Source organism: Mucilaginibacter sp., assembly GCF_025362475.1.
Lineage (GTDB): Bacteria > Bacteroidota > Bacteroidia > Sphingobacteriales > Sphingobacteriaceae > Mucilaginibacter.
Genome location: NZ_JANYGH010000005.1, coordinates 1 through 230,686 on the forward strand (window position 1 = coordinate 1; position 230,686 = coordinate 230,686).

Annotated in this window: 186 protein-coding genes, 1 other RNA gene and 1 pseudogene (1 of these 188 cut by a window edge); 100 read left to right on the plus strand and 88 right to left on the minus strand. The window is 40.3% G+C overall.

Annotated elements, in window-relative coordinates:
- Nucleotides 1-212: 212 nt before the first annotated feature.
- From Q0R88_RS01935 to Q0R88_RS01950, 4 genes are all read right to left on the minus strand, one after another.
- Nucleotides 213-1,370: a glycoside hydrolase family 18 protein gene (locus tag Q0R88_RS01935; protein ID WP_295711640.1), complete on the minus strand. Its 1,158-nt coding sequence runs from the start codon at nucleotides 1,368-1,370 to the stop codon at nucleotides 213-215.
- Between the two features lie 40 nt (nucleotides 1,371-1,410).
- Entirely contained in the window at nucleotides 1,411-2,589 is a 1,179-nt protein-coding gene (locus Q0R88_RS01940) for a DUF5009 domain-containing protein (protein WP_295711642.1), read from the minus strand.
- Between the two features lie 286 nt (nucleotides 2,590-2,875).
- Nucleotides 2,876-6,433 carry a carboxypeptidase regulatory-like domain-containing protein gene (locus Q0R88_RS01945; protein WP_295711644.1) on the minus strand — a complete coding sequence of 1,186 codons (3,558 nt, stop codon included), beginning with the start codon at nucleotides 6,431-6,433 and terminating at the stop codon, nucleotides 2,876-2,878.
- A gap of 16 nt (nucleotides 6,434-6,449) precedes the next feature.
- Complete coding sequence (locus Q0R88_RS01950) at nucleotides 6,450-8,978, minus strand: hypothetical protein (RefSeq protein WP_295711646.1); 2,529 nt, start codon at nucleotides 8,976-8,978, stop codon at nucleotides 6,450-6,452.
- Between the two features lie 611 nt (nucleotides 8,979-9,589).
- Between Q0R88_RS01950 and Q0R88_RS01955 the strand changes: the two genes are divergently transcribed.
- On the plus strand, nucleotides 9,590-12,469 hold the full coding sequence (locus Q0R88_RS01955; protein ID WP_295711648.1) for a TonB-dependent receptor: 2,880 nt from the start codon (nucleotides 9,590-9,592) through the stop codon (nucleotides 12,467-12,469).
- 148 nt (nucleotides 12,470-12,617) lie between these two features.
- Nucleotides 12,618-13,499 carry an AraC family transcriptional regulator gene (locus tag Q0R88_RS01960; RefSeq protein WP_295711651.1) on the plus strand — a complete coding sequence of 294 codons (882 nt, stop codon included), beginning with the start codon at nucleotides 12,618-12,620 and terminating at the stop codon, nucleotides 13,497-13,499.
- Nucleotide 13,500: 1 nt separating this feature from the next.
- Here the strand turns inward: Q0R88_RS01960 and Q0R88_RS01965 are convergent, their stop codons facing one another.
- On the minus strand, nucleotides 13,501-14,190 hold the full coding sequence (locus tag Q0R88_RS01965; protein WP_295711653.1) for a methyltransferase domain-containing protein: 690 nt from the start codon (nucleotides 14,188-14,190) through the stop codon (nucleotides 13,501-13,503).
- A gap of 60 nt (nucleotides 14,191-14,250) precedes the next feature.
- Here Q0R88_RS01965 and Q0R88_RS01970 point away from each other — a divergent pair, with 60 nt between their 5' ends.
- Both Q0R88_RS01970 and Q0R88_RS01975 read left to right on the plus strand, forming a co-directional pair.
- Nucleotides 14,251-14,961: a DUF92 domain-containing protein gene (locus tag Q0R88_RS01970; protein WP_295711655.1), complete on the plus strand. Its 711-nt coding sequence runs from the start codon at nucleotides 14,251-14,253 to the stop codon at nucleotides 14,959-14,961.
- Nucleotides 14,962-14,977: 16 nt separating this feature from the next.
- Nucleotides 14,978-15,754: a M90 family metallopeptidase gene (locus tag Q0R88_RS01975; RefSeq protein WP_295711657.1), complete on the plus strand. Its 777-nt coding sequence runs from the start codon at nucleotides 14,978-14,980 to the stop codon at nucleotides 15,752-15,754.
- Nucleotides 15,755-15,757: 3 nt separating this feature from the next.
- Here the strand turns inward: Q0R88_RS01975 and Q0R88_RS01980 are convergent, their stop codons facing one another.
- The gene (locus tag Q0R88_RS01980) at nucleotides 15,758-16,579 is read right to left on the minus strand and encodes an MBL fold metallo-hydrolase (RefSeq protein WP_295711659.1); all 822 of its coding nucleotides are present in this window, start codon (nucleotides 16,577-16,579) and stop codon (nucleotides 15,758-15,760) included.
- A 161-nt stretch (nucleotides 16,580-16,740) separates the two neighbouring features.
- Here Q0R88_RS01980 and Q0R88_RS01985 point away from each other — a divergent pair, with 161 nt between their 5' ends.
- Entirely contained in the window at nucleotides 16,741-17,394 is a 654-nt protein-coding gene (locus Q0R88_RS01985; protein ID WP_295711661.1) for a YceH family protein, read from the plus strand.
- Nucleotides 17,395-17,814 carry a hypothetical protein gene (locus Q0R88_RS01990; RefSeq protein ID WP_295711663.1) on the plus strand — a complete coding sequence of 140 codons (420 nt, stop codon included), beginning with the start codon at nucleotides 17,395-17,397 and terminating at the stop codon, nucleotides 17,812-17,814.
- 23 nt (nucleotides 17,815-17,837) lie between these two features.
- Here the strand turns inward: Q0R88_RS01990 and Q0R88_RS01995 are convergent, their stop codons facing one another.
- A complete protein-coding gene (locus Q0R88_RS01995; RefSeq protein WP_295711665.1) occupies nucleotides 17,838-22,136 on the minus strand; it encodes a hybrid sensor histidine kinase/response regulator in 4,299 nt (1,432 codons plus the stop codon).
- 263 nt (nucleotides 22,137-22,399) lie between these two features.
- Here Q0R88_RS01995 and Q0R88_RS02000 point away from each other — a divergent pair, with 263 nt between their 5' ends.
- The gene (locus Q0R88_RS02000; protein ID WP_295711666.1) at nucleotides 22,400-22,624 is read left to right on the plus strand and encodes a VF530 family protein; all 225 of its coding nucleotides are present in this window, start codon (nucleotides 22,400-22,402) and stop codon (nucleotides 22,622-22,624) included.
- On the opposite strand, the gene Q0R88_RS02005 is transcribed toward Q0R88_RS02000, so the two are convergent.
- From Q0R88_RS02005 to Q0R88_RS02015, 3 genes are all read right to left on the minus strand, one after another.
- Nucleotides 22,621-23,922, minus strand: a complete 1,302-nt coding sequence (locus tag Q0R88_RS02005) for a DEAD/DEAH box helicase (RefSeq protein ID WP_366086598.1) — start codon at nucleotides 23,920-23,922, stop codon at nucleotides 22,621-22,623. The genes Q0R88_RS02000 and Q0R88_RS02005 overlap by 4 nt on opposite strands.
- A 117-nt stretch (nucleotides 23,923-24,039) precedes the next feature.
- Nucleotides 24,040-24,849 carry a tRNA pseudouridine synthase A gene (locus Q0R88_RS02010; protein WP_295711668.1) on the minus strand — a complete coding sequence of 270 codons (810 nt, stop codon included), beginning with the start codon at nucleotides 24,847-24,849 and terminating at the stop codon, nucleotides 24,040-24,042.
- A gap of 105 nt (nucleotides 24,850-24,954) precedes the next feature.
- The gene (locus Q0R88_RS02015; protein ID WP_091142315.1) at nucleotides 24,955-25,179 is read right to left on the minus strand and encodes a CDGSH iron-sulfur domain-containing protein; all 225 of its coding nucleotides are present in this window, start codon (nucleotides 25,177-25,179) and stop codon (nucleotides 24,955-24,957) included.
- Nucleotides 25,180-25,446: 267 nt separating this feature from the next.
- Between Q0R88_RS02015 and Q0R88_RS02020 the strand changes: the two genes are divergently transcribed.
- The 3 genes from Q0R88_RS02020 (at nucleotide 25,447) to Q0R88_RS02030 (ending at nucleotide 29,796) form a co-directional block, all read left to right on the plus strand.
- A complete protein-coding gene (locus Q0R88_RS02020) occupies nucleotides 25,447-26,478 on the plus strand; it encodes an aldo/keto reductase (RefSeq protein ID WP_295711669.1) in 1,032 nt (343 codons plus the stop codon).
- A gap of 405 nt (nucleotides 26,479-26,883) precedes the next feature.
- Nucleotides 26,884-28,215, plus strand: a complete 1,332-nt coding sequence (locus tag Q0R88_RS02025) for a Gfo/Idh/MocA family oxidoreductase (protein ID WP_295711670.1) — start codon at nucleotides 26,884-26,886, stop codon at nucleotides 28,213-28,215.
- A 225-nt stretch (nucleotides 28,216-28,440) separates the two neighbouring features.
- On the plus strand, nucleotides 28,441-29,796 hold the full coding sequence (locus Q0R88_RS02030) for a DUF1080 domain-containing protein (RefSeq protein WP_295711671.1): 1,356 nt from the start codon (nucleotides 28,441-28,443) through the stop codon (nucleotides 29,794-29,796).
- A 99-nt stretch (nucleotides 29,797-29,895) separates the two neighbouring features.
- Here the strand turns inward: Q0R88_RS02030 and Q0R88_RS02035 are convergent, their stop codons facing one another.
- The 4 genes from Q0R88_RS02035 to Q0R88_RS02050 all read right to left on the minus strand — a co-directional run bounded on the left by Q0R88_RS02035 (nucleotide 29,896) and on the right by Q0R88_RS02050 (nucleotide 35,422).
- On the minus strand, nucleotides 29,896-30,924 hold the full coding sequence (locus Q0R88_RS02035; protein WP_366086602.1) for a winged helix-turn-helix domain-containing protein: 1,029 nt from the start codon (nucleotides 30,922-30,924) through the stop codon (nucleotides 29,896-29,898).
- A gap of 342 nt (nucleotides 30,925-31,266) precedes the next feature.
- Complete coding sequence (locus Q0R88_RS02040; protein WP_295711672.1) at nucleotides 31,267-32,277, minus strand: cytochrome d ubiquinol oxidase subunit II; 1,011 nt, start codon at nucleotides 32,275-32,277, stop codon at nucleotides 31,267-31,269.
- Nucleotides 32,278-32,289: 12 nt separating this feature from the next.
- Nucleotides 32,290-33,597 carry a cytochrome ubiquinol oxidase subunit I gene (locus Q0R88_RS02045; protein ID WP_295711674.1) on the minus strand — a complete coding sequence of 436 codons (1,308 nt, stop codon included), beginning with the start codon at nucleotides 33,595-33,597 and terminating at the stop codon, nucleotides 32,290-32,292.
- A 787-nt stretch (nucleotides 33,598-34,384) separates the two neighbouring features.
- Nucleotides 34,385-35,422 (minus strand): LacI family DNA-binding transcriptional regulator, encoded by a 1,038-nt coding sequence (locus Q0R88_RS02050; RefSeq protein ID WP_295711676.1) that lies wholly within the window; start codon nucleotides 35,420-35,422, stop codon nucleotides 34,385-34,387.
- Between the two features lie 131 nt (nucleotides 35,423-35,553).
- Between Q0R88_RS02050 and Q0R88_RS02055 the strand changes: the two genes are divergently transcribed.
- From Q0R88_RS02055 to Q0R88_RS02090, 8 genes are all read left to right on the plus strand, one after another.
- The gene (locus tag Q0R88_RS02055) at nucleotides 35,554-37,044 is read left to right on the plus strand and encodes an FGGY family carbohydrate kinase (protein ID WP_295711678.1); all 1,491 of its coding nucleotides are present in this window, start codon (nucleotides 35,554-35,556) and stop codon (nucleotides 37,042-37,044) included.
- Between the two features lie 119 nt (nucleotides 37,045-37,163).
- On the plus strand, nucleotides 37,164-38,492 hold the full coding sequence (xylA, locus tag Q0R88_RS02060) for a xylose isomerase (RefSeq protein WP_295711680.1): 1,329 nt from the start codon (nucleotides 37,164-37,166) through the stop codon (nucleotides 38,490-38,492).
- Between the two features lie 46 nt (nucleotides 38,493-38,538).
- Nucleotides 38,539-40,245, plus strand: coding sequence for a sodium/sugar symporter (locus Q0R88_RS02065; RefSeq protein ID WP_295711682.1), 1,707 nt, complete (start codon nucleotides 38,539-38,541; stop codon nucleotides 40,243-40,245).
- 227 nt (nucleotides 40,246-40,472) lie between these two features.
- On the plus strand, nucleotides 40,473-41,672 hold the full coding sequence (uxuA, locus tag Q0R88_RS02070; protein ID WP_295712049.1) for a mannonate dehydratase: 1,200 nt from the start codon (nucleotides 40,473-40,475) through the stop codon (nucleotides 41,670-41,672).
- 9 nt (nucleotides 41,673-41,681) lie between these two features.
- Nucleotides 41,682-43,094, plus strand: a complete 1,413-nt coding sequence (uxaC, locus tag Q0R88_RS02075) for a glucuronate isomerase (RefSeq protein WP_295711684.1) — start codon at nucleotides 41,682-41,684, stop codon at nucleotides 43,092-43,094.
- Nucleotides 43,091-44,131, plus strand: a complete 1,041-nt coding sequence (locus Q0R88_RS02080) for a sugar kinase (protein ID WP_295711686.1) — start codon at nucleotides 43,091-43,093, stop codon at nucleotides 44,129-44,131. The genes uxaC and Q0R88_RS02080 overlap by 4 nt, the downstream gene beginning before the upstream one ends.
- Entirely contained in the window at nucleotides 44,128-44,787 is a 660-nt protein-coding gene (locus Q0R88_RS02085) for a bifunctional 4-hydroxy-2-oxoglutarate aldolase/2-dehydro-3-deoxy-phosphogluconate aldolase (protein ID WP_295711687.1), read from the plus strand. Before Q0R88_RS02080 ends, Q0R88_RS02085 begins: the two co-directional genes overlap by 4 nt.
- A 19-nt stretch (nucleotides 44,788-44,806) precedes the next feature.
- Complete coding sequence (locus tag Q0R88_RS02090; protein WP_295711688.1) at nucleotides 44,807-46,096, plus strand: MFS transporter; 1,290 nt, start codon at nucleotides 44,807-44,809, stop codon at nucleotides 46,094-46,096.
- A 74-nt stretch (nucleotides 46,097-46,170) separates the two neighbouring features.
- On the opposite strand, the gene Q0R88_RS02095 is transcribed toward Q0R88_RS02090, so the two are convergent.
- Nucleotides 46,171-46,407, minus strand: coding sequence for a hypothetical protein (locus Q0R88_RS02095; RefSeq protein ID WP_295711690.1), 237 nt, complete (start codon nucleotides 46,405-46,407; stop codon nucleotides 46,171-46,173).
- A 129-nt stretch (nucleotides 46,408-46,536) separates the two neighbouring features.
- Here Q0R88_RS02095 and Q0R88_RS02100 point away from each other — a divergent pair, with 129 nt between their 5' ends.
- Together Q0R88_RS02100 and msrA are read left to right on the plus strand one after the other, a co-directional pair.
- Nucleotides 46,537-46,800 carry a DUF3820 family protein gene (locus Q0R88_RS02100; RefSeq protein WP_295711692.1) on the plus strand — a complete coding sequence of 88 codons (264 nt, stop codon included), beginning with the start codon at nucleotides 46,537-46,539 and terminating at the stop codon, nucleotides 46,798-46,800.
- Nucleotides 46,801-46,880: 80 nt separating this feature from the next.
- Entirely contained in the window at nucleotides 46,881-47,537 is a 657-nt protein-coding gene (gene msrA, locus Q0R88_RS02105) for a peptide-methionine (S)-S-oxide reductase MsrA (protein ID WP_295711693.1), read from the plus strand.
- Nucleotides 47,538-47,687: 150 nt separating this feature from the next.
- On the opposite strand, the gene corA is transcribed toward msrA, so the two are convergent.
- Both corA and Q0R88_RS02115 read right to left on the minus strand, forming a co-directional pair.
- Complete coding sequence (corA, locus tag Q0R88_RS02110; RefSeq protein WP_295711694.1) at nucleotides 47,688-48,812, minus strand: magnesium/cobalt transporter CorA; 1,125 nt, start codon at nucleotides 48,810-48,812, stop codon at nucleotides 47,688-47,690.
- Complete coding sequence (locus Q0R88_RS02115; RefSeq protein WP_366086607.1) at nucleotides 48,813-49,451, minus strand: WbqC family protein; 639 nt, start codon at nucleotides 49,449-49,451, stop codon at nucleotides 48,813-48,815.
- Between the two features lie 14 nt (nucleotides 49,452-49,465).
- On the opposite strand from Q0R88_RS02115, the gene Q0R88_RS02120 reads away from it, so the two are divergent.
- Nucleotides 49,466-50,350, plus strand: a complete 885-nt coding sequence (locus Q0R88_RS02120) for a lysophospholipid acyltransferase family protein (protein ID WP_295711695.1) — start codon at nucleotides 49,466-49,468, stop codon at nucleotides 50,348-50,350.
- Nucleotides 50,347-51,399, plus strand: coding sequence for a glycosyltransferase family 2 protein (locus tag Q0R88_RS02125; RefSeq protein ID WP_295711697.1), 1,053 nt, complete (start codon nucleotides 50,347-50,349; stop codon nucleotides 51,397-51,399). The genes Q0R88_RS02120 and Q0R88_RS02125 overlap by 4 nt, the downstream gene beginning before the upstream one ends.
- Before the next feature lie 74 nt (nucleotides 51,400-51,473).
- Here Q0R88_RS02125 and aroQ read toward each other — a convergent pair whose 3' ends face one another.
- Nucleotides 51,474-51,890, minus strand: coding sequence for a type II 3-dehydroquinate dehydratase (gene aroQ / locus Q0R88_RS02130; protein ID WP_295711699.1), 417 nt, complete (start codon nucleotides 51,888-51,890; stop codon nucleotides 51,474-51,476).
- A 40-nt stretch (nucleotides 51,891-51,930) separates the two neighbouring features.
- Between aroQ and xerD the strand changes: the two genes are divergently transcribed.
- On the plus strand, nucleotides 51,931-52,830 hold the full coding sequence (gene xerD, locus Q0R88_RS02135; protein WP_295711701.1) for a site-specific tyrosine recombinase XerD: 900 nt from the start codon (nucleotides 51,931-51,933) through the stop codon (nucleotides 52,828-52,830).
- 132 nt (nucleotides 52,831-52,962) lie between these two features.
- Here the strand turns inward: xerD and prmC are convergent, their stop codons facing one another.
- Nucleotides 52,963-53,838 carry a peptide chain release factor N(5)-glutamine methyltransferase gene (gene prmC, locus Q0R88_RS02140; RefSeq protein WP_295711703.1) on the minus strand — a complete coding sequence of 292 codons (876 nt, stop codon included), beginning with the start codon at nucleotides 53,836-53,838 and terminating at the stop codon, nucleotides 52,963-52,965.
- 33 nt (nucleotides 53,839-53,871) lie between these two features.
- Here prmC and ribD point away from each other — a divergent pair, with 33 nt between their 5' ends.
- The 5 genes from ribD (at nucleotide 53,872) to bioB (ending at nucleotide 59,502) form a co-directional block, all read left to right on the plus strand.
- On the plus strand, nucleotides 53,872-54,918 hold the full coding sequence (gene ribD / locus Q0R88_RS02145; protein ID WP_295711705.1) for a bifunctional diaminohydroxyphosphoribosylaminopyrimidine deaminase/5-amino-6-(5-phosphoribosylamino)uracil reductase RibD: 1,047 nt from the start codon (nucleotides 53,872-53,874) through the stop codon (nucleotides 54,916-54,918).
- A gap of 183 nt (nucleotides 54,919-55,101) precedes the next feature.
- Nucleotides 55,102-55,980, plus strand: coding sequence for a DMT family transporter (locus tag Q0R88_RS02150; protein WP_295711707.1), 879 nt, complete (start codon nucleotides 55,102-55,104; stop codon nucleotides 55,978-55,980).
- Nucleotides 55,981-56,044: 64 nt separating this feature from the next.
- Nucleotides 56,045-56,659 carry a YigZ family protein gene (locus Q0R88_RS02155; protein ID WP_295711709.1) on the plus strand — a complete coding sequence of 205 codons (615 nt, stop codon included), beginning with the start codon at nucleotides 56,045-56,047 and terminating at the stop codon, nucleotides 56,657-56,659.
- A 306-nt stretch (nucleotides 56,660-56,965) separates the two neighbouring features.
- Nucleotides 56,966-58,321: a magnesium transporter gene (mgtE, locus tag Q0R88_RS02160; protein WP_295711711.1), complete on the plus strand. Its 1,356-nt coding sequence runs from the start codon at nucleotides 56,966-56,968 to the stop codon at nucleotides 58,319-58,321.
- 179 nt (nucleotides 58,322-58,500) lie between these two features.
- Nucleotides 58,501-59,502 (plus strand): biotin synthase BioB, encoded by a 1,002-nt coding sequence (bioB, locus tag Q0R88_RS02165; protein ID WP_295711713.1) that lies wholly within the window; start codon nucleotides 58,501-58,503, stop codon nucleotides 59,500-59,502.
- 102 nt (nucleotides 59,503-59,604) lie between these two features.
- On the opposite strand, the gene Q0R88_RS02170 is transcribed toward bioB, so the two are convergent.
- Complete coding sequence (locus Q0R88_RS02170; RefSeq protein ID WP_295711715.1) at nucleotides 59,605-60,096, minus strand: YajQ family cyclic di-GMP-binding protein; 492 nt, start codon at nucleotides 60,094-60,096, stop codon at nucleotides 59,605-59,607.
- Nucleotides 60,097-60,282: 186 nt separating this feature from the next.
- Here Q0R88_RS02170 and ppk1 point away from each other — a divergent pair, with 186 nt between their 5' ends.
- From ppk1 to Q0R88_RS02210, 8 genes are all read left to right on the plus strand, one after another.
- Nucleotides 60,283-62,334, plus strand: a complete 2,052-nt coding sequence (gene ppk1 / locus Q0R88_RS02175; RefSeq protein WP_295711716.1) for a polyphosphate kinase 1 — start codon at nucleotides 60,283-60,285, stop codon at nucleotides 62,332-62,334.
- Complete coding sequence (locus Q0R88_RS02180) at nucleotides 62,331-63,209, plus strand: ethanolamine ammonia-lyase reactivating factor EutA (RefSeq protein WP_295711717.1); 879 nt, start codon at nucleotides 62,331-62,333, stop codon at nucleotides 63,207-63,209. The genes ppk1 and Q0R88_RS02180 overlap by 4 nt, the downstream gene beginning before the upstream one ends.
- Nucleotides 63,210-63,388: 179 nt before the next feature.
- Nucleotides 63,389-63,952, plus strand: a complete 564-nt coding sequence (locus Q0R88_RS02185) for a UbiX family flavin prenyltransferase (protein ID WP_295711718.1) — start codon at nucleotides 63,389-63,391, stop codon at nucleotides 63,950-63,952.
- Nucleotides 63,953-64,050: 98 nt separating this feature from the next.
- A complete protein-coding gene (locus tag Q0R88_RS02190) occupies nucleotides 64,051-64,416 on the plus strand; it encodes an NINE protein (RefSeq protein WP_295711721.1) in 366 nt (121 codons plus the stop codon).
- A 153-nt stretch (nucleotides 64,417-64,569) separates the two neighbouring features.
- Nucleotides 64,570-65,892, plus strand: a complete 1,323-nt coding sequence (gene mtaB / locus Q0R88_RS02195) for a tRNA (N(6)-L-threonylcarbamoyladenosine(37)-C(2))-methylthiotransferase MtaB (protein ID WP_295711723.1) — start codon at nucleotides 64,570-64,572, stop codon at nucleotides 65,890-65,892.
- 29 nt (nucleotides 65,893-65,921) lie between these two features.
- A complete protein-coding gene (locus tag Q0R88_RS02200; RefSeq protein ID WP_295711725.1) occupies nucleotides 65,922-67,088 on the plus strand; it encodes a prolipoprotein diacylglyceryl transferase family protein in 1,167 nt (388 codons plus the stop codon).
- Nucleotides 67,081-67,566: a GtrA family protein gene (locus tag Q0R88_RS02205; RefSeq protein WP_295711727.1), complete on the plus strand. Its 486-nt coding sequence runs from the start codon at nucleotides 67,081-67,083 to the stop codon at nucleotides 67,564-67,566. Before Q0R88_RS02200 ends, Q0R88_RS02205 begins: the two co-directional genes overlap by 8 nt.
- On the plus strand, nucleotides 67,532-68,323 hold the full coding sequence (locus tag Q0R88_RS02210) for an inositol monophosphatase family protein (protein WP_295711728.1): 792 nt from the start codon (nucleotides 67,532-67,534) through the stop codon (nucleotides 68,321-68,323). The genes Q0R88_RS02205 and Q0R88_RS02210 overlap by 35 nt, the downstream gene beginning before the upstream one ends.
- A gap of 201 nt (nucleotides 68,324-68,524) precedes the next feature.
- On the opposite strand, the gene Q0R88_RS02215 is transcribed toward Q0R88_RS02210, so the two are convergent.
- Together Q0R88_RS02215 and purB are read right to left on the minus strand one after the other, a co-directional pair.
- Nucleotides 68,525-69,076, minus strand: coding sequence for a NifU family protein (locus tag Q0R88_RS02215; protein WP_295711730.1), 552 nt, complete (start codon nucleotides 69,074-69,076; stop codon nucleotides 68,525-68,527).
- 224 nt (nucleotides 69,077-69,300) lie between these two features.
- Nucleotides 69,301-70,647: an adenylosuccinate lyase gene (purB, locus tag Q0R88_RS02220; protein WP_295711732.1), complete on the minus strand. Its 1,347-nt coding sequence runs from the start codon at nucleotides 70,645-70,647 to the stop codon at nucleotides 69,301-69,303.
- Nucleotides 70,648-70,914: 267 nt separating this feature from the next.
- On the opposite strand from purB, the gene Q0R88_RS02225 reads away from it, so the two are divergent.
- The 5 genes from Q0R88_RS02225 to Q0R88_RS02245 all read left to right on the plus strand — a co-directional run bounded on the left by Q0R88_RS02225 (nucleotide 70,915) and on the right by Q0R88_RS02245 (nucleotide 78,267).
- Nucleotides 70,915-71,526 (plus strand): TetR/AcrR family transcriptional regulator, encoded by a 612-nt coding sequence (locus Q0R88_RS02225; RefSeq protein WP_295711734.1) that lies wholly within the window; start codon nucleotides 70,915-70,917, stop codon nucleotides 71,524-71,526.
- Nucleotides 71,527-71,617: 91 nt separating this feature from the next.
- Nucleotides 71,618-73,033, plus strand: coding sequence for a TolC family protein (locus Q0R88_RS02230; protein WP_295711736.1), 1,416 nt, complete (start codon nucleotides 71,618-71,620; stop codon nucleotides 73,031-73,033).
- Nucleotides 73,034-73,068: 35 nt separating this feature from the next.
- Nucleotides 73,069-74,175 carry an efflux RND transporter periplasmic adaptor subunit gene (locus Q0R88_RS02235; RefSeq protein ID WP_295711738.1) on the plus strand — a complete coding sequence of 369 codons (1,107 nt, stop codon included), beginning with the start codon at nucleotides 73,069-73,071 and terminating at the stop codon, nucleotides 74,173-74,175.
- A gap of 26 nt (nucleotides 74,176-74,201) precedes the next feature.
- The gene (locus Q0R88_RS02240; protein ID WP_295711739.1) at nucleotides 74,202-77,636 is read left to right on the plus strand and encodes an efflux RND transporter permease subunit; all 3,435 of its coding nucleotides are present in this window, start codon (nucleotides 74,202-74,204) and stop codon (nucleotides 77,634-77,636) included.
- Between the two features lie 145 nt (nucleotides 77,637-77,781).
- Entirely contained in the window at nucleotides 77,782-78,267 is a 486-nt protein-coding gene (locus tag Q0R88_RS02245) for a DUF4126 family protein (RefSeq protein WP_295711740.1), read from the plus strand.
- On the opposite strand, the gene Q0R88_RS02250 is transcribed toward Q0R88_RS02245, so the two are convergent.
- Nucleotides 78,264-79,379 carry a mechanosensitive ion channel domain-containing protein gene (locus tag Q0R88_RS02250; protein WP_295711742.1) on the minus strand — a complete coding sequence of 372 codons (1,116 nt, stop codon included), beginning with the start codon at nucleotides 79,377-79,379 and terminating at the stop codon, nucleotides 78,264-78,266. The genes Q0R88_RS02245 and Q0R88_RS02250 overlap by 4 nt on opposite strands.
- Before the next feature lie 168 nt (nucleotides 79,380-79,547).
- Here Q0R88_RS02250 and Q0R88_RS02255 point away from each other — a divergent pair, with 168 nt between their 5' ends.
- Nucleotides 79,548-80,168, plus strand: a complete 621-nt coding sequence (locus tag Q0R88_RS02255; RefSeq protein WP_295711744.1) for a TetR/AcrR family transcriptional regulator — start codon at nucleotides 79,548-79,550, stop codon at nucleotides 80,166-80,168.
- Between the two features lie 218 nt (nucleotides 80,169-80,386).
- On the opposite strand, the gene treY is transcribed toward Q0R88_RS02255, so the two are convergent.
- Genes treY through glgX form a run of 3 tightly spaced genes read right to left on the minus strand, consistent with a single transcriptional unit; the run spans nucleotide 80,387 to nucleotide 87,024 of the window.
- Entirely contained in the window at nucleotides 80,387-83,071 is a 2,685-nt protein-coding gene (gene treY, locus Q0R88_RS02260) for a malto-oligosyltrehalose synthase (protein WP_295711746.1), read from the minus strand.
- Nucleotides 83,064-84,899 (minus strand): malto-oligosyltrehalose trehalohydrolase, encoded by a 1,836-nt coding sequence (treZ, locus tag Q0R88_RS02265; RefSeq protein WP_295711748.1) that lies wholly within the window; start codon nucleotides 84,897-84,899, stop codon nucleotides 83,064-83,066. The genes treY and treZ overlap by 8 nt, the downstream gene beginning before the upstream one ends.
- The gene (gene glgX / locus Q0R88_RS02270) at nucleotides 84,877-87,024 is read right to left on the minus strand and encodes a glycogen debranching protein GlgX (RefSeq protein WP_295711750.1); all 2,148 of its coding nucleotides are present in this window, start codon (nucleotides 87,022-87,024) and stop codon (nucleotides 84,877-84,879) included. Before glgX ends, treZ begins: the two co-directional genes overlap by 23 nt.
- Nucleotides 87,025-87,228: 204 nt before the next feature.
- Here glgX and Q0R88_RS02275 point away from each other — a divergent pair, with 204 nt between their 5' ends.
- Complete coding sequence (locus tag Q0R88_RS02275) at nucleotides 87,229-87,594, plus strand: response regulator (protein ID WP_295711752.1); 366 nt, start codon at nucleotides 87,229-87,231, stop codon at nucleotides 87,592-87,594.
- A gap of 162 nt (nucleotides 87,595-87,756) precedes the next feature.
- Here the strand turns inward: Q0R88_RS02275 and Q0R88_RS02280 are convergent, their stop codons facing one another.
- Nucleotides 87,757-88,281: a hypothetical protein gene (locus Q0R88_RS02280; protein ID WP_295711753.1), complete on the minus strand. Its 525-nt coding sequence runs from the start codon at nucleotides 88,279-88,281 to the stop codon at nucleotides 87,757-87,759.
- Nucleotides 88,282-88,611: 330 nt separating this feature from the next.
- Here Q0R88_RS02280 and Q0R88_RS02285 point away from each other — a divergent pair, with 330 nt between their 5' ends.
- A complete protein-coding gene (locus tag Q0R88_RS02285) occupies nucleotides 88,612-88,923 on the plus strand; it encodes a hypothetical protein (protein WP_295711755.1) in 312 nt (103 codons plus the stop codon).
- Nucleotides 88,924-89,023: 100 nt separating this feature from the next.
- Here Q0R88_RS02285 and Q0R88_RS02290 read toward each other — a convergent pair whose 3' ends face one another.
- The gene (locus Q0R88_RS02290; RefSeq protein ID WP_295711757.1) at nucleotides 89,024-89,959 is read right to left on the minus strand and encodes an AraC family transcriptional regulator; all 936 of its coding nucleotides are present in this window, start codon (nucleotides 89,957-89,959) and stop codon (nucleotides 89,024-89,026) included.
- Between the two features lie 139 nt (nucleotides 89,960-90,098).
- Between Q0R88_RS02290 and cysQ the strand changes: the two genes are divergently transcribed.
- Nucleotides 90,099-90,878 (plus strand): 3'(2'),5'-bisphosphate nucleotidase CysQ, encoded by a 780-nt coding sequence (gene cysQ / locus Q0R88_RS02295; protein ID WP_295711758.1) that lies wholly within the window; start codon nucleotides 90,099-90,101, stop codon nucleotides 90,876-90,878.
- A gap of 49 nt (nucleotides 90,879-90,927) precedes the next feature.
- Here cysQ and Q0R88_RS02300 read toward each other — a convergent pair whose 3' ends face one another.
- The 4 genes from Q0R88_RS02300 to Q0R88_RS02315 all read right to left on the minus strand — a co-directional run bounded on the left by Q0R88_RS02300 (nucleotide 90,928) and on the right by Q0R88_RS02315 (nucleotide 97,476).
- Complete coding sequence (locus Q0R88_RS02300; RefSeq protein ID WP_295711760.1) at nucleotides 90,928-93,240, minus strand: glycoside hydrolase family 3 N-terminal domain-containing protein; 2,313 nt, start codon at nucleotides 93,238-93,240, stop codon at nucleotides 90,928-90,930.
- Nucleotides 93,241-93,315: 75 nt separating this feature from the next.
- Nucleotides 93,316-94,725, minus strand: coding sequence for a sugar porter family MFS transporter (locus Q0R88_RS02305; protein WP_295711762.1), 1,410 nt, complete (start codon nucleotides 94,723-94,725; stop codon nucleotides 93,316-93,318).
- A 123-nt stretch (nucleotides 94,726-94,848) separates the two neighbouring features.
- On the minus strand, nucleotides 94,849-96,660 hold the full coding sequence (locus tag Q0R88_RS02310; protein ID WP_295711764.1) for a class I mannose-6-phosphate isomerase: 1,812 nt from the start codon (nucleotides 96,658-96,660) through the stop codon (nucleotides 94,849-94,851).
- A gap of 81 nt (nucleotides 96,661-96,741) precedes the next feature.
- Nucleotides 96,742-97,476: a GntR family transcriptional regulator gene (locus tag Q0R88_RS02315; RefSeq protein WP_295711765.1), complete on the minus strand. Its 735-nt coding sequence runs from the start codon at nucleotides 97,474-97,476 to the stop codon at nucleotides 96,742-96,744.
- A gap of 300 nt (nucleotides 97,477-97,776) precedes the next feature.
- Between Q0R88_RS02315 and Q0R88_RS02320 the strand changes: the two genes are divergently transcribed.
- From Q0R88_RS02320 to Q0R88_RS02330, 3 genes are all read left to right on the plus strand, one after another.
- Entirely contained in the window at nucleotides 97,777-99,075 is a 1,299-nt protein-coding gene (locus Q0R88_RS02320) for a hypothetical protein (RefSeq protein ID WP_295711767.1), read from the plus strand.
- Between the two features lie 207 nt (nucleotides 99,076-99,282).
- A complete protein-coding gene (locus Q0R88_RS02325) occupies nucleotides 99,283-102,357 on the plus strand; it encodes a TonB-dependent receptor (protein ID WP_295711770.1) in 3,075 nt (1,024 codons plus the stop codon).
- An 85-nt stretch (nucleotides 102,358-102,442) separates the two neighbouring features.
- The gene (locus Q0R88_RS02330) at nucleotides 102,443-103,951 is read left to right on the plus strand and encodes a RagB/SusD family nutrient uptake outer membrane protein (RefSeq protein ID WP_295711772.1); all 1,509 of its coding nucleotides are present in this window, start codon (nucleotides 102,443-102,445) and stop codon (nucleotides 103,949-103,951) included.
- A gap of 124 nt (nucleotides 103,952-104,075) precedes the next feature.
- Here Q0R88_RS02330 and Q0R88_RS02335 read toward each other — a convergent pair whose 3' ends face one another.
- Together Q0R88_RS02335 and Q0R88_RS02340 are read right to left on the minus strand one after the other, a co-directional pair.
- Complete coding sequence (locus tag Q0R88_RS02335) at nucleotides 104,076-104,537, minus strand: hypothetical protein (RefSeq protein WP_295711774.1); 462 nt, start codon at nucleotides 104,535-104,537, stop codon at nucleotides 104,076-104,078.
- 71 nt (nucleotides 104,538-104,608) lie between these two features.
- Complete coding sequence (locus Q0R88_RS02340) at nucleotides 104,609-104,953, minus strand: hypothetical protein (RefSeq protein ID WP_295711776.1); 345 nt, start codon at nucleotides 104,951-104,953, stop codon at nucleotides 104,609-104,611.
- Between the two features lie 139 nt (nucleotides 104,954-105,092).
- On the opposite strand from Q0R88_RS02340, the gene Q0R88_RS02345 reads away from it, so the two are divergent.
- Nucleotides 105,093-106,154 carry an acyltransferase family protein gene (locus tag Q0R88_RS02345; RefSeq protein ID WP_295711778.1) on the plus strand — a complete coding sequence of 354 codons (1,062 nt, stop codon included), beginning with the start codon at nucleotides 105,093-105,095 and terminating at the stop codon, nucleotides 106,152-106,154.
- 7 nt (nucleotides 106,155-106,161) lie between these two features.
- Here Q0R88_RS02345 and Q0R88_RS02350 read toward each other — a convergent pair whose 3' ends face one another.
- From Q0R88_RS02350 to Q0R88_RS02425, 16 genes are all read right to left on the minus strand, one after another.
- Nucleotides 106,162-108,114, minus strand: coding sequence for a hypothetical protein (locus Q0R88_RS02350; protein WP_295711780.1), 1,953 nt, complete (start codon nucleotides 108,112-108,114; stop codon nucleotides 106,162-106,164).
- The gene (locus tag Q0R88_RS02355; RefSeq protein WP_295711781.1) at nucleotides 108,095-108,877 is read right to left on the minus strand and encodes a PP2C family serine/threonine-protein phosphatase; all 783 of its coding nucleotides are present in this window, start codon (nucleotides 108,875-108,877) and stop codon (nucleotides 108,095-108,097) included. Before Q0R88_RS02355 ends, Q0R88_RS02350 begins: the two co-directional genes overlap by 20 nt.
- A complete protein-coding gene (locus tag Q0R88_RS02360) occupies nucleotides 108,874-109,554 on the minus strand; it encodes a VWA domain-containing protein (RefSeq protein ID WP_295711783.1) in 681 nt (226 codons plus the stop codon). Before Q0R88_RS02360 ends, Q0R88_RS02355 begins: the two co-directional genes overlap by 4 nt.
- Nucleotides 109,555-109,686: 132 nt before the next feature.
- Nucleotides 109,687-110,478, minus strand: a complete 792-nt coding sequence (locus Q0R88_RS02365) for a CHAD domain-containing protein (protein WP_295711785.1) — start codon at nucleotides 110,476-110,478, stop codon at nucleotides 109,687-109,689.
- A 194-nt stretch (nucleotides 110,479-110,672) separates the two neighbouring features.
- On the minus strand, nucleotides 110,673-111,134 hold the full coding sequence (locus tag Q0R88_RS02370) for a hypothetical protein (protein ID WP_295711787.1): 462 nt from the start codon (nucleotides 111,132-111,134) through the stop codon (nucleotides 110,673-110,675).
- Between the two features lie 79 nt (nucleotides 111,135-111,213).
- A complete protein-coding gene (locus Q0R88_RS02375) occupies nucleotides 111,214-111,678 on the minus strand; it encodes a hypothetical protein (protein WP_295711789.1) in 465 nt (154 codons plus the stop codon).
- A gap of 39 nt (nucleotides 111,679-111,717) precedes the next feature.
- On the minus strand, nucleotides 111,718-112,146 hold the full coding sequence (locus tag Q0R88_RS02380; protein ID WP_295711790.1) for a hypothetical protein: 429 nt from the start codon (nucleotides 112,144-112,146) through the stop codon (nucleotides 111,718-111,720).
- Nucleotides 112,147-112,499: 353 nt separating this feature from the next.
- Nucleotides 112,500-113,168, minus strand: coding sequence for a response regulator transcription factor (locus Q0R88_RS02385; protein ID WP_295711792.1), 669 nt, complete (start codon nucleotides 113,166-113,168; stop codon nucleotides 112,500-112,502).
- Nucleotides 113,169-113,174: 6 nt separating this feature from the next.
- The gene (locus Q0R88_RS02390) at nucleotides 113,175-113,990 is read right to left on the minus strand and encodes a histidine kinase (RefSeq protein ID WP_295711794.1); all 816 of its coding nucleotides are present in this window, start codon (nucleotides 113,988-113,990) and stop codon (nucleotides 113,175-113,177) included.
- On the minus strand, nucleotides 113,975-114,637 hold the full coding sequence (locus Q0R88_RS02395; protein WP_295711795.1) for a hypothetical protein: 663 nt from the start codon (nucleotides 114,635-114,637) through the stop codon (nucleotides 113,975-113,977). Before Q0R88_RS02395 ends, Q0R88_RS02390 begins: the two co-directional genes overlap by 16 nt.
- Before the next feature lie 15 nt (nucleotides 114,638-114,652).
- The gene (locus Q0R88_RS02400; protein ID WP_295711796.1) at nucleotides 114,653-115,174 is read right to left on the minus strand and encodes a hypothetical protein; all 522 of its coding nucleotides are present in this window, start codon (nucleotides 115,172-115,174) and stop codon (nucleotides 114,653-114,655) included.
- Between the two features lie 66 nt (nucleotides 115,175-115,240).
- Nucleotides 115,241-115,840 carry a hypothetical protein gene (locus tag Q0R88_RS02405; protein ID WP_295711797.1) on the minus strand — a complete coding sequence of 200 codons (600 nt, stop codon included), beginning with the start codon at nucleotides 115,838-115,840 and terminating at the stop codon, nucleotides 115,241-115,243.
- A 473-nt stretch (nucleotides 115,841-116,313) separates the two neighbouring features.
- Nucleotides 116,314-117,063, minus strand: a complete 750-nt coding sequence (locus tag Q0R88_RS02410; RefSeq protein WP_295711798.1) for a DUF4249 family protein — start codon at nucleotides 117,061-117,063, stop codon at nucleotides 116,314-116,316.
- Between the two features lie 50 nt (nucleotides 117,064-117,113).
- Nucleotides 117,114-119,924: a TonB-dependent receptor gene (locus tag Q0R88_RS02415; RefSeq protein WP_295711800.1), complete on the minus strand. Its 2,811-nt coding sequence runs from the start codon at nucleotides 119,922-119,924 to the stop codon at nucleotides 117,114-117,116.
- A gap of 245 nt (nucleotides 119,925-120,169) precedes the next feature.
- Nucleotides 120,170-120,877: a response regulator gene (locus Q0R88_RS02420; protein ID WP_295711802.1), complete on the minus strand. Its 708-nt coding sequence runs from the start codon at nucleotides 120,875-120,877 to the stop codon at nucleotides 120,170-120,172.
- 103 nt (nucleotides 120,878-120,980) lie between these two features.
- The gene (locus tag Q0R88_RS02425) at nucleotides 120,981-121,907 is read right to left on the minus strand and encodes a histidine kinase (RefSeq protein ID WP_295711803.1); all 927 of its coding nucleotides are present in this window, start codon (nucleotides 121,905-121,907) and stop codon (nucleotides 120,981-120,983) included.
- A 485-nt stretch (nucleotides 121,908-122,392) separates the two neighbouring features.
- Here Q0R88_RS02425 and Q0R88_RS02430 point away from each other — a divergent pair, with 485 nt between their 5' ends.
- Nucleotides 122,393-123,076 (plus strand): DUF1080 domain-containing protein, encoded by a 684-nt coding sequence (locus Q0R88_RS02430; RefSeq protein WP_295711805.1) that lies wholly within the window; start codon nucleotides 122,393-122,395, stop codon nucleotides 123,074-123,076.
- Between the two features lies 1 nt (nucleotide 123,077).
- The gene (locus tag Q0R88_RS02435) at nucleotides 123,078-124,604 is read left to right on the plus strand and encodes a Gfo/Idh/MocA family oxidoreductase (protein WP_295711806.1); all 1,527 of its coding nucleotides are present in this window, start codon (nucleotides 123,078-123,080) and stop codon (nucleotides 124,602-124,604) included.
- A gap of 115 nt (nucleotides 124,605-124,719) precedes the next feature.
- Here Q0R88_RS02435 and Q0R88_RS02440 read toward each other — a convergent pair whose 3' ends face one another.
- The 3 genes from Q0R88_RS02440 to Q0R88_RS02450 form a co-directional block, all read right to left on the minus strand.
- Nucleotides 124,720-125,100 (minus strand): YciI family protein, encoded by a 381-nt coding sequence (locus Q0R88_RS02440; RefSeq protein WP_295712056.1) that lies wholly within the window; start codon nucleotides 125,098-125,100, stop codon nucleotides 124,720-124,722.
- 327 nt (nucleotides 125,101-125,427) lie between these two features.
- Nucleotides 125,428-126,282, minus strand: coding sequence for a hypothetical protein (locus tag Q0R88_RS02445; RefSeq protein ID WP_295711808.1), 855 nt, complete (start codon nucleotides 126,280-126,282; stop codon nucleotides 125,428-125,430).
- Between the two features lie 253 nt (nucleotides 126,283-126,535).
- Complete coding sequence (locus Q0R88_RS02450; RefSeq protein WP_295711810.1) at nucleotides 126,536-127,591, minus strand: HAMP domain-containing protein; 1,056 nt, start codon at nucleotides 127,589-127,591, stop codon at nucleotides 126,536-126,538.
- 188 nt (nucleotides 127,592-127,779) lie between these two features.
- Here Q0R88_RS02450 and Q0R88_RS02455 point away from each other — a divergent pair, with 188 nt between their 5' ends.
- From Q0R88_RS02455 to Q0R88_RS02475, 5 genes are all read left to right on the plus strand, one after another.
- Nucleotides 127,780-128,643: an AraC family transcriptional regulator gene (locus tag Q0R88_RS02455; protein WP_295711812.1), complete on the plus strand. Its 864-nt coding sequence runs from the start codon at nucleotides 127,780-127,782 to the stop codon at nucleotides 128,641-128,643.
- Nucleotides 128,644-128,765: 122 nt separating this feature from the next.
- Nucleotides 128,766-129,407 carry a TetR family transcriptional regulator gene (locus Q0R88_RS02460; RefSeq protein ID WP_295711814.1) on the plus strand — a complete coding sequence of 214 codons (642 nt, stop codon included), beginning with the start codon at nucleotides 128,766-128,768 and terminating at the stop codon, nucleotides 129,405-129,407.
- Complete coding sequence (locus Q0R88_RS02465) at nucleotides 129,385-130,761, plus strand: TolC family protein (RefSeq protein ID WP_295711816.1); 1,377 nt, start codon at nucleotides 129,385-129,387, stop codon at nucleotides 130,759-130,761. Before Q0R88_RS02460 ends, Q0R88_RS02465 begins: the two co-directional genes overlap by 23 nt.
- A gap of 16 nt (nucleotides 130,762-130,777) precedes the next feature.
- Entirely contained in the window at nucleotides 130,778-131,821 is a 1,044-nt protein-coding gene (locus tag Q0R88_RS02470) for an HlyD family secretion protein (RefSeq protein WP_295711818.1), read from the plus strand.
- Nucleotides 131,822-131,823: 2 nt separating this feature from the next.
- Nucleotides 131,824-133,425 carry an MFS transporter gene (locus tag Q0R88_RS02475; RefSeq protein WP_295711820.1) on the plus strand — a complete coding sequence of 534 codons (1,602 nt, stop codon included), beginning with the start codon at nucleotides 131,824-131,826 and terminating at the stop codon, nucleotides 133,423-133,425.
- Between the two features lie 125 nt (nucleotides 133,426-133,550).
- Here the strand turns inward: Q0R88_RS02475 and Q0R88_RS27145 are convergent, their stop codons facing one another.
- From Q0R88_RS27145 to ilvB, 3 genes are read right to left on the minus strand one after another with little or no spacing between them, the layout of a single operon-like run.
- On the minus strand, nucleotides 133,551-133,820 hold the full coding sequence (locus Q0R88_RS27145; RefSeq protein WP_366086655.1) for a hypothetical protein: 270 nt from the start codon (nucleotides 133,818-133,820) through the stop codon (nucleotides 133,551-133,553).
- Nucleotides 133,730-134,158 (minus strand): acetolactate synthase small subunit, encoded by a 429-nt coding sequence (gene ilvN, locus Q0R88_RS02480; protein ID WP_366086628.1) that lies wholly within the window; start codon nucleotides 134,156-134,158, stop codon nucleotides 133,730-133,732. Before ilvN ends, Q0R88_RS27145 begins: the two co-directional genes overlap by 91 nt.
- A gap of 4 nt (nucleotides 134,159-134,162) precedes the next feature.
- A complete protein-coding gene (gene ilvB / locus Q0R88_RS02485; RefSeq protein WP_295711821.1) occupies nucleotides 134,163-135,902 on the minus strand; it encodes a biosynthetic-type acetolactate synthase large subunit in 1,740 nt (579 codons plus the stop codon).
- 697 nt (nucleotides 135,903-136,599) lie between these two features.
- Here ilvB and Q0R88_RS02490 point away from each other — a divergent pair.
- Entirely contained in the window at nucleotides 136,600-137,397 is a 798-nt protein-coding gene (locus tag Q0R88_RS02490) for an AraC family transcriptional regulator (RefSeq protein WP_295711823.1), read from the plus strand.
- A gap of 46 nt (nucleotides 137,398-137,443) precedes the next feature.
- On the opposite strand, the gene Q0R88_RS02495 is transcribed toward Q0R88_RS02490, so the two are convergent.
- Nucleotides 137,444-139,189 (minus strand): MOSC and FAD-binding oxidoreductase domain-containing protein, encoded by a 1,746-nt coding sequence (locus tag Q0R88_RS02495; protein ID WP_295711825.1) that lies wholly within the window; start codon nucleotides 139,187-139,189, stop codon nucleotides 137,444-137,446.
- A 265-nt stretch (nucleotides 139,190-139,454) separates the two neighbouring features.
- Nucleotides 139,455-139,961, minus strand: coding sequence for a G/U mismatch-specific DNA glycosylase (gene mug / locus Q0R88_RS02500; RefSeq protein WP_295711827.1), 507 nt, complete (start codon nucleotides 139,959-139,961; stop codon nucleotides 139,455-139,457).
- Nucleotides 139,962-140,244: 283 nt separating this feature from the next.
- Between mug and Q0R88_RS02505 the strand changes: the two genes are divergently transcribed.
- From Q0R88_RS02505 to Q0R88_RS02520, 4 genes are all read left to right on the plus strand, one after another.
- Entirely contained in the window at nucleotides 140,245-140,529 is a 285-nt protein-coding gene (locus Q0R88_RS02505) for a 2Fe-2S iron-sulfur cluster-binding protein (protein WP_295711830.1), read from the plus strand.
- Between the two features lie 307 nt (nucleotides 140,530-140,836).
- The gene (gene mqo / locus Q0R88_RS02510) at nucleotides 140,837-142,330 is read left to right on the plus strand and encodes a malate dehydrogenase (quinone) (RefSeq protein ID WP_295711832.1); all 1,494 of its coding nucleotides are present in this window, start codon (nucleotides 140,837-140,839) and stop codon (nucleotides 142,328-142,330) included.
- 246 nt (nucleotides 142,331-142,576) lie between these two features.
- Nucleotides 142,577-145,393, plus strand: coding sequence for a 2-oxoglutarate dehydrogenase E1 component (locus tag Q0R88_RS02515; protein ID WP_295711833.1), 2,817 nt, complete (start codon nucleotides 142,577-142,579; stop codon nucleotides 145,391-145,393).
- A 207-nt stretch (nucleotides 145,394-145,600) separates the two neighbouring features.
- A complete protein-coding gene (locus Q0R88_RS02520) occupies nucleotides 145,601-146,122 on the plus strand; it encodes an N-acetyltransferase (RefSeq protein ID WP_295711835.1) in 522 nt (173 codons plus the stop codon).
- A gap of 112 nt (nucleotides 146,123-146,234) precedes the next feature.
- Here Q0R88_RS02520 and Q0R88_RS02525 read toward each other — a convergent pair whose 3' ends face one another.
- Genes Q0R88_RS02525 through Q0R88_RS02535 form a run of 3 tightly spaced genes read right to left on the minus strand, consistent with a single transcriptional unit; the run spans nucleotide 146,235 to nucleotide 150,257 of the window.
- A complete protein-coding gene (locus Q0R88_RS02525) occupies nucleotides 146,235-147,824 on the minus strand; it encodes a hypothetical protein (protein WP_295711837.1) in 1,590 nt (529 codons plus the stop codon).
- Complete coding sequence (locus Q0R88_RS02530) at nucleotides 147,821-148,870, minus strand: HlyD family secretion protein (protein ID WP_295711839.1); 1,050 nt, start codon at nucleotides 148,868-148,870, stop codon at nucleotides 147,821-147,823. The genes Q0R88_RS02525 and Q0R88_RS02530 overlap by 4 nt, the downstream gene beginning before the upstream one ends.
- Before the next feature lie 31 nt (nucleotides 148,871-148,901).
- A complete protein-coding gene (locus tag Q0R88_RS02535; protein WP_295711840.1) occupies nucleotides 148,902-150,257 on the minus strand; it encodes a TolC family protein in 1,356 nt (451 codons plus the stop codon).
- 597 nt (nucleotides 150,258-150,854) lie between these two features.
- On the opposite strand from Q0R88_RS02535, the gene Q0R88_RS02540 reads away from it, so the two are divergent.
- The 9 genes from Q0R88_RS02540 to Q0R88_RS02580 all read left to right on the plus strand — a co-directional run bounded on the left by Q0R88_RS02540 (nucleotide 150,855) and on the right by Q0R88_RS02580 (nucleotide 163,552).
- The gene (locus Q0R88_RS02540; protein WP_295711842.1) at nucleotides 150,855-151,196 is read left to right on the plus strand and encodes a HopJ type III effector protein; all 342 of its coding nucleotides are present in this window, start codon (nucleotides 150,855-150,857) and stop codon (nucleotides 151,194-151,196) included.
- 117 nt (nucleotides 151,197-151,313) lie between these two features.
- Nucleotides 151,314-151,796, plus strand: a complete 483-nt coding sequence (locus tag Q0R88_RS02545) for a hypothetical protein (protein ID WP_295711843.1) — start codon at nucleotides 151,314-151,316, stop codon at nucleotides 151,794-151,796.
- A gap of 267 nt (nucleotides 151,797-152,063) precedes the next feature.
- Nucleotides 152,064-153,050: a DUF1080 domain-containing protein gene (locus tag Q0R88_RS02550; protein WP_295711845.1), complete on the plus strand. Its 987-nt coding sequence runs from the start codon at nucleotides 152,064-152,066 to the stop codon at nucleotides 153,048-153,050.
- Nucleotides 153,051-153,262: 212 nt separating this feature from the next.
- Nucleotides 153,263-153,640, plus strand: coding sequence for a hypothetical protein (locus Q0R88_RS02555; RefSeq protein ID WP_295711847.1), 378 nt, complete (start codon nucleotides 153,263-153,265; stop codon nucleotides 153,638-153,640).
- 181 nt (nucleotides 153,641-153,821) lie between these two features.
- Nucleotides 153,822-155,279: a TolC family protein gene (locus tag Q0R88_RS02560; RefSeq protein WP_295711849.1), complete on the plus strand. Its 1,458-nt coding sequence runs from the start codon at nucleotides 153,822-153,824 to the stop codon at nucleotides 155,277-155,279.
- Nucleotides 155,280-155,296: 17 nt separating this feature from the next.
- Nucleotides 155,297-156,478: an efflux RND transporter periplasmic adaptor subunit gene (locus Q0R88_RS02565; protein WP_295711851.1), complete on the plus strand. Its 1,182-nt coding sequence runs from the start codon at nucleotides 155,297-155,299 to the stop codon at nucleotides 156,476-156,478.
- Nucleotides 156,479-156,524: 46 nt separating this feature from the next.
- Complete coding sequence (locus tag Q0R88_RS02570; RefSeq protein WP_295711853.1) at nucleotides 156,525-159,779, plus strand: efflux RND transporter permease subunit; 3,255 nt, start codon at nucleotides 156,525-156,527, stop codon at nucleotides 159,777-159,779.
- A gap of 2 nt (nucleotides 159,780-159,781) precedes the next feature.
- Nucleotides 159,782-163,066, plus strand: coding sequence for an efflux RND transporter permease subunit (locus Q0R88_RS02575; protein WP_295711855.1), 3,285 nt, complete (start codon nucleotides 159,782-159,784; stop codon nucleotides 163,064-163,066).
- A 3-nt stretch (nucleotides 163,067-163,069) separates the two neighbouring features.
- On the plus strand, nucleotides 163,070-163,552 hold the full coding sequence (locus Q0R88_RS02580) for a MarR family transcriptional regulator (RefSeq protein ID WP_295711856.1): 483 nt from the start codon (nucleotides 163,070-163,072) through the stop codon (nucleotides 163,550-163,552).
- A 346-nt stretch (nucleotides 163,553-163,898) separates the two neighbouring features.
- Here the strand turns inward: Q0R88_RS02580 and Q0R88_RS02585 are convergent, their stop codons facing one another.
- Both Q0R88_RS02585 and Q0R88_RS02590 read right to left on the minus strand, forming a co-directional pair.
- The gene (locus Q0R88_RS02585; RefSeq protein WP_295711858.1) at nucleotides 163,899-164,813 is read right to left on the minus strand and encodes an AraC family transcriptional regulator; all 915 of its coding nucleotides are present in this window, start codon (nucleotides 164,811-164,813) and stop codon (nucleotides 163,899-163,901) included.
- A 21-nt stretch (nucleotides 164,814-164,834) separates the two neighbouring features.
- Nucleotides 164,835-165,575, minus strand: a complete 741-nt coding sequence (locus Q0R88_RS02590) for an SDR family oxidoreductase (RefSeq protein ID WP_295711859.1) — start codon at nucleotides 165,573-165,575, stop codon at nucleotides 164,835-164,837.
- A 474-nt stretch (nucleotides 165,576-166,049) separates the two neighbouring features.
- On the opposite strand from Q0R88_RS02590, the gene Q0R88_RS02595 reads away from it, so the two are divergent.
- Both Q0R88_RS02595 and Q0R88_RS02600 read left to right on the plus strand, forming a co-directional pair.
- A complete protein-coding gene (locus Q0R88_RS02595) occupies nucleotides 166,050-169,004 on the plus strand; it encodes an ATP-binding protein (protein ID WP_295711861.1) in 2,955 nt (984 codons plus the stop codon).
- 514 nt (nucleotides 169,005-169,518) lie between these two features.
- Entirely contained in the window at nucleotides 169,519-169,812 is a 294-nt protein-coding gene (locus tag Q0R88_RS02600) for a hypothetical protein (RefSeq protein ID WP_295711863.1), read from the plus strand.
- Nucleotides 169,813-169,905: 93 nt separating this feature from the next.
- Here the strand turns inward: Q0R88_RS02600 and Q0R88_RS27150 are convergent, their stop codons facing one another.
- The 4 genes from Q0R88_RS27150 to Q0R88_RS02615 form a co-directional block, all read right to left on the minus strand.
- Nucleotides 169,906-170,070 carry a circadian clock KaiB family protein gene (locus tag Q0R88_RS27150; protein ID WP_366086635.1) on the minus strand — a complete coding sequence of 55 codons (165 nt, stop codon included), beginning with the start codon at nucleotides 170,068-170,070 and terminating at the stop codon, nucleotides 169,906-169,908.
- A 198-nt stretch (nucleotides 170,071-170,268) separates the two neighbouring features.
- Nucleotides 170,269-171,429: a PAS domain-containing sensor histidine kinase gene (locus Q0R88_RS02605; protein WP_295711865.1), complete on the minus strand. Its 1,161-nt coding sequence runs from the start codon at nucleotides 171,427-171,429 to the stop codon at nucleotides 170,269-170,271.
- A 100-nt stretch (nucleotides 171,430-171,529) separates the two neighbouring features.
- On the minus strand, nucleotides 171,530-172,657 hold the full coding sequence (locus tag Q0R88_RS02610) for an ATP-binding protein (RefSeq protein ID WP_295711867.1): 1,128 nt from the start codon (nucleotides 172,655-172,657) through the stop codon (nucleotides 171,530-171,532).
- A gap of 365 nt (nucleotides 172,658-173,022) precedes the next feature.
- A complete protein-coding gene (locus Q0R88_RS02615) occupies nucleotides 173,023-173,421 on the minus strand; it encodes a response regulator (protein ID WP_295711868.1) in 399 nt (132 codons plus the stop codon).
- Between the two features lie 203 nt (nucleotides 173,422-173,624).
- Here Q0R88_RS02615 and Q0R88_RS02620 point away from each other — a divergent pair, with 203 nt between their 5' ends.
- Nucleotides 173,625-174,767, plus strand: coding sequence for an acyltransferase family protein (locus Q0R88_RS02620; protein ID WP_295711869.1), 1,143 nt, complete (start codon nucleotides 173,625-173,627; stop codon nucleotides 174,765-174,767).
- A gap of 47 nt (nucleotides 174,768-174,814) precedes the next feature.
- Here Q0R88_RS02620 and Q0R88_RS02625 read toward each other — a convergent pair whose 3' ends face one another.
- Nucleotides 174,815-176,302 (minus strand): hypothetical protein, encoded by a 1,488-nt coding sequence (locus tag Q0R88_RS02625; RefSeq protein WP_295711870.1) that lies wholly within the window; start codon nucleotides 176,300-176,302, stop codon nucleotides 174,815-174,817.
- Between the two features lie 79 nt (nucleotides 176,303-176,381).
- The gene (locus Q0R88_RS02630; RefSeq protein ID WP_295711871.1) at nucleotides 176,382-177,380 is read right to left on the minus strand and encodes a glycosyltransferase family 4 protein; all 999 of its coding nucleotides are present in this window, start codon (nucleotides 177,378-177,380) and stop codon (nucleotides 176,382-176,384) included.
- A gap of 165 nt (nucleotides 177,381-177,545) precedes the next feature.
- Here Q0R88_RS02630 and Q0R88_RS02635 point away from each other — a divergent pair, with 165 nt between their 5' ends.
- From Q0R88_RS02635 to Q0R88_RS02650, 4 genes are all read left to right on the plus strand, one after another.
- The gene (locus Q0R88_RS02635) at nucleotides 177,546-179,102 is read left to right on the plus strand and encodes a glycosyl hydrolase family 28-related protein (RefSeq protein WP_295711872.1); all 1,557 of its coding nucleotides are present in this window, start codon (nucleotides 177,546-177,548) and stop codon (nucleotides 179,100-179,102) included.
- Between the two features lie 247 nt (nucleotides 179,103-179,349).
- Nucleotides 179,350-180,897: a glycosyl hydrolase family 28-related protein gene (locus Q0R88_RS02640; protein WP_295711874.1), complete on the plus strand. Its 1,548-nt coding sequence runs from the start codon at nucleotides 179,350-179,352 to the stop codon at nucleotides 180,895-180,897.
- 284 nt (nucleotides 180,898-181,181) lie between these two features.
- On the plus strand, nucleotides 181,182-182,735 hold the full coding sequence (locus Q0R88_RS02645; protein WP_295711876.1) for a glycosyl hydrolase family 28-related protein: 1,554 nt from the start codon (nucleotides 181,182-181,184) through the stop codon (nucleotides 182,733-182,735).
- Between the two features lie 498 nt (nucleotides 182,736-183,233).
- Entirely contained in the window at nucleotides 183,234-184,295 is a 1,062-nt protein-coding gene (locus tag Q0R88_RS02650; protein ID WP_295711878.1) for an O-antigen ligase family protein, read from the plus strand.
- Nucleotides 184,296-184,828: 533 nt separating this feature from the next.
- Here the strand turns inward: Q0R88_RS02650 and Q0R88_RS02655 are convergent.
- A complete protein-coding gene (locus Q0R88_RS02655) occupies nucleotides 184,829-185,668 on the minus strand; it encodes a WecB/TagA/CpsF family glycosyltransferase (protein ID WP_295711880.1) in 840 nt (279 codons plus the stop codon).
- A 721-nt stretch (nucleotides 185,669-186,389) separates the two neighbouring features.
- Between Q0R88_RS02655 and Q0R88_RS02660 the strand changes: the two genes are divergently transcribed.
- The 8 genes from Q0R88_RS02660 (at nucleotide 186,390) to Q0R88_RS02695 (ending at nucleotide 198,086) form a co-directional block, all read left to right on the plus strand.
- Nucleotides 186,390-189,785, plus strand: coding sequence for an enterobactin synthase subunit F (locus tag Q0R88_RS02660; protein WP_295711882.1), 3,396 nt, complete (start codon nucleotides 186,390-186,392; stop codon nucleotides 189,783-189,785).
- Between the two features lie 244 nt (nucleotides 189,786-190,029).
- Nucleotides 190,030-190,431: a hypothetical protein gene (locus tag Q0R88_RS02665; protein WP_295711883.1), complete on the plus strand. Its 402-nt coding sequence runs from the start codon at nucleotides 190,030-190,032 to the stop codon at nucleotides 190,429-190,431.
- A gap of 137 nt (nucleotides 190,432-190,568) precedes the next feature.
- Entirely contained in the window at nucleotides 190,569-191,807 is a 1,239-nt protein-coding gene (locus Q0R88_RS02670; protein ID WP_295711885.1) for a glycosyl hydrolase family 28-related protein, read from the plus strand.
- 40 nt (nucleotides 191,808-191,847) lie between these two features.
- Nucleotides 191,848-192,624: a polysaccharide biosynthesis/export family protein gene (locus tag Q0R88_RS02675; RefSeq protein ID WP_295711888.1), complete on the plus strand. Its 777-nt coding sequence runs from the start codon at nucleotides 191,848-191,850 to the stop codon at nucleotides 192,622-192,624.
- Between the two features lie 4 nt (nucleotides 192,625-192,628).
- Nucleotides 192,629-194,950 carry a tyrosine-protein kinase gene (locus Q0R88_RS02680; RefSeq protein ID WP_295711890.1) on the plus strand — a complete coding sequence of 774 codons (2,322 nt, stop codon included), beginning with the start codon at nucleotides 192,629-192,631 and terminating at the stop codon, nucleotides 194,948-194,950.
- 63 nt (nucleotides 194,951-195,013) lie between these two features.
- Nucleotides 195,014-196,159, plus strand: a complete 1,146-nt coding sequence (locus Q0R88_RS02685; protein ID WP_295711892.1) for a glycosyltransferase — start codon at nucleotides 195,014-195,016, stop codon at nucleotides 196,157-196,159.
- Nucleotides 196,160-196,175: 16 nt separating this feature from the next.
- Complete coding sequence (locus tag Q0R88_RS02690; protein WP_295711894.1) at nucleotides 196,176-196,619, plus strand: GNAT family N-acetyltransferase; 444 nt, start codon at nucleotides 196,176-196,178, stop codon at nucleotides 196,617-196,619.
- A 72-nt stretch (nucleotides 196,620-196,691) separates the two neighbouring features.
- Nucleotides 196,692-198,086 (plus strand): undecaprenyl-phosphate glucose phosphotransferase, encoded by a 1,395-nt coding sequence (locus Q0R88_RS02695; RefSeq protein ID WP_295711896.1) that lies wholly within the window; start codon nucleotides 196,692-196,694, stop codon nucleotides 198,084-198,086.
- Nucleotides 198,087-198,134: 48 nt separating this feature from the next.
- Here the strand turns inward: Q0R88_RS02695 and Q0R88_RS02700 are convergent, their stop codons facing one another.
- Both Q0R88_RS02700 and Q0R88_RS02705 read right to left on the minus strand, forming a co-directional pair.
- Nucleotides 198,135-198,500 (minus strand): response regulator, encoded by a 366-nt coding sequence (locus Q0R88_RS02700; RefSeq protein WP_295711898.1) that lies wholly within the window; start codon nucleotides 198,498-198,500, stop codon nucleotides 198,135-198,137.
- 14 nt (nucleotides 198,501-198,514) lie between these two features.
- Nucleotides 198,515-198,922, minus strand: a complete 408-nt coding sequence (locus tag Q0R88_RS02705) for a response regulator (protein ID WP_295711900.1) — start codon at nucleotides 198,920-198,922, stop codon at nucleotides 198,515-198,517.
- Between the two features lie 137 nt (nucleotides 198,923-199,059).
- Here Q0R88_RS02705 and Q0R88_RS27155 point away from each other — a divergent pair.
- A pseudogene (locus Q0R88_RS27155) lies at nucleotides 199,060-199,137 on the plus strand (hypothetical protein); the annotation flags it as partial.
- A gap of 388 nt (nucleotides 199,138-199,525) precedes the next feature.
- Here the strand turns inward: Q0R88_RS27155 and Q0R88_RS02710 are convergent.
- The 6 genes from Q0R88_RS02710 to Q0R88_RS02735 all read right to left on the minus strand — a co-directional run bounded on the left by Q0R88_RS02710 (nucleotide 199,526) and on the right by Q0R88_RS02735 (nucleotide 204,769).
- Nucleotides 199,526-200,644 (minus strand): AI-2E family transporter, encoded by a 1,119-nt coding sequence (locus Q0R88_RS02710; RefSeq protein ID WP_295711901.1) that lies wholly within the window; start codon nucleotides 200,642-200,644, stop codon nucleotides 199,526-199,528.
- A 15-nt stretch (nucleotides 200,645-200,659) separates the two neighbouring features.
- A complete protein-coding gene (locus tag Q0R88_RS02715) occupies nucleotides 200,660-200,833 on the minus strand; it encodes a hypothetical protein (protein ID WP_295711903.1) in 174 nt (57 codons plus the stop codon).
- Nucleotides 200,834-200,909: 76 nt separating this feature from the next.
- Nucleotides 200,910-201,326 (minus strand): catalase, encoded by a 417-nt coding sequence (locus tag Q0R88_RS02720; RefSeq protein ID WP_366086642.1) that lies wholly within the window; start codon nucleotides 201,324-201,326, stop codon nucleotides 200,910-200,912.
- A gap of 734 nt (nucleotides 201,327-202,060) precedes the next feature.
- Nucleotides 202,061-202,428: a transfer-messenger RNA gene (ssrA, locus tag Q0R88_RS02725) on the minus strand.
- Nucleotides 202,429-203,007: 579 nt separating this feature from the next.
- Nucleotides 203,008-204,234, minus strand: a complete 1,227-nt coding sequence (locus tag Q0R88_RS02730) for a pyridoxal phosphate-dependent aminotransferase (protein WP_295711904.1) — start codon at nucleotides 204,232-204,234, stop codon at nucleotides 203,008-203,010.
- A 136-nt stretch (nucleotides 204,235-204,370) separates the two neighbouring features.
- Nucleotides 204,371-204,769 carry a DUF1573 domain-containing protein gene (locus Q0R88_RS02735; RefSeq protein WP_295711907.1) on the minus strand — a complete coding sequence of 133 codons (399 nt, stop codon included), beginning with the start codon at nucleotides 204,767-204,769 and terminating at the stop codon, nucleotides 204,371-204,373.
- 136 nt (nucleotides 204,770-204,905) lie between these two features.
- Here Q0R88_RS02735 and Q0R88_RS02740 point away from each other — a divergent pair, with 136 nt between their 5' ends.
- The 4 genes from Q0R88_RS02740 (at nucleotide 204,906) to Q0R88_RS02755 (ending at nucleotide 209,287) form a co-directional block, all read left to right on the plus strand.
- Entirely contained in the window at nucleotides 204,906-207,338 is a 2,433-nt protein-coding gene (locus Q0R88_RS02740) for an alpha-ketoacid dehydrogenase subunit alpha/beta (RefSeq protein ID WP_295711909.1), read from the plus strand.
- A 362-nt stretch (nucleotides 207,339-207,700) separates the two neighbouring features.
- Nucleotides 207,701-208,078: a nitroreductase family protein gene (locus Q0R88_RS02745; RefSeq protein ID WP_295711911.1), complete on the plus strand. Its 378-nt coding sequence runs from the start codon at nucleotides 207,701-207,703 to the stop codon at nucleotides 208,076-208,078.
- Between the two features lie 75 nt (nucleotides 208,079-208,153).
- Entirely contained in the window at nucleotides 208,154-208,282 is a 129-nt protein-coding gene (locus tag Q0R88_RS02750; protein ID WP_295711913.1) for a hypothetical protein, read from the plus strand.
- A gap of 219 nt (nucleotides 208,283-208,501) precedes the next feature.
- Entirely contained in the window at nucleotides 208,502-209,287 is a 786-nt protein-coding gene (locus tag Q0R88_RS02755) for a murein L,D-transpeptidase catalytic domain family protein (protein WP_295711915.1), read from the plus strand.
- 49 nt (nucleotides 209,288-209,336) lie between these two features.
- Here the strand turns inward: Q0R88_RS02755 and Q0R88_RS02760 are convergent, their stop codons facing one another.
- The gene (locus tag Q0R88_RS02760; protein WP_295711917.1) at nucleotides 209,337-210,776 is read right to left on the minus strand and encodes a L,D-transpeptidase family protein; all 1,440 of its coding nucleotides are present in this window, start codon (nucleotides 210,774-210,776) and stop codon (nucleotides 209,337-209,339) included.
- 306 nt (nucleotides 210,777-211,082) lie between these two features.
- On the opposite strand from Q0R88_RS02760, the gene Q0R88_RS02765 reads away from it, so the two are divergent.
- Nucleotides 211,083-212,021, plus strand: coding sequence for a glycosyl hydrolase (locus tag Q0R88_RS02765; protein ID WP_295711918.1), 939 nt, complete (start codon nucleotides 211,083-211,085; stop codon nucleotides 212,019-212,021).
- Nucleotides 212,021-212,527, plus strand: coding sequence for a DinB family protein (locus Q0R88_RS02770; protein ID WP_295711920.1), 507 nt, complete (start codon nucleotides 212,021-212,023; stop codon nucleotides 212,525-212,527). Before Q0R88_RS02765 ends, Q0R88_RS02770 begins: the two co-directional genes overlap by 1 nt.
- Nucleotides 212,528-212,532: 5 nt before the next feature.
- Here the strand turns inward: Q0R88_RS02770 and Q0R88_RS02775 are convergent, their stop codons facing one another.
- From Q0R88_RS02775 to Q0R88_RS02815, 9 genes are all read right to left on the minus strand, one after another.
- A complete protein-coding gene (locus Q0R88_RS02775; RefSeq protein WP_295711922.1) occupies nucleotides 212,533-213,159 on the minus strand; it encodes an HAD family hydrolase in 627 nt (208 codons plus the stop codon).
- Nucleotide 213,160: 1 nt separating this feature from the next.
- Nucleotides 213,161-214,399: an MFS transporter gene (locus Q0R88_RS02780; RefSeq protein WP_295711924.1), complete on the minus strand. Its 1,239-nt coding sequence runs from the start codon at nucleotides 214,397-214,399 to the stop codon at nucleotides 213,161-213,163.
- 91 nt (nucleotides 214,400-214,490) lie between these two features.
- A complete protein-coding gene (gene aroC / locus Q0R88_RS02785; protein ID WP_295711926.1) occupies nucleotides 214,491-215,585 on the minus strand; it encodes a chorismate synthase in 1,095 nt (364 codons plus the stop codon).
- Nucleotides 215,586-215,764: 179 nt separating this feature from the next.
- On the minus strand, nucleotides 215,765-217,075 hold the full coding sequence (aroA, locus tag Q0R88_RS02790) for a 3-phosphoshikimate 1-carboxyvinyltransferase (RefSeq protein ID WP_295711928.1): 1,311 nt from the start codon (nucleotides 217,073-217,075) through the stop codon (nucleotides 215,765-215,767).
- Nucleotides 217,076-217,082: 7 nt separating this feature from the next.
- A complete protein-coding gene (locus Q0R88_RS02795) occupies nucleotides 217,083-218,210 on the minus strand; it encodes a chorismate mutase (protein ID WP_295711930.1) in 1,128 nt (375 codons plus the stop codon).
- Nucleotides 218,211-218,310: 100 nt separating this feature from the next.
- Nucleotides 218,311-219,216, minus strand: a complete 906-nt coding sequence (locus Q0R88_RS02800) for a prephenate dehydratase (RefSeq protein ID WP_295711931.1) — start codon at nucleotides 219,214-219,216, stop codon at nucleotides 218,311-218,313.
- Nucleotides 219,217-219,539: 323 nt separating this feature from the next.
- The gene (locus tag Q0R88_RS02805; protein WP_295711933.1) at nucleotides 219,540-220,463 is read right to left on the minus strand and encodes a sterol desaturase family protein; all 924 of its coding nucleotides are present in this window, start codon (nucleotides 220,461-220,463) and stop codon (nucleotides 219,540-219,542) included.
- Nucleotides 220,464-221,522: a 3-dehydroquinate synthase gene (gene aroB, locus Q0R88_RS02810; RefSeq protein ID WP_295711935.1), complete on the minus strand. Its 1,059-nt coding sequence runs from the start codon at nucleotides 221,520-221,522 to the stop codon at nucleotides 220,464-220,466. It abuts the gene before it with no gap.
- Nucleotides 221,523-221,525: 3 nt separating this feature from the next.
- Nucleotides 221,526-221,732 carry an RNA-binding S4 domain-containing protein gene (locus Q0R88_RS02815; protein ID WP_295711937.1) on the minus strand — a complete coding sequence of 69 codons (207 nt, stop codon included), beginning with the start codon at nucleotides 221,730-221,732 and terminating at the stop codon, nucleotides 221,526-221,528.
- 58 nt (nucleotides 221,733-221,790) lie between these two features.
- Here Q0R88_RS02815 and Q0R88_RS02820 point away from each other — a divergent pair, with 58 nt between their 5' ends.
- From Q0R88_RS02820 to Q0R88_RS02855, 8 genes are all read left to right on the plus strand, one after another.
- Nucleotides 221,791-222,996 carry a proline dehydrogenase family protein gene (locus tag Q0R88_RS02820; protein WP_295711938.1) on the plus strand — a complete coding sequence of 402 codons (1,206 nt, stop codon included), beginning with the start codon at nucleotides 221,791-221,793 and terminating at the stop codon, nucleotides 222,994-222,996.
- Between the two features lie 79 nt (nucleotides 222,997-223,075).
- On the plus strand, nucleotides 223,076-223,411 hold the full coding sequence (locus Q0R88_RS02825; RefSeq protein ID WP_295711940.1) for a DUF6616 family protein: 336 nt from the start codon (nucleotides 223,076-223,078) through the stop codon (nucleotides 223,409-223,411).
- A gap of 203 nt (nucleotides 223,412-223,614) precedes the next feature.
- A complete protein-coding gene (locus Q0R88_RS02830) occupies nucleotides 223,615-223,974 on the plus strand; it encodes a YciI family protein (protein ID WP_295711942.1) in 360 nt (119 codons plus the stop codon).
- Nucleotides 223,975-224,025: 51 nt separating this feature from the next.
- The gene (locus Q0R88_RS02835; protein ID WP_295711943.1) at nucleotides 224,026-225,252 is read left to right on the plus strand and encodes a sigma-70 family RNA polymerase sigma factor; all 1,227 of its coding nucleotides are present in this window, start codon (nucleotides 224,026-224,028) and stop codon (nucleotides 225,250-225,252) included.
- 123 nt (nucleotides 225,253-225,375) lie between these two features.
- Nucleotides 225,376-226,248, plus strand: coding sequence for an OmpA family protein (locus Q0R88_RS02840; RefSeq protein WP_295711945.1), 873 nt, complete (start codon nucleotides 225,376-225,378; stop codon nucleotides 226,246-226,248).
- 258 nt (nucleotides 226,249-226,506) lie between these two features.
- Nucleotides 226,507-228,825, plus strand: coding sequence for a PSD1 and planctomycete cytochrome C domain-containing protein (locus Q0R88_RS02845; RefSeq protein ID WP_295711947.1), 2,319 nt, complete (start codon nucleotides 226,507-226,509; stop codon nucleotides 228,823-228,825).
- A gap of 5 nt (nucleotides 228,826-228,830) precedes the next feature.
- Nucleotides 228,831-230,288, plus strand: coding sequence for a DUF1501 domain-containing protein (locus tag Q0R88_RS02850; RefSeq protein WP_295711949.1), 1,458 nt, complete (start codon nucleotides 228,831-228,833; stop codon nucleotides 230,286-230,288).
- A gap of 96 nt (nucleotides 230,289-230,384) precedes the next feature.
- Nucleotides 230,385-230,686: the 5' portion of a c-type cytochrome domain-containing protein gene (locus tag Q0R88_RS02855; protein ID WP_295711950.1), read on the plus strand. Its footprint extends 1,855 nt past the window's final position; the window shows 302 of its 2,157 coding nt (coding positions 1-302); the start codon lies at nucleotides 230,385-230,387; its stop codon lies beyond the right edge, outside the window.

Genomic DNA, 230,686 nt, shown 5'->3' on the forward strand with positions numbered 1-230,686 from the left:
ATCGGCTGTCCGGTAAAAAAAGTACTTTTGCTCATGTTGGTTATTAAAGTGTGGTAACTCTAATATCAACACAAAAGGGGTGGCTTTTAGCTACCCCTTACTTTTTTTCAAAAAATTCGTTTACCGGACAACAGTGCACTGCGTTCAGGATGACAACTTTTCAAAACGTCATTGCCCTCCACTGCCCGGGGAATTTCATCACTACCAATGTTTTATTTAGCGTCCAGTCGCTCATCTATCGCATCCAACAAATATTCTTTTTTATCATCGGCATACTCCCAGAACATTACACCGGCCATTTGGTGATCAACCATATACTGGCATTTATTTTTTACCGACCATTCATCGTCAAAGGTGATAAACTGTTTGGTGCTTGCTTTAAATAAGTAAGGGGCACCGGCAGCATTGTCGCGATAATAAGTGAAACCATTTCGGTTGAGCAGACTGTCTTTTAAATGGGTATAGCCGCCAACCCAGATATGTTCGCCGGTTTTCATGCCAACACCATTTTGGGCCGAATCCTTTACCATTACCGACCGGCCATAAAAGGCGATACCCATAACCAGTTTGCTGGCTGGTACTCCCTGCGCAAGATAAGCTGATACGGCTTTATCGGCCGAGTTATCGGTTTTATATTTATCTGAGGCAAACAGGTTGGTATGATGTACGGCAATACCCAGGGTATCCTGGAAATAATCATAGGTCATGAGGTTAATATAGTCGAGATATTGGGAAACTTTACCCATTTCTGTGTGCTGCAGAAAACGGCTGAAGCCACCTACTGCCGCAGTTAGGAGTTTTTTATTGCCGGTTTCTTTTTCAAGTGCATCAAGCTCTCTTCTTAAATCGGCAAACATGAGGGTATAGTTTTGCTCGTCTTCCTTGCGTACTATGTTATGATCGCCCTGCAAACCGGGGTATTCCCAGTCTATATCAACACCATCCAGTTTGTATTTGCGGATGAGATCAACCGCGCTGGCCGCGAAAGCCTTACGAGCGGTATCGGTAAGTACCGCATCGGAGAAGTTTTTACTCCAGGTCCACCCACCGATAGAAATCAGGATCTTGAGGTCTGGATTTTTCTTTTTTAACGTTAAAAGATTGCGGAAGTTGATTGTGTCGGTACGTTCATGCGTGAGCCATGCCCGGTTGTTGCGCACATTTACAAAAGCATAATTAATATGGGTAAGTTTTTCTGGGTTTACCATGCTCATATCGGTTAGGCCCCTGTAGCCACCAACGTAGCCAATTACTACGTATTTGGATTTTTTAAGCTGTGCTTGAAGGATAAAAGCAGGCATTAAAAACATTAAAAGGCAAAATGTTGCTTTTATTATTAATGTCTTCTTTCTTAAAAGTAAAGTGATCATGGTTAGGTTATATTAAATGGTGATATGAGGTTTTAGGATTTTAAATTTTTAAACGGATGCGTTTCTTTTCCATTAAGCCAACTATCGCAATCAGTATAAAAGCAGTAGCCATGCTTCGTACTAAACCAATGATTCCATTGTTCAATATCTCCGGGTATTTAATATGGAATAACATCAGAATAAATACCTGGAAATAAGGCATCAGGTAGCACGTAAGCGTACTTGTTCCTGCAGGCCAGATTAGTTTAAACCAGTCTTTTTTGCCCTTTACATCAATCAGGAAGATCATTAGCTCGAAAACCAGTATGGTAATACCGCTGCAAATAAAGATCCAGGCAGGGGTGGAGTGTATTTTGGAAATACCTTCGGCATAGGGGCGCACCAATAAACCCAACGCAATTAGCAGTAAGCCAATGCTGCCAAATATCACCCATAATAATTGTGTTTTGTTTTTTGATACCAGCAGGCTGTATATCCCCGAGATCATAACACCACCCATTACTAATGATAACGCTGATGCATCACCAAGTAAAGGGATTTTAAAATTGATGACATCGGTATGTTTGGCAATATTTATGGCAACGAAAACTATCAGCGCAATAACGAGGATATTCATTTTTCCTTTGGCTAAAAGATAGATTAAGGCACAAACCAAGTAAGCCCAGCCAATGATGCCTAAAATACCCCACCAGGAAGTATGCATGCCGTGTACTAATCCGCCATCATCACCTCCTTTGTAGATAACAGCCATGGCGATGAGCAGTAATATTCCAGCCCCGGTAAAGGTGTATCGCCGTATTTTGGTCATAGTGGTAGGATAATCAAGCCAGATAAGGAAGAATGCAATGGTTATTAATATGGCCCACAAAGCTTTAGGTATAATGCCCGCTGCTGAGTTGTAGCTTTCCAGGTTTACATGAAAAAAGCCCATGATAATAAGCGCAGCGCTGCGGGTGAGGATATAGATCAATATAGATGAAAATAAATCGCCTTTAGTCATCCTGTTTTTGATAGCGAAAGGCAGTGAAAGCCCGACAATGAACAAAAATGCAGGGAAAATGGTATCCGCAAATCCCATGGCATCAGCATCGCCATCCGCATGATCTATCCACATGGGTATGTGCTTTACGCCACTGGCATCATTTACAAATATCATGAGCAGCATGGTAATGGCGCGCAGTACATCAATAGATAAAAGGCGTTTGGGAAGTTGATTCATTGCGATGTTTTGATTTCGGATTTATCTTGGAAACAAAGCTATAAGGTAATATTCTTAAGGCGTATTGGCAAGCCACTACATTACTACTACCATGGTAAAAGACAGGTATTTTGAAATAAAAGCTTTGTATTGGAGTACAAAAAAATGAACAATAAGATTCAATTAAGGAGTTAAAAACGGCATTGGCAAAATACTCCGCAGGAATATCATCGTTACCTAATTAAGCACAATGCTGATGGAAGCATTGTGCTTAATTCGATTTTTGAAGACGTAATATCGAAAAAACTTAATTAACGGTATAATTATAAATTTGCCGGCCAATATTGCCTTTGTCATCAATTCCTTCAACCAAAAGGCGATAAGTTCCGGCGCCATCTGAATTATAAAAACTAAATGTAGAGTTGCCGTCTTTATCGGTCAGTAGTTCCGGGTTCCAATAAATGGTTGATCGTAAATCCGGCTGATTAATTATTTTACTTTCATATTTTGGTGCATAAAATTCGCGTGCTTTGTAAAATCCATCAACTGTAATAGGTAATATTCCTTTTGAAGGAATATCCTTCGCCTTTTTTCCTTCGCCCTGCCTTGTTGTTATCACCCATACAGCATTGCCATTTTTAACCCTCATCCCATAAATAGTTGCATTTGCGCCATATAATGCTTCAACTGTTTCTACATCATTGATATTAACACTACTGAAATTATCTACTTCTAAGCCATCTATAATAAACATCCCTGCTTTTTTAGCAAGGCCATGAAATTTTTGAGACAAAACAGAACCAAGATCTGGCCCCAGTTTTTCTAATTCTTCGCGATGGATAACCTGGTCTGCATGGCCCGCCCCACCGTAATTAGATGATCGGTAATTATCATTTCTTTTTACAGATCTTATTTTGACCTCTTTAAGTGCAATTGGCCGGCGGCCAATATATTTCAATGTATTTTCCTGTTGCTTTTTGCTATTATCTAAATAAATGGCCATTAGCTGGTTTATATCACCGTTATTATTAAGAGTAGGGCGGGTAAGTACAGGCGGATTTTTATATTGATTATAAGTAAGCACTGTGTTATTACCGGCTTTAGCATTGATAGCTTGTAGTATAAATTGGGTGCTATCAGTAAAAATCAGGTTGCTGAAAGTGAAGCTTCCGTCATTGCCCGTAATCTGACTCAAAATATCACCGCCGTGCCGTGGCAAAAGTGATACCGTTGCGTTTACAAGTGGCTTGCCCCAGATGCTTTTTGCGATGCCGCTTATTTCAAGTCCTTTCTCGGGTTGGTAAGCAAGCGCAGGGTAACTGTTATCCAACAGTGGTTTCCATTGAAACCTGCGATAACCATGTGTAAGCATTACCAGATCAAGGTTTCCGGTTGTTTCCTGGTTAATGTGGTTAAAATAATAGTTAGGTTGTTCTATAAAGCCTTTTAAATCGCTCTTTAATAACAGCTGGGCAAATATGGAGTTCTCTGCATTATCATCAACCGGTACTTTGCCCGCATCAATCACTGATACCGAGAAATGTCCTTCGGATGGTTCATTTGCCCTGTTTTTTACATTTAAACTGATACTTACCTTGTCACGGTTGGAGTAAACCAATTTATTACTGTTGATCGAGATATTCAACCGGTCGTAATTTTGAACAAATATTAAGCGCTCACACAAAGGTTCTCCTTCTGGCGAAAAAAGAGTAACCGTGGCAACGCCCGTATGTAATCTTCTTTTCAGGATATCAATATCAACTACGGGTTTATCCAGCTTGCAAGCTATAGAAGTAAGCACACCGCCAGACCAGATTAGCAGCCTATACTCCTTATTTTTATTTTCATCAAAATATAGCTTATTAGCCTGTAGCCTAACTGTTGCTTTGGGTATGGAATCGTTATCAATAGAAAAAGCCAAACCCTTGTTTTCAATAGCAGGCAGGTTTATCATATTTTGAGTTCCGTTTGTGTAGGTTAACCTGGCCTTGTAAGTTTTGCCCTGCTGCGGGGTTAAATAAAAATAACCCATGCCCAGGTGTGCAGATACAAAGGTTGAAACAATATTATTTTCATTATCCACGATCACACCGTTAACATCAACGCCTAAGCCCGATGGGGATATCGACTTAAAAGCTATTTTGGATTTAACATCAGCAACCAGCTTGCCTCCCTCCGGAAAGAATTGTACATCGACTTTGTTATTCGCGGCCGATGTTTTTTGAGTACTGTTTTCTGGTATTTTATAGTCACGTATAGAAGCAACCGGTATAATCTGTTCAAAATAATTGTCTTCGCCATCGTTTCGCATCCAGTTGGTATAGGCCCTTATCCTGTAATTTCCTTTTGGCAACGAATCGGCCAGCGCGAAATCGCCCCAGGCCACACCATCTGCCAACTGGAGTTTTATTGATCTATCAATCTTGTTGGTAGTATTGATCAAATCAACATGGAGTATACCGCTCAAACTTGTAAGCTGGTGGTCATCATCCTGCGTAACATAGGCCTTAAAATACACGGTATCGCCGGCGGCATAATAAGGCTTATCAAAATGGAGGTAAGTTTTTTCATTAATATGCTGGTCGGTAAAGGTTTTTAGTTTAGCTATGGCATTTTCTGCAAAAGCAGGCGTCGACGTTGTTGGTAAACTTTGTGGGGCCTCATAATCAACCGGCAAAAGCTCTGCAACGCGGTAATGCCCCCAGGCTCCGCTAAATGATAAACTGTTAGGGTCGGCAAGGCCTCCATTATTATCAACCAAAGCGTTTGGTGTATTAAAGCTTATTAAAGTAGTTTCGGTGTTGATGGGGTCGTTTATATGGTTTAAAGCACCGTTTTTACTAAAGTGGCCATCTTCATTATAGGTAACGTGTAATCCGTCCAGTTCGCAGCTAAGGGCATACATTTTGGGCTGGTCGGTAGGTTTTAGTATATCCGTTTGATCAAGAGGGAAATTCCTTAACGTTTGGAATGTTTTATCCAGCTTTGATTTTTTTACCCAATAGGAGATTGAATCAGCATAGTGTTTATTGCTTGCTTTCAGTTTGGTAAAGTGATCTATCTTTGCTGCAATTATATCATCTGTTGGTCTTAGCGGGTTTGGCTCATAAGCATATTGAAAAATTCGGAAACCTTCTTCATTAATCCGGTTGGCTATAATCGACCGTAAAAAGTGTATGGGTGAATTCTGATAAACATGCTGGCGTTGTTTTTCCCATTTTTTTTGCTGCGATGGTGTGCCCTGCATTTCCTCAAAAAAAACAGACCCTTCATAATGTGTTTTAAGCGTATTAAAATAGTTGCTTTGTTTATAGAAATTACCAAGCAGGTATTTTAACCGGTAGCCCAACGCTTGGTTTTCAATAACCAAAAAATCAACAGATGATGCGGTGAGGGTGTTGGTTTCATCATTATATTCAAGATCAAGCATTTCGGGGTTAATGATTTTACATTGCCTGGCCAGTTGGGATGTACCTATAAAAGCATCCCTAAATTGCTGTAGGTATTTTTGCCGGTTGGCATCATTTTGTGGTTTTATTTTAACTTCCATCAGGCTGATGGTTTTGGGTGCGATGCTTAGATTGGGCAAAGCAATACTGATATTATTCACGATGATTTGCCTGCGATAGGTTTCGAAACCAACAATAGATACAATCAACTCATATTTGCCACTTTTAACCTTGTTTAAAATGAACGTGCCATCATTGGCGGTTTTAGCGCCTATGGTAGCATTGCTTAAAAAAACACTGGCATTGGCCACCGGCGATTGATCTGCCTGGTTTACTATTTTGCCGGATATATTTACCTGCCCAAGACATGTAAACGGGAGTAGCAGAAAAATATAGATGATAAGGTTTCTGATCATAATAATATGGTTATAACTATGGTGTTATTTTCTTTTTTACCGTAAAGTTTAACTGCTTGCTCCAAACTTCTTTTTCATCTGCACCCTGTATTATTACCTTGAACCGGCCAGTGATATCGCCGGTGTAAAAGGAAAGGTCAACTTCATTATTGGAATCTATTTTAATGCCGTAATTCCAGTAGATGTTAGAGAGGTATTCAGGCTCCGGATTGCTTAGTAAAGTTGCATCTATGGGATAATACTCTTTTACCTGGTTTATGCCTTTAATTGATAGCTTGTATTTTTCGTTCGCATTATAATCTTTTGCGAATAAAATACATCCTTTATAAATAATTTCGAAACGTGAATTGGAGACTTTGTAATGACCACCTATAAATGGCTTAAAAGATCCCGGAGTTAATAACGAATGAATTGGGCAATTCAAATATCCAAACACACATACATAATCATTGCATATTCCTTTTTCATTGGCTTTATGCCACTTAATGCCGTCAATAAAATCATCGTTATGGTCTTTAATTATAACCTCTTTTAAAGCGATTGCTTTCTCAAATCCGTTTAATACCTGCATTTGGGTATTTGTTTCTTTTGATAGCTTTCTTTGTTCAATAAGCAGTTGACCAGCCAGATCAATATTGATTTTTTTGTAAGGGTTGTTTACATCAATAGTATAAATATCAGGGAATTTACCGGCAACCATTAACGTGATTTTTTTATCAGGTGATATAACCATGCTTTGGGGAGTTAAATCAAATTTTCCTTTACTATTTGTATTGATTGTTAATAAATTATCTCCTTTAACCACAGTCATTACAGCCGCCTTTTTAAGGAGCTTGCCAGCTATCGTTACATTTCCTAAAAACCGCGCGGATGAGTCATTATTCAGTGTGTCATTTGCCGTCGTTTTAACCAGGTCCGTCCACGTATACCTTCGCCAGCCTTTTACCAAAAGTAAATCCTGTACATAATCCGGGTTGGCATAATTTTTACCCAGGGGATCGGCAGGTAATTGTTGCAGATCATGCTTCAGGTAAACATATGTATCAATATCAGATTGCCTGGTGCTTTCAATGCGGTTGTCCTGTACACAAGCAACAGATACAAGGCCATGAGTAAGCAGGCCATCAGTGTTATTTAGTTTGAGTTTAAGGTTTACTTTTTCGCGGGTACCATATTCAGCCCTATCTGTTTCCAGGGAGATTGTGGTCTTTTGTTTATAATGCGCAAAAAACAAACGTTCGGCTAAGGGCTGGCCCATGCTATCTAACAAAGTAACCGTTGCCAGGCCTTTTGGTGCTTCGTTCAATAATATTTTAACAGTTGTTCCGGCTGGGATTGCCGTTAATTCCTTATAAGCAATGATGTTTTGGTAATTGTGCACCAGCAGGATTACCGTTTGTGATTTAGTGCTTTTTAACTGAATATTTAAGGTGTCTTCGGCTAGTACATTGGTTATATGCATAACTGGTCCATAAGGTAGGGCCTGTGGTAAATTATAGATGGTATCCTTCTGGTTAATGAAACTGCCCGATTTTATCAGCCGGAAAGTATACCTGCAATTTTTTTGGGGAGCGAACTTAAACTTCCCAATGCCGTAATAGTTGGTTTGTATAGTATCGGCAGGTTTATCGTTTTTATACAATACCCCACTTAGTTTTAAGTATTCGCCTGTTGATGAGCGGGCCTCCCAGCCAATAAGATTACTAATACCCTCAACCATGTTGCCGCCTTCGGGGAAAAAACGAATTACAGGTGAGCCCTTTATTATCGGTAAATTGAGGCTAAGAAATTGCAGATCCTTGCCTTGTTTTATAGCTACTCTAAGTAAATTGCCTGCAGTTTTAGGTATAGTTATTGCGTATTCGCCATAAATATCGGTTTTAGCATTGTTTATCTTTTGGCCCAAGGCGTATTCGATATTGGCGATGGGCTTTATTTTTGGGTTTTTATTCTCCACCCTTATTATCGCTTTTAAATTGCCCGTATCATCCCGCACCGTATCAACTAACCTCAGCGAAGAGCTGAAGCCTGCTTCCCCGGTTGTTTTGATAGCAATAGGCTGACTAAAAACATCTGTCGGTTTGCCATTTTTATCCAACACATTACTGTAAGCCAGCAAATGATAATTGCCTGGTGGTATAGTATCGGGCAGGGTAAGGTGACCAAATGATAAGCTATTGGTTATGGCGAATAATTCTTCCATGGCTATTTTCCTATCGTCGTCGTTTACCAATGCCACAGAAAGCGTGTGGTGTTTTTCTTTATCAGCGCTGTTTAAAAGATAGGCCGTAAACCACACATCTTCGTTGTTGGTGTATACTGTTTTATCGAGGTGTAAATAAAAAAGGCCTTTATTATTAATAGCATTATACCGATCTATTTTTTTAATGATGGAGTCTGCTGAAAAAGATGCGTTATTGGCATGCCTGTAATAATTTGCTGCTTGTATTTCATCAACAGGCGTTAAAGCCCTGGTTGCAATAGAGCTTTGCCCAAAACATGTAAACGGGAGTAGCACTATAAAACAAACTATAGTTTTGATCATGGCAATTGCATAAGGTAACCAGGCCCTATAATTTGCTTATAAAAACATGAAACACCAATGAAAATATCGATAGTTAAATGTTGTTATCTGCCTAATTATTAAGCTTGTGTTTTTAGGTTTACTAGATTTTACTAAAGTTATGAAAAAGATTTAATTCATTCACTTATTAGTTGTTGGAAGATCTTTGAACCGAATATGGGCTTTAGCGGTATTGGAAGCGTTTTATTAAGGAAGGCTTATCGATAAATTATCGAGGTGTGTGTATCGTGTTTGTATCGAAATTTATCCCTGAATTTTAGATTTATCCTGTTGTTTTGGGTTTTCTATGATGTGTCTTTGTTTTTTATCTATTTTTTTTGTTTTTAAATTTAATTTATCTTTTTATGTTAAATAAAAGGCATTTTTAAAATTTGTTTTTGATATAAAAAGATTTTTATGTAGAAAATTTTAAAGTTTTATGTTTTATTTTAAGTGTTTTTCAAATAAATGTAAAATTTAATAAAAATTTAACCTGTATTTATATTGGTTTTATGTTAAAATGATAATTTATGAATAAATAATGCTAATTTGTAGGTTAATCAACAGAGTTAATTAATCCAATCAAACAAAGCATGAATTTAAAACTACATTTTTTTCTTTTTGGAGCGTTTTTACTGCTCTGTTCTCCAACTTTCGCGCAAAAGTTAACAGGTACCGTATTAAGTGCCGGGAAATCTATAAGTGCCGGTACCATTAAGGTATCGCCAACAGGTATAGGTACCACAACCGACATTGATGGTAAATATACCTTAACCTTAAAAGCGGGTTCATACCAGGTAAGTTTTTCGGCCGTGGGCTTCGAAAAGAAAACCGTAACTGTGCAGCTTGCCCCTGGCGAAACCAAGGTATTGGACATTGAACTGGCTTCTTCTCAGGAATCTTTAAAAGAGGTAGTAGTGGTAGGAAGCCGTGGTGGTGGTCGCACAAAAATGGATTCGCCGGTACCGGTAGATGTGCTCAAGATGAATCAAATTGGTGAAACTACAGCAAAGCCCGATTTGATGAGCCAGTTAAATCAGGCTGTGCCGTCCTTTAACTACAATAAGCAAAGCGGCGGCGATGGATCTGATGCTATTGATTTTGCCAGTTTGCGCGGCTTAGGCTTTGATCAAACATTGGTGTTGATTAATGGTAAACGCCGCCACCTATCGGCCTTTGTAAACCAGGTTGGCACCCGCGGGCGTGGTAACAGCGGTACCGATTTAAATGCCATACCTGAAGCAGCTATTGACAGGATTGAGATATTACGCGACGGCGCTTCTGCACAATATGGTTCTGATGCCATTGCGGGTGTTATTAATATAGTTTTGAAAAAAGATGTAAATAAACTGAACATCAATATTGGCGGTAGCGGCTACTATGACCATAAATATAATACATTGAATAATGTTGATCCCAGTCAGTATTATACAGGCTCACAGGTAGATGGAAAAACATTTACGTTAGGGATGGATTATGGCCTGGCGATAGGTAAAAACGGTGGCTTTATCAATTTTGGCGGCAACTTTTTGAAGCAGGGTAAAACGTTTAGGGCGGTGCCTGATACCAATTGGGCTACAAATCCAAAAGCTTTAAGTGTTGATGCCTGGAGAAGAGCCTTTGGCGATGGTTCTGTTACATCGGGCGGCGGAATGTACAATATGGAAATTCCTGTCGCCGGCAGCCAAACTACTTTTTATTCTTTTGGTGGCTACAACTATAAACATTCAAACGTTTATGCCTGGACACGCAGGTGGAGCAGTAGCAGCAATCATATAAAATTCCCTACCGATGATAAGGGTAACCTCATATTTGTACCCGGCATTATGCGGGTGTTTGATCCTACCCCAGGGGTTTTAGATACAGCCAATGTGTACTACAATCCACAGGAAGATGTTTACATCAAAGATATGTCCAGTGCATTGGGTTTCAGGGGTACCATAGGCGATGGTTGGGACTGGGATTTGAGTAACAATATTGGCTATAATGATTTTCATTATTGGGGTAATCAAACCTTTAATGCTTCCCTGCCTTTACCTGAACAATATACCAAAACCAGGTTTAATGACGGGGGCTTCAGTTTTTTACAAAACACAGCCAATTTAGATATAACCAAGCATTTTGACCATGTGGCGCAAGGATTAACACTGTCTTTTGGTGGCGAAATGAGGTATGAACGCTATAAGCTATATGCAGGTGAGCCAGACTCCTACAGAAATGGCGGGGCCACTTTAGATGGTGTTTCTAAAGCTTCGGGATCAGAAGGGTACCCCGGTTATCAGCCAACGGATGCAACCACGGCAAATAGGACCAATGAAGCCGGTTATATAGAAGGTACTTTAGATGTAACCAAAGCATGGTTGGTTGATGGTGCTGCCCGGTTTGAACATTACTCTGATTTTGGAGGGGTGAGTACATTCAAATTAGCAACCCGCTATAAGGTAAGCGACAATTTTAATTTAAGAGGCTCTTTCAGTACAGGGTTTAGGGCTCCTTCTTTGCAACAAATGAATTTTAGCAATACCAATACCAACATCATTGCAGGCGAATTGGTTTATGCTAAATTGATTCCAAACTATTCTGACGCAGCCCGCCAGGTTGGGATTCCAAAACTTAGCCAGGAAACTTCTACCAACACCAGCTTAGGTTTTACATGGAAACCTGCTTCTGGTTTTAATGTTACTGTTGATGGTTATATTATTAAAATAAAAAATAGGATAGTAATTACCGGTAGTTTTGATACTACTGTAACCGCCATAAAAAGTTACTTGATAGCTAATAATGTAACAAGCGCCAACTTCTTTACCAATGCGGTAAATACAACCAACAGAGGGCTTGATGTGGTATTGGATTATCGCAAATCATGGGGGAAAAACAGGTTCACGGCGTTACTTGCCGGGAATATTCAAGGGATAACTATTGATAAAGTAAATATCCCGGCCGCGCTGAATGATACCTACGCTCACCAGCAAGCTTACTTTAGTACAAGGGAAGCTGCCTTTTTAAAAGCTTCTGCTCCCCGGCAAAAGTTTTCTTTAGGGCTTGAATACGGATACGGCAAATTTGCGGCAGGTTCTCACATTACTTATTTCGGTCAATTGACAACACAGGGTTTTGGTTATAGTAGTGTGCCGGGTGCAAACCCAGACGGACCGGGAGGCGCTAATACTTCTGCTTCGGGCAATGGATGGGATCCTTATGTTGATTTGGATAACGGTAAAGGCGTTGTTCCCGAAAACTTTGTTTTCCATGGAAAAGCTACTACTGATTTATATGTATCATATAAAGTATCTAAACAGATATCGTGGACTGTTGGTGTAGATAACATATTTAATGTACACCCAGACTTAGCGGTTACAGAAGGTGCCCATCAATCATCCTGGGGTGATAGTGAATCGGGAGGACCTTTTGATGCTGTACAAATGGGCTTTAATGGCATGAGAATGTTTACCAAACTGGCATTCCATTTTTAATAGAACTACGTATAAGTATTATCCCCCGACTCTTTTGAGCCGGGGGATTTTTTTTGATAGTGTCGCTGGTTTTTTACAAATATTATCCCGTATATTGAATTAATAAGAAATTTTATGATAATATTTGCTTGTTAATGAGCGAGTATATATGAAGGTTTTACAGTTTACCATTCCTGTGCCCCATGATAAAAGCGTAATTGCCGATCAATTTAGTCTGCCTTATTTTTATCCATATCTGCACAGGCATAAAGAAACGCAGATAACCTGGATACAGCAGGGTGAGGGCACCCTCATTGCCGGCAATAATATGCATCACTTTGCCCCTGGTGATGTTTTTTTATTGGGCGCCAATCTGCCTCATCTGTTTAAAAGTAATCCGGAGTATTTTGAAAATGAAACGGAGGACGCTATAAGTGCATTGAGTATATTTTTTAATACGGAGGGGATACTTACCGCGCTTTTTGATTTGCCCGAAATGAGGGGTTATAAGTTATTTATCCAGCAGCATCAGCAAGGCTTTAAAATACCGGCAGATGATGCGGAGTATATTTTAACGAATATGACCTCGTTGCGGGATGCCAGTGGGGCGGATCAGCTTATGCAATTTATGAAATTATTGAAGGGATTAAGCGGTATAAACCAACAGCTGCAACCGCTTTCATCCTACGGAAATTTGCCGGGCATTACCGAAAATGAAGGAATTAGGATAGGCAACATATACAATTATATCATACAAAACTACGCCGAAGCTATCACGTTGGAAGACGTAGCCAAAGCGGCTTTTATGACGTCCGAATCTTTTTGCCGTTACTTTAAAAAGCACACGGGTAATACTTTTATAACTTTTTTGAACGAGGTGCGCATCAACGAAGCTTGTAAAATGCTCACGGGCAATAAATCAGATAGCATAGCCGCGGTAGCTTATAGATGCGGGTTTAAAAGCATCACCAATTTTAACCGGGTGTTTCGGTCGGTAACGCAAAGTTCGCCAAGGGAGTACCTGGAAAATTATAATGGGAAAATCAATTAGTTCACTTTACCGTCAATCTTACCAAATACTGTTGATATTCATCTTCCAGTAAAACTTCCATATCAAATCCGGCTTCCTGAACAATAGTGATCAATGTTTTTTCATCAACGTAAAGCCATGGAAACCAGTCGGTTTTTGCACGATTGTATTGATACTGGTAACTGAGTTCTCCATAGTATTTGCCGGTATCGGGCATGTTTCCCTCATACAGGTACGCAATATCCGATGAATCGAATAATAACTGACCGCCTTTATTAAGCAAGCTTTTTACATGCTCTAAAAACACTTTAAGATTTTCTAAGGTTCCTGTCAGGCCGATGCCGTTCATTAGTAACAGCAGTGTATCGTATTTGCGTTCCTTAAATTCAAATATATCGGCGGTGATTATCTTTTTTACACCACGCGCCTGCATTATATCTGCGGCAAATGCCGATATCTCCAGGGCTGTTACATCAAAGCCACGTTCCTGTAGTACCAGGGCATGGCTGCCGGCACCTGCGCCAATATCAAGTACTTCGCCACGGCACTCGTTAAGTGCAAGCCATTCTATATCAGGCATATCATCCTCATCGCGGAAATAAGTTTCAATAGGCATTTCTTCCTTTGGGCCATATTGGTTGTTGATCCAAAGCTTATGTGGTGGATTCTTGTAATAATGATCGTGTATGGCCTGGCCTAAAATATCTTTCATGCAGGGGCAAAAGTATGAATTGGCGGCATAATTATCGGCACAATAAATACCTTTGGTAATATGTTTAGCGGCTATACTTTATTAATACTCATTATAATTACGGGAATAATTTACAGCGTGGCCGCCCGGAAACTAACTTTTGCCGCTGCCTTAACCGGTGGGGTAGTAGCTTACGGCGTTTTTATTGGCGCTGGTTTCACCGGTATTGCTATGATGACTACCTTTTTTATCTTAGGATCGGCGGCAACCTCGTTCCAGCAAAATAAAAAACAGGCTTTTACCATTGCAGAAGAACGAAAAAGCGGGAGAACAACCGGGCAGGTGCTGGCTAATGCAGGGGTAGGAGGAATAGCGGGGTTATTGGTGCTGTTATATCCTCAATTAACTCATTTGCTGGTGCTGATGATGGCAGCCAGCTTTGCTTCAGCTACGGCAGATACGCTGTCATCCGAATTGGGTACAGTTTATGGTAAGCGTTTCTATAACATCATCAGCCTGAAACCGGATCAGCGTGGATTAGATGGGGTGATAAGCCTGGAAGGAACATTAACAGGCATTGCCGGAAGTTGTGTAATCGCGGTAATTTATGCTATTGGTTTTGGATGGGATTTAAACCTCATCTGGATTGTTGTTGCAGGAACAATAGGGAATTTAAGTGATTCGGTAATGGGTTCGTTACTGGAGCGTAAGCATTACATCGGCAATAACACCGTAAACTTTTTAAATACCTTGATAGCTGCTTTAGTTATGCTGTTGCTTTACTTTATTTAATACTGATATTTACCAAATGACTTTTATTTTAATAGGTTTTATTGTTTTTGCATTGATTGCTTATTTCTTTTTAAAGAACAACAAGGCAAAAACAGCCAATAGTATTTCAAATGCAGGTTACAGATCAATATTAGCGCAGCACATTCAATTTTATCAGCAGCTTGATGAAGTAGGCAAGCAGGTATTTGAGCAGAAAATAAATGCATTTCTTAGCGGTATTACCATCGAAGGGGTAGGTATAATAGTTGATGATACCGATAGGGTGATGATAGCCTCAAGCGCGGTAATACCCATCTTTGGATTTAAGGATTGGAGGTATCAGAATTTAACCAATGTGATATTGTATCCCGATACCTTTGATAGTGAGTTTCAGTTTGAGGGCGAAAACCGGAGCATATTGGGGATGGTAGGTACCGGGTATATGAATGGGCAAATGATTTTATCGAGAGCGGCCTTAATAAAAGGGTTTTCAAACTCAGCCGGAAGGGAAAATACCGCCATTCACGAATTTGTGCACCTGCTGGATAAAAGCGATGGAGCAACTAATGGTGTGCCCGAAAATCTACTGGCGCACGATTATGTTTTGCCCTGGTTAAAAATGATACACCAGGAAATTCATAAAATAGAAGAAGGTAAATCTGATATTAACCCTTACGCTATTACCAACGAAGCCGAATTTTTTGCTGTGGCGGCCGAGTACTTTTTCCAAAAACCTGACGAACTAAAGCATAAACACCCGGAACTATATGAAATGCTGAGTACTATATTTATGCAGGATAGGGCAGTGGATTAAATTTTACAGCGAATTAAAACCAAAATCCAGTTGACCGGCCATTTCTAAAGTATTGCCGGTATGACCAATATGATAAACCGGTGTTTCCTCATGCCTTGATGCAACAACTATTTTGATCCCATCGGCACAGTTTGTAAATAAGTCTTCTACCAGTTTGGGGTCGTTATTGTTTTTGGATAGATGGGCCAGCAGTAAATGCGTCATGTGGGCCGGCCGGTGCGTCATAAACAACGCTAATGCCTGTTTGTTGCTCAGGTGGCCCTTGCCTCCGCGGATTCGCTTTTTAAGGTGATAAGGGTACCCGCCATTCTCCAACATGTCTTCATCATAGTTAGCCTCCAGAAATGCGGCATGGCACTGACTAAAATAGCGGATCAACTGATCGCATACAACGCCCAGGTCAGTAAATACACCTACTTTAATATCACGGCAGCTAACAATAAAACTGTGTGGCTCGGTGGCGTCATGTATTTTAGGGAAAGAAGTAACTTCCAGCTCACCAATAGTTATTGTTTCAAATTCCCGCAGATGGTGAACCAATTTCTCATCCACAGTATTACCTAAATGGAGCAATGTACCGGGCGTGATATAAACCGGGAGGTTAAATTTTTTGGCCAATACAGGGATACCGCGAATATGATCAGAGTGTTCATGCGATACAAAAATCGCCTTTACTTTGCTCATGGAAAGCCCAAGCCGGGTCATCCGTTTTTCAGTTTCACGGCATGATATGCCGGCATCAACCAATATAGCCTCCCGCTCGTTCCCTACGTAATAGCAATTGCCGTTACTCCCCGAATTTAGTGATGTAATGAATAAAGACATGTTTTTGAGCCAAAAACTGAAGGCCGAAAGCTAAAAGCTGCCCTTCAATTGTATGGTACAAAGTAACGGATTTACCCCCTATTTTTAGTTGTTGCAACCTCTTCCTTTTTAAAAATAAGTATCAATTTTTTGAGGTTATAAAAAGCTGCTTATATTTAGCCATGGATTCACCACAAACTTTACCCATACTTGATGCAGTTGAACTGCGCGTGCTTGGCTCGCTAATGGAAAAAAGCAAAACCACGCCAGATTATTATCCAATGACTCTCAATGGTTTAACTGCAGCCTGCAATCAAAAAACATCGCGCAAGCCGGTAGTGAATTATGATGATGGTACAGTTACCGAAGCCTTAAATACATTAAAAAGGCGCGGACTGATTTCGACAGCAACCGGCGGATCTATCCGTAACATCAAATACAAGCACAATTTTGCCATTGTTTTCCCGGTGATCCCGGCCGAGGTAGCATTAATTTGCCTGCTGATATTGCGTGGTCCGCAAACACCGGGTGAGCTGAATACCAATTCGGGCAGGTTATATGAGTTTGAATCGATAGAAGAAGTACAGGAAATGCTGGAGAAACTGTCTGATCCGGCTATGCCTTATATTGTACAATTACCAAAACGCCCCGGTCAAAAAGAACAGAGGTATGCTCATTTATTAGCTGGTACACCAGAGATAAGCGACGATGACGAAGTGGAAGAAACAGGCGGTAGATCATCCGGTGGATTAGAAGCGCGTGTTGTTAAATTGGAGCATGACCTTGCCGAAATGAAGGAGGCTTTTGATAAGCTGATGAAAGAATTGATGGGATAGATGAATACTGCAGATCGAAATTTTTACAAACTTGCAGAAAGCGACAGCTTGATACTAGGGCATGAATTTGAATATGCCTTTCTGATAAGTAAACACGGTAAGAAAGAAGTTTTCTGTTACGAATTTGCTTATGGTGACCCTGGTTGTGGATTGATTGGACCAGATAATAATTGGTGTGCGGTTGGTGGTAATGAATTAGTTGTTTGGACAAGAGCTAAAGGAACCCAACAATTTTTAGAGCCTGAAATTTGTTGGATTAGTGCAATGAGATTGAAATCGTTTAATGAATTAGAATTTTTAGTTGATCCATATTCTGAATATGGCGCCGTCTGGTCTTTAAACATTCAAACTATGGAGAAATATAAGATTAGAGATTTTTATTTAAGCAGTGAACCATATACTGATGATATTCACTGGTAAAATAAGCGGTGTCCATTCAATTATTAGACTTTCTTACCCACCAAACTCATCATCTTATAAGCCGCCTTCAAAACTGTAATTAATCCCTCCGGCTTCATGGGTTTGGCAATATAATCATCCATACCTTCACTAATGCACAGATCGCGGTCATCAGGACCCGCGTTAGCGGTCATGGCTATAATGAAAGGCTGTAGTTTACGGTTGCTATCGCGGATGGAACGGGTGGCCTCAAAACCATCCATTTCGGGCATTTGGATGTCCATCAGTATCACGTTAAAATCCTGTTCATCCAGTTTTTGCAATACTTCAAGCCCGTTTTCGGCTAATGCAAATTCATACCCCAATTTGTTTAGCATGCGGCTAATGAGTTTTTGATTTACCAGGTTATCTTCCGCAACCAGGATATGGAGCGGGAACTCAGCGGCGAATTTTTCATCAAGAAGCTTTACAGCTTTAGTTTCAATCTCGGGCGTATTTCCATATCCTCTTAATTCTGCCTGGATGCTTTTACCCAGTTGATTTTGCTTAACAGGCTTGGTTAAAATGGCTGAGAATAGTCCCGGATATTTTGTTTTTGAACCGTCGCCAATGGAGCTCAGCATTATAATAGGGAGCTGTGCATATTTAGCCTTAACGGCCGTAGCAAAACCGACACCATCCATAAATGGCATCTCCATATCTGTAATGATGAGATTGTAATCCTGGTTATTGGGCAGCAAATCAAGACCTTCCGCAGCTGATGAGGCAGTTGTGGTGATTAATCCCCATTGCTCCAATTGGGTTTTAAGTATAAAAAGGTTGGTTTGGTTATCATCAACAACCAATACTTTTTTGCCTTCAAGAAGGGAAGTGTCAAAAACAAGCGGTACATGTTTAGATTGTTTTTTACTTACGGCAACTTTAATGGTAAACACAAATACCGAACCTTCGCCGTAAACGCTTTCTGCCCAAATATCTCCTCCCATCAGTTTTACCAAACGCTGGCTGATAACCAAACCTAAACCGGTACCGCCATACTTACGTGTAGTTGATGAATCTGCCTGCCAAAATGCATTGAATAGGCTGGATACCTTTTTTTCGGGGATACCAATTCCTGTGTCCATTACGCTAAAACCTATCTCAATATCACCGTTGCTATGGGTTTTTGAAAGAAAAACTTTTATAAATACTTCGCCTTGCTGGGTAAACTTTAGGGCATTGCTGGTTAAATTACTCATTACCTGTTTTAAGCGCAGGCTATCACCCACAACCTGGTTTGGCAGGGCAGCATCTATCTGGTAAACCAACTCCAGACCTTGCTGCGAGGCTTTAGGTGCAAACAGGTCAAGTACATCTTCGATACAATGGCGCAGGTCGAAATCTTCTTCCTCCATCTCCATTTTGCCCGATTCTATCTTTGAAAAATCGAGAATGTCATTGATCACGTTAACCAGGCTATCGCCGCATGATATGATCGTATCCGTGTATTCACGTTGTTCCATATTCAGTTCGGTTTCACTTAAAAGTGAAGCCATACCAATTACACCGTTCATGGGCGTACGTATTTCATGGCTCATGGTAGCCAGGAATATACTTTTGGCTTGGTTGGCCTTATCTGCTTCTTCGCGGGCCTCTTTTTCATGGGTCATGTGAACTTCCAGCTCTTCTGATTGCGATAACAGCTCCTCATTAAGAGCCTGCAACTCTTCAGATTGTGCCTGCAGATCGGAATTTAATTGCTGCAGGTCGTCGGATTGTTTTTTTAGCGCTTCCGACTGGTATAAAACCTCGGCGGTACGTTCAGATACCTGTTGTTCCAATAAATATTTTTGCTTTTCTATATTGTTTACCTTCCATCGGTAAAGACTATAAATTATAGCAAATATGCCCAATAAAGTACCCAAAATAAACCACCAGGTTAGCCAGAAAGGAGGTAAAACGGTAAGATTTAAACTCAATTCGTGTTTTGACCATTTGCCGTCGCCATTACGGCTTTTTACCTTTAATATGTAGTTACCGGCTGGCAGGTTGGTATAAGTAGCTGAGTTTTTGCTGCCAACATAATTCCAGTTTTTATCGAAGTTTACTAACTGATATGCGTATTCTTTTTTATTGGCCTGCACAAAATCCAACGATACAAATTCAAAAGAGATAACCGATTGCCTGTGGAGCAACGTAATCGATTTTGTCTCAGAAATGTCCTCTTTTAAAGGGGAGTGGTCGTTATCATTTTGAGCTACAGGAACTGTTTTATTAAAAATTTGGAAATCTGTTAATATCAGTGGAGGATCATAGGTAGTTTCCATTACCTTATCCGGATCAAACATATTGAACCCGTTAACGCCACCAAAATAAATAATACCGTCGTGGCTCTTTACTGCCGAGTGAGGCTTAAATTCATCCGATTGCAAACCGTCCTCAATATTGAAATTATGGAATTTTTTTGTCCGCGGATTAAACCTCGATACGCCATTGTTGGTGCTTATCCATAGGTTGCCATTGTTATCTTCCCTTATAGCATAAGTATAATTGTTTGGCAGGCCATCGCTTGCTTTATAGGTAAAAAACTTGTTTGTTTTTTGATCAAACCGGGTAAGGCCATCATAAGTGCATATCCATATGGTTCCAACATGGTCTTCAAACAAATCAAGCGCCGCATTATTGCCCAAACTGTTTTTTGAAATGTTGTATCTGAATATCTTAAAGGTATTGGTCTCTGGCTCAAACAAGTCAAGGCTGCCATCATTGGTGCCCACCCAAAGGTTACCTTTAGTATCACTTAAAAGGGAGTTTATATTATCGCTGCTAATGCTTTTCGGGTTATTAGGGTCATGCCGGTAATGGATAAAGCCATTTGTTTTGGGGTTAAACAATTCAAGCCCCTGGCCAAGTGTGCCAAACCATATTTTATGATCGGGAGCAGCAGCAACGGCATAAACATTGTTTCCGCTTAAACTGGTCGAGTCATTGGGATTGTTCCTGTACGATTTGAATTTATGGGTTTGCAGATCCATTACACTCACTCCATCTCCCCAGGTGCCTATCCATAAATTATCCCGGTCATCTTCTTTTAATGCCAAAACATAATTGCCGCCGATGGTTGTTTTGTCTTTATCACTGTACCGGTAAGCTTTAAAACTGCCTGTTTGAGGATTAAATTGGTTCAGTCCGCCGCCATCGGTACCAAGCCATATATTGTTTTCTTTATCTTCAGCAATACTCAGCACAAAGTTGTTTGATAAGCTATTGGCCAACGAATTATGATTGTAGTGAATAAAATTTTCTTTTACTTTTTTGTATAAACTGATACCAGCGGCAAAGCCGCTTATCCACATATTACCTACTTTATCTTTCAAAATCACATCAACAGAATTGCTGGATATGCTGCTGTTATCCACCTCGTCCTGGGAATGGTTGCTAAATGTTGCTTTCTCGTAATTAAATATGCTCAGACCTCCGTTTTCTGTACCTATCCATAAATTATGATTGCTGTCTTCGCCAAGGCACTGTATGTTGTTATGTGATAGCGAATTGCTATTGTTGGGGTTATTTTTGAAATGTTTAAAAGTTAAAGTATTGGCATCGTAAAGGTTTAAGCCGCCCTCGGTAACACCAATCCATAAACGGTGGCTGCTATCTTCAAAAATGGAAGTTATTTTATTGGCAGATATTGTTTTTCCATCTTTTTCATCGTGCTTAAAGCTGGTGAAGCTTTTGGTTTTCGGATCAAAAAGATTAAGGCCGCCATTTGATGTTCCTATCCATACATTATTTTGAGTATCAACATATATTACCCTCGCATTATCGTCACTTAAACTACGTGGATCATTCTTGTTGTACTTGTAATGAATGAATTTGTTTTCATTGATGATGTATTCATCAACGCCATCCTTTAAAGTGGCTATCCATAAATTACCATTCTTATCCAAAGCAATATTTACCGTGAAATTATTGGTAAGGCTGTTTTGTAGTTTATCGTTATGCAGGTAGTGGTAAAAGCGATTTTTTTTACGGTCGTATTTATTAACCCCTCCGCTTGTAGCTATCCACAGATCGCCGTTTTTATCTTCAACAATATGGTTTACATAATTGTTGCTGATGCTGGTGTTGTCATTAATATCATTCCGGAAGATCTTGAATTTACTGCCATCGAACCTGTTAAGCCCGTCACGGGTACCTACCCATATAAATCCGCGGTGGTCTTGTATCAGGGAGTTGACATTAAGTTCTGAAAGGTTTTCCTTACTGCCAATACGCTGGAAATGTATGGGCCGGTCCTGGGCAATTACAAACAATGATATAGCTTGAAAAAGTAAGATCAGATAAAGCTTATAGCCATTCATTGATATCAGGATGTTATAAAATTGGATGTATTGTATAAATAACCCAGATCTTGGAAATTAAGTAATTAACTGGAACGCCGGGGTATACCTGTTTAAACGTGGAACAACCTGATTTAGTTATGCCTAAGCTAAAGTTAAATTAATAGATACCTTGTAGTTTTGCACAACGTGCCGAATAAACGAACTTAAAAACTTCCCGTTTCCTTTGGCAGCTATGCGCGTTACCTTAAAAACAATATAAAGCTATTTTTTTACCTTTGCATATGCCTCAACAAGTAAATAACCCGCTACACGGTAAAACATTAGAGATGATATTGAACGAGCTGGTGGCCCGTTTCGGTTGGCCGGAGCTTGGCTACCAGATACGGATAAATTGCTTTTTGGAGGATCCAAGCATATCGTCAAGCCTTAAATTTTTGCGCAAAACGCCCTGGGCCCGCAAAAAGGTTGAGGACATGTACATTCATTACTTTACAAAAAAGAATTAGTGCTTGCGCTTATTGTTCATCTTGGCCTTTTGCCCCGAACTAAAGTTGTAAGTTTTTGAGTTGGCTGCTTTTTTTTCATGAAAGGCAGCACCTGCAACAAGAGCATCTGGATTTGGTTTAGTTGCTTTCTCCTCTTTTTTAACTTTCAGTTCTTTTTCAATAATTAGCTCTGCAGGCAATTCGGCAATTGATATTTTTTTGCCAATAGCCTGCTCAATCTTCTTAACCTGGCTAAGCTCAAGATCGGTAGCAAAGGTTAGGGCCATTGTTTCGTTTTCGCTATCGGGCAGGTGATTAGTGATACGCTCAATAAACATGTCCTTTTCTGCTGGCAAATCAAAATGGATCAGGAAGGGGATATCTGTAAGGTTGATGGTTTCCTCGTTTTCATTGGCAACCAGTAGTACTCTTGAACTTTCATCGGCCTTAAAATCTTCGATGCTTTTAAAACCTGGGCTATCAAAAAACTGGGGATTTAAATAGGCAACTGCTGTACGCAAACGTGTTTGAAGGCTTTTATATACTTTTTCGGCTGTAGCGCGGGTGTTTACAAACACAACGGTTTTGGTAAACAGCTCCTCATCGTACATGAATAAATTAAGCAGGTTTAGTTTGGTACCAAAGTTTGGTACATTATATAATAACTGTGGATAGGTTTCTATTGGTTTCTCTGCTAATGCTTCTACCTCGATGATAGTAGGCTCATGCATAAAAGGAGCTAACATTTTTTCCAGCTTGCTATGCATTACCTCGGTAAATACCAGTTTTTGACTTTTGCCGATGCTGTTGGCCAGTTCAACTACAGGTAGTTGCAAACCTTTTTTTATCATCTCATCGGCATCATCAACCACAAACAGAACAACCTTATTAAGGTTAAGAGCAAGTTTCAGGTAGATAGCTCTTGCCCTGTCAGGAGTGGCAACAACAATATCGGCACCATCAGCAAGTGCATCCATTTGTGCTTCTATACCTGGCGCTACATACAGGCCAACAATTTTAATGGATTTATTTTTATTAAGAAGATCAAATTGTTCAATTACGCTTAATACATCTTCTTTCTCAGGTACCAGGATCAATACATGCGGAACGCCTTCTGGTGCATAATTAAAGCGGTTTAACACACCTAAAACGTAAGTGGTAGTTTTGCCGCTGCCTTCATGCCCTATGGCAATAATATCCTGGCCGCCAACTATTCTTGACAAGGTTTTTAGTTGCAGTTCTTTAGGGTTTGTAAAACCAGCTTCATTTACCGACCGAACAAGTTGCTTTTTTAGCTTCAATTTTTCAAACCACACCATCTGAGAACCTTATTAAATTATATTTAAGAGGGCGAATTTACCTAAAATACTGCTCATATCCATTATGAGAGTCAATAAATTAGAATCGGTAGACAAGATAGGCGTAATTTATCAGCATTAAAGTGATTGCCAAACCGTATCATCGTCCCTTTGCAGCAGGCCCGAAAATGTTGGCCTGGCCGGGATATCAAGGTAAGGATAAGTTATTTTTGAGAGGTATAAACCTTGCGGATAGGCGGGTATAATGATTTTTGGTGTTTGCCCGCTGATGAGGTGACCCTCAAATTCATCAACAGTCATCTGGCCGCGGCCAATTTCTAACAAGCGGCCAACAATTATCCTGATCATCTTACTTAAAAACCGATTGGCAGAAATATGGAAACGCAGCCTGTCGCCTGTTTTATCAACGTATAGCGCAGCCGAGCTCACATGGCAAATAGTATGATCAATCCTGTTGGGCATTTTGCAGAAGGCACGGTAATCATTGTAAAGCGGTAACAGTGCAACCGCCTTTTTAATTTCATCAATGTGGAGGCTTGTTTCGGGGTATAAAGCGCTGAAACCACTTAAAAAAGGGTCTTTATAGGTGTGTATGAAATAATCATAGGAGCGCTGTACAGCATCAAAACGGGCGTGGGGCAGACCCTGCATTGGTATAATATCAAATACCGCGATATCATCAGGTAATATTTTATTCAGCCTGAAGAAGAGGTCGAAATCCCATTCCTGCTCAATATCAACATGAAAAAAAAACTGGCTGGCATGTACCTGGGCATCTGTACGACCACAACCGTTAACCGCAACCACGGTTTTTAAAAGCTGGCTTAATGCAGTTTCAAAAATATCCTGCACGCTTGCAACACCTGCATGTTTTTGCCAGCCGCTATACCGCGTGCCATGATAACCTATATGGAAAAAATACCGCATCTTCTTTTGCCAAAAATCCACAAAAAATGTGGTAAAAATATTCTAAAAGTAAAGGCCCGCGGTATTTAACTGCGGGCCTTTATAAATATGGTAATAAACCGTTATTTAAACTTTTTTAGGAGGAAGGTCAAATGCAATTGCATTATGCTCGAAATGACCTTTGTGCGATCCATCACAAAACGGTTTGTTTGCTGATAGGCCGCAACGACAAACAGAAAGCACAGTTCTGCCTTGTAAGCCGTAGTTATTACCCTGCATATCTACAATTTCAAAATCGCCTTCAATTTTTACAGATCCGTTGTTATTAATAGTAAGTTTAGTTGTTGCCATTCGTTAAAATTTTGGTGCAAAGGTAACCAATGAAAGGGCGTCTATGAAGCCTATTTGCTATTTAGAAGTGTTCCTGATTGGATTGGAAATAGAATCGAGAGTCAAGAATCAAGAATTAAGACGGTTGGCGTTTTTTTCTTGTTACGGCTACCTAACTAAACTACAAATGACAAAATGATGATGTATAGAACCCGCTCTTCGCAAACATAAGTTTTAGCTTTGTTATGTACCTACATCATGTAATTAATTACATTAAAAAATACCACAATGGAATACAGACAATTAGGAGCATCGGGTTTGAGAGTGCCCGTGTTAAGTTTTGGCACTGCCACTTTTGGCGGTGGAAATGAGTTTTTTAAAGCCTGGGGTAATACGCAGGTTGATGAAGCTAAAAAGCTCATCAATTTATGCCTTGATGCCGGCGTTAACTTTTTTGATACCGCGAATGTGTACTCAAGGGGCACCTCTGAAGAAATATTGGGTAAGGCTTTAGATGGATTGCGCAATGATGTGCTTATTAGTACCAAGGCAACCTTTAGCATGGGCGATGGCGCTAATGACTATGGCTCATCTCGTTTTCATTTGATCAGGCAGGCCGAGGATAGCTTACGCCGCCTGCAAACAGATCATATTGATATATACCATATGCATGGCTTTGATGCTACAACGCCGGTTCAGGAAACCCTGCGTGCCTTGGACGACCTGGTAACCAGCGGTAAAGTACGGTACATTGCCTGTTCCAATTTTTCGGGCTGGCATTTAATGAAGTCGCTGTCTGTATCTGAGCGTTATGGCTGGAGCAGGTATGTGGCTAACCAGGCCTATTACTCGCTGTTGAATCGTGAATTTGAATGGGAGCTGATACCTTTAGCTATTGATCAAAATGTTAGTACCATAGTTTGGAGTCCTTTAGCATCTGGTCAGTTGAGCGGCAAGTTCAGAAGAGGGCAGCCTATACCAGAAAATTCAAGAACGGTACAAGGCGGTGCGCATGGCCCGGCCACCAACTTTGATCATTTATACAACATTGTTGATGCTTTGGACGAGGTAGCGCAGGAAACTGGTAAATCTGTTGCACAGGTGTCAATCAATTGGTTATTACAAAGGCCAACAGTCGCCAACATCATCATAGGCGCCCGCAACGAGGAGCAGCTTAAACAAAACCTTGATGCCGTTGGCTGGAACTTAACTGTAGACCAGGTTAAAAAACTGGATGCTGCCAGTGAGGTTGCGCCAATTTATCCATATTGGCACCAGCGCCAGGATACCAAATTGGTACCGCTGCCAATACAATATTAAACCATATTAAGTGAAATACCTTAGCAATAGGTTTTAAATCTATCGCTAAGGTATCTATCGGGGTTCATTATTGTTTACGTAAAATTACGTCTCATCAATCCCCAAATTCCGTATTAATACTATTTTTTTGGTAGTGGAAATTAACTACTTTTATAATGAAAACGGTTAGTATTAAGGTCTGCTTAAATTCCTAAACCTTATCATTTTAAACAAGCCTACTTGCTGAGGCTTGTTTTTTAGAAATAAACAATCGCGATAATTATACTCCATAATTAAAGTAACAGTTAAATTACAATGGCTGTTAAAAAAAAACTCCTATTTTTTTTCAGGCTTTACAAAACTTAGCTAATTTGCCGCCCCTGCCCGCCGGGCAATGTGTTATAAACCAATTAACCCATTTTAGCTATGCTTAACCGTAGACAGTTCATTCAAACTACATCAGTTGCCGGAACCAGTTTCCTGCTTGGAACCCAGGTATCAAAGGCCGCCTCATTTTTTAAGGGATCGCCTAATGAAAAAGTAGTTTTAGGTATGATGGGAACCAATAGTCGTGGCCTTTACCTGGCCCAGAACTATGCTAAAATCCCCAATGTAGAGATAGGGTATATTTGTGATGTAGATTCAAAGGTGGTGGATAAAACTATCGACGAGATCTTTAAAATAACAGGTAAAAGACCTAAAGGCATTACTGACATCCGCAAGATGCTCGAGATAAAAGCCATTGACGCCGTGGTTGTTGCCCCGCCCGATCACTGGCACGCCCCTGCAACTATTATGGCCTGCCAGGCCGGTAAGCATGTATACGTAGAAAAACCCTGCAGTCATAATCCACATGAAGGCGAAATGGCTGTTGAAGCAGCAAAAAAGTATAATCGTTTGGTGCAAATGGGCAGTCAAAGACGCTCATTCTCTAATGTGCAGGCAATGGTTAAGGAATTGCATGATGGCGTTATCGGCAGAACTTATTATGCAAAAGGATGGTATACCAACCATCGTTTAAGCATTGGTCATGGCAAGCAGGTGCCTGTGCCCGCTAATCTTAATTATGATTTATGGCAGGGCCCGGCACCGAGGAAACCATACCAGGATAACCTTATCCATTATAACTGGCACTGGTTCTGGAACTGGGGAACCGGCGAGGCTCTTAACAACGGTACCCATGAGCTTGACGTGATCCGTTGGGGATTGGGTGTTGATTATCCTAATAAAGTAGTATCAACCGGTGGTCGTTTCCACTTTAATGATGACTGGCAAACGCCGGATACTCAAAATATCCTTTACAACTTCCCCAATAATACTGCCGCCGAATGGGAAAGTAGGAGCAGTAACGGCTTTAACATTGAACAATTGGGCCGCGGCGTAATATTTTATGGGGATAAAGGAACCTTATTTTATGGTAGCGGCAACGGTTACCAGGTTTATGATGGCGATAACAAATTGGTAAAGGAAATTAAAGATGATACCAAAGTGGATGCCACCAACAAAGTAAGCCCTACCGAGGCGTTGGATGGTTTTCATATGAAAAACTTTATTGATGGGGTTAGGGGAGTAGCACCACTGAATTGCCCTATCGAAATCGGCTTTAAATCAACCCTGCTGCCGCAATTAGGGAATATATCCTACCGCGTAGACAGAGTACTGCACATTGATCCTACCAATGGCCATATCCTGAATGATCCCGAAGCTGAAAAGCTTTGGAGCCGGGAATATGAAAAGGGCTGGGAAGTGAAGGTGTAAAGAATAAATCCTTTGTCATCCTGAGTGATAGCGAAGGATTTAATCGGAGACTTTACAGGGCGAAGAAGCATGGCGAATAATAGATCCTTCACTATGTTCAGGATGACAAAACGTTCCTCTACACCATGTCATTGCGAGGAACGAACCAATCGCGAACTTGTAAGGTTCGCGATTGCCACACACGCAATTACATAATTTATGAATTTTGAACAATAAAACCATACTATGAAAAAATACATCTATCCAATAATTCTCTTATTAGCCACGGCCTCGCTAACCCAGGCTCAAATAAAAATATTTGATGGTAAAACGCTCAAAGGCTGGAAACGCCTTGCCGGTACCGCCGACTATAATGTAGAAGATGGGGTCATTGTAGGCACTACCGTTTTAAACTCTGGCAACACCTTTTTAGTTACCGAAAAGGAATATGGCGATTTTATTTTAGAGCTTGACGCGAAAATTGAAAGCAAGCTAAGTAACTCGGGAGTACAAACCCGCAGCCATTACAATCCTGCCGGGCATGATGGTAAAGGCCTGGTTTATGGCCGCCAGTTTGAAATTGATCCGTCTGATCGTAAATGGACGGGCGGTATTTATGATGAGGGCAGGCGTGACTGGCTCTATCCTTTGGATTTAAACGCAGCCGCAAAAGATGCCTTTAAAGTTGGAGAATACAATCATATCCGTATAGAATGTATTGGCAACGAAATGAAAACATGGGTAAACGGCATTCCAACTGCTGATGTGGTAGATACCATTGATACAAAGGGTTTTATTGCCTTACAGGTACACGCTGTAACTGATCAAAAACAAGCAGGCAAAAAAGTGTACTTCAAAAACTTTAACCTGCAAACTGTCAATTTAAAATCAAAACCCTTCCCTAAAGATGTTTACGTGGTAAATCTGCAGCCTAATAGCATCACGCCCGCCGAGAAGGCCGCCGGATGGAAGTTGCTTTACGATGGGAAAAACAATACAGGCTGGCATGGGGCAACCCTTAAAAGCTTTCCTGATCATGGTTGGGAGGTAGCTAATGGCACCATGCATGTGCTGCCTTCTGCAGGTAAGGAAGAATCTGGTGGTGGCGATATAGTTACCAATGATAATTACAGTGCTTTTGATCTGTCGTTTGAGTTTAAGCTGACACCTGGCGCCAACAGTGGTGTTAAATATTTTGTTACGCTTAGCGAAGTTACCACGGGATCGGCCATAGGCCTGGAATACCAGGTGTTGGATGATAAACTGCACCCCGATGCAAAACTTGGCCGGGATGGCGACAGAACTTTAGCCTCGCTATATGACCTCATAAAGGCCAACAAACAGGAGCGTTTTGTTCATCCTATTGGCGCCTGGAATACCGGCAGGGTAGTTGTTTATCCAAACAACCATGTAGAACACTACCTGAATGGTGTTAAAGTACTGGAATATGAGCGTGGTTCAAAAGCCTACAAAGACCTGGTAGCCATGAGTAAATATACCATCTGGAAAAACTTTGGCGAAGCCCCTCAGGGACACCTGTTATTGCAGGATCATGGTAACGAGGTGTTTTTTAGAAGTATAAAGGTTAAAGAGTTGAAATAGGAGCCCCACCCAACCCTCCCCTTCAGGGGAGGGTTTTTTAACTAAAGTTATATATCTTTTTTTAAATCCCCTCCTAAAAGGGGATACTTAAAGGGGCTTCTACAATGAACTCCTCAGCGTTACATTAAATGGCACGGCAAAATGTCCATGACAATTGCTTAATGCATACTCGGCGGTTTTGCTGCCCATGAGCTTAAAATCGGTAGATATGGTGGTAATGCCATCAAGTATGATCTCCTTAAGTGCAGTTTCATTATAAGATATTACCCCTACATCCCTGGCTACCTTGAGATCAGCCGCAATGATCTTTTTGATAAGGACAACCAGGTCATCTTCCATTAAGCTGATATAAACTGTATTCATCTTAATGGTTTCAGAAGCTAAAGAATCAACCACTTCATAATCAAAGGCATATTGGCGGCAAAAATTAAGAAAGCCTTTCAATATCTCTTTGGAATGATATGTTTTGCCTGGGAATATGAGTTTAATGGTGTGGTATTTGGTAAGCTTATCCAGTAGTTTTTTTAGCGCTTCATAAACATCTGATGCGAAATTCTCATAAATGGCCGCGAATTTTCCGCCTACACCAGGTACCAGGTTATCAAGCAATATCAGTTTATCTTTTGGGATGGTATTGATAATTTCGTGAGCCTTGGTTTCATTATCCAAAAAGTGTGGTATAATGATGTATTTGGCATAGTCGCTTTGGAAACTCTCGGCAATTATCTTTTTAAAAAAGTAGAAGTCGTTGTTATAAATATAAAAATCAATTGTTGCCAGCTCACCAATGGTAGCAACAAAGGCATCATATATTATCTTCTTGTGAGCGCTTAGCTTATTGAAAAGTAAAAATATTTTTAACGGTTTCTGAAAATCGGTATTCGAGATAAAAAAACCTTTTCCCGGTACCGAGCTTACAATGCCCTTATCTTTCAATTCCCTATAAACCCGCTCAATGGTATTGCGCGAAGTATCCAGCGCAAAGCTGAGGTCATTGATAGATGGCAGCATATCATCTTTTACAATATCACCATTTTCAATTGCCCTGATAATAGCATTTGATAATTGAAGGTATTTTGGCGTAATGGAATACTCATCAATGGATAATATTTTCAGGTAATTTTTCACACTTATATAATTGGGCCTGGCACAAATGTAATATTCCGCATTTATATTTTTAATTTAAAAAGATAGTAAAGGATGGTTGATGACGGCGTGTTTTTACGTTGAAGGAACCAATTATTTCTTTGCCTGGTTTTCTCTTCCGGATCAGCGTAAAAAACAAAAACTAAATTAAACTGCATATGGGATCCATGCCTGGAGCTGTACCCCGGTTTATTTTATAACGAAGTATCCCGGGATATTTCAGCAATAGTTTTTGTCTGAACCGGAATTTACCGAATTAAAGAATTTGCAGAATTTTAGAATTTTAATAATTCAACTAATTCGGTTAATTCCGGTTCTGACAATTTACCTATCCTTCCTTTGAAAGCTGTAATACAAATACCCCAATGCAGGCAGTATAAACATACTTCCAATCACCAAACCGATGCCAAGATCATCAACGGTATTAACATTGGCATGATCGGTTAATAGCGACATGGAGCTGCCGCCTTTAAAGATCACAAAGCGGGGGAAACGGCTTGCCCCAACCGAGATCAGGATCATGCTTACCTGGAATGCTGCTAATACCCTGATCCATTGACGGTTCTTTTTGTCGGATATGATAAACCAAAGTAATACCAACGATAGGATAGCTGCTATTACAGCTGTCAGGCCTATCGGATTGCCAAAAATCCACTTTGATAAGCCCACATGCTCAATATCCGAGGCTATGAAAACTAGTCCGCCGCAAATGGCGGCAACAATGTTTGATACTTTTGCCTTTTTGATATAGCGTTTAATGTCATCAACATTATCTGTTTCGCCTACTATATAAATAGCCGCAAGGAAGCCGCAAAGCGCCACGGTGAAAAATCCAACGGCTACAGAAAACCAGTTTAACCAACTAAAAATATAAGCATGCACAAAATCTTTTGCTGTGGGATCAATTTGTCCTGATAGCGCGCTGCCGGCAATAATGCCCAAAAACAGGGGTGTAACAAAGCTGGAATAAACAAACATGTGGTTATAAAATCCCTGTGTTTTTTCGTCCTTAATAGCATCGTAATTGCGGAAGGTAAATGCGGTACCGCGGGCAATGATCCCTAATAACAATATCAACAATGGGATATGCAGATAAGTGCACATTTCACTGTAAATATCCGGGAATCCCACAAAAAGAATTACCACGGTAATGATAAGCCACATGTGATTGGCCTCCCATATAGGGCCAATGGCCTGGTACATGGTTTTACGGGTTCGGTGTTTATTATCGGTTGAAGTAAAAAGTTCGATAATGCCCGCACCAAAATCTGCTCCCCCTAATAGGAAGTACAGGGTAATTGAGGCAAATAAAAAAAGGATAACAACGTATAACATAATATCGGCGGGTTAACGGTCGTACAATTCAGGCACCATTTGGATCTGTCTTTTCAGCAGGAAAATAACAAATAAGCTTAGGGTAAAGTAAATAAAGGTGAACAGGTAAAAAGTATACTGGATGCCCGGCATTTTGGTTACTGCATCGCTGGTGCGCATTACACCCTGGATGATCCATGGCTGTCTGCCAACTTCTGTAACTGTCCATCCAGCCTCAAGGGCAATAAAGCCCAATGGGGTGGCAACGATAAATAGTTTAAGGAACCAACCTTTGTTGAACCAATCTCTTTTTTTCCAAAGGGCAATAAAATATAGTATGCCGATAAACATCATCAGCGTACCAATACCAACCATAATTTGAAAAGCATAATGCGCGATGGCAACGGGAGGCTGATCTTTTACCGGGATCTTATCCAGCGCATTTACGGATGTTTTAAAATTATCATGAACCAGAAAGCTCAGCAAACCCGGAATCTCCAGGCCATAATTTACTTTTTTGGCCGCGGTATCCGGTATGCCACCAATAACAAGGGGAGCATACTCCTGGGTATGAAAGTAGGCCTCCATTGCGGCAAGTTTAGCGGGTTGCCTTTTTGCTGCCCCTTTTGCAGAAATATCGCCGCTAAACGGTTGTAAAATAGCTGCTGCCGCGCCAAATATGATGGCTATTTTAAATGATTTGGTATGAAAAGCAACGTTTTTTTTCCTGTAGATCATCAGCGCGTGGATCCCCGCTACCGCGAAACCAGTGGCCGAAAACGCGGCAATGGTCATGTGCAATGATTCAGAAAACCAGGCTTCGTTAAACATAGCCTTTAATGGATCAATGTTGAGGTATTTACCGTTCACATAATCAAACCCGGATGGACTGTTCATCCATGCGTTGGCCGATACCACTAAAATTCCCGAAGCTATCCCACTTATACCTACCACTACTCCAGTAACCCAATGGAACCAGGTGTTAAGTCTGTTCCATCCGTATAGGAAAAATCCAAGGGCAATGGCTTCAATAAAAAACGCCGTGCCTTCCAAAGAAAATGGCATCCCGAAAATAGGACCGGCATGCTTCATAAACGAAGGCCAAAGTAAACCAAGTTCAAATGAAAGCATAGTGCCGGATACTGCACCTGTAGCAAAAAATATGGCTACACCCTTACTCCAGGCAATGGTAACATTTTTGTAAACAGGGTCTTTAGTTTTTATCCACTTGTAATGCGATATGGCCATAAAAACAGGCATAACCATACCGATGCAGGAGTAGATGATATGAAAACCTAATGATAAGGCCATTTGCGACCTTGCTGCGATAAAATCATCCATAGTCGTGATATAAATTATGGTTGAAAGTTAAAAGCTATATCGCACAAATGTAACAGAAATGTTAATTGATATTGAATATGAATTAGCGGTTTTTTATTGTAACGTATTGTATTAGTGGATAGAATTTAGTAAAAGTGACAGGGGAAAGCGGGGCATTCTCCCCTTGAGGGGGCTGTGGTACTTGTTATTTGGCGGATACAGTGGAGAACAGATCCCGCCATATGGCAATGCAATGCGCCCTTTCCCGGGCTATTGTGTGGACACCCAAAAAATGCAGCTTGCACCGTTAGGTGCTACCTGTTATTTGGCGGATATAGTGGAGAACAGATCCCGCCGTATGGCAATGCAATGCGCCCTTTCCCAGGCTATTGTGTGGATACCAAAAAAGTGCAGCTTGCACCATTAGGTGCTACCTGTTTGTAGAAAAATATGCCATAAACCTTTGCCTCGTAGAGGCTACCTTTTAAAAAGGTTATTTACTTTGTCGATTTAGGGTAGCACCTACGGCGCACGTTTTCCTTTGTTAATTATTTTCTACAAACAGGTAGCACCTAACGGTGCATATACACGGCGCACGTCCGTCTTTTTTTATTTATTTCTACAAAGAGGTAACTCCTGACGGAGTATATATACTTGTGTATACACGGTTTCAAACTTGGCAGAAGAACAAAAACGAATCCCAGACTTACGAAGTTTTTAAAACTTCGTAAGTCTTTCGCCGCTTGTCATTTTCACCTTTAAAGTTTTCCGAATTTTATCAAGGAAATGACAACGTTTTAAAATAACCCTAAACTTTAGCATTCCTCGCAGTTGATCCCCTAATGATCAATTCTGGTTTTATACTGATGATCTTTGGTTTAGCTGTGGTATCGGTATTGCCCTTTTCCTGGAAGTACAGGTTGGCAACGGTATTGCCCATATAAACGCTAAACTGATCTATGGTGGTAATGGACGGACTGGTGATCTCAGAAAAACTTTCATTGGCATAGCCGCAAACACCCAATTCAGCTGGTACTTTAATTTTCATGTCATTGGCTACTTCCAAAACACCCAGGGCCGAGAAATCAGATGTGGAGGCAAATATGGCATCAGGAGGCTGTGGGAGTGTGAGCAGTTTGCGGGTTCCTTCGGCACCAAGTTCTTTTGTCCAGGCGTTTTCAACTATCAGCTCATCAATAACAGGGATATTATAATCTTTTAAGGCGCGTAAATAACCCACCTTACGTTGTTTAAAAATGCTCAGATTTTGTGGGCCTTCGAGCAGCGCTATACGCTTATAGCCACTTTCAATCAGGTGCGATACGGCTTCGTACGATGCCTGCTCATTATCGTTGATAACCTTAAGCGTTTCCAGTTCTTCGGCCACACGGTCAAACTGGATAAGCTGGATGCCGTGGTCTATTACATTTTGAAGATGCTGGTAATCATTTCCATCGGCCGATACGGATATCACAATACAATCCACATCCTGGTTTATTAAAGTGTTTACGCATTGGATCTCCTTATCATGCAACTCGCCGGATTGGCAGATAATTAAGTTATACCCCTTTTGATAAGTAGCTTCTTCAATACCTGCTATCACATTCGCGAAAAAATTCTGATTAATTCGTGGTACCACTACACCAATGGTTTTGGAATGTCCTTTACGCAGGTTGGAGGCCAGTATATTGCGCTTGTAGTTTAACTCATCGGCAGTTTTGATGATGAGCTCTTTGGTTTTTTCGTTCACCTGGTTGCTGTTGTTCAGCGCTCTTGATACCGAAGAAGCAGTTATGCCCAGCTTGGCGGCAATGTCATAAATGGTAGTGCGTTTTACTTTTTTCATTATAAAGTGCAAGTTGGAAAAAAAAATTTACGCAATCGATTGCAATTTCAAATATTTCTTTAATTTCGTGGCGTTAAGTTACCAAAAAATAAACCTGTTTTAATGTTCATGTTAATAACCCAGAAAAAGCTATGTTGTTATTAGGGATCGATATAGGTACCTCGTCTGTTAAAGTTAGCGTTGTTGATGCTGCTACGCAACAAACTGTTGCCTCGGCACAATACCCGGATGAGGAATCGCCAATAAAAGCTGTACACCCCGGTTGGGCCGAACAATCGCCGCTCATGTGGTGGGAGCAAGCTCAAAAAGCTTTAGAAATATGCCATGCTAAAAATACTTACCATTCGCAGGACATAGCTGCTATAGGTATTGCTTACCAAATGCACGGTTTGGTTTTGGTTGATAAAGACCAGAACGTTTTACGCGATAGTATTATATGGTGCGATAGCCGCGCCGTAGAAATTGGCGATAAAGCGTTTGCATCCATTGGCGAAGAAAAATGTTTGTCGCACTTGTTAAATTCCCCCGGAAACTTTACAGCCTCTAAACTGGCCTGGGTAAAGGAAAACGAGCCCGCTATTTATGAAAAAATAGATAAGATCATGCTGCCTGGTGATTATGTCGCCATGAAACTAACCGGCGATATCACTACGTCTGTTTCGGCATTGTCCGAAGGGGTTTTCTTTGATTTTGTGACCAACAGCATATCTAAAGATGTGATCAATTACTTTGGCTTTGATGAAAGTTTGTTCCCGGTAATAAACCCGGTATTTTCATCACACGGAACCTTACTTGCTTCGGTTGCCGAAAAGCTAAAACTAAAAGCTGGTATCCCTGTAACTTATAAATCAGGCGACCAGCCCAATAATGCCCTTTCATTAAATGTATTGAACCCCGGTGAAGTAGCAGCAACCGCCGGCACATCGGGAGTGATATATGGGGTGAGTGATCAATTGGCTTATGATCAGCAATCGCGCATCAATACTTTTGCGCACGTAAATTACACTGAGGAAGAAAAACGTTTGGGTGTATTATTATGTATCAATGGCACCGGCAGCCTGTACCGTTGGGCAAAATATAATTTCGGTGCGGGTTTAAGCTATACCCAGTTAAACAACGAAGCTAAAAAAGCACCCTTAGGGAGCGAAGGCTTGCGTGTGCTACCTTTTGGTAATGGAGCCGAGCGGATGTTAAACAACAAGCAGGTGGGCGCCCATTTTCAAAATATCGACCTTAACCTGCATGCCCAGGCTCATATTTTCAGGGCGGTACAGGAGGGCATTGCCTGTGCGTTCCGTTATGGGTTTGATATCATGCGTAGTAACGGCATGAATCCTACAGTTATCCGTGCGGGTAAAAGCAATTTGTTTTTAAGCGAACTATTTACCGAAACTTTTGTAAACGCCACAGGTGTACCTGTTGAATTATATAATAACGATGGCAGCGTTGGTGCTGCCTTAGGCGCTGGAATAGGAGCAGGCATTTTTAAATCGCCGGCAGAGGCTTTCAGTAATACTAAGGCCATTCAGTTAATAGAGCCCCATGCAACCCAACAATTTGAACCGGTTTACCAGGAATGGAAAGAACTTTTGGATGTTAGGTTAAAGGCGGTGAGAGATTAAGGGTAGAGGTGAAAGGTCAAAGGCGAAAGGTTAGAGGGCCGGAGGCAAAAGGTCAAGGGCCAAAGGTTAAAAAGGGAAAATCAATAATTCATTAAATCAGTAAATCAATAATTAAAAATATGAGTATTATCACCGGAGAAAAAGAATTCTTTAAAGGAATAGGCGAGGTTAAATTTGAAGGCCTCGAATCAGACAATCCATTAGCGTTTCGTTGGTACGATGCTAACAGGGTAGTAGCAGGCAAAACTATGGCCGAGCATTTACGCTTTGCATGTTCTTACTGGCATTCATTTAACGGTAATGGTGCCGATCCGTTTGGCGGCCCCACCCACATTTTTGCATGGGACGAAAAAGCCGATGCTGTTGAACGTGCCAAAGACAAAATGGACGCGGCATTTGAGTTCATCACCAAAATGAACATGCCTTACTACTGTTTCCACGATGTAGATGTTGTTGATTATACCAATGATGTTAACGAAAACGACAGACGCTTACAGGCATTGGTTGAATACGCTAAACAAAAACAAGCCGAAAGTGGCGTAAAATTGCTTTGGGGAACGTCAAATCTGTTTAGTCACCGCAGGTATATGAACGGTGCTGCTACCAATCCCGATTTTCATGTACTGGCCCATGCAGGTGCCCAGGTGAAAGCGGCTATTGATGCAACTATTGCTTTGGGTGGCGAAAACTATGTATTCTGGGGAGGCCGTGAGGGATACATGAGCCTGTTGAATACGGATATGAAACGCGAGCAGGAACACCTTGCTAAGTTTTTACATACCGCTAAAGATTATGCCCGCAAACAAGGCTTTAAAGGTAATTTCTTCATCGAGCCAAAACCTTGCGAGCCTACCAAGCACCAGTATGATTATGATGCAGCTACCGTATTTGGCTTTTTGCAGAAGTACGACCTGTTGAACGACTTTAAACTTAACCTGGAAGTGAACCACGCTACTTTAGCTGGCCATACTTTCCAACATGAGTTGCAGGTTGCAGCCGATTCTGGTTTATTAGGTTCGATAGATGCCAACAGAGGCGATACGCAGAACGGCTGGGATACAGATCAGTTCCCGAATGATATAAATGAGATCACCGAATCGATGATGATCATATTGGAGGCAGGCGGCTTACAGGGTGGTGGTATTAATTTTGATGCCAAAATCCGTCGTAACTCAACCGATCCAGCCGACTTGTTCTACGCTCACGTTGGTGGTATGGATATTTTTGCCCGTGCTTTGGTTATTGCTGATAGCATCCTGCAGAAATCAGATTACAAAAAGATCCGTACTGACAGATATGCATCATTTGATGCCGGTTCTGGAAAAGATTTTGAAGAAGGCAAGCTTTCATTAGAAGATTTGCGTACCTATGCAATTACCAATGGCGAACCTAAAACGCTAAGTGGTAAACAAGAATATTTAGAAAATTTGATAAATCGCTATATATAGCTTATAATTGTCAATCTAACATTATTAAAACCAATTTAACCAACCAATGAACCTGAAAACCCTCTCAATCGGCGATTATGCTGTTTTTTTAATCTACTTTGTTATAGTTTCCAGCTATGGCTGGTGGGTATACAAGCGTAAGCATAACGCAGACGCGACCTCCAAAGACTACTTTTTGGCCGAAGGGTCGCTTACGTGGTGGGCAATCGGTGCTTCATTGATCGCATCCAATATATCTGCAGAGCAGTTTATTGGTACCAGCGGATCGGCATTTAAGATGGGCTTAGCCATATCAACTTACGAGTGGATGGCGGCCATTACATTGATCATTGTGGCTGTATTTTTTATCCCGGTGTATCTTAAAAACAAGATCTTCACCATGCCGCAATTTTTGCACCAGCGCTATAATGGCACGGTAGCTATGATCATGGCCATCTTTTGGCTGTTGTTGTACATTGTGGTTAACTTAATGTCAATCCTTTATCTTGGTGCATTGGCTATCAGCGGTATATCAGGATTGGATATTCACTTGTGTATCTGGTTATTGGCTGCATTCTCTGTTTTTATAACCCTGGGTGGGATGAAGGTAATCGGTTATACCGATGTTATACAGGTTGCTGTGCTTATATTAGGTGGTTTAATGGCTACTTACCTTGCATTAACGCTATTAAGCGAAAAAGAAGGCACTACAGGCTTATTGAATGGTTTCAAAATCCTGCATACCGAAGCTAAAGATCACTTCCACATGATATTCAAGAAAGATAATCCAAACTATATGGATCTTCCGGGTTTATCGGTACTAATAGGTGGTATGTGGATCACAAACCTTAACTACTGGGGTTGTAATCAATATATCACGCAGAGGGCGTTGGGTGCAAACCTTAAAACTGCCCGCGGTGGTATCCTGTTTGCGGCTTTCCTTAAATTGCTGATGCCGGTTATTGTAGTACTTCCGGGTATTGCTGCTTACTTGCTTTATCAAAAAGGTATGTTCCACCAGGAAATGATGAGTTCATCGGGTGTTATGGATCCTAATAAGGCCTATCCATCGTTATTGAACTTGTTGCCAACCGGGTTGAAGGGACTTTCATTTGCCGCTTTAACAGCTGCAATTGTAGCTTCACTGGCAGGTAAGGCAAATAGTATCGCTACTATTTTTACGTTGGATATCTACAAAAAAGCCATTAACCCAGGTGCTACCGATAAAAAATTGGTGAATTTAGGTAAATGGTCTGTTGTGGTAGCTATGGTATTGGGTATCATTTTATCCGAGCTTATTGGCAAGGCATTAATGGGAGAGGGCAAGCAAGGTTTCCAATATATACAGGAATATACAGGTTTTGTATCTCCGGGTATATTTGCCATGTTCATCCTTGGTTTCTTCTGGAAAAAAGCAACTTCAAACGCGGCCATGTTTGCTACCATCGGTGGTTTCATCATGTCGTGCTTCTTTAAATTGTTACCTCGCTTTGCCGATCTGAGCTTCCTGTCGCCATATGGCTTCTCGAAACTGGCTTTACAGGATGATAAGGTTACCCAGCTTTATGAGATCCCTTTCCTTGATCGTATGGGCTTTGTATTCATCATTTGCGTTGTTGGTATGTACATCATATCAAAAATTGACCAGGCAAGAGGTATTACCACTAACGGATTGGAAATTGATGCATCTATGTTTAAAACCTCAAAAGGATTTTTGGCTGGCGCGTTGATTATAACAGGAATAGTTGTAGCGCTTTATTCTGTTTTCTGGTAGCAGATAGCTTTGTTTAAATATTAAAAGAGCGGCGGGTTAATTTCCTGCCGCTCTTTTTTTATGAATGAAAATTTCTCTAAAACTCGTTATGATATGTGCCGCCAGTTTATCACTGCTGTTACTTTCGCATTTCACGCAATCGTTATCGTAGATTGTTTCAAATAAGGCTTCCATCCTAAAATAATGATGTGTAATTTGCCCCTTACAAACTACAATACCATTAACCTATAGTGAATAATTTAGAACAAACATTTAGATGGTTTGGCCCCGCCGATCCGGTTACACTTACAGCAATCTCCCAATGCGGAGCTACAGGCATCGTTACTGCACTTTATCATATTCCGGTAGGTGAGGTGTGGGAATTGGATGAAATCATCCAACGAAAAAAATTGATTGAAGAGGCCGGACTGCGCTGGTCGGTTGTGGAGAGTGTAAACATCCATGAAAGCATTAAAACTGCCGGTGCAGACCGAGACAAGTACATTGAAAACTACATCAGTACGCTTCAAAATTTGGCAAAGGCTGGTATTGAAATTGTATGTTACAATTTTATGCCTGTTTTGGATTGGACCCGTACCGATCTTGATTACCTGTTACCTAACCAGGCAACTGCTTTAAGGTATGATGCAAAAGCACTTGCCGCCTTTGATCTGTACATCTTGGAGCGCAATGGCGCCCGGGATGATTATAGCAGCGCGCAGCAGCAAATTGCCAAACAATATCTTGACGGCATTACAGCTGATGAAAAAGCACAGCTCATCAACAACCTGATGGCCGGCCTTCCGGGTACCAATAAAACATTATCCATTGCCGAATTTAAGGAGCATTTGCAACGTTATGCCAATGTTGATGCAACAGGATTAAAGGAAAATCTCGCCTACTTTTTAAGAGGCATTATTCCGGCTGCAGAACAGGCTGGAGTTAAAATGTGTATTCACCCCGATGATCCTCCTTTCCCGATATTAGGTTTGCCAAGGGTGGTCTCTACCGAGCAAGATCTGGCGGATGTTGTAAACTTTTGCCCTTCACCAAGCAATGGTTTAACTTTTTGCAGCGGCTCGCTGGGAGCCCGGGCTGATAATGATTTGCCCGGTATTGTGGAAAGATTAGGAGAACACATTCATTTTCTGCACCTGCGCAATGTACAGCGAGAGGCCGATGGCAGCTTTTATGAGGCAGAGCATTTGGGAGGAAGCACTGATATGTATGCGGTAATGAAGAACATTGTTCTGGAGCAACAAAAAAGAGAAAAGGACGGTCGCGAAGATATTGCTATACCTATGCGCCCTGATCATGGGCATAAATTGCTGGATGATTTTAATTACAAAACCTACCATGGATATTCGGCAATAGGCAGGTTAAAGGGTTTGGCCGAATTACGAGGTTTGGAAATGGGTGTTAAACGGTCTTTACTTGATAAGGCATAAAATTATACGATGAAAGGGTTTTTAGATCAGGACTTTTTGCTAAATACAAAAACAGCGCAGCGCTTATACCATGATTATGCTGCCGATTTACCAATTATAGATTACCATAGCCATTTACCGGCCGATCAGATAGCCGCGGATATTAATTTTGAGAACATCACAAAGGTCTGGCTCAATGGCGATCATTATAAATGGCGTGCTATGCGTGCTAATGGTGTTAATGAGGCATACATAACCGGTAATAAAACAGACCAGGAGAAATTTGAACAATGGGCAGCAACCGTTCCGTATACTTTACGCAATCCACTTTTCCATTGGACACACCTGGAATTACAGCGATATTTCGATATAAACGAATTGCTTTCGCCGGCAACAGCTCTTGAAATATATACGGATTGCAACAACAAACTGCAATTGCCGCAATACAGCGTTCGTAATATCATCAGAAATAAAAATGTAGAGGTTATCTGTACAACTGATGATCCGTTGGATGATTTGTCATATCATCAACAGATTAAGGCCGATGGCTATGAGGTGCAGGTATTGCCAACTTTCAGGCCGGATAAAGCTATGAATGCCGATGATTTGGCTGTATTAAATAGCTACATTGATAAGCTGGAAGCCATAGCTAACAATCCAATGGATTCTATAGAGGCTTACTTGGCAGCTTTAAAAAGCCGCCATGATTATTTTGCCAAAAATGGTTGCCGTTTATCAGACCATGGTTTGGAACAGGTTTACGCGGAGGATTACACAGAAACAGAAATTGCTTCGATATATTTAAAAATAAGGGGCGGGCAGGAGTTATCGGTTGATGAGATCCTGAAGTTTAAATCGGCTTTGCTACATCAGTTTGCCCTTTGGAATCACGAAAAAGGTTGGGTAATGCAGTTACATTTAGGTGCATTACGCAACAACAACGCACGCGGTTTAAGCGAACTTGGGCCTGATACAGGTTGGGATTCTATAGGTGATTTTTCGCAGGGTAGGGCATTATCTAAATTTCTTAACCGGTTGGATACTACTAATCAGCTGGCCAAAACCATATTGTATAATTTAAACCCTGCGGACAACGAGTTGATGGCTTCAATGACGGGCAACTTTAACGATGGCTCTGTTGCCGGTAAAGTGCAGTTTGGATCGGCATGGTGGTTTCTGGATCAAAAGGATGGGATGACTAAACAGCTGAACGCGCTTTCCAATATCGGCCTTATCAGCCGGATGGTTGGTATGTTGACAGATTCGCGCAGTTTTCTGTCTTTCCCCCGGCACGAGTACTTCCGCAGGTTAGTTTGTAACCTGTTTGGTGATGATATTGAAAATGGCGAACTGCCAAATGACATCACATGGACAGGTAAGATCATCCAGGATATATGTTACTATAACGCTAAGAATTACTTTAATTTCGATCAGTCAAAATGAGCCGGGCACTTGAAATAAAATCTCCGCAGGGCAAAATACTTTCATTTGGCGAGCTGTTATTAAGGATATGCCCCGATGCTGATGGCGAATGGCTTAATGACAACCAATTGCCATTTTTTGTTGGCGGGGCCGAGCTGAATGTAGCTACAGCCTTAGCATTATGGGATCTGCCATCGGCATATTTTACGGCATTGCCAGGTAATGCGATGTCCAAACAAATAACCGATTATCTGCAGCAAAAAAAGGTTGATGCATCTTCGGTTTTCACAACGGGTGAGAGGATAGGACTATATTACTTAACCCGTGGCAAGGATATTAAAAACAATGCGCTGATATATGACCGGGCGGGTTCGGCATTTGCTACCCTGAAACCGGGACAGGTTGACTGGGATAAAGTTTTGGATGGTGTAAGCTGGTTTCATTTTAGCGCGATTTGCCCGGCTATTAGCCAGGATGCAGCAGATGTTTGTTTAGAAGTACTGGAAGCTGCTTCGGCAAAAAATATCACCATCTCTATTGATCTCAATTACCGTTCAAAGCTATGGAAATACGGTAAGGAGCCCATTGATATTATGCCAAAATTGGCAGGATATGCCGACCTTATGATGGGCAATATCTGGGCTGCCGAAATGATGCTGGGTATACCTATCGCACCGGATATTCACGAATCGGGGCAAAAAAGCATCTATCTTAAAGAGGCCTTGCAAACATCAGAAAGTATTATGGTGCAATATCCCAAATGCAAGGCTGTTGCCAATACTTTCCGCTTTGACGCAGGTAAAGGAATTGAATATTATACTGCCCTATACACCGGAGATAAGCTATATAACTCCAACCAATACGATACAGATGAGGTGATTGACAAAGTAGGCAGTGGCGATTGTTTTATGGCGGGGTTGATATATGGGTTTTATAATAACCAGGATCCACGACAAACACTGGAATTTGCTACCGCAGCCGCATACACCAAACTATTTATTGAGGGCGACGCCACCAATAAAACAGTTGAAGAAATTATTAAAGCCATTAAATCATGAGCAAAAAAGAAATAGTACTTGATGCTATACTAACCCAGGGTACGTTGCCGCTTTTTTTTTATGAAGATGCAGATGTGAGCCTGGAAATTACCCGCACCTTATATAAGGCAGGAGTAAGGGTGTTTGAATATACCAACCGTGGCCCTGCCGCATTGGCAAATTTCAAGGTTTTAAAGAAAGCGCAGCAGGATGAAATGCCCGATCTGTATTTGGGTATAGGTACTATAAAAACCGGTGCAGAAGCTGCCGCGTTTATCAGCGCAGGAGCCGATTTTATTGTATCGCCAATTGTTAATCCCGAAGTGGAGAAAATAGCCACCCAGCATAAGTTGTTATGGATACCGGGCTGTATGACACCTACCGAGATTCATACCGCGCAACAGCATGGGGCGGCACTGATCAAGATCTTCCCGGCCAATATTTTAGGGCCGGAGTTTGTTTCTTCAATCCGGGATCTGTTTTCGGGGCAATTGTTCATACCTACAGGTGGGGTAGATTTGAATATTGATAATATCAGCACCTGGTTTAGGGCAGGGGTTTGTGCTGTGGGCATGGGCAGTAAGCTAATTAGTAAAAATGTACTTGAAAATCGTTTGTATAACCAATTGTATAACGATACAATAAAGTTGCTGGAGATGGTACAAACCTGCAAATAACCAATTTAAACCAATTATAATGAGAGAAACCAAAGTTGGAAACTACAGATGGGTTGTAGTTTCACTTTTATTTTTTGCTACAACAATAAATTACCTCGATAGGCAGGTGATAGGCTTATTAAAACCTGTACTTGAAATTCAGTTTAAATGGACAGAAACCGATTACGGTTATATCGTAATGGCATTTTCTACCGCATATGCTTTAGGACTATTACTTTTTGGTGGTTTTATTGATAAAATAGGTACCAAATTAGGTTACACGATATCATTGATTGTATGGAGTATTTCGGCCATGCTTCACGCAATTGTTACAAGTACATTTGGTTTTGGGGTGGTTAGGGCCGCCTTGGGCTTAGGCGAATCGGGTAATTTTCCGGCTGCAATTAAAGTAGTAGCAGAGTGGTTTCCAAAAAGGGAGCGGGCATTTGCAACGGGCATATTTAACTCAGGGGCTAATATTGGGGCAGTAGTTGCACCTATAATGGTGCCCTGGATATTGGGTGTTTATGGGTGGCAGATGGCATTTTTAATAACCGGCGCTATTGGTTTTGTGTGGCTGATATTTTGGTGGATCTTTTATGAAATTCCGGCAAAGCATAAAAAGGTAACTCCGGAAGAGGTGGCATACATTAACAGTGATGCTGATGAAGCTTTATTAGCAGAAAATGAAAGCAAGATAAAATGGATACAGCTTTTTGGTATCAGACAAACGTGGACTTTTGTGATTGGTAAATTTTTGACTGATCCTATATGGTGGTTTTTCCTGTTTTGGTTGCCCTCGTATTTTTCAAGCACTTTTAATCTCGACCTTAAAAAACCAAGTCTTCCTTTAATCCTGGTTTATACTGCTACGTCAATAGGTAGTATTGGTGGTGGTTATTTATCATCGTATCTTATAAAAAAGGGATGGCCTGTATTTAAAGCGCGCAAAACAGCCATGTTTATATTTGCATTGTGTGTTGTGCCTATTATATCGGCCATGTACGCCACTAATGTATGGCAAGCCGTGGCTTTAATAAGTTTGGCTGCAGCGGCTCACCAGGCTTGGAGTGCTAATATTTTTACCACTGCATCAGATATGTTCCCTAAAAGGGCACTTAGTTCTGTAATAGGTATTGGTGGTATGGCAGGTTCGGTAGGTGGTATACTGTTCCCGTTTTTGGTTGGGCATATATTAGAATTTTATAAAGAGAGCGGGCACCTGGTAACGGGCTATAATATCATTTTCCTGATATGCGGTTGTGCTTACTTGCTAGCCTGGTTTATCATGCATTTGCTTTCGCCTAAAATGAAACCCGTTAATTTATAATTGGGTTTAAAGATCATTGATTCATTTGTTCGGGAGAATTTAGCTCCAGAACAAATGAATCAATTTATACTAATCTATTTTAATGAACTTACCTGTTCTGCCAGTTCATCTATCCAACTGGATAAGTACGGCTCGGTACCTGTTAACCTGATCCATTCGCCATCATTATCTTTAGCTATAATCAGGTGTAATGTTCCGTCGATAGATTTAAATTCATATGCTTTTGTAAAGTTGCCATATGTAATAGATTGTAAGATGCCATCAATTTCACTATCGGTGCCACTTAGCGTAGCTTCAATTTGCTGTTCCATAGTTTATAATTTTAAAGGTAACACATGGCAATGCTTTGTGTTTGATCCTCTTTTGGATTGAAAAGATTTACAGTTAATTCCTGGTAATCAGTTCAAACAAAAGGCTAAAATTCCTTTACCTTTGCTTCTGTGGAAAACTTACAGCCCGATCCTAAAGTACTGATAGATATTGTACAAACCCCTATGCCTTACGGTAAATATAAAGGCACTATTATAGCCGATATACCAATAAGCTACCTGGAATGGATGGCCGGCAAGGGTTTTACTAAAGATAAACTGGGGATGATGTTGTCGACTGTTTTTGAGATTAAAACAAACGGCCTGGGTGACATACTGTTTATGGTCAGAAAATCGCTTCAGAAAGGATCAGGTATCAGCCCTAAACTCAAGTAGTTCAAGATTACCTTACGGTGACCATCTGGTTGTAAGGCTTGTTGCGTATATACGTCTAAGTAATTAAAAATATAATAATCATGAACAAGTTAATATTATATATCGCAGGTGTATTTTTATTTGTTGGCTGTGTAAGCGGTCAACCAAAACAAGGTGGCAACGCAATGGCAACTCTCCCTAAACCTAAAACCGGTGAAGCCCTTGCTACTTTTGGTGGCGGCTGTTTTTGGAGCATGGGCGAGGCTATGTCTGAGCTAAAAGGCGTTAACAAAGTGATATCCGGATATGCAGGTGGTAACACCAAAAATCCAACTTATGAGGAAGTTAGCACGGCCACTACTAATCATGCCGAAACTGTGCAGATCTACTATGATCCAAAAGTGATCAGTTATGCTAAGCTGGCTGAGGCATTTTTCTTTGCCCATGATCCTACAACATTAAACCGCCAGGGACCTGATGAGGGTACCGACTATCGTTCAATTGCATTTTATAGGACACCTGAAGAAAAAAATATTCTGGAGGCAACCATTAAAAAAGTGAATGAGTCAAAGCATTACATCAACCCTGTAGTTACGCAGGTTGTACCTTTCACTGTATTTTATGCTGCTGAAAATTATCACCAGGGGTATTATAAAACCCATTTAGATCAGCCATACATCGCATCGGTTTCTACACCTAAAGTAATGAAATTCAGGAAAGCAATGGCTGCCGATTTAAAGCCGGAGTTTAAGAAATAACGATTTGACGCTAATGAAAAAGCCGTTTCATTGATTTGAGACGGCTTTTTTGTGTTTTAAGCATAGCGGATGCTCAATTCGTGAATTACAAAGGTTAAATATGGGTGCCGCAAAATAACGTCGGGCTTTTGTGTAAACCCCAAAATTGAATTACAATTTATTAAACCACCCCTTTTTCCAAAATACAACAACCTGTACAATCGCTATTAAAAACATAAAAACAATAGCATATATGTAGCCGTGATGCCAGTAAAGTTCGGGCATATTATCTGGTAAAACGTGGCCTTTGTCATCTTGCCTCGAAAAGTTCATTCCGTAAATACCCGCGATAAAGGTGAGTGGAATAAATATAACCGAGATGATAGTTAGCACCTTCATGATCTCGTTCATCCGGTTACTCACCATGGATAGGTAAAGATCAATAATGCTGGAAGTTACCTCCTTGTAGTTTTCAATGAGGTCCATCGCCTGGATGCAGTGGTCATAAGCATCGCGCAAAAAAAGTTTTACTTCGGGGGGGATCAGCACACTTTCCGAGCGGATCATATCATTGATCTTATCACGCTCGGGCCAGCTTGCACGGCGTATAATGATCAGGGTACGTTTAATTTGCTGAGAATTGAACATGATGCTTTTATCGGCATCGTTATAAACTTTATCTTCTATGCTATCCAGTTTGTCGCCTATCTGTGCAAGTAAAATAAAGTAAGTATCAATGATGGTATCAGTAAGCGCATAGCACATATAGCTTGGTCCTGCAGTACGTATGGCCCCTTTACCTGCTTTTAGGCGGGCTTTAACTGCTTCAAAATACTCTTTGTGGTCTTCTTCAAAGCTAATAATGAGGTTATCCTTTACAATAGATGAAAACTGGTGATTTACCAGCTCATCCTCACTGTTAAAATGTACAATGCGGCTGGTGCTAAATACGTAATCTTCATACTCATCAAACTTTGGGCGCTGGTGAATGTTGGCAATATCTTCCAGCACTAAAGGGTTTATATTTAGATGAACACCTATCTGCTCTATCAGTTGGGCATCGCCGAGGCCATTGATCTTTATCCAGTGTGTATGGTTATCACACTTTTTTAACTGGGAGAGGATTACTTTAATGTCTTTACCCTCAGATGTGATCAGCTCATCTTTATTATAACTAAAAACAGCTATATGAGGTGTAAGGGCACCTTCCGGTACCACAATCAGGCCCGGACTATCGCCTACGTTACCGCTGCGCCTGCGGGCGTTATAGCGTACTCTTTTAATACGATTATCCATTTATAAATAATTTAAGCTTTGTGGGCCCTGGTTAAAAAGCAGATCAACTATACTCAGATTTTTCAGGAACCCTTTTCTGTCCTCAAAAACCTGGAAGTAAGGTTTTTGTTCCCACTCGGCATCTTTTTTAGGATGGATTGATTCCCTGAAGTCTGGAATGGATGGATACGCTGCATGGTATTCGTCGGTATATTTTATTTCCGTTTTTATTTTTATAAATTTAAGCAGCAGTTGCAAAAGCTGTTCATTATAATCAAACAAATAAGGGATCTGCTTTTTTTTATCATAAAACATGGCCAGGTCATCCTCATAATATTCAAAATAAGCCGACCGTCGGTAACAGGCACCAAGGCTTTGCCAATGAAGGCGTTGCCAGTCAAAATCATAACTTATTTTAACATCCTTAACTTTTGTATGTTTTTTTGAACCTTTTACAACCGGCACCACCAATGTAAGGATACCCTCGGGCGAGTAAATATTGGCACGGTTACGGTAAGTTTGTTTAGGGAAATGTTCTTCTCTTTCTATCAGTATATCAGGCTTGTAAGTATTTAATTGTGCAAAATACTCAACCGGCGGAAGATAAAACATTGGCAATACAGCACCTTTTTCAATCATATATTTTATGTTTGTGTTCAAAATTGGTTAAAATAATGGTAAAAAAAGGGCTTTTAAGGTTAGGTATAGTATTTTTATACCTGATATCGTTATTGCCCTTTTGGTTTTTGTATCTCATATCTGATGTTTTGTTTGTAGTTATATTCTACATCGTACATTATCGCCGTAATGTTGTGCAACAAAATCTGGCCAATGCTTTTCCAGAAAAGTCGGCAAAAGAACGGCAGGATATCGAGCGTAAATACTATCGCTACCTTGCTGATTTGATTGTTGAAACGGTTAAAATGATCACTGTATCTGAAAAACAAATCCAGAAGAGAGTAATAGCCACAAACGCCGAACTGGTGCATGAGTACTTTGCCAAAGGTAAAAGTATTATTGCAGTAGCCGGCCATTATTGCAATTGGGAAATGGCGGCGCTTAATTTTAATTTTGTTACCGATAAAAGGTTTATGATAGTTTATAAACCATTGTCGAATGCAATTTTTGATCAGTTTTTTATCCAGATTCGTTCGCGTTTTGGGGGGCAGCCGGTAGCTATGAAGCAAACGTTGCGTAAAATGGTAGAGTATAGGAAAGAGTTAACGGTAAGCGTGCTGGTTGGCGATCAAACGCCCGTAATGCACGAGGTTACTTATTTTGCCAAATTTTTAAACCAACCTACAGCGGTGTTTTTAGGTATCGAAAAAATAGCTAAAACAATTGATGCCGCTGTTGTTTTTTATGACATGAAACGCGTTAAACGCGGTTATTATACTTACACATTAGTTCCGTTGACTGAAAATCCCAAACAAACTGCCGAGCATGAGATTACAGATATGCACGTACAATACCTGGATGGCATGATTAGGAAGGAGCCACAATATTGGCTATGGTCGCACCGAAGGTGGAAATTCAGGCCGGAGGATTTACATAGATGATTAATAAACCAAAGGTTGCCGTAGTAATTTTAAACTGGAACGGTACTAAATACCTTAAGCAATTTCTTCCCTCAGTTATGGCATCCACCTGGCCAGGGCTTGAAGTTGTGATGGGCGATAATGCCTCTACCGATGATTCTGTAGCTTTTGTGAGCGAGAATTACCCAACTGTCAGCATTATTCAAAACGACAAAAATTACGGATTTACCGGGGGCTATAACAGAATTTTGGCCCAGGTTGATGCTGATTATTATATTCTGCTAAACTCTGATGTGGAAGTAGTACCCGGCTGGATAGAGCCGGTGATCAGCCTGATGGAAAGCGATGAGCTAATTGCCGCGGCGGCGCCAAAATTATTAGCTTATGCACAGAAAGATACTTTTGAGCATGCGGGTGCTGCGGGTGGTTTTATAGATGCCTACGGTTACCCGTTTTGCAGGGGAAGGCTATTTAACGAAGTTGAAAAGGATCATGGGCAATATGAACTGTCGGGCGAGGTGTTTTGGGCATCGGGTGCTTCTTTATTCATCAAAAAAAAATATTGGGATTTGGCGGGTGGCTTTGATGAGCGCTTTTTTGCTCACATGGAAGAAATTGACCTATGCTGGCGCCTTAAAAATATGGGCTACAAAGTGATGTATTGTGCGCAATCAACGGTATACCACGTTGGGGGAGGCACATTAGATGCAGAAAATCCTTTTAAAACCTACCTTAATTTCAGGAATAATTTACTATTGCTTAGCAATAACCTATCGTTTTGGAGGGCCTTTTGGGTGATTAGCCTGCGCATATGGATGGATCTGCTGGCTTTACTGCGATTTTTAGCAGAAGGCAAGCGCAGAGATGCCTGGGCGGTAAGCAGGGCACACCAGAGCTTTTTCGCAGGGTTATTTAAATCAAAAACCAAAAGTGAAAAGTCAAAAATTACTTTGGGCGATTCACTACTCACCGCTAACTTAAAAGGCACCTTTAGAGGTAGTATTGTATGGCAGTTTTTTGTTAAAAAGAAAATCAAGTTTACCGATCTGCCGCAGGCCGATCTACTTTAGTATTGGCAGTTTCGGTATCTTCTAATTTTCAATCTGCATTTACCATATTTTTCCTTCAATCCGAATAAAAAACATTATCCTATTAAATTTTCAATAGCCAGCCTATAAGAGTCCATGCCAAAACCTGCAATGACACCTTTGCAGCTTGCCGCGAGCATGGAGTGATGTCTGAATTCTTCGCGCTTGTAAACGTTTGAGATATGTACCTCGATAACGGGGGTATTGATGGCCGCGATGGCATCGGCAATTGCAATAGATGTGTGGGTGTAGGCACCGGCATTTATTACGATCCCATCGTATTCAAAACCAATTTCGTGGAGTTTGTTTATAATTTCGCCTTCAACATTACTTTGGTAATAATTAATGGTGATGTTTGCATAACGGGCACGCAGTTCCTCAAGATAACTTTCAAAGTTGGTGTTACCGTAGATTGATTTTTCGCGTACGCCAAGCAGGTTTAAATTGGGGCCGTTAATAATTTGTATCTTCATTGGTTCAAACTTAACTATAAAACATTAAAAGTAAAATCAATTGGATTGGCATTCGGCAATTAAAGGTTTCCAGGCGTATTTGAAATTAGAGAAATCGCTGGCAGATAATTCCGTTGAAGCTTATAGCCGGGATATAGAAAAACTGTACCAGTTTTCTGAAATACAGGCAATTAAATTAAAGCCCGAAAGCATTACACTTGGCGATCTGCGCCAGTTTATAAACTGGGTTAATGAGCTGGGCATGATCCCGTCTTCGCAAGCCCGAATATTATCGGGCATCAAAGCTTTTTATAAATATATGCTGATGGAAGACATTATAAAAAATGATCCATCGGAATTATTGGAATCGCCCAAAATTCAACGTAAACTGCCTGATACGCTGAGTTACGAGGATATTAATAAGCTAATTGCAGCTATTGATCTTTCAAAGCCCGAAGGCCCCCGCAACAAAGCCATACTGGAGACTTTATATGGTAGCGGATTGCGGGTATCTGAACTTACAGAGCTTAAACTATCAAACCTGTATCTTGATATTGAATTTATAAAAGTTACAGGTAAAGGAAATAAAGAACGCTTAGTACCCATTGGAGCAGAAGCCATTAAGGCCCTCCAAATATATACCGCGAGTTTGCGTGTTCATATTCCCATCAAAAAAGGTGAGGAAGACATTGTTTTTTTAAACCGACGGGGAGCAAGGCTAAGTCGCCAGATGATATTTTTGATGATCCAAAGCCTGGCGCAAACGGTGGGATTGAAAAAAACGATCAGTCCGCACACTTTTCGCCATTCATTTGCTACCCATTTGGTTGAAGGCGGGGCCGACCTGCGCGCTGTACAGGAAATGCTGGGCCATGAAAGTATCACCACTACCGAGATCTATACACATTTGGATAGGGAGTATTTAAAAAGTACAATTAGCCAGTTTCATCCGCGTTCATGAGTTTGCAGTTCTCAGTGGGCAGTTTGCAGATAGCAGTTTGCTTGTAACAGTTGGCACCTACCGCTTAAAATTGGCTACAATTATTAACTGCCAACTGCCCACTGTAAACTACACACTGCCCACCGCCAACTGCTATATGTCAACTGTCAACCGCGAGCTAATCATCCTATCTCTACCGCTCATGTCTTGCCTTAACTCAATTTTTTTGAATCCTTTTTGCTGTAAAAGTTCAACGGTTTCATTACCCAGATTTTCATTGATCTCGAAGAATAAATAACCATCCGGTTTTAAATTAACTAAAGCAAAATCAGCTATAGCCCTGTAAAATATCAATGGATCATCTTCGGGTACAAACAAGGCTGTATGCGGCTCAAAATCGGTAACGTTGTTATGCATCTGCTTTTTATCATCCTGGGTAACATAGGGAGGGTTACTAACGATGATGTCGGACTTCGGAATGATGTTGTCTGGCAAAAAGTTAAGGATATCCAGATTTAGGAAATTAACTTCTGTTTCATTGAGTTCGGCATTGTCTTCGGCGGTACGTAAGGCGTCCTCAGATATGTCTATTGCAAAAACAACAGCGCCTGGCACATTCTTTTTTAAGGTAACAGCGATACATCCGCTACCGGTACCTATGTCAATAATGCGTCCCGAAAAACCTTTGTTTTTCACCTTTTGCATTTCGCTTAAAATCCATTCCACCAATTCTTCCGTTTCGGGGCGGGGGATCAGTACGCTGGGGTTTACTTTAAATGGTAATCCATAAAATTCGGTAACACCTAAAATATATTGGATAGGCTTGCCTGTTAGCAGTTCGGCTAAAATATTTTGCAGCCTTTCCAGCTGTTCGGCAGTAAGCACTTTTTCAGGAAAAGCTTTGATTGTTGCTTTTGATGTTTGTGTTATTTCGCTGATAGCCAATAAACTAAGTGCCTCAGTTTCATTGGAGCTATATATATTGTTCAGCTTTTTGTAATCTTCAAAAACTTCCTGGATAGTAATCATACAACAAAGTAACATAAAAGCTACTTTTGCAGCATGGTTCAACACGAAAAATTTATGCGGCGTTGCCTTGAACTTGCCGAATTGGGAGCAGGGCTGGTTAGTCCGAACCCGATGGTGGGTGCCGTTGTTGTTCATGATGGCAAAATAATAGGCGAGGGTTACCACCAAAAATATGGTGAAGCACATGCCGAAGTTAATGCTATTGCACAGGTTACCAGTAAGTTTGATAACCCTGATGAGCTATTAAGGCAGTCTGTAATTTATGTTTCTTTAGAGCCATGTGCGCATTACGGTAAAACACCGCCCTGTGCCGATTTGATCATCAAGCATCAAATTCCCTTGGTTGTGGTTGGTACCCGCGATCCTTTTGCGCAGGTTGATGGCAAGGGTATTGAAAAGCTTAAAGCTGCCGGTATTGAAGTGATTACCGGGGTGCTAGAAACAGAATGCCAATGGCTTAACCGCCGTTTTTTTACCAAGGTGCAAAAGCACCGGCCGTATATCATTCTGAAATGGGCACAAACCAGTGATGGTTATTTTGCGTCGGATGATAGCAGTCAGCTTTGGATAACCGGTGTGGAATCGCGCAAGCTGGTACACAAATGGCGTAGCGAAGAAGATGCCATACTGGTAGGCAAGAACACCGTTGCTATTGATAACCCAAGGTTGAATGTACGCTACTGGGAGGGCCGGTCGCCCAAACGGGTGGTGATTGACAGGCGGCTGGAGTTAAATAAACAGTCAAATGTATTTGATCAATCGGTTGAAACATTGATTTTTAATGAAATTGAGTTCAACGTAGATGGAAAAAACAGGTTCATTGCTTTGGAGGATTTTGATCGGTATGTACCGCAATATATTTTGTACCAGTTATACCTGCAGGATATTCAATCTGTTATAATTGAAGGGGGCGCGCATACACTGCAAACATTTATTGAAGCCGGACTTTGGGATGAGGCCCGTATTTTTACCGGCAAAACTGTTTTAACAAAAGGTATAAAATCACCGCAAATAACCGGTATAATTGCGGATGAGTCTTTAATAGGGGACGACCGCTTGCAGGTGCTCCATAATAAATAAAAATCAAGTCGGAAAAATCAAGAATTAAGAGTCAAGAATCAAGACGGAAGAAATAAGGTATACAACAAATCATCTGAAAAGCCAGATTAGTTAAGATATTAGCTTAAGTAATCTGATTTTTAGTTTCTTATCTTGATTCTTGAGTCTTAATTCTTGCTTCTTTTACTAAGCCAATTATATAAAATGCTATACGTTTTTTTAAGTATCTGTTGCAGTGTTATTGTGTCGGTTATGCTAAAGCTGGCCAAGCGTTATCATATCGATGTTTTCCAGGCAATCACCTGGAATTACTCCATGGCGATATTGCTTACCTGGATATTTTTTAGACCATCTCTTTCAAACCTGCAGCAGGCTCCCATTTATAATTACCTGGCACTCGGGATATTATTTCCGTTACTTTTTGTAATTATGGCCTCCTCGGTGCGGAAGGCCGGGATAGTGCGTACAGATGTTGCGCAACGTTTATCCTTATTCATTCCCATAATTGCAGCGTTCCTTTTATTTGGCGAGGCAACAACCTCAGTTAAAATAATTGGTATAGCGTTGGCTTTCATCGCTATTATATGCTCAATCCCCTGGCAAAAAGGTGCCGGCAATAGAGCAGAGAAAGGCTCCTGGCTTTACTTGCTTATTGTGTTTTTAGGCTTTGGAGTTATTGATGTATTGTTAAAACAGATAACAAAGGTTAATAATGTACCGTTTACCACGGCTATTTTCGTCATATTTATCTTGGCGTTTGTACTATCGTTGATAGGGTTGTTGTACCAGGTTTTTACCAAAAAAATGCGTTTCTCCTGGCCTCATATTTTTATAGGCTGGGTATTGGGTATGTTTAACTTTGGTAACATACTATTTTACTTAAAAGCGCATAAAGCACTGGCAAATAATCCGTCATCAGTATTTTCAGCAATGAACATCGGCGTTATTGTTGTTGGTGCTTTGGTTGGTATGCTGGTATTTAAAGAAAAACTAAGCCTGCTTAATAAAATAGGTATTGTGATAGCCGTATTAGCTATTGTAATTATCTACTTTCCGCAAACGTTGGGATTTCTGCACATTTAATGATATACATTACGAAGGCAAATTATTGCTCTTGCTGTAAGCCTTCTGCCTTTAGTTTTCTAAAATGCTTTTTGACGATACTTACCAAACTATAGAAAAACCAACTGAAAGCCTCTTTCGCGACAGGGGCAGTAAGTTCCTGGGCTTTGCATACCCCATCAATTCAGAAAATGATATTAAAGGCATAGTTGCTAAACTAAAGGCCGAACATCCTAAAGCTAATCATCATTGCTGGGCTGTGAGGTTAAGTATTGACAGGTCGGTATTCCGGGTAAATGATGATGGCGAACCATCTGGCACCGCCGGGCGGCCAATTTTAAATACGCTATTATCTAAAGATCTTACCAATATCCTGGTTGTAGTGGTGCGCTATTTTGGCGGTACCTTGTTAGGTGTTCCCGGTTTAATTAATGCCTATAAGGTTGCTACCGAAGAGGCCCTGAAGCAGGCTGTAATTATCCAGAAAACCGTGAATGACATTTATACCATCACATTTGATTACCTGCAAATGAATGATGTAATGCGCATAATTAAGGATGATAACCTGGTTGTGCTAGAGCAGCAATTTGATAATGATTGCAGCATGCAGCTTTCTATCCGCAAAACACAGGTTGAACAAACCTTGGGCAAATTGGGCAAGGTAAGCGGGCTAAAATCCAGGTATGACTTTAGTCTTTAATTGATATGTATACTGTTTCAGGAAACATGGAACAGTGCAGATGGTAGAAGTACGACAAGTAATGTCGTAGATGATTTTGAATTTAAACTTGTAAGTTTTTGATAGTTAGTTCATTGCGAGTTAAAAGTTAAAAATCCCCAAAAAAACCACTAATTCCTCCCTATTTGTAAATGGAACACACACCAATACCTATTTGGCACCTATGTTCATGTTGTTACTAATTGGTTAGTGTCGTGTTTATTTTAACGCTCAATTAATACCTTTTTAATTCCTGTTTTGTGGCTTAAATGTTTATTTTAGTCGCATATGCAATCTTTTGAATTAGATAAAACCGATCTCCTCCGCATTAAAACCGCCCTCGAAGGCGATGATGCTGATTTAGAGGCTGTTTTGCAAGATTATCACGCTTCGGAGATTGCCTTGCTGTTTGAGCAACTTCCGCAGGAAGCAAAAGAACGCATTATCAATATCCTGCCAACCGACGTCGCCTCAGAAGTAATTTCGGAAATGGATGAGGAGCATCACCCCGAAGAACTACTCATTAACCTGCATCCCGAGAAAAGATCGGAGATTGTGGAGGAACTGGACTATGACGATGCCACCGATATTATTTCTCAGCTTGATAAAGATCAGCAACACGAAATATTAAAGGATATTGACCAGGAAGATGCAAGCAGCATTCGCGCCTTGTTAAGTTATGACGAGGATACGGCTGGTGGTTTGATGAACTCCGATATTATTAAGGTGAACATCAACCTTGATAAAAAGGCAGCGTTGGACGAGATCATCCGTCAATCTGAAGAAATGGAAGAGTTTTACACCATTTACGTTGTCGATGATTTTGATATCCTGAAAGGAATATTATCCATAAAAGATGTAATTAAGGCTCACGCCGATGTAAAAGTAAAAGACCTGGTAAGGCGCGATCCTGTTTATGTAAAGGCGGATCTTGACCAGGAAGAAGTTGCCCGCTTGATATCCCAATATAACCTAACCACCATACCGGTTGTTGACGATAACATGAAACTGCTGGGCAGGGTTACGGTTGATGATATCATCGACGTAATGGAGCAAGAAAATACCGAAGACATTTTGAAGATCTCCGGTGTATCAGAAGATGAGGAACTGAGCGGTAACTGGAAAGATGCTGTTAAAAGCCGCTTGCCATGGTTGGTTATTAATTTAGCCACTGCATATTTGGCGGCTTCCGTAATTCGTCATTTTGATGATACTGTATCGCAGGTAAAGGGTATTGCAGCTTATATGACTATTATTGCAGGTATGGGTGGTAATGCCGCCACACAGGCCCTCGCGGTAACCGTGAGGCGTATTTCGTTAAGCAACCTTACAGATAGCCAGGCATATAATACTGTTATAAAAGAGTTTTTGGTAGGCATGCTCAACGGCGCGGCTAACGGACTTGTAGTTTTTTGCATTGCTTTGTTCTATGATGCTAACCCCATGCTGGGCCTGGTTTTGTTCTTAGCGATGACAGGGAACTTAATTATTGCAGGTATTACCGGCGCATCAATTCCGCTTGTGTTAAAAAGGGTAGGGATTGACCCGGCAGTTGCGTCATCTATCATCATAACTACTTTTACAGATTGCGCGGGATTTTTGCTGCCGCTTTATCTTGCTACCAAGCTTTTGTTGAAACATTGATATTTAAGAATTGATTTCGTGAAGAAACGAAGGGACGCATTGCAAATAATTTTTAATGCCCTGCATCTAAGCACCTTTGCGATAAAATAAAACAGAAATAACCAGAATAGAAAATAATCTTTGAATCTTTGCGTCTTAGTGCGAGCTAACAATAAGATTGAGATATTAAATTAAAACTTATGACTGAAGTAAGAAACGACTGGACAAAAGAACAAATAGCCGAAATATACCATACCCCGTTACTTGACCTTGTTTATAAAGCGGCAAGTATTCACCGTGAAAATACCGACTACGCCGAGGTGCAGATCAGTTCGCTGATCTCGATCAAAACCGGAGGGTGCTCAGAAGATTGTGCTTATTGCCCGCAGGCTGCCCGTTATAATACAGGTGTTGATGTTCATGCGATAATGCCAAAGGATGAAGTTATTGCAGCTGCCGAAAAGGCAAAAGCAGGCGGTGCTTCAAGATTGTGTATGGGTGCCGCATGGCGTGAAGTGCGGGATAATCGTGATTTTGACAAAGTGATTGATATGGTAAAGGCCGTTAATAGCCTTGATATGGAAGTTTGCTGTACACTGGGTATGCTTACAGAAAGCCAGGCTCAGCGTTTGGCTGATGCAGGCTTGTATGCTTACAACCATAACCTGGATACATCTGAGGAAGACTACAAACGTATTATAACTACCCGTACCTATGATGACCGCTTAGATACGTTGAAGCATGTTCGCAAAGCAAAGATCACTGTATGTAGTGGAGGTATCATTGGCTTAGGCGAAACGATTGAGGACCGCATCTCAATGCTGAAGACTTTATCAAACTTGCCAAAGCACCCGGAGTCTGTGCCAATCAATGCTTTAGTACCTGTAAAGGGAACCCCTCTGGCCGATCAGCCCAGGGTATCTGTTTGGGATATGGTTAGGATGATAGCTACTACCCGCATTATTATGCCTAAAACAGTAGTGCGTTTATCTGCTGGCCGTACAGAAATGAGCGTGGTTGAACAGGCGTTTTGTTTTATGGCTGGTGCTAATTCAATTTTTGCAGGCGAGAAGTTACTGACTACGCCAAACCCATCTTTTGATACCGATATGGCAATGTTTGAGCTGCTGGGCTTATCGCCGCGTAAGGCATTCAAGAATGGTCGTCCTAATGAAGTTAAAGAAATGGAAACAGCAGGTTAACCTGCTGTTTTAATGGAGATATATTATAGAGGCGCATGTATGCGCCTCTTGTTGTTTTAAATCATTCGTCATCGTAACGACGGGAGGGGTGCAGAATTAGAATTAATCCCTCATGTTAATAAATTGCAATGGCTGACCAAAGTTTTCGCCACGGCAAAGACTGATCACTGCCTGCAGGTCATCTATCTTTTTACCCTGCACGCGCACCTGGTCGTCCATAATGGATGCCTGAACTTTTAAGCCGCTGTCTTTTATTTTTTTAACCAGTTTTTTGGAGGTTTCTTTATCAATACCTTCTTTAACTTTGATCTCTTTACGGATCATATTGCCCGATGCATATTGTTCTTTACCAAAATCAAGCGCATTAGGATCAAGGTGTTGCTTTACCATACGGCCTATGATAGAATCCTGGATGGCTTTCAAACGCATATCGTTCTCGGTAACAATGGTTATATCGTTTGTTTTTTTATCCAGATCGATAGTGCTTTTAGAGTCGTTAAAATCATAACGGTTTAATATCTCTTTTTTAGCGGTATTGATAGCGTTATCAAGGGTTTGGCCGTCTATCTTGCTTACTATATCAAATGTTGGCATAAGTTTGTGTTTATAAATGTTTACAAAACTAATGTATTGTAAACATTTACGCATGATGATTATTAATTTGTTTACATAACGTAATAAATAATAATGAATAAAAACCTTCAAAATGCAGATGAGTTAATATTAAGTTAACAAATAAATAAGCAGCTTTGTAAATGTGGCCCGGGGGCACAAATTTTTATGGATAAACAGGCACCATTAATAAACAGGGAAATAAGTTGGTTATATTTTAACGATAGGGTTTTGCAGGAAGCTGCTGATCCCACTGTTCCATTAATTGAACGGGTGCGTTTTTTAGCGATATTTTCATCCAATCTTGATGAGTTTTATAGAGTGAGGGTAGCAACCATGAGCCGCCTTGCCGCTTTGAACGAAAAATCGAAGGAGATTTTAGGGTATAACCCTAAAAAGCTCCTTAATCAGATAAAAAACATCGTTGTACGGCAGGAGCGCAAGTTCAATAACCTGTACGAAAACATTATAGTTAAACAGCTTGCCGAGGAAAAGATCTTTATCCTGAATGATAAGCAGCTTAATGTATCCCGTGGGGCATTTGTTAAAAACTATTTCAGAGAGAAATTACTGGCTACGCTGGTACCAATTATGTTGGATGATAGCCTGCCGCTGCCCGAACTGCGCGACAGAGCCATTTACTTTTTTGTTAAGCTCACCAAAAATAAAAAATCAAGGTTTGCGCTTATTGAGTTTCCTGATACGCTATCAAGATTTGTGGTATTGCCCGAAACCAATAACCTGAAGTTTATTATCCTGCTGGATGATATCATCAGGTACAGTTTGGAGGATATATTTTTCATTTTTGATCATGACAGTATTGAGGCCTATTCATTGCAGCTTACCCGCGATGCAGAGCTTGATCTGGATAAAGAACTAAGCGGAAAATTTATTGACGCGCTATCCAAAAGCCTTCAAAAACGCAAGAAAGGAACACCTATGCGTTTGCTTTACGATACCGAAATGCCGATGGATATGTTAAAGTACCTGGTAACCAAAATGGGGCTGCATGGCGAGAGCCTGATCCCCGGTAACAGGTATCATAACTTTAAAAATTTTATATCATTTCCTAATGTTGGTTCGCCCGAACTGGAGTTTGTTAAATATCCTGCTCTGCCTGTCGAGGATCTTTCTTTTGGCAAAAGTTTGATTGAACTGATTGCTAAAAAGGATTATATGGTAAGCACGCCTTACCAGTCATATGATTACATTATTCATTTTTTACGCGAGGCTGCTATTGATCCTAAGGTTAAAGAAATCAGTATAGCGGTTTACCGCCTTGCCGAGAATTCAAGGATCATTCACGCATTGGTAAACGCTGCCAAAAACGGCAAAAAGGTTAATTGCCTGGTAGAGCTTCGTGCACGGTTTGATGAGCAGAACAACATATTCTGGAGCAACAGGTTAGAAGAAGAGGGCGTAAATGTGCTTTATGGAGTGCCAGGTTACAAGGTACACTCAAAAATATGCCTGGTTAGCCGTTTGGAAAAACAAAAGGTGGTAAATTATGCCTGTTTATCAACAGGGAATTTTAATGAAAAAACTGCTAAGATCTATGCAGACCATACGCTTTTTACAGCTAACAAAAAGATAACTGATGATCTTGCTGATGTGTTTAAAGCCCTTAAAAGGAATGTGCTGCCGAAAGGACTAAAGACGCTGATTGTATCGCCCATTGATTCAAGGCCAGGCATTTACAAACTGATAGATAACGAAATAAAGAATGCTAAAGCAGGCAAAAAGGCTTACATGATATTAAAAATGAACAGCCTTGCCGATGAAAGCCTGATTAATAAATTATACCAGGCCAGCAATGCCGGTGTTAAAATAAAAATGATCATCCGTGGTATGTGCTGCCTTGTTCCCGGTGTAAAAGGTTTCAGTGAAAATATTGAGGTGATAAGCATTGTAGATAAATATCTGGAACATGCACGTGTACACATTTATTGCAACGGTGGTAGCGAGTTGATCTACCTTACATCGGCTGATTTTATGAGCCGGAATATTGATAACAGGGTAGAGGTTGGTTTCCCGATTTTAGATGAGCACTTGCGTAAGGAAGTGAAGGATATGATCAACATACAACTGCAGGATAACACCAAGGCACGCGAAATAAACAGCACAAACAGCAACAAATATCATAAAACTAATTCGGCCGATTCTCATCGTGCGCAGATAGAGATATATACTTACCTTAAAACTAAAAACAAACAAAATTGAGATACGCAGCTATAGATATTGGCTCCAACGCAGTAAGGCTGCTTATTGCCGATATTATTGAAAATCATGGTTCTTATTCTTTCAAGAAAAACACTTTAATCAGGGTGCCGTTGCGCCTCGGCGATGATGCCTTTATTCAGCAACACATCTCTGATAAAAAAGCCGGCGACCTGGTAAAATCAATGAGTGCATTCCGCAATCTTATGGATGTTTATAAGGTGACGGATTACCTGGCTTATGCTACATCGGCCATGCGTGAAGCTAAAAATGGCGATGATGTAGTTAAACTGATAAAACAGGAAGCCAATATTGATCTGGAGATCATTCATGGTTCAAAAGAGGCTAAAGTGATATATGCCAGTCATGCCGAACAAACTATTGACAAAAGCAAAAGCTATTTATATATAGATGTTGGTGGTGGCAGTACCGAGCTTTCACTTTTCTCGGCCGGGGAACTGATGGCTTCCAAATCATTTAATATTGGTACTATCAGGATATTGGATAACCAGGACTCTGAAGAAACCTGGAACGAGATGAAAGATTTTATCCGCGAGCATACACGTGGCTACAAACAATTGTTAGGCATAGGAACCGGTGGCAATATCAACAAAATCCACAGACTGGCCGAAGAAGGTGACGATGCGCCAATGGCATTTGGTAAACTGAAATCGCTTTATACTTATCTCAATTCATTTTCACTAAAAGACCGTATAAACGTACTTGGTTTAAACCAGGACAGGGCCGATGTAATTATTCCTGCCTGTGAAATTTATATGACTGTGATGAAAAACGCCGGTATAAAGCAGATCTATGTTCCCCGGGTAGGTATGGTTGATGGAATTATACAGCTTCTAATAGAAAAGAATTTATCTTAATAGAAAAATAACGTAAAATTATTTTTACAAATTTGTTTTTTTATATAAAAACTGTTAGTACATTTGTATTGCCCTCTCAAGGGCATGTTTTTCATAGGTAGATGTAGGGTCGGGTACAAGTTATTCGACCCTTTTTTATGCCCGTAACTTTTATCTGTTTGGGTAGTTATTGATGAGTCATGAAGAAGAAGATTGTAGTTGCTATTACGGGTGCAAGCGGCGCTATTTATGCCGATCTGTTATTAAAGAAGTTAAGTCAGTTAGAAGATCAAATACAGGAAGTTGCAGTCGTAATGTCTGATAACGCTAAGGATGTTTGGCGTTTTGAGCTTGATAACGAAGACTATAGTAAATACAATTATAAGTTTTACGCCAAAAATGATTTCATGGCCCCTTTTGCGTCAGGGTCGGCTAAGTTTGATACTATGGTTATTGTTCCATGCTCCATGGGCACTCTCGGCCGGATAGCGGGAGGGATCTCTGATGATCTGATCAGTCGTGCTGCCGATGTGATCCTCAAAGAACGCCGGAAGCTTATCCTGGTGGCGCGCGATACGCCGTTTAATCTCATCCACATCCGTAATATGGCTACAGTTACGGAAGCCGGTGGTATTATTTGCCCGGCTATTCCCTCATACTACAGCAAACCTCAAACCATAGAAGAGCTGGCCATGACGGTTGTGAACCGGGTTATTGATCTGATAGGGCTGGAGAACAAGAGCTATGAGTGGAAAGGAATATGATTTTGTATAGCTTTCGATAAAAGCCTGATTTGAAGTTTTGGGATCTTAATAAATTGTTTACTTTAGGTGGACTAATCTTAAACTAAAATCACAAATAAATGAAGTCTAAATCAACAGCGTACATTTTATGGTTCTTTTTCGGCGTTATTGGGGTGCACAAATTTTACCTCAATAAAACAGGTATGGGAATTCTGTACTTTTTTACCCTTGGCTTATTTGGCATCGGCTGGATTATTGATCTGTTTACATTGGGTAGTCAGGTTGATACTTACAATGCCCTGTTTGGCCGGACGTTTAGTGCCAATAACAATATAAATAATATTGTTGTTAATGTGCCTGCCAGCCATGGCGTAAAAGATCAGCCAGGGATATCTGAACAGTTACATAAACTTTATGAATTAAAGGAGAAAGGTATTTTAAACGAAGAAGAATATAATATTCAAAAAAGTAAAGTATTAGCTTAAGCTATAAATCAGTTTGTCTGCAGCCGCCAGTATACCTGGTGGCTTTTTTTATGTTTCTTTTTTAAGTTGTTAACTTAATAATTAAGCCAAAAGTAAAAATAGCTAATTCATCAACTCACTAATTCACAAATTGCTTACCTTTGCAGCTTTGAAATGAATAAGAAAGTCGCTTTTTATACTTTAGGCTGTAAACTGAATTACTCAGAAACCTCATCTATCGGCAGGCTGTTTAGCAAGGCCGGTTATGATACGGTCGAGTTTTCCGATACTCCCGATGTTTTTGTTATCAACACCTGTTCGGTTACCGAAAACGCTGATAAAAAGTGTAAAAAGATAGTTAAAGAAGCGCTTAAGATTTCACCTAACGCGTATGTAACTATTGTGGGATGTTATGCCCAATTAAAACCTCAGGAAATTGCCGAAATACCTGGTGTTGATATGGTGCTTGGTGCTGCAGAAAAATTCATGATCATTGATCATATTACCGATCTTACTAAAAAGCCCAAAGCTGTAGTTTATAACCAACCAGTAAGTGAGGCTAACCAATTTGTACCGGCTTATTCTGTTGGTGGCGATCGTACCCGTACTTTCCTGAAAGTTCAGGATGGCTGCGATTATTCATGTACCTTTTGCACCATTCCCTTAGCCCGCGGCTCCAGCAGGAGCGATACTATCCAAAACGTAATTGAGCAGGCGAAGGAAATAGCTTTATCAGGAGTAAAGGAAATAGTGCTGACAGGTGTTAACCTGGGCGATTTCGGGATCAGAAACGGTCAGCGTGAAGATAAGTTCTTCGACCTTGTAAAGGCATTGGATGAAGTTGAAGGGATTGACCGTATCCGCATATCATCTATTGAGCCAAATCTGCTCACCGACGAGATTATTGATTTTGTTGCTACTTCAAAACGGTTTGTTCCGCATTTTCATATTCCATTGCAATCAGGCTCAGATAAAATATTGGGTTTAATGCGCCGCCGTTATAAACGCGACTTGTATGTAAACCGCGTAGCCAAAATAAAAGAGCTGATGCCAGATTGCTGCATTGGTGTAGACGTGATTGTCGGTTTCCCGGGCGAAACCAGGGAAGATTTTATCGATACCTATAATTTTTTGAATGAACTAAACGTTTCATACCTGCATGTATTTACTTATTCTGAAAGGGAAAACACCCTGGCTGCAGATATGAGTGGGGTAGTACCCGGCTCAACCCGTAACGACAGGAGTAAGATGCTGCATATTTTATCTGATAAAAAACGCAGGGCTTTCTACGAAACCCAACTCAATAAAAATGAAGAAGTTTTGTTTGAGCGCGATATAAAAGAGGGGTACATGCACGGGTTTACCCGTAACTACGTAAAGGTAAAAGTTAAGTATGATCCTATATTAGTTAATGAATTGAAAACGGTTTACTTAACAAATATTTCACCCGATGGTGACGTCGAAATAACAGAAGGCCAGGAAATATTAATGCATTAAAACATTATCTTCGCTTCAAAATTTAACCTATGTTTCCTACCATAACATCGCTTCTTCAATACCTTTTTGGCTTTAATTTACCATTACCTATTCAAACTTTTGGTTTTTTTGTGGCGATAGCTTTTATGGCAGCTTATTGGGCTTTTGCAAAGGAGTTTGATAGAAAAGAGAAACTTGGCGTAATCCATAGCTTTAAAAAAACTGTTACCATTGGCCAGCCGGCTACTGTTAATGAGTTGATAGGCAATGGGATATTCGGCTTTATTTTAGGTTACAAAATTATTGATGCTGTACTAAACTATCATCTGCTTTTAGATAACCCACAGGAGTTTCTTTTATCAACACGTGGCAATTGGCTGGGTGGTATCATAGGTGCGGCCGCTTTTGCTTACTGGGCCTATTATGAGAGTGATAAGCAAAAGCTCGCTCAACCAAAAACAGAAGAAGTAACAGCTCATCCGCATGAATTAATGGGTAGCATTTTGCTTTGGGCGGCAGTGTTTGGCTTTGCCGGCGCTAAATTATTTAACGCGCTTGAAAACTGGGGCGATTTTATGAAAGACCCGGTTGGTATGCTGATTGGCTTTAGCGGATTAACCTTTTATGGCGGCCTTATTTGTGGCGGTGCAGCGGTACTTTACATAGCCAAGAAACATGGTATTAAACCACTGGATATGCTGGATATTGGTGGCCCTGGTATGATGCTGGCTTATGCTCTTGGGCGTGTTGGCTGCCAGATGTCTGGCGATGGTGATTGGGGTGTTGTTAACCTTAATCCAAAACCACAATGGTTAAGCTGGGCGCCAAATTGGATGTGGTCGTTCAAATTTCCGCATAATGTTAATGATGAAGGAGTAGCCATGGTCAATTGCGTTGGCAAGTTTTGCCATGAATTACAATATCCTGTATATCCTACTTCATTTTATGAGTGCATAATTGGCTTGTTGTTATTTGCTTTTTTGTGGAGCATCCGCAAGCGAATAAAAAGTTCAGGTGTGTTGTTTGGTATTTATATGATATTGGCCGGTGTTGAACGCTTTTTTATTGAGCTAATCCGTGTAAATACAAAATACCACGTAGCCGGCGTCAGTTTTACTCAAGCCGAAATGATTTCATTGATTATGGTAATTGGCGGTGCTGCTTTAATTATAAACGGGTTAAAAAACAAAAAAACAGCTACTTTGCAGCATGGCTAATACAAAGCAGGCATACAGGCTTTTGGATAACCAGGTGTTCAGGTTTGTACTTTCGGCAGGTGTCGGTTTTTTGGTTGATATATCTGCGTTCTATCTCTTTTATCATAATTTACTGGTTCGGCACACTTATCCTATAGGCTCAATTACAGTTCGTAATTCCACATTGTCATTAGCCATATCGTTTGCGTTGGGAGTGATCGTTAATTTTTTAGTTACCCGTTACCTGGTTTTCACGGAGTCAAAACTATCGGCATATAAACAGTTTTTCCGCTTTGCATCAGTGGCCTGCATTGGTTTTTTTGCAAATTTGTTTGTAATTAAGGTGTTGATACAGGTTTTCGGGATCTATCCGCCTTTAGCACGTATCGGTGCCGCATTAAGCTTGTTTTTTGCAAGCTTTTTTATACATAAGGTATTTTCATTCAGCTTATCATTAAGACATCATGGCACTCACGAACATAGCGAACCAGGTAATTGAAATTGCTAAACAGGCGGGCGATTTTATAAGGCAGGAGCGTAAAACTTTTGATTCTAATAAAATTGAATATAAAGGACTCAACGATATGGTATCATACGTTGATAAAACTGCCGAACGAATAATCGTTGAAGACCTAAGGAAAGTATTGCCCGAAGCCGGCTTTATTACCGAAGAAAAAACCACAACCACAATTGGAGAACGTTATAACTGGATAATTGACCCGTTGGATGGAACCACCAATTTTATACATGGATTACCGGCGTTTTCGGTAAGTATTGCGTTGAAGGAGTACGACGAACTGGTGCTAGGGGTTGTATATGAAATAAACCAGGATGAATGTTTTTATGCCTGGAAAGATGCACCTGCTTATTTAAATGGCAAGGAGATAAGCGTAAGCAAAAACACAACAGTAGCCACCAGCTTATTGGCAACAGGTTTTCCATATTATGATTTTGGGAAGCAGGCAGCGTATATTGAACTATTTGCCGAGCTTATGAAAAGCAGCCATGGGTTAAGACGAATAGGCTCTGCAGCCGTTGATCTGGCTTATACCGCCTGCGGTAGGTTTGATGCCTTTTATGAATATAATTTAAACGCCTGGGATGTGGCGGCAGGTATAGTAATTGTAAAGCAAGCCGGAGGCCAGGTAGTAAATTTTAAAGGTGGAAGCGAAGTGCTGGAAACAAGAGAGTTGCTGGCAACTAACGGAAAGATAACCGAAGAATTGTTAACTTCTATTCAAAAGTACTTCAAGTAAAAGAGGAGTAGGGATCTTAATAAACACGAATTTCACGAATAAGAACGAATTTTAACAAGCACGAATTTCACGAATAAGAACGAATTTTCTCAAACGAAAATGGCACAAATTTAATCGAACACAAATTAGTGTAATTCGATTAAATTTGTGCCATTCATGTATCTGATCAATTCGTTCAATTCGAATAAATCAATGTCAATCTTATAATGCTTCTGATACCACCTCGGTAACTTCGGGCACCATACGTTTGAGCAGGTTTTCGATACCGGCTTTAAGTGTTATGGTTGATGACGGGCAGCCACTGCATGAACCACGCAGCTCAACAGTTACCACACCCTCGTTAAATGAGCGGTAAGAAATAGCGCCACCATCCTGCTCAACAGCCGGGCGAACGTAATCATGTAAAATCTGCTGGATTTTAACTTCAGTTTCAGAACCTTCAAAGTTTGTTTCTTCAGATTGCTCTTCTAATTGGATTTTTAGTTCTGATTCAACCGCGCCTTTTACAAATTCCTTCATAATAGGCTCAACATCTGCCCAGTCACTATCATCAGTTTTGGTGATAGTAACAAAGTTGCTGGCGAAAAAAACACCGTTTACAAAAGAAAACTTATATAATTCTTTAGCGAAAGGTGATTTTTCGGCGCTCTCTTTTGTAGCATAGTCGGCACTGCCATTAATTAGCAACTTGTTCACTATGAACTTCATAGTTGCCGGGTTTGGCGTTGATTCTGTATATACGTTGATATTCATCGTGAATTCTATATTTAAAATGGAATTAACAAATTTAAGTAGCTTTTTTGTTTAAATGCAATAGTTAACGTGTTATGACGGGAAGATTGCAAATGTGCAGACATGTAAAAAAAGCGCGTCATTGCGAGGTACGAAGCAATCTCTATGCTGTACAGAGGAGAAATGGAAGTTCGATCTGCCTGTGTAGAGATTGCTTCGTGCCTCGCAATGACGGGTTTTTAGAATTAGATCCCGGTATAATTTAATGGTGTTATTTGCTTTAATTCACTCTTAACCTCGTCACTTATATTTAACGTATCAACAAACTCCGATATTGTTTGAGCATTTATCTGTTGGTTTGTACGGGTTAAGTCTTTCAGTGCTTCGTAGGGGTTAGGATAACCTTCACGTCTTAAAATAGTTTGGATGGCCTCGGCAACAACGGGCCAGTTAGCTTCCAGATCGGCAGTGATGGCGTCCTGGTTAAGTAATAATTTGTTTAAGCCTTTGATAGTTGATTTTATCGCGATCAAAGTATGGGCCACCGGTACGCCTATATTACGCAGAACGGTTGAGTCGGTTAAATCGCGCTGAAGTCTTGATATTGGCAGTTTTGCAGCCAGGTGTTCAAATAAGGCGTTAGCGATACCTAAGTTACCTTCGGAGTTTTCAAAGTCAATTGGGTTTACCTTATGTGGCATGGCTGAAGAGCCAACCTCGCCAGCTTTAATTTTTTGCTTAAAGTAGTTCATGGATATGTACGTCCACATATCACGGTCAAGATCAATCAATATATTATTAATCCTTTTCAGGGCATCACACTGGGCGGCAAAATTGTCATAATGCTCAATTTGTGTAGTGAATTGTGAGCGGCTTAATCCTAAAATGTTATTTACAAAATGGTTACCGAAAGCTTTCCAGTCTTTACCCGGATAAGCTATATGGTGTGCATTGAAGTTACCTGTAGCTCCGCCAAATTTTGCCGAATAGTTAACCGATTTTAATAAGACTAATTGTCCTTCTATACGTTCAATAAACACTTCAATCTCTTTACCCAAACGTGTTGGCGATGCTGGTTGCCCGTGGGTATGTGCAAGCAAGGGGATTTGTGCCCAGTCGGCTGCGTAGCTTTTTAAGGTATTAACCAATTCGGTTATAGCGGGGTAGTAGGTATTGTTGATGGCCAGCTTAAAAGTATAAGGAATGGCTGTATTGTTTATATCCTGCGAGGTTAATCCAAAATGTATAAACTCTTTATAAGGGTCAAGACCACCTAATTTATCAAACTCATTTTTGATGAAATACTCCACCGCTTTAACATCGTGATTGGTTGTTTTTTCAATCACTTTAATGCTTTCAGCATCCGCTTCAGTGAATTTTCTGTAAATGTCGCGTAACTTTTCTGTTAGATTACTATCAAATTGTTGTAACTGAGGTAAAGGATATTCAACCAATGCGATGAAATATTCTATCTCAACAAATACACGATACTTGATGAGAGCAAATTCTGAAAAGTAACCGGCAAGTTCAGCAGTGGTGTTTCTATAGCGGCCATCAATTGGCGAAATTGCTGAAAGTGGAGTAAGGGTCATATAAAATATAAATTTTTGCAAAGATAAGAAAATAGATGTGCAGATATGCAGATGACAGATATGCAGATTTTAAATGAACAAATTAATTTGCGTTTGGATGTCCAATTTACCGATGATCGATAGTTAATAGAATAAAATCATGCGGCAATCATCTGTACATCTGGAATTTGAAATCTGCACATCTGCAACCTTTTGTCTGAGAAAAGTAATTTCGTTTGGAAACTTTGAAATCACAAAATGTTTCCTTAGTTTTGACCAAGAAAGTCAATGAGTCAAATAGAGAGAATAATACACGGGGGCGAGGAGCTGTTTTTAAAGGCAGGCATCAAAAGCGTAACCATGGATGATATAGCCAAACATTTGGGTATGTCGAAAAAAACCATATACCAGTTTTTTAAGGATAAGAATGAGCTTGTAACAGCACTGGTAAAAAAGAAGCTAAAAGAGGATGAAGAGGAAATGGTGGAATACATCAGCAAATCTGCCAATGTGATTGAGGAGATGATTGCCATGACCAAGTGCTCAGAAGAGATGTTTTCAAGGATCAACCCGATAGTGATCCATGATATGCAAAAATATCATCCGGAGGCCTGGGCCGAATTTCAGCGGTTTAAATCAGAGGTTTTAATAAGTACGCTGGAAGAATTGTTAACAAAAGGAATTAAGCAGGGCTATATCAGATCTGAAATTGACGTAAGGATAGTTGCCCGGATGAGGGTAAATACAGTTGAGCTGGGTTTTAATACCACCATTTTCCCTGTAGCCGAATTTAATACATGGAAGGTGCAGGTGCAGTTTTTAGATCATTTTAACTATGGTATTTGTACACTTAAAGGTTACAAGCTTTTAAATCAGTATAAAAATATAAAGGAAGAATAAAAGTCTGCTGACATACGGCTGTCACAGATGGCAGGGATATTTGAGGCCGTAAAGTGTATTAAATAAAAAATCAACAACAACAATATATACAATGAAATATTTACTTTTTACGGCAACATTTTTTTGTGCCATAGCCATTAAAAGCTATGCCCAGGAAACGCCACCTAATAACCAAACTTTTAATTTTAGTGTACAGGATTGTATTAACTACGCTCACGAACACCAAACCGCAGTTATAAATGCCGGCCTTGATGTTAAAAGTGCAGAATATAAAGTAAAAGAAACTATAGGGATTGGTTTGCCGCAGATCGCTGCATCGGCATCTTTTCAGGATTATATCAAAACACCATCTATTTTGTTCCCTAACTCTTTAAATGGCTTATATTATGTACTAAACCAGGAGGGTGTAAAGGGGTCAGATGGCAAAGTAATTGCGGCGAAAACATTTGATCCTGTTAATTTTAGTATCTATCAAAAATACAACAGCAATCTGGGTTTAACTTTAAACCAGATATTATTTGATGGCAGTTATTTGGTAGGATTAAAAGCATCCAAAACGTATAAAGAACTTTCGATAAGGAGCTTAACCCGCACTAAAATAGACGCGTCAGTAGCGGTTATTAAAGCCTATTATCAAGTGTTGGTTAGTAATCAGCAGATAAAGTTGTTAAATGCCAATATCGATCAGCTTAAACAGCAACTGGATCAAACTGTGGCACAAAATAAGCAAGGTTTGGTGGAAAAAATTGACGTTGATCGTATCACCGTGCAATATAATAATCTGTTAACCAATCGCGAAAATGTGGTACGATTGCTGGTGCTGAATTACCAGGTTTTGAAATTTCAGATGGGTATGCCTATCGAGAATGACTTGACATTGAAAGATAAGTTGGAAAACGTTAATATTGATAATAGCATTGCAGATGCAAGCGTAACTTCAGATACCTCATTTTATCATAGCAGGATTGAGTATAATTTATCAGAAACCAATTTGAAACTGAATGAACTTGACCTGAAAAGAAAAAAATCGACCTTTTTACCTTCTTTATCATTAAACGGAAGCTCAGCTATTACTTATCAAAATAACAGCTTCAGCCAGTTATATAGCGTAAGCTACCCATCTACCTATTTTGGTATTTCATTAAGTATTCCTATTTATAATGGCGGGCAGCGAATTAACCAGGTTAGGCAATCGCAAATCACGGTATTAAAATCAAGGAATGATTTGTATAACCTTAAAAACCAGCTGAGCCTGCAAGCTAACCAAGCGCGTATCACATTTATTAACGGTTTACAATCGTTGAATAATCAAAAAAGCAACCAAACGCTGGCCCAGGAAGTTTTAAGGGTATCCAAAGTAAAATATCAACAAGGTGTAGGCTCAAGTATTGAAGTTACACAAGCCCAAACGGCACTTGAAGATGCTGATAACAAATATATACAGGGATTATATGATGCATTGGTTAGCAAAGTTGATCTTGACCAGGCATACGGACGTATTCAATAAAACAATATAACTAAACTCACTATTATAAAAAAGACATGAAAAAAATATTATACATACCGGTACTGGTTCTTTTAGCGGCAGCTTGCACCAACAAACCAAAAGACAAAAAAACGGAGCTTGCCGACCTGCAGAAACAACAGGCCGATATAAATTCAAAAGTAGCCAAGCTGCAATCGGAGGTTGGTTCAGCTGATTCGGGTAAAACTACCGATGTAAGCACTATTGTTATTAAACAAGTCACTTTTACGAACTACGTACAATTGCAGGGTAAAATTGATGCGCAGGATAACGTTACCGCATATCCACAGGCTTCTGCAATTATTACAGGCCTGTTTGTTAAACCTGGGCAGCATGTAACTAAAGGGCAGGTACTTGCACAATTAGATAACAGCGTAATGCAACAAAATGTAGCGCAGTCTGAAGCGCAGGTGGAGTTAAATCAGACTTTATACAATCGTCAAAAAAATCTTTGGGATCAAAAAATAGGTACCGAAGTACAGTTTTTACAGGCCCAAACAACATTGCAAAGTAGCAAAAAGGCTTTGGCTGGTTTAAAGCAACAGGCTGGTTTATACCGTATTGTGTCACCAATAACCGGTACTGTTGATCAAATGGATCTTAAATTGGGCCAGGTAGCAAGCCCGGGTCAAACAGGTATCCGTGTTGTTAATGCTGATGTTTTAAAAATAAAGGCCGATGTGCCTGAATCTTATTCAGGAAGTGTAAATACTGGTAATGAAGTGAAAATTTTAGTACCCGATGCAAAGGATTCATTAGTTACCAAAGTAACATTTGCCGCCAAGGTGATTGATCCAACATCAAGAAGCTTTGGTGTTGAAATTAAGTTGCCTGTGCGTAAAACCTTACGCCCTAATATGACAGCTATTATTCAAATAGCTAATTACGCCAAGGAAAACGCAATTGCCATACCTGTTAAAGCTATCCAAAAATCAGAAGATGGAGATTTTGTTTACATTAATGAAAACGGAATTGCTAAAAGGGTTAATGTTAAATCAGGAACTACTTATGGCGGGCAGACTGAAATACTTTCAGGCTTGAAAGCCGGCGATCAGCTGATAACAGAAGGGGCTTCAGATATTGAAAATGGCGATAAGATCAAAGTTTTACAGAGTGCTAATTAATTATATTAACAATTGATCTGTCAATTATGAAAGATTCAACTAAAGAATTCGGGCCCTCAAGCTGGGCCATTGATAATAAAACTGCCATATATGTGCTCATATTTTTGATCACAGTATTGGGGTTGATCAGCTATAACAATCTGCCAAAGGAGAACTTTCCGGATATAGCGCAATCTAAAGTGTTTGTTACCACAACTTTTGCAGGCCAATCTCCTCAAAACATCGAGAACCTGGTAACAAGGCAAATTGAAAAGCAGTTAAAATCATTAAAGGGCCTAAAAAAGGTTACTTCAAACTCGGTACAAAATGTATCTATAATAACAGCCGAATTTCAGGCTAATATTAAAATTAAAGATGCCAAAATTGATGTAAAAGATGCCGTGGATAAAGCCAAACAGGATTTGCCTCAAAATGATAATAACCTTAAGGAATCTGTTATATCTGATATAAACGTAGCCGATCTCCCGATCTTATATATCAATATATCCGGCGACTACGATCTCAAGAAATTAAAAGAGTATGCTGATCTTTTGAAGGACGAGATTGAAGGCTATAAGGAGATTTCAAAAGTTGATGAGGTTGGTGCTTTAACGCCCGAAATACAGGTGAATGTCGACCTGAATAAGATGGCCGCAGCACAGGTTAGTTTTAATGATATTACCCAGGCAATTGGTAACGAAAATATTTTAACAACGGCAGGTACAGTAAAAACTGATGGTATTCGCCGTAGTATTGATATTAAACAGGATTTTAAAGATGCCCAGGAGGTATCTGAAATGGCTATTCGTAACCCCAAGGGACAAGCAGTTTATCTGCGCGATATTGCCGAAATAAAAGACTCGTTTTTAGAACAGGAGAGCTATGCACGTTTAAAAACGCCAGAAAATCCTAAATTTAAAAATGTAATTACCCTTAACGTAAGTAAAAGGGCAGGAGAGAACCTGATCCAGGCATCTGATAAGATCAATGAGCTGATCAAACTAAAACAAAAAACAGTTTTCCCTAAAGGATTAAATATTACAGTAACAGGTGATCAGTCGGACAAGACACGTACCACTCTTAATGACCTTATCAACACCATCGTAATTGGGTTTATATTAGTTACAGTTATTCTGATGTTCTTCATGGGTACAACTAATGCTATTTTCGTGGCATTATCTGTACCGCTATCGTGCTTTATTGCATTTTTAATAATGCCGGCCATTGGGTTTACACTAAATATGATCGTGTTATTCTCGTTCCTGCTGGCTTTAGGTATTGTGGTGGATGATGCCATTGTGGTAATTGAAAACACACACCGTATTTTTGATAACGGAAAAATACCAATTAAACAAGCAGCTAAGATGGCAGCAGGCGAGGTGTTTCTCCCAGTGTTTTCAGGTACCATGACCACATTGGCTCCCTTTGTTCCGTTGGCATTCTGGAATAGTTTGATTGGGCACTTTATGTTCTTCCTGCCAATAACACTTATTATTACCTTGTTGGCATCGTTAGTGGTGGCTTATATCATGAACCCGGTTTTTGCGGTTGATTTTATGAAACCACACTTTAAAGGCGAACATGATAATCCTAAATTTGATAAGAAAACCTTACGTGTATTGCTCATTTTGGCGGTACTTGCCATACTAAGCTATGGATTGTTTTTCGCGGGTATTTGGACTATGGGTATGGGCAATTTACTGGCACTTGCTATTGTGCTTTACCTGTTAAATCACTTTGTGTTATTAAGGATAATAGACAAGTTTCAAAACAATGTATGGCCGCGTTTTCAAAAATGGTATGCCAAATGGTTGGAGCGTGCTGTTAAAAGGCCTGTAATAGTGCTGTTGGGTACATTTGCACTGTTTGTGTTTGCTATATTATTGATGGTGGTAAGAGGCAAAACGCCTGAGTTTTTCCCGTCTGGCGATCCAAACTTTGCATACGTTTACATTACTATGCCTATAGGTACTGACCAGGCTACTACCAACGAGGTAACTAAAAAGCTGGAACAGCGTGTTGCACAGGTTGTTGAACCTGATAAGGATATTGTATCATCCGTAATATCAAACGTTACCAAGGGCGTAACCGACCCAACGGATGAAGATCAGGGCGATTATCAAAATAAAGGTAAAGTAACTGTTGCATTTGTTGAATTTGGTAAACGTAACGGTAAGGATACCAAGGAGGTTTTGCGAAAGATTCGCGCAGCTGTTCAAGGCGTACCAGGAGCTAAAATTGCTGTAGCACAGGAAAATAGTGGTCCGCCGGTGCAAAAAGATATTAGTATTGAACTAATAGGTGATAACCTGGATTCGTTGGTAAACACCAGCAATCGTTTAAAGAGTTACCTGGCTAAGCAAAATATTGCCGGTATTGAAAACCTGGTTGCCGATGTTCAAAACGATAAACCCGAAATAGTTTTTGATATTGACCGTGAAAGGGCTAACCGCGAAGGTATCAGTACATCGCAGATAAGTCAGGCTCTTGGTACGGCCATTTTTGGCGCCAAAGCAGGCGATTTTAGGAATACCAAAGAAGATGATTACCAGATAAAGGTAAGGGCATTGGAACAACAGCGTGGTAATATAGATGAGTTACGCAACATGAAAATAACTTATCGTGACCTTGCCACCGGTGGTGCCATACGCCAGGTGCCTATATCGGCATTTACTGATATAAGGTATACCAATACCTATAGTAACATTAAGCGTAAACAACAGCGCAGGGTATTAACTTTAGGTTCAAGCGTAATAAAACCGTATAATGCCAACGAGGTAAATGCTAATATCTTAAAGGCTATAGCCAACTTTAAAAAATCTGATGATATCATCATCAGGCAGGGTGGTGGCCAGGAAGATCAGCTGGAAGCGGTTACTTTCCTTGGTGGTGCACTTGCTACCTCTTTTGGGCTTATCCTGATCATTTTAATGATCCAGTTTAATTCTATCGGTAAAACATTCATCATCATCAGTGAGATCTTCTTTAGTATCATTGGGGTGTTATTGGGTGTAAGTATCTTTGGCATGACCATGGCTATAGTTATGACGGGGGTAGGTATCATCGCTCTTGCCGGTGTGGTGGTCAGAAACGGAATCTTGCTTGTAGAGTTTACAGATATGTTGATAGAGCAGGGTGCAAACGTTCATGATGCCGTAGTTGAGGCAGGACACACCCGTATGACGCCAGTTTTATTAACGGCCACTGCAGCCATTTTAGGTTTAATACCATTAGCTGTAGGCTTTAATATCGATTTTGTGGAGATGTTCACACACTTTAAACCACATATTCACTTTGGTGGTGATAACGTTGCCTTCTGGGGACCGTTGGCTTGGACAATGATATTTGGTTTAGGTTTTGCAACCGTTATTACTTTAATTCTTGTGCCATGTATGTATCTTATCCGTCACAACCTTAAAGCAAGGCTTTTTGGTAAAAAAGAAAAGAAACATATAGAAGTATTAGAAGCCGAAACGGTTTAATTTAATAGGCAAAATCATAAACAAATAGCCGCATGCTGAAAAGTGTGCGGCTATTTTGCTTTAAAGGGCTCTGATTTATGCTTTTAATTAGAACATAATAAGATGTGTGTAGTTTTATATGTATAACAAACATCAAACGTCAATTATGGAACTCAAAATATCACATCCCTTTTGGCAGGTTATTGGTCTTGGAGCCCTAGCCGGTATGCGCTCAACATCGGCGCCTGTTATTGTCAGCCATATATTAAGTCATCACCAGTCAAAAAATCTTGATCATTCACCTTTGCGGTTTATGCAATCAAAAAATGTGGCACTTGCATTGAAGGTTTTAGCCATAGGCGAAATAATAGGCGATAAATTACCTTCGGCACCCAATCGTATCAAGCCTGCCGTACTTGCCTTCAGGATGCTTTCGGGAGCTTTTGCCGGGGCAAGTGTTTATAAAGCAACTGGAGGCAGAGTTGCCATGGGCGCCTTAATTGGTGGGGCCGCTGCTTTTGCTTCCACATTTGGTAGTTATTTTCTTCGTAAGAATGCGGTTAAAACCAGTCATGTTATTGACCCGATTGTTGGCGCTATTGAAGATGCGCTTGTAATTGGCAGTGGAGTTGAATTATCAAATGCAGCTTAATTATCAGTTTTAGGCTGCAAGTATTTTTCAAGATTGCTAACCTCGGTACGAATTCTTGGTAAACTACCCGGGTAATTCTGTTGGATAAAGGTTACCAGGTTTTCCCTGATGTAGCATCTCAGGTCAAACGCATCGGATGAATTGTGTGCACTCATCAGTACGCGTACTTCAATATTGTTTTCTTTGGTATCGGTAACCTGCACTACTTTAACTTTCTTATCCCAAAGCGGTGATAGCTCAATCAACCGGTCAAACTCTTTACGGATAGCCTCAAGCGGAATGGTATAATCCACATATAAAAATACTGTTCCCAATATTTCGGACGAGGATCTTGTCCAGTTTTGAAAGGGTTTTGTAATAAAATAGTTGATGGGAAGAATCAGTCTGCGTTTATCCCATATATTCAACACCACGTAAGTTAGGGTTATTTCCTCTACGCGCCCCCATTCGCCTTCAACCACTAAAACATCGTCAATCCTGATAGGTTGTGTAAACGCTATCTGGAAACCGGCCAGCAAATTTCCTAAAGAGTTTTGCGCCGCGAAACCTACAATAATACCACCTATTCCCACACCTGTTAATAAGCCCGTGCCAATTTTACGCATACTTTCAAAACTAAGCAGGATGATAGCTATGGTAACAAATACAATTACAACCACTAAAAACTTACGTATAAATTGAATTTGTGTGCGCACTTTGCGCTCCACCAGGTTGTCGGCTTTATTAAGATCGTAGGTGTGATAGATGTAATCTTCTAAAATCCGGATGGAGCGTACAAGAATGCCTGCAAAAGATATTGTCAGTAAAATTTCAATTGTTTTATCAAGCGGAGTAACATAAATTTTATCCATCCTCATGATGGGGATAAAGAGGTTTAGCAAAAACAATGGGATAAAATAAGTTATAGCAGGGCCTAAATTGATTATCACCGACCTGAAAAAGGAGTAGGATTCTTCCTTTTTAGCGTAAAATTTGAATAAGAGGGTAACAATATACTTTATAATCAGCCCTGCAAGGATAGCTATTACAGCTATCAGGAGATTCCATACTATGGCTGGAAGTTGTTGGGAAAAGTCAAGCAGATCAGGGGGTAACCTGTTTTCGATATTCATGTTATTTTATATTAATCAACATTAGTTAAATACTACGAATGTAAAATTGTTTTAACAACACGTAACGAAATGGGGGTTGCCATATTTATATGTAGATTTTTTGATAGATTTGTTTAAAAAGTCAGGAATTTAGGTTGCTGATTACAGATTGTATAATTTATATAACAAATGGCTGCAGTGAATGACCATCAGGATATAAAAAGGGAAAAGATATTAGAAGCCTCATATGAGCGATTTTTACATTATGGTTATTCAAAAACCACGATGAATGAAATTGCCGGTGACCTCTCTATGTCGAAAGCTTTGCTGTACTATTATTTCCCTGATAAAAGCCAGTTATATATAGCTGTAATGCGTAAGCTGGCTAATGAATACTTAAAGTTGCTTGAAGATAACATTGATACTTTTAATAATTTAAAAGAAGCCTTTGTTTTCCAGATCAATACTCATCATGATTTTATTGTAAAGAATTATAATTTCTTCGATTTTTTCAGGCTTAATGAACAAAATTTACCGGATACCATTTGGGAAATTGTTGAGCAAGTGCACAAAGCGGAACTTACTTTGTTGAGTAATGCCGTTAAAGTTGAAATTGAAAAGGGCACTATAAAACCTATTGAAAACTCCGAAGAGGTTGTTGACCTGCTTTTAGATGCTATGCATGGTATCAGGGTGGGTGCCGTGTCTCAAAAGAAATCCAGTTTCCCGCGTAAGGAACATCTCGAAGAAATTAGAAGCAAAAAGCTATTGCTTACTGATATATTCATAAAGGGTTTAATGTATTGCTAATACAATCGATTAAATTCAATTTGTGCTGTGTCAGTACCCCGTAAAAATGATGGGTCGCCGATAAAGTCCCAGTATATTATAGATACCTTTGTTTAAACATTTAATTAATAGGCTCTTGTAAAAGCATCTATATATTATTGTTATAACTTCCTATTTAATAAGAGGTGATTGTTTTAGAGTGATTTAGCCGGATGGAGATTTATTTCCATCCGGCTTTTTTATAGTTTAATATTTTTAAGCAGGGCAAAGGGCACCTGGTCCAATATGGTGCTCATTTTGATAACCAAATTGTGCTCTGATGCTTTTTCGCATAATAGATTATGCCATTTTAGTGGGGCCTCAACAGGCAATTCTATATGTGTATCTTCCCAATTGATGGAGCCTGGGTTGCGGTGGTCTGGGCTTATTTGAGCCAGATGAAGAGGTATAATCACTATGTACCAATCTCCTTGATATTGCCGGGCAAAGGCCATTATATTTTTCTCATATTTCCCTGTAACCGCCAAAGGTATATATAAGCCTTTTTCAAAAATTATGGGATTATTTTTTCGTTCACCAAACAACAATTGAGTAAGCCAGAGTTTGATATTGGCATTTTGCCTTTTATTCCATAGCTCATCAAAGGAGACATTATCTTTAGTTAATTGGTTTAAATTATTGGCTCTTAATTCATAATCCACCGGGCGGCGGTTGTCAGGGTCAACCATGCTCAGGTCCCAATATTCGCAACCCTGGTAAACATCTGGGGTACCAGGGCAAGTGAATTTTAGAATAGTTTGCGCTAAAGAGTTTATAATGCCGTAATCAGCGATTTTATTTAGCAATGGTTGAAAGCTATAATTGAAATCGCTTTGTGGTTGCAGTATTGATTCAATGAATCTTTTGCAACTTTCTTCATATTTTTCATTTGGCTCTGCCCATTGTGTATGGCGTTTAGCTTCGCGCAAACCTTTAATCAGGTATTCTTGCAGGCGGTTTAAGAAATCGTCATCTTCCCCTGGCATCGGGAAACTTCCGGTTATGCTTTGGTAAAGAAGATATTCGTCGTTGGCATCGGGTGCACCATCAGTTTTAAATTTGCTGTTAATATTTTGCCAGTGCGCGACCATTTTTAACCAATCCTCAGCAAGATCAGTTAAAACATTTAATCTTGCCCTTACACCTTCACCTCGTTTAGTATCATGAGTTGATGTTGCATTAATAGCCAGCGGATATTGCTGCTGTCTTTGAATCATAGTACTGTGAAACTCATCTACCAATAGTCCGAAAGTTTTTGGCGTATCACCAACTTCGTTGTGACCGATAAACCGATCATAGGTATACATTAGGGTATCTTCTACTCCTTTGGCCATCAGCGGGCCTGTAAATTGCATACAGCGTTGGTAAAACTGTAGTATGCGCTGGCCCACATCATCATCATTTTCTTTAATCAATATGTTTTGCAACATATCTGCGCCTTTTTCAAGTTCCGGTTTAGCATCACGGATGCTTTTAAATATTTCTGTAACCGCTTTTTGTTCATCAAGTGGCAGGGGGAAACTATTGCCATAATATCTGTAAACCGGGCACCTGATCAAAAATTCGGCTATTACAGTTTTGATATCATTTGTTTTTATTGCATCCTGATCTGCAAGTTCCAGATCACAAAATAACTGGTACAGGTTTTCCAGTTCGCCGGCCATGTGCTCATGTAAAATGAGCGACTTCTTATTAAAAATCGCTTTGGTTATAGGTTGTTTTTCTTTAGTAAACTCGCGGTAAAAATCTGCAAAAGCTTTTTTATTTTCTGTTTGGGTAAACAGGTTGTTTATTGCCGCCAGGAAATCATACCCCGTACTGCCTTGTACCGGCCAGCTATCCGGAAATTTTTCGCCGTCTTCCAATATCTTTTCTACTACAATATAGGTTTCGTTGCCGGTAAGTGCGCGCAGGCGTTCCAGGTATTCGGCGGGATCATACAATCCGTCGATATGATCTAAACGAAGGCCCTGTACAATATCTTTATCTAGTAATGATTTAATCAGCTCATGGTATTTATCAAACACCTTTGGAAGTTGCATATTGAGGCAGATAAGCCCATTCACCGTAAAAAATCTGCGAAAATTGATCTGCTTTTCTGTCTCCTGCCAAAAGCATAACTGGTAATATTGCTCGCTTGATATTTGCTGCAATAATGATGTATCCTTATTTATTTTATCAATAGATGCCTGGATGAATTTTTTTGTATCATCATGTTTATAAATAGAAGCCAGTTGTTCTTTCAATTCCGTAAACCGGATACCGAAAGAAATATTATCATCTGCTTGCTGTAGTTCCTTTGCCTCTGCAATTAACAGCGTAATTAATTCATTAGGTTCTTTGGTAATTTGCAGAATGGTTATATAGGCATGCAGATTCAACGGGTAATACTGTTCACCGTATGTAAAAGCAAAACTATTTTCTTTAAAAACTATTTTAATCTGCCCGTCTTTTAATGCATCTTCAAACGGTTCGCCTAAAAAAGGAACCATTAGCCGGCTATTATAGATCGGAGCCGACCAAATGATGTCAAAAAAATCAACGTATTCAGATCGTTTACCTTTCTCCAGCACATCCATCAGCCATTTGTTGCTTTGATGATAGGCCATATGATTAGGCACAATATCCTGCAACCAGCTAATGTTGTGTTTTTTAAGTGTTTTGCTGATTAATTCCAATTCCTGCAAGGAGCCAATCTCCGGGTTGATGACCAAGGGATTAACCACATCATAACCATGTGTGCTGCCCGGTGCGGCTTCAAAAATAGGGGAGGCGTATAAGGTGCTGATCCCCAATTGTTGGAGGTAAGGAATAATAGCCTTTAAATGATTAAAGGTGAAGTTTTTATTGAACTGGATCCTATACGTTGCAACGGGGTTATGCATAATATTGAGTATATATGAGTACAGACTCTGGGGGGAGCTGCATATTGCCTGTACTTATAATCTCTGCAGAGGCTATTGGTCCGTTCCATTTAGGCTCGGCAGAATCAAACAGTTTTTGCCATTGATTTATTCCGTTGGGGATTTTTATATCCTGATATAGTCTGGAGAAGTTTAACAGGCTAAGTGTTTTTTGCTCTTCGGTCCATCGTTCAATCATTAATGTTTGAGTTGTTTCATCAACGGTGACACTTATATTTTCGCGATTAGTGCTTTTAATAGCTGGCTGTCGTTTTTTTAGTTTGATAAGACTTTTGTAATACCGCAGCATTACATTGTGCAATCCCTTGTCCAATAAGTGCCAATTTAGTTTGGAGTTTTCAAAAGTGGATAAGGCCTGCGGGTCTGGAGCTTGCCCTTGTGAATGAAAATCGGCAAATTCTTCTTTACGGCCTTTTCGCACAGCTTTAATCAATTTTTCGTCGGTATGGCTTACAAAAAACTGGAATGGGTTGGGTTCGCTCCATTCCTCGCCCATGAATAGCATCGGTAAAAACGGGCTAACCATAATCGCGCCTGCCATTAGCTTTTGCATCTCGAAACTGAACAATTGGCTTGAGCGCTCTCCAAGCATCCTATTTCCCACCTGGTCGTGATTTTGGGAAAACACCACAAATTGTTGCCCGTTGATACCCTCGGTTGTTGTGCCGAAGGTTTTTTGTCGTTGTTGGGAATATTGCCCGTGATATACGTATCCGTTTTGGTAAGCGATTGCTAAATCGGATATGCCATTAAAATCTGTGTAATAACCATTACGTTCACCACCAGCTGTTACGCGCAAGGAGTGGTGAAACTCATCTATCCACTGTGCGTTAAAACCATATCCGTCTTTTTGAATGGGGTTAATATAACGGGTGTCGTTAAGGTCGCACTCGGCTATCAGGTAATGGGTTCTTCCCGATTCTTCCATTAGTTGGGCCACGTGCTGATTGATCTCCCGTAAAATATGATTCGGACTAAAGTCTCGTATGGCGTGTACGGCATCCATGCGCAGGGCATCTACATGAAAATCCCGGAACCACATCAATACATTCTCAATAAAATATCGTCTTACTTCGTCGCAACCTGCGTCATCAAAATTGATAGCACTGCCCCAGGGGGTATGATATTTATCTGTAAAATAGGGTCCGAAATTTGCAAAATAATTACCCTCCGGGCCCAGGTGATTGTAAACAACATCCAAAATAACAGCTAAACCTTTGCTATGGCAGGTATTAATCAATTGCTGTAGACCCGCAGGGCCCCCGTAGCTATTTTGTACCGCGAATGGAAAAACACCGTCATAACCCCAGTTTCTTTCTCCCGGAAACTGCGAAACAGGCATAATCTCAATTGCTGTAATGCCCAGTTCAACCAAATGGTTCAGTTTATCCTCAATACCTTTAAATGTACTATTCTGGGTAAATGTGCCGGTGTGCAACTCATAAATAATATAATCAGCAAGCGGAATATTTTGCCATTGATTATCGGTCCAGTCAAAAACTTTTAAATCAAATGCCTCTGATGGGCCGTGTACACCCTGGGGTTGAAGTAACGAAGCCGGATCTGGTAATTGTTTACCATCTACATTAAACCAATAGTTATCACCGGGCTTAAGGTGATTGGTTTTCAATGTCCAGTATCCGTATTCTTCTTTAACTAAAGGATGCTCAAGCGCATCTAACTTTAGCAAAACCTCACCTGCATTTGGTGCCCAAACCCTCACTTGTGCAAATCCGGGATAATTAAAATTAATACCTAATGTTCTGTTATTGGTGTTTTGTTTCTCCATTGTGAATCAGTTGATGCTGAAGTAATACAACGGATCGTCCTTCAACTTGTATAGTATCCTCTGCTTTAAATTTGCCTTTTACCTCTTCGTTGGGGTTTTTATGTGTGTCAATAAGTAGCTCCCAATCCTTAGCGTATTTATTTGTTGGTAGCTTATAGCTAAGTGGTTCGTCATGAGCGTTAAATATCACGTAAAAGCTATCGTCAATTACTTTATTTCCCTCGTCATTTACGCTATGTAGTCCTAAACCATTTAAAAAAATGGCAACTGATTTGGCAAAATCATGATTCCAGTTATCCTCACTCATTTCAGATCCATCGGGCAAAAACCAGGCGATATCAGCTACTCCGCTTTTAGTTACGGCCTCGCCGTTAAACCAGTTTTTTCTTGAAAATGCAGCATGCTCTTTTCGTAGTTTTATGAGCTTACGGGTAAATTCCATTAAATCTTTATCCATGGTTTCCCAGTTGATCCATGAAATTTCATTATCCTGGCAATAAGTATTGTTGTTGCCCTTTTGGGTGCGGCTCATCTCGTCGCCTGCCACCAGCATTGGCACCCCTTGTGATAGGAATAATGTTGTTAAAAAATTACGCTTTTGTTTTTCGCGCAATTCATTGATTTTTTCATCCTCGGTTGGGCCCTCAACGCCGCAGTTCCATGAGCGGTTGTGGCTTTCGCCATCATTATTATCCTCTCCATTGGCTTCATTGTGCTTTTCATTATAAGATACAAGATCATTTAGGGTAAAGCCGTCATGAGCGGTTACAAAGTTGATACTTGCCGTTGGGCGGCGGTATAATTTGTATAGATCAGAACTGCCTGTTATGCGGTCGCCAAATTCAGCCAGTGAACTTTCCGTACCACTCCAGAAATCCCGGATGCTGTCCCGGTATTTACCGTTCCATTCGCCCCATCCCGGCGGAAACTTGCCAACCTGGTAGCCGCCTTCGCCAACATCCCAGGGTTCGGCAATTAGTTTTACTTGCGATATGCACGGATCCTGGTGAATAATATCAAAAAAAGCACTCAGGCGATTCACCTCATGCAATTCGCGGGCAAGTGTAGCGGCAAGGTCAAAGCGGAAACCATCAACATGCATTTCCAGGATCCAATAGCGCAGGCTATCCATCATTAGGCGCAGCACATTGGGCAAATTGGCATTAAGTGTGTTGCCTGTACCGGTGTAGTCCATGTAAAATCGTTTGTCTTCGGTAAGGCGGTAATAAGAGGAGTTGTCAATGCCGCGGAAAGATAAGGTAGGGCCCATGTGGCTACCTTCGCCGGTATGATTGTAAACCACATCAAGTATCACTTCAATACCCGCCTTGTGCAATTCCTTTACCATAGTTTTAAACTCCCTTACCTGCTCACCCTGCACTCCGCAGGAAGAGTACCTGCAATCAGGAGCAAAAAAGCCCATTGTATTGTAGCCCCAATAATTGGTAAGGCCGTTTTCAACCAGGTGTCTGTCGTTTAAAAAGTGGTGCACCGGCATTAATTCAATGGCAGTTATACCCAGGTCCTTTAAGTATTTAATAGTTACAGGGTGTCCAATAGCCGCGTACGTACCCCTGATGCTCTCAGGTATTTGGGGATTCATTTTGGTAAAACCCTTTACATGCGCTTCATAAATAACCGAATTAAAATATTCAATGTCAGGAGGTTTGTCGCCTTCCCAATCGAAATTATGATCAATAACTACTGATTTTGGAACAAAGGCTGCATTGTCGGTCTCGCTAAAGCTAAGGTCTTCATCCGGGCTGCCAATTTGGTATCCGAATAAAGAATCGTCCCAATTGATAGTTCCGGAAATTGCCTTGGCATAAGGGTCAAGCAGCAGTTTATTAGGATTAAAGCGGTGTCCATTTTCGGGTTCATAGGGGCCGCTCACCCTGTAGCCATAAAGCTGCCCGGGTTTTAAACCGGGGATATAAACATGCCATATCAGTTCAGAGTATTCGGTGATTTGTATTCTTTCTGATTCAATTTCGTCATTAGGAGCGTTAAACAAACAAAGTTCAACGCCAGTAGCATTCTCGGAATATAGTGTGAAGTTGACGCCCTTACCATCCCATGTAGCGCCAAGCGGGAATGATTTACCGGGGTATGTTGTAATTTTCATATGCGATTAGGGGATATTAAATTTCATATTACACCAATTAAATTAAAATCAGGTTGATTTGTTTGGCGGTACACCATATTTTGTTTTTCCATGTTGATAATCAATGTGAAACCTGAATTTTATGGTTGCCTTTTGTGTAAATAAGTTAATTTGTAATTGATAGTTTTGCTGAGTAAATTTGTGTATCTACTTAAAACCAAACCTATGAGCAAAAAAATATTTGTTGTGGAAGACGATTCAGACTTGTCTGAAGCTATACAGATCGTCCTTAGAGAAGAGGGTTATTGCACCGTTGCATCTCTTGATAAAAACTCCATCAAAGGAGTGATTCTTCATATGCCAGATCTTGTTTTGGTTGATAATAAACTAAAGGACGGCTTTGGCAGCGAACTATGCCGGGCCATAAAACAGCATCCGTTAACCAGTCATATCCCGGTTATACTGATATCGGGATATCCTGATCTTGCAGATATCGCTAAAGCCTGTGGGGCTGATGCCTGGTTAAGCAAGCCATTTGAATTAACTGCACTAACCAACCTGGTCGGCCATTATGTAAAGCATGCGGCTTAATCGTTAAGCAATATCCAAACCATTTTTACAATAAAATGGTTTGGATAAATACATTGAATGAGGCTTAAATTTGTTTAATCAATTCCACCAGCAAAGGCTCAAGTCAATAACGGCAAATCAAAACATCACGTTTAAACAGGATCAACATTAAGTTGTGATAAATTAACTCAATGTAACTGTGCTATCTGGTGTTCCTGTCGCCTTTCTCCCCGACCTGATTTTTATAACCTGGTATAGCACGCCTACAATGTAAAGTACAACAAGGATGAGCAGTCCCATTTTTGCTACCGGGTCATTTGGGTCGGCGGCCAGCGGGTGGCTTATAGGTAGCCTGGTTAAAGTTTCAATAGTTGCAGGAATCATCGAGAAAAACAAGGTTGATGACATTACTATAGTTTGAATATAATCGGCACCTTTCCCCAAAAATTTGATTGATTTGGCATATACGCCAATGGGGAGCAATACTAAAACAATAACTGCCAGGCCATGCCCAGCACTTAAATGTCCGGTTTTCATGATCGGCAATGCCGTAAGGCAGGCAATTGCTGTTAAAGTTATATATAACTTACCAACAGCAGTTGCGGGGTCTATTTTCCCATAACGGATTAAAGCGTATAATGCAATGAGAACAGCGAGGATACTAACAGCAGTATGGAAAATTCCGAGCGGGGATAGGTGATTAGGCATAACTGTGAATTTAAAGATTAAAAGGATCTGGATAAAACTTATCAGTATTTACACCGATAACCTAAAGTTACATATAAGATAATGTAAATGCAAACAGCTGTGCCACAGTATTATTTAAAAGCCCTGGCAATTGCTGCTCTGTAATGGTGGCCATAATTTGATATCTGGCTGCATTAGGATGCACGCCATCAACAGTTTCTTTATTTAGGGCGCTTATCGGCAGGTTTTAAACAGGTGTAAATAATCTGTCAGTTAAATTCCTGTAATATTTAATTAATAGTTATCAAACTATTAAAACAGTTGCTTGTTATCTGGTTATATCTGTTAATTATGGAAACCTTTAAAGAACATGAATCAGTGGTTTATACCGATGCCGAAGGAAGTTTGATAGATACCTTTGTTGTATTTGATACGGATAATGTAACCGGCTTAACGCATATCAACCATATGAATCTTAAAGTTCCCTCAGAAACCTTACAGCTTCATCCGGCTACTATAGCAAAATATAACTTGCCTATGCAGGATGCATTTAGTTTTGAGATATTTAAAAAACTGAAAGAAAAACATTATGAATCGGTAACGCCGGTAGTAAAAAACACTTTAAAGGCTGCACCCGGCTTTAAGTTGGCAAAAGCATCTTAAATCACCAAAAAAATCTCACCATAAAAAACTCCATTTGTTTATCGCGAATGGAGTTTTTTTATATTAATACGCTGTTATTTAATGGCAAATGTTGAAATATCTACAATGAGGAACTTACATGCTGTTTCCTGAACATAACAGGAGATAGCTGTGTATGTTTTTTAAAATAATTGCTAAAGTGTGTCGACTCGGTAAAGCCTAAACGGTAGGCAATTTCCTTAATAGATATGGTCGAGTTTTGTAACAGCGCCTTAGCTTCAGATATTGTTTTTTCGGCTATCCAGGTACCAATTGCCTTCCCGGTTTTTATTTTGATAACGTTGCTTAAATAATTAGGGTGCAAGCTTTGGGCATCGGCATAATCCTGTACACGGTAAGCTTTTTCAACAAGGCCATTACTCAGGTCGCGATAATGTTTTTCGAGCGTGCGCTTAAACTCCTTTACTATCTGCGAACTGCGGTTCCCTTCATAAATGGGGTTGTAATCTTTCCAAAAATACTCTTTTACTTTTAACAGCAATACAACAAACAGGTTCCCGATAATGCGATTGCGATAGGCGCTTTGAGCCTGGTACTCCTTTGATATCTGCAGGTAAAGCTGCTCAAACTCTGCAAAAGCGGTCGGAGCCAAAACCCGTGGCTGTACGGTTTCGGCAAGCAGGAACGGAAACTCCTCAAAAATATCCGGGTGAACATTCTCTTTCAGGAAGGATTCACTAAGGGTAATCAGGTATACCTCTTCTATATTATACCAGTTGTATGATTTGTAATGCCCCGGGTTTGTAAAATAAATGGTTCCGGGTACGGTATCAAACACCAGCTCATCAGTAGTATACTTTCCCGAGCCATCTTTTACAAAAACAAAAGAAAAAAAGTTTGGCCTGAACACCAGCGACTGATAAGGCAAATTCTTGTGGATATCCTTCAAATTGTGAATTACAAAGTCGGTTTTATCATCAATACAATCAGCAGGCAAACCAAAATGAATGTATTGTTCTTTGAGATTATTGAAGATCAGTTTTTCTTCTTCTTTCATAAGGATCGGTATCTAAGGTAAAATTAAATCAATCTGATACCATAACACATGCTACCATTAAATAAAAATTAAGTTAAGGGGCAAATATTGATAGCAATAGCTATTATTGGAAAATATGTATTGCTATTGATCTGCTTTTATGAAATTGAATTTTGAAGGGTTACCAACAATTGATCTGCACATTTTATTAGCACTTGCTAAGGAGGCAGGCAGGGGGATACTTACTGTTTATAACAGTGGTGATATAGCGGTAACTTTAAAGGACGACAGATCGCCTTTAACACTTGCCGACCAGATCTCACACGAAATTATAATGCAAGGGCTTACCGTTTTAAATCCAGGCATACCTGTAATTTCCGAGGAAGGGAAAGATATCCCTTATGAAGTTAGGAAAAATTGGGAATACTTTTGGTGTGTTGACCCTTTAGATGGAACAAAAGAGTTTATTAAACGTAACGGTGAATTTACCGTTAACATAGCACTTATTCATAAAAACGCGCCTGTTTTAGGTATTATATATGTTCCTGTTACCGGCGAACTTTATTATGGAGGTGAAGGTATTGGCAGTTGGAAGGAGAGTGCAACAGGCGAAACAAAGGAACTTCACACCAATAAAAAAACAAAAAATTGGATAGCAGCAGGTAGCAGGTCGCATTCATCGGCAGAAGAAATCTCTATGTTGAAACAATACCCGATTGCGGAGACGGTAACTATTGGCAGCTCTATTAAGTTCGGTTTAATTGCCGAAGGTAAAGCGGATATATATTACAGGCATGGGCCAACAATGGAGTGGGATACAGCGGCAGGCCAGGCAATAGCAACTTATAGTGGCGCTGTGATGTGTAATTCGGCCGGCGAACCATTTGTATATAATAAGCCATCGTTACTCAATGGCGGGTTTTTGGTAAAAATTAAATAGAAAATAAATGATTGTGTTTTTAGGTTGTAATGTAGGCCCTGATGCATCATTACAATTTGTACTCGAGTTGTTTTTTTAATACCACATTATCTGCAGCCTTAGCAATCATTACATCAAAAGTTCCCGGCTCTGTAACTAGTTTCATTTGCCTGTTCCAGATAGCCAGATCTTTACTGTTGATAGTGAAATTGATGGTTTTAATTTCGCCCGGTTCAAGAGCGATCTTGCTGAAACGTTTCAGGCTCATTTCGGGAGTACTTACAGAGTTTATTTTGTTACCTAAGTAAAGCTGTACAACCTCTTTACCAGCAATGCTTCCTGTATTTTTTATATCGACAGAAATAGTAACCTGCTCATTTTTAGTGAAAACCGGTTTTGATACCCTCAGGTTATCATACTGGAAAGATGTATAGCTTAAGCCGTAACCAAAAGCGAACAAAGGATCGGTTGATGAGTACACATAATCCTGCCCTGGTTTTTCTATACTACCATGCTGGCGGTTTATGCCTTTTGATGAGTTCACATAATTATAAAATACCGGGATGTGCCCGGTAGATTGCGGCACACTCATGTTTAACCTTCCGGAAGGATTTACTTTGCCGAAAAGGATGTTGGCTATTGCGGTACCGCCTTTTTCGCCGGGATACCAGGCTTCTAAAATAGCCGGGATGTTTTCCTTTTCCCAGCTGATACTCCATGGGCGGCCATGTACCATTACTAATATTACAGGTTTGCCGGTTTTATTAATTGCCTGTAATAACTCCCGTTGTACACCTTGCGGGTTAATATCTGTAACATCATATCCCTCACCACAGGTAAAAGGATCTTTAGGTTCATTGCCGGGAGCATGTCCATTCCAGCCAATTCCAGAAAATACCACGCTGGTGGTTCCTAACACCACAACAACGGCGTCGCTGTTTGCTGCTGTTTTAACAGCTTCATCAAAACCGCTTTTATCTAAGCCGGAAAGTTCGCAGCCCTGTGCATAATTAACTTTAATGTTGTTACCCGCAAATTGTTTAACACCATCTAACACCGTAACGCCCGAAAGATTATCACGGGTAAAGCTGTAATCGCCATATTGCACCTTGTTGGCATTGGGGCCTATAACAGCTATTGATTTAAGCTTGCTGATATTTAAAGGCAATAAGTTTGCCTCGTTTTTTAACAGAATGATGGATTCTTCGGCTATTTGTTGCGATAGTTTGATATGATCGGGTGTATGCAACCTGCTGTTCAAAAGTGATATATCCGGCAGCGGTTTTTCAAACAGTCCTGCTTTAAATTTGGCTGTCAGTATTCTTGATACTGCGCTATCAACCTGGCTTTCCTTTACTTTCCCGATTTTTACCAGTTCAATTAAGTGGGCATACACATCGGGACGTGAGGCTTCCAGATCTACACCTGCTTTTATACCCAAGAGCGCAGCATCCGAAGCCGTTTTTGCAACTTTATGAAAATTGTATAATTGACTTAAGCCGCCGTAGTCAGAAAAAACATATCCTTTAAAGCCCCATTCGCCTCTTAAAACCTGTTTCAGCAAAAACTCGTTACTATGGGCCGGGATACCATCAATTTCGTTGTATGATGGCATAATGGCGGCAATATTGGCATCTTGCACCGCATCTTTAAAAGGCGGCAAAAACATGGAGCGTAATTCTCTTTCACCAATTTCTGCAGGCGCAAGGTTAATACCTGCTATGGGTTTACTGTAAGCGGCAAAGTGTTTGCCTGTACACATCACTTTATCAAAGGCAAAGCTGGTACGGGTTTTCAATGGATCGCCCTGCATGCCTTTTACAAAAGCGGAGCCAAGCTGACCAACCAGGTAAGGATCCTCCGCAAAGCATTCTTCTACACGGCCATAACGGGCGTCTCTGATAAGATCAAACAATGGTGATAACGCTTCATCAATCCCTGAGGTTGAAGCCTCATAAGCAATTGCAGAACCCATTTGCTCAATCAAAGCCGGGTTCCAGGTACTTCCTTGCGCTATAGCTTGCGGAAATGTTGTTGCGCCGGCAGCCAACTGGCCGTGCAGGCATTCGCCGATCTGGATAGGGGGGATACCCAGCCTGGTTTGTTCGCGGGCGTATTTTTTAGCTACAATCGATTGTAGGGCAATGTCCTTAACATTGGTAAACGGGCTTTCCAAAACACCATATCCAATTTTGCTGTTCTTTGCTTCGCCGAGGGACGACATGCTCATTTGGCCAACCTTTTCTTCAAGCGTCATCCTTTTTAAAAGATCAGCAACGCGCTGTTGAACCGGAGCTTTAAGATTTTTATATACTTGCGCATTTGCGGCGGTAGCAAAATATACGGCTATGCCTATGATAGTCAGCGTTTTTCTGTTAATCATTTATGTAGAATGTTTTAGCTATAGTGCAGGATTAAGGTAGTTAAAATCTGTATGATTTATACTGACACATTTAAATTAGTGTCCTGCCCAGATCTCCTGTACCTCTTCAAGCGATTTTCCTTTGGTTTCGGGTACCATTTTGTATACCACCCAGAAAGATAGCAGGCAACAAGCAGAGAAAAACCAGAAGGTAACAGCCGGTCCAACAGATCCTAAAAACATCGGCGTTAACTGCCCTACAATGGTATCCGCAATCCACATCACCATAATACTTAAAGCCAGCGCCCGGCCGCGTATTTTAGTGGGGAAGATTTCGGAAGCTATAACAAACTTCAGCGGACCAATGGAAAAGGCGAAACAAGCCAAGAACAATATAATACTGATAACCAACGCGATATTGTTTGTTGCACCTGTGTAAAAACAAACACCAGTAAAAAACAAACAAACAGTAGCACCTAAGGCTCCTACAATATACAAAGGCCTGCGCCCCATTTTGTCAACCTTCCAGATAGCGATCAGGGTGAACAGGAAGTTGGCAATCCCAAAAATGATCTGCCCCAATAAAGCGTTCGTAATGTTGATTCCCGCATCGCTCAAAATGCGCGGACCGTAATAAATAACCGCGTTGATACCACTAAATTGAGAGAATAAAGGCAGTAACAAACCAATAAGCAAAGGTTTGCGCATAGCCGGAGCAAAAATCTCTTTGTATGAACCTTTTTCCTGTGTTATGGTGCTTTTTATAATCAGGGCGTCGCTTTGGGCAGTAGCAAGGTTGGTGATCCTGGCTAAAATCGAGATACCCTCTTCAGTTTGTCCTTTTTGGATTAGCCAGCGCGGGCTTTCAGGTACAAAACATAAGCCGGTGAAAAATAGCAAGGCCGGTATAGTACCCAAACCAAGCATACTGCGCCACACTTCTTTAACCAGGATAAGGTTTAAAATATGCCCCATGCCCGTACCTTTGTAATTTAAGGAGAAGCTTAATAAACCCGCATTGGTTAAGTAGGCAACCAATATGCCGGCGGTAATAGCCAGTTGGTAAAATGTAACCAGGCGCCCCCTTACATTGGCCGGTGCAATTTCTGAGATGTATAATGGAGCTACAATTGAGGCAACCCCAACACCCATACCTCCAAGCATACGCGCCAAAATGAGTAATGTAAAACCAGATGATAATGCCGAACCAACTGCCGATGCCAGGAATAATATGGCAGAGAGCATCAGCATTTTTTTTCGACCCAAACGGTCGCTCAGATCACCTGAAAAAGAAACACCTATAATACAGCCAACCAATGCCGAAGACACAAACCAGCCTTCTGTTGCAGCCGAAAGTGAGAACTGGTTTTTAACAAAAGGCAGCACGCCGGAAATCACCGCCATATCGAAACCAAAAAGTAAGCCCCCCAGTGTAGCTACCAAAGTAATTGCCACCAAAAACACGGTGGATCCGCTATTTACCGACTTTAAATTTTCCTTACTCATAAACAGTTTTAGGTGGCTTAGTTATTTTTTATTCTTACAATTTTAACTTTTTTTGAATTGCTAAAACTGTTTAAAGTTGAATGCTTATTGGTTTGCTTAATCTTTTAATGAAGTTGCCAATAATTAGCAGCATTCATCTTTAACAAATGCTTTTATCACTTTTGCCCGGCTGTTGCCTTGGTTGGTAATGGTATAACTTATGGCGTCGGCAGGGATAATAAATGTTTCGGCATAGTTTATTACCTGTTCCATATTGTTGGTGGTAACGGTGATGCTTTCGCCTTCAACCAGGCTAAGTACATGGCATTGGTTGTGTGTAAATTCTTCAATAGTGGTATCAAATTCAATGCGCTCCACAGCATAAAAATGATCCGGATGTGTGGTAAGATTGATGATTTGCCAATCATCACCTTGTTTAATGATGGTTTGCCGGGATATCAAGGTATCTGTAACTACTTTCCCTTTCCGCTCAAAATTCAGGTTTTCAAATGCCCGGTCTATATTTAATGTTCGTGGGTTTCCGCTCAGATCTGGGCGCAGCCAGTCATACATTTTGAAAGTAAAAATATAGGGGGTGGCACTTATTTCAAGCACCATATTGTTTTTACCAGAGCAATGTACCGTGCCATTGGGGATCAGGAACAAATCATGTTTCTTTGCCGGCAATATTTGCACATAATCTCCAACTTCAACAGGCTCATTGTTTTTGAAACTGTTCTCTAAAACAGCTTTAAATTCCTGCTTATTAATATTTTCCTGGAAACCAAGGTATACCTCGGCACCGGGTTCGGCATCAAGGATATAATAGGTTTCATCCTGGGTGAAATTTTCGCCAAAATTCGCTTTGGTATAGGCAACAGTAGGATGGCATTGAAGAGACAGATTGCCCCCGTTATAGGTATCCAGAAAATCAAAACGGATAGGGAAGGCATCGCCAAATCTTTCGGCGGCTTTACCTAAAACAGCTTTGGTATTATATAAAAACAGCGTATCTAAAGATACTTCCAGCATTTCGCTGCCGTTTTGTAAAATAATACCATTTTCGGGTGCTATCAGTTCAAATGACCATGCATAGTTTACAACATCATTATTTAAACCCTTAATGTGATGTTTTATCCATTCACCGCCCCATACGCCGGGCTCAAACCATGGTCGGGCCCTGAACATATTTTGAGCCATTGTTTTTAAGGTATCTCTAAGCGTTTGTCCTGTTGTCCATGATATCTCGTTGATCCTTTGTTCGTCAACAATTACATCAATTATGGGGATCAATTGCTTTTTGTGTTTATTTAATGCGGGCCATTCAACAAAATAGAAGCGTTTGTATTGAACTTTTGGATCGGCAGGTTGATTATCGCCCAAATTGGTGATCTTGTTTGCCCTTGATCTGAATTGAATCTCGTTTTTAGGAACATCAATATATATAACCGGGGTTTCCCAACCGGCAAGTGCAGCACCACAACCATAAATTATATTTACGCTGCCTTCAATTGGTTTTAATGAGCTTAGTTTTCCCGCGTCAAAAAAATCGGTGATGTCACCTTCATATATCTTGCCGAAGAGTGGATCATCCCCACCCATGGCAGGGGCTATTATTTCATTAATAACATTTTCGGGCTTAAGTGCTTCATTGATGTTTACCCAATTTACATGAATGCCCTTTTTTATAAATCCTGCATTAAGGCTATCTAAAAAAATGTCCCAGTAAACGCCGGAATAGCCATCTATAGTAATGTTTGTTTTTTGTGCTGCTATCCATACCGCCAAGCTTTCAAAACCGTTATAAATTTGTTGGTCGATTTTAAAAGTAGGATAAATATCGTATTGGTGACTTAAGGCGCTTTCTTTTTTTGCCGGGATCAGGAACTGTTTAGTCGACCTCAATTTCCGGTTGTCAATTTTGAAATCGCTTGGGGAAGCAGAATTCTTGCTCATACAAATGTTATATGTTATAATGTGCAAACATATTGTATTTACCTTATATTCCAAACACCGCTTATATATTTTTACATGAAATTAGCTGGTGCGCCTGCTCTCAACAGTATATATAAAGCTTTCGGCTTTATAGTAACCCAGGTTATACTCCATAGGGCGATCTCCTTGGTCAAAAACAAAACGTTTTCTGAAAAGTACCGGGCTGCCGGGGTCAATTTCCAGCTTGCCTGCAATTAGTTTATCGGCTGCTTTGGCACTAATCTCTTCTTTTGATAAATTGGCTACTACCGAGTGGTCAACTTCCAGCATTTCATATAATGGTTTTTTGAAATCCTCGTCACCCGTTAGCCCTATCCTGGGGTGAAAGTAAGATACAAAGTAAACGAAGGCCTCTTCGGCATTGCCTCTCAGCCGTTCCAGTTTCATGATCTTTTTATCGGCTTTTATATCAAAAAAATTGGCAATGAACTCGTCTGGGTATACCCAGCTAACATGTAATTCATAATTTTTAATAGGAATGCCCCGAGCCTGCATTTCTTGTGTAAAACTTAACCAATTCATTGATTTTGAGCTCATTTTGGGATGAGCTACCTTTGTTCCCAGCCTCTTTTTTCTGATCAGTAACTCCTCATAAACCAATTTATTAATGGCCTGGCGTAGTGTGGTCCTGGAAATAGCCAATATTTTTGCCAGGTCTACTTCATTTGGCAATAATTTACCAGACTGATATTCAGGATCTTTAATCAGTTCCCTTAACAGGTTTTCGGCCTGTATATGAAGAGGTACGGCACTTTTGTGATCAATGGAAAGTTTCATATATCTCGGTATTTTTTTAGTTTTTACAAACTATATGTACTACAAATTAAATCATTAATATATAAACATGATAATGTTTATATGTATATACTGATAATTTATATGCCGTTATAAGGTTTCTATGTCAAAAGCCGGGGGGCTTAAAATTAGGCCGTTTTTTTTAAAAAAATATGTAACAAAAAATTTGCATTATATTTTTATGTTGCTATGTTTGTACATATAAACCAGATCTGATGCTATGTATCAGATGCTTAGTACCTAATTTACATCGTAATACCTAACGTTAACATTTATTCCTGCATGAAAGTACTTTTACCTGCTTTTTTTACTTTATCCATTTTTATCAATTTAAATGCCAGTGCACAAGTATCTGTCAAACCGGTATTAGCTAAATCGATTATTTCCGATCAGCGGTTAGATACTATCCAGGTCAGGGCTTTAAAATTGCTCTCGGGCTTTTCTGCAGGCACTTCTTATAACGAAGTGTGGATCCGTGATTTTAACACATTTATTAAAGGGTCGCTTAAAGTTCATCCTAAAGAAGAAGTAAAAACCAATCTCCTGATGTTTTTTAAAATTCAGGGCGAGGATGGCAATATAGTTGATGGAGTAGTGGATAGCGCGAAAGCGAATGTTGGTTATAAATACCGGTATTCGCCATTGCTGCGTGGATGGGCGGCTCATAAAAACACGGTTGAAACAGACCAGGAATCATCTTTAGTTCAGGCTGTAAAAAAATATATCGATGTAACCGGTGATAAGGGTATCCTAAACGAAGTTATTGGCGATAAAACCGTGTTGCGGCGTATGGAAGATGCCTTTAGTTATATACAAAAGGACAGATGGTCGGCAAAATACGGTCTTGTTACAGGTGCAACCACTATAGATTGGGGCGATGTGCAATCAGAAACAGGCTGGGGTGTAGCTATCAATGATAAAACCAAGTGGGCAATTGATATTTATGACAACGCCATGTATGTAAAGGCCATTCATGATTTTCTGGCCATGAAACCCAAAAGTTATAAAACGCAAAAGGACTGGGCTTCAGTGGCAGCCGGTGTTAGCAAAAATGTACGTAAATACCTGTGGGATGCTAAAACCCAAAAGTATATCCCTCATATTTATTTAAATGGCAGCCCCTTTTCGCCAGATTTTAACGAGAAAGAGATATTATATACAGGTGGTTCTGTGTGCGCCATTTTAGCCGGTTTTAATACATCTGCAGAGGTTAAGGAAATAAACAGGCAAATGGTAGCCGCTGCAGCTAAAGAAAAACATGCCACTATTGGTATCACGGTCTATCCCCCATATCCGGCAAAACAGTACCCCAATATGCAACCATATAATTATCAGAATGGCGGTGATTGGACCTGGTTTGGCGGTAGGATGATGGGCGCTTTGATTGAATATGGTTATGTTAACGACGCATATACCGAATTATCGCCTATGCTTGACAGGGCACTTGCTAACAAAGGTTTTTTTGAATGGTATGATGTGCAAACCGGAGCCCCGAAAGGATCTGGCGATTTCAGGGGCGAGGCCGGTGTTTTGTATGATGCCATTACTGTTTTGAAGCAATGGGCCATTAAGAATAAATAGTCAATAAAAGTAAATACAACTACTAAAAACAACCTATAAACAATAATTCATGAAAAAAAATAATGCCATAAAGGTAGCTGGAATTTTTTTGTCATTTTTTTGGCCAAATACCAGTAAAACCCGGGGTGCTAAGCCACCTTGATAATGCAGGATGCATATCGATCATCCCCAAAGAATTAATTCTCTAAAAAAACTAAAATCAATGTTATGAAGAAAAAAATTATCTATTCAATTTTGTTCACTTTGCTATCGCTACACGTGATGGCGCAGCTTAAAATCAGCGGAAAGGTTACCGATGCCAAAGATAACTCTGCCTTACCTGGTGTAAGTATAAAAATAAGAGGTACCCAGGGCGGTACCCAAACCGATCTGAAAGGAAATTTCAGTATACAATTAACAGAAGCTAACCCTATACTGGTATTTTCATATACCGGTTACGCCACGCAGGAAATAAATGCGATTGGTAAAAGCACTATTAACGTTCAGTTAAAAGAAATTGCAAGTGCCCTTAACGAGGTGGTTGTAATAGGTTACGGTACAGTAAAAAAATCAGATCTTACTGGTGCTGTTACCGGTATTAAAGGCGACCAGTTAAACGATAGGCCTGTTGCCAACCTTACACAAGCCTTGCAAGGCAAAGTTGCCGGTGTTGAGGTAAGTGTTAACAGTGCGGCTCCTGGTGCAGGTGCAAAGGTACGTATCAGGGGTATTGGATCAATTAACTCCAACCTTGATCCCTTATATGTGGTTGATGGTGTAGTTGGTGTTGACCCTAACACTATTAATCCACTTGACGTTGCTTCTGCCGAGGTATTGAAGGATGCTTCTTCAACTGCCATCTACGGATCACGCGGTGCAAACGGGGTTATCATGATTACTACCAAGCGTGGTCGTGCAGGTACTGCAACTATCACTTATGATGATAATTTTAATGAAAGCCAATTATACAGGCATTTGCGCACACTTAACTCTGCCGAATTTGTAAAGGTTTATAATGAATCATTTGCTAACGGGCAAAAATTTGATCCTACTGGGGCGGTATGGACACCTCCGGCTGCTTTAAATCATGCTAACTTCCCTAAGTTATTTGATGCCAGCAATAATCCTATTTATGATACTAACTGGGAAAAGGAAACCTATAAACCATCTTTTTCGCAGAGTCATCAATTAAGCATCCAGGGCGGAACCGAAAAATCGGTATACAGTTTATCATTCGGTTACTTTAATCAAAATGGTTTAGCACCTACATCGGCATTTAAAAGATATTCTGTAAAAATGACCATGGATAATGACGTTAAAGACTGGCTTAAAATGGGTGGTAGCATTAACCTGATAAGCAGCAGGCAACGTTTGGTTACCGACGGAAACGGTGGGTTGAACGTTCCCCGCGATGTATCTGAGGAAGTGCCTATTGTACCGGTAAAATATCCAGACGGTACCTGGGCTGGCAACTATGATATAGCTGGTCTTGAAGGAGCTCCAAACCCTGTGCAGGTTGCCAATGAGCGTTATACATTGAACAATAACCTGCAAATGCTTGGAAACGTTTATTCTTTATTCCACATAACAAAGGAACTGGATTTTAAAACAGACTTTGGTTATAATTTAAGCTCACAAAAAAATAATTTTTATTCTGCCGGAGATTTGCCTCACTTATCACAGGATCAGGGAGGTGTAGCCAACGTAAATGCTTACACTAACTACTATTGGCAAACAGAAAATTATTTAACCTGGAACAAAAAAATAAGTGACAGACAAAGGTTAACTGCTTTGGTGGGGGTATCTTTTCAACAAAAAGGATATGAAAGAGTACGTTCAGAAACACAGAACTTTATTGATGATATATTCCAATATCATTATGAGCAGGCTGGTTCTGTTAAAAGCGCCAATGAAACTCAGGACGAAAAATCTTCTTTGAGTTCATATTACGCCCGTTTAACTTATAATATTGATGATAAATACCTGTTTACAGCTACCGGCCGTTATGATGGATCATCAAGGTTTGGTAAAAACAATAAATACGCATTCTTCCCATCAGTAGGCGCGGCTTGGCGTGTATCTCAGGAAGATTTCCTTAAAAATAATCAAACCATATCAAACCTTAAGTTAAGGGCCAGCTATGGTGTATCAGGTAACCAGGAGATAGGTAATTACCGCTCATTGGCACAAATACAGCCAAGTACAACAGTTTTGAGCGGAGCTACTCAATCAACACTTTTACCAAGCTACATTGGCAACCCTAACCTTAAGTGGGAGCGTTCTGTACAGTTTGATGCCGGTGTTGAATTAGGCTTGCTTCATGATCGTGTTAGCCTTAATCTTGATTATTACAACCGTGTAACTAAGGATCTGTTGTTGCAGGCGCCTATTCCATGGTCGGCTGGTGAAACCAACGCCAACGTATACAAAAACGTAGGTTCGGTAAGAAATGCCGGTGTCGAGATCAGCCTGAATACCGTAAATATAAAATCAACTGATTTTGAATGGAGCACTAATTTTATATTTAATGCCAATAAAAACAAGGTATTAAAACTGAACGATAATGGTGCCGACATTTTCCCTGGCCCTAACTTCCTTGGTCAAAACTATGTGATTCGTGTAGGCCAGCCAATTGGTTCATTTTATGGAATGACCAGACTGGGCACATACAGCGATTCGCCTGCTGACGTTGCCGAAGCCGCTAAGCATAGCTTAAAAGCAGGTGACAGGAAATATATTTATAACCCGGACGGCAGTAACTATTACAGTATAATAGGGCAGGCTTATCCAAAATGGACTGGTACATTCAGTAGCAGTTTCAGGTATAAAAATGTTGATTTTTCTTTCGATATCCGTTTTGTTGAAGGTGTAAATACCGCTGCCAACTTTAAGCACTCTACAGAAGACAGGCAAACATTATCAAACAGCCTTGCAACTGTGCTTGACGGCTGGACACCTTCTCATCAAAATACTTACATATCGCAGGTGCGTAATTACAAATTTGCGCAGGATTCGCACTTTGATACCTGGTGGGTTGAAGATGGTTCGTTCATACGTGGCCAAAACTTTACCCTTGGTTACAGCTTACCGCAATCGGTAACTCAAAAATTACACATTAACCGTTTTAGGGTTTACACCAGCGTTCAAAATTTGTTCATCATCACCAAGTATACCGGCTACGATCCTGAGGTTGATACATTTAACTCAGGTTACGGATCAAACGGTTCGTTCTCACAAAATTTAGATTTCTTCTCAAACCCACGTCCGCGTGTTTGGAACCTGGGTTTACAAGTAACCTTTTAAGTAATTGCGTAAGATAAAAGATTAGATAAAATAGCATAACGCAAAAAAGGAACGATTTATAAGTTTTACTTTAAATGATATTCAAATGAAAACAACAAGAAATATATTACTTGCAGCCACAATACTATTATCATGCTCCTGCAAGAAGTTTTTAGAAGAAAAACCCACCAGCTTTTTAACGCCCGAATCTAATGTTTCAAGCGTTAAAGTAGCCCGGGCATTCGCAAATTCAGGTTATCAGAATTTGCAGGGTTTCCTGGCAGGTCAATCCGGCTCATATGGTGGTAACACCTGGAATTTAATGGAATTTATGACCGGTAAATCAAATAGCGACCTGGGACAAACCGGATTTATTAATTACCAAAATTTGTCATACAGTCCTACGTCATTTTACTTTGATACCTGGTGGCAGCAAATGTACCTGGGTATTGGCGCTACCAATCTGGCTATCTCCAAAATACCTGCTATTAACGCAGCCGGTTTAACTGATGAAGCTAAAACAAATATGCTTGCCGAAGTACATACATTAAGGGCTCTATACTATTTTCAACTGGTAAGGATGTATGGTGCTGTACCCATGGTTACAGAAACGCCTAAGGATCTGAATCTTAATATACCACGTACAGCTGCAAAAGATATCTATGATAAAGTTATTATCCCGGATTTACTGTTAGCAGAAAAATCAACCCTACCGTGGAAAGATAATACAGGTAAAGTGTCTATGGGTGCAGTTAAGGCATTGCTCGCGGATGTATATCTTACCTATGCTGGCGCTGCCATAAACGGAGGTAAGCAATATTATGCTGAATCGGCAAAACGGTCGCTTGATGTGATCCAGAATGGTGGGTACACCTTGTTTCCTGAGTATACCGATATGATAAAACCAGGCAACAAAAATACCGGGGAGTTTATTTTCCAGGTTCAATATGCTGCGTCGGTACCTTCAACAAATCCGTTAACTCCGCTTACTATTCCAAACTTCTCGGGTATCTCAAAATACTCCGACGAATACGGGTCAGTATATCCAACTGAGCAGTTTATTAATTCGTTCCCTGCCGGCGATAAAAGGGTACAGGAAAAACAATTCTTTTATACCAATTATCCTAACATTAAAACAGGTGTTACCGTTAATTTTAAAGGGCACTACATTTATAAATGGTTTGATGTAACCGCTGCAACAAGTACAGTAAAATCTGATTTGAACTATACACTGTACCGCCTGGCCGATGTGGAATTGATGTATGCAGAAGCATCAAATGAGGCAGAGAACGGCCCCAATGCTACTGCTATTCAAATGGTTAATAATATCCGGGCAAGAGCAAACCTGGTGCCAATTGTTGCGTTATCACAAGCCGCATTTGAACAGGAAGTTTGGCTACAACGCTATTATGAACTTTGCTTTGAAAATAAAATGTGGTTTGATATGATCAGGACCCGCAAAGTGCACAATGACGTTACGGGCAACTGGGATAATTTTGTTGGGCATAAAACTGTTTTTGGCGCCACTTTTGCCGAAAAGCAGTTATTATTCCCTTTACCAAAACAAGAAACAGATGTAAACCCTAAATTATTGCCTAACAATACCGGGTTTTAAATATCGGTTAGTTAAACTAATAAAATAATTAGGTAACAAAAAAAGGAGGCTGTCGAAATGATAGCCTCCTTTTTTTGAATAAAAAGAAGCTGCATCATGATTTATATGCAGCATCTTTAATAAGCTACTTATGAAAATGATTGTTTAGCAGCTGTTCCCAATCTTTTGCCTGGGCCTCCAGCTGTTTTAGCTTTTGTTCATTATCCATAAATTGTTGGTAAAATGGTATGCTGCAAACCAACCTGTTTGTAGGATCTGCTATTTGCAGGATGATGGATTTTACTGCTTTGCCGTTCATGCTTTTCAGCACGTAACAGCGGTTAGCAGTACTCAAATTGTTGATCATCATTCCATCGCTTGCCCCAAACAATAATGTTTTACCGGCCTGTGCCCAACCGATGATCTTATTACCAATAAGTTCAGAGCGGGTTAGGCTAAGCTGTTGTTCATTTATAATGGTTTGCAGATGCTTGTTTAAGCTTGCAATTCTTTTTTGTTTAGATCGCCGGGTGATGATCACCACCGGTATGATAAATATAGATAATAAGATGCCCGCAACCAGGGCATTTTCCGTTATATGGTTCATGCTGATAATTAAAAAATGATTAAAATACGCTTTGTTAAAAAGCGGAGAAATTAAAATAGAATCAGCTGGATTTACCAGAAACCATGAAAAGGGAAGAGGATGAGCCGGTAAAACCGGGCCCCGGGAACACTTAATGGCGCACCTAAATAAAGGCCAATGCCATCTTTAGGTTCAACAAGATTACCCGTGGTTAAAAAAGCTGCCTGCTGCACACTCAACTGCAATACCGGCAAATGAATAGTATCTCCCGTTTCGGCAATCAGCTGATCATTACGTGTGCTTTGCTTAATTCCGCTTTCGGGAGTTTTTGCGGCCTTCGATTTACCCGTAACAGCATATACCCTTGCAGCGCCGCTTATTTGCAAAGCGAAGAACAGGGTAATTACCAGTACAGATCTGACGAGTTTTGACAGCATTTTACAAAGATAGGATTTTTAAAATGGGAGAGGGGATTAGGGTTTTGCTTATAAGAAGGGGTTTGTATTTTATGGTAAAACAGAATGTCAAAATAAAAATGAAACATAACCGAACCAAAATATTGTATATGTTTATCCGATGAAATTTAGCGAAGCCGTTTTGCAGCACAAAGAACAAAATATTAACTGGATAAATAATTTACGGCTGATAGCCATGTTTGCTGTTATTGTGCTACATACAGCCTCGCCGTTACTTTTTGCCTATAAAGGCACGTCTTTACAGGATTGGCTTGTTGGCGATATCTATAACGCATTGGTGCGTTTTGCTGTGCCCGTTTTTGTGATGATAACGGGTGCCTTATTGCTTCATCGCGAGTATGAGTTGGGCGATTTTTTAAAAAAACGCATCGGTCGGCTGATCCTCCCCTTTATCTTCTGGAGCCTGGTGTACATAGGCTACCAGTTATACAACGAAGAGATTGCTTTTACCAGCGATGTTTGGGCCGATCTTAAATTGGTATTACATCAGCTGCAAACCGGTAGCTTTTATCACCTGTGGTATGTATACCTGTTGTTAGGCTTGTACCTGTTTATCCCTGTTTTAAGTAAATTTGTACGTAATGCTACCGAAAACGAGCTATTATTTTTCCTTGCCATCTGGTTTTTGGCTATGCTGTTAAGCACACCCTATTTGGGCATTTTCAACACCGCTGTTGATCTTCATAATTTTACCGGGTATATTGGTTACCTGGTCTTAGGGCATTACTTAACCTACAAACGCCTTAAATTGCGTGCGTTGCCTGCTATTGCAGCTTTAGTATTTATTGGTCTTGTTGCTTTAATTACCTGGGGAACTTATTATCTGCAAATAAAGGATCATGCACTAAGCACATTTTTTTATGAGCCTATAGGGCCATTTATAGTGGTGCTTTCGGCAAGCGCGTTTTTAATGGCGAAATATACCATGGTAAAATTAAACCCTGCCATAAGGCGCGTTTTTGATAATGCCGGGAAATACACACTGGGCATTTACCTTAGCCATGCTTTAATATTAACCCTGCTTGATTTGGCTGGCATTAATTATACGCTTTTTACCCCTGTGTTAAGTATTCCACTTATAGCGTTGCTATGCTTTTTGCTGTCATGGTTATTAATTTATGCCATGAGTAAGTTGCCTTTGGTTAAGCATGTTACCGGGTGATAACGCATTAAAACCACTTACCGGCAATCTTCTCAAAAGCTTCAACGTCAACCCTGGATTGGTATAGCTTTGTTCCAAGCTGCACATATTGGCGCTCCAATAGCTCGGTGGCGGTTATGATACCTGCTCTTAGTGTAGACAAACCTTTGTACTCGGCTTTGATATCGTTTTCCAGTTTGCGTTTTTTGATGTAGATCTCGTTGGCAATGAAATTGATCTCGCGGTCAATGGCCTCCGTATCTGGTGTATAGGTAAAACCAGACCCCATTTGCCTTTGCCAATCCAGCAGCACCTGGATGTTTTTGGGGCCTATGCCGCTTATCTTGTGGGTTTTCAGTTTGTACATATCTGCCGCTGTGTGGATACCATTGGTATAGATCAGTTGCTTTTTTGCGGCGCCAAATGAGGGGATAGGGTAGTTACGGATATCAAATTGCAGAAGGTGAACCTGGTATTTAATGTTGTAGTATTTTTCCTCGATCATCCTTTTTTTAGCGGCGAAATCTGCGGGTAATGATCGGAAGGCAGTGATCAGGTCAGTAAGTTTTTTTGCCGATTGGTTATAGCGGTTCAGCTCTGTTGGCTGGTTGTGTTTTTTAACCAACGCCTGGAACTTGTTTTGTAAAATTTCATGATCGGCTTTCCTGCTTTTGAGTTCAGCTTTAAGTTGTTTTTGGGCAGGCGCCAGCGTGTTATACAGCAAAAGGAACAACGCTCCAGCAAAAGCAAACCACCAGCTTTCTGTCATGCTAACACTTAAGGTAATCAATAAAGCAATGATCTGTACGGTGATGTTGATGTAAAAAAGTGTTTTAAATTTCTGTTCAACTGGCCTTGCCTTTATCGTACCAGAAGTGTAGGTATCTGCCAGTTTCCTTATTTCCAGGTTCTCCAGCTTAAAACCATTTACAAACTGTTCAATATCCTGCAGCTCGGGGATGTTTTTCAGATGGGCATCCTCCATAAAGTAAACTATACCGGCCCTGTCTCTGAAAGCACACCAGGGGCATTGCTGCATGCTCTTTGAATAATAATGCAGCCGGGAGCGGTTGCAATTCACCATCTCCTTATTTAGCTCTTCCAGATCGAGCACCCATTGTCTGGGCGTGGGCCTTGGTGTGCTGCCATCAAACGCAGCATGAAAAGAACTAATAAGACCCGGTGTAAAATCCTTTAGATTTAGGCTGTTGGGTGCCGGTGTAAGTTTTTTATTGGGCCGTTGCAAAGAGTAAGCAAACTCTTTTAACTTAATTGCTTTGTCTTCATCAAAATCCTCTTTACTGCGGTTAACCCCTGTAAAGGGAGCTCTCCCCATAAACAACAACTGGAAAATGAGGGTGGCAAGTGAAAAGCTATCTGTATTAATTGTACGCACAACGTTTTCAAAAGACCCCATCTGCAATAACTCCGGTGGAGTATACCGGGGGATACCCACCTCACAAAAATGGTAACGCTTACCGTTTTTTACCTGGAACGAATCGCAATCTATCAGCGCCACCATACCGGTTCCGTTCACTAATATATTAGCCTCGTTAATATCGCCAACCACTATACCCAGTTGGTGTATTTTATGGAAAGCCGTTGCCAGGTTACGGGCCACATGAACCAAAAAGTTGTAACCTTTATCAGGGAACAGCTTTTTACGATCCATAGGGCTGAACAGCATGTGCAGGGGCACAAAGCCTAATAGTTTTTTCATTACAAAGCCCGATACCCTGCCCGCACCATCACGGATCACATCCACGGGCCAGGCCGCAAATTTGGCCAGTTCGGGGTCGGTAATGGAGGTCATATGCAGCAGCTTTTCCGCTTTATCGCGGTCAACAGCTTCTTTGTACACTTTAAGTACCAGTGCCGGGTTGCCCTGTACCTCGTGTATCGTTCCTTCGCCCCCTTCGCCAATCTGGCGGCCTGCCAGGTAAGGGGTGTCTTTCGCTCCCTTATATGCCTGGTTTGCCATGAGTTAATCGGGTAGCCAGCAGCAACGTTTTATCGTCATCGGTGCGGCTGTTAATGGTGTCGCCGGCTAAGTAGCCAGCTAATTTGTTATTCAGGATCTCTATGTGCTCCGGATTTTCAACCATTCGCAGTACTTTGAACAAATCATTCAAAAACGGCTGGTGAACCGTTTCGGTTTCATTGTTCAGGGCCAGCATTTGCAAGCCATCCGTAAAAATGGCTACTTCGGCAATGCTTTCATGTATTACTTTGGTTTTCAGATTCCGCAGATTAGGGTCATCTATCAAAAACGTAGTGGTGTTCTGATATTCGCCATTATGCGGCCACCACAGGTGCGTAAAATAACCGCTGCCGTCATTGCGTACTATAGCTCCGTCGCCTATCTGCATAAAGCAAGCCTTTTCGGGCAATATCACAAAACCCAGGAGGGTGCATGAAAACTCATTCAGCATCACTTCCCTTTCTGCTGCCAGTGCATCCAGACCGTCATAAATCATTTCGGCCAGTTCTATTAAAGCGGCGTCATCAATTTCTTTTTCAGCCAGGATCCAGTCGTGCATAATGTTTGTACCCTGTTGTACCGCCGCCGCAGATGCTTCGGCAGCGTAGGTGGCACTACCCGCTCCGTCGCTTACAAAACAAATCAGGGCTTCACTACTGTGCGGCAATTCTGCCAAACAAAAATGTACCGCATCCTCGCAGGTTTTTCCTGCCGCGATGTGTGATGTACCGATAACGCTTTGTGCAATTACCTTCCAGATCATACTTCTCCCCAGCCCGATGGTGGCAGTAATTTGGTTGGAGTACCCGGATTTTTACTGGATACCATTTTCATTGATGAGGATAACCACAGGAAAAACTCCCTAAACATCAGTCCCTTTAATTTGATAGGGCTGCGCACCGATAGTTTGGTTAAGGTATCCATGCTTGCGCCCTCTACACCAATAGCAAAAAAGGCAAAAGCGTTCTTTTCTTCCCCCTCTTTGATCAGCTGTGCCGCGTGCGCCCAGTTATCGGTGGGGGCACCATCTGTGATCAGGATAATCCAGGGTTTATAGTAGCCCACGCCGTTTTCTTTATACACTTGTTTACGTTTGGCTATCATATCAATACCCATGGTAATGGCTGCACCAATAGGGGTATCACCCTCGGCAGTTAAGGTCTGTGGGAAAAAGTTATCAACAGTAGTAAAGTCAGACTGCAGGTTAACCGGCCCGAAGGTAACAATAGCTACCTCCACTCTTTTAGATGCTAAAGAGTCGTGTATCAATTCGTTTTTCAGGGTTAATACACCTTCGTTTAGCTGCTGTATGGGCATCCCACCCATAGAACCAGAGGTATCCAACAGCAAAAGGCAAGGGCACCTCGATTCGGGGTTGTTGGCGAAATCATCCGAACCAAAAGGGATCTGTTCAAACGAAACATATTCATCCATACTCATATATATTCTGTTTTTTATAAAACGCTAAATTACGAAAAATTGGAAAGCAGCGCGGATGGGCTTTGGTTTTGGGGCCAGGGCGCTAAGTTTGTTTAATTTGAAAATGTGACGGGGAGGCCGATAGCTATATAGCTAACTTAATTGTTCAACAGGTAAGTCAACCACTGTTGTTGCCCGGTTATAAAAATCATTAATAACATCAGTTACTTTATTTTTAAGTTTTACAAGCTGTTTTTTCAATTTGTTAACCGTGACGTTACCTTTTTCTTCATCACTTGAAAGCAACTCTGCTGCCAGCACGCTATCATGCCAATCGCCTATAGCGGTTTGCACCTCATTTAAATAATCACCGTTTATTCCTGTATGGAGTGCTGTATGGACTATTTTATGATTGTGTACAAGGATTTTTATCTGTTTGCGGGATTCATGTAACTGATCATCAAATTCTGGTATGATGAGCGATCCTGCAATTGTATGTAACTGATGTAGATAATACTGATTGATATGCCAATCACTAATGGATTTTATTTTTCTGTTGAGCCTTTGGTGCGACTCTTTGAGCTGTTTTAAATATTTGTCGCCGTTAGATTTAAACTTCTTGTTAGCTTCTTCAAAGAGCGCTTGCTGGGTGTTTAAAAAATCCTGGTTATTTATTTGGTAAGCTTTACCCAATTCCAGGTTTATATACGCGTTTCTTATCTCGCCGGCCTGTTTAAAAATTTTCCGTACAGATAAAAAGTGTTTGGCTAATTGGGGATGATGTTTTGCGCTATCAGAGAGGATTACAAAAGCACGTATTTTTTTTACCTGTACTCTGAAATGATGAAGATCTTCAGGGCGTTCATTAATTAAATACTGCTCAAGACTGGCTTTCATATCCTTCCACTCTTTATCAATGTACTTTAATTCTTCCTTTTTCTTCATAGCAAGGCGGCTTAAATTATTCGGCCAGATCACTAAAAATAAGTCTGCCCGACGTATTGATATTTTTTTACCTAAAGCTACAATTTATATTTTAGATATTTATATATGCAATAACATGGAATAATGATTGCTATTTAACACTATTGGCCCATATTTTTATAAAACAACCGAGGTCTGTTGCTTCTTAATTTATACTAAATGGTAGATATGGCTGCAACGCAGTGGGAGGTAAACAGGTTGCCATCTTTATCAACAATTAAAAAGTTAATCTGGTAGGATGATTGGGTTTTGCCATTAATGGCCCTGCCAATCCAATAAGCCGGATTGGTTCCGCTTTGAGGAGCGCCTATATTTCCACCAAAAACATTCCCGGTTAAAACAGTAAAACCAATAATAGATACCACGTCATCCCTTTCAGGATCGATAGGCATCACCAGCCAGGATATATTATCGCCTGTATAACAAACCGTATGCAGGTTTTGAGTACCCTCCAAGGTGCTGCCCATATTAATGCGGTTATCCATTAAGTAAATACCCGTAATGGCTTGCTTGCCCGGCGGCACCCCTTCTAAATAAGCAGTATCAAGCGCTATATTAATAGTAGTTTGAGGGGTTTGAACAGCATAAAAAATATTGATCTGTGATTTGCTGGTCATGTTGATTGGTGTGTTTAACTACGGATAAAAAAACTGCCGGTTAAACTAACCGGCAGTTGAATATTGTTAATTAAAATGCTCAGGAACCTACAGTTTGAATAAACGGATCCCAGTTAATAACATATACATTATGGTTTTCGTCGGTTATTAAAACTTGTACCTGGTAGGTTTGTCTGCCACTGTTAATGGCCCGGCCAATCCAATAAGCGGCATTATCTGTAGGCTGTGGGGCGCCTAAACTACCACCGAATACGTTACCATAAGAAACATTGATACCGATGATACTTACGCTATCACCACGCTGCGTGTCAATTGGCTGGGCGTAAAAAGAAACATTATCGCCGGGGTAGCAAAATGTATATAATTCCATTTGGCCTTCATTATAACTGCCGATATTAAGGCGATTATCAATCATATAAATGCCGGTGCTTGGCTGTGTGCCGGGTGACAGGCTGGTTAAATAAGCGGTATCTAAAGCTATACCAATAGTAGTTTGAGGGGTTTGTGTTGCTTTAATTAGCTGCACTTTTGGTGTATGTGACATGTTGATTTTCTTTAAAATTTTAACAGATTGATTAATAAATTAATTACCATTCATGCCCAGAGTGGTAGCTGGCTGCAATACGTTACCACCGCCTATTGCATTAATTTCAATTTGATAGCTGGCTTGCCCGCCGTTTTGAACCTGGCCGGTAAAGTAGCCGGCAGTAGCGCTCCCAGGCTGGCCACCAGGTCCCCATGAGTTTGAGCTGCCAATGCTTTGTATGGAGTATAAAAAGCCATCGTTTGGATTTAAAGGGATAACACTCCATGCCACATTTGACATTTTTGAACAAACAGTTTGTAGCGCGGATGTACCCTCGTTGCTACTGCCTGCCGAGCTTCTGTTATCTACAAAGTACAAGCCCTGCCCGCTTCCGGTTTGTATAGAGCTTGAATCAACAAAAGCGATGATGAACACCTGGCATGAATTTACCGGGATCTTTGAAGCTGTTAATTCTGAATTTTTCATGTTGTTAAACTTTCCTGATTTTTACCTACTCTTTTAAGGCTTTTCGGTATCGGCCGTTTTGTCATTTGGTTAGATGCGCTTCTTTTTTGTTTTGACATTTCAAAGTAACGCCTATGCAACGGCCAATTTCAGCGTATTAACCCCTGTCATTTAAATCAGGTGTTTTTGCTTAAAAAGCAAGTGTTTTTACCTGTTTTTCCCTATGGTTAAATGTTGAAAAAGTGTATAAATGTTAAACGGCCTTACAAGACATAAGCCGGATGAGGAAGTTCTTAATTGAAAACAGAGCGGTTAAAGGAAAGCAATTGATACATTGCTTTGCCGCATGGGATGGTGTGTTACAATGGATGTAACTAAAACTGCACTTCAAAAACGCCGTATTTGATGGCAAATATGACCAGGCCTGCAGTGTTTTTGCATCCAATTTTTCCAAGTAAATTGGTACGATGCCCGTCAACAGTGCGGCTGCTGATAAATAGCTTCTCCGCTATTTCGGCATTGGTTAATTCGTCGCAGATCATTTTTAGTATCAGCAACTCTCTTTCGGTTAATGATATGGGGATATTATTCAGATTTTGAATGCCTGCTTTACGATGATGCGCAGCGTTTCTCATGGCACTAACAGCATCCCTGTTAAAATAGAAACCCAATTGGTGGGTATTGATAATAGTTTGAAAGAGTTCATGTGTTTCACAATTTTTTTTGAGATAGCCGCATGCCCCGGCTTCAATCATTTTACTCATATAGCGCTCCTCACCATGCACCGATAATACAATAACTTTTATGGAAGGATATTCGCGATGTAAAACCGCGTTTAGTTCAACGCCATTCATTATCGGCATATTCATATCTATCAGCGCTATATCCGGTAATGTGGCCTGGCTTTTAAGATGCTCAAGCAATACACGCCCGTTTTCGGCCTGGCCCACCAACTCAAATTCAGGATTGGTGCTTAATAAATTAACCAATCCTTCCAGGAAGAGGGTTTGATCGTCAGCAACAACAATACGGATCTTTTTCATGTCAAATTAATTGGGGCCAATATCTTTTTGAGGGTCAAGGTAAATAAACATAGAAAAGCCTCTGCCGGCACTTGTTTTAACAGAATATCTTGCATTGATCAGCATGAGGCGGCTCTCTATATTTTGCATACCCATACCTTTTTTGAATCTCTTATCTTCTGTATTATAACCTATGCCATTATCTGTATAATGAATAGAGAGCAAATTGTTTTTCATAAAAAGCGATATGCCGATATAATTGGCCAGGGAATGTTTTAACGTATTGGTAACCAGCTCCTGCAATACTCTTATCAGGGCCAGCGCTACGTGTTTGGGTAGCGTATCTGTTGACATGGTTGCATGGTTGGTTATAGAGATAAGGGAATCGTGCCCCTTACTTATAACATCCTTCATTTCTTCTAATGCTTCCGAAAATCCAAACAACTCAAGCCCGGGAGGGGAAAGATTATGAGATATATTACGCACATTTTCAATGATCTTATCTATCAGCTGCTTGTAAAACTCGGCTGGCGGCACATCATATTCAGCAACATTGCTATTATTTAACCGGTTAATCAGCATTCTTAGATTTGATAGCGAACCACCAACTTCATCATGCAGATCCTGGCCAATGCGTTTTCTTTCCTCCTCCTGCGAGTGAATTACCGCGTGGAGCAGGTTTTTTTGATGATCCATAGCAACCTGGTGCAAACTTTCCCGCTGTTGCAGCAGCTTGTTTTGATTGCGTATAAACAAAATAACAAATGATATCACCAATAAGGCAATACCTCCTGTACACATAATTACCAGTACATATATATTATCGCCTACGTCTTTCTGCATATATAAAACCCCCACGAAAACAAAAGATACATGGCCAGCAGTAAGGCGGCATGTATGTTCCATATAAACAAATTGAGTGAATAATATTTGGGGCTGATAATATAGGCAACGGTTAAATTAGAAAAGGAATATACAAATAATGCACCCGAAAAATAGAGAAGTACCCCAGTATTGATCCAGTTTAAAGGGTTGCTAACCCATCGTTTTTCATTGTCGGCCTCATTTATCTGGGCGAAATAAGCCAGGCTATAAGCCATCACAATCAATACCTCTAAGGGCCTTGTATAGGTATTAAAACGGAAAATGCTCTGGAAGAAAGTGAAATTTAGTATGCAGACCAACGGAAATATCACCATTAATGCACCTATGACTTTACGAATCAATGCTTCCTTTAAAATCTTTATATAAAAATACGAAAGCAGCAAAAATTCAAATATGGTGAATATGTGTAATAACGGAAGATTATTTATCTTCCTATCGGCGAGAGCTGCTGCCAGCAGATTAACCAAACCATCCAATAATAGATAATAAAAGATGAGCAAAAGCGCCCTATCAGCGCGCTTATATTTTGACACAGCGAAACTGATAGGGATTAAAACGGAAACCGGAACAATTAAGCCCACAAAAATTAATTTGGCTGAAGGCATAACAGGCTTATTAGTTTATATATAATTCTCTAAACTATTGGTGCTATTAAATAGCGGACTTGAGGTATCGCACAAGGCCGGGCAAGGTTGTGTAAAATCGTAAATGGTTGAGGCACTCGCGCTGTTTACGATTTCACCCTCATTCATCAAACCTTCACTAACCGATTTTTTGGTTAACATATCGTGGTTGTTGGCATCAACCGGTACCAGCATACCGGTAATCTGGTAAGGGAAGGCGGGATCCTGCAAGCTTAAATATAGGCGGATTGATTTGGCTTGCGGATGATCTTGCATCAAATCTTTTACATCGGCAATGTTTATATTAATAGCTCTGAAAATGCGCTGCTTGGATACATCTGTGCCATTAGTTGCCCCCAAAACATTTGATGTACTTCCCGCGGGCATTTTAACAACCAGGTTACGCCAGTTTTCGGCCCTTGATACTGCCTCTGCCAACGGGATACGGGGTTTATTGGATAATGATGATCTGCTGCTGATAGCGCTTTGATCGGAAGTTGTACTTTCGACGTTATTCATGATAATTATGTTTTTTAGGTTTGTATTTTAAGGTGAATGTTAAAAGCATGATGGTATTTAATTCATTTAAATTGTTACAACTTCGGGCACGCCAACTGCTGCACAAAAGCTGTAAATAACTGCCTGGTTAATGGTACCATCAGGGTTGTAACCGGTACGGAATACGCCAAATGATGCTACCCAGCCTAAAACTTCATCAAGCGGGTTGTTCATATTTATTTGTCCATATGTTGTTGATGGTGTAAGGTCGCTATTATCAACCTGGGCTTGTATTTGAGTAGCCAATAAAGCAACATCATCACTGGGGATCTGGATGCCCCAATTAATCAGGTCGACCATTATCTGCGTTGTTAAAGGCTGAATGTTTCCATTTACATTATAGCTCAATACAACGCCGGCATCTTGCGATGAAGAGGGCAGGGTAATAGTGGGAAATATCGCATCAAAAATAAAAGTTGAGTCGCTTTCTGCAGCCGAAATAGCTGCTGGTATTGCCAGCTCCAGATTGGTATATGTTGGTGGGGGAGCTTCAGATGAACGGGGAGTGAGCCCCTGTATAATAATATTTAAATCAGAAAGTGCCAGTGTGATATCTTTAACTGATTGCGTAACCAGTGCCACAATCTCTGGCATAGTTAAATTAGTAACCGAAGCGAATTGTCCCATTTTTTAATGATTTTTAATGTTTAATACTTGCTGTAATTGGTTTTTAAACTTATAGCTTATTTTAATATTTATTAACTATTAGTACAAATTTATTTAATTAACTGCGCCAGGTTACAAGTGAAAAATCCCTTTTTGTGAAACAGGTGTTTTTACCTGTTTTTATAAAATAAAAGTAGATTCCATGAGTTTTTTATATGCTGTTTATAGAGGAGGATTTAAAAATAGCCTAAACAACTTCAAATACAATAAGTAGCAAAAGGTGGGCTTACATCATAACTTTGGTTTAGGTAAATGAATGATTTTTCTTAATTATTAAGAAACGATTATTTAGGAATCTATACGAAATGAGTAAATAAAAAGTTGCTATATTAAATAAGGTAATTTAATATAGCAACCTATAATATTAGCTCAAGGCCATTTGGTTATGAGTACCTGTTAACCACAGTGAAATCTAAAAAGATTAAGTATGCAAATTACTGCGTAGTAACCCTCAAATTCAAGGTGTCTGTTTGCATGGCCGTAAAAATCCCCAAACCATTGGTAACGTTGGTAGGCTCATTAACAAGGGTTTGCGAATTGCGCGATATGTTGGTGGTGAGGATGTTAATATATTCCTTATTCACCCTCATCAATATCACTTTGTAGTGGCCATAATAGTTAAAGGATGATTGAAGCAGGTTGTAATAGGAGGCTTGTTCTGTATTGATCTGGAAGCTGGGCTTATTATTACTGCGGACATAAGATATATAATATGGATCATTATCCAGATTTTTAAATACCAGCAAATGATACAACGAATCGGGGTTTGTCCAACTGATGGTTGCCCTCACTACATCTGCATACAACGGGTTAATGGCGCTGGGTACATGAAAAACACTATCAGATATAGCAAAGTTTTGTGGCTTGCCCGGCATTACTGTAGTGGCGCTCACAGTCACATTATCATAATTAAACTGCATGGTATAAGTTTTACCGCCTGTTACAAATGATGAACTGGCGTAGGTATAAGTGCCACTTGCCGACTCGGTAAGCTTAACGCTCTGACTGCCATCAGATACGCTGATGCTTAAGCCGGTAAGCGCTGCGCCATAAGTTGTGGTATCAGCAAGATCTTTTTGCTGGTAAACCTTCATGCTTAAGGCCTGGCCGGGTATAAGATAGGCTTCAACCACGGGTTTGTTGGTTGCTAAAATATCCGACTGGTTTTTTTTGCAGGATGCCATAAGGAGCACGCCTGTTATTAAACATAATATGATATGGCGGGGGTATGTATTTATTTCCATCGTAAACTTAAAGTAAGGTTGGGGGTAAAGCCCAGGTAATTAACATTGGTGGTTATCACCTGGTTATTTTGCATCTGGTACTCGCGGTACCAGGTATTGGTATGGTTGTAAATATTAAAAAACGAAAGACCAATGGAGCCTACCTTATGTCCATCTATCTTTAGCAGGTCGTATGATACCGACATATCTAAACGGTGATAGGCTGGCAAACGCTCGCCGTTTTTATCGCTGATGTTGAGGTAGGTTGTGCTGTTACCATCGGCAGTTTTAATGGTGTAGGTAGATAGGGGAGCGGTATACGGCCTGCCGGTACTGAACAGGAATGTGGCTGCAAAGTTCCACCTATCGTAATGGTACATGTTGATTGATTTAAACTCATGCCTTACATCCTGGTTGGCGGCATAATAATCATTGCCAAAGGCACTGAATTTGTTTTCGGCTTTAGCCAGGGTATAGCTAATCCAACCGGTGTAATTACCCAGCTTTTTTTGTAATAATACTTCAACGCCTTTGGCCCGGCCCGTGCCTTCGTAAAAATCTTGGGTAACGGTTTGCGTTTCTCCCACACCTGGCATTCTGAAACTGCCTCCGCCTGTTTGGGTTTGCCTTACGGTGTATTGGGTAAGTCCGCTCAGGGTTTTGTAGTAACCCTCAACGCTAATCAAAAGTTCGTCGGTTTCATAGCTTACGCCGCCTATAAAATGCCTTGAACTGCCTACCGGGATATTGTTGTTATTGGATAGCACCCAAAAGTTACGATCACCGGCAAGTATATCCTCCCTAATCACCTGGTTTTCGAACTGGTAGAACTGACCGGTGGCACCCTTTATGGTAAATCTATCGGTGAGGTTATAACTGGCCGATAAGCGGGGTTCAAAATAAGGTTTCCCGGTAGGGCCGTAATAGCTGGTGCGTAAACCGGGTTGAATATGCAGTTTGTTATTTGGGTCGATAGCCAGCTCGGCATACACACCTTCCAGTGTGGCGTTGTTATGCTGATTGATGAGCTTGCTGGTATCATTCTGCGTGTACTCATAATCTATTTTTTTGTAGGAAATAAATCCACCGAACAGTAATTTATAAGTGTTGCTGGCCTGCCATTCCCACTCAGATTTATAGCCAACATCCTTTAGGTTATTGTTTTCGATGGTGCTGTTGCTAAAAGTATGTGCTATCCCGTTACTGTCCAATAATGATCCGCCGGAACTGCCGCGGTTGCGATCATTAAAATAGGAGGAGTAGGTGACGTAATTATTGGAGTACAGTTTTTTATTCCACTGCCTAAACCATTTAATACTGCTGCCCAGGTTGCCGTATTTAGTATAATCGGTAATACCTATTCCGCTGCCCGATGATGATAATCCCGGAGGCAGGCCCAGATCGCGGCTATTGTCAGTTTTATCAGTGCCCGAGTAATAGCTCACAGATACTTTATCTTTTTGGCTGATATTATAGGTGTATTTGGCATTAGCATCGTAAAAAAAAGAACTTGGTGTTACCTGGTTGGCAAAACCGCCGCCAGATCTGCCTCCAAAACTCCGGCCACCTCCACCGCCACCCTGGAAAGTAGTAGTTTGGTTAAACTGGTTAAATATTTTGTTATAAAATGGTCCCTGGTATGATCGCCTGATGGCCAATAGTAAGGATGATTTATCTGATAGCGGAGCCTCCAGGAAACCGCTCGCGCTCAGCAAACTTAGGTCTACGCCCATGTTGGTTTCATTCCTGTTTCCTTCTTTGCCATTAATTTCGGTAACGCTTGATAGTCTGCCACCGTATTTGGAGGTAAAGCCCCCTTTGTATAACTGCACATCCTTTACCGCGCTGGCATTAAAGGCGCTAAAGAAACCGTACAGGTGGTCTACCTGGTAAATGGTAAAGCCATCAAGTAATACCAGGTTCTGATCAGGCGTGCCACCACGCACGTAGGCTCCCGACGACGATTCATTGGTGCCGCTTACACCAGGCATCAGCTGGAAGGCCCGCAGAATGTCCTTATCACCCATAGTTGGCAGTTTATCCAAATTGGCGGGCGAAAGCTGCAACACACCTACCTGCCGGCTATCGGTGTTCATTACCCCGCTTTTTTTGCCGGTGATGCTAACCTCATTTAAGGTGTTGAGCGATGAATACATGCCGCATATAAGCGTGGTATTGATTTTCTCGCTGTTGAGCCTGAAAAAATCTGATTGGTAGCCTGCATACGATACGTCCACGATACAGGTATCGGATGGTACCCGCAGAAAAGTAAAATAACCTTCGGCGTTGGTCATGGTATTAAGATCGGTATTGCGGACCTTTACGGTGGCCGAGGGGAGTGATTCGCCGGTTAGCTGGTCAATAACACGCCCGTTAACACTTACCATAAAGTGCCTGGGCACCAATTTTGGCTCATCATCCTCATCGCGCTGGCGACGTTTTACTTTGGCGTTGGCTGCCTGTAACGATAGCTGGTTAAGTTTTTTAAGACGGCTGAGGTCGTCGGTGTTTTGCAGAATGTAAATGGTGCCCGAGGATTCGATCCAGTATTTCAGATCGTTTTCTTTACATACTTTGGCAATAACATCTTTTAAAGGTTCTTCAAAAAAGTGTTCAACCACATCCATCGCGTTCAGCGGTTCGCGGTCAAAAACAATACGTACCTGGTAAGTCATGCCCAGTGTATCAAACATCTGATCAAGCGGACACGCAAAAAAATGGTTGACAATGATGTTTTTCAACTTTTTCTGCGTTTGCTGCGCCTGAACGGCCGAATGGCCTAAACCAATAATAGTAAATAACAATAAGGAAAATCTCTTCATTAGGGGGTACATTTTCTTTGAGCCGAAAATGCACCCTATTTTTAATGCCCTAAAATAAAAGCGACGTTAGCAGAGCTTGTGTAGATAAGGGAGGTTAATGTGTAGTGGGGCGAGTGGTGAATAGTGAGTGGTTGATTAAGTGAGTGGTGAATAGTGAATGGTAGTTTCACTTCTCAAATTGACTAACTGCGTACAATCAACTAAGTTTCTTAAACTGGCCAACCATTCACTTAATCAACCACTCACTATTGTACTTTTCCAATCATCCGGTTAATTACGTCTCTATAGCTATCGCTTAAGGGTACTTCGGTATTGATGAGTTTAATGCGTGCCCTGCGTAGCTGCGATACATGCTGCAGGTTTACCAGGTATGATTTATGAACCCTGAAAAACTGCTCGGCAGGTAATTGCAGCTCAACCGCTTTAAGACTGATGCGCGATAGTACCGGCTTTTGCTGGTTGGCAAAGTGAACCTTTACATAATCCTTCAACCCTTCAATATATTCCACATGGTCAAAACATATCTTAATGAGGTTATAATCGGCATGCAAAAAGAAATAGGTTTTAACTACAGGTTGCGGCACATAACTCCGGCGAAGCTCAAACAGGTCTATCGCTTTGTGGCATGCCTTTAAAAATCTATCCAGCGGTACGGGTTTCACCAGGTAATCAATTACATCAAGCTCAAAACCTTCAATAGCAAATTTTTCATAAGCGGTTACAAATATCACCATCGGGCGGTTGGTAAGGCTCTTGATAAGCTGTAAACCGTTAATTCCGGGCATGTATATGTCACAGAAAATAAGGTCGATATGCTCCTTTTGCATAGCAAGGATAGCCTCGCCCGCATTCCGGCATCGCCCCGCTATTTGTATGGCATGTACATGTTTTAAGCTATCTTCCAGCAAATCAAGCGCCAGCGGCTCATCATCAATAATCAGGCATCGCATCATTTAAGTTCCAGTTGCAGCATTACAATGTAGTTTTGCTCGTTTTTATTGATATATAAATTATGTTTATCAGGGTATAACAGCTCAAGCCTCCTTTTAACATTTGTTAAGCCAATACCGCTGTCATTATCCTTTTGTATTTCGGTGGCATTGTAAACGTTTTGTACGCTAAACCGTAGGTTTTTTCATCAGTTATAAGAGTTACCGCAATATCGGGTTTGTCAATATCGCCGGTACCATGTTTAAAGGCATTCTCCACAAAGGGAATCAACAGCATAGGCTCAATGGTTTTATCAGGTGTCTTTATTTCCGAATGGTAATATATTTTCACCTGATCGCCAAAGCGCAGTTGCTGCAGTTCGATGTAACTGCGCAGGTAATCGTCCTTTTTTTGTACCGTTACCATTTCGGCATCAGTAACATACAGCATGTAACGCAATAATTTGGATAATTGTATCAGCGTAGGCTCAACTGCCGAAGGATTTAAACGCGAAAGGGCAACCGCACTGTTAATTACGTTGAATATAAAGTGCGGACTGATCTGCGAACGCAAAAAAGCCAGCTCGGAAAGGAGTGAGGCATTGGCGATATCCTTCTTTTTGTTCATTGCCTTAAACTGATCGGCAAGGTAATGGTAGGCAAAACTTCCCGCTGTAATGGATAATAATGGGAACAGGATCAAATTAGGTCCGCGGGGAGGCATATGGCCGGCTATTCCTCTAAACTCCGGCATTGGGAAATGTGGCCTCAGATACCAGAGCAGTATATTAAAAACAGCAAAGGAGGTTAATAACGCTAAAAAATAAAGCCAAGCATTTTTTGTTAGCACCTTAGGGATCAATAAAAAAGCATTGAGGTAAAATTCCGCGGCCAATACCAGGTTAAAAGTGATGATGCGCCCCGGCGAAAACATATGCTGGGGCATACCCCGCATATCTGGCCTGGAAATAATGGGAGTATATATAATAAGTGCCCAAAACAAAAGGTGGATACACACTTCAATAATAAGCGCCGGTTTTATACGGTTAAACATACGGGCTAAGGTAATAGCATTTAAGCCATGTGTTAAATAGAATAGACAAGAAGGCAAAATGTGCCGACGAAAACGGTTTAAAACAGGCAATTTGCAGCTTTGCAATTACTGTGGTGATTTGCGATTCCAAATGGTGGAAATATTTCCACAAAATATTAACGAAAATAAAAATTAAGTACCATTTTGTGTGTTTTAAGCTATAGTTAACAATTGGCACAGCATTTGAATTTAACTTAATATCCTTCTCAAAGGATTGTTTTTCATAGGTAGATGTAGGGCCGATTAAACTGCGAGAGTTTTTCGGCCTTTTTTATTTCATGTGTCGTTCAGGTGATAGAAGCTTTTTAAGCTTCGTATTTAGCCGCCCAAACTGCTGCTTGCCGCAATAATCTTAATTTTATCAATTAACGCCGTTCTTACTCCATTTAAAAAAATAGTTATACATTAGTATAACCAATTATAAACCATTTATATTCTCGTCTGTCATGAACAAAAAGCACTTTCAACAATGCCTGTTGGGCGGTATAACTTTATTTTTTTTTATTGCTGCAAACAATACTTATGCACAAAGCAAGGATGGCTGGCGGCAGCTTTTTAATGGTAAAGATCTTAACGGTTGGAAACAGGTAGGGAAGGGCAGCCGGTACGTGAAGGATGGTGTAACCGGAAGTCACGGAGGGATGGGCTTATTATACTGGACTAAAGAGAAATTTAGCAATTGCACCATCCGGGTGGTTTACAAAATGCAAAAATTTAACAGCAATGCCGGTGTGTTCATCCGTATTCCGCTGGAACCGCGGGAGGAGTGGATGCCGGTATTTTATGGCTACGAGGTACAGATTGATAATCACCCCGAAACATCCAAGGAGGATGATTACCATATTACCGGTACCTTGTATTCGTTAACCAAACCATTGGCCAAGCCCGGTAAGCCTGGACCGGAATGGAATACCATGGAGATTACGCTGGATGGCCCGCGCACAATTGTTTTTGTAAACGGCCAAAAAGTTACCGATTATAAAGAAGGCGACCCAACCCCACAACGCAAGTTTGATTTTGAGCCTTTCCGCGGCATCCGCCCCAATGAAGGCTATATCGGCCTGCAAAATCATGGAAATGATGATGTCGTGTTTTTTAAAGAGGTATCTGTAAAGCCACTACACAAATAATATGATGGAAAAAGCAGAGGAAACTACCACCACCAATGGCATAAGCCGGGCCGATTTTATAAAAAAGGCAGCTATTGCTACTGCAGGATTTTATATTGTACCTCGTTTTGTGCTGGGTGGCAAAGGCTACACCGCACCAAGCGATAAGTTATATATTGCCGCCATTGGCTGTGGTGGCGAGGCCGAGAACGATATTCATCATTTTGCAACTGCCCCCAAAAAGAACGCAGTTATCGCCTTTTTGTGCGATGTTGACGACAGGCAGGCCGCCCCGCGCCGCAAGGAATTTCCAAAGGCACCCTTTTATCACGATTGGCGCGAACTGTTTGATAAGCAGCACAAAAACTTTGATGCCGTTACCGTGGCCATCCCCGATCATAACCACGCGCTGGTTGGCCTAAGTGCCATGCAATTAAAAAAACACCTATACCTGCAAAAGCCCTTAACACATGATATTTACGAGGCCCGCATATTAACCCAGGCATCAGAAAAATACAAGGTGGTTACCCAAATGGGAGACCAGGGCGCATCGTGCGATGGCATGCGCACCATGCGCGAATGGTTTGAAGCGGGTTTGATAGGTGATATTGAAAAAGTATACTGTTGGACGGATCGCCCAGTGTGGCCACAGGGTATAGCCTGGCCAAAGACTAAACCACCAATACCCAAAGAACTGAAGTGGGACCTGTGGCTAGGTACCGCCAAACAAACCAATTATATTGATAACCTGGTACCCTTTAACTGGCGTGGCTGGTGGGAGTTTGGTACCGGTGCACTCGGCGATATGGGCTGCCACATCATGGGGCCGCCGTTTAAACTGTTGGGTTTAGGTTACCCAACCGAAGTATCAGGCAGTGCCAGTACCGTTTACCAGGGAATATTTAAAGAAGGTATTTACCCAGAAAGCGGGCCGGTATCAAGTTCTATCAAATTTAAATTTAAACAACAAAACGGTAATAACCTTGATCTGCACTGGATGGATGGCGGCATAACGCCCGAACGCCTTGCCGAACTTGACCCCGCTTTAAATATGAATGAAGCCCTGGGCGATTTCCCCGGCGAAAATGATTTTGAGGGTTGTACGCTTTTCATCGGCACCAAAGGCAAGGTTTCCTGCGGTTGGGGTGGAAGCCATCCCCGCCTCTTACCACTTGCTTTAAATAAGGATGTACATGTTCCTAAGAAATACGCCAGGGTACCCGGTGGTATGGATGGCCACTGGTGGCAATGGGTTGATGCCAGTATAGCCGGTTATGGCAAAATGGAAGTAGATTCGCCTTTTGTAGGTTATGCGGGCCCGCTTACGGAAACTGTGCTCATGGGGAACCTGTTGCTGCGTACTTTTAACCTGCGCGAGAAAATAAAACGTAACGACCCTGTTTACGGCAATATGGAAGGCTACAAATTTAGCGGCAGATACACCGGCTTAACCTGGGATGGCGAAAATATGAAGGTTACCAATTTTGAACCCGCCAACCAATACATTCGCCGGACTTACAGGCAGGGTTGGGGTGAGTTAAAGTTGTAAAAGGAGCTAACTAAGGAAATGTATATTATCAATTAGGTGAATACATTGGCTACATGGAAGAGTTGGTAAGTACATAATTATCCTTTTTTGTGGTTAAATATATTTTACTGCCTGCTTATTTTGGATAAACAAAGTTAGTTTGCTCTTCCTTTAATTTTATTGGCCTTACTTCGATTGTAGCCGAAGGTACGTACTCAAACTCGGGATTATTCTTTGCTATTTCAATTGCTTCATCCATGTCGCTTGCTAAAATATGATAATAACCAACCTGAACTTCTTTACTGGGGTCTATCGCTATTTGTGTCCATGCATTTTCATTTTTTGAAATAATATAACCTTCCCGTACAATTGGCTGGGCTGCTATTAATTTGTTTTCTGCTTTTAGTAACTGGATATAAGTTTCACATTTTTTTATAAACGCAAGATGTTGATCTGCTGATAACGCCGCTTTTGCATCACCTGCATTGCGGATATATAACATGAATTCTTGTTTCATCACTGTTTATTTTAATAATGTAAATATAAAATCATTTAAATTAAAGATGCTTTATTTCGATAAGTTAAAGCTGATGGCTTTTTTAGTTTGATAAAGTAAATGCCACTAATAATCTTGAAATTTCTTTGTTTGACGTGAGTAAGAGACAAATGATCTTGTTCTCTATTCCCATTGCTATCCTGTTTGTTAACATTACTTTAAATGGAAGATTGTTATTAAACGGGAGTGTTATTACCAACAACAAAAAAGCCACCTTGTTAGGCGGCTTTTCAAAGAGTGTTTGATGACTATTAAAATCCATCCGCTTTTGTAAATGGTTAATTGTTATTATAAAGCAACGGTAGTACTGTTGGTTATCTTCCAGATAGCGGCACCTGGCGTTGGGTAGCTGATGCCGTTTGTGTTGCCACGAGTTGCTGCATCCTGCCCAAAATGATACAATGGATGGCCTTTATAAACAAGTTGTGTTCTGCCAAAAACATCAATGGTAGTGAACTGGCTTTTATCAAACACGGATGGAATGCTGGCCACCGCGCTTACTGTGTAAATGGGCCAGGCCACATCATTGCTAAAATCGGGTTTGGTAAAGTTATTTTTATTGGCCGCATCTTTACTGAACATGTATAATGTGAGGCCGTTGCCATCTGTAATGTATTGTGATACTGCAGTTCCTGCCACACCCTGGTCGGTATATTGCACTTTATCTAAACCAATTAGCTGCGCGTTACCAAACATAATGGAATAATCAGCTTTGGCAATTGCCCATAGGTTGGCAACCTTATCGCCGTTTGTATCGCCTGCTTTAGTATCATTCATATAATAATATAATGGCCAGCCCTTATAAGTGCTCTGTTTGCTGCCGTCAGCCCTGTCTATCGTCCCAAAGTCCGATGTGGTTAAACCTGTACCAATAGTTAAGTTTTCTTTGTAAAACACAGGCCATGTAGTCGCGCAGCCTCCCGCGCAATTTGATGTGCCACTTACATCTTTTGAGAAAAAGTACAACGAAAAGCCATTATTATCGGTAAGTATCTTACCAAACGTGGTATTGTCGGTAAGCTTAACACCGGTTAAAACAGGTGTTGGATCAATCTTATGTGAGCTTTTTTTGCAAGAGATGCTCAATAGAATAATACTCATTGATGCAGCTATAAAAAAATAGCTTAGTTTCTGATTTTTCATATTTTTTAATTTAGGAGTTTTTGATGTATCAGTAACTACTCTAAAAAGGTGTAGTAGGTTGCTTTTAAAGAAAAATAAAATTTAACTTTAAGTGAAGTTTGGATTTGGAAAGTGCATTATGAAGTGTATTCGTTGATAACAAATACATATGAGCATGAGAGCTCAGGCAGAAGGACATTGGATTTTGCGTGTTAGTAATTAATAGCTTAAAAGGGTGATTAAGCTATCATTATCTATTGAGGGGATTTATCGCTTAAACTTCTACTTTTTTAAAAACCTGGATTGTTCCGGCCGAGTAACCGGCAACATCCAGCACATCATGATTTGGTTTTAAATTAGGTACTACAACTTCAAGCGTTTTTTGTTGGAAATACAAATCGTTGCCTGGTTGGTCGGCATTTAAAGAATTTTCCGTGCCCTTACTGTCCAGTATCATTTTTAACAGTTTGTTGCTTTTTGATAACTCGGCAACAGATTGGCCTGTAACGGGCTTTTTGCCCATGTTAAAGATTCTCCTGGCCTCCTCATTTATAAATAGAATTTCCTGTTTTTCGTTGAGGCCGATTACAGCGTCCGGCATTTCTTCTATCAGCATTTTTATCCGCAATTCTGCCGCAATTATTTTGGTAAGATCGGCATTTTGTTCTTCGTCGAGTTTGGTTGCCATGATATTAAACTCGTCGGCAAGTTGGATAAACTCATCGCTTGTTTGGAAGTGCAGCCTGGCATTGTAATTTTTTTGACTGATCTGATGAAAGGCATTCGCCAGTTCCTGGAGCGGATTCAATATAAAGCCCGGGAAATTGACAATTAAAACAAAAAGGATTAAAAAGGTGATAAATACCATGCCACCAAGAAAAAAGGTTGACCTATCGACAGTTGAATGCGTGTAATTATTTTTAAGCTCAATGGCATGCATATTTAAGCCTTCGATATTTTTCAATTGCAGGCGTGCATCCCGTTCCGCCTGCTGTGTTTGATTTAAATTTGAAGAAGAACCTGTTAGCAAACGGAAGGCTTTGCGCAAATTACTTGTTGCTATGCTTTCGCCTGGTTCTGTGATATTATTTTCCTGTTTTTTAAGCGCATTATCAAATGTGTTAATTGCCACTGAGTTTAGCGGCAAATCATTTTCATCTAAAACGGAGCGCATTTCGCGGGTAAATTTTAACGTTGCATAATTATTTTTCAAGGTAATACTGGAGGTTTCAGATATTACTTTGATGTAGTATATAGAAACAATGCCAAAAATGAGCACTACAATAAACAATAGGCTAAACCCCAACAATAGTTTTTTTTTGATTTTCATGACTATCCAATGAGTTAAAACGTAATCTTAATTTTGGTCAGGAAAGGTTTATAAGTAAAGATAATTAAAAATCTACCGGTTTTATAGAAGCATCTGCCTTATAGATCATTTCCTTTGCAATTAGTATATAAAATGCTGTTGAGAGCTAAAAACAGGCTCTATATTGTAACTTTACGTTGATGAATGGCATGAAAACCTTTTCGCTTTCAAGACACAGTCGACTCTTCTCTGTACCCGATAATAACAAGGATTATCTTTTCGTGAGATCTGGTGAAACTCCGTATCAGGAAGAACCATATCGGGCGGAAAGTTATGCTATCGTTCATATAAAAGAGGGCGGCGTAAAATTAAATACAGGCTTGGTATCATGGGATGTTGAAGCGCCGTCAATTATTACCTTGGGGCCTTCGGTTATCAGGTATTTCACTAAAAGCAGCGACCTCCTAAAAATGGATGTGATATTTTTTAAGGACACATTTTTACTGGAACGACACGCGGACCTTTTTTTTCTCACCAGGTATGATTTTTTTGAAAATAGTGATCTTCATGTTTTACCGCTGAAAGAAACTAACGCTATTAAATTCAGCAAGATATTTGAGCTCATCCAGCTGACGCAAGCCACTGCAAATTATCATGAGGCCGAGATTATTCGAAGCTACATTTTCGCCCTGGTTTACGAAATTGATGCATATCACCGGCAGCATATCTCTGGTCCGACAAGCTTGCTAAAGGGACACCCTTTGCTCACAAAATTTAAGCAATTGGTGATTCGTAATTATATGCGCGAGCGCAGGCTCGATTTTTATGCCGGTCAGCTTCATGTCACGCCCAAGTCTCTTTCGGCGGCCATCAAAAAGAAAACGGGTAGGTCTGCCGGAAAATGGATCGATGATGCCATCATTCTTGAGGCCAAAGTTTTGCTGCAAAACAAGGCACTCACCGTATCGCAGGTCAGCGGGATGCTTAATTTCTCAGACCAGTCTGTTTTTGGCAAATTCTTCCGGGCAGGTACCGGGATATCACCGGTGGAATACCGAAAAAAATTCGATTGATTTTATCTCTTCACTTAAGCTTATCTAAGCCATTTCGACGAACATTGACGTAGTTTCGCCTACTTTTCGCTGCCGTTTAGCCGGAAATTTGTCCTATCAAAAATTTTAATAGGGTTTGACAAATGACAAACGCAACAAATTATGGCTTGCATGATCGCAAAGAGACGATACTGATGATCGCTGAAGAAGTGTTTGCTCAGTATAGTTTCGCTGGCGCCAGCATCAGGCTTATTGGCGAAAGATCGGGAGTGAATTCGGCCATGATCAGTTATTATTTTGGTTCAAAGGAAGCACTTTACCTCGATATTTTTAAGTTGAGACTGGACGAGATCGCTGAAGAAATCAACCAGTTTGAAAGGCTTGATCTTGATCCGGCGGAAAAGTTAAAAGCGTATATCGCGGCCTATATCAAGCGCGTATCTTCTAACCAGAGTTTTCATCGACTGCTATGCAATGAACTAATTGCCGAGCAGCATCCGCTTATTATCGCCCGGTTAACAGAAGTAAGAAACCGTGTATATAATTTCCTGCTGAAAATCATTGGAAGCGGTGTATCTAAAGGATACTTTAAAAAAATAGACGAAGAGGTGTTTGTGCTGAATATACTCGCTTTGGTACGATCGGTGTTCACTGATTATCTGACCTTGCGCATCCATTTGAATAAAACACCACAGGATGATTTCGCCCGTCGAATAGTGGACTACGTTATGTCGATGCTAACCCTCGAAGATCATCATCAATTTGAAAGAAAAAATCATGTATAATAATGCCTACTACCGCAGAAAGCTGTATTTGTCAGCTACTGTTTTATTAATAGCTATTTTAATGTTGGATATAACATTTGTAAGCGCGCAGGAGCGGGCTGGAAATAACTATAAACTTACCCTCGCTGAGGCGGTACAATTTGCCAAGAATCAGAACAAGTGGGTGCAGGCAGCCAATATCGGAGAAAATGCTGCTGGCGAAGACCGTAAAGATGCTTACAACGCCGCATTGCCGACGATTAACGTTGGTACCTCGTATCAGCGTTTTTCTCAACTCACGTTGTTTTCACAAGGACTTAGCCATTCCACTACAATACCGTTGCCACCAACACAAAACGCTGCGGCAATAGGTGTTGATGCCTCATTTAATATTTATAGCGGCGGCAGGCAGCGGGCATTGCAAAAGGAAAGTACTTCGCATTTTAAGCTGGCGAAGCTGAACACCCGGGATCAATCCGGAAATATTGCTTTACAAACTGCTAACCAATACCTTGATCTGGTTAAGCTTAATGATCTTCAGAAGTTTATCCTGGACCAGCTTAAAAGAGCGCAAACCCGGCTGAATAACATTAACTCGCTTTACAAAAATCAAAAAGTTACCAAAAGCGATGTCCTGCGGGCAGAGGTTACATTGGCAAACGTTGAACTTTCTTTGCAGCAAAATGAAAATGATATTAGTATCGCCAATCAGAAATTAGACGTTTTGATGGATGTTCCTGATTCCGTGCGGATATCTCCTGTTGATTCTGCCGGGATGCCAAAGCCGGAGAGCAGTTCACTGCTGCCGCTTATCGAGGCTGCTGGAGTTTCTTCCTATAGTGTACAAAAAACCGCTGAAAACGTTGAAGTGCAGCGGGCCAGGCTTAGGGGAGTTCAAAGTAGTAATAAACCCAATTTGAGCTTTTATACCGCCTATGGACTGAATTACCCAAATTATCTGGTGTTTCCGCCTGTTAATCAGGCCTATGCAGTTGGTTTTGTGGGGCTGAAAGCGCAGTACAGCATCTCATCGCTATACCACAATAAAAGTAAGGTGGCCGCGGGTAAACTGCGGGTGAAAGAACTTGAAGTACAGCAGGAGGCTTATAGTGATGAGGTTCGTACGGATATCAAATCCTATTATATCAAGTATGCAGAAGCGCTTAGCCGGATTTCGGTTAATGAGCACTCCGTGCAACAGGCTGAGGTAAACTACCGTATCGTAAATACCAAATATTTAAATCAGCTTTCCTTGTTAACAGATCTGCTGGACGCGGATAACCTGTACCAGGAGTCGAGGTTTAGTTTGGTTAAAGCGCAAACTGATGCACTGGCTATTTATTATCATATTCTTTATACCAGCGGTAACTTATAAACGAACAATAAAAAAAATGAAAAAAGAGAATCATAAAACACATCCCGGGAATATTGTCATCACGATTATCGCGGTGATTTTGATCCTTACAGGGCTCGTATATTTTTTTCAATACTGGAAATATAGCGAGCATTACGAAGAAACCAATGATGCCCAGGTTGAATCATATATCAATCCGGTCTCCGCGAGAGCAGGGGGCTATATCCAACGTGTACGCTTTAACGAGCATCAGCTGGTTAAACAGGGCGATACGCTGGTTATGCTTGACGAGCGAGAGTATAGAGCCCAGCTGGAGGCTGCGGAAGCGACTATAGAGGACGCTCGTGCTCAACTAACGGTACTTACAGCGGGTATCCACTCTGCAGAAACAGGTACGAGCGTTAACCAGGATCAGATCAAGGGTGCGGAGGCCAGATTTGTGCAACAGCAGCAGGATATCAGGCGGTACACCAACCTGGTGAAAGAAGAAGCCGCTACCGGTGCCGATTTGGAACAGGTGAAAGCACACTATGATGTAGCAGAAAGCGACTATAGTGCTGCAAAAAATGGCTTGAGAACTAACGAGGCACGCATCGCGGAGCTTAAAACTCATTTCGCCCTGTTGCAGGCAGATATCAAGCGTAAACAGGCTGCACTGGAGCTGGCGAGGCTTAACTTATCTTATACCATTATCCGCGCGCCTTACTCAGGCAGGTTGGGCCGCAAAAATATTTTAGAAGGCCAGCAGATCCAGCCCGGACAGCCATTGGTAAGCATTATCAATGAAAAAGAAAAATGGATCAACGCGAACTATAAGGAAACACAGGTGGCTGGCATGTACGTGGGGCAGCCTGTAGAGATACGGGTAGATGCTATAGACGGCAAAGTATTTAAAGGCAGGATCATGGCTATTGCAGGTTCTACCGGCTCTCGTTTCTCGCTTTTGCCGCCAGATAATTCTACCGGAAACTTTGTTAAGATCATCCAGAGGGTGCCTGTAAAAATTGAGTTTGCAGATGAACAGGCTAGTAATGTGATTGCCGGTATGAATGTGACTGTGGCCGTTAAAAAGAAATCGTAATCATGAAATCGGTATATTTTAAAGATTGGATAACAGGCTGGCATTGGGGAGTACGTATTGCGTTATTCATGATTTTACTGTCGGGCCTGGTGCAGTTGGGTATGTTCGTGCTCACGCAGAATTATATGGTTGCGTATCTTGGTGCACAGCCCGAGGATATTGGGTTTGCTGTATTGTCAACATATGCAGGTATTATCACTGTTTTACCGGTGCAATTTCGTTTTTTCAAATACTTTCAAACCCGAAGCTATTTATTGGGCAGCATGATGGTGGCCATAATGCTGAATTTCGCCTGTTTGCACTGCCAGGATATTAATTTATTTCTTGTTATCAGGTTTCTGCAAGGGATTGTAACAGGCAATGTCATTGTATTTGGGTTGTTGCTGGTGTTTTCGCGTTTGCCTGCAGAGCGGGTGCAAACTATAGCTCCCGCTGTATTTTATGGAACGCTGCTTAGTAATACTGTATTGATTGGTTTGCTTGCCAGCGTGGTTGTAGAGTCAGCAGATTGGAAGATAACATATTATTATCTGATCGTGTTCCAGCTGTTGACACTGACCATTACCTTGCTGATGTTAAAGCGGAAGACGGTGCATAAGCGCTATCCCCTGTATCAGATTGATTGGAGTGGAATGGTCATATTCGCTTTCAGCGCTCTTGCGCTGGCTTACACCATCATTTATGGCTCTAAATATTATTGGTTTGCCGATCCGCGTATACGGTATAGTGCTACAGCCACGGTGATTGGGGCATCGTTGTTTTTGTACAGACAAAGCATCGTTAAACGGCCGGTGGTGCATCTTAGTGTATTTAAAATACGAAATTTTGTGATGGGCGTTTGTTTGCTTGCTATTTATTATGGCTGTAAAGACAGTGTGAACCTGATCTATGGCTATGCAGGCGGGGTGCTTAAGTGGAGTGCGCTTCAGGTTATTACTTTGGGCCTCTGTAACATAGTGGGGATGGTGGGTTTATTGGTTTTTTCTATCCGGCTGATGCTTGCCAAAAAGGTTACTATTAAAGTGCTTTTGGTAACAGGATTTGTGTTGATGGGCGCATTCAATTTCTGGATGAGCTTTTTATTAACACCTGATTTATCTTTCACAGATTTGTTGTTGCCGGTATTTGTACAGGGTGCTGCTTCAGGCCTTTTGTTTGTTCCTATTATGATATTTGTACTTTCATCAGCGCCCGCATATACCGGAACTACAGGCCTGGTAATAGCGGCTTGTACACGTTTTACTGCCACTGCAAATTCATTCGCCGGGTTTTATAATTTGCAATTGTATTTTAATCAATATTTTAAAGAGGGATTTCTTGGTTACCTGACATCGGATAACCAAAATCTGATTGTACGTTTAACTACCTACCGGTCTGTATACGCTTCAAAGGGATTCACATCTGAACAGGCATCAAGTTTGGCGAATGGCGCTGTATGGCAAAACCTCACGCAGCAAAGCCAATTGCTAACAAACCGGGCATTGTTTATGATCTTTGCAATTGTGTCACTGGTTGTCGCTGTCCTCATCTTCGTTATTCCTGCTATTGGCAAAACGGTTGTCCATTGGAATAAACGCCTGATGATGCCTTTAAAAGATTTATAAGCCTCTGCTGCGCTCATAAAAATGGACGCTATTCCCCGGCGGATGCCCGGAAAATTAAAACTTTAAGCTACATGATTGAATGATCTACCCCAATGACAGGGTAGATACATTCCAATCATTACTTTTTAAACAATTATCTCACCGGTTGTTACTTCATTCAAAAAGTCTTCAGGTACCATATCAGTTAATGGATCTAACTTTTCAAACTGTTTTAATTTGGTATTAAAACCATCACTGCTTTTTATAATAGCTACCCTGGCACTCCGTACAAACTCAATCAGGCCGTAGGGTTCTAAAATTGTTATTAAATTATCGGTTTCCTCTCTGTGTCCGGTGACCTGAATACTGTATAATCCTTTCGGATCACCACTACTCTTGCTCCATACCTCCGCAATAACCGTTCAACGCTTAAATGTTCTTTAATAATATTTGTTGACATTTTATACAATGCCATTTCCTGCCAGATCACTTCATCATTGGAGTGATAGTATACCTTGAGGACCTCTGTCAGTTTTTCCAGGTGACGTACAAGTTTGCCGATAACATCCTCCGTTTCTGAAATTAATATATGAAAGCGATGAATACCAGCAATCTCTGATGGAGATGTATTCAGACTTTCGATATTTATTTTCCTTCGCGTAAACATCGTGGCTATCTGAGTTAACAATCCCACGTGGTTTTCTGAGTATACAGTGATATTGAATTCCTGCTTATTTGTTTCTTCGTTTTTCATGTGATTATTTAAGCCTGATTTCACTTAAACTACATCCCTGAGCTACCATCGGAAAAACATTGTTTTCTTTTGTTACCATTACTTCCAATAAAAATGAGCCCTTGCTATTTATCATCTCATTTAAGGCTTCTGGTAATTCCTGACGATCAGATACACGCTTTCCTGCAATTCGGTAAGAGGCTGCTAAAGTCACAAAATCCGGACTTTCAAGATCCGAAAACGAATACCTGCTATCGTTAAATAACTCCTGCCACTGGCGTATCATTCCTAAAAAGCGATTATTTAAAATGATGATTTTAACATCTATCTTGTTTTGCATAATGGTGCCTAATTCCTGCAACGTCATTTGAAAGCCCCCATCCCCGGCGATTGTTATTACAGTTCTTTCGGGTGCACCATATTTTGCCCCAATTGCGGCGGGCAAAGCAAAACCCATTGTGCCTAAACCACCGCTGGTTACGTTACTGCGGGTTTTATTGAGTTTAGTATAACGACTGGCCACCATTTGATTCTGACCAACGTCTGTTACAATAACCGCTTCGCCTTTAGTAAGATCATTCAGGTGCCGTATAACTTCACCCATGGTTATTTCGGCTGAGGTAGGATTTAATTCGGGGTAGATAACTTCATTAAGTTCTTCCTGGTAGTATGCCTGGAACCTCGCCAGCCATTCAGTATGTTGCTTTTGTTCAATTAAAGCAGTCAGCATTGGCAAGGTTTCCTTGCAATCGCCCCAAACGGGTACAGTTGATTTTACATTCTTGTCAATTTCAGATGGATCAATATCAAGGTGAACTACTTTTGCCTGTTTGGCATATTTGTCTAACCGGCCTGTAACCCTGTCGTCAAAGCGCATTCCAATGGCAATTAGCACGTCGCATTCGTTGGTTAACATATTTGGTGCATAGTTGCCGTGCATACCCAGCATTCCCACGTTAAGTGGATGATCGGATGGAATTGCACCGGCGCCTAAAACGGTCCACGCGTAAGGAATACCAGACTTTTCAATGAAGTGTTTAAATTCTGCCTCAGCCTGGCCTAAAATTACACCCTGGCCTAATAGCACCATTGGCCTTTTGGCGCTATTAATCAATTCGGCGGCTTGCTCAACGTATGTAATGCGCACGGTTGGCTTTGGCCGGTAACTACGTATGTGATTACATTTAGTGTAGCCGTTATAATCAAACATTTGCAACTGCGCATTTTTGGTGATGTCAATCAACACAGGGCCCGGGCGCCCGCTGCGCGCAATGTAAAAGGCTTTAGCTAAAACAGATGGAATTTCCTTAGCATCGGTTATCTGGTAATTCCACTTGGTTATCGGCGTAGACATATTGATGATATCTGTCTCCTGAAAAGCATCGGTGCCTAAAAGGTGAGCGTAAACCTGCCCGGTTATACAAACCACCGGAGTGCTATCAATCATGGCGTCGGCAATACCTGTTACCATGTTTGTTGCGCCGGGGCCACTTGTTGCAATGGCTACTCCAACTTTTCCTGATGTGCGGGCATATCCCTGGCTGGCATGAATTGCACCTTGCTCATGCCGAACCAAAATGTGTTCAAGTTTTTCGCTATAATCGAATAGCGCATCATAAATCGCAATTGTTGCACCTCCCGGTACACCAAAAATAACGTCAACACCTTCGGCAACCAAAGCTTCTAATACAGCGACTGATCCAGATACTTGCTTTGTTTCACTTGTTGATATTTCTGTTACTCCTTTTTGTTGTGCAGTTTCCATTTTGTATGATTCTTGTACTATTTGAGTACGTGTTTATAGTTTAATCCCTATTAGAAATAGGGGGCATTCATAAATTCCTGGTTTTATTTTTATCTGAATTTGGGTGATGTGAAAACACAAGAAGCCGGCGTAAATGAGACAGCTTGCTGATCATCGGTATTATTGAATTTGTTGAGACTAACCGCCCGTTTAAGTCTTATAATATCGTCATTATCAATTGTCAACACATCACCTTTTAGACTCGGTCACTGTGCAGTTGTCTTGAAAAGGAAAGCTCGGCGCCGGTTGTTGCCAATGCCCGGTAATCTTCCTGAGATAAAATTTTTTCCGGGTCGATATTCCGGCACTTCGGGACAATAAAGATGACAGCGCTTTCATAAAGTTGCTTAAAACGTTCTGCTTTTTGACTTTGTGAGTATACTATCATTTGAAACGGTCTGTTTATGCCTTAATTTCGCTGAATTGGCCTAATCTTATCTAAGCACTTCTTTGCTTTTCAACGTTAAATACAAATTTAGACTACCCAGTTTGGTATCTCATTTCAGAAATAGTCAAAGTTTTTATGATTCCAGCCACAAGCGTAATTAGGGGGGCATGCGGGTAGTGAATTGAAATAAATAAGCAGCTGCTTTAATTGTTTTACAGCTATATGACGGGTAAATAGGGGATAATTCGGAAATTAGATGAAATAAATAAAATGAGTTTAGTAGCTTCTCTTGAGGAAATTGAATTATGCCATGATTCAATATTTGTGATGCATGAAAAATGTGAAAAGTATATTCCGTTTCATAAACATTCCAAAAATCAGTTAACTTATGTAGAAGGAGGCCTGGGATATATAAGATTCCGGGATAAACTTTTCGTGATACCTGCGCGGCATTATTTTTGGATCCCGGCCGGGGTGGAACATACCATGACGATAGGCCATTCGGCAACTAAATGCAGAACATTGTTTTTTCATACCAACGGCGACTCGCAAAATGAATTTTATACCAAAGTGGGGATCTATCCTATAAGTGATCTTCTTTTTCAAATGATCAAATTCACTGAACAATGGAATGAACATATCTTGCCAGGTGATGAACGATTTCCATTTTTACAAAGCATAAAAAACATCCTGCCGCAGGTGAGTAATCAAATTCTTTCGGTTGCTTTACCGTTTACAGAAAATGAACGAATGTTGAAAATAATGGCATATATGGAAGATAATCTTTCTGAAAGCCATACTTTGAAAAGCATAAGCATAAGGTTTGGAATTAGTGAAAGAACCTTGTCCAGATTCTTTCAATCAACCCTGAATGTTTCTTTTCTACAATATTTGAAACTACTAAGAATGGCGAAGGCGTTCCAGCTTATTGTTGCAAATGAACACTCATTAGCTGATGTAGCCTTTTTATGCGGCTACCAAAGTTTATCATCCTTTAGTAACACATTCTACCAGGTTACCAAAACCCGTCCCTCAGATCATCTTGCAGTGACGAGTTCCCTGGTTTAGTTCAAAATTAATATCTCAACTTGAAATTTCTCTTCCTGTTTTTTAATTACAAGTCAAGGTCGACGGGGCTTGTTGGAACGGAGCAACAAATCAGCACGTTTCCATCTGCCGGAGGGTCAAGAGGATCTGGCGAATAAGTAACCCCTCCATCGATAATACCCGTCTCACAACGATGACAGACGCCCATGCGGCATGACCACTGCACAGGAATGTCACAAGCCTCTGCCGCTTCCAGTAAACTGCCGAAGCGGGGATGCCACCGAAAAGATATTTTGCTTTTACTAAAGGTAACGAGCGGGCCTTGCCCGGTGTTATCTGACGGTGGGTGAGGGAGTTTTCCACCTCCGCCCACAGGTTCTGAGGAACTTCCAAATAGCTCGAATTTAATTTTTTTGTCAACTATTCCGATGTCTTTCAATGCGGCGGTGATATTATGGAGATATGTTGGCGGCCCGCACAAGTAACACTCACTTTCAACTGGAAGTTGCATCGCTTGTAATTGCTGCAAATCAAGATGACCTTTGATGTCGTAGTCAATCCCGCAAGCTTCGCCATCATTAGGAGAACTGTATACTACCACGCGGTGAAATGCGGTTAACTGCAATCCAAGGGACCTTACTTCTTCGCCGAACGCTTCATAATCTCCATTCCGGCAGGAATGGATCCACCAAAGTTCCCGAGTTGAATCCCGATGGGCGACCTGGTGCAGGATACTTAATAATGGTGTGACACCTACTCCAGCGCTCAGGAGCACTAAAGGCTCCTTACCTTCAGACAAAGTAAAGGTTCCGCGTGGTGCACTGATTTCCAAAATATCACCGTCGTGCACCTTTTCATGCATATAAATGCCGCCCGCGCCGTTAACTTCCCGCTTTACAGCAATGCGTAAACTGGGCGCGTCCTGCGGTCCGCAAAGAGAATACATACGTATCATCGGAATGCCGTCTTTTGTAGGATGTACCCGAACTGCGATGTGCTGTCCTGGTAAAAAAGCAGGCGTTGGGGAGCCGTCTTCTGCACTCAACTCAAAGGAGCGCACTCCTTCACATTCCATGCGCGTACGCTGTACAACGAAAGGCCGGAAACCTGTCCAGGCGAGCGGTTCAACGGCTTGCCCGCTCAATCCGGCATTTCCTTTAACCGAACCTTTCGAAGTAGCGTCCAGCAAATCCCTGAAAGATCCATTCCAGGCCTGGCTAAGCGCAGGAATTCTTAAAGCCCTTTGCAGTTTATCTTCCGGATGGTCCTTTAAATAAAGCAACCCGTCAATTTCAGCGACGCTCATTTTCTCATCCCCATCTGCAATCTTTTCTATCACATCCCCCGCACCAACTTCTCCTTCCTGGATCACCCGGAAATAGAACCCCGGCCGTTTGTGTTTAACAAGCAAAGCAGGCATTTCCGGAACGCCGGTACTTATGCCCACCCGCCAACAGGTAACACGGGGCTGAGTGACCTCGAAAATTGCTGAACCGATCTTAAAACGGTCACCAATGCAAACCTCATTATCGGCCATACCTACTACGGTAAGGTTTTCGCCAAATTGACCATAAACAAAGTCTTTACGTTGAAGGGTGTCGCTCCAGTACAGATATGATTCAGCCTGATAAACCATAACGGCGCGATGCTCGCCGCCATGTCCTATGAGGTCTGCCTGAGCGTCCCCGTCAAAATTGAGTTTTCTTACACGAACACGTCCGGCAACAGGCGTTTTATATACAGACGTTCTGACCATTTGGCCCCGCCACGCAATCTCTCGTGGCTGGCCTACGTTTACGGATATGACTTTCATAGTGCAGTTTATTACTCATTCCTTCCAGTTAGTCAATATTAAAAAAATCGTTTCACACGATTATGTGGTATTAGGAACCTCATACAGGCAGTCAAATACCAGAAATATCGCTACCGGAATTTATTTGGGCTACCCGATTTTCTAAATAGTTAAAAATACTTTATTAAAAGTGTAAGCGCAAAAAATATCCATTAAATCGCGCAATTCTTTTGTAATTGAAAATAGGGAGTTTTCCAATTCTATATCAATAAAATGCAGCTCGCTTTTATTGAATAGCCAGGTATAATTCCCAGTAATGAATAATAAGGTCATTAAGGGTAAATCCCCGGTTTAAGCCACTCGGGTTAGGTAGTACCCAAACTTTCGCCCCACAAAAATCTTCGGGTTGATGGCCCCATTGAATTTGCTTTTTCCCGGAAAAGGCTATGTAGGCTGGTTTGCCCAGGAACGCGATATATTTCGGTTGGAAATGCGCCATTTTGGTTTTGAATACTTCGATGGAATTGTCAAACTCGTCTCTTGAAAGTTCGTCAGCGCGGGCTGTTGCTCTTTCCACAGCAGTTGTGAGGCCATAACCGAAATCGAGGATAGTTGCGTCATTTACAGGTTCAATTTCGTTGGGTGTAAAACCGGCCTGGTGCAAAGTCTTCCAAAAACGATTGCTTCGCCCGGAAAAGTGATGACCGTCCCACGCGGATTTTAAGCCAGGATTAATCCCGCAAAAAATAACCGTTAGGTCTTTGGCAATAAGATCAGTTAACGTTGGTTGCATTGGATTGATATAAACATTCGTTGTGGAAATTCGCTGCAAAGTTAATGTGGTCTTTACATAAACTAATTACTAATCCAGTCAAAGTTTATTCGAAAGCAGACAAGTCGGCTAAATAAAAAGTATCAACCATAAAAATACCGGATGGTTTATCTTTATTGCGAAAAAAGATGGTGCCTTTATCTTTTTTGAATGAGGATGGGGTTCCAGGCTAAGAATGTATTTATTTAGCTGAAATGCCCTGAAGAACACAAATATATTGAAAACTAATCCTCCATGAGGAGCTATGATAACAGAAGAATCGACAATTATTTTTACGCTTCATTTTCAAGGTGAAGATCACATCATCCGCACCAAACGGAACGGCTACTACAGCCTGATGGTCTTGATTTCAGATGTATTACAAGTGCCCGGCTTTGGGTTATGTTGTGGTATGGGGAGCTGCGGAACCTGTTTAGTTGAAATGACCAATAAAGAAAGGAATTATAAAAGGCCGGTATTAGCCTGCTGTGTCGCCATTGATGATCAGCTTGCTAACATAGTGGTTTTGGTGCCTGACCGCGGCTATTGATAATTAGATTAAAGGCTTTACAATATCATCTCAAAGTAAGAAACCAGGGTTGGCTGGAATCATCAAATATTTGGCGTTTTAGGTACGCTACCGCGAAATATATGCACTTAACTTTGTATAAACAAAAAAGTAGAAACGGGCTGATAGCTGGAGTTAAAGATGATTGTGTTGATGGGTATTGATTTGGTTTAGAGTATATTACTGATATTTTAACTGGCTTGATACAAGCGTTACGCAAACCTAATTTAAGGGAATCTTTCTCCAGGTGTGCAAAGTAGAAGCAAGTCGTCATCTACCTATTATTTTTATGATAAATGCCAAATCTATGATCCCGCTGACAGACGTCGTTTTGATTGGCGCGGGTATTATGAGTGCTACTTTGGGCACGATGCTCAAAAATCTACAGCCTGGTCTTACAATTGATATAATTGAACGCCTGGATGAAGTTGGTGCAGAAAGCTCTGTTGCCATGAATAATGCAGGCACGGGACATTCCGCGTTTTGCGAACTGAACTATACCCCCCAACAAACAGACGGATCGGTGGATATAACAAAGGCAATCAAAATTGCCGAACAATTTGAAATCTCAAAGCAATTCTGGTCGTTTCTGATAGAAAGTGGATTAATAAATTCGCCCGAAGAATTTATCAGGAAAGTGCCGCATATGAGTTTTGTTTGGGGTTCAAACAATGTAAATTTCCTGAAGGCCCGCTACGATGCCTTGACCGGGCATCATTTTTTTAATAAAATGAAGTATTGCGAAGATCCTGCTCTTTTAAAGGAATGGATACCGCTTGTTATGGGCGGCCGTGATAATAATGAGAAAGTTGCTGCTACTAAGATGGATCTGGGAACGGATATAAATTTCGGAGCCCTTACCAATAATTTAATCGAATCTTTAACGGAACAAAACGGCGTTAAATTGAGTTTGAATAGCGAGGTTACAGAAATTGAACGCCGTAATGCTAATTGGCTCATCACCGTTAAGGATTTAAAGACCGGAGCTAATAAACTTTTCCTAAGTAAATTTGTTTTCATCGGTGCGGGAGGCGGTTCTCTGCCGCTGTTGCAAAAATCCGGCATTCCTGAAAGTAAGGGCTTCGGTGGATTTCCCGTTAGTGGTGAGTGGTTGGTTTGTGATAATCCTTCAGTAATTCAGCAACACACAGTGAAGGTGTATGGTAAGGCTGAAGTAGGTTCTCCGCCGATGTCGGTGCCTCATTTGGATAGCAGGCTTATCAACGGCCAACGCAAATTGCTATTTGGTCCATACGCTGGATTCTCTACTAAATTTCTCAAAAAAGGCTCGTTCCTGGATTTATTTAAATCAATAAAATGGAATAATATATACCCGTTAGTGAGGGCGGGCCTGGATAATATTCCACTGACAAGGTACCTCATCAATCAGGTAAAACAATCTCCCGATGACCGCCTTCAGGCGCTAAAAAATTATTATCCGGAGGCAAAGTTGACAGATTGGAAGCTTGAAGTTGCCGGCCAGCGTGTTCAGGTAATTAAAAAGCACCCCACGCACGGTGGTGTTCTGGAATTTGGTACAGAAGTCGTCGTGTCCCGGGATGGGAGTATCGCAGCTTTGTTGGGTGCTTCGCCCGGTGCTTCAACTTCGGTTTCCATTATGCTTGATCTTATTGAACGCTGTTTTACATCCCAGGTGCAAAGCGAAGCCTGGCAAATGAAATTAAAAAATATGATACCATCCTACGGGAAAAATTTGGCGCAGGATGCAGAGCTGGCAGGAAAAATACGGTTATACACTACCGAAGTGTTAGGCATTGGTTAGGGTTATAATTCGCGATAATTCCTTAAACAAAATCATCCGCGATGAGGTTGTGAAATTGATGATATATAGTATTATCACCTCAAAACCGACCTGCACCATTCTTCCTGCTAATCTAATTGCATTAAAAGAGTTGCGACTTCTCTTTGGCTTGAATTATCGAAACTTTCGCGATTCAAGTAAAGTGTGAACTTTAAAGCCGCTATATTTTGTATATCTAAAAATTAGTATTTCTAATTGTACGTAATCATGGAACATTTAACATACGTTAATAACGGGAACGCAGCCTATATAAATTCCCTCTACGAAGCATATCAGCAAGACGCGGAATCAGTAGAATTTGGCTGGCAAAAATTTTTTGAAGGGTTTGAGTTTGGTGCCATTTCAGAGGTCCCGGCAACAGCTCAAACCGTAAATAATAGCAGCGGTCTCTCAGAGAAATTTTTAAAAGAGGTTAATGTGCTCAACATGATAAACGGCTATCGGGTGCGGGGGCATTTATTTGCAAAAACAAATCCCGTAAGAGAGCGCAGGCAGTATTATCCGGGAAAAGATCTTGAAACATTCGGATTAAGTAATGCGGATCTTGAAACTGTATTTCAGGCAGGGGCTGAAGTTGGATTAGGGGCTGCGAAACTTAAAGATATCCGTGAACTTTTGGAACAAACCTATTGCCGGTCAATAGGAGCGGAGTATAAGTATATCGGGAATCCTATAAAGGTGAAATGGTTTGAAGACCGTATGGAAAAAGTTAGGAATACGCCGGGTTTTTCCATAGATGAAAAGAAAAGGATACTCAATAAACTAAATGAAGCTGTTGTTTTTGAAACATTTCTGGGGACAAAATTTTTAGGGCAGAAACGCTTCTCGCTCGAAGGGGCCGAGTCATTGATTCCTGCGATGGACCTCGTGATTGAAAAAGGGGCGGATCTGGGGCTGGAAGAGTTTATTATTGGCATGGGGCACAGGGGAAGGTTAAATGTCCTCGCCAATATTATGGGAAAACCTTATAAAGAAATCTTTGCCGAGTTTCAGGGTAAAACGCAGGATAGTGACGATAACCTGAGCGGCGATGTTAAATATCATTTAGGCTACTCCAATGACGTAACCACGTTGAATGGTAAGAATGTGCACCTGAGTCTCTGCCCAAATCCTTCCCATCTGGAAGCTGTGGATGGAGTTGTGGAGGGATTAACCCGTTCAAAATTAGATTTTAAATATGATGGTGATTACACTAAGATAGCGCCCATATTACTCCATGGCGATGCGTCTCTGGCTGGTCAAGGGGTTGTATATGAAGTGCTGCAGATGGAAAAGCTGGAAGGGTACCGTACCGGTGGAACTATTCATCTCGTTATTAACAACCAGGTAGGTTTTACCACCGATTATAAAGATGGCCGCTCAAGTACGTATTGCACAGATCTCGCCAAAATTGTTTTGTCTCCGGTATTTCATGTCAACGGAGACGATGCGGAGGCCCTGGCATATGTAATACAAATGGCCGTGGAATATCGCCAGACATTTCATGAGGATGTTTTTATTGATATAGTAAGTTATCGCAAATACGGGCATAACGAATCTGACGAGCCGAAGTTTACACAGCCGCTTTTATATAAGGCAATAGAGGCTCATCTTAACCCTAAGGAAATTTATGTTGAGAAGCTCGTTGCCGAAGGGAGCGTATCCTCAGAATATGCCGCCGAAATTGATAAATCACTAAAAGCCAAATTGCAGGGTTATTTGGATGAAGCAAAAACGGAAGAAAGTATAAAGGTTACTAAACCCATGTTCCTTGGCGCATGGCAGGGAATGCGGAAAGCGAAGGCATCGGATTTTGACCTACCGGTTGATACCACAATATCTGAAGATAAACTCCTGAAAATTAGCAATGATATCACCTCACTGCCTGCGGGAAAAGAATTTATGAAAAAGGTGGAAAAGCTTTTTGACGACAGGAAACATCTGGTGAACGACACAAAGATATTAGACTGGGCCATGGGGGAATTACTTGCCTACGGATCACTCTTGACAGAAAATTTCCCTGTTCGATTGAGCGGCGAGGATGTTAAAAGAGGTACATTTTCTCAGCGCCATGCTGTAGCTACCGTGGTAGATTCGGACGAAGAATATGTTCCTTTGAATTCATTGGGTACTACCTCGAAATTTGAAATATATAATTCCCTTTTGTCCGAATATGGTGTCCTCGGATTTGAATATGGTTATGCCCTAGCTAATCCTAATGCCTTGGTTTTGTGGGAAGCACAATACGGTGATTTTCTGAACACCGCCCAGGTTATTGTTGACCAATATGTAGCAAGCGCCGAAACGAAATGGCAGCGCGGTAACGGACTTGTTATGTTACTGCCCCATGGTTATGAGGGCGCGGGCCCGGAACATTCTTCAGCAAGGATTGAGCGAATGATGGACCTGTGTGCCGATAATAATATCCAGGTAGTGAACTGTACCACCCCCGCCAATTTCTTTCATGCATTGCGCAGGCAGGTACACCGCGATTTTCGGATCCCGCTGATTGTTTTTACGCCAAAAAGTTTGTTACGCCATCCCCGTTGTGTTTCGCCCATTATTGACTTTACACAAGGTAAGTTTCATGAACTTATTGATGATGCCTATGTAACAAGTAACGATGTTAAAAGGGTGCTTTTTTGTTCCGGAAAAATCTATTACGATCTACTTGAAAAACAACAAAAGGATAAACGTACAGATGTAGCTATCGTACGGATTGAACAGCTATATCCTACGCCATTTAAGCAAATTCAAAAGATTAAGGATAAATATGCGTTAGCCCAGGATTTTATTTGGGTGCAGGAAGAACCGGAAAATATGGGGGCATGGCCATATATGTGCCGCAAGTTTCGTAATAGCGATATCTCGCTGGATGTTATTTCAAGGGTAGAGAGCAGCAGTACTGCTACGGGCTTCGGAAAACTGCATACCGCGCAGCAAATGGAAGTTATTAGTCGCGCTTTCCAGGCAAATGCCGGTGAATCCATCGAAAAGATGATCAATAATACAAGGGAAAAGATGATTGAAACAACCGCAGATTAAGCGATGTTTTACTCTTGGGTGCCTTTGTTTGTTAAATGAAGAATAAGATACAACAGGCAGAAAGTAATTCATGGGAAGTTATATGGTATTCAGGCACAAAAGCCGAAAAGATTGACGGCTAAAAATCTGAAAAGTGTATTAATACCGGTTTAGTAGCGTTAGATATTACGTTACCTAACGGGTTAAAAAAATTTAAATAAAATTAAAATGGCAACTAAAATCGTAACAAAATTCACCATCGGAACTGAAGAGGGCATTAATGCTTTGTTTTTTCTGACTGCGGCAACCGCAAGAGAGCAGTTTGCCGGAAAGATTCCTGATCAGGAACTTGAGGATTACATCGATGTAAATTTTAATAAAGATGCACTGATGGTGGAACTAAATAGTATGTCCAATCAGTACTTGATCGTTTATGCAGATGATGAACCTGCCGGCTATGCCAGGGTAACATCCAAAGGAGAAAGACCGCACTTTTTTGATAACAAAACTTTAGTAAGAATAGCTGATTTTGGGGTATTAGCTAAGTATAACGACCCTTTAATTAGTAAATCGCTATTTGAAAAATGCCTTTCGATATCAACTATGCAGCAAGTGATTTGGATGAGCGAACACGAAAATAATCCTTATTTGGATTTTTTCGAAAGCTATGGATTCAAACGAAACGTTGATATCACTGCTCCGCATGAATTGTCACTCCAGCCTGTTTATCTTGTTAAAGAGAAGGCTTGAATTTAAGCGTGCAATTCAGGGGACATTAATCTTGCCGCATAAAGCTTGATCCTTGCAATCAGAATGATTGGTCAATTGTAATAAATAATAGTATTATCTCACTCCCCTTATATTAAACCGCAAGGTTCATCTGGTTCCTTTTAGTATATGTTTGATATATAAATACCAGCACTACCAGTACCAGTATTATTGCTACTATTATCGCAATAAACATGAAAGAGGCCCGGTTGGTTAAGAGCTGGCTTTGGATGGCTAACGCTTTGGCTAATGATATATTAGCGGCTGCAGCCGCCTGATCGGCACTAAATCCTTTTGACAGGAATAGCTGTTTGAAAGCTGCCAGTCTTTCAGATACCTGCAGGTCAACACCCGTTAAGTGGTTTAAAAAACTTTCTTTATATAGCTGGTTGTAGTAAAGCTGGATGTTATAAAAACCTGCACCTGCATTAAGTAAGGAAGCAAAACGGGTAAAAGCGGCAGCTGCAAGCCCGGTTACACCGGCTGTAACAGGTATTGAACTCAATGTAAATATCATAATAGGCACAAATAACAATCCTGAAGCTGCGCCCTGGAAAAACATTGGCAACACCAGATCTAAAAATGATAAGTCGGGTGTAAATATAAAGTACATCCATAACTGGTATAATAGTAACATGCCAAAACCAGCCATTAAAAAATACATAGCCGTATTTTTGTGACGCACCAGAATGACTGCCGAAATTACCATGAATATTATCAAGCCTGCAATATTACTTAAACCCAGTAAGGCCACTTCAATTGGACTCCATTGCAATACAGAAGCAGTATAACCAAAAATGATATTTATAGTTTCTTTTGATCCATAGTATATGGCAAGGAGTATTAACCCTATCCAAAAATTTCTATATTTAAAAACAGTGATATCGGCATGTGGCCTTTTTACTATCGATTCGCGTACAAGGTAAGCTATGGAGGCTATTACTGTAATAAAAGCAGAAAGATTAATTCGAGGGTCCGAAAACCAATAGTACTTTGACCCGTAAATAATGGTGTAAGCAAAAGCTACTGCACCGGTAATAAAAAACACCACACCTGTCCAGTCTATTTGATATAAAGGGTAAGGTTTAATATTGGATTTTGCGTTCAATACTACTCTTATCAAAATTAAAACAAACACCTGGAATATGATGAGGTAATTATATATGATTTTAAAATCGGCATTGAGTGATATATTGGCAGCCACAATGCCAATTAGCACACTGCTGCTTAACACTGTACCATAAAAAACGGTTGGCCCTACAGCCTGGCGATATTCTGGTTTTAAAAAGTTGGGGATTAAAACCAATATACTACCCGAGAGTATACAGATCATGACACCTTGTAAAAACCTGATGATAAAAAACAGGGGGATATTGGTAGTATACATACAAACAATGCTGAGTATGATACCAATAAATATATTTATAGTAAGATAATTTCTTATTTCAAAGAACCTTAAAAACCTGAATTGCACAGGCAACGTTACTATAATGCCTATATAAGTTAATTGTATGGCAAAAGTGATATCTTCTGGTTGTGCTCCTAAGTAAGCGATGACATAATTTTGGCTAAGGCCGAGTGCTGCAAACTGTACCACTCCTGAAAGCAGTATAATAAACAATACGATGATAACCCCAAGGTTCCAGTTGGCCAGCCAGGGCTTAAAATAGGTTGGCGTGTTCATATTGTTTTCTTTTTAACAGACACTAAAACGTTCATACCCGCTTTTATAGGTGTTACATTGGTATCTATAAATCTGATTTTTACGGGCACGCGCTGAACAATTTTTACAAAGTTGCCAGTAGCATTATCAGGAGGCAGTAGGGAGAATTTTGCGCCCGTTGATGCGGAGATGGCTTCAATTTCACCTTTATAAACTTTATCATCAATAGCATCAATCCTTATTTCAACCGGCTGCCCTACGTACATGCCGTATACTTGTGTTTCCTTAAAGTTGGCTGTAACCCATTTATCTTTTTCATTTACTATGGATACCAGCGGCTGTCCGGGCTGTATCTGCTGGCCTTCCAATATAGTTTTACGCCCTAAACGACCAGCATAAGGAGCAGTGATGATCGTATAATCTAAATTTATACGTGCAAGCTCCAGCTCAGCTGTCTTTCTTTTTAAGTCTGCAGCCAGCAGGGATTTACGCGATTGTAATTCGGTTATTTTAGCATAACTGGTTTTAAGGTTGTTTTGAGTGGCACTATAATCGCTTAAAGAAACGTCATAGCGTGATTGAACAGATTCCAGATCGGCGCCGGTAATGGCTTCTTCTTTCATCAGGGTTTTATAGCGTTTAATATCTTTTTGCTGCAATACAAGGCGAGCCATTGCGCCGGCTATCTGATCCTTATTCACCAATGTACTTGTTTGTGCCGATGCTATGCTTGCGGTTAGCACACCAAGTTGCGCATGAGCATCATCTACTGCGGCTTCGGCTTCTATTACACGCTGACGGTATTCCCTGGCGTCCAATACTACCAGGGTATCGCCTGCTTTAACTAACTGGTGTTCATTGAAGCGAACGCTTTTAATAAAGCCGCCTACTCTTGCAGATACCGGATTGATGTATGATTCTACCTGGGCATCATTCGTCTCGAGATACCTGCTCCCAGTTAAAAAATAATTGATAAAGTATACAACGGCTGCAATCACAACTAATAAAGCCAGTATGGATAAAATTAAATTTCCCGGATGACGCTTTTTATTTGCTGAAGTTTCCATGACATATAATTTTGTTGGGATTGGTGAGTTTTTACAAGTTTCCTGATGTATATAATAGCCTGTAATAAATAAACTGTGCGTTGGTTTGTGCCTGTACCAGGTTATAGCGTGTTTCTTCGTATAAATTGTCGGCATCAAGCAGGTCGGTAAGTAAGGCCAGCTGATTAAAATACTTGGCGCTTACTATTTTATAATTAACCCTTGCCTGTTCTATTGATTTTTCGGTTACGATAATGCGGTTAAGCGCTTCCTTGTATTTTATGAGCAAGCTCGCGGCCTCCTGGCGTACGTTATCGTTGATGTTCTGCTTAATATATTGCAGCTCTTGCAACCTGATACGGCTCGCGGCTTTTTTGTACTTGTTTTGGTAAGTGGATGATATATTGTACTGAACCCGCACTCCTACAAAACCAATTGAGTAAGCCTGGTCAACAGGAGGGTAGAATATATTATTAGGATAATTGATGCCGTAAGCAGAATATAATGACAAGGTAGGAAAAAAGCCACTTTTTACCTCCCTGATCCTGGCATCCTGAATTTTGATATTCTCATTGGCTTTGAGTATGGCGTAGGCATCTTTTGAGGCGCCCAATACTATGGGTATTAAGCTTTCGGTAGCCGGCTTTGGCATAGCAGCCGAATCCAGGGGAACTACTTTAGTAGAGTCGGATAAACTGAGCAATACGTTTAATTTTTGATTGGCTATTTCCAAATCATTTTCAGCTTGTTCAAGGTTGAGCTTTACGGCCGATAAATTCAGTTCGGCACGCAACACGTCACTCCGGGTTACTTTTTGGTTGTTATATAAGGCTGTGATATTTCTTAAACGGGTTTCGGCGCGAACCACCTGTTCTTTGATAAATCTCTTCTGGTCATTTAACCTTACCATATCAAGGTATTGAGATACCACCTGCAAACCAACATTGCCGGTTTGTTCCTGTGTATTTACAGTCGCGAGGTCTTTTTTGCCACTTTGCTCAGCTTCGTAGGCTTTTTGACGGCCGCCAGCATAAAGATTAAAATTAGCGGATAAACTTGCATCGGCTCCATTGGAGGTTGGGTATTTGGGTACAGATTTAGCGGGGTTAAGTCCGTGATATAAAGTAAGACTTGTATAACGCTGATAATTAGCACCGGCAAAAATGGATGGAAACGCATTATTCTTCGCATCCTTCAGATCGGAATAACTGGCGCTTTCTTCACTTTGAGCGGCTTTAACCAAATTATTATTACTTTTTGAGATATTGATAGCCTGTTGTAATGAAAGCGGGTAAACATTACCAGAGTCGGTTTTTACCTGGGCATTTGAAGCAAGTTGCAAAGCAAAAATCAGTAAAAAAGAAATTCCTGTTAGCTTCATAATAAGCTTAATAGTAATTATTCTCATGACGTTGTTATTAAATGGCATTGGCTGTTGTTTTCCGGTTTATAGATAAACAGCTTATTTCTTTAATATCTCGTACAATTAACGTCTGATCTGATTTAAGTCTGGGGGCGCTTTACCAGGGAGACGGTAACTGTTCCATTTTTGAGTTTACTACCACAATTGAGGGTCACAAGTCTTGATCCATTCCTTATACCCGGAACGTTTAACGCGGATTCTGAGCCATTCCTGTGGTGCAACGGATCTGGTTTATTTCTCACGTTTGCAAAAAAAGTGGCACATTAGTTACATCGTATATTTATTGCTCCGCTTATATAAAATGAAATCTGTGTTTTAGTTTTTAGTATTGAACAATTTAAGGAAAAATTACTGTATCCCAGGCTTAAAGAAGAAAATTATTACGGGCAACAAGCTTTTTGATTTAAAATTGGCCAGGAAACTTTTTAGCACATTGGCGATTTGTTAAAAGGTTTCAGGGTAATGAAGATCAAAAGTATCACTGTTAATATTCAAGGACTCTGGAAATTCCTGGTAAATCGAAAACATTAGGTTTATGGAGAATTGGCTTTTTAATTTTATTTTCGACAAAAAAAATGCTAAATGGAAGAACAACTGCTTAATGTAATTAAAGCCCTGAAAGAAAATTCAATGATGTTTAATGAAGTTATTGGGTTTATAGACACTTACTACCAACATCAACCTACGGCATTTAATAATGGTAATGTTTATAATGAGGCCACGCAAAATCAAGGCAGCGCAAAGGTTTTCACTTTCGCCCAACTTCATCACTTAAGTGCAGCAGATACCCTTTACTTATTTGCAGAACATTACCGGGCGGTATTGGCTCATCCCCAGGCAACGGATCATCAAAATATCAGGCAGTTTATGGCTCATGGATGGCCGGGGGTAGTTTTTGAAGGCGAGGCTTTGGTTAGAAAATAATAAAACAGACTGATTTTCAAAAATACTGCCGGTTGGCGTTAAACCTGGCTTTGAAATACTACTAAATAGATCCTGAATCTATTTAGTAGTAAAGGAGATATTGCTAAATTAGCGGTAATGACAGACCTGAACGAATATGAATGCGAAATGCTGGATACCCTGCTGGAGGCCTTTGGCATACCAGACAGCCTTACGCGTGTGCAATTGCTGGCACTTTTTGATCAGGATGAAGCCTCTGCCTTTGCCATGGTACAGGCGTTGACTAGGGAAGGGCTGATTGCGGAATCGGGCAAACATGGGGATTATGAACTTCCTGAGAAACTCATTTTAAAGCCTAAGGGAGAAAAATTCCTCAAAGAAGGTGGCTTTACCCGGCGCTACCAGTTAGCGCAGCAAAAGCCGGTTGAAGTTGGTGGTACACTCGCCAAATTGCAGCAACAGAACCTTCGGCTGCAAAATGAAAAGCTGGCTAACCAAACGGAGATCAGCAATCTTCAGAAAAAGATCAATGCCCTGCAAACACGGCAATATATCTACTGGGCGCTGCTCCTTATCGTATTGATCATTGGGTACTTCATAGGTCACGCCGATAAAAACTAAAACCAGTCGTGCTGGTCATTTGCCGGGCTGGCAAAGCAAAGTGCCCAAACTTCTAAACGGCGCAAGCCTAAACAGAACAAATATGTGTCGAGCTGTTTGCTGATTTACCAGCAATCCTAACGTGAATTTTTAATGTCAGTGGGATATAGGTCATAGAAAGTACTAATCAGATAATTTTTTAGATAAAGAAAAATAAAAAAAGTACCTTTCAATCTGTCATCGCAAGTGTATATGAGAGTTTGGAACAAAAAAATGTTAAAATAAAATATGAAAAACTTATCAATGTTCAGCAACAAGGCAATTTGCCGTTTTTTTCAGATTCAAATTGTCCTGTTCTTATTTGTTTTTTCTGTAATTAAGGTATCAGCTCGTGAAACAGAACCAACGAAAGACCCCGATGTGATTGGCCGGTGGGATCTCACTATCAGCAAAGCTGGTAAAAGTTTACCTTCCTGGTTAGAGGTGCAAAAATCAGGTACCCATACGCTGATTGGGCGTTTTGTGTATGCTTTTGGAAGCGCACGCCCTATTTCAGAAGTTAAGCCTAATGATGGTAAATATAGTTTTTCTATTCCTCCGCAATGGGAAGAAGGGAACAGGAACATGGATTTTCAATTTGAAGTTAGCGGCGATAAAATCAAAGGCACCATGGTTTATACAGATGGCGTGACCTATGAATTCACTGGCGTCCGTGCGCCACTACTTATCAGGTCTAAAAGCCCGGTTTGGGGTGCGCCAGTGAAATTGTTTAATGGAAAAGATGTTAAGGGGTGGCATACCGACGGCAAGAATCAATGGATTGCGGAGGGTGGGATTTTGAGAAGCCCTCATTCGGGAGCTAACCTGATAACAGATAGAAATTTTACTGATTTTAAATTACATATTGAATTTAGGTACCCGCAGGGAAGCAACAGCGGCGTTTACCTAAGGGGCCGGTATGAATTACAGATCATCGATACAAAAAGTGGCGACCCTGAGCCTATCAATAACCAGTTCAGCTCAATCTATGGTTTCCTGCCGCCAAATAAAATGATGGCGAAAAATCCGGGTGAGTGGCAATATTATGATATTACATTGGTTGGCAGAATGATAACCATTATAGCTAACGGAAAAACTGTAATCTGTGATCAGGTAATCCCCGGCATAACCGGCGGGGCGATAAACAGCCAGGAAGGCGAGCCCGGCCCGATATTGATCCAGGGAGATCATGGGCCGATTGATTACAGGAATATTGTAATAACAACGGCGAAGTAACGAAATGATTGGAATAACGTTTGCATAGCTGGAATTATGGAAACGTTATTTCAAATTTCACTACCTGTCAAAAACGCCTCAGGATTTGAACCCTACGGTACTTTCTACATGTACATCGTTACCAACACGAGGCCCAAATAATGTATCCAAATCATTACAAAACATTTTAGCGCGATGGACTATTTTTGCATTAGTTAAATCACGCAACTAAAGTGAAAAGGTATAAGCAAACCATACAGCAATATATAGTACTATCGCTTTTAGTGATATACCAGGTTATTGGTTTGGTTCATATTGCTTACCTCCCGCGACAAAATGATGCGAGGGCCCCGCACTCGTCATCTGCAATAGATTTTCTTCATAAAAACAGTAATAGCAACTTACCGCGGGTTCAGTTTCAAAGAAGCTTTTATTCTTTTGAAAGTAGAAAGGATTTAACAACCCCGACCAAGATCCTGGTCCTGTTTTTCGCGTTCCTGCTTATTGGGGGCGCAGCTTTGATCCCTGCAAAAAGGCCGGATGGCACTTTGGCTGCGGTATATTCCCATACGCCCTCTTCTTATCTCAACCTGCGCACGCTCAGGATTTGAGTTTACTCGTCTTTTGAATTTGCTGATCGGTTACTTAACGGCTTCAGTAAATGTCGCGTCGATCTCATTGCCTTTTACCGGCCATTAGATTCTCGAGGCTCTCAAATTTCATTTTCTTCTTAAAAATTTTAATCAGAATGACTGTTAAACGTCATTTATCATAACATCAACCTGTTTTGCCATGACGCGCATACCAATAAATATTTATGGCTTAAGTCCGTTTTTATTTGCAGGCTTACTTTCTTTATCATTAACCGCTGCCGCGCAAAATAATAAGAAGAAGCAATTTCCTGTACCTGAAAATGTACCCGACACCAGTACGGTCGGTTTCCCCATAATGCCTAACGCTACCGATGCAGGAAAAAACGGCGGGGAGTATTTAACACTCAAACAATGTATTGATTACGCTTTGGTACATCAGCCGGCTTTAAACAAAGCCCTGATCAATGTAGATATTGCTCACACTACCAACAGCATCAATCTAGCAGCCTGGTTGCCGCAGGTTAACGCCAATGGCAATGTTGTACACTATATACAGCAGTCTAATGCAAATATTTCTACCAATACCGGCTCAACCACGGGTAACGGCTCTACTAATACGGTTCGTAGCAGCTTCACCAATACTTTTATCCCGGAGCTGGCAGTATCGCAGGCCATTTTAAGCCCCAGTCTTTTGTATGCGGCCAAAAGTGCGCCCTTATTAGTAAAACAGGCGCAGCAAGTTACCGACAGCATCAAAATATACCTGGTTTCGGCGGTGAGCAAATCGTTTTATAATGTGTTGCTAACCCTGCAGCAAATCAATGTTTTAAAGGAAGATACCGCCCGGCTTGGCAAAAACCTGCGCGATACCTATCACCAATACAAAGGTGGTATTGTTGACGAAACCGATTACCTACAGGCCACTATTACCCTCAATAATTCTGCAGCCCAGTTAAAGCAGGCCAATGAAAATATCATCCCTCAATACGTGGCATTAAAGCAGCTAATGGGCTACGAACCTGAAAAAGATTTTAATGTAAGTATCGATACCGCCCAAATGATGGCCGATATCCAAATTGATACCACCCGGCAACTACAATATGAAAAGCGCATTGAGTACCGCCAGGTTGAAACCCGGAAGGATTTGCAGCAACAGCTTACCAATTATTACAAGTATGCTTACCTGCCAACGGTGTCTGGGTTTTTTAATTACAGCTTGCAATATGCTAATAACAATTTTTCAAACCTGCTATCAAAATCGTACCCCAGCTCCATTGTAGGTGTATCGCTTAGCATCCCCATATTTACGGGTTTTGCGCGGGTGCATAATGTACACAAATCGCAATTACAGGAGCAAATGATCCATTGGGATGAGGTCGACCTAAAATCGCAACTGTATAAGGAATATACCACGGGGCTGGCCGGTTACAAAAGTAACCTGTTCAGTTTTAATGTTCAACGCAAAAATGTGGCTATGGCCCGGCGTGTTTACTTCGTTGTAAACCTGCAATACAAGCAGGGCATAGTAGCTTATCTTAACGTGATCACTGCGGAATCAAACCTGATCACGGCCGAAATCAATTACACTAACTCGCTTTTCCAACTGCTATCAAGCAAAATTGACCTGGAGAAAGCGATGGGAGATATCACCTATTAATACTAAAAACAAACTCCATGAAGCGCGTATTTTTAAATACCATTTTTATAAGTATCGTAATTTTTGCCGCCTGCAAAAAAAAGCAACCGCCCGAAAATAACGAAGTACCCGTAAACCTGTATAAGGTGAAAGCACAACGGGTTTTGTATTATGATAAGTACCCATCTACAACGGCGGCCCTTAGCCAGGTAACCTTGCTACCTCAAGTACAAGGAGCTATTACAGGCATATTTTTTACCGAGGGAACCGAGGTGAAAAAAGGGCAAAAGTTATATGAAATTGACAGGCGGATTTACCAGGACAGTTATGATGCCGCTGTAGCCAATCGTAAAGTTACTGAAGGCACCCTTTTGCAAGCCCAGCAGGATGCCGACCGCTATGAGTATCTGAATAAATATAACGCTGTGGCCAAGCAGCTTTATGACCATGCCATCATCACCCTTGATAATGCTAAAAGCCAGGTAAAATCGGCAGATCAGGCTGTGAAAACCGCTAAGACCAATTTAAACTACGCGGAGGTATACGCCCCCTTTGATGGTACTATTGGCTTCAGCCAGGTAAAATTGGGTAATGTGGTTACAGCAGGAACTACCGTGCTAAATACCATATCAACTAATGACCCAATGGCTGTTGATTTTGTGATCAACGAAAAGCAGTTGCCCAAATTTGAACGCATGCAGCAAAGCAAGCATGAGCCAACCGATTCGCTTTTTACCATTTTACTGGCAGATAACTCGCTATACCCTGTGAACGGTAAAATAGCGGTTATTGATAGGGCAGTAAACTCACAAACGGGAGCGATCACTATAAGGCTGGTGTTCCCTAATCCTAAAGGGATGTTAAGGGTAGGCATGAGTTGCGTAGTACGGGTACACAACCAGGAGCCGGGGCCGCAAATAGTGGTGCCGGGCAAAGCGGTTGTTGAGCAAATGGGCGAATACTTTGTGTACACCGCCAAAGATAGCCTGGTGAATAACCCTAAAGCCGGCGCCGATTCTGCCAAAAACAAGATCAAAAAACTGGTGGCATTTCAGAAAAAGGTACAGGTTGGCGAAACCATTGGCCCCAACATGATCATCAAAAGTGGTATCGACGATGGTGAACGTGTTATTGTTGACGGCGTGCAGTTGCTGCACGATGGCTCAAAAATAACCACTGCCAATAAGGTAGGGCCATCTGCCGGTGGTAAAGCCCGTTAGTGGTAACGTTAAAACACAAACAAAAAATTTTAGACGAAGACATCCTATGATCGCTAATACTTTTATAAAAAGACCTGTAACGGCCATCGTGATATCTATTGTATTGATCATTACCGGTACCGTGAGCATCCTCATGTTGCCGATAGATCAGTACCCCGATATTACGCCGCCTATTGTACAGGTTAACGGCCAGTTTACCGGTGCCGACGCGCAAACGGTTGAACAAACCGTAGCCACGCCCATTGAAGAGCAGGTGAACGGAACGCCGGGCATGGAATACATGCAAAGCAACAATACCAATAACGGGCAAATGAGCATGAACGTAACCTTTAAAATGGGTACGGATATAGATGTTGCCGCGCTTGATGTTCAAAACAGGGTTAGTATTGCTACCCCGTTGTTGCCTGCCGTAGTAAGCAGGCTTGGGCTAACCGTACGCGCTGTAAACCCAAGCATGCTCATGATGGTGGCTATTTACGCGCCTAAAGGCACGCACAACATCACCTTTTTAGATAACTATACCAATATATTTATACAGGACGCACTATTGCGTGTGCCGGGCGTAGGCAGCATTAACCGCTTTACGGATGATTTTAGTATGCGCATCTGGATGAATCCGGATAAAATGGCCGCTTACAGTTTAACCCCATCTGATGTAATTGCCGCGCTTAATGCCCAAAACGTGCAGGTGGCGGCGGGTACGGCAGGTGTTCCGCCCCAGGCTTCCAGCCAAACCTATGAGCTGGGTATCCTGGTAAATGGGCGGTTGAGCAAAGTATCAGAATTTGAAAAGGTGATTGTAAAAACCATCCCGGCTACCGGGCAACTGGTTTATTTGAAAGATGTTGCACGTGTTGAATTGGGCAAATTCACCTTCTCCAGTAATTCCTTTGTTGATGGGCATAAGGCATCCTACCTTCAAATTTACCAGGCACCGGGTAGCAACGCGCTTGAAACGGCCAATGGCGTATACGCTGCCCTTGCCAAATTAAAAACAAACTTTCCATCTGATGTGCAATACCGGGTTCCGTTTGAATCGGTTACAGTTGTTAAGGTTTCTATGGAAGATGTGGTGGGGACGTTATTGAAAACATTGGGCCTGGTGGCCGTGGTGGTATTCCTGTTCCTGCAAAACTGGCGGTCTACATTAATTCCTGTACTGGCTATCCCGGTATCAATCTTTGGTACGTTTTGCTTTTTTATACCGTTGGGTTTTACTATCAATACCTTAACCATGTTTGGGTTTGTACTGGCGATAGGTATTGTGGTTGATGATGCCATTATTGTGGTGGAGGCAGTGCAGCATTACATTGACCATGAAGGCATGTCGGCCAAAGAAGCTACCTACCAGGCTATGAAAGATATATCTGCACCGGTAATCGCTATCGCGCTGATTCTGGCGGCAGTGTTTGTCCCGGTAGGTTTTATTCCGGGCATTGTCGGGCGTTTATACCAGCAGTTTGCTATTACTATAGCTATTTCGGTAATAATTTCGGCGTTTATTGCCTTATCATTAACGCCGGCATTGTGTACGCTGTTATTAAAACCATCGCATATTGACGCGGATGCAAAGGGCATCAACAAGTTGTTTTTCAAATTCAACAGCTGGTTTCAACGGGTAACAGACAGGTATACCGAGGGGGTTAAAAAAAGCATCAAAGCCTCCCGTTTTATCGTGATCCTGCTGGTGTGTATTTGCGTAGCCACGTTCTTTTTGTTCCAGCATAAACCATCGGGCTTTATCCCTTCAGAGGATGACGGCAATTTATATGTTACGTTTCAATTACCGCCTGCATCCTCCACAGCGCGGTCGGTTGAGGTGATGTCGAAACTGATGAAGGTTATCGGCTCAACACCGGGCGTGGCACATTACGCGGCGCTATCGGGCTTAAACGTGGTAACCAACGCCAGTAACTCCAATAACGGCACCATTTATTGCCAGCTTGCCCCCTGGGATGAACGCAGTAAAACAACCGAACAGGTACCGGGCATCATAGGCGAGTTGCAAAAACGGATTACCGACGCCGGGATACGGGATGCCAATGTAGAAGTTATCCAACCTTCGCCATTACCGGGTATTGGTACAACTGTGGGTTTTAGCTTACAGATAGAACAGCGCAGCTCAACAGATAATTTGCAGGAATTTCAAAAAGTGGTTGATAAATTTGTGACTGAGGCCAATAAAAACCCGGTGATCTCCAAAGCCTTCACCTTTTATACCTCGCATACACCCAATTATAGTTTAACGGTTGATCGGGAAAAATGTGAAAAGCTGGGTGTGAACGTGGCAGATGTGTTTACAACAATACAAGCCTACATGGGAAGCTTGTACATTAACGATTTTACCACCTATAACCGCACCTTCCACGTAGTGGTACAGGCAGATACAGCTTTCCGTAAAGTGGTTGCCAATATGGATAAATACTATGTGCGCAACCAGGCCGGCGAGATGGTGCCCCTGGGTACACTGATGAGCTATAAACCGGTTGATGCGCCGCCGCTTATTTCACACTTTAATATTTTCCGCACGGCCGAGGTTGACGGGGCGGCGGCCGAAGGGCACAGCAGTGGTGAGGCCATTGCTGCCATGCAGGAATTGGCAAAGCGCACTTTACCTGAAGGCTACGATTATGAGTTTTCGGGCTTGAGCTATGAAGAGATCAAGGCAGGCTCAACAACAATTTACATCTTCCTGTTCTCCATCACCTTTGTATTCCTGTTTTTGGCAGCCTTGTATGAAAGCTGGTCGGTACCATTCTCGGTACTTTTAGCTGTACCGATAGGGGCCATGGGAGCTATATTGGCATTGGTACTGGTGCCAAGCTTAACCAATAACGTGTACGCGCAAATCGGGTTGATCACGCTCATCGGGCTTGCGGCCAAAAACGCCATCCTGATTGTAGAGTTTGCCAAAGTAAGGGTAGATATGGGCGAGGAGCTCATCAAATCAACCCTTGAAGCGGTAAGCCTCCGTCTAAGGCCCATCATCATGACCTCTCTTGCATTTGTTCTGGGCGTACTGCCGTTGGTGCTGGCAACAGGCGCAGGCGCGGTAGCCCGCAGGACTATAGGTTTCACTGTATTAGGTGGTATGATAGCGGCATCAACACTGGCTATTTTCATTGTGCCGGTATTGTTTGTACTGATCACCCGCTTTTCATACGGTAAAGAGAAATTGGAATACCTGCAGGCCCATAAAGAAGATCTGGCAGAGAAAGCTAAAAAGGTGGAAGCTCAAAACATCGATCCCGAACTGGAATATGAGATTGAAAAATCCCGTGCATTACATAAAGCTAATTAAGGATGATTTCAAATACATTTATAAAACGGCCCGTTACTGCCATTGTGATATCGCTGGTGCTGATGATAGCTGGGGTAATTTGCCTTGTTAACCTCGCGGTTGACCAGTACCCCAATATATCGCCGCCAAGCGTATCGGTAAACGGCTCATACACCGGTGCAGATGCCCAAACCGTGGAACAAAATATAGCCACACCTATTGAGGAGCAGGTAAACGGTACACCGGGTATGGAGTACATGACCAGCACCAGTACCAACAGCGGGAGCATGGGCATCAGGGTAACTTTTAAAATAGGCACCAACGTACACATCGCTGCTCTCAACGTTCAAAACCGTGTAGGTATTGCCGCGCCCTTGCTGCCATCTGTGGTAAGTAAATTGGGGCTAACCGTGCGGGCCAGTAACCCCGATCAGTTGATGCTGGTAGCTATTTATTCGCCAAAGCATAGCCATAACATTACCTTTTTGGATAACTACACCAGTACTTTTATCCAGGATGCTATACTGCGTGTTCCGGGTGTTGGCGATGTAAGCGCGCGGACAGATAATTTTAGTATGAGGATCTGGATGAATCCCGATAAAATGGCATCCTATAGTTTAACACCCGCCGATGTAACTGCTGCCTTAAACGCCCAAAACGTTTATGTTGCCGCGGGTTCAGTTGGCGCCCCTCCGCAGGATGCTTCACAAACCTATGAAACCGGAATTTTGGTGAATGGGATGCTCAACAAGGTAAAAGACTATGAAAACATAGTTGTGAAAAGCATCCCAGGCACCAGTCAGCTGGTGCACCTTAAAGATGTGGCAAGGGTTGAACTGGGTAAATTCACTTTTTCCAGTAATGCCTTTGTGGATGGCAACAGGGCATCCACCATCCAGATCTATCAATCGCCGGGAAGTAACGCCCTGCAAACTGCCGAAAATGTGTACGCGGCCCTGGCCAAATTAAAAAAATCGTTCCCTAAAGATGTTGATTACGTGGTGCCTTTTGAATCGGTAACCATAATAAAGGTATCGATGCAGGAGGTGATAGGTACTTTAATTAAAGCACTTATTTTAGTAGCTATCGTAGTGTTCCTCTTCCTCCAAAACTGGCGCTCTACGCTTATTCCTATATTGGCCATCCCGGTATCCATATTGGCTACTTTTATCTTTTTTATCCCCCTGGGTTTTACCGTTAACACCTTAACCATGTTTGGTTTTGTGCTGGCGATAGGTATAGTGGTAGATGATGCTATTATTGTAGTTGAGGCGGTGCAGCACTACATCGATGAGCAGCACATGTCGCCCAAAGAGGCTACCTACCATGCCATGAAGGAGATTTCGGCGCCGGTTATCGCGATAGCACTTATTCTGGCATCGGTATTTGTGCCGGTAGGTTTTATTCCGGGGATAGTAGGGCGTTTATACCAGCAATTTGCCATCACCATTGCTATTTCGGTTATCCTTTCGGCATTTATAGCTTTATCATTAACCCCGGCGCTTTGTACTTTATTATTAAAGCCTACCAAGCCTGTAACTGATAAATCAAACTGGCTCGATCGTTTTTTCAGGGGCTTTAATCAGGTATTCGAAAAGATAACCTTCAAATATACCAACGGGGTACACCGCAGCATCAAAGGCGCACGGTATATCGTTGTTCTGCTGGTTTGTATTTGTGTGGGGACCTATTTGCTGTTCATGGTAAAACCATCGGGCTTTGTGCCGGCAGAAGATGGTGGTCGTTTGTATGTAACCTACCAGCTGCCCGAAGCTTCGTCAACCATTCAATCGGTTAATGTGATGAACAAGCTCATGAAAATTGTGGCTTCAACACCAGGTATCCTGCATTATACAGCTATCTCGGGTTTCAACATCCTGAACGGTGGCGCCAATTCCAACAACGGTTCTATGTTTTGCATGCTTACGCCCTGGGACGATCGCACAACGCCGGATACCAGGGTGCCGGGGCTGATGAACGTGATTAAGCAAAAAATTGCAAAGGCGGGTATCAAAAATGCCAACGTAGTGGTTGCGCAGCCGCCACCCATCAGGGGTATAGGCCAGGCTGCCGGCTTCAGCATGCAAATTGAACAGGGTAACTCTACAGATGATATCTACACTTTTGAAAAGGTGGTTAAAAAGTTTGTGGCGGCCGCAAAAGCTACCCCCGCTACGGCTGGGGCTTATAGCTATTTTTCGGCGCATACACCAAGTTATCAGCTTAATGTGGATAGGGAAAAATGCGAGAAGCTGGGCATCAATATTTCTGATGTTTTCTCTACCATGCAAGCCTATATGGGTAGTTTATTTGTCAATAACTTCACATTATACAATAGAACCTATCACGTGGTGGTGCAGGCAGATACTGCTTACCGGGCGCTCATCTCCAACATGAATAAATATTATGTACGCAACTCGGCAGGCCAAATGCTTCCTTTAAGCGCGGTTATTAGCTATAAGCCGATAGTGGCTGCCCCGTTGATTACCCACTTTAATATCTTTCGCTCGGCCGAAGTGGATGGTTCCATACCGCCAGGATACAGCAGCGGCCAGGCAATTGAAGCTTTGAAGCAATTAGCCGCCAAATCATTACCACGCGGATACACCTACGAGTTTTCGGGCCTGAGTTACGAGGAATTGAAGGCAGGATCGACCACGGTGTACATTTTCATGTTCTCCATCATGTTTGTATTCCTGTTCCTGGCGGCATTGTATGAAAGCTGGTCGGTACCCTTTTCAGTAATGCTGGCTGTGCCGATTAGCGCATTTGGCGCTATCCTGGCGCTTACCGTGGTGCCAACTATCACCAATAATGTTTACGCGCAGATAGGGCTTATCACGTTAATTGGTCTTTCGGCAAAAAATGCCATCCTGATTGTAGAGTTTGCCAAGATCAGGGTTGATAGGGGCGAAGAGCTGGTAAAATCCACATTGGAAGCTGTGCGCCTAAGATTGCGACCAATCATTATGACCTCGCTCGCTTTCATTTTAGGCGTATTGCCGCTGGTATTAGCCACGGGAGCCGGTGCCGAATCCCGCAATACGATCGGGGTTACTGTTTTAGGCGGAATGATAGCCTCATCAACCATTTCCATATTTATTGTGCCGGTGCTTTTTGTTTTGTTTACCCGTTTCTCCTATGGAAAAAAACAGCTTGCCTATTTGCAGGCACACCATGAAGAACTGATGGAAAAGGCGCGGAAAGTAGAAGCACAAAATATCGATCCTGAGTTGGAATATGATATTGCAGAAGCACATGCCCAGCACAATGAATACAAGGCATCGGTAAAACAAAATAACAAGTAGCAAATGATGAAGAATACAGAACTGCTATCGCAAAACTTAAGGCTGATCAATTACTTTTACACCCGGAACCTAAGCCGGGAACTCTCTTCCATCAAAGTGAACCATCATTTTGAGGTATTACTTACGTTGGCCAAACAGAAAAAACCAATCACTCAAAATCAATTAGCAGAGTTGCTACACATCGATAAGTCGAGGGTTGCTCATATCATTTTTTCGATGGAAGAAAGCGAAATAATTATGGTGAAAACTAACCCGGCCGATAGGAGACAGCATCTTATTTCCCTGTCTCCAAACGCCCTTAGTACAATTCCATACATCGAAAAGAAAGTTAGGGAAGTGAATGAAATGGCGAACAGCGGTATCAGCGAAGAAAAACTGATGGTTTTTATAGAAGTGGCCGAAGCAATGATGCAAAACCTGACAAAGAAAAAGCAAGGAAAAATTTCTCCCGGGATGGATCAATCGTCTGAGTTTGTAGAAATTTGAACCTTGCATTATATAATAGTTGGCGAATAGGTTACTTTTACCATGACCTTTAGCGGAATAAGCCGTCTGGTCACAAATAAAGATATCACTATAAAGATATGCTCGGTTAATGTGAAGTTGATCAATAAGAAATGGTCTATCTAACTCACCCAAATAGTTTGGTCCTGCGCTGAATGTATTTTAATTTGTCAATTTCTTTGATAAAATCAACCTGCCCTCACCAAATTCTTTGTAACCAAATCTTGTTAAATTCTGAAATGGAAATATTCAAGTAAAGAAGCCAAAGGTAATTGAGATCCTTTGCCAGGACCTGGAATTGTATCATTTAAATCAGAGAATTTACATTCTAATTAAATGATTGTCTGAACGCCAGTGGCGTCAGGTCTGTTTTAATTTTGAACAACTTGCTAAACGATTGCGGGTGTCCGAACCCTAAATAGTACGCAATTTCTGTTACCGAAAGGGAAGATCCGCTCAGCAAATCTTTCGATATGTCAATCACATAATGCTGGACATATTGCTGTGTATTTTGACCGGTGAGCGAACGTAAGAGGTCACTCAGATATCGCTGGGAGATGTGCAGTTCAGAACTTATATAATGCACGGAGGGGATGCCGTCTTTCAGACCCCACCCGTTTTCAAAGTACCGGTTCAGTAACTTATCCAAAGACACAGTCACTTCGTGATTGACCGCCTTCCGGGTGATGAACTGGCGGTTATAAAAACGATTGCTGTAGTTGAGTAAAAGTTCAATATGCGAAACGAGGATGTCCTGACTGAAATGATCAATATTGTTCTTCAGTTCATCGCCTATCTGGTCAAAAAGACGGGTAATGGTCTCTTTTTCACCAGCAGACAAAAACAACGCCTCTGACACATCATAAGAAAAGAACCCGTACTGATTTATGGCTGTACCTAAAGAATAGTTTCGGATAAAATCAGGATGGAAATACAGCACGAACCCCTCATAGCTGCTTTTATCAGTGGACGCGATCACCAGTTGCCCTGGCTTGAGAAAAGCCATTCCTCCCTGATCAAAATCGTAATGTCCCTGTCCGTACTTCACCTGGCCGGTAAAGCTATTTTTAAAGGATATTTTATAAAAATCAAGGCTAACCTTAAACTCAGTTTCAAATAGGCTTTTGGAAACATTTGCATAGTCAACAAGCGCAACCAGGGGATGGGCGGGTACCGGAAGCCCCAGTTCTCGTGTTAACTGCGAAATGCTGCTGTAATGCTTGATGTCTGATTTGTCCTTCATTCCGATAATCTTTTGTCTAATTTAATTTTGTGCCGCTGGACGGATGACAATATCACCCACCTCTACATCTTTGGGCTGGCTTAACGCGTAGATGACCGCATTTGCAATGGCCTCCGGGCTGATACCTAATTTCTCCATGTTCTTTGCCCCCGCAGTTCTGATCTCCTCATTCTTAACGTTATTGATCAGATTTGTTTTAACATACCCCGGAGAAATGCCGGTAATTCGGATAGAACCGTCTGACTCCTGCCTGAATGCTTCCGTAATAGTACGGATTGCATTTTTGGTTCCCGCATATACACCCTGAGTGGGAACAATTTTTATGCCTGAAGTGGAAATAATATTGATGATGTGACCCGATTGCTGCTGTTTGAATATGGGTATTGCTGCTGCCATGCCATACAATACGCCTTTGATGTTGATGTCGATCATGTCTTCCCATCCTTCTATGTCCAGCTCGTCAATCCGATTGATCTGTGTGACGCCCGCATTGTTAACGATAGCATCCAGTTTGCCGTAGTTTTTAATAGCCAACTGCACCAATGTTTCCAAATCGGCTTTTTCCCTAACATCAATCGCTGCACTTATGGCCTCTCCACCATCGCCCACGATATCCCTGACAATAATTTCCAGCTGCGTTTCATTACGCGCTCCCAGGATGACTTTTGCTCCGCTTTTTGCCAATGCAAATGCTGTGGCTTTGCCGATTCCGCTGCTGGCGCCTGTTATGGCGACAACTTTACCTTTGATTCCGTTTTCCATATAATTCATAGTTAGGAAGCAAAGATCAGCCCCATTTCTAAATAAAAAGTAACCAGGCTGGTAGTTGTTGTAGTCAGATTTGCAGTTCAATAGAAAACATCATCAAAACAGGATGATGATGTTTTCGGCCGGCCTGCCGACAGTGATCTATTTATTGGCATAGTGAAGTTGGTCCGTGCTTTTAAAGCGCAAACTGAAAAATGTATTTTTAAGAAAGCAGATGCTGATACGTGATTTTTAAAAGCAACTCTGCAATGCGTAAATTTTTACCGGGCTTTTGTTGATAAAGCATATTTAGAAAGCGCCGGCTTCACTATAAAAAGCTGCATGACTCTCAAATGAAAGGCGCCAAAGTAAAAAATATGAAATTTTAAACTACTTGGGATGGTTACACCTGTCGCATTCTACATTAAATTATCGTGCGTCCCATTCACAATATTTATATTTAGAATTAAAAAACTACATTTACTTTTAATGAACAGGTCATTTTTAATTAAGATCAATTTTATCCTTTTTTTTCTTTTTTCCGGGGCAGGCTTGAGAGCCCAGGACGTCCCAATAAAACAAGTACTGGAGTTTCCGACTAAGGAGATATATGACCTCCATGTTGATAAACATGGTTTTTTATGGATAGCCAGTGATTTCGGCGTAAGCCGTTACGATGGTGTTAGCTTTGTTCATTTCAGTCATCCCCGGCAAATTTCGTTAGGCTGTACCAATCTTTTGGAAGACAATTACGGCCGCATCTGGTTCAATAATTTCAATGGGCAAATTTTTTATATTGATCGTGAAACGGTTACGCTGGTAGAAGGCTATGACCATACAAAAGAGCGTAATTTTCCCCGAATGGCCCTATTTAAAAATGAGCTTCTGGCTACATCAGACCATGGCCTTTTTGTGTTGGACACTAAAACCTTAACGGGGAAATACGTCAATAGTAATACCTATACAGCCAGCCTGGCAGTATTAAAAAAGCAGGTATTGGTTCGTGGTGACAAAGTCTGGTATTCATATACTGAAGCGGCAGGCTTAAAAAAGCTAACTTATAAAGGCGATAACGAAATTAGTAGTAATGTTTACCTGCTCACCAAGGATACTTATCGTGATACTGTATATATGATGGTTAATCCCACAGGTATTGTTAAAAAGCTGCTGTTACAAAACGATACCGTAAAACAGTGCGCGCAAATTGTGTTTAACAATTTTATAAACACCCTATCCATCACGCCAGATGATCAGTTTGTAAACACAAACTACAGTAGTTACTCCTTAAAAAATGGCGGGCAAATAAAAGGGCAAAACATATCTGCCATTGCAACCGATCACGAAGGCAATAATTGGTTTGGCAGTTTATACTATGGGTTATTGATACAATACAAAAAGGATATAGCCAACAAAACAAGAATACCGGACCTGAATAATGATGATCTTATAGTGAGCGTGAAGAACTATCACGACAACTTACTGTTGGGCACACAAAAGGGTTTCCTGTTGCTTTATGACCCGGTTACAAAAAAAACAAGTTTTAAGATAAAGGTAGCGCCTAACGTTGGGTCAATAAATTACCTTGCTGCCATTGGCAGGGATGAGTATATTGTGGCATCTTCGCTTGCTACCTACAAAATTAATATACCTACGAAAAAGATCACAGAGCTATCTGCTATTAAAACGGTAAAGCAGCTCTGTTATGATGAAAAAGCTATTTACATCGCATCAACAAGCGGCTTGTTTGTGATACCGCAAGAACGATCAGAGCAGTTGAACAACCAAATAATAAATGCATTTGGCCATGTGTTTAAATATGACGCTACTGAAAACTATTTTTACCTGAGGCTACGAAGCCGCTCCATAGCCTATTTTCCAGATCAGGCCTCTTTGTTTGTTGCTTTCAAAAACAGCTTATTCAAAATTAATAAAAAGGGCATGAAGCCATTTTTATTTAACAATGAGCAAGTTTACGCGGCGTCTCTATCTTACATTGATCACCGGCTTTTTATCGGAACAATCAGTAACGGCATGTTGGTAGTGGAAAAAAGCGATGTAAAACATATTTCCGTCCAAAATGGCCTGTCTTCAAAGTCAATATTCAAGATCAAACCTGTGGATAAAAATTTATGGATATTAGGTTCAGGTCCGCTTCAAATATTTAACACACAAAAAAACGCATTAGTTGATAACTATGAGTTTCCAGACCGTAGCGCATCAGAGGTGTTGGATATCGACGGAGTAAATCAAACAATCTATTTAGCTACGTCATCTGGACTGGATAACTTCCCGCTTGTGAAAACTGCAAGTGAGAAAAAATTGAAGAACTATTTATTATATGTTAAGGTAAATAATCAGGTATCAACAGGAAATGCCGGGCACAGATTATCCTACTCCGAAAATAATGTAATATTTAATATTGGTATCCCTGCTTATTCTAAAGCAAGGGAAATTTATATAAAATATTGTCTGGTAACCAAAACAGACAGTACCTGGTTAACGACAGAGCCCGGTGAACGAACTATTCATTTCTCGTCATTAATGCCAGGTGAGTATACATTAAAAGCCACCGCAGTTGACCCCCGCCTGGGAATGGCGGACGCCATGATAAAATATGATTTTACAATAGAAGAGCCATGGTGGCGTGGAACCGGCCTTAAAATAATTTTATTTATGGCCTTTGTTCTCTTTGTCTTCTACGGTTATGTAATCATGCTTCGTAAAAGACTATCATTGAAAAAGGCATTTGAGACGCAGCAGCAATTGATCTCGTCCGAAAGACAAAGGATAAGCTCAGAGATGCATGACGATATCGGATCAGGGGTGTTTGCCATTCAGTCATTAGCCAATAAAGCCAGTAAAAATGGAAATGGAAGCCCCGAGATAGATCAGATCAAACAGATGGTGAATGAGCTGTCGGAAAAAATTCGTGATGTTATCTGGAGCACTAATGTGGGTAATGATAATCTGGAAAATTTGATTTACTATACTTATGTTCAAATTAATAAGCTATTTGAACACTCTGATATAGATTTTGTGTCGGAGGTGCCTGATGATATTCCTGATGTGAAAATTAGCATTCAAAGCCGCAGAAACGTTTACCTGTTGGTTAAAGAAGTTGTGCACAACGCCATTAAACATTCAAAGGCAAGCACTATAGAATTAAAAATGCTTACTGACGAGCAAAATCTTTATTTCGCCATTAATGACAACGGCGTGGGCATACACTCTGATGGTGTAAAACAAGCCGGGCACGGTATGGGGCTTGGAAATATCGCATCGAGAGTTGAAAAATTCAAGGGGCAACTTTCCATAGAAAATAACGGGGGGGCGCAGATAAAAATTAAGATACCACTTAATGAATTGAAGGTAGTTGAATTTGATAAAAAGTTGAACAAATGGCAGCTGTCCATCATTCGTCTTTTAAACCTCCCGTTGGATTAAGATCGCATTACGTCTGCCACGACAATGGACCGACTTGCCATGCTGGAACAGGAGGGGGTAATTTCCAAACGTACGGACCCTGATCATAAAGCAAAAGGTTATTTACAGCCTGACAGAAAAAAGTATTGATCTATTACCAATATTGCTTGAATTTATAAGGTGGAGTCTTAAGCATAAGCCCGTTGATTAATGCGCTTGGATAGGCTTTATAGTATTGGTAAACAATGACTTATGTTCACGTTTCGGGATTGTGATAAATTCATTAAACTTTTCGATATAATGTTTTTTTTTCATGTTCTACTGGATATTACAGAAGGCCTGACCATGTGATTCCATCACCCAAGTTCATGGTATTTGTGTGATATGTTTTACTAATTGATTCATATTAGCATGATCAAAGTGTTTTGGAATGATATTTTAGATATTCCGGAACGATAGGGTCAACAATTCAGAAATATCCAGAATAGTTTCCAACGTATGAAACTTATTCGCCTGCCAACGCTTGTGTAGGCCTATGGCAACTATCAAAAATGTAAAACCACTCAGCGCTGAAAAGCTGTTTGACCTGTTAAAGACAGAATTCGCGGATTATATAAATGGAAAATTGGGTTCCAATCTGGCGATTGACTATGCGCATGTGTATGATGTGATCAATGTGTTGTTTCCAGAGGTGATCGAAGGCCCTGCCCTGACAATTATCGTAACAGACGACGCGTTATCCGTTACTGTTCATGATACGGATTCGGATTATAATACCGATTTGCTGGAAGAACATCTGATCGGTTTCCTGGAGTTACAAGCCAGTTAATCAATGAGTTATTTATTCGCCACGAGGTAAAGACCAACGAAGGCTTTATCAGAGAGATAGCCGACCAATATACGTAAGGGAGCAGGACGCTTTTTAATTTGGGGGGCACCGCAATAATTTGTTCGCCTTGTGAGGATGTTCCAGCAGGTCGATAATCTCTACCGCATATTGGTTTTTTAATTCGTCCTCGCAATAGTTTTTGAGTTTTTCAATAGCCTTGTTAAACTTTTGAATTGTTCCTGCGATGTACAGGAACAATTTATATTTTTCAACTTAAATAACATTTTCAAGATTATTTAAGTCTTTTTATAATAGATATCTCAAATTAATATACGTTTTCACTCCGGTGGCAACTATTGCTTTTTAAAAGCTCACGGTGGGTAAGCGGCTGACAACCCGCTTATTTTTAATCAGCAACAGGCCACAATGAAAAAAAACATAATATTATAAGAGGAATTACATGCCCTTCGGAAGAATAAACCAAAATGTGGCACCCTTTTCGACCTCGGTATCTACTCCGATCTCACCGCCGTGTTTCCGGATAATCTCTGAGGATATGTATAAACCCAGACCTAAGCCGGAGCCTTGATTGCGGTTCTTGTCGACGCGGTAATACCGGTCAAATAGAAAAGGAACACATTCTGGAGAAATACCTTTCCCTTTATCGATAACGGAAACTTTTACGCGATTCCCCATATCCTCAACATTTAGGGTAATTTGCATTGAATCTGGAGCATGCTTGACCGCATTATTGACCATGATCATTAATACCTGGTTTATTCTGTACTTATCTGCAAATACGTTTAAGGATAAGTCACCTTTGTTTATAATTCGATACATCCCGTTTAAACGAATGTGATTGCAACAACCTTCAATAAGGTCCTTTAACAATAAAGATTTTTTGTTTAGCGTTAATTGCCCTTCACCCATTCTTGTGGAGTTCAACAAGTCTTCGACCAAATGGTTAAGCTTTTCAACATAGCGCTCCGCATCATGAGCCAGTTCTACCACTTTGGCTGGAATGGTCACGTTTTTTTGTATGATTCTATTAAATAACTGAATTACAGCCTTCAAACTGGTCAATGGTGTTTTTAATTCATGGCTTGCAACGTTTATAAATTCATCTTTGTCCAGCTTAATCTCCCGTTTAAGTGTGATGTTTTCGATGATGGTAAACCCTAAAGTTTTGTTATTATCCTCAAAAAGAATAGAATTTACATTACACCAGATCAGGCTGCCGTCCTTTCTTCGCAAGCAGGTTTCCAACGTAAACGATGGAGAAGATTTTTTCCATAGATTTTCTTGAAGCAATTTCCAATGCTGATGGTATTCTATAGGTGAATAATCAAGTATCCTGGTTCCCTCGATCTCTTCTTCGCGGTCATAACCCAACAGCGCTAACAATGCGGGATTAACCTCCAAAATTTTAAGATCTGGCCCGATGATTTTATTAGCCAGCCGTGACGATTTAAAAACGGTACGAAATCGAAGCTGGGAAACCTGGAAAGCCAACTGTTTATCGTTCCTGATATTAGCTAATTCTCCGGCAAATTTTAATTGCTGATTTTCCTTTTTTAAGGCAAAAATTTCTTTATTAAGATTTTCGATGGTTTCCATAGGACTATACGAGTATATTCCTTATACTCCGCAACTAAAGAAATCAGGGAAGGGGGACGATTGCTCATTGATACAAGCAATAGAATGGAATTTTGTTTGATTAATTAACGGCTATTGACTCTTTGTTCGGCAAAGTGAACCAAAAGGAAGAACCTTCACCAATTTTGCTTTCCACGCCAATTTCTCCATGATGTTTCTTAATGATCTCTGCAGAAATATAAAGCCCTAAACCTAAGCCCGAGCTGTGTTTATCGCCTTTACCTACCTGGTAATAACGCTCAAACAAATGTGGCAGATCTTCGGATGGTATTCCCTTTCCTTTATCAGTAACTGATATTTTTACGCTGGTAGATAATTGCTCTACCTTAATGGCTATTTCTTCGGAAGCTGGCGCGTATTTTACTGCATTGTTTACAAAATTAACCAGAATCTGGTCAATCTTATGCCTGTCTGCGTTGACTATGATCGAAAGATCACCGTTATGCGTAACGTAGTGTTTTCTGTCTAATCTCAAATGATTACAGCAACCTTCAATCACCTCAGAGAGCGGAAATTTACGCTTATTAACAGATAATTGGCCCTGTTCAAGCTTGGACGCGTTCAACAGATCTTCGACAAGATGGATTAGTTTGGAGGTATAAAGTTGTGCTTCGTGAGCCAGGTTAGCAATCTTTTCCGGAATTGTTTCCTCCTTTTTGATCATTCGGATTAGCAATTGTAACACCGCTTTAAGGCTGGTTATAGGCGTTTTTAATTCATGGCTGGCGATTGCTATAAACTCCTCTTTCTGTAATTTAAGTGCATGTTGTTCTGTAATATCCTGGATGATGGTATAACCTAAGTTATGGCCCTGATCCGGAAACAAAATAGAGGTGACATTTACCCAAATCAACGTTTTATCCTTTTTGATGAGCACGGTTTCCAAACTAAAGAACGGGGTCGATTTCTCCCATAAATGTTCCTGGAGCAGTTCCCAATGGGCATGATGGTCTTGTGGTGAATAGTCCAGTATCCGGGTTCCAATGATCTCCTCCTTATGATCGTAGCCCAGCAGGGTGACCATAGCAGGGTTGATCTGCGTGATTTTTAAATCTGAAGTGATGACTTTATTGCCCAATTTGGAAAGTTCGAAAATAGTGCGGAAACGCATCTGGCTTTCCTGATAGGCCAATTGTTTGGCTTCAGAACTTTCAGTACTTTGTAAGTGCTGAATTTCTTTTCTTAGCATAACATTTTCACTTTTTAGCGAATTGATTATTTCTAAGGTGTTAACTGAATCTTTATCCTCACTTTTCATAATTCAAATTATGCAACAAAGGTATGTCTTTAGTGGTGGTTTATTTTGAAAAAAAGATTCCATCAGCCATAGTCTTCAAATTTTGATTTAAAATTGAAACTTTTAATGCTTCCACCACTTGTTGGATAATCATTAGATCATCTCTTTCGCCCAGTGCTATTATCTCAAAAAATTAGATCAAACAACGATTCAGTATTGATATTATTGGCAGTTCAACATACAATGTTGTATTGTCAAAATAAAGATAATTAATTCCATATCTCCAACAGAGCTATATTGTTAAGTGCGAATGTTGATTAATTGGACCATTTTAAAAACAAATCTTCCAACATCTGCTTCTTGAACGGTTTACTTATAAAGGATTTAACGAATGAATATTTTTTTGATTTTAATATGTCTCTCGGATCAATCGAAGACGATACTATATGAACCTCTATTTCTTTGTTAAAGCCAGGAATTAAGTTGTTAAAATGTTTAAGAAATTCCCACCCGCTAAACTCCGGCATATTCAGATCTAAAAATATAACGTCCGGAATTTGATCAGATTGATTGATGTTTTCTTTAAGAGATTGAATCGTTGACTTGCCATCCAAACTGTGCACAGCATTTGGGAATAATTTATAGGTATCAAGCATTCTTTGCACAATAAAATGTTCAATAGGGTTGTCATCAATCATTAAAAGCCGGCACATCATAAACTTGTTAAATTTATAAACTGTATGCAAATCCAATGCCGTTTGGTGTTTTAAGCCAAAGCATCGTGTTTACCTGGTTTTTCTTCTTAAATAGTGTACAACCATTGTACGTCTTTCATTGATCTCAAGGATATGTTAGAAATTAATGGCACGGCGATTGAGTTGGAAGGATACTACACCTAAAAAACAGAAATTAATTATTGATGGATCCCTTTAACGCTGCATTTATACGCCAGGAAAAACGATGGAAATGGATTGATTATGACAAAGGCATCAGTATAATACTGGTTGGTTATGGTCATTGTTACGAAACCTTGAAAGATCATGGTTTGGCATTAGATAAGTATCCTTTTTTTAATTACATAGGTGTCTTCTTATATGGCTTCAGGATGCCCTTATTTTTCATCATCTCGGGCTTGCTTATTGCTAAAAGTTTAAATAAAAAGGGCCTGGCCACCTACATAGGTAACCGAAGCAACAATATATTGTGGCCATTATTTGTTTGGGGCGTTATCCAGGTTACCTTACAGATTATTATGAACCATTTTACCCATAATGGTTTTACGCCGGTAGATTATTTCAATTTAATTATCAACCCGAGACGAACAGGTATTTTCTGGTATTTAAATGCGCTATATTGTATAGGCGTAATTTATGCTTTCTTACATGTTAAACTTAAAGTTCCGGCCCTTGCACAGGTCGCCATTGGTGCACTTTTATATTCATTGTTCCCGCTGATGTATAGTTTAAAAGCGGGATTATTTACAGACATTTTTGAATACTATCTTTTTTTTGCTTTGGGCGATTTGTTGTCAAAAGTGATGTTAGATAGCAGAAGAATTGAAATTTATACGTCGTGGAGGTTTTTTGTTCCACTGCTGATATCGTTCGTTGTTATACAATATTATTGTACCCCAACAAACCTTCAGGCTTCTGATTTAGGTATCAGAAACATAGAGATAAATAAGCCCTATTTATTCTTTTTACAAGCTGCTATTGGTTGCGCGCTCTCTATTAATTGTTCTTTCTTCTTGCAAAAACTAAATATCCTGTCCTTTCTTAGGATCGTAGGTTACCATTCGCTTTATATTTACTGCGCACAAATAATTGTAATGACAGTAATGCGCATTATTTGTTTGAGTCTTCTCCACATTACCTTTGTACCCGTTTTGATATTGGTGATTTGGGTATCTGGCATCGTATTACCGATATTCTTTTATAACTTTTGTTTAAGATATGGATTCTGGTGGTTGTTTAGCTATAAAAAGCCTGTAAAACAAATAGACTATATCAAGAGCGCAGCTCTCTTTGGGTTTGCAAACAATAAGAAACTGGCCCGGACATAGCAAAGATCCGGAAAAATTTTGCGTTCAGTCCCCCTGATTAAATCCGGCTATATACCCGTGATATTGTTGCGTAATGCCGCTTTTCTTGAGGTGAAATCCATTTGTATTTTTTTACCGCCAAATGCTATTAGCAGTGTAATGATCCAGGTTACTGAAAAAAGCAGGTAGGGGTTAATTAATCTGCTGAAGAAAATGTAAGTCGAAACGAAAATGATAGTAATAACATAATATTGCATTACCGATCGTATCGTCACCATTTTACGCCTTAGTAACAATATATCCTGCGAGATATGAAAAATCAGGAAGGACGCGAAAATCGAATAATTTACAACACTTAATGATTTAATGTACAAGAATCCAACAACGCACATGGTGAGGTTAACCACCAATGCTATAATGTTAAACAACATATCCTGTTTTTCCATTTTCATGGCAATTAAAATATTGGCCTGCAATAATGCTGTTGGAAAAACCAATATGGTTAAAAACATTTGCCGTGTATAATAGGGGTTACTTAGGTAGGTATTGCCAAAAGCTATAGGAATTAATTTATCTGAAAAAGAGTATATGAATGTATAGGCCAGCCAACCAAATAAAAGGTAATAAACATGCATTTTTTTGTAAAACGTAAAGAAATCTGCTTTATCTGGCTTTGAATAATGCTTTACCAACAGCGGAAAAACTGAGGTTGAAATAACTACAGGCAATATTTGGGCGATGGAGAAAATCTTGAAAGATATTTCATAGTTCGCAACATCAAAAGCTGTTAATACTTTTGAAATTATGATGTTGCACATTCGCCAATTAATGATTGATACTCCTCCTATTATTACAAATGCCCAGTTAAGGATCACTAACATTTTCATATCAAGATAAGTAACCTTACATCGCCAAAGTGTTTTTGCAGTTACAAGATTAGATGAGCCAAAGGATAGAAATAAATTAAGCGTCAAAAACCGGATACCAATTAAAATAACAGATAAAGTTATAATAGATAAAGGGTAAACAAAAAGTAGGCAAGCGGCAACAAATTTCAGTATTGACTCGATAGTTAGGATTATAAAGGTTTTCTTTTGCTCAAAATTGGCAATGTTTAATGATTTTATGCCATTTATAAGGTTGTCAAATATCACGTTAACACCTAATAAGATAATCAGAATACGGGTAAATTGATCATCGTATATTAAAAATGCCAACCCAAAGTTGACAACGTAAAATGCCATTCCAAAATAGATCTGCATTTTTATAAACTTGCTTATCAGGGTTTCTTTATTCTCGGTATGAATAAATTCCCTTATAAACCATTGGCTTAAACCCATGGTTGAAAACGCCGTAACTAATTGATAAATGGCATTGGCAACAATGTACTTAGCAAAAATTGCTGTAGGGTACTTTCGGGCCAGGATCACAAAAAATAAGCTCAGAAACAGCGTTTGCGACATTTGTGATATGATGCCCCAACTACTGTTTTTAAATAGCGAACTTTGAATTAAACCTGAAATTTTTGTCGTAAGTGTATTATAAGCAATCTTCATTCTATACGTAGCTGAGTCAATTGTGGGGTTAATATCATTCGTTGTTTTCGGCTTTTTAAAATGGCATCGAATGATAGTGTTATAAAGAGTTAATGAGCCGTGTATAGTTTTCAATCATGACATCATAGGTAAACATTTTTTCGTAATGCTGTCTGCTGTTTCTGCTCATTTGCTGATAATCCAGTTGTGATAAATTAACTATACTATTTATCTGATTGGCCAAAGTATCCCAGTTTTCAGTTAGTTCAATACAATTTAAGCCGGGTACACCTATTTCTAAATTTCCGCCTACATCATTAACCAGTAACGGTTTTCCGAGCATAATACCCTCAATTAAAGATATTGGCAAGCCTTCCTGGGTGGAAAAAAGCATTAAAAAATCAACTTCCTTCACCAAATTATTTACGTTCTCAACAAAACCCAAGGCTTTAAAGTTTGTGGTGTTGTTGCATTTTTCTTCTAATTGTGTATAATCCGGGCCTTTGCCGGCAAACAAAATTTCAATATCCTCGTGCAATTTGCCTTTTAAACAATCAACAATCATCAACTGCCTTTTAACATCAATTACCCTTGCTGAATATAATATTTTTATTTTCCTGTTTTTTTTGAATGAAGGCACCTCTTGATTCGTACCCTCATCTATAATGCCATTATAAATCAGGGTTATTTTTCGATTTTTTAAATTAAAATAACCGAGTAGATTTTCGGTAACCTTTTTTGAAATAGATACGATATCATTTGGGAAAAATGAAAACCGGCGATGCGTGCTATACACATTATGTGCTACATATATGATCCTGGTATTTAAAAAGAAAACCCATTTAATTACCATAATTAACGCCATGATGTTCCTGGCATGGACAATAAGTACTTTATTGTTTAAATAAAATGGGTTAGTAAATTTTACGTATTCGCATTTTTCAATTCTGTATTTAGGATGTAATTGTTCAAAAGGTGTAAAACCTAATATCTTACAATTGTATTTACCTTTTATTCCATTGTGCAGATCTAAAAGGACTTTTTGGGCGCCACCATATTCGTTAAGATCGGATGTGGTGGACAATATTTCTAAAGCCATTGTTATTTATTAATTACAATAAGCTCTTAATTCAAGAAGATTCTTGTAATATTTCATGTATTTTTTCGTTAGAACAACCTATTGTTTAAAATGTTTTCTAATTTTTACATTTTAATTCTATTTATTTAATTGTTTTATTTACTAATTAAATTTAAACCCCCGCTTATGACGAAACTATTGGTTTTTGTAGCATCATTATGTTTATTCTCATGCAAAAAGGAGGCCACTTCTTCCAAAGCTTTTCAATCAGAGTCATTTAGCAATTCATTAACAATTAATTCATCTATTTCAGCGGCGGCATCTTCCTCTGTGAATGTTAGAGATCATGGGGCAAAAGGTGATGGCGTAACAGACGATACCGAAGCCATTAAAAATTCCCTGGTGTTTGCGAAAGCCAACGGTATCCCCAATATTTACTTCCCCGATGGAAGTTATATGGTAGGCGCCACAGGAAACGGAGGCGGCATAATTCAATTGGTTGATGGGGTTGGGATGATAGGTACAGGGGTGGCAACCTGCCATATTAAACTTACCGGCGGAAGGCACAATCCCAATCCGTTATTTTATCAATATTATGTAGGCACCCCATCTATTAGTAACCTGGTGATACAGGGTATTGATTTCAACGGAAATTTGGCCAGTCAAACTTTTGATGCCGACTACCAGTTTTGTACTGCATTAAGTATAAACAACGGCAAAAACATTGAAGTGAAAAATTGCAAATTTCAGAGTTTCAGGGGGGATGGCTTGCTTTTCGGCGATGTCTTTGAACCAAGCCTGAATGCCAGAATTGTAACAGGCATAAAGGTACATGATTGTGAATTTTTTAATATATACCGTGAAGGCACGATGTTTTGTTGCGTTAACGGTGCCTCATTTTACAATAATAACGTTCATGGCGATGGCTACCTTGTAGGCGGTGTGGACATTGAAAGGCATAGTGTTAATGAAGCTGTATTAAACGTTTCAGTTTATAATAATGTATTTAATTTTGGCGATGGCTATGGCCCCGTTGAGCGTGGCGGCCCCAAAGTGAGGTATCGCCGGGCAGTAACCATGGGTTTCTTTTATAACGGCTATAATAACGGAATAGCTGATTCTTTAAGTGGACATCATAAAATCTACAATAACAAAATTTACCAGGGGCAAATTGATTGCTGGAATATCATTAATGTAAGCATATCCGGCAATAGTTTTAACAATAGCTATGAAAATATAGCAGGAGTTAGTTTTTTAACAGCGCCGGCAATTAAAATATCAGATAATACAACAATTAGCGGTCTTGTAAATGTATATGCAGATAATAACGTCATTAACTCTGCCATGGGCAATGGAATAGCTTTCAAAAACTATTCAAAGGTTACCGCAAATAAAAATACAATAACCGGAACACCTGCAGATGGAATCAACGTGCTTGGTACCAGTGGTTGCTTTTATGGCAACCTGATAACTGATGCAGGAACAGCAGCAACACCGTGTTCGGGAATTTTGATTAACGGAAATTCGTCCGGTTTATTCGTGTCGACTAATCAAGCAACAAACAGCCAAGCAGGTAGTAATCAGACTATGGACTATGTAGTAAAAATAGCGAGCGCAAATAACGGGCAAGTGCCACCCCGAATAATTGGCAATAGGGGGAAAAAAATGTTGAAGGGAGTTGTTAGCGAATATTACTATCAGCAAAACTACGTACAAGATATTGACAATTTAACGGTTAATTGAGATAGTTTTCATGCTCCGAAAAAATCAGGCAGTCCTAATCCTCTTTTTATTGAGGCGGTATTTTTTTTAAGTAAATACCACGTTAGATGACATCCATTTTATTTTACTTTCCTTGCAAAATAAAAAGGGTATTTCTGTTTCCAAATTCCAGCATAAAATTTTTCGTTACAGATAACTTAGTTAATTGTTTGTAACAAATTAATTACGATAACGTACAAAGGGGCATATTGATTAAAAATACACCCTAATGAAGAAGATTTTAGTAATCGCTGCTATTTTCATAAATTTTGGATGCAAAAAGGAAAGTGTAATTTTAAACACCCCAACATCAAGCAGTTTAACTCCGGTTAACAGTACACAAAGTTTTTCAACGTCCACAATTTATGTTAGCGTAAAAACTCAGGGCGCAAAAGGCGACGGAATAACAGACGACACAAAAGCCATCAGAAGTGCCCTGCTTTATGCAAAAGCCAATGGGATTGCCAATATCTATTTTCCAGATGGCACATATATGATTGGTGAAACAGGTGATGGTGGTGGCACAATCAAGCTGGTCGATGGCGTAGGTATGATGGGTACGGGAGTTGCAACGTGTCATATCAAGTTAACTGGCGGCAGGTACAACCCCAATCCTGTTTTTTACCAGGACTATATCGGTAGTCCTTCTGTCGGCAACCTGGTGGTACAAGGAATTGATTTTGATGGTAATATTGCTAACCAGCGATATGATGCCGCATATCAGTTTTGCCACGCATTTAAAATTAACAACGGCAAAAATATCGAAGTGAAAAATTGCAAATTTCAAGGCTGGAGAGGCGACGGGCTATTATTTGGCGACACCTTTGAACCAACCTTGAATGTCAGGATAGTTACTAATGTGAATGTGCATGACAGTGAATTTTTTAACATTTACCGCGAAGGCATTATGTTTTGCTGCGTAAACGGAGCTTCGTTTTATAATAATAATATACATGGAGATGGCTACCTGGTAGGTGGTGTCGATATTGAAAGGCACAGTATAAATGAAAGTGTGCTAAATGTTTCTGTATACAATAACACATTTAACTTTACTGATGGATATGGCCCGGTTGAGCGCGGAGGTCCAAAGGTTCGGTATCGCCGGGCGGTAACCATGGGTTTTTTTTATAATGGTTACGCCAACGCCACCGCCGATTCATTGAGCGGTCACCATAAAATTTACAATAATAAAATTTGCCAGGGACAAATTGATTGTTTCAGAATAATTAACGTAAGTATATCTGGCAATACCATAACCAATGCATACGAAAACATTGCAGGTGTTAACTTTACAACTGTCCCATCTATCAACGTGGCAGACCCAGGTGCAACCAAAGGGTTAATTAATGTAAATGTTGATAATAATATCATTACCTCGGCTATGGGTAATGGTATATCGTTTTACAACTACTCAAAAGTTACGGCTAACGCAAATACAATTACAGGCACGCCACTTGATGGCATAAATATTTTAGGAACAAGCGGCTGCTTTTATGGCAATAACATCACAAATGCAGGCACAGTTGCTACGCCTGCATCCGGCATTCTTATCAATGGTAATTCTTCTGGCCTGTATGTGGCGTCAAATATAGCTGTGAATACAACAAGCGGCATCAACCGCACCACAGATTATGTTGTTAAAATAGGCAGCTCTAATAACGGCGCCGTGCCACCCCAAATAATTAATAACACTGCTCAGAACGCCCTAAAGGGGGTAATTTCACAGTATTACTACCAATTAAATTATATAACCAGCTTAAATAATATTGCTATATAATGATGGCTTAGGCTATTAGCTACTTAAATTATCGCAATAATAAAACGAGGTCTTAAAAATTTTATTTTTTACTTTTATTTTTTTGCAGACATTACTTAAAGAGGTAATGTTCATTTGACTTTTAAATTTCCTGTGATCGAAACGGGATCTCCAAAAAAAGTAATATCCACTTCAATTTACAGGTTGAAAAATAGCGAAGTTTCATAACATGAAAATATATTAATTGTTTGTAACAAAAATATCTAATTGGCGTAAAAAGGGACGTATTGATTTAACCCTCCCTTATGAAACAGTTTTTACTAATTATTGCGGTTTTTTTTATTTGCTCATGTAAAAAAGAAGATCAGCTTACGCCTTCGCAGCCTGACAACATGGTGGCAATAAGTACCAATGCAAACAGCCTGGCTGTTGCATCTTTAGCTGTTATCAATGTAAAAGATCAGGGGGCAAAAGGAAATGGCATAACAGACGATACCAAGGCGATTAGAAATGCCCTTATTTACGCAAAATCACATAATATAGCCAATATTTATTTCCCCGATGGCGAATACATGATAGGTGAAACCGGAAACGGTGGAGGTATTATTAAACTTGTTGATGGTGTGGGTATGATTGGTAACGGACCAACAACTTGCCATATAAAATTAACGGGAGGACGATACAACCCTAATTCTATTTTTTACCAGGAATATATAGGTACACCCTTTGTTGGTAACCTGGTAATACAGGGTATAGATTTTAATGGCAATCTCGCTCTGCAAAAATATGATGCATATTACCAGTTTTGCCACGCCTTAAGTATAAACAATGGTAAAAATATTGAAGTTAAAAACTGCAAGTTTCAAAACTTCAGGGGGGATGGCTTATTATTTGGCGATTGTTTTGAAACAAAGTTAAATTTAAGGACGGTTGCCAACGTAAGTGTTCATGATTCGGAATTTTTTAATATTTATCGTGAAGGCACCATGTTTTGCGCAGTAAATGGGGCTGCATTTTATAATAATAACGTACATGGCGATGGCTACCTGGTGGCTGGCGTGGATATTGAAAGACATAGCGTTAATGAAAGTGTGTTAAATGTTTCTGTGTACAATAACACTTTTAATTTTACTGACGGCTATGGCCCGGTTGAGCGTGGGGGGGCAAAAGTACGCTATCGGCGGGCAGTTAGCATGGGGTTTTTCTATGGCGGATATAAAAATGGGATCGCTGACTCATTAAGCGGCCATCATAAAATTTATAATAATAAAATATATCAAGGGCAAATTGACTGTTGGGGGATGATAAACGTGAGCATAACAGGCAACGCTATCAAAAACACTTACGAAAACATAAGTGGTGTAAATTTTTTAACCGTCCCGGCCATTAATATTTCTGATGCTGCTAAAACAACAGGACTTATAAACGTAGTGGTTAATAGTAACACCATAAGTTCTGCAATGATGGGCAATGGGATTTTGTTTAATAATTATTCGCAAATACAAGGTAACGCAAATATTATTACTGGAACTTTGGCAGATGCTATTAATCTGTTGGGCAGTTCCGGTAACATCAGTAATAATACCATCAGTGATGTTGGTGCAATTAACAAACCGGCCGCTGGTATAATTATTAGCGGCAATTCATCAGGATTGATCATTTCTGGTAACCAGGGTATTAACACAACGTCGGGAAAAAACCGAACTATGGATTATGTGGTGAAAATTGTAAGTGCAAATAATGGTAAAGTGGTCCCAAAAATCATGAATAACAAAGGTCGCAATATGTTATCTGGTGTAATTTCTATGTATTGGCTTCAACTTACATTTGCGCAATTAATTAATAACCTTGCAAATTAAATATAACATTCCAGATTGAAAAAGGGGAGGTGCGAAAGCAGCTCCCTTTGGGACTTAAGCAGATTGTGAATTACTCGTTGTTTAAAAGAAAGCAAAAAAAGCAAAACTTTTTGACGAATAAAAGATTATACCATGGGTTAACAGGAAAGCTTCTTAAAAGAAAGCGTCTAAAAATAATATCCTGCTGTTTCCTTAACTATGCTTTTAAAAATTTTAATTTTTTTTGCCCTCGTTATTGTTTATTTAATTTGGTACTCAACACTTTTAATTAAACAAAAAGATACGTCGCATCTTTTTTTTAGTTTTATTGTTACCTGCATTCCTTTCCAGATGTCTTTTCCTTTGTTTACGCCGCAATACGTGTCAACCGATGGTATTGGATCTTTTACAGGTAAAATATTCCTGATGCTGCCATTAATTGCTTCGGTTATTTTGTTGCTGATACAGAAAAATAAAAACGTATTTTACATATATAAAAATGAGAGATGGATACTATGGGTGGGGATTTTAATTGTTATTTCTTTTATAAATCCCTTTAACGTAGCAAGATGGGGAACCGTAGCTTTTGCAGTGGCGATGTTTTCATACATTTTTTACTTTCGCCTGGTTTACAACAGTCTCAATCCGCTTCAAATTCTTCGAGGAATTTTTACAAGTTTTTTGATCCTTTGCATCCTTAATTTTGTGTTGGCTATTTTGTATCCCGTACTGGGGGTTACTTTTGTTACTACAATTTTTCAGGCAGGCGGAGATATATGGGCTACCAGGAATGGTACCAGAGCCGGAGCGATCGGCATTTTTGTGACTCCTGCTAATCTTGGGTTATTTTCAGTAATAGCATCAGGTTTCTTTTTTGCCAGTTATTTAAATGGTTTCGAAAAAAAAATCAGTCTGTTAACCCTAATATTAACAGCGATAACAATTATTCTTACCTATTCCAGAACGTCATATATCACATTGGTAGTAATACTATTTGCCATGTTTTATATTTACAAAAATGCCAATAAACCTCTGCTCTCATTAAAAAGTTTTTTTTTGGGGATGGTACCAGCTTTGTTGGTTTTATATTGGCTGGTGTTTCTTTCGCCGTTCAGCGCTACCTTTCTTAAAACCGATGCCGATGATATGTATCAGGCACGCCTGGATCACTGGACAATGGGTTTAGAAATTTTTCATACTTCGCCCATAATTGGTGTCGGTATAAATAGTCATCTGGAATTTGTAAACAGATCCCCAGCTTTGAGCAGGATTGTCCATAATGACTTTTTAACGTCAAATCCTATCCATAACACACACTTAATTATCCTTGCAGAAACCGGCATAGTGGGCTTTTCATTATGGATTATTTTTATAATCTCAGGGTTTAGGAAAGCCAAGATCAATTTGTCTCAAAATATTAATACCATATTGTCATTAACTCAAATATCATTGATCATGACTTATATTATTTATGGTTTTACAGATTGGGCACCGGTTTCACATTCAACATTTCCAATCTTTTTACTATTTACATTTTTCTTCAATAAATATAGCCCGGAAAGCCAAGTCCCGACTGTATAAAATAAATCGCATTATTAACGCAGCTTAATCTATATTAAAGTTCAAATAGCTTAAATATTTTAGGGTGTCGACTTGATTTTTTTTGGTAGAGAAACTATCCGTTAATTACCGTCGGCGATAAAGTTATTGTACCTACAAAAGGAGTGGTTTAATTGCTTATATTCAGGCTTTTATAATAAATTGTATTTCTACTGCTAATAAACCTACATTAAATATAACGTAAACATAAACCTTATCGTGAGCAATCCGTATACAGGTGTATTGGAGTAACAGATTTATAATATGGATAATAAAAAGTTTGGTATATTGCTTACTTTGATTAACTTCTTTAGTACTATCACATTAGAAAAATTTTGGAAAAACGGCGTTAAACTCGTTTTCAAAAAAAAAAAGAGTGAATCTTACTCTTCAGAATTCAAGCCTGTTGTTAAAACATCTTTAAATCCAGTTAGTTAAAGCAAATTATGTTGGAGCTACTCATCCGGTATTTGTTGGTTTATTAATAAACCGTTTTACCAGAGCCCGCTCTTGCTTTATTTTGAGTTAGTACAGAAATCACTATCAAAACTTGCCAAATCGTCGTTTTTTGAAACTACTTTTATGTTCTTTCGCGCCGCAGCAATTTTTAAATCGTCGTTAATATAAACCTCGTCTGATTGTTTTTCTACATTAAACAATTGTGTTAAAATTAAATAGCAAAACATAGGGTATGTTTTTATTGATCTTTTCAAAAAGCCTTTCTCTCTAAACATCCTATAAAAAAACCTTAAATTTAATTTATCAATAAATTGCGGGTAAAAATTAATTTCGAGTTTTGATTGGTGTAAAAATCCACCGCAAGTATAAACTGCACCATTATAACCGGCCTTTCTTAAATCCAGCACCATGCTTTCCTGCAAAATTGTTCCCATTCCTACAAAAATCATATCAGGGTTTAATTTTACAATGTGATCTATAGCTTCATCCCGATCAACTTTACTGCTAAAATAACCCTTTCTGAATCCAGCAATATTCAGCGCAGGGAAATTGTTTCTGAAAACGTTAACAGACCCTTCAATCCCGCTTTCGTCAGTTCCTAAGAAAAACACACTTAAATTATCCGCTATAGCAATATTAAAAACATAGGGAACTACAGATGTCATGTCACAAGAAAATCTTTTTATCTTAAATGTAACGGCCTTAAATAAATTAAGAACATGCACAATCAATATTCCATCGGGTGCTATAAAATCAAAGTCCTCAAACAATTCGGCTCTTTTAAATGCAAGTGTATAGGAATGTGGATTTAAAAAAGTGATCAGCTTCTTATTACGTGGATCGAAATCTTCTATCGTGCGAGGGATTTTTGAGGTAAAAATGTTATAAATATCCATTAAAGTGGCGATACTGAGTTAAATTATTATACTGATGAATTGTGGCATTGATAATTATGCCTACTCAAACCAAGAGCCAACTTATTGATTATCCTATTTGCTGCTTATGATTTTGATTACTGATTGCAGAGGCCACAACTATCAGGAATAAAGAAAGTCTCTTATAATAGAACATTTTTTCCCACAACGAGTTTTTTTCTACTATTTAGAAATTTTTTAGCCCGCTTTTTCTCAAATTACGGACACAATGATATAAATACAGTACATTTTTGTATTGAAATGAATAATAATAATTGAAAGAAAATTACTTTTTTAATAAACGAACATTTATTTTATTGTTGGATCGTTTATTTTTTCATTGTTACAGGTGGTGGGGATGTTCATTAAAGTAAGTGTGATAAAGAATCCCGTTTTCGCCCGTAAAGAGCATCTTTTTCCTCATGAAGGGCAATTAAAAACAACTACCGTCTATTGTCGCATTAATTATTAGTTTTAAAACAAACGCCAAAGTTGAATGTAAAGGCTTTCATTTAATTGCGACTTTAAGAATGAATATCTTAACGAAAAAAATAAATCTAATGGGCGATTTATAATTTCATTATTAAATTAAAAACATTTCCTCCTTTTTTTTATTATCTGGGAGGTAATTACATCATAATAATTAATAAAATTAATTGTAAAAAGATACCACGCACATAATAACTATAAAATAAAATCTAACATGTCCCTTCTACCTTCTGCGGAAACTGAACCACTAAACATTAATTCTATTCTTAAAACAAGTATTTCTAATCTAAAAGTCTCGTCAACCATTCAATCTTCTTTGTCCGGAATGGGGGCACTTGATTATGAATTAAACGAATTTGAAATTAACCGGAGCCTGGTTGATTCGCTTACGGGGCTTAAAGAGCGCAACCAGATAGAATTAAGTTCGATTTTAGTCGCTGCGGTCAACATCATATTGCAAAGGTATTCGGGACAGGAATGTGTATTATATAAGCAGGCCTTCCTGAAAATAGGGCATAACAGGATCGATGACCCCAACGACTTTAAAATAGCAGAAATAGTAACTGAAATTAATGGTGCTGATGTTTTTAGGGATGTGTTGAAGGGGATTAATAAAAAAATTGTTACTACCGCCGGATTTAATGCGCTTAATAACAAAGAAGTGCAAGGGGATTTGCCGGATGCATTATTAATTGATGAGCCATTTAAGTTTTTATTTATTTCTGAAAAGCGGAATGATGCCGATCTGTTGGAAACTACAAAAAACAATAGCCAACACATCGGCAGCTTATTTACGCAAATTAATAACCTACACTTAAGCCTGTGCATAACTGAAACGGAAAGCAACATTCAAGTTCACTTATATTCTAATAAAAGCCAATTAAGCGAAGTTCTTTTATCGTTATTCAATAAAAGTTTAATCAACTTATTAGAGGCTATTTGCGATGACGATAATTGTCAATTGGGCGCTTACAATATACTCGACCAGTCAGATCGGGACATGCTGATAAATGTATTTAATGATACCGTTACATTCTATCCCAAAGAAAAAACATTGTTTGAGCTTTTTGAACAGCAAGTTGCAAAATCGCCAGGCGCTTGTGCCTTAATACAAGGCGAAAAACAATTGACTTACGACGAATTAAACAGGCAGGCAAATCGTTTAGCTTGGTATTTAATTAAAGAAGGAGTAAAACCTGGCGACAATGTAGGTATATTAACAAACCGCAATTTTTATATGGTTGTTGGTATGTTGGGCATACTTAAGGCCGGAGGTGCATATGTGCCAATTGACCCTGATTATCCGCTTGAAAGACAGGAATATATTTTCAATCAATCTTTAATAAAAGTTGTTGTTGCTGATGATCGTTATCCGTTAAAATCCGTTATTACCGATGACAATTTTAAACTGATCAATAAGGAAATACTGGCCGGATTTGACGATACAAACCCATCTCTGAAAATTGACAGCAACCAGCTTGCCTACACCATATATACGTCAGGATCAACCGGCAGGCCAAAAGGTGTTATGATAGAACATCACTCGGCAGTGAACCTCATTTTATGGGTAAATAATAAATTTAACATTGGCCATGATGACCGATTGCTTTTTATTACTTCCATGTGTTTTGATCTTTCGGTATATGATATTTTTGGTATGCTGGCCTCAGGTGGAGCACTGGTTATAGCAGAAAAAGAGGAGATTCAGAATGTGCAAACTTTATCTGCGATGATGGTTAAGCACCAAATAACGTTTTGGGATTCGGTGCCAACAACTCTCGATTACCTGGTTACGACTTTAGAGATGGACAAAACTGAATATCGTTACGAGGGATTGAAAACGGTATTCATGAGTGGCGACTGGATTCCGGTTAATTTGCCCGACAGAATTAAAGTATTTTTTCCGAAAACACAGGTTGTAAGCTTAGGTGGAGCAACGGAAGCTACAGTTTGGTCAAACTATTTTATTGTTGAAAAAACAGATGAATTATGGAGCAGTATCCCTTACGGTAAGCCAATTGCCAATAACTTTTTTTACATCTTAAATGAGCGTTTGCAACCTGTACCGGTTGGCACCATTGGTGATTTGTATATTGGTGGAGTAGGGGTTGCCAGGGGGTATGCAAATGATATTGAAAAAACGCGATATTCATTTATCCCCGACCCTTTTCATGCAAATAGTGGAGGGATGATGTATCGCACCGGAGACCTTGGCAGAATGATGCCCGATTATAACATGGAGTTTATAGGGCGAAAAGACAATCAGGTTAAAATACAAGGTTTCCGGGTTGAGCTGGGCGAAATTGAAAGCGTTCTTAATAATAGCGTTTTAGTTAGTAATGCTGTGGTTTTGGCTAAAAAAGACAAGGAAGGCACCAAGCGGCTTGTTGGATATATAGTTACCGCCGGCCAGGAATTAGATCAGGATTTGTTGATTTTATACGTAAAAAAAAGCCTTCCCGATTATATGGTCCCATCCGTATGGATCAAGCTTGACAGGTTGCCGCTGACGTCGAACGGAAAAATAGATAGAAATTCGTTACCCGACATTATTCACTTTGAATCTCCCGATGAGGTTGCTGTAGAAGCTGAAACCGAAACTGAAAAACTGTTGATTAATATTTGGCGCGAATACTTCAAAAAAACAGATATTAAAGCGAGTAGCAATTTTTTCGAAATCGGCGGCCACTCGCTCATGGCTGTTCAAATCCTATCCCGGTTAAAAAAAATATCAGGTAAAAACTTTCAAATTTCCATACTATATAAATTTCCAACAATCAAACTCCTGGCTGAATTTATTGACAAGGAAGTTAGCGACTACAATTTCAAATCGTTAGTGCCAATAAAACCGTCCGGTTCATACCCCCCGTTATATATTATTCATGGCGATGGCCTTAATGTACTTAATTTCAGCGAGCTGGCTAAACACGTTAGTCCCGAACAGCCTGTATATGGCCTTCAAGCCTTAGGGCTTAACGGGAAGGACGAGCCTATTGATAATTTACTGGTAATAGCATACCACTATATGCAGGAAATAATTCAACATAACCCCGAGGGACCATATCTTTTAGCGGGATATTCATCCGGGGGGTATGTTGCTATGGAAATACGGAAACAGATGATTGCAATGAAAAAAGAAGTTAAGATGTTAATTATTTTTGATACAGACGCGGAAAAAACTGAATATAAAGATTGGTATTCTTTATTACCCAAAAAAGCCAAAAGGCATTTCCCAAGAATAATACAAGCTTTAAAATTCTCTTTAAATCAGCTTTTGAAAGGAAAAAACGTTGCCGATACAATTCATAATGAACAAAAAAGAGACACTAAAGACTTTTATAAATTAGTTCAGAAAATTAAAAGTAAACATATCACTGCTTTCCGAAATTATCATTTAGAGCCATTTGACGGCAAAATTTATTTATATAAAGCCAAAATCAGCGTCCATTATGTTGAGTACGGTAAGTTTCTGGGATGGGAAAAATATGCTAACAAAGGTGTTGAACTATTTGAAATCCCCGGAGATCATTTTTCCATGCTTCAACCACCTTACGTAGCAAATTTTGGCACAGTATTACAAAACAATATCGATGATTTAGCTGCAAGTTAATAGGATTCTAACCTTTTCCGGCGATGAATTAATAAAATAGCATGGTGCCTGATATATCTGCAGACGGCGCCTCTGGCTATTTACTCTAAGTCTACTTGTTATTCCTGGTTCTATCCTTGGGTTGTTAGGTTAAATATATCCATGGCATAGATATTGTGTAGGGTGATTTGTAGCATTAGATTTAACAATTTTCAAGCTGTAACTTCTTGAAAGCTAAAAAATACCACATTTAATAATTATATCTATGAAAAAAAGTTTTCTTATCATCATGGCGTTTGCGCTAATATTTGCAGGATGTAAAAAAGGCCTATCAGCAAATGCACCTGCAAATTTTGATGCGAATTATGATACGCATAATAGCATCTTTAGGGTAAAAGCGAGTTCAACTGCACCCTTTACATTACAAATTGTAGAATATGATAAGGATGGAACGACTCCATACAATACACAAAACGCAGATCAAACCGGTCCCTTTGATTATGGTTTTACGCCTGTTGTTGGCCATAGAATATCGGTAACTATACAAAGCCCCAAGGGTTTAATTTCATCAAATGTGATGTATAAGGGGGTTTACCTTGATGCAGTTGTTATAAAAAAGACTGACAGCGGTTCCACCGGAAGTTTTAGTTATACTGTGCCTAACTAATTATCGGCTCAGTTTGATCAAATATCTTTTAAACAGGTTTTACTTATCTGCTTTTTCTATGGTTAATGATGCATGCCAGTCATTTGCCGCTTTTGTTATCCACTTGGTTTATGACTAATATCCTATTATTTAAGATAATGCTTTTTTCGATGATAGCGGCAAAAATGGAGTTTGCTGCCCCTGGTAATCAAATTTCATTAGCTTATACAATGCCGCCAAAAAGATTTGTTAGTGTTAAAGACATGGGGGCAATAGGTAATGGAATTGACGATGATACTAAAGCGATAACTAATGCTATTGGTGAGGCTAAATCAAAAGGTATATCCACAGTTTTTTTCCCCAGCGGCAATTATTTAATAAAACAGATTGGAGAAAAGCCCGGGATCATAAAATTGTTAACCGGAATTAATTTAGTTGGAACGGGCCCACAAACATGCCACATTATTTTATCAGGCAGGCGAATAAACCCTAATTCTATTTTTTACCAGGCCTGGTGGGAAGAGCCGTCTATAGATAATATTGTTATAGAAGGCATTGATTTCAATGGGAACCTCCGGAAACAGAAGTTTGATCCAGGATATCAATTTTGCCATGCATTAAGTATTAATAACGGGGAAAATATCGAAGTAAAGAACTGCCGTTTTCAAAACTTCCGGGGTGACGGCCTGCTATTTGGCGATACGTTTGAACCAACGCTTAATGCAAGAATAGTTTCAAATGTATCGGTACATAATTGCTTTTTTTTTAACATATACCGCGAGGGAGTTATGTTTTGTTGTGTTAACGGTGCATCGTTTTACAATAACAAAGTTTATGGGAGTGGATATTTGGTGGGAGGGGTGGACATTGAACGTCACAGTGCCAATGAATCCGTATTAAATGTTTCGGTGCATGATAATATATTCAACTTTAGATACGGCTATGGTCCCGTTGAAAGAGGGAAAATTATAAAATACCGCAGGGCAATAACCATTGGATACTTTTATTCCGGATACAAAAATGGCTCGGCCGATTCACTTAGTGGCCATCACAGCATTTATAATAACAAAATATACCAGGGACAGATAGATTGTTTTGGGCATGTGAATGTTAAAATTACTGGCAATACAATAATTAATGCCTTTGAAAACATTAAAGGGGTACTTTATGTTACAACTCCGGCTATAAACGTATCTGAAGCACGAGTTACCACCGGGCTCGAAAATGTTATAGTTAGTAATAATTATATAAAATCCTCCATTCCGGGTAACGGAATTGTTTTTTACAAATACCAAAATATTTATTCTATAAATAATGTATTGAAAGGGAAAGATCTGGGCGGTGTTGCATTAATAGAGTCTAAAGGCGAGGTACGGTCTAACTCCGAATTATTCTAAAGGCCATCTTTTCACAATCATTAAAATAAAAAATAACTTTATGTTGAAATTTAAAACTAACCTTCCATATCTTTTAGTTCTGCTTACCGTTTTTACCCTTGCTTCCTGCCAATCGTACAAAAATGTACCATACTACCAGGATATAAATAAAAAGGAGGTTACTACCGAAAAAATTAATAACACCGTTTCGTACTTGATCCACGCTGGTGACATATTAGGGATTAACATAACCAGCAGAAACCCCGAATCGGCGGCTGTTTTTAATTATAACCTGGCCAGGGTAAATGGCAATAATTACAACACATCTCCGGATAACCCTGTAATTGGGTACCCGGTTGACGAACACGGCAATATACACTTACCGCTTGTTGGCAAAGTAAATGTGGCCGGGTTTACTACCGCACAGGTTACCGAAAAGCTGGATACAACCCTACTTACTTATTTAAAAGATCCGGTGGTAAATGTTAGGATAGTAAATTTCAAGGTATATGTATATGGCGATGTTGCCCGTCCAAACTCTTATAATATTACCGATGAACATCCAACGGTTACACAGGTGCTTACAATGGCCGGTGATTTGAACGTAACCGCTTTGAGAAAAAAAGTGTTACTGATCAGGAACGAGAATGGCGAGAGAAAATATATTAATCTCGATCTGACTTCTAAAAAAATATTTGATTCACCTTACTTCTATCTTAAAAACAACGATGAAATATATGTAACTCCCGGCCGATCAAAGGTGGCCGCAAATGTGATACCTATTATGGGTATAGTTATATCTGCTTTGTCTGTTGTTGCAATTGTTTTAACCCGTTAATTAAATGAGTACAAATTCCCCGCAATTTTTAGCTTTTGCGACTGAAAAGGAGAAGAATTCTTCAGTAAGTTTTAAGTCGTTATTTGCTAAGTATATTTACAACTGGCCGGTTATGGTAGCAACTATCATAATTATGCTGGTTTTGGCTTTTTTTTATATCCAGATTACAGATCCGGTTTATCAAATTAAAGCAACCCTCCTGGTTAATACGGATAAAGTGGCCGATAAACCGCAGCAAAGCCAATCAGTACTTGATAAGATAGACTTACCAAATACTTCGGATGTTGTTGAAAATGAACTTGCCAAGTTGAAATCGGCAAAATTAATCAACCAGGTTATAAATGATCTGCAGCTTAGCGTAAGCTATAAAAAAAAAGAAGGGCTGTTTTATAAAGATCTGTATTCCAGTTTACCATTTAAAATAGCGGTCATTAAGTCAAACCAGGATTTTAAAACTAAAATTAACATCTGGGTAAAGGACAATAAAACCTTTTTAATGCAAACAGATGGCGAATATAAGGAGTACTCTTTCACCGATATTATGCATACAACTATCGGTACCTGGAAGTTAACACCTACCGATGATCTATCAGCGTTTAAAGGCTCAACTATAAGTATAATGCAGCTTGATCCTGATAAATTAACCGATTATTACCAAAAAAGTATCGACGCGAGTTTAGAAGATAAACTGGCAACTGCTGTTGATCTTTCTTTTAGTACTACCGACAAGCAAAAAGGGAAAGATATTATTAATCGCCTTATTGAAGTATATAATGCCGACGAGATAGAAGATAAAAACAAGGAAACACAAAATACTATTAATTTTATCGACCAGCGATTATCATCATTAACCGGGGAACTTAACAGCGTAGAGAAAAATATTGCAAACTTTAAAAGTTCAAACAGGCTAACTGATATGACGTCGGATGCTAAATTTGAACTTGATAAGTTGCAAACCAACGATAGCCGTTTAAATGAAATTAATGTTCAGCTGAGTGTAATTAATGGCATTGAGCAATACGTTAACTCGGCAGGAAACGGCGACAAGGCTCCGGCCATTATTGGCATCAATGACCCTTCCCTGGTTAGCTCGGTTGAGAAACTTTCCCAGTTACAATTGCGTCACGATCAGTTGCTGGCTACTACACCAGAAACAAATCCTGACTTTGAAGAAATAAATTCCCAGATAAAAACAACTAAAGCCGCAATAAAGGATAATGTTAAAAATATAAAATCTTCATTATTGAATGCCCACACAAAACTCCAATCATTAAGTTCAAACTCCGAATCCTCTATATCAAATTTACCCGGACAAGAAAGGCAGTTCATTAGTATTAAAAGGCAACAGTCTATAAAAGAGAATTTGTATGTATACCTACTTCAGAAGCGTGAAGAAGTTTCATTGAGCTATGCCTCAACAGTGTCAAATTACCGGGTGCTTGACGGCGCCCATGCACTGCCCTCAAAATGGCCAAATAATAAAGTTATCTATTTGGTGGCATTTATATTAGGTATTTTATTGCCTGCAATTGGCATTTACATAGTACATTTATTAAAAGGAATAGTTTTAGACCCGCAAGATGTTGAAACCGTGCTTAATGCTCCTGTTTTTGGCGAGATAGCCTTTGACGGTAATGCTAAAGGCATAAAGTCACAAAATGGGTTGTTAATTGAACAGTTCAGAAGTCTAAGGACCCAGTTACATAGTATATTTTTATCTACCAACTCATCGAATGTAACCCTTGTAACGTCAAGCGTATCAAATGAAGGTAAAAGCTTTATCGCCAGTAATATCGCGTTGGCATTAGCCAGCGCAGGTAAAAAAACGGTGATATTGGAATTGGATTTAAGGAGGGCTACTATCAAAGACGTTTTTAATTTATCAAAAAAACACCCGGGCATTTCAGATTATTTAAATGAGAAAACAACTTTCGGAAAAACTATTCAGCCATCTGGCGCTAACCCATTATTAGATGTTATAGGTAGTGGTTCCTATGTATCCAATCCAATTGAATTGTTAGAGAATGGCAAACTGGCTGTGCTAATTGCCGAACTGAAGAAAAACTATGATAATATAGTTATCGACAGTCCGCCCGTTCACCTGGTTGCCGATGCTTATGTGATAGCCCGGGAGTGTGATGTAACCCTATATGTAGTAAGGCAGGGAATAACGCGGAAAAGTGAGTTGAAATTTATTAAAGGCCTTGTAAAGGAAAACAAATTACCCAATTTACAGGTGGTATTTAACGGCGTAAATGTGAAGAAATTCGGATATGGCTATGAGTACGAGACTTCTTATTACAAGACAATTCTACCGTCTGAATAAAATTAATAATAGCTGGAAACCCAACGCCGAACCATTGAGCCAACAGCCATTGACTATTATAAAATGAAAAAATTATTTGTTTGTTCGGAATTTTACGCCGGATTATTACCTTTTGCAGTAAACATAGTAAATGCCCTGCGCGACAATGATAGCTATGGCATATTTATTTGTACTGCGAAATGCGATTATAGAAAGGCCATTATCCCTAACGGTAATAACTATGTTTTTTTAGATTTTCCCGAAGGCAAGATCAACGGTTTATTACATAATATATACCCCAGGCAATTACTAAAAGCAATTGATGAGGTGTGTAAAGCCAACAAAATTGATGTTATTCACCTTTTAACCGAGGATTCTTCACTGGCTTTACATGTAAAAAAACTAAAAAGATTGGCTAAGGTCTATTATACCGTTCACGACCTTTTTTTTCATGAAAAGGTTTATAAAAATGCCCTTAGCTGGTTATTGAGAACGGTACTTGTAAAGATGAGGGTAACCCATTTAATAAAACATACTGATAACCTGGTAACATGCAGTGTATCCCAATATGAGTGGATGTTGAAATCGTTCAAAAAAAAGCAAATATACTATCATAACTTTCCAACGCTTGTTACAGATAGTATAAAATCTGGCGAAGCTACCGTCCCCGAATTAGCCGGCGTAAATAATTACATTTTATTTTTTGGGCAGATAGAACAATATAAAGGGATAGCATTTTTATATAATGCTTATATTAACAATACTCGTGATGGTTTAATACAGCCATTGGTAATTGCTGGAAAAGGTCATATCTATTTCGAAAGGGACTTAACAAAGGAACAAAATGTATTTTTTGTTAACAGGTATATAGATGACGAAGAAATTAGGAATTTATTTATCAACGCCTTTTGCGTGGTTTTTCCATACATTTCAGGTACACAATCTGGGATTTTATCAATACCATATTATTTCAAGGTTCCATCCCTGGTTTCTGATATTGCTTTTTTTAAAGAATTTATAATAGATAATATAACAAGCATTAGTTTCAGCAATAATGATCCGGAAGCCCTTATACAAATTATTCTGGACCTGGAAAAAAGAGATATTGAAAAGATTAAAGCTGAGGGGACGTCATACTACCTGCAAGTTTACGATCAGGATGTGCTTAAGCAGCAACTCTTAACAGCTTATACAGGTAGCACAATACCGCAGAAGAAATTATTCAATTAAAATTTATTGATCTATTATGGAAAGCTTTTTTATTACAGAAAAACATTTGGATGATTGTGTGGGCGTTTTTGTGAGCGCTTACAACGCTCCCCCGTGGAACTGCCATTGGACTATAGAGAAAGCAAATCAATATTTGTCTGAACTTATTACCAATGCCGATTTCGTTGGATTTATAGTATATGAAAATAACAACGCCGTTGGAGCCATTTTAGGACATAAAAAAACATGGTGGACTAATCAGCAATTAGTTGTTGATGAATTATTTGTTTCAACAGCGTTTCAGAAAAGCGGGTACGGAAAGCAGTTATTAACGTTGTTTGAAGACTACGCCATCAAAAATCAGATTGAATTGCTGGGTTTAATGACTAACAAGTACCTGCCGGTATTCGATTTTTACGAACGTATGGACTATGTTGCTGCAGATCAATACGTTTTTATGTTTAAACAACTATCTGTTTAATTAAAAAAGGTGATTAATTAATATTTGGCAATTGTAGCATTGTTTTTGCATTTGTTTAACGAAAATTAATATATGGAGCAAACTCGTACTAACTTAATCAGATCACTAAATCCTCTTGTCGATTATTTGCTTCTGAATTTTTCGTTAATAATAGTCTATAACCTATTTCATACCGGTTACTTAAATTGGGCAGGCGATAAAAGTTATGTACATGTTATCCTTATTTTTAATCTTGTTTGGTTACTGGCTACCAACATTATTCGTTTATACAGTATAACAGCATTCGGTTATATTTATAAAAAATCATTTAAAGCATATTTCCTATATGTTTTTCTGGTATCCTACATTGTCATGTACTTGAACAATATCGCTTCATACAATACAAACAGTCAGTATTTGTTAGCGTCAATGTGTTTATATGGAGTATTGTTAGGACTGTGGAAAATTAGTTTGGTAAAAACCGTAGCCCATTTAAATGTTTTTCGTCAGCCATTAAGAACTGCAATAATAGTTGGCGGTAGCCGCACCGGAATTGAACTTTACAATCGTTTTAAAAATGATTCCAGTTTAGGCTACCAAATATTGGGAATTTTTCATGACAGTCCCTTAGAAGAAACATTAAAAGAGTTACATCTCGGCCATATTGCAGATTGCATAAATTTTTCGCGTAAGAATAGCGTTGCAGAAATTTTTTGCACACTTCCGTTTTCACAGAAACATATCATCGAAAAATTGATTAAAGAATCGGACAAAAATATGATTAGGTTTAAATTAGTGCCTGAGCATTACGCATTTTTACAGGGTACCTTATTAGAACAAAGTTTAAACAGAACTAATGCATATGCTATAAGGGTTGAACCGCTTGAAAATTTAGTAAACCGGCTGGTGAAACGTGTGTTTGACATCGCATTTTCATTATTCGTAATTATATTTATTCTAAGCTGGCTATATCCTATCATTTATTTACTGATAAAACTGGAGTCAGAAGGTGCGGCCATTTTTGTACAACCCAGGTCAGGCAGAGATAATGTTCCTTTTAATTGTTATAAGTTTAGAAGTATGCGGATCAACAATGATGCAAACTCGTCACAAGCCACCAAAGGAGACGCAAGGGTAACTAAAATTGGTGCGTTTCTGAGAAAGTCGAGCTTAGATGAAATGCCGCAATTTTTTAATGTATTAATTGGGAATATGTCGGTGGTGGGGCCGAGGCCACACATGTTAAACCATACAGAACAATACTCTAATTTGATAGATCAATTTATGGTGCGCCACTTTATAAAACCGGGCATTACTGGGTGGGCCCAAATCAATGGGCATCGCGGCGAAACTAAACTGGTGGAAGATATGAAGGCACGTGTTGAAGCTGACGTGTGGTATATGGAGAACTGGCGCTTTAACCTTGATATAAAAATCATCTTTTCTACATTTCTTAAAACAATAGGGGGAGATAAATATGCGTATTAGTACAATTTCTACATAGTTTCAATAACGTGTTTTTATTGCGCTATCGAATTATTGTTTAATAAGTAGGTTGTCGATAACAGAGATCAATTTATCGACGTCAAACGGCTTAGGGACGTAAGCATCATAACTGAAATTCCCCAGCGATATCGCCATTTTATGATAGGCTGATATCAATATTACCGGCAGTTGGCGGGTAGCTTCCTGGCTTTTGAGGAGGTTGCAAATCTGGCCGCCATTTAATCCCGGCATCATATAATCTGTTATCACCAGGTCGGGCTTGTGTTTCTCAACGGTTTTAAAAATATCATCTGTTTCGGAAACTCCGCTTACGGTAAAATTGCTGAAGCGTAATGCAAGTTCGAGTACGTTTAAAATATCGGCATCGTCTTCAATAATTAGAATATGACCTGGCATAAATATCGCGAAAATTAGGTAGTAAAAATAGATTTGAGCTTGTCCAGTCCAATTGGTTTGGACAAAAAATCAGAAACAAGCGGGTTCTCAATGGAATCCTGGATTTCATTCTTATCAATTGTGGAGGATAGTACAAACAGCTTACTTCTTTTTTCAGGCGTAATCGCTAATTCCGCGAATTCCTTTAGGAATTGCCAACCATCCATAACCGGCATCCTCAAGTCGAGAAATATATAATCGGGCATCAATGAAGATGAATTATCCGTAAGTAATCTTAGTTTTTCAATCGCCCTTTGGCCATTAGCACATGTGTCAATGGTGGGGTTTGGAAGTAAGCGCTGAAGCACCATTTTGAAGATTATGTTATCAAGTTCAACGTCATCGATAAGCATGATCGTGGGCTGTGGTTCGTTTAAATTCATTAACTTTTAAACACTTAAATTACTTTATTGTTTAATATATCGTAGGATAGTAAATGGTGGATGCTTTGATAGATCGGGGAATAATCCGAAAAAGAAGGTTGATTATCTTTTGGTAGATCAGTTAAACAGATTTAGGCGCGACGTCAATGAAAACAATAACACTCGTTAACAAACTTCAGAAAGAATATGGCGTTCAGATAGTAAGTGTTACCTGAAGGGATTATCGTGATTAATAATCCTGAAAGTTATTTTAGAATTGGACAGCTTTGCCTCTCATTTGAGTACTGGAAAGAAGGCGAGGGACACAGCCTCCATTACGCTGGAACACTGGGAGTTGGTTACTATTATAAATATGTGTATCCCCATCACAAACATAAGCGCAGTTAAATTCATAACCAGTTATTTACTTACGATCCGTGGTTATAAAATTTTACTAAGCTTAAGGATGCTTTCTTTACAGGCCCAGACACATCGAATAAGCTTAGTTATTCCTGTTATATTGAACCGCAAATGGGAGCTAACAATCAATAAACTAATTGCTGGGTATTTTATCGATTGTTGGGATCGTAATAACTTAAAATTTGAAATGCCTGACTACTTCCATTATGGGGACAGTACCACTTTCTTTTTAACCCTGAGCTTTTTAGCCAACCGGTTCTGTTTAAAATCTTCGTCGCCAAGTATAATTCCCCAGGATTTCAGACTTTCTACACGGTCGAAGATGATCTTAAGGACAGCTATTACCGGAATAGACAGGAACATACCGGGTATCCCCCAAACCATTTCGCCAATGATCACACCTAATACTGTGATTAGGGCATTGATCCTGACTTTAGATCCAACAACTACCGGTAATAAAATATTGCTGTCGATAAGATGGGTTACAACCAGGGTGATTATTACATAGATCACGGTGCTTTGGGGGCCGGTAGCGAGTGTTACGGCAGCACTGATCACCAGCGCTGTGAAAATACCGATATACGGAATGATATTGAATAAGGCAGTAATGAGGCCGAGCAAAATGGCATATTTTACACCCAGCAGCATAAAAGCCCCACTGACTACGATGGCGATAATAGCCATTTCGATCAGCAGGCCGATAATATATTTGCGGATAATATACTGGACGTTTTCGATGATGTCATGCACCAACTTTTTATTGTCCTCCTGAAAAACGGACTCAAAGAACCGCATAATAAGTTTGCGGTACAGTAAAAAGAAGAATGTATAAATAAAGGTAAAGACCAGAAACAGCAAGATTGACGATAAGGATAGGAGGGTGGCACCCACCACTGATCCGCCGGAAGCGACCACTTTGTTAGTGGTATTGGCTACAAAGGTCAGTTGCTTGTGCTTGGTTACATGGAAGCTGGAACGAATCCAACCCATAATGTCATCTTGTGATTTGTGCAACTGATCCTGGAACTGTGGCCAATCGCTGGCTAAATTAGATATTTGTGAACCGATCACATATAGCAAGCCTCCGATACAAGCCAAAAGACAAAGCACTGCTAACATCGAAGCTGCGCTTCGCGGCAGATGCAGTTTATTTTCCAGCCAGGCAGCATACGGCAATAACAGGATCGAGAATAAGCAGGAAAAAATGATGGGAGACAGGATCTCTTTGGCAACGATTACGATATAAACTATCGCGATCAGGCTGAACAAAACCGAAGCCAGTTTCAGGTAAAACGGCAGTCCCTTAAATTGTTGAATATCCATAAGCGTGATAGGGGATTATTGGTTTTTACCCCGAAACATGGAGATGATCCAGATAATGATAGCAATTACAACAACTACGGCGATCACGCCAACAACGGCGCCTGCTTTGAATATGCCGCCAATTATTGTGCAGCTATTGAGACAGGTTAGTAATAACAGCAATAAGAATGATGGGTAAGTTTTTTTCATTTTAATTATTTTTTAAAGGTAATGTAATCAGATTATCAAAAGACGAACTGGTTACTTTAGTAGGTAACTATAAACACTAAGCAGGCACTTTATCCTTCTTTTGCCTTTCCCAAAAACGGTGCTGGGCAATAGCCTGTAGGGAATCTTTAGGTGTTTTGCCCACGATGACGCCCGGAGGGTTCTGTAAAAATCCTGCTTTAGTATATTTGGCCATCGATTCATAAACCTGGAATACACCATATGCTCCTGAACCACGAATGTGTACAATCCTTTCCGGAATACGTTCGTGGTAAAAGTGGGTGATTTTTTCTCTAAGAATAAAATCTTCCAGTAAGGTTGCGCCGCGTTTCCCGGCTTTTAAAGAATTATTATCGTCGTTAATCTTTAGTCCTTGGTCGGTAGTCATGAACTCGCCGTTACTGGTCTCTTTGTCACTGTTCAAGTCTTCGAGTTTTCTGTTTGAATTTTCGAGAGGAGCCGGTGTTTTTGCCATTTTTGTTCTAATTGGTCAGAATACAAATAACCTTTGGAAATCCCCTTTGTTTCATTATAGAGGAATAATTTAACTAATGCGCTTTTAAATTAACAAGTTAATTGCATCTAAGTTACCTTGTTGGGTAGCCAGGTCAAGCACCGATAGCCCACCTTTATCCAGCAAGTGTTTGTCAGCACCATTGTTTATTGAATAAACTTTATCTCCTAAGAAGCAGCTGATAGTGTTTTTGTTTTTTTTTGTTAGGTTAAATAGTTTTCAAATATTTATTGCTTCCGCTCCTTTGCTTGAAAACAAAACCCTTAAAAATGGTACAGAAAAAACATTTGAGCGTTTCTCCAATTGAACAAACGCGACTACAGGAAGCTTGGTCGCATTTGTAAACCAAGCCATCATATCCCAACGATTCAAAAGACTGATCCGCTTCAGTACACAGAAAAATACGCTCAAAAAGTAAATAGAAGGCCATCAACGGGCCTGCTGGATTATGAGAAAAGGTTTTTCATGTATCCTTCGAAATGCAATCAAGCGTTTAACGCTTGATTGATAAGATTCAATGCTTTTTGGCACCGCCACTTTAAATCAGAATCAGGGGTTCGACAGCATTTATACTATAAAAATGGCGTCTATCGAACAACCACAATGATGGATGTATTCGCACGTAATGAATTGATAATGAGAAAAAGGCTTATTAATATATGAAAAAAAAGGGATAATCAAATGATTATCCCTTCTAGTGGAGCCGGAGGGATTCGAACCCTCGTCCAAACATGGTATAAGGTAAGCTTTCTACATGCTTAGCTTCTGTTTAATTGTAGGGAAATGGAAGGTCAGTCGCGTACCTGTACCGTTTTCCTTAGGTGCTTTATCTCGCCCGCTATGCACACCTTAAGCAGGCCAGTTTCATTTTTCGATGCCCCGGTTGCCGATCCAATGAAACGCAGAACCGGCGGGACAAAAGCTATTTAATTCTAAATTAAGCAGCTAAGGCGTAGTTATTTTCGCCATTTGTAAGTTTGAGCGTTCAGATTTAAGCGCTAATTCACCCAACGCGCTGCATGCTTACCTACTTATCTCCATCCTGTCAATTCCGGTCGACCCCATTTTTTTGAGTTCGCATTTGCCGGTGGGCAGTTTGCAGTTAAGGGTACAAATATAAGTAAAAAGTTGGCTTAGTTAGTTTACAATTTGCAATAATCAAAGGTGTTCGGTTTTTTGAGGGAATACACATAATGTAAAATTCAATTAAAATAAAATACTGATAGTCAGCAAATTGAGTGTTTTTGAAAAAGGGGGTAAATTAGTAATTTATTGATAATTAATGTGTTGTGGTTTTAAAGAATTAGGTCCGAACACACCCCGAACACCTGCTTTTAAAAAACCGAACACTTGTGTTTAATTAAAAGCCAAAAGATTGATGAGATATGGGTGGAGGATTAAGCCCATCAGAATCTGTAAATATTCGCTTAATTATGTCCAGATATGGGCAATCGCGAGGTGTAAAATTAACTGAATTGATCAAAAAAGCGCTAATAATAGACAATGATGTGCGGAGTGTTTTTTGAACATGATTACCGCTTTATCAAGGTACAAACTAAAAGTTAAGGGAATAATAAACCCCAACTAAACCGAGCTAAAAGCTGGATTTGGTTGGGGTAATTGATGAAGGCGAGCTAAGAAACTATTTGCCAGCCAACAGGTGTTCGCTGCCAACTGTGCGGCCGGGATACACTTTTAGCGCTTCTTCCAAACAAATCATGGCGCTTTTAAGATCATCATTATTAATTACATAAGCCATGCGTACCTCGTTAATGCCTGCACCGGGTGTGCTGTAAAAGCCGGTTGCGGGTGCCATCATCACGGTTTGATTGTTATAGCTAAAGGTTTCCAACATCCATTGGCAAAACTTGTCGGCATTGTCAATAGGTAACTGGGCCACCACGTAAAATGCACCCCCGGGGTTAGGGCAAAAAACGCCGTCTATTTTATTTAATGCTGTAACCAAAGTATCCCGCCTGCTGGTGTATTCTTTATTTACGGTTTCAAAATATTCATCAGGAGTATCAACTGCAGCTTCGCCGGCAATTTGTTCAACCATGCCTGCGCTTAGTCTTGCCTGCGCAAATTTTAATGCTGCGCTATGCAGTTCTTTATTCTTGGTAATCAGGCAGCCTAAGCGTGCGCCGCAGGCGCTGTACCGTTTACTCACAGTATCCATTACCACCACGTTCTCTTCCAGTCCGTCCAGGTGCATTGGCGAAATAAATGTACGTCCATCATAGCAAAACTCGCGGTAGGCTTCATCAGAGAAGAGGTACAAATCATACTTTAAAGCCAGCACCTTTAAGGCATCCAGCTCTTCCTGCGAATAAAGATAACCTGTAGGGTTATTAGGGTTACAAATAATGATCGCCTTGGTTTTATTGGTGATCAGTTTTTCAAACTCGCTGATGGGAGGCAGGGCAAATCCGTTATCAATGTATGATAGGATGGGTTTTACCACAATGTCGCTTTGGCTGGCAAAGCCGTTGTAATTGGCATAAAAAGGTTCAGGAATGATCACTTCATCACCAGAATCCAAACAAGCCATCATCGCAATGGTAATAGCTTCAGATCCGCCAGTGGTAACAATAATATTATCTGGCGTAATGTTATAGCCCAGTTTGTTATAGTATTCTGTAAGCTTTTTTCTGTAGCTTAAGGTACCCTCAGACGGAGTGTAGGCCCAAACCTTAAAATCAATATTTTTAATGGCATTCAGCATGCCTTCGGGCGTTTCAATATCAGGCTGGCCAATGTTTAAATGGTACACTTTTTTGCCGTCCAGCTTAGCCTTATCGGCATAAGGTGTTAATTTACGTATAGGGGATGCGGGCATGCGTTGCCCTTTTTGAGATATTTTTGGCATGTGCAAAATTAGTAAAAAGATAGGACAGCTCAATTTATTACCACCCATAAACAAAAAAAGACCCAAATTGGGTCTTCCTTAATATTTTAATCACTCCGTATTTATCAGTGATATTTGAGCTTAATTGAAGCAGTAATTACTTGCTTGATGCTGGTTTAGCAACAACTTCGCCAATTATATTTAAATATTTCTCGGGCGTAACAGCGTTTGATTTAACTACTATTGTTTTGTTAAATGGCGCGGCAACAGCAGCATTATATGTAATTTTTATGGTGCCTTTATCACCACTTTTTACAGGGGTTTTGGTATAATCGGCAATGGTACAACCACAGGTTGGCCTTACTTCGGTAAGTATAAGTGGCTCTTTACCAATATTGGTAAATTCAAAAACAGTGGTAACGGGGGTGCCTTGTGGTATTTTACCAAAGTCGTGTTTTTCCTCGTTAAATTTAAACTCGGCCTTTTGGTTATCTTGTGCCGATGCGGTAAAGGCAAAACCTAATACCACTGCGCAAATCATTAATATCTTTTTCATATGCTATATTTGATTATCACAAATATAAAAGGTTTAATGTAATAACAAAACTATTAGCATTACTTCATGTTTTAATTGTTACTATACCAATTACAGAATAGAATTTTATAATTTTACCGTCTAAACAAAATTTTATATGCCCGAAACTGTAATACGTGCAACCAGTAAATTTGATTCAGCTGAGCTCAGTTTTGATGATTTTAAACAAATTGTGATTGATGATTACCGTATTGGCTACCAAAGCAGGCAAGCCAGTTTAATAGGTAGGAAAGAGGTTTTAACGGGTAAGGCTAAGTTTGGTATTTTTGGTGACGGTAAGGAAGTTGCTCAATTGGCTATGGCCAAAGCATTTCGTGCCGGCGATTGGCGCGCAGGATATTATCGTGATCAAACGTTTATGTTTGCTACAGGTATGAGCAACCTGAAAGAGTTTTTTGCTCAGCTTTATGCTCATCCCGATGTGGAGAAGGATCCTTCATCTGCCGGAAGGCAAATGAACTGCCATTACGCAACCCGTTTTGTGAATGCAGATGGTAGCTGGATAAACCAGGCCGAAACCATGAATTGCTCGTCGGATATATCAACAACGGGCGGCCATATGCCGCGTTTGCTGGGTTTGGCCTATGCTTCAAAATTATATCGACAGAATAAAGAACTGGAATACCTTAAACAATTTTCTGTTGATGGTAATGAGGTAGCTTTTGGCACCATAGGTAATGGTGCAACATCCGAAGGCGTTTTTTTTGAAGCTTTTAATGCCGCAGGTGTATTGCAGGTACCCATGGCTATTTCTATTTGGGATGATGCTTATGCCATTTCTGTTCCGGCCAAGCTACAAACCACTAAAGAAGATATCTCAGAAATATTAAAAGGGTTTCAAAGAGAAAATGGCTCAAATGGTTTTGAAATATTTAAAGTAAAAGGCTGGGATTACATTGCCCTTTGCGAAACTTATGCACGGGCAATAAAATTATGCCGGGAAGAGCACGTGCCGGTATTGATACACGTTATCGAAATGACACAGCCGCAGGGCCACTCCAGTTCCGGTTCGCATGAAAGGTACAAAACTAAAGATCGTTTAAATTGGGAAGATGAGAACGATTGCCTGCTAAAAATGCGTCAATGGATGATAACATCGGCTATTTCAACACCGCAGGAATTAGATGAACTGGAAGCCGAAGCAAAGAAATATGTGCGTGATTGCCAGCGGGAAGTGGCAAGTGAACTGAACGTTATTATTAGTACCGAACTGGAAGAAGCCGCGAACCTTTTAGAACAGTTTGCCGAAAGCGTTTCAGTTAAAAATACGATTGACGAAATTGTAGATACATTACGCAAATGCTACGATGCCGGGCGTAAAGATATAGTATCAGCTATACGTAAAACGCTAAGAGCTACCGTACATGAAAATTCTGCAGAACGACAAATATTGATTGATTGGTTAAATGCCGAAAATGCCAAAAACAAAACCCGCTATAATACCAGGTTGTTTTCTGATACTCCACAATCACCCCTGTATGTTCCGGTAGTACCTGTTACTTATAGCGAGGATGCAAAATTGATAGATGGGAGAGAGGTGTTAAATGCCTGTTTTGATGCCAACTTTGAGCGCGATAAAACTATTGTTGCCTTTGGCGAAGATGTGGGCGCCATTGGTGATGTTAACCAGGGATTCTCGGGATTACAAAGTAAATACGGCGATCTGCGTATTACCGATACCGGTATCAGGGAAACTACGATCATAGGGCAGGGAATGGGCTTGGCTATGCGCGGCTTAAGGCCAATTGCCGAAATACAATACCTTGATTATCTTATTTACGGCATAACAGTTATCTGTGATGATATTGGTAGTCTAAGTTACCGTACTTTCGGTGGGCAAAAAGCGCCGCTCATCATACGTACACGCGGACACAGGCTGGAAGGGATCTGGCATTCAGGGTCACCATTGGGTATGATATTAAGTTCGATGCGTGGTTTTCATATTTGTGTACCGCGTAACATGACCCAGGCAGCCGGTATGTACAATACCCTGCTGCGTGGCGATGAACCCGCGCTGGTTATCGAAAGCCTTAATGGTTATAGGTTAAAAGAAAAGTTACCTGCCAATGTTGGTGAGTTTACCGTGCCTTTAGGTGTAGCCGAAGTAATGAAGGAAGGCACCGATGTTACTGTTGTATCATACGGTTCAACCTTACGCATTGTATTAGAGGCTGCCGAGGAACTGGAAAAAATGGGCATTCACGTCGAAGTTATCGATCCTCAAACACTGTATCCTTTTGATAAAGGATTTGTTTGCGGAACCTCATTGAAGAAAACCAACAAGCTGCTTGTGGTTGATGAAGATGTACCCGGAGCTGCTTCTGCGTATATCATCCAGCAAATAGTGGAAGGTCAAAAAGGATATTATTCATTGGATTCGCAACCACGCACGTTAACCGCTAAAGAACACCGCCCACCGTATGGCTCTGATGGTGATTACTTTAGCAAACCATCGTTTGATGATATTGTTGAAGCTGTTTATGCCATTATGAGCGAAGCAAATCCAGCTAAATTTCCACCGATATTTTAAAGAAGAATCAAGAGTTAAGAGTCAGGAATCAAGAGAAGCGCGCCAGCAATTTATAGGTTTTTGACTCTTAATTTTTAGTGACTGTCTAAAAATATAAAACAGGGCGTCATTGCGAGGTACGAAGCAATCCCGAACTCTGCAGATCCAATTTGCAAAGCTACTCTGTAAGGCGGGGATTGCTATGTTACAGCAATGACGCGTGGGTGTGTGCTTCATTAGAAGTCTAAAAACATTTAATAAATCATTTTTAGACAGCCTCTTACTCATTCCAAATTAACTTAGACAAACAATCCTTTTTACAGTCTTAATTCTTGACTCTTAACTCTTTATTCTTCATTTTTAACTCTTGATTCTCATTTACCATGCATTCTACAGATTTCGCAACAATATCTAATATCATACAAACCCGCCGCAGCATTAAGCCCAACATGATGAATGGGCATAAAGCGCCTAATGGTCATATTGCAGCCTTACTTGAGCTTGCAGATTGGGCGCCAACTCATGGCTTTACCGAACCCTGGCGCTTTGTTGTATATGAAAACCCAGCAGAGTTTTGCCATCAACATGCCGAACTATACAAACAAAGTGTAAGCCAGGAAGATTTTAACGAAACTGTTTTTAATAATATGTTGCACCAGGGGGATAAAGTTTCGCATGCTATTATTGCCATTATGCAGCGTGGCGATTTGCCAAAAATCCCCCCGTTTGAGGAAGTTGCGGCGGTTTCCAGCGCTGTTTAAAACATACTACTCGGCGCTACGGCATTAAGTATGGCTTCATTCTGGAGTACGGGAGGCTTAATACTAAAACCTGCCATGAAGCGTTTCTTACAATTACGGGATGAGGATCAGGTAATTGGTGTACTATACCTTGGTTATGCAGATCATCATCCGGAAGGAAAAAGAAACATTCCCCTCGAAAGCAAAATAAAATGGGTAAAATAAAGGAATTAAAACCTTTTTATTTTAGCGTCGTATAAGTGACTCTTAATTTCTTCATTAATAATTAAATTTCATTTTAGTAAAAAAGAATATTAAAATGACTTTTTTTTAAATAGAAAATTATACATTTGTAATTGTTCGGTTCCTAATGCTGTTCAATTCCTAAATCCTAAGCCTGTTACTGATTTTACTATTTGATTAAAATTTAACTCAAAAACAAGTATGAGGAAGTATTTTTGGTGTATAACGTTAGCGGTCTTATTTTTCTCAGCAACCATTATTGGTTGGAGATCTCCGGCTTCGACCAAAATAAAAGGAGGGATAAATTCAAGCCTTTCTGCAAAAGAATTATTTAACCAGTACGTTAATAGCCTATATATTGCAGCTAACTTACAGGAATCAGGATTAACGTTTGATGTGTTTGAAAAAGCGGTTACGGGTTACACTAACTTAAAACTTGCCCATAAACTCTCGCAAAATAATGCAGTGCTTACGGTTGTTGATTTTACCAAATCGAGCCGCGAAAAGCGCATGTGGATCATTAATCTATTTAGCAAACAATTGCTTCTTAATACCTGGGTTGCTCACGGCCAGGGAAGCGGAATGGAAATGGCCAATCAGTTTTCTGATCTTAACGATTCGCATCAAAGCAGCCTGGGGTTTTACTTGGCTGATGATATTTATATGGGGAAACACGGCCGTTCTTTACGTTTGGATGGATTGGATACAGGGTTTAACATTAGCGCCCGTAAACGTGGTATTGTTGTTCATGCTGCAGATTATGTTGGGCAGGACGCAATTAACCAAATGGGACGTTTAGGTCGTAGTTTTGGTTGCCCGGCCGTATCTCCCGATGTTGCTGATTTTGTGATCAATACAATCCAGGGCAAATCCGTGTTTTTTATCAATGGCAATGATAATGGGTATACCTCAAAATATCTTGACGAAACCGCACCCTTAAACCAGGTTGCGGCCGATACAACATCATTTGATATAACGAAACTTTAAATACTTATCCTTTTAAATTTAATGCCTGGCTTTAATCAGCCGGGCATTTTTATTTGCCCATGATTTTTTGAAGATGAGCGTAAAGTACAATATCCAATCCATATACATCCGGGCGATATTGCAAAGTGCCATTTTCATCTGCCCAACAAGTAACGTAAGTTATATAAATAGGGGTCTTTTTGGGCAGAGAGATACTTGTGGGTTCGGGGTTATCCTCGCTCATGTCCTTTATTATGGTATCCAGGTTTTCGCCCTCTCCAAAAAGATTTTTAGCCAATGCCTGCGGATCTCCCAATCGCACACAACCATGGCTCACGGCACGCATACTTTGCCTGAAGGCAGCTTTCGCAGGCGTATCATGAAGGTAAACACTGCTCTTATTCTTGAACAGGAATTTGATTTTACCCAATGAATTATCATCACCCGGGCGTTGTTTAAAATCATATTCCAGGTTGTCTTTTGTTATGGTCGACCAGTCAATATCTTCCGGATCTTCCACCAAATTGCCATCTTTATATACATCAATATTTTTGTTTGATAGGTAATACCTGTCTTTGGCTGCTTCAACAATGATCTCTTTGGTGGCTATGCTTTGCGGGATATTCCAAACAGGGTTTACATCAACACTATGTATCAAACTGTTAAGTTGCGGCGTTTCGCGCGGAAAAGGTTTATCAATTTTGGCTGTATCTCCAAACCGGATCAGTGATTCTTCCTTGTTCATGTTACGTCCCTGGCCAACACAAACTTTCATGTTTAATACCGATTTACCATCTTCAAATACATCAAGGCGATAGTCGGGTATGTTAACGTATACATATTTAGGTTCATAAGGTTTATTCCTCCAGCGTAAACGTTCCAGGTTAACCATTAAATAACGTTGTGTTTCTTCTTTTGATAGCCCGGGTAATGCTTCGCCACTAACAAATGCTTTCTGTAAGGCAATATATTGTGGGTTTTTAGGCTGGATACTGTCAAGATAGGCTTGGATGCTGTTAGCTGTAAACACTGCCTTCGTGGATGTACTATCAGGCCGTTTGGTTGCCACAAAGTATCTTGAATATATTTTTTTAGGATTGATTACCCCAAACTGAATTGCGTTGGCGTATTTGGTTAGTGTGCTTGCGGTAAGTAATTCCAGCTTTGCAAGGTCATGATATGCTTCATCAATTGTTTTTATCTTCTTATCATCATGAAATTTAGCTATCAAAGCTTTAAGTTCATTAGGGCTAAATAAGCTTGAATCTAATCCGTGTTCGTTAGCTTTATTATAATACTGGGGTATCGCATCCAGATCGCCATTGCTTAAATGGTTTAATACAAACGTAGGTTGATAATCATTAGCCTTATAATATGCTTCTATAACTGGTTCATTAACCAACTTCGATTTTTCGGCAGCCAATTCCTTTTTAAATACTTCGGCATAAGCTTCGGGGTCAACATCTTTAAAAACTTTGTTTTTCGTTATTTTGAAAAGCTCGTCGGCCATTTCAGAGTGCTTTTTTTTACAGCTTTGAAAAGTAAGCGCTAACACAAATAAGGAAAGTAATATTAGGGAGAGAGGGGCTTTATTTGTCGTGACAGAAGGCATAAAAATGTAATTCAGTTAAATACGTGTCATCAATAGCAATAGCCGTACCACAAAGCGTGTAAGTTTTTAATTAAATTTGAAATCAGACAAATTATCAGCAATATTGAATCAATCACACCCAGTCACTACAAAATGAAAAATTGTTTATTGTTCACTTTAATCTGTTTGCTGCCAGTTTGCGCTTTTTCTCAAAGCTTTAAACCAGTGAATAAGAATGCATCCCCTGAGGCAGTTAAGTTATTATCTTTTCTATATGATATCAAAGGAAAGCACATCCTATCGGGCCAGCAGAACTACAATAGTGATCTGAATATATTTTCGGACAGTGCAAAGGCTATTTCCGGACAATACCCGGCTTTGTGGGGATCTGATTTCATGTTATGGGGAGATAAAGACCTTGGCCAGAAACTGGTTGATGAGGCTATAAAGAAATGGGCCGATGGTTACTTGGTTACCATTATGTGGCATGAGGGGCGGCCAATAGACAATCCTCCTTATGATTGGAAGCAAAGTATTCAGGGGAAACTGACAGATGCCCAGTGGACAGAATTGACAACCCCAAATACGCCTTTAAATAAAAAATGGCTTGCAGATATTGATAAGGAAGCAGGTTATCTTAAACAATTGCGGGATGCGCATGTGCCTGTTTTATGGCGCCCATATCATGAAATGAATGGAGTTTGGTTTTGGTGGGGCGATAAAAAAGGCGAGAATGGCATCATAAAGCTTTGGAAAATGATGTATGACCGGTATACCAATTATCACCATTTAAATAACCTGGTATGGGTTTGGGGCGCAAACGGTTTACGTGATATTCCTAAAGATGAGGCCAATGATTATAAGTTGTATTATCCTGGCGCCAACTACGTAGATATTTTGGGATCAGATGTGTACCATTTTGATTATGAGCAGAAAGATTACAATGAATTGCTTAAGCTTGCTAATGGCAAATTAATAGTACTTGGCGAAACAGGTGAATTACCTAAACCGGAAGTTCTTGCGGCGCAACCCGAATGGGCCTGGTTTATGGTGTGGACAAGTTGGTTATGGACAGATAATACGCATGATAGGGTAAAAGAGATTTATGGACTACCACAAACCCTAAATCATGATGAAGTTAAAACAATGCTCCTGAAAAAATAATGGCAGATAAATTACCAGAAGTTTGGCTCCGTGGCCCTTTGAGCAATATGCCCTCCCTGGTGCAACCGGTAGCGCATGCACTCCTGCAGGCCAGGGAGGAGCTGAATGAATTGATGAATAAATTCCCCGAAGCTTTGTTGTGGGATAAAGTTGCAGGTATGGCGTCGCCTGGATTTCATTTGCAACATTTATCGGGAGTATTAGACCGACTTTTTACTTACGCAAAAGGGGAAGGGCTTACCCAAAAGCAGCTGGAGTATTTATCGGCTGAAGGAAAACCTGCCGATAATATAAGCGTAAACCTGCTTGTTGAACAATTTAACTTGCAGGTTGATAAAGCGTTAAAGCAATTATCCGAAACAGACGAATCTATATTAACGGAGATAAGAGGAGTGGGGCGTTCGCAAATTCCGTCAACCGTTATCGGCCTTTATACGCATGCGGCAGAGCATACTATGCGGCACCTGGGGCAGTTATTAGTTACCGTTAAAGTGCTTACAGCTTAAGCCAGTTAAGAGAATATTACTACCGCATCTTTCAGGTTTTTTGATGAGTGCGTTGCCGGCGCGTTTTGATGCCTGCTTTCTGGATCGAATAAAAAGGTATCAATACCTAAAGAAATTGCCGCTTTTATTTCTGATTCAGGATCGTCGCCGATAATCAACAATTCTTCGGGCAGGTAATTGTTGACATTCATTATCATGGTGAAAATATCTTTTTTAGTGTTGGCGGATACTTCGGGATCAACAATGTAAATTGCTTTAAAATCTTCCTCGATACCTAATTGTTTTATTTTGCTCCACTGCAATTTGGTAAAGCCTGTAGTTACTAAAAACTTATCTATTTTAATTTCACTGATGTATTTATACTCATCATAGGGCTGCATAGGCAGGGAGTATTCAAGATTTTTAAGCATTTCAAGACCCTTGTTCTTTGCCGCGTCGCTAAAATTGAATTTTTCGGCAACCTGGTGATACGGCCTTCTTTTCATTTCTTCCTTTACCTTTTCTACCTCTTCCAAACCTATTTCTTCGGCAAGGCTATCCACAAATCCAAAAACTTTATTAAATAGATTATCGGCAATTGAACTCACCGGGTATATGGTATTATCGAGGTCTAATATGATAGCTTTTTTCATTTTAAATAGATTGATCGGTTATGATGGCCTCTGCTTTGTTTTTTATATTGAATTTTTTCAAAAAATAATATCCGGTGGATACAAACAGGCACACGGCTCCCAATATCCACCACAATGTATCAAAACCGCCGTAAGCGATGATCTGGCTACCTGCTGCCGGCGCAATGATCTGCGCCGCAGACCATGACATGCTGTAGAGCGCCGCATACTCGCCACGATTACTGTTGGTGGTGCGGCTGAGCCAAAACGTGTTCATAAAAGGCATGCTGATTATTTCGCCAAGGGTCATCAGCGATACAATGAATATAGCCACAAAAGCCGTATGAGGTAGTAAATTTAATAACACAAAGCTTAATCCCGAAACCAAAACACCAATCCTGATGTAGGTGAGCGGGTCTCTTTTGCCATCTAATTTATGCACCAGTATCATCTCAATAAGTACAATGATTATCCCGTTTAACGCCAGCAAAAAACCTATAAACCTGACGCTAAAATGCCATTGAATTTTATAAAATACAGGCTGCATTATAAAAAACTGGAAGAAACAGATGGAGAATAATGTTCCCAGGGCGATGAATACCAGGTAAATATGATCAGAGTAGGCAGATTTTGCTACGATGACTTCTTTAATAGCTTCTACCGATTTCCTGATCTTTGAACGGGGCATTAACGTTAATAATAATAATCCTGCAAAAATATTTGTACAGCCATCAACCCAAAAAAGTGAATGATAGCTGTATGAAGCTAATAAGCCGCCCAGGCCACCGCCAAATGCCCAGCCAAGGTTGGCAGCCAACCGGTTTAAAGAATAGGAGCGGGTTGTATTTTGTTCGCTGCTATAGTGCGCTATTGCGGCGGAGTTTGCCGGTCTGAAGGATTCATTACAAATGCTCAATATAAAAGTGCCTATACCCACACTTATAAATGTATGCTGAAAATCTAAAATAATAAACATGACACCGCCAAGCAGCAAAGCACCAACCTGGATATCATAAAAACCAATTTTATCTGATAGCCGACCACCTATAAATGCCCCCGATATAGCGCCGACACCGAAAATAGCCATGATCCATCCCGATTGTACAATGGTAAAATGTAGTTGCTGAATGGTGTAAATGCTCATAAAGGGTACAACCATTGTTCCGCTCCGGTTAATAAACATCACCAGGCTAAGGTACCAGCTGTTTTTAGAGAGTCCGCTATAGGCTTGTTTGTATGATTGGATGAGAAGGGTAAGCATTTAATCAAAGATAAATATAAGCTTAAAACCAAAAGCAAAAAGCCCAAAGCTTTTTTGCTTCGGGCTTGTAATAAATTTAGATTCAGGATTTTTAGCCTAAAATCGAGTTTCTATTTCTTAGCCAATGATCGGCTAACACCAAAGCAGCCATAGCCTCAACAATAGGAACTGCACGAGGCACTACACAAGGATCATGACGGCCCTTGCCCGATATTTCGGCAGCATTGCCTTCGCTATCAATGGTGGCCTGGTTTTTCATAATAGTAGCAACCGGTTTAAATGCAACTTTAAACTCTATTGGCATACCATTGCTGATACCACCCTGGATACCACCAGAGAAATTGGTAATGGTACTCACCGTGCCTAAATGCGATTTAACAAAGATGTCATTATGCTCAGATCCGCGCATTTCGCTACCTGCAAAGCCCGATCCAAATTCAAAACCGTGTACAGCGTTAATACTCAACATGGCTTTACCTAAATCGGCATGCAGCTTATCAAATACCGGGTCGCCTAAGCCAACGGGACAGTTTTTGATGTAACAGCTTACTTTACCGCCAACTGTATCACCATCTTTGCGTACGCTATCAATAAATTCAATCATTTCTTCGGCAGTGGCAGGATCGGCGCAGCGAACGATATTCTTTTCACGTTCATCAATAAATTCCTGGATGGAGTTTATTTCTACATTGGGTGCATTTATCTTACCAACGCTGCTTACATGTGCGGCAATCTCTATGCCCTGGCTTTTAAGCAATAGTTTTGCCAATGCACCGGCAGCAACCCGTGCCGCAGTTTCGCGTGCTGAGGAACGACCTCCGCCACGGTGATCACGAATACCATATTTGGTTTGATAGGTGTAATCTGCATGCGACGGGCGGAACACATCCACATTATGGGTGTAATCCTTTGATCGCTGGTCTTCATTCGGGATCAGCATGGCAATAGGGGTACCTGTAGTTTTACCCTCAAATACGCCGGATAAGATTTTTACCGTATCGCTTTCTTTACGTTGCGTAGTGATTTTTGATTGACCGGGTTTGCGTTTATCCAGCTCGCCTTGTATATAATCAAGATCAACTACCAACTGTGCCGGGCAGCCGTCAATTATTACCCCAATAGCTTCGCCATGCGATTCGCCAAAAGTGGTTATTCTGAATATTTGCCCGAATGAATTACCTGCCATTTTATTAGATATGAGATGTTATAATTAATACGTCATTGCGAGGAACGAAGCAATCTCTTTGCTATACAGAGGTACTCTACAAGTCCGACCTGCCTGTGTAGAGATTGCTTCGTACCTCGCAATGACGGTTGGGTTTATAGGTTTTTGCCTTTCGCCTTAAACCTTTTGCCTTTCGCCCTTTAACCTTGCGTTTCCTCCACCGTAAACCCTTGTTTTTCCAGATCAGTCCAAAAAGCGGGATATGATTTGTCAACTACCGGCCCGTTCTCAAATTCCAGCTGAGGAATTATCAAAGCAAGTGGCGCAAAGGCCATTGCCATACGGTGATCATGGTAGGTGTTGATAAACATACGCTCCGGAATAAACTTTTCGCTGCAATCCAACTTATAAACCTGGCCTTTTTCGATCAGTTTAACGCCCATTTTAGCCAGTTCTGTTTGAAGAGCCAGGATACGGTCGGTTTCCTTAATCTTTAAAGTTTCAAGGCCTGTAAATGTGGCTTCATGACCTAAGGCAGCACATACAACAATAACTGTTTGCGCCAGATCAGGGCATTCCTTCATGTCAAAGATCTTCCTGCTTAAAGGTTTAGCCTCTTTCAATAAATGCACACCACCATCTTTAAACTGCGACGTGATGCCAAAGTTGGCCATGATCTCGGTGATCACGCTGTCGCCCTGCAGGCTATAAGGCGTTAAGCCGGTCAGGAATAGTTCGGCTTCATCTGCCAAAGCAGCAATAGCGTACCAATAGGAGGCTGCGCTCCAATCAGGTTCAATGTATAACGATGTTGTAGCAAATTCCTGATTTGATATTGCAATGACGTTATCAGTCCAAACGTGCTGTATATTTGCACTTTGCAACATTGCTAAAGTCATTTCAACATATGGGCGCGAAGTTAGTTCGCCCTCAATATGTAATTCCAAACCAAAAGGCAGTCGGGCAGCGATGAGTAACAGGGCCGTAATGTATTGACTGCTAATGTTACCTTTAATACTGATCTTACTAGTGAGCTGCTCGAAACTGCCTTTTAGTTTTATAGGTGGATAGCCCTCTTTTTCTTCATAATCAATATGGGCACCCAGTTCCCGCAACGCATCAACCAATACACCAATTGGCCTTTCCTTCATCCTTTGACTGCCGGTTAAAATTACTTCATCATCCTGAATAGCATAATAAGCAGTTAAAAAGCGCATAGCTGTCCCGGCAGGGCCGATGTCAACCAGGTTCGGGGTTTCTGTTGCGGGATGCGGGTTAGCTTCATCGCCCGCCAAAACCTCTTGATTCCTGGCTTTTGATTCTTGAGTCTTCCTTAAAATTCCTGCTAATAACACGGCATCTGCCGCATCCGAAACATTCTCTACCCGTACCTTACCGTTGCTTAACGCTTCAATAACAAGTGCCCGGTTACATTCGCTTTTGGACCCGGTAAGATTTACCGTGCCACTTATTTGTTTATTGCTTTTACTCAGGATGATGTTTTGCATCACTATATAATTATGCGTGTGTTAGTTTTTCTGCTGCTTGTCCTGCTTCGCTGGTGTTCATGATAGCTGTTTGTCTGCCGATAGATTCGGCATGTAAAAGCTCCAATAATTTCTCAGTAAACTCGTCGCCTAATTTTAAAGCTTTTGCATAGTTGGTGCGTTTTTGAAGAATCTCGTCCCAACGGCCAACCTGTAAAATGGTAATGTTATTATCTTTTTTGTATTGACCGATCTTGTCAGCAATCTGCATACGCTCGGCAATTTTCTGGATAACTAAATCGTCAATTTTGTCGATCTGGTTACGTAACTCAGCCAGTTTGTCGTTTACTTCCGCATTACGGATCTCTGGTTTACGTAAAGCTAAGTGATCAATGATATCAGCAAGGGCAGCAGGGGTAACCTGTTGTTTGGCATCTGTCCAGGCTACGCTTGGGTCAATATGCGATTCGATCATTAAACCTTGCATATCAAGATCTAAGGCTTTTTGTGATATGTAACCTATCAGATCGCGGTTACCAGAGATGTGGCTTGGATCGTTAATGATTGGCAATTCAGGAGCTAAAGTTTTTAAAGCGATAGCGATATCCCACATTGGCTCGTTACGGAAAGCAGATTTTTCATAAGATGAAAACCCGCGGTGAATAGCAGCCAGTTTAGTAATACCTGCATTGTTGATACGCTCCAGAGCGCCAACCCATAAAGAAAGATCTGGGTTTACCGGGTTTTTAACCATTACGGGAATATCAACACCACGTAAAGCATCAGCAATTTCCTGTACAGTGAAAGGGTTAACTGTTGAACGGGCACCAACCCATAAAATATCAACGCCTGCTTTTAAAGCCTCTTCAACATGTTTACCGGTTGCTACTTCAATAGCAGTTGGCAAACCTGTTTCTGCTTTAGCGCGTTTTAACCATTCTAAGCCAATACTGCCGATACCTTCAAACTCTCCCGGACGGGTACGCGGTTTCCAGATGCCTGCACGTAAAGCAGATACTTTACCAGTTTGGGCTAATAAATGAGCTGTGGCAACTAACTGATCTTCAGTTTCGGCACTGCAAGGGCCTGCTATTACCAATGGTTCTTTACCGGTTTTAATCCAGGTATGAAGCGGCTGTATGTTTAAATTTAGTTTCATCGTTTTATTGTTTGTCCGGCTTTTTGATTTTATAAGTCGGGGTTGTTATTATATTTTTTGCTTATTTAATTATTGTTTATTGTTGTCGATCTGCAGGATCTTAAATGTTCCTCCGGATATTGATATATCTCCGTACCCGTTCAGTTCTTTGGGGTTTAGGGGTTACTGATAGCTCGTCTTCGTGTCTTTCATATTCGCCAAGTATATTAAAGTTTTGTGTGTATTTCAGAATCTGTCTTATCGCGTTATCATAGTTTTTTTGCTCGTCCCACTCAACATCTACATAAAAATTGTATTCGTTGCGTTTACCCAGAATTGGCATTGATTGGATTTTGCTCATATTCAAGCCTTCTTCGGCAAAAATATTAAGCACTTTAGCCAATGCACCAACTTTATTACTCACCTGGAAACAAAGCGATGCTTTATTAACACTTTTCTTTTCTACATTATCATGATGGGTAAGTATCAGGAAACGTGTAAAGTTTCTTTTGTTTGATTCAATTCGACGCTCCAATACATCAAGCCCGTAAAGACTTGCAGCAAGTGAATTTGCAATAGCCACAGTATCTGTCAGCTGTTCATCCCTGATACGTTTGGCACAAGCGGCGGTATCGCTGCTTTCCACAATTTTTAAATGTGGGTATTCATCAAAAAAATCAACACACTGGCGTAAGGCTATGGGGTGCGAGGTAACATACTTTACATCCTCAAACTTTACACCAGGCAGCGCCATTAAATGCAGTTGTATGGGCAGATATATTTCACCAACTACCGGGAAGCCATAATCAAGGAGTAAGGTGTAATTTGGAAGGATACTTCCGGCAATGCTGTTTTCAATAGCCATTACTACATAATCAGCTTCCCTCTTTTTCAAACTTTCAAAAGTTTGTTTAAAAGAGTTACACTCAATCATCTGGGCGTTTTCGCCAAAATATTTTAGCCCTGCCTCTTCGTGGAAAGAAGCGCGGATCCCTTGTATAGCAACTCTTGGTTTTTCTATTTTCATAACCCCTGTTAAAGCAAAAAGTCCCGGCATTTTGTGCCGGGACTTTTTAAATTCTTTATGTGTGTTTAGTACATATTAGTCCCGGCTCTCACTGTTAAAGTAAAAGTAGTAACCATAAAAATATGCACTGTTAAATTTCATTTGTTTTTATTATGTTGTAAATGTACGGTAAAAAATGATTTTGTCAATAGATAATTTTATTTTTTGTGAAATTAATTGGCGTAACAGAATTTAATTTCGCAAAAACAGGTTTTGACTTCTTTTATTCTTGAAAAATGAATTCTTTGTTAATTTTCTAATATTTCATTTGGTACGCTATATCATTACGCCGAACTTTTCTGCTCAGAAAGATGAGTAATGTGCTGTATTTCATACTCCCGTTGCATCACCTTAGCAGTTTGCGTGCTGCCATCATGGCTCCAGCCCGGCGGGTTAAATAAATAACCCAATTTATTTTTAAAACCTGGTGCATGTTTAACATCATGCATCAGGGCTTTCCATTCATGAAAAATTACATTAACAGGGCCCATATCTTCGGGTTGTTTGGTTATGCCATACTTAACAGGCTCGGGTAAATCCTCATCACGAAACGTTCCAAAAAGCCTATCCCATAAAATTAATACCATGCCCATGTTTTTATCCAGGTAAGGAATGTTTGATGCATGGTGTACCCGGTGATGTGCCGGGGTAACAAATATCCACCCGTACCATTTGGGTAATGGTACTTTATACTGTGTATGTACCAGGTTGCCGTAAAATTGGGTAACCAAATAGGCGTATAAAATATCCAACGCGGTAAAACCCATTAAAGCTAACGGTAAATAAAAAAACACCCTGTATAATGGCTCAAAAACCGTCGACCGGAATCCCGTGGTAAAGTTGAATTGCTCTGATGAATGGTGGGTTACGTGTATAGCCCAAAAAAAGCGGCAATAATGGCCTATGTAATGCAAAACCCAGTATAGGAAATCCTGTAACACAATTAAAATAGTCCAATACAGCCAGGTATTATGTATTTGAAACAGCCTGTATTGGTAAGTAAACGTCAGTATTATAAATGTACTTCCTTTAACTATCACGTTTGTTATAACGGCAAGCGAGGTAAGATAGATATTGGTAAGTGTATCGCGTGTTTTATAGTAGTGCCTGTCTTCCCAATAGCTCAAACCCATTTCAACCAGGGTTAAAACAACCAGCAGGCAAAGTATTACAATTGCACTTAATTGCGTTTTATCTAAATGCTGCATTTATAAATTTATGTAATATAATAAACTATCACAAAGTTCGGCTTCTGTGCAGATATTATCAATATTACATTGACCAATCTTGGTCAGCAGGGTGCAATTTATATTACCGTTTTGGTTTTTCTTATCCTTTTTCATGATTTCCAATAAAGCATCAAATGTTGATTCTTTAATAGTGTAACGCGGATAAAGGGTATTCAATGTTTCTGTTATTTCCTGCAGGTCTTGAGCAGGTAACCCTGTTTTTTTATGGGCAAGGTATGATTCGCAGATCATTCCAATAGCGATAGCTTCTCCATGTGATAAATGATCTTCATCATTGATCAACGAATAGGTTTCAACAGCATGGCCGATGGTATGACCAAAATTTAACGCCTTACGGATTCCTTTTTCATGTGGATCCTCAATCGTTATTTTATTTTTGATGGCTACAGAGCGATGAACCAATTCGGCAGATGGCTTAGTAAGGTCGCTTGCCTTTAATTGGTGCCAGTAGTCCGCGTCCTGAATAAGGCCGTGTTTCAGCATTTCGGCCAGGCCGGATAGTATTTGTCTTGGCGGTAAAGTTTCTAAGAAGCTTAGTTCAATAAATACAGCTTTTGGTTGGGTAAAGGTACCAATGATGTTTTTGATGCTATCAATATCGATACCTGTTTTACCGCCCACAGAGGCATCAACCTGGGATAGCAGGGTAGTAGGGACATGTACAAAATCAATCCCTCTTTTAAAGGTAGATGCAGCAAAGCCGCCCAGATCGCTAATAACACCACCACCTAAATTAATGAGTAGGCTTTTACGGTCAGCGCCAAAGTCGATCAGCATTTTCCAGACGCCTATGCAAAAATCAATATCCTTGCTTTCTTCACCGGCATTTATCTCAATGATGTCAAAATTGTCCTGATCTTCAATTTTACTTTTCACAAGCGGCAGGCAATGCTCTGCTGTATTTTCGTCTGTTAAAATAAAAAACCTTGAATAATGACCTTGCTTTACAAAATTAGCCAGTTCATCAATACTATTATTAAAATAAATAGGGTAGTTGTCGCTCTGAATGGTGTCCATAATTTAAATAACCACGATTTTATTTCCTCTGAATTCAACCAGGTCGCCTCGTTTAACTTTAAGGCGTTTGCGGTAATCTACCTGGCCGTTATAAGTCACTTCGCCCTCACTTACAACTATTTGCGCCTCACCGCCTGTTTGTACTAAATGGGCAGCTTTTAGTAATTGTATCATCGGGATGAAGTCGCCTGTTAACTTAAATTCAATCATGGAAACGCAAAATTAAACTATTCATGGAATAATGAGTTATCATTTTATAATTTTGCACATGCTTTCTAACGAAACCGATAACAATTCCAAACACGCTAAGCTCTCTTTTGAAAATACAGAAATCGCTTTTCGTCATTCAACCAATACCGATCTTAGCCGCGCTTACTGGCTGTTCAGGATAATTAACGTTAACTTTTTAGTGAAGATCGGTCCGCCCGTAACCAATTTTGCTATAAAAATAGGTTTGCCTATTAAAAGTATCATTAAGGCCACCATATTTAAACACTTTTGCGGCGGCGAAGCCATTGCGGAGTGCGATAACACGATCAAAAACCTATACAGCGGAGGAGTAGGTACCATTTTGGATTACTCTATTGAAGGTGAAGATGATGAGGCTGTTTTTGACAGCACCCGTGATGAGATCATCAAGACGATAGTAAGGGCATCTAAAGATAAAGCTGTTCCTTTAACTGTATTTAAAATAACCGGGGTTGGCCGTTTTGCTTTGCTGGAAAAACTTGATGCGCGCTTGCCGCTTACGCCTGAAGAAGAGCAAGAATGGCAAAGAGTTCAAAACAGGGTATTGGCAATTTGTGATAAGGCCCATGCCAGCAACGTACCGGTTATGATTGATGCGGAAGAAAGCTGGATACAGGAAACCATCGATTTGCTGGCCTTGACTATGATGACCCAGTTTAACACAAAAAAAGCCATTGTTTATAATACCTATCAAATGTACAGGCATGATAAGTTGGCTTCGATATTAAACGATCATGAGATAGCCCAGAGTGAAGGGTTTATTTTGGGAGCCAAAATTGTACGTGGCGCCTACATGGAAAAGGAGCGTAAGCGGGCTTTGGAGATGGGTTACAATTCTCCTATTCAAACTGATAAAAAATCAACAGACCTGGATTATGATTCGGCGCTTGATTATTGTACAAGTCATATTGATCAGATAGCTTTTATTGCCGGGACTCACAATGAAGAAAGCTGCCGTTTGCTGGCCGAATTATTGGATAGTAAGCAAATAGATCATAAACACCCTCACGTTTATTTTTCGCAGCTATTAGGTATGAGCGATAATTTAAGCTTTAACCTGGCCAATGCAAAATACAACGTGGCAAAATATGTGCCTTATGGGCCTATAAAAGCAGTTTTACCGTACCTTTTTCGCAGAGCGCAGGAAAATACCGCTATTGCCGGGCAAATGAGCCGCGAGTTGAGCCTGATAGTAAAAGAGCGTAAAAGAAGAAGTACAAAGTAATTGTTTTAAGAAGTCCTTTTTAATCAATTGTAATAGCTATTATTGTTTTCAGTTATAACCAACTTAAAACCAAATAATTATGAAGTATTACATTGAGGCCTGGAAAGCTAAGCAGGCGTGGATTGATATGAACCATGAACAAAGGGGGGCATACATGGCACAGCTTGGTCCTGCCATACAGCAGTTAAGTGAGCAGGGTACAGAAATTGTAACCTGGGGCAGCAATGATGGCGATACTTTTAACCGTATGGATATGGATTTTTTTGCGGTTTGGAAATTCCCAACGGCCAAACTTGCCAAAACGTTTGAAGAACTTGTTGAAGCTGCCGGATGGTACGCCTATTTTGAACAGATAAATATAAAAGGAAGTCCTGCAAGCCCTAATGAAATTATTGGGCATCTTATAAATCTGTAACATATTAAGAATATTTCTTTCAGGCGGCTGTTCAAATAGCCGCTTTTTTTGTTTTAAAGTTTTGTGAATTGATCGTTTTCAATATTTCATATAAAAATTTTTAGCCAACTGTCCAATAGCTTCCATTTCATTTGTTATCGGGGTATAATTCATATATTTATTAACCCGTCTGCCTGTAGGCAGCCAATTAAAGCCAATTCAAAATGAACGAGTATTTAATTTTAATGCGCCTGGATCTGATCACTAAGGAGGCCCAGCCATCGCCCGAGCAAATGGAAGGATATATGAAACAATATCACGATTGGGTAGGTGGTATTGCGGCCCAAAATAAATTTGTTGGTGGTACGGGCTTATCCATGGAGGGCAAAGTTATAAAACCCAATAATGTGATAACCGATGGGCCTTTTGCCGAAGTGAAAGAATCGATCGCAGGTTTTGTAACCATAAAGGCAAAGGATATGGATGATGCTGTAAACATGGCTAAAACTTGCCCGATATTGTTGGGCGATGGTAATAGCATTGAAGTACGTCAGATAACAGGAAGCCATCAGGATAACAATTAAAATGATGCTGCCAAAAACTGTTTGCATGCAGTATTTGGCGGCATTTTCATTATGAATACTGCAGAACTCATACCGCATTTATTCAGAACAGAATACAGGAAAATTGTAGCTGTACTTTGCAGGCGCTTTGGTTTCGACCAGATAGAAATGGCAGAGGATATAGCCAGCGAAACTTTTCTTACGGCTACGCAAACCTGGGGAATTACAGGTATCCCGCCAAACCCGCCCGCCTGGCTTTATAATGTTGCCAAAAACAAGGCTAAAAATTACTTGCAGCGTAGTTCCACTTTTAAAAGCAAGGTCTCGCCCGAAATAATAAATAGCACGCCCGATTTTTACGAAACGGAGATTGACTTGTCGCCCGAAAATATAAATGATAGTCAGCTACAAATGATGTTTGCTATTTGTAACCCGATAATTTCAACGGAGGCGCAGGTTGGGTTATCTCTTCGGATCCTTTGCGGTTTCGGGGTTCAGGAAATAGCCGATGCCTTTTTGACCAATAAGGAAACTATCAATAAGCGATTATTTAGAGCCAAAGAAAAACTCAGAGCGTTAAAGATTAAGATACAGCTCCCCGGATCATCAGAAATTGATGAGCGTTTAGCGCCTGTATTAACAACCATTTATTTGCTCTTTAATGAAGGGTATTACTCTGTTAGCCAGGATAAAACACTGCGGAAAGATCTTTGCCTTGAAGCAATGCGGTTATGTACCATGCTTATAGAAAATCAAAATACCAATAAGCCCGATGTAAACGCGCTGCTTTCGCTCATGTGTTTTCACGCTTCGAGGTTTGAAGCCCGTTTCAATAAAAACGGCGAGCATATTTTGTACGAAAAACAGGATACCAGCTTATGGAACACCGATTTAATTAGCAAAGGGGGATATTTTTTAAGTTGCGCGGCAAGCGGCAATAAATTATCAAAATATCACATCGAGGCCGAAATTGCCTATTGGAGTACCCGGCAGGCGGATACAAAAGAAAAATGGGAAAGTGTTCTGCAACTTTACAATCTTTTGCTGCAGATAGAATACTCACCTATAGCGGCTTTAAATCGAACGTATGCACTTTCAAAAGCGAATGGAAAGGAAGAAGCAATTATTGAGGCCGAAAAGCTGGAACTTACCGATAACCACTTTTACTTTGCATTGCTTGGGGAACTTTATACAGATCTCAACAACTTGAAAGCGAAGGGTAACTTTGAAAAAGCGCTTTTACTTGCAAAATCAGAAGGGGATAAGCAAAGTATTAAGAAGAAGATGGATGAGATGTGAGCGGTTTTTTTATCTAAAATAAAATCTCATTTGATTGAATAATGTAAACTTTTCGAATGGTATGTTGTTGATACGGCTAAGTTGTCCGTAATATTACGTTCAATTTTAAACAAATTACAGACTATGAAAATTTACCATTCATTACTGCTGATAATTATTATAGCAACAGTAACCCAAGGTTGCGTTAGCAACAAAAAATACAACGAATTGCAGGGTAACTACACCCAATTACAGAACAGCACCCGCGACCTCAGTGTAAAATATCAAACCAGTGAGCAGGCGCTTGCGGTAAGTACTGGCAGGGTAAAAAGCCTGGAAGAGCAAATAGCTGCAGAAAGATCAAATGCTGCCATTTTGCAGGATGCGCTAAATAAATGTTTAGCCGGTAACAACCAGGGGAATGTAAATATTTCCAAACTGGTAGATGAAATTAATGCATCTAATAAGTACATCCAGCACCTGGTTGAAACCAAAAACAAAAGCGACTCGCTTAATATGGTTTTAACTAACAACCTTACCCGCTCATTAAGCAAGGAAGAAATACAGGATGTTGATGTGAAAGTACTTAAAGGCGTAGTGTACATTTCATTATCAGATAATATGCTTTACAAATCAGGTAGTTATGAAATATCTGATAAGGCAGGAGCAACGCTGAGCAAAATAGCCAAGATCATTTCTGATTATTCAAGTTATGACGTATTAATTGAGGGTAACACGGATAATGTGCCTATTAAACAAGCCAATATCAGGAATAACTGGGATTTAAGTGCTTTAAGAGCATCATCAGTAGTACAGGCGTTGCAGAATACTTATAATGTTGATCCTAAACGTTTAACAGCTGGTGGCAGGGGAGAATACAACCCAATTGCCGATAATGGAACACCAGGAGGTAAAAGCCAAAACAGGCGTACACAAATTATCATAACACCAAAACTGGATCAGTTTATGGATCTGATAGGCAAAGCCCCGGAAACAAAAACGCCGCCTAAACAATAAATGTTTTAACGCGTTTCTTAAATAAAAAGGCCTTAACTAATTCGTTAAGGCCTTTTTTGTTGCGTTATATTTAATATACAAAATACTGGATCACTTGTCTGTACATATTTGAAAATACGGTTTTGACTCGTCATTTGAATTTATTTTTACTAAACGAGGTAGTGTTAATTGTTTGTACATATTTTAAATTCTTGTTGTAAATTGTGTTGGAAATTACTAATTTTAATTTCTGAAGATCAATTAACCAATTTTAAACCAATGTTCCGGAAGTTGTATTATGTGTGGCTGGTGATAGCCGCTTGTGTTTTGTACACGCTTCATGCCTGCAATTCATCTGGCCAGGGTGATGCTGAACAAATACCTGATACAATCAGTTATAATTTTAACATCCGGCCCATACTATCAGATAAATGTTATAAATGTCATGGTCCTGATGCTACGCACCGGGAGGCAGATCTGCGGCTGGATATTCGGGAAAGTGCTTATAGAGCATTAAAAGACAATCCATCAGCTCATGCTCTGGTACCAGGCGACCCGATGCTGTCAGAAGTTTATCGACGCATTTCAACAAAGGATACCACAGAGCAAATGCCGCCGCCATCATCAAACCTAAAAAAGTTAACACCTTATGAGGTTGATTTGATTGAAAAGTGGATAAAACAAGGCGCTAAATATGAAAAGCACTGGGCCTTTGTTCCGCCACATTTATCTCCTGTCCCACAGGTAAAAAATAGCACCTGGCCTAAAAATGCCATAGATAATTTTATACTTCAAAAACTGGAACAAAAGGGTATTAGTCCCAATCCCGAAGCTGATAAAGAACGGCTTTTGAAACGGGTGTCGCTTGATCTTACCGGTTTGCCCCCAAGCCTGCAATTGATGGATAGCTTTTTGGCTGATAAAAGCCCTGATGCTTACCAAAAAGTGGTTGATCAGCTAATGGCAACTCCTCAATATGGCGAAAAAATGGCGCTGCACTGGCTTGATGTTGCCCGCTATGCCGATTCTCATGGTTACCAGGATGATAATTATCGTACCCAATGGCCATGGAGAGATTGGGTGATACATGCCTTTAATGAAAACATGCCCTATGATAAATTTATCACCTGGCAATTAGCCGGTGATTTATTGCCGAATGCAAGTAAAGAACAGCTGTTAGCCACAGGCTTTAACCGCAACCATAAAATTACCGAAGAAGGCGGCGTAATTGATGAGGAATATAGGGTAAGCTATGTTACAGATCGTACCAATACCTTTGGTAAGGCTTTGCTGGGTATTACACTGGAATGTGCCCATTGCCATGATCATAAATATGATCCCTTTTCGCAGAAGGAGTATTATCAAATGTTCGCTTTTTTTAATAATGTAAAGGAAGTAGGCCTTCAATCTACCGTTGGCGGTCCGGAAACTTATGCCAAGCGGCCGATGATGCAGATCAGTAATGAAGATGTTAAAAAAATACTTACGTTTATAAACAAGCAGGACACGGGTAAACTCATTGTATCTGTAATGACAGATAGCGATAAAGTACGGCCAACTTATATTCTTAAACGCGGCAATTATGATGCGCATGGCGATGTGGTTGAACCGGGAACACCAAAATCAATATTACCATTTACTGCCAACTATCCAAAAAACAGGCTGGGTTTGGCCGAATGGATGTTCAATAAAAGCAACCCCCTTGCTGCAAGAGTATTTGTAAACCAGGTTTGGCAGGAGTTTTATGGCAAGGGCATTGTAAAAAGCTCTGGCGATTTTGGTATGCAGGGCGATCTGCCATCACATCCCCAATTGCTTGATTGGCTTTCAGTTGATTTTATGGATCATGGCTGGGATATTAAGAGGCTGGTAAAACAAGTTGTTATGTCTGCTACCTACCGCCAATCGGCAGTGATTGGCCCCGAAAAGTTAAAGGCCGATCCTGAAAATACTTTGCTATCGCGTGGCGTGCGTAATCGCCTGCCAGCCGAGTTTGTCCGCGACCTGGTGCTGGCAAGCAGCGGCTTGCTTAACCCTACCATTGGCGGGCCAAGTGTAAATCCTTATCAACCACCCGGTCTTTGGGAAAACGCGACATCAGGCCGTGGAATATTGGCTAATTATAAGCAGGTACACGGTCCCAACCTTTATCGCCGCGGCATGTACACCCTTATAAAAAGAACTGTACCTCCGGCATCTTTAGGCATATTTGATGCCAGTAACCGCGATCAATGCGAGGTGAAACGCCTGCGTACAAACACGCCGCTGCAAGCATTGGTGATGCTTAATGACCCTACAGTATTGGAATCTGCCCGGGTATTGGCTGCCAAATTGTTGCAGGATAACAGCGTGTCGAAAGATAAAATAATCAAGGCCTTTCGCTTAATTATGTGCCGTCGTCCGCAGGAAAAGGAATTGGCCATATTAACTGCTTATTATAACGATGAGTTAAAAAATATGAAGGCAGATGATGCCAAAAAATTATTAAGCGTGGGCGAATATCCTGTGCCTGAAAACCTCAATAAAATAACGCTGGCGGCGATGATGAAAGTAGTAGATACAATTTATAACCTGGAAGAAGCGATAACCAAAACCTGATTGATATGGAAAAAGATTTTTTAGAAAGCAGGCTCAATATAAACAGGCGCAGGTTTCTTTCAAGATTAAGCCTGGGCATTGGCAGTATTGCATTGGGATCGTTACTTATTCCTGATCTTTTTAGTGGAAGTGGCGGCGAGAGTGAAGCTGAGTTTATACCCGGGATACCCAACTTTGCACCTAAAGCCAAAAGAGTTATTTACCTGTTTCAGGATGGAGCGCCCTCGCAATTAGAATCATTTGATTACAAGCCCAAATTACGTGAAATGATGGGGCAGGAGTTACCTGCCTCGGTGCGTGGTAACCAGATACTCACCGGGATGACCGCCAAGCAGGCTTCATTCCCGCTTGTAGGCTCATTTTATGACTTTAAACAATATGGCGAATCAAGGGCGTGGGTAAGTGACCTGTTCCCGCATATTGGTAAAATTGCCGATGACATCTGTATCATCCGGTCAATGAACACTGATGCTATTAACCATGATCCGGCGCTTACTTTTTTTCAAACCGGGGCGCAGCAGGGCAATCGCCCAAGCATGGGTTCATGGGTAAGCTATGGTCTGGGAAGCGAAAATAAAAACCTCCCGGCATTTACTGTACTGCTATCAAAAGGCAAGGGCAATGGCCAGGGAGTTTATTCTAAACTATGGAGTAATGGCTTTTTAGATTCCATTCACCAGGGTGTACAATTTAGCAGTGGTGAAAATCCCATCCTGTATTTGAATGACCCTAATGGGATGGACCGGCGTGAGCGCCGTAAAATGCTCGATAATTTAGCGGCGCTAAATGATATCAGCTATAAAGAATTTGGCGACCCCGAGATAAATACCAAAGTACAGCAATATGAAATGGCTTACAGGATGCAAACCGCCGTTCCTGAAATTATGGATGTATCAAAGGAATCGGATGATATTGTAAAGATGTATGGCCCTGATTGCCTTATTCCGGGTACTTACGCGGCCAATTGTTTATTGGCGAGAAAGTTATCGGAGAATGGGGTGCGCTTTGTACAGCTATATCACCAGGGATGGGATCAGCACAGCAACCTGCCACAGGAAATGGCAGGACAGGCAAAGGATGTTGACCAGGCTTCCGCAGCATTGGTTACAGACCTTAAACAACGCGGTTTGCTTGATGAAACATTGGTGATATGGGGGGGAGAGTTTGGCCGTACCAATTATAGCCAGGGTAAGCTGGAAAAAGCCAATTATGGCCGTGACCATCACCCGCGTTGCTTTAGCATATGGATGGCCGGTGGCGGTATTAAACCCGGTTTGGTTTACGGCGAATCGGATGATTTTGGCTATAATATAGTGAAAGATCCGGTGCATGTGCATGATTTTCATGCCACCATCCTCAACCAGTTAGGCATCGACCATAAAAAATTAACTTTTAAAAGCCTGGGCCGAAGATACAGGTTAACTGATGTTGCAGGCAACGTTGTAAAGGGGATAATAACATAACACAATTTTTTATTTTTAGGATGGACGGGATTTTAAGGCATTGGGCGCCTGGAATATTTTATAAGAGTTTTAATTAAAAAGCACCATTGCTAATATATGAAAGGCAACCATAAAGGTTTTGCAGATGGAACGTTATTTGCGCTAAATATTTTCATTGTAGTTTTAGTTGTTGCCGGCAATAATCTGGTTGTGCCGCAATGGCTTCAGCCGGTAGGGAGGTTGCATCCCTTGATCCTGCATTTTCCCATAGTGATACTTATGCTGGCTATGGTGATGGAGTTTTTTCGTTTTCGCAGTGAGTTCGCCAATGAAAAGCTATACCAGAGTTTTACCGATTACCTATTGTTGTTAGGCGCTCTTTTATCGTCTGTAACAGTTATCATGGGTTTGTTATTATC

Excerpts from the sequence above, each read along its gene's own strand:
- Q0R88_RS01935 (WP_295711640.1), bottom strand. The coding sequence starts at position 1,370 with ATGATCACTTTACTTTTAAGAAAGAAGACATTAATAATAAAAGCAACA.
- Q0R88_RS01940 (WP_295711642.1), bottom strand. The coding sequence starts at position 2,589 with ATGAATCAACTTCCCAAACGCCTTTTATCTATTGATGTACTGCGCGCC.
- Q0R88_RS01945 (WP_295711644.1), bottom strand. The coding sequence starts at position 6,433 with ATGATCAGAAACCTTATCATCTATATTTTTCTGCTACTCCCGTTTACA.
- Q0R88_RS01950 (WP_295711646.1), bottom strand. The coding sequence starts at position 8,978 with ATGATCAAAACTATAGTTTGTTTTATAGTGCTACTCCCGTTTACATGT.
- Q0R88_RS01955 (WP_295711648.1), top strand. The coding sequence starts at position 9,590 with ATGAATTTAAAACTACATTTTTTTCTTTTTGGAGCGTTTTTACTGCTC.
- Q0R88_RS01960 (WP_295711651.1), top strand. The coding sequence starts at position 12,618 with ATGAAGGTTTTACAGTTTACCATTCCTGTGCCCCATGATAAAAGCGTA.
- Q0R88_RS01965 (WP_295711653.1), bottom strand. The coding sequence starts at position 14,190 with ATGAAAGATATTTTAGGCCAGGCCATACACGATCATTATTACAAGAAT.
- Q0R88_RS01970 (WP_295711655.1), top strand. The coding sequence starts at position 14,251 with ATGTTTAGCGGCTATACTTTATTAATACTCATTATAATTACGGGAATA.
- Q0R88_RS01975 (WP_295711657.1), top strand. The coding sequence starts at position 14,978 with ATGACTTTTATTTTAATAGGTTTTATTGTTTTTGCATTGATTGCTTAT.
- Q0R88_RS01980 (WP_295711659.1), bottom strand. The coding sequence starts at position 16,579 with ATGTCTTTATTCATTACATCACTAAATTCGGGGAGTAACGGCAATTGC.
- Q0R88_RS01985 (WP_295711661.1), top strand. The coding sequence starts at position 16,741 with ATGGATTCACCACAAACTTTACCCATACTTGATGCAGTTGAACTGCGC.
- Q0R88_RS01990 (WP_295711663.1), top strand. The coding sequence starts at position 17,395 with ATGAATACTGCAGATCGAAATTTTTACAAACTTGCAGAAAGCGACAGC.
- Q0R88_RS01995 (WP_295711665.1), bottom strand. The coding sequence starts at position 22,136 with ATGAATGGCTATAAGCTTTATCTGATCTTACTTTTTCAAGCTATATCA.
- Q0R88_RS02000 (WP_295711666.1), top strand. The coding sequence starts at position 22,400 with ATGCCTCAACAAGTAAATAACCCGCTACACGGTAAAACATTAGAGATG.
- Q0R88_RS02005 (WP_366086598.1), bottom strand. The coding sequence starts at position 23,922 with ATGGTGTGGTTTGAAAAATTGAAGCTAAAAAAGCAACTTGTTCGGTCG.
- Q0R88_RS02010 (WP_295711668.1), bottom strand. The coding sequence starts at position 24,849 with ATGCGGTATTTTTTCCATATAGGTTATCATGGCACGCGGTATAGCGGC.
- Q0R88_RS02015 (WP_091142315.1), bottom strand. The coding sequence starts at position 25,179 with ATGGCAACAACTAAACTTACTATTAATAACAACGGATCTGTAAAAATT.
- Q0R88_RS02020 (WP_295711669.1), top strand. The coding sequence starts at position 25,447 with ATGGAATACAGACAATTAGGAGCATCGGGTTTGAGAGTGCCCGTGTTA.
- Q0R88_RS02025 (WP_295711670.1), top strand. The coding sequence starts at position 26,884 with ATGCTTAACCGTAGACAGTTCATTCAAACTACATCAGTTGCCGGAACC.
- Q0R88_RS02030 (WP_295711671.1), top strand. The coding sequence starts at position 28,441 with ATGAAAAAATACATCTATCCAATAATTCTCTTATTAGCCACGGCCTCG.
- Q0R88_RS02040 (WP_295711672.1), bottom strand. The coding sequence starts at position 32,277 with ATGTTATACGTTGTTATCCTTTTTTTATTTGCCTCAATTACCCTGTAC.
- Q0R88_RS02045 (WP_295711674.1), bottom strand. The coding sequence starts at position 33,597 with ATGGATGATTTTATCGCAGCAAGGTCGCAAATGGCCTTATCATTAGGT.
- Q0R88_RS02050 (WP_295711676.1), bottom strand. The coding sequence starts at position 35,422 with ATGAAAAAAGTAAAACGCACTACCATTTATGACATTGCCGCCAAGCTG.
- Q0R88_RS02055 (WP_295711678.1), top strand. The coding sequence starts at position 35,554 with ATGTTGTTATTAGGGATCGATATAGGTACCTCGTCTGTTAAAGTTAGC.
- xylA (WP_295711680.1), top strand. The coding sequence starts at position 37,164 with ATGAGTATTATCACCGGAGAAAAAGAATTCTTTAAAGGAATAGGCGAG.
- Q0R88_RS02065 (WP_295711682.1), top strand. The coding sequence starts at position 38,539 with ATGAACCTGAAAACCCTCTCAATCGGCGATTATGCTGTTTTTTTAATC.
- uxaC (WP_295711684.1), top strand. The coding sequence starts at position 41,682 with ATGAAAGGGTTTTTAGATCAGGACTTTTTGCTAAATACAAAAACAGCG.
- Q0R88_RS02080 (WP_295711686.1), top strand. The coding sequence starts at position 43,091 with ATGAGCCGGGCACTTGAAATAAAATCTCCGCAGGGCAAAATACTTTCA.
- Q0R88_RS02085 (WP_295711687.1), top strand. The coding sequence starts at position 44,128 with ATGAGCAAAAAAGAAATAGTACTTGATGCTATACTAACCCAGGGTACG.
- Q0R88_RS02090 (WP_295711688.1), top strand. The coding sequence starts at position 44,807 with ATGAGAGAAACCAAAGTTGGAAACTACAGATGGGTTGTAGTTTCACTT.
- Q0R88_RS02095 (WP_295711690.1), bottom strand. The coding sequence starts at position 46,407 with ATGGAACAGCAAATTGAAGCTACGCTAAGTGGCACCGATAGTGAAATT.
- msrA (WP_295711693.1), top strand. The coding sequence starts at position 46,881 with ATGAACAAGTTAATATTATATATCGCAGGTGTATTTTTATTTGTTGGC.
- corA (WP_295711694.1), bottom strand. The coding sequence starts at position 48,812 with ATGGATAATCGTATTAAAAGAGTACGCTATAACGCCCGCAGGCGCAGC.
- Q0R88_RS02120 (WP_295711695.1), top strand. The coding sequence starts at position 49,466 with ATGGTAAAAAAAGGGCTTTTAAGGTTAGGTATAGTATTTTTATACCTG.
- Q0R88_RS02125 (WP_295711697.1), top strand. The coding sequence starts at position 50,347 with ATGATTAATAAACCAAAGGTTGCCGTAGTAATTTTAAACTGGAACGGT.
- aroQ (WP_295711699.1), bottom strand. The coding sequence starts at position 51,890 with ATGAAGATACAAATTATTAACGGCCCCAATTTAAACCTGCTTGGCGTA.
- prmC (WP_295711703.1), bottom strand. The coding sequence starts at position 53,838 with ATGATTACTATCCAGGAAGTTTTTGAAGATTACAAAAAGCTGAACAAT.
- ribD (WP_295711705.1), top strand. The coding sequence starts at position 53,872 with ATGGTTCAACACGAAAAATTTATGCGGCGTTGCCTTGAACTTGCCGAA.
- Q0R88_RS02150 (WP_295711707.1), top strand. The coding sequence starts at position 55,102 with ATGCTATACGTTTTTTTAAGTATCTGTTGCAGTGTTATTGTGTCGGTT.
- Q0R88_RS02155 (WP_295711709.1), top strand. The coding sequence starts at position 56,045 with ATGCTTTTTGACGATACTTACCAAACTATAGAAAAACCAACTGAAAGC.
- mgtE (WP_295711711.1), top strand. The coding sequence starts at position 56,966 with ATGCAATCTTTTGAATTAGATAAAACCGATCTCCTCCGCATTAAAACC.
- bioB (WP_295711713.1), top strand. The coding sequence starts at position 58,501 with ATGACTGAAGTAAGAAACGACTGGACAAAAGAACAAATAGCCGAAATA.
- Q0R88_RS02170 (WP_295711715.1), bottom strand. The coding sequence starts at position 60,096 with ATGCCAACATTTGATATAGTAAGCAAGATAGACGGCCAAACCCTTGAT.
- ppk1 (WP_295711716.1), top strand. The coding sequence starts at position 60,283 with ATGGATAAACAGGCACCATTAATAAACAGGGAAATAAGTTGGTTATAT.
- Q0R88_RS02185 (WP_295711718.1), top strand. The coding sequence starts at position 63,389 with ATGAAGAAGAAGATTGTAGTTGCTATTACGGGTGCAAGCGGCGCTATT.
- Q0R88_RS02190 (WP_295711721.1), top strand. The coding sequence starts at position 64,051 with ATGAAGTCTAAATCAACAGCGTACATTTTATGGTTCTTTTTCGGCGTT.
- mtaB (WP_295711723.1), top strand. The coding sequence starts at position 64,570 with ATGAATAAGAAAGTCGCTTTTTATACTTTAGGCTGTAAACTGAATTAC.
- Q0R88_RS02200 (WP_295711725.1), top strand. The coding sequence starts at position 65,922 with ATGTTTCCTACCATAACATCGCTTCTTCAATACCTTTTTGGCTTTAAT.
- Q0R88_RS02205 (WP_295711727.1), top strand. The coding sequence starts at position 67,081 with ATGGCTAATACAAAGCAGGCATACAGGCTTTTGGATAACCAGGTGTTC.
- Q0R88_RS02210 (WP_295711728.1), top strand. The coding sequence starts at position 67,532 with ATGGCACTCACGAACATAGCGAACCAGGTAATTGAAATTGCTAAACAG.
- Q0R88_RS02215 (WP_295711730.1), bottom strand. The coding sequence starts at position 69,076 with ATGAATATCAACGTATATACAGAATCAACGCCAAACCCGGCAACTATG.
- purB (WP_295711732.1), bottom strand. The coding sequence starts at position 70,647 with ATGACCCTTACTCCACTTTCAGCAATTTCGCCAATTGATGGCCGCTAT.
- Q0R88_RS02225 (WP_295711734.1), top strand. The coding sequence starts at position 70,915 with ATGAGTCAAATAGAGAGAATAATACACGGGGGCGAGGAGCTGTTTTTA.
- Q0R88_RS02230 (WP_295711736.1), top strand. The coding sequence starts at position 71,618 with ATGAAATATTTACTTTTTACGGCAACATTTTTTTGTGCCATAGCCATT.
- Q0R88_RS02235 (WP_295711738.1), top strand. The coding sequence starts at position 73,069 with ATGAAAAAAATATTATACATACCGGTACTGGTTCTTTTAGCGGCAGCT.
- Q0R88_RS02240 (WP_295711739.1), top strand. The coding sequence starts at position 74,202 with ATGAAAGATTCAACTAAAGAATTCGGGCCCTCAAGCTGGGCCATTGAT.
- Q0R88_RS02245 (WP_295711740.1), top strand. The coding sequence starts at position 77,782 with ATGGAACTCAAAATATCACATCCCTTTTGGCAGGTTATTGGTCTTGGA.
- Q0R88_RS02250 (WP_295711742.1), bottom strand. The coding sequence starts at position 79,379 with ATGAATATCGAAAACAGGTTACCCCCTGATCTGCTTGACTTTTCCCAA.
- Q0R88_RS02255 (WP_295711744.1), top strand. The coding sequence starts at position 79,548 with ATGGCTGCAGTGAATGACCATCAGGATATAAAAAGGGAAAAGATATTA.
- treY (WP_295711746.1), bottom strand. The coding sequence starts at position 83,071 with ATGCATAACCCCGTTGCAACGTATAGGATCCAGTTCAATAAAAACTTC.
- treZ (WP_295711748.1), bottom strand. The coding sequence starts at position 84,899 with ATGGAGAAACAAAACACCAATAACAGAACATTAGGTATTAATTTTAAT.
- glgX (WP_295711750.1), bottom strand. The coding sequence starts at position 87,024 with ATGAAAATTACAACATACCCCGGTAAATCATTCCCGCTTGGCGCTACA.
- Q0R88_RS02275 (WP_295711752.1), top strand. The coding sequence starts at position 87,229 with ATGAGCAAAAAAATATTTGTTGTGGAAGACGATTCAGACTTGTCTGAA.
- Q0R88_RS02280 (WP_295711753.1), bottom strand. The coding sequence starts at position 88,281 with ATGCCTAATCACCTATCCCCGCTCGGAATTTTCCATACTGCTGTTAGT.
- Q0R88_RS02285 (WP_295711755.1), top strand. The coding sequence starts at position 88,612 with ATGGAAACCTTTAAAGAACATGAATCAGTGGTTTATACCGATGCCGAA.
- Q0R88_RS02290 (WP_295711757.1), bottom strand. The coding sequence starts at position 89,959 with ATGAAAGAAGAAGAAAAACTGATCTTCAATAATCTCAAAGAACAATAC.
- cysQ (WP_295711758.1), top strand. The coding sequence starts at position 90,099 with ATGAAATTGAATTTTGAAGGGTTACCAACAATTGATCTGCACATTTTA.
- Q0R88_RS02300 (WP_295711760.1), bottom strand. The coding sequence starts at position 93,240 with ATGATTAACAGAAAAACGCTGACTATCATAGGCATAGCCGTATATTTT.
- Q0R88_RS02305 (WP_295711762.1), bottom strand. The coding sequence starts at position 94,725 with ATGAGTAAGGAAAATTTAAAGTCGGTAAATAGCGGATCCACCGTGTTT.
- Q0R88_RS02310 (WP_295711764.1), bottom strand. The coding sequence starts at position 96,660 with ATGAGCAAGAATTCTGCTTCCCCAAGCGATTTCAAAATTGACAACCGG.
- Q0R88_RS02315 (WP_295711765.1), bottom strand. The coding sequence starts at position 97,476 with ATGAAACTTTCCATTGATCACAAAAGTGCCGTACCTCTTCATATACAG.
- Q0R88_RS02320 (WP_295711767.1), top strand. The coding sequence starts at position 97,777 with ATGAAAGTACTTTTACCTGCTTTTTTTACTTTATCCATTTTTATCAAT.
- Q0R88_RS02325 (WP_295711770.1), top strand. The coding sequence starts at position 99,283 with ATGAAGAAAAAAATTATCTATTCAATTTTGTTCACTTTGCTATCGCTA.
- Q0R88_RS02330 (WP_295711772.1), top strand. The coding sequence starts at position 102,443 with ATGAAAACAACAAGAAATATATTACTTGCAGCCACAATACTATTATCA.
- Q0R88_RS02335 (WP_295711774.1), bottom strand. The coding sequence starts at position 104,537 with ATGAACCATATAACGGAAAATGCCCTGGTTGCGGGCATCTTATTATCT.
- Q0R88_RS02340 (WP_295711776.1), bottom strand. The coding sequence starts at position 104,953 with ATGCTGTCAAAACTCGTCAGATCTGTACTGGTAATTACCCTGTTCTTC.
- Q0R88_RS02345 (WP_295711778.1), top strand. The coding sequence starts at position 105,093 with ATGAAATTTAGCGAAGCCGTTTTGCAGCACAAAGAACAAAATATTAAC.
- Q0R88_RS02350 (WP_295711780.1), bottom strand. The coding sequence starts at position 108,114 with ATGGCAAACCAGGCATATAAGGGAGCGAAAGACACCCCTTACCTGGCA.
- Q0R88_RS02355 (WP_295711781.1), bottom strand. The coding sequence starts at position 108,877 with ATGATCTGGAAGGTAATTGCACAAAGCGTTATCGGTACATCACACATC.
- Q0R88_RS02360 (WP_295711783.1), bottom strand. The coding sequence starts at position 109,554 with ATGAGTATGGATGAATATGTTTCGTTTGAACAGATCCCTTTTGGTTCG.
- Q0R88_RS02365 (WP_295711785.1), bottom strand. The coding sequence starts at position 110,478 with ATGAAGAAAAAGGAAGAATTAAAGTACATTGATAAAGAGTGGAAGGAT.
- Q0R88_RS02370 (WP_295711787.1), bottom strand. The coding sequence starts at position 111,134 with ATGACCAGCAAATCACAGATCAATATTTTTTATGCTGTTCAAACCCCT.
- Q0R88_RS02375 (WP_295711789.1), bottom strand. The coding sequence starts at position 111,678 with ATGTCACATACACCAAAAGTGCAGCTAATTAAAGCAACACAAACCCCT.
- Q0R88_RS02380 (WP_295711790.1), bottom strand. The coding sequence starts at position 112,146 with ATGAAAAATTCAGAATTAACAGCTTCAAAGATCCCGGTAAATTCATGC.
- Q0R88_RS02385 (WP_295711792.1), bottom strand. The coding sequence starts at position 113,168 with ATGAAAAAGATCCGTATTGTTGTTGCTGACGATCAAACCCTCTTCCTG.
- Q0R88_RS02390 (WP_295711794.1), bottom strand. The coding sequence starts at position 113,990 with ATGCAGAAAGACGTAGGCGATAATATATATGTACTGGTAATTATGTGT.
- Q0R88_RS02395 (WP_295711795.1), bottom strand. The coding sequence starts at position 114,637 with ATGCCTTCAGCCAAATTAATTTTTGTGGGCTTAATTGTTCCGGTTTCC.
- Q0R88_RS02400 (WP_295711796.1), bottom strand. The coding sequence starts at position 115,174 with ATGAATAACGTCGAAAGTACAACTTCCGATCAAAGCGCTATCAGCAGC.
- Q0R88_RS02405 (WP_295711797.1), bottom strand. The coding sequence starts at position 115,840 with ATGGGACAATTCGCTTCGGTTACTAATTTAACTATGCCAGAGATTGTG.
- Q0R88_RS02410 (WP_295711798.1), bottom strand. The coding sequence starts at position 117,063 with ATGGCATCCTGCAAAAAAAACCAGTCGGATATTTTAGCAACCAACAAA.
- Q0R88_RS02415 (WP_295711800.1), bottom strand. The coding sequence starts at position 119,924 with ATGAAGAGATTTTCCTTATTGTTATTTACTATTATTGGTTTAGGCCAT.
- Q0R88_RS02420 (WP_295711802.1), bottom strand. The coding sequence starts at position 120,877 with ATGATGCGATGCCTGATTATTGATGATGAGCCGCTGGCGCTTGATTTG.
- Q0R88_RS02425 (WP_295711803.1), bottom strand. The coding sequence starts at position 121,907 with ATGTTTAACCGTATAAAACCGGCGCTTATTATTGAAGTGTGTATCCAC.
- Q0R88_RS02430 (WP_295711805.1), top strand. The coding sequence starts at position 122,393 with ATGAACAAAAAGCACTTTCAACAATGCCTGTTGGGCGGTATAACTTTA.
- Q0R88_RS02435 (WP_295711806.1), top strand. The coding sequence starts at position 123,078 with ATGATGGAAAAAGCAGAGGAAACTACCACCACCAATGGCATAAGCCGG.
- Q0R88_RS02440 (WP_295712056.1), bottom strand. The coding sequence starts at position 125,100 with ATGAAACAAGAATTCATGTTATATATCCGCAATGCAGGTGATGCAAAA.
- Q0R88_RS02445 (WP_295711808.1), bottom strand. The coding sequence starts at position 126,282 with ATGAAAAATCAGAAACTAAGCTATTTTTTTATAGCTGCATCAATGAGT.
- Q0R88_RS02450 (WP_295711810.1), bottom strand. The coding sequence starts at position 127,591 with ATGAAAATCAAAAAAAAACTATTGTTGGGGTTTAGCCTATTGTTTATT.
- Q0R88_RS02455 (WP_295711812.1), top strand. The coding sequence starts at position 127,780 with ATGAAAACCTTTTCGCTTTCAAGACACAGTCGACTCTTCTCTGTACCC.
- Q0R88_RS02460 (WP_295711814.1), top strand. The coding sequence starts at position 128,766 with ATGACAAACGCAACAAATTATGGCTTGCATGATCGCAAAGAGACGATA.
- Q0R88_RS02470 (WP_295711818.1), top strand. The coding sequence starts at position 130,778 with ATGAAAAAAGAGAATCATAAAACACATCCCGGGAATATTGTCATCACG.
- Q0R88_RS02475 (WP_295711820.1), top strand. The coding sequence starts at position 131,824 with ATGAAATCGGTATATTTTAAAGATTGGATAACAGGCTGGCATTGGGGA.
- ilvN (WP_366086628.1), bottom strand. The coding sequence starts at position 134,158 with ATGAAAAACGAAGAAACAAATAAGCAGGAATTCAATATCACTGTATAC.
- ilvB (WP_295711821.1), bottom strand. The coding sequence starts at position 135,902 with ATGGAAACTGCACAACAAAAAGGAGTAACAGAAATATCAACAAGTGAA.
- Q0R88_RS02490 (WP_295711823.1), top strand. The coding sequence starts at position 136,600 with ATGAGTTTAGTAGCTTCTCTTGAGGAAATTGAATTATGCCATGATTCA.
- Q0R88_RS02495 (WP_295711825.1), bottom strand. The coding sequence starts at position 139,189 with ATGAAAGTCATATCCGTAAACGTAGGCCAGCCACGAGAGATTGCGTGG.
- mug (WP_295711827.1), bottom strand. The coding sequence starts at position 139,961 with ATGCAACCAACGTTAACTGATCTTATTGCCAAAGACCTAACGGTTATT.
- Q0R88_RS02505 (WP_295711830.1), top strand. The coding sequence starts at position 140,245 with ATGATAACAGAAGAATCGACAATTATTTTTACGCTTCATTTTCAAGGT.
- mqo (WP_295711832.1), top strand. The coding sequence starts at position 140,837 with ATGATAAATGCCAAATCTATGATCCCGCTGACAGACGTCGTTTTGATT.
- Q0R88_RS02515 (WP_295711833.1), top strand. The coding sequence starts at position 142,577 with ATGGAACATTTAACATACGTTAATAACGGGAACGCAGCCTATATAAAT.
- Q0R88_RS02520 (WP_295711835.1), top strand. The coding sequence starts at position 145,601 with ATGGCAACTAAAATCGTAACAAAATTCACCATCGGAACTGAAGAGGGC.
- Q0R88_RS02525 (WP_295711837.1), bottom strand. The coding sequence starts at position 147,824 with ATGAACACGCCAACCTATTTTAAGCCCTGGCTGGCCAACTGGAACCTT.
- Q0R88_RS02530 (WP_295711839.1), bottom strand. The coding sequence starts at position 148,870 with ATGGAAACTTCAGCAAATAAAAAGCGTCATCCGGGAAATTTAATTTTA.
- Q0R88_RS02535 (WP_295711840.1), bottom strand. The coding sequence starts at position 150,257 with ATGAGAATAATTACTATTAAGCTTATTATGAAGCTAACAGGAATTTCT.
- Q0R88_RS02540 (WP_295711842.1), top strand. The coding sequence starts at position 150,855 with ATGGAAGAACAACTGCTTAATGTAATTAAAGCCCTGAAAGAAAATTCA.
- Q0R88_RS02545 (WP_295711843.1), top strand. The coding sequence starts at position 151,314 with ATGACAGACCTGAACGAATATGAATGCGAAATGCTGGATACCCTGCTG.
- Q0R88_RS02550 (WP_295711845.1), top strand. The coding sequence starts at position 152,064 with ATGAAAAACTTATCAATGTTCAGCAACAAGGCAATTTGCCGTTTTTTT.
- Q0R88_RS02560 (WP_295711849.1), top strand. The coding sequence starts at position 153,822 with ATGACGCGCATACCAATAAATATTTATGGCTTAAGTCCGTTTTTATTT.
- Q0R88_RS02565 (WP_295711851.1), top strand. The coding sequence starts at position 155,297 with ATGAAGCGCGTATTTTTAAATACCATTTTTATAAGTATCGTAATTTTT.
- Q0R88_RS02570 (WP_295711853.1), top strand. The coding sequence starts at position 156,525 with ATGATCGCTAATACTTTTATAAAAAGACCTGTAACGGCCATCGTGATA.
- Q0R88_RS02575 (WP_295711855.1), top strand. The coding sequence starts at position 159,782 with ATGATTTCAAATACATTTATAAAACGGCCCGTTACTGCCATTGTGATA.
- Q0R88_RS02580 (WP_295711856.1), top strand. The coding sequence starts at position 163,070 with ATGATGAAGAATACAGAACTGCTATCGCAAAACTTAAGGCTGATCAAT.
- Q0R88_RS02585 (WP_295711858.1), bottom strand. The coding sequence starts at position 164,813 with ATGAAGGACAAATCAGACATCAAGCATTACAGCAGCATTTCGCAGTTA.
- Q0R88_RS02590 (WP_295711859.1), bottom strand. The coding sequence starts at position 165,575 with ATGGAAAACGGAATCAAAGGTAAAGTTGTCGCCATAACAGGCGCCAGC.
- Q0R88_RS02595 (WP_295711861.1), top strand. The coding sequence starts at position 166,050 with ATGAACAGGTCATTTTTAATTAAGATCAATTTTATCCTTTTTTTTCTT.
- Q0R88_RS02600 (WP_295711863.1), top strand. The coding sequence starts at position 169,519 with ATGGCAACTATCAAAAATGTAAAACCACTCAGCGCTGAAAAGCTGTTT.
- Q0R88_RS02605 (WP_295711865.1), bottom strand. The coding sequence starts at position 171,429 with ATGGAAACCATCGAAAATCTTAATAAAGAAATTTTTGCCTTAAAAAAG.
- Q0R88_RS02610 (WP_295711867.1), bottom strand. The coding sequence starts at position 172,657 with ATGCTAAGAAAAGAAATTCAGCACTTACAAAGTACTGAAAGTTCTGAA.
- Q0R88_RS02615 (WP_295711868.1), bottom strand. The coding sequence starts at position 173,421 with ATGATGTGCCGGCTTTTAATGATTGATGACAACCCTATTGAACATTTT.
- Q0R88_RS02620 (WP_295711869.1), top strand. The coding sequence starts at position 173,625 with ATGGATCCCTTTAACGCTGCATTTATACGCCAGGAAAAACGATGGAAA.
- Q0R88_RS02625 (WP_295711870.1), bottom strand. The coding sequence starts at position 176,302 with ATGAAGATTGCTTATAATACACTTACGACAAAAATTTCAGGTTTAATT.
- Q0R88_RS02630 (WP_295711871.1), bottom strand. The coding sequence starts at position 177,380 with ATGGCTTTAGAAATATTGTCCACCACATCCGATCTTAACGAATATGGT.
- Q0R88_RS02635 (WP_295711872.1), top strand. The coding sequence starts at position 177,546 with ATGACGAAACTATTGGTTTTTGTAGCATCATTATGTTTATTCTCATGC.
- Q0R88_RS02640 (WP_295711874.1), top strand. The coding sequence starts at position 179,350 with ATGAAGAAGATTTTAGTAATCGCTGCTATTTTCATAAATTTTGGATGC.
- Q0R88_RS02645 (WP_295711876.1), top strand. The coding sequence starts at position 181,182 with ATGAAACAGTTTTTACTAATTATTGCGGTTTTTTTTATTTGCTCATGT.
- Q0R88_RS02655 (WP_295711880.1), bottom strand. The coding sequence starts at position 185,668 with ATGGATATTTATAACATTTTTACCTCAAAAATCCCTCGCACGATAGAA.
- Q0R88_RS02660 (WP_295711882.1), top strand. The coding sequence starts at position 186,390 with ATGTCCCTTCTACCTTCTGCGGAAACTGAACCACTAAACATTAATTCT.
- Q0R88_RS02665 (WP_295711883.1), top strand. The coding sequence starts at position 190,030 with ATGAAAAAAAGTTTTCTTATCATCATGGCGTTTGCGCTAATATTTGCA.
- Q0R88_RS02670 (WP_295711885.1), top strand. The coding sequence starts at position 190,569 with ATGCTTTTTTCGATGATAGCGGCAAAAATGGAGTTTGCTGCCCCTGGT.
- Q0R88_RS02675 (WP_295711888.1), top strand. The coding sequence starts at position 191,848 with ATGTTGAAATTTAAAACTAACCTTCCATATCTTTTAGTTCTGCTTACC.
- Q0R88_RS02680 (WP_295711890.1), top strand. The coding sequence starts at position 192,629 with ATGAGTACAAATTCCCCGCAATTTTTAGCTTTTGCGACTGAAAAGGAG.
- Q0R88_RS02685 (WP_295711892.1), top strand. The coding sequence starts at position 195,014 with ATGAAAAAATTATTTGTTTGTTCGGAATTTTACGCCGGATTATTACCT.
- Q0R88_RS02690 (WP_295711894.1), top strand. The coding sequence starts at position 196,176 with ATGGAAAGCTTTTTTATTACAGAAAAACATTTGGATGATTGTGTGGGC.
- Q0R88_RS02695 (WP_295711896.1), top strand. The coding sequence starts at position 196,692 with ATGGAGCAAACTCGTACTAACTTAATCAGATCACTAAATCCTCTTGTC.
- Q0R88_RS02700 (WP_295711898.1), bottom strand. The coding sequence starts at position 198,500 with ATGCCAGGTCATATTCTAATTATTGAAGACGATGCCGATATTTTAAAC.
- Q0R88_RS02705 (WP_295711900.1), bottom strand. The coding sequence starts at position 198,922 with ATGAATTTAAACGAACCACAGCCCACGATCATGCTTATCGATGACGTT.
- Q0R88_RS02710 (WP_295711901.1), bottom strand. The coding sequence starts at position 200,644 with ATGGATATTCAACAATTTAAGGGACTGCCGTTTTACCTGAAACTGGCT.
- Q0R88_RS02715 (WP_295711903.1), bottom strand. The coding sequence starts at position 200,833 with ATGAAAAAAACTTACCCATCATTCTTATTGCTGTTATTACTAACCTGT.
- Q0R88_RS02720 (WP_366086642.1), bottom strand. The coding sequence starts at position 201,326 with ATGGCAAAAACACCGGCTCCTCTCGAAAATTCAAACAGAAAACTCGAA.
- Q0R88_RS02730 (WP_295711904.1), bottom strand. The coding sequence starts at position 204,234 with ATGCCAAAAATATCTCAAAAAGGGCAACGCATGCCCGCATCCCCTATA.
- Q0R88_RS02735 (WP_295711907.1), bottom strand. The coding sequence starts at position 204,769 with ATGAAAAAGATATTAATGATTTGCGCAGTGGTATTAGGTTTTGCCTTT.
- Q0R88_RS02740 (WP_295711909.1), top strand. The coding sequence starts at position 204,906 with ATGCCCGAAACTGTAATACGTGCAACCAGTAAATTTGATTCAGCTGAG.
- Q0R88_RS02745 (WP_295711911.1), top strand. The coding sequence starts at position 207,701 with ATGCATTCTACAGATTTCGCAACAATATCTAATATCATACAAACCCGC.
- Q0R88_RS02750 (WP_295711913.1), top strand. The coding sequence starts at position 208,154 with ATGAAGCGTTTCTTACAATTACGGGATGAGGATCAGGTAATTGGTGTA.
- Q0R88_RS02755 (WP_295711915.1), top strand. The coding sequence starts at position 208,502 with ATGAGGAAGTATTTTTGGTGTATAACGTTAGCGGTCTTATTTTTCTCA.
- Q0R88_RS02760 (WP_295711917.1), bottom strand. The coding sequence starts at position 210,776 with ATGGCCGACGAGCTTTTCAAAATAACGAAAAACAAAGTTTTTAAAGAT.
- Q0R88_RS02770 (WP_295711920.1), top strand. The coding sequence starts at position 212,021 with ATGGCAGATAAATTACCAGAAGTTTGGCTCCGTGGCCCTTTGAGCAAT.
- Q0R88_RS02775 (WP_295711922.1), bottom strand. The coding sequence starts at position 213,159 with ATGAAAAAAGCTATCATATTAGACCTCGATAATACCATATACCCGGTG.
- Q0R88_RS02780 (WP_295711924.1), bottom strand. The coding sequence starts at position 214,399 with ATGCTTACCCTTCTCATCCAATCATACAAACAAGCCTATAGCGGACTC.
- aroC (WP_295711926.1), bottom strand. The coding sequence starts at position 215,585 with ATGGCAGGTAATTCATTCGGGCAAATATTCAGAATAACCACTTTTGGC.
- Q0R88_RS02795 (WP_295711930.1), bottom strand. The coding sequence starts at position 218,210 with ATGAAACTAAATTTAAACATACAGCCGCTTCATACCTGGATTAAAACC.
- Q0R88_RS02800 (WP_295711931.1), bottom strand. The coding sequence starts at position 219,216 with ATGAAAATAGAAAAACCAAGAGTTGCTATACAAGGGATCCGCGCTTCT.
- Q0R88_RS02805 (WP_295711933.1), bottom strand. The coding sequence starts at position 220,463 with ATGCAGCATTTAGATAAAACGCAATTAAGTGCAATTGTAATACTTTGC.
- aroB (WP_295711935.1), bottom strand. The coding sequence starts at position 221,522 with ATGGACACCATTCAGAGCGACAACTACCCTATTTATTTTAATAATAGT.
- Q0R88_RS02815 (WP_295711937.1), bottom strand. The coding sequence starts at position 221,732 with ATGATTGAATTTAAGTTAACAGGCGACTTCATCCCGATGATACAATTA.
- Q0R88_RS02820 (WP_295711938.1), top strand. The coding sequence starts at position 221,791 with ATGCTTTCTAACGAAACCGATAACAATTCCAAACACGCTAAGCTCTCT.
- Q0R88_RS02825 (WP_295711940.1), top strand. The coding sequence starts at position 223,076 with ATGAAGTATTACATTGAGGCCTGGAAAGCTAAGCAGGCGTGGATTGAT.
- Q0R88_RS02830 (WP_295711942.1), top strand. The coding sequence starts at position 223,615 with ATGAACGAGTATTTAATTTTAATGCGCCTGGATCTGATCACTAAGGAG.
- Q0R88_RS02835 (WP_295711943.1), top strand. The coding sequence starts at position 224,026 with ATGAATACTGCAGAACTCATACCGCATTTATTCAGAACAGAATACAGG.
- Q0R88_RS02840 (WP_295711945.1), top strand. The coding sequence starts at position 225,376 with ATGAAAATTTACCATTCATTACTGCTGATAATTATTATAGCAACAGTA.
- Q0R88_RS02845 (WP_295711947.1), top strand. The coding sequence starts at position 226,507 with ATGTTCCGGAAGTTGTATTATGTGTGGCTGGTGATAGCCGCTTGTGTT.
- Q0R88_RS02850 (WP_295711949.1), top strand. The coding sequence starts at position 228,831 with ATGGAAAAAGATTTTTTAGAAAGCAGGCTCAATATAAACAGGCGCAGG.